Here is a 230,686-nt window from a genome sequence, read left to right as displayed (position 1 = left end):
GGCGCGGCAGTCGTCGAGGACGGCCTGGTAGATCCCGGCGTAGCTGCTGTCCGGGATCACCGCGAGGGTGTCGTGCTCCTCGCCGTCCGGGCCCCACATGTGGCCGGAGGTGCGGATCATGGCCGGCATGGAGGCGTCGACGATGACGTCGGACGGCACGTGCAGGTTGGTGATGCCGCGGTCGGAGTCGACCATGGCCAGCTCCGGGCCCTCGGCCAGCTCGGTGTCGAAGGACGCCTTGATCGCCGCACCCTCGGGCAGGGACTCCAGGCCCTTGAGGATGCCGCCCAGGCCGTCGTTCGGGGTCAGCCCGGCGGCGGCGAGGGCCTCACCGTGCTCGGCGAAGGTCTTGGGGAAGAAGGCCCGTACGGCGTGGCCGAAGACGATCGGGTCGGAGACCTTCATCATCGTGGCCTTCAGGTGCAGCGAGAACAGCACGCCCTCCGCCTTGGCGCGGCCGACCTGCGCCGAGAGGAACTCGCGCAGCGCCGCGACGCGCATCACGGAGGCGTCCACGACCTCGCCCGCCAGCACCGGCACCGACTCGCGCAGCACGGTGGTGGAGCCGTCGTCGCCGGCCAGCTCGATGCGCAGCGAACCGGCCTCCTGGATCACCGCGGACTTCTCGGTGGCGCGGAAGTCGTCGGTGTCCATGTGGGCCACATTGGTCTTGGAATCGGCCGTCCAGGCGCCCATGCGGTGCGGGTTCGCCTTGGCGTAGTTCTTCACCGAGGCGGGGGCGCGGCGGTCGGAGTTGCCCTCGCGCAGCACCGGGTTCACGGCGGAGCCCTTGACCTTGTCGTAACGGGCGCGGATCTCCCGCTCCTCGTCGGTCTTCGGGTCGTCCGGGTAGTCCGGCAGCGCGTAGCCCTGCTCCTGCAGCTCGGCGACCGCGGCCTTGAGCTGCGGGATCGAGGCCGAGATGTTCGGCAGCTTGATGATGTTGGCCTCGGGGGTCTTGGCAAGGTCACCGAGCTCGGCGAGGGCGTCGGGGATGCGCTGGCCCTCCTCGAGGTACTCCGGGAACTGGGCGATGATCCGCCCCGCCAGAGAGATGTCCCGGCTCTCCACGGTGACCCCGGCCGTCGAGGCGTATGCCTCGATCACCGGCAGGAACGAGTACGTCGCGAGGGCAGGGGCCTCGTCCGTGTGCGTATAGATGATGGTCGAGTCAGTCACCGGGTGCTCCGCTCCACGTCTGCAACATTGCTCGACATCAAGATATCTGGTGCCGGGCGCTTTCCCGAAAGGGCCCTGGGCAGAACGACGCGCCCTGGCCACCGCCCGCGCTTCCTGGGATCGTCCCGTCCATGCCGACGACCCTGCGGGGCGCACAGGTGGTGCTTCGCCCCACCAACCCCTCCGATGTCCCCGTCCTGGCCGCGATCCGCGCGAAGCCCGAGGTCTACGCGCGCTGGCGGGGCGGCGAGGGCCTGGTGGCGGCGGTGCGCGAGGACCTCGCCGAGCACGGCGCCGAGCATCTGAGCATCGAGTACGGGGGCGCGGTGATCGGCATGATCCAGTGGGCGGCCGAGGCCGAGCCGGACTACCGGCACGCGAACATCGACATCTATCTGGACCCGGCGGTGCACGGGCGGGGGCTGGGCACCGACGCCGTACGCACCCTGGCCCGCCACCTGATCGCCGACCACGGCCACCACCGGATCGTGATCGACCCGGCGGCGGACAACGCCGCCGCGATCCGCTGTTATGGCAAGGTCGGCTTCCGGGCCGTCGGCATCATGCGGTCCTACGAGCGCGGCCCCGACGGTACGTGGCACGACGGCCTGCTGATGGATCTGCTGGCCGAGGAGATCACGGAGGCGCCGTGAGCGCTCCTGTCACACCCCGTCCGCTCACACCCCGTCCGCTCACACCCCGTCATCCACTCACACCCCGTCCACGCGCAGCCGCCACTCGCCCGCCCGGCCGGTGAGGGTGACCGTGGAGAGCGGGCGTATGTCGACGTTCCAGTAGCAGTGCGGCGGCGCCTTGATCGCGTACATCAGTGCGGCGCGGACCACCCCGGGGTCGGCGACGGCCACCATCTTGGCGTGGTCCTCGGCCGGGCGGGTGTCCAGCCAGCCGCCGATCCGCATGATGAACGCGTGCAGCGACTCCCCGCCGTGCGGCACCGAGCGCGGATCGCCGAGCCAGGCGTCCACCTCCCCCGGTTCGCGCGCCATCACATCGGCGAGGGAGCGGCCCGCCCAGCGACCCATGTCGCAGTCGCGCAGGGCGAGTTGGACCAGCGGGGTGAAGCCCAGCGCATCGCCGGTCTCCCGGCTGCGGGCCGACGGTGAGCAGTAGCGCAGCTCCGCCGCGGCCAGCGGCACAAGCCCGGGGGCCGCGCGCTCGGCGGCGAGCCGGCCCTCCGGATCCAGCGGCCGGTCGTCACCGAAGCGCTCCCCCAGCCGGGAGGAGCTACGGCCGGCGGCGACCAGCGTCAGCCGAAACGTCATCCCGGCATCGTACGGTCACGGCCGCGCTCGGGTAGGCCGCTACCGGGAGAAAACCGGTGGCCATCCGGTGTACGCCGGATCGTCGGGCGGCTCGAAGCGGACGCCCGGTGAACGCGGTGCGCAGCGCGGGTGGCGAGCAGGATGCGGACGCCCTGAAGGGGCGCGGGCCGCGTAGATGTGCGGCTCCGCCGCGTGGCAGGGGCTTTGCCCCGTGACGCCGGGGTCCGGGGCGGAGCCCCGCACGCGGCGGAGCCGCATATCGTCAGGTGCCGGGAAGGGGCGGGGAGGGGAACAGCCCGCCGCAGGCGGCAAGCCCCGTCGGGCACCCGCTACGCCCCCGCCGGCACCTCGTCCCACGCGGTGCGCAACCGCCGTACGCCCTCGGCCAGTTCGCCGACGCCCGCCACCGACGCGAAGCTCAGCCGCACATGCGGCGCGGGCGGTTCGGCGCAGAAGTACGGGCCGCCGGGGGCGACGGCGACTCCGGCGCGCAGCGCGGCGGAGTCCAGCGCGGTCTCGTCGGTGCCCTGGGGCAGCCGCAGCCACAGGTGGTAGCCGCCGGGCGGGACATAACGCAGCTCCAGGGCGGGCAGTTCGCGCCGTACGGCGGTGACGAGCGCGTCGCGGCGGGTGCGCAGTTCGGCGGCGACGTTGCGCAGATGGCGGGGCCAGGAGGGGGCGCCGACGAGTTCCAGGGCCGCCTCCTGGAGCGGGCGGGGCACGAAGAAGCTGTCGACGACCTGGATCGCGCGCAGCCGCCCCAGCGCGGGGCCGCGGGCGGCGAGCGCGCCCACCCGCAGGCTGGGCGAGGTGGGCTTGGTGAGCGAGCACACATGGACCACCACCCCGTCGGGGTCGTCGGCGGCGAGCGTGGGGGCCAGCGGGGGCGCGTCCTCGTGGACGAGCCGGCGGGCGAAGTCGTCCTCGACCACGAACGCGCCCGCCTCACGGGCGATCCCGATCACCTCGCGGCGCCGCTCGGGGGCGAGCATCGCCCCGGTGGGGTTCTGGAACAGCGGCTGGCAGACGAAGACCCGGGCGCCGGTCGCCCGCAGCGCCTCGGCGAGCAGCTCGGGCCGGACCCCCTCGGTGTCCACCGGCACCGGGACGGGGCGCAGCCCGGAGGCGCGGGCGGCGGCGAGCACCCCGGGGTAGGTCGGGGATTCGACGAGGACGGGCGCGCCGGGCGGGGCGAGGGCGCGCAGCGCGCAGGTGAGCGCGGACTGGCCGCCCGCGGTGATCAGTACGTCGGCGGCGCCGAGGGTTCCGCCCGGACCGCCGATCTCGCGGGCGAACCAGGCGCGCAGCTCGGGGAGCCCCTCCACCGGCGGGCGGCCCCATGCCCCGGGCCGCCGCCCGGCGCGGGCCAGGGCGGCGGACAGCGCCCGCTCCGGCTGGAGCGAGGAGTGCAGATAGCCGTTGTTGAACTCCAGGATCCCGTGCGGCGGGGCGGCGAGCGTGGCCAGGACGCCCGAGGCGTCCACCGAGCGCCGCACCGGCTCGCCGGCCGTCTCCACGCTCAGCGCGACCTCCTGCCAGGAGGTGTCGCCCGGCCGGGGCGCCCCGGGGCGGTCGGCGCGGAAGGCACCGGCGCCGGGGCGGGTGACCACCAGCCCTTCGGCGGCGAGTGCGGCGAGGGCGCGGGAGACGGTGACCGGGCTCACCCGGTGGCGCTCGACCAGGGCACGACTGGACGGCAGCTTCTCTCCAGGTGAGTAGCGGTCCAGCTCCTTTCGCAGCGATTTCGCGAGTTCGGCCACACTGCTACGCTGTTCCATGACAGCACAGGATAGCGCTACTGAAGACAGTGCGATAGCGGTGAGCGGCGGCCCCACCGGGGGCCGCGACGACACCGCCCGGGGCCGGGACGTCACCCCGTCGCCGTCCGCCGCCCGCGCCGGCACGGTGCTCGCCATGCTCGGCGTGGCCGCCTTCTCCCTGACCTTCCCCGGCACCGCCTGGGCGCTCACCGGCCTCGGCCCCTGGTCGGTGACCACCTGCCGGGTGGTGCTCGCCGCGCTGATCGCGGGCGGCGCGCTGGCCGCCCTGCGGGTGCCGGTGCCGGACCGCCGCCACTGGCCGGGGCTGCTGGTCGTGGCGGCCGGGGTCGTCGTGGGCTTCCCGCTGCTGACCACGCTCGCCCTGCAGACCTCCACCACGGCGCACGCGGCCGTGGTGGTCGGCCTGCTGCCGCTCACCACCGCCGCCCTCTCCGCCGTACGCACCGGAGTGCGGCCCTCGCGGACGTTCTGGGCGGCGGCGCTGGCCGGGGCCGCGGTCGTGATCGCCTTCGCGCTGCAGCAGAGCGGCGGTGCGCCCACCGTCGGCGATCTGTATCTGTTCGCCGCGCTGCCGGTGTGCGCGGCGGGCTATGCCGAGGGCGGACGACTGGCCGGCCATATGCCGGGCTGGCAGGTGATCGGCTGGGCGCTGGTGGGCTGTCTGCCGCTGTCGGTGCCGGGCGCGGTGCTCGCACTGTCGGCCGAGGACGTCCACCTCGGCGGCCGCGCGGTGGCCGGGCTGCTGTGGCTGGCGGTGGGCTCGCAGTTCCTGGGCATGGTGGTCTGGTACCGGGGGATGGCCGCCATCGGGGTGACGCGGGCCAGTCAGCTCCAACTGGCCCAGCCGCTCCTCACGTTGGTGTGGTCGGTGCTGCTCCTCGGTGAGGAGCTGACCCCCGCCGCCCCGATCGCCGCCGTGGCGGTGCTGGTGTGCATCGGGGTGACGCAGCGGGCGCGGGTCCCGGCGGCGAGGGCCGTACGGACCCCGGCGGCGGCGGGCCGGGCGCAGGGGTCCACGGCGCTGGAGCGGGCCCCCGAAGCGGCGGACCGGACTCCGGAAGCCGCTGAGCGGATCCCCGAAGCGGCGAGCCTGATCCCCGAAGCGGGGGACCCGGATCATCCCCCGGCGGGGGCAAACCAGGACAATCAGCCATAGACTGGCCTCAGGGATCGCATTGTCCTCAGCCAGATCGCATTGCCCTCCAGCGGACAGGAGGTCACGCACATGGAGGCGACCGTAGGCGACAAGCTGCTGGTGCACGGCAGGGTTGTCGGGATTCACGATCGTGTAGCGGAGATCATCGAAGTGCTCGGGACCGACGGGGAACCGCCCTACCGCGTGCGCTACGAGGACGACGGACACGAGTGCCTGTTCTCCCCCGGGCCCGACTCGGTCGTCCGCCACCTGGCCGCCGGACCCGGGCAGCGTTAGCCGGCCCGCGGCCCCGGTTCAGCGGGGCGGACGGACACGATGGGGATAGTGGTCGGCGACCACACGCGCCATGGCGCCGTTGCGGTCGCCGGCCACTTCCTTGGCCGAGAAGTACACATTGCCGCGCACCTGCGGAAAACCCTGGTCGAAGGTGAGGTGCCGGGACAGCTCCGCCGGGTCCTGCCGGGGCGCGGGCTGCGCCGGATCGCCCGCCTTGTAGAGCGCCTCGCCGATGTAGAGGTTCACCCCCGTGCCCCGGACCGCCTCCGACCACCAGGGGACGAGCGCGGCGTAGTCGGCGGCGGCGAAGCCGATGTTCCAGTAGACCTGCGGGACGATGTAGTCGAGCCATCCCCGCCGCACCCAGCCGCGGGTGTCCGCGTAGAGGTCGTCGTAGGTCTGCACCCCTGCCGTGGTGGCGGAGCCGAGCGGGTCGGTGGCCTGGTTGCGCCAGACGCCGAAGGGGCTGATACCGAACCGCACCCGCCGCTTCAGCCGCTTGACGCGCACGGCCGTCTCGTACACCAGCCGGTCGATGTTGTTCCGCCGCCAGGCCGCCCGGTCCGGGAAGCCCGTGCCGTAACGCGCGTACGCCGCGTCGTCGTCGAAGACCTGGCCGGCCACCGGATAGGGGTAGAAGTAGTCGTCCCAGTGGACGGCGTCGATGTCATAGCGCGCGACCGCGTCCAGCATGGCGTCCTGGACGAAGCGGCGGACCTCGGGCAGCCCGGGGTTGTAGTAGAGCTTCCCGCCGTACGGCACGACCCACTCGGGGTGCACCCGGGCCGGATGGGTGGGGATCAGCCGGGTGGGGTCGGTGTGGTTGGCGATCCGGTACGGGTTGAACCAGGCGTGCAGCTCGAGGCCGCGCCGGTGCGCCTCGCGCACGGCGGTGCCCAGCGGATCCCAGCCCGGGTCCCGGCCCTGGACGCCGGTGAGGCACTCGGCCCACGGCTCGTACGGTGAGGGCCACAGCGCGTCCGCCGTCGGCCGCACCTGGAAGACCACCGCGTTGAGCCGGCGGCGCACGGCGGTGTCCAGGAAGCTCAGCAGCTCGGCCCGCTGCTCGTCCGCGGTGAGACCCGGTTTGGACGGCCAGTCGCGGTTGGCGACGGTGGCCAGCCACATCCCGCGGAACTCGGGCCGGTGCCCACCGCCCGGCCCCTGGGCCAGCGCGTCCCCCGCCGTGACGGTGGCGGCCAGGGCTCCGGCGGCCGCGACCGTCAGACTTCTGCGCGTGATCCGACCCATGTCCAACTCCTCGCCTCGGTCGTGTCGCCAACGGAGCGCCGCCGCCCGCCACCGGCCGGGGCCGCGGACCCAGGAGGCCGTCTCCCTTCCGGCCCCGGGCCCGGCCCCGGGCAGGCATCGCGCCGCAGGAGGCAACTCCCGCCGATGATGGGGCCCTTGTGGGGCGCCCGGCAATGCCTATCGCGAATCCGGGCGGCGGAAGCCCAACACCCCTTGAGGACCGCTTGACTTCACCCTTCTCGCACGGCCATCCGGCCGCTAGCATCGGATGACGCACGCATGGGAGCGCTCCCAAATGCCCTCGCCCGCAGGGCCCGCACCCCTCACTACCCCCACGTCCGGAGAGGAAGTTCCCGTGCGCAGCAAAGGCAGCAGACCGCTCGGCGCGCTCATCGCCGCGCTGGCACTCGTCGGCGGCTTACTCACCGCCGCCGCCTCCCCCGCGGCGGCCCGCCCCGAACCGGCCCCGGCCCGGGGCACCGCCCAGGCCGACGCCTACACCTGGAAGAACGTGCGCGTGGACGGCGGCGGCTTCGTCCCCGGCATCGTCTTCAACCGCAAGGAGAAGAACCTCGCCTACGCCCGCACCGACATCGGCGGGGCGTACCGCTGGGACCAGTCCGGCAAGCGGTGGGTGCCGCTGCTGGACTCGCTGGACTGGGACCACTGGGGCTGGACCGGGGTGGTGAGCCTGGCCAGCGACTCCGTGGATCCCGACAAGGTCTATGTGGCGGCCGGTACGTACACCAATGGCTGGGACCCGGGCAACGGCGCCATCCTGCGCTCGTCCAACCGGGGCGCGAGCTGGCAGTCCACCACCCTCCCCTTCAAGCTGGGCGGCAATATGCCCGGCCGCGGCATGGGGGAACGGCTGGCGGTCGACCCCAACAAGAACAGCGTGCTCTACCTCGGCGCGCCGGGCGGCAACGGGCTGTGGCGCTCCACCGACTCCGGTGTCACCTGGTCGAAGGTGACGTCCTTCCCCAACCCCGGCACCTACGTCCAGGACGCGAGCGACACCAGCGGCTATCTGAGCGACAACCAGGGCGTGGTGTGGGTGACCTTCGACGAGCGCACCGGTTCTTCCGGCAGCGCGACGAAGACCGTCTACGTGGGCGTGGCCGACAAGAACAACACCGTCTACCGCTCGACGGACGCGGGCGCCACCTGGTCGCGGGTGGCCGGGCAGCCGACCGGCTATCTCTCCCACAAGGGCGTCCTCGATGCCAAGAACGGCTATCTGTACCTCACCACCAGCGACAAGGGCGGCCCGTACGACGGGGAGAAGGGCCAGGTGTGGCGGTACACCACGGCCACCGGGGAGTGGAAGAACATCAGCCCCATGACGGACGCCGACACCTACTTCGGCTACAGCGGGCTCACGGTGGACCGGCAAAAACCCGGCACGCTGATGGTGACCGGCTACAGCTCCTGGTGGCCGGACACCCAGATCTTCCGTTCCACCGACTCCGGCGCCACCTGGACCCGGGCCTGGGACTTCACCAGCTACCCCGACCGGTCCCTCCGCTACACCCAGGACGTCTCGTCCGTCCCCTGGCTGACCTTCGGCGCCAACCCCTCGCCGCCCGAAGTGACCCCGAAGCTGGGCTGGATGACCGAGGCGCTGGAGATCGACCCGTTCGACTCCCGCCGGATGATGTACGGCACCGGTGCGACGGTCTACGGCACGGAGAACCTCGCGAACTGGGACACGGGCGGCACCATCACCATCACGCCCATGGTCAAGGGTCTGGAGGAGACGGCGGTGGGCGATCTGGCGAGCCCGCCCACCGGCGCCCCGCTGCTCAGCGCGCTCGGTGACATCGGGGGCTTCCGCCACACCGACCTCGACGCGGTGCCCGCGAGGATGTACACCTCGCCGACATTCACCACGACCACCAGCCTGGACTACGCCGAGACCAATGCGAACACCGTGGTCCGGGTGGGCAACAACGACTCCGCCCCGCGGATCGCCTTCTCGACCGACAACGGCGCCAACTGGTTCCAGGGCAGCGAGCCGTCCGGAGTCACGGGCGGCGGCACGGTGGCCGCGGCGGCCGACGGCAACGGCTTCGTCTGGGCCCCGGAGGGCACCTCGGCCGTCTACCACACCACCGGTTTCGGCAGCTCCTGGTCGGCGTCGAGCGGTATCCCGGCCGGGGCGGTCGTGGAGTCCGACCGCCAGAACCCGAAGAAGTTCTACGGCTTCAAGGCGGGCACGTTCTACGTCTCCACCGACGGCGGCGCCACCTTCACCGCCAGGGCGTCCTCCGGGCTGCCGGCCGACGGCCCGGTGCGGTTCAAGGCGCTGCCGGGCGCCGAGGGCGACATCTGGCTCGCGGGCGGCAGCACGGCCGGGGCCTACGGGCTGTGGCACTCCACGGACTCCGGCGCGACCTTCACCGAACTGAGCGGCGTCCAGCAGGCGGACACCATCGGCTTCGGCAAGGCGGCGCCGGGCGCCTCGTACCAGGCGCTCTACACCAGCGCGAAGATCGGCGGGGTGCGCGGCATCTTCCGCTCCACCGACGCCGGGGCGAGCTGGACCCGGATCAACGACGACGCCCACCAGTGGGGCTGGACGGGCGCCTCGATCACCGGCGACCCACGGGTCTACGGACGGGTCTACGTGGCCACCAACGGCCGCGGCATCCTGCGCGGCGACGCCTCGTGACCGTGGTGTGAGAGCCCCGTGTGTAAGACGGTGACGGGGGCGGGCCGGGGCCGGGAATCCGGCCCCGGCCCGCCCCTCGCCGATAACCGGAGGGTAACGTCTGGGGCGACAGGGGGACGGCACAACGGACAGTTGAACCAGCGAAAGGCACGATGTGACCGACATCGAACGCGTCGGAGTGGTGGGCTGTGGCCAGATGGGTGCGGGCATCGCGGAGGTGTGCGCCCGATCCGGCCTGGACGTCATGGTCGCGGAGACCACGGGCGAGGCCCTGGAGATAGGGCGCACCCGGCTGACCAACTCCCTCGGCAAGGCCGCGGAGCGCGGCAAGATCACCGAGGAGCAGCGCGACGCGACGCTGGACCGGCTGAGCTTCACCACCGACCTGGGGGAATTCGCCGACCGTGACCTCGTGATCGAGGCGGTCGTCGAGAGCGAGCAGATCAAGACGGAGATCTTCCAGGTCCTCGACCAGGTGGTGACCCGACCGGACGCGATCCTCGCCTCCAACACCTCCTCCATCCCGCTGGTCAAGCTGGCCGTCGCCACCTCCCGCCCGGATCAGGTGATCGGCATCCACTTCTTCAACCCGGCGCCGGTGCAGGCGCTGGTGGAGCTGATCCCGGCGCTCACCACCGGTGACGAGACCATCAAGCGCACCGAGGCGCTGGTCCACGACGTCCTGGACAAACACGCCATCCGCGCCCAGGACCGCGCGGGGTTCGTGGTCAACGCGCTGCTCATCCCGTATCTGCTCTCCGCCATCCGGATGTTCGAGTCCGGGATCGCCAGCCGCGAGGACATCGACAACGGCATGGAGATGGGCTGCGCCCATCCGATGGGCCCGCTCAAGCTGTCCGATCTGATCGGCCTGGACACGATCGCGGCGATCGCCGACTCGATGTACGGCGAGTACAAGGAGCAACTGTACGCCGCTCCCCCGCTGCTGCTGCGGATGGTGGACGCGGGCCGGATGGGACGCAAGTCGGGCTCGGGCTTCTACTCGTACTGATGACCAGCGCTGACACCCGCTCGAAGAGGTAGCCCGCAGGTCTCTGCGGACATCAGTAGGGCGGCCATCCCGGACCACGGACAGCCGCCCCTACCGAGGATCGTGCCGTTCACGCGCACGGTCCGGCCGCCGGTGGGTGAGGGCATCTGGACGATGACGTGCGGGGCACGGGCCATACGCCCAGCCTGGTGCCACACCTCGGCGCGCACCCCCAGCAAGCACCCGTGCGCCCTACCGCACACCCCAAGCCCGCGCCACCATGGCCCTCACTTCAACGAGACGAGGGAGCGCCATGGGCAAGCACAGCGGCAAGCCGGACGTAGCCGAAGGCGACGGGCACAAGCCCGACAAGCCCATCCCTCCAGCCCAGCCGACCCCACCCAGGCCCCAGCAGAAGTAGGCGGCATGCTCACCGCGAACGGCCCAGCCGCACTCACCCAGATGCTCAGCCACGGCGGCCACCTCTCCGCCGACTGGCGCGGCCCATTTCTGCGCGTCGACCGTGCCCGGTTCATCCCTGACCGCATCTGGGTCCGCGGCGACGACGGCTACACGCCCCTCGACCGAGCCGCCGACCCCGACCGGTGGGACCATCTCGCCTACGCCGACGAGGCACTGGTAACCCAGGTCGAGGACCCGCCTGACGCCGAGGTGGCGCGCACGCCGTCCAGCTCGGCGAGCATGCCGCGCATCGTCGCCCGCATGCTCGCCGCACTCCGAGCCGAAGACGGTCACCGCGTACTGGAGATCGGCGCGGGCACCGGCTACAACGCAGCACTCCTCGCAGCCCGGCTCGGCGACGAGCAGGTCACCTCGGTGGAGGTCGACGCCGAACTGGCCAAGCGGGCGCGCGCCAGCCTCAAGACCGCGGGGTACGCACCCGCCGTGGTCACCGGTGACGGCGCTGAGGGCTGGGTGGCGCGTGCGCCGTACGACCGGCTCATTGCGACCTGCTCCGTGCACGACGTGCCGCGCGCCTGGATCGAGCAGACCAAGCCGGACGGGATCATCGTGATCCCGTGGGGCACCACGCTGCGCAACGGCGTGCTCCTCCAGCTCACCGTCGAGCACTGCCCCGACGGACCTGTGGCATCCGGCCGGGTTGTGGACGACGCGGCGTTTATGTGGATGAGGGCACAGGCACCGCCGCGGGACGTCATGGCCATCGCCCGGGCCGGGGGCGAAACCCACGACAGCCACACCGGACTCGACCCGCACGTCCTCGGCAACGATGACGCCTGGTTCGCGGTCGGAGTGCTAGTTCCCGGCTGCCAGTGGGCTACGGGCCAGGGGCCTGACGGTGCGTGGACGCTATGGCTCGCCGACGCGGGCACCGGGTCGTGGGCGTCGGTCGACTACGAGCCGGACGCTGTCGAGTACGACGTGCAGCAGCACGGCCCGCGCCGGCTGTGGGCCGAGGTCGAGGCGGCCCACGCCTGGTGGGCGGATGCTGGTCGCCCGGCCCGCACGCAGTTCGGGCTCACGGTGACGCCTGCCGGTCAGCAGGTGTGGCTGGACGACCGGGGCAACGCGCTGCCGGTGTAGGGGGCCTACTCGGCGGGGGCCGGCAGCCGAGTCTGGCCGCCGGCTCGACCGCGGCGTCGGCCCCGGGGCCACCCTGCTCGCAGAGCAGATGCAGCAGCGCCACGGTGGCGCGTGCTTCGCCTCGGGTGATCAGCGGCTCGCGCTTGCCCGGCTCCTCGATCATCGCCCACGTCTGGGCCTCGTCCATGCGTTGCCCAACCGCCGCATGGGCGCCGTGGTCACGGCCATACCGGGCGGAGTGCGTGCCCGCGCGGGGTCAGTCAGCTCAGAGCAGCCGGGCGCCGGTCCGGTGGTCGCGGGTTCGAATCTCCGCCCCCTGAGGACGCGCACGTACGAGGGAGCCCCACCCGAGATCAGATCGGGCAGGGCTCCTCTGCTGTGCTGCCTACTCCCCAGTGGGACCCGCGGGTCCGCCGGGCGCGGACGGGAAGGACGGCCGGGATGGGGCCGATGGGCGGGACGGGCAGACCTGCCCGGACGGGTACAGCCTCCAGCCGCCCGCTGATGATCCGGATGCGCTGGTGTGCCGACGAGATGGCGCACCTGCCCCGGAGCCCGACCCGAGCCCGACGACGCCAGCCGCGCTCGCACCTGACCGGCGCCGCCTCTGAGACCCTCAATTCCGGGCGGGAAGATTTCACGGCTCTCGTTAACGTCGCCCCCTCGTCTGGCCTTCGGGCCGGGCGAGGGGGCTTGCGTCGTGTCAGCTTCCCAGTACGTCGATGAGGTGATCGTCCAGATCGGCGACGAAGCCCTCGCGCCGCCACGGCCGCAGCTCTTTACGCGCCTGGCGCAGGCGCAACACCGGTACACGCCCGCCGGTGCTGGCTGCCGAATCGACGCAGGCGTGCAGGAGGTCTGCGGCCCTCTCCGGAGCATCGAGACGAATGCAGGCCATTGCCTGATCGGTGGAGACGATGGCCCGCTGAACCCGCTCGCGTGGCGCTCCCAAAGCCGCCACGCTACCGGCAAAGAAGTCATGAGCGACCGCTGCATCTCCAACATATAGCTCGCACAGACCCTCGAAGCCGCGCAGGTGGTCAGGGCTGAAGCTCGTCGGCGAGGGATCCTCGTCGTCGTCGCGGTCGAGGTCGTACCAGGCGAGCGACAGCGCGGTCTGTGCGTGCCGCTCGGCACCCGACCGGGCGGCGATCTCGGCCTGTAGCGCATGTGCTCGGGCCCGCACGCGGACGCTGTCGCCGGTACGGGCATCGCGCACCGAGGCGTCGACCAGCTCACGGGCCGCGCCGATGCCCGGGACCGAGTACAGCGTGACCAGGGCGTGGCTCATGTGAACGACTGCCCGGCGCCACGGGGTGCCGAGTTGTCCTGCCGCGCCGGTGGCGGCCGCGTAGAGCGCGCGGGACGCCTGGTCATCCCGGGTCTCGAACGCCAGCCGCCCGGCGAGGGTATACGCCTGCACCGCGACCGTGCGCAGCTCAGGCCGCAGCGGCTCGGGCACGCCGCCGGTCAGCAGCCGCTGACAAGACTCGATCACCGGGGCGAGCAGCAGTTGCAGCCGGGCGAAAGGCAACGAGCCCACCTGTGCATTGACATCGCCAACGGCCGCCCGCATTCCGGCGAGTAGCGCATCGTCGACTCGCGCCGGATCGGCGAGCGCGGCCGCCATCGATAGCTGAGTCGTGGGTCCGAGTAGGGCGAGCAGCCCGGTACCGCTGTCGGTGGCCGTGCGCACGAGCAGGGCGCGTAGCTCACGCATCTGCGTCTCTGCCGCTCCCAGGCGGGCGAGGGCATCGAGCAGCTCGGCGAAGTCGCTGCCGCCCAAGGGCGACGTGGCCGTCGGCACCTCGGGCGTAGAGGTGCGCGAGCAGCAGTTGGTACCGGTCGCTGGGGAGGATGGGGCGTTGCGTGCTCTCCCACCGGGCGACGGACCGTTGCACGCTCGTGGCCGAGGAGTCGAGCGATTGGCCGAGTTGACGTGCTGTATCGACGAGCGCCCGCGCCGTGTCGGCCAGGGACCAGCCTCGCGCCTTCCGGAGGGATTTGAGGGCAGCAGCGCCACGAAGGCTTTCGCACGTGCTCATGCCCTCATCATGCCGGTGATCCCCGTCACACGGGCACGATTAGGTGTGGCTTCACCTGCTGCGCTGCATAATCGAGGGTTTGCCAAGTCCCAGAGGTCCTGTGAGTGCCTGCCAGAGGGAATCCGATGACCATGTCGGAGTGGTCGACCATCCACCGATTCCGAGCATGAAATGCGGGCGTACGGAGCTGTTCGGCGCGCAGCTCAATCACCTCCGTGATTCGGCTGCGGCTGCGGGTGATGGCCTGTCGCGCCTCGGCGGGCTGCTGCTGGACGGTACCGGGGACGACGATCGTGATCCGTGCCTCGGTGTTCCCGGCCAGCCACAACAGGGACAGGCTGTCGATGCCCTTGGCTCCTCCGACGTAGAAGTGGGCGTCGGCATCTGCGAAGAGGTGGAGGTAGTTGGCGAATAGCTCGGCGTAGCTGGTGAGGTCGCGATGTGCTGTCGACCGAGTGCCGGTGATGGCCACATCCCGAGTCATGATCCACTCCGTGTCATAGGTTGTCATATCCCGCCGGGACTACCGGTGCGGTGACATCGATGCATGGACGCATCCGGTTACCGCGACCTCGCCGATCGACTGAAAGCCTACGGACTGTCGATAGTGGCGAAGGGTGCCCAGCTGTGTGTGGCGAATCCGCTCAGCGCCAATCTGGTGGAAGAGATCGCCAGCCAGGGGGGACGCTATGTCACCACCTGGGGGTATGAGCTCGGCGAGCGTGGCGACGAGAGCGGTACCGCTCTTCGCCTCGCCTTTCTCCTCGGCGCGTCTCCGGGAGGGGCGGCATGAAGGCCAGAACCCTACCGTGGACACCACCGCCCTCCGTGGACGTCGAGGCGTTACCCGCGGGCAAATGGTGGGACGCCGTTCGAGCAGCACCGAGCGTCGGCGAACGCGCGCTCAAGACCCTCAGTGATGAGACCGGCGCCGTCATCCAGGACAAGCACGGCCCCCTCTACTGGCTCGTCCAGGTGGGCTCCGCTACGAGCTGGCACCTGCGCCAAGTCCGAGTCCTCACCGAACTCGCCGACGAGAAGACCTACCTCGGCGTACCGCCCGTCTCCTGGACGGATGGCCACCGCACCCACTGGCGCGTTCCACTCACGGCCGACCACTACCTGACCGACGCGGGCAAGCTGTGGGAGGCGCTGGCCGAGGCCGACCGCGCCGAATACGGGCGCGCGCCCGAGGGCCGCCAGCTCTGCTACCACTGCCAACTACCCACCGACGAACCCATCCCGGTCGAGGTGGAGGACGGCCGCAGCGACGTCGGCAAGGTCACCTACGCCTGCCCCCCACACGCGCCGCTCTACACCAGGCGCCGGCCGCGGACCCTCACCAGCGCGACCGTGGCCGAGCACGAGGGGCGGCCGCGGTGACGACCTGCCCGCGGCCTTCGCTGCTCCCGGGCGTACCGCTGCCGGACGCCGACACTCTGACCGGGCCCCAACTTCAGGGCTGGGATTGTGCTCTGTGCGGGCAGCGGCTGTTCGCTGACCAGCTCCTCGGCACGGTCGAGTGGACTTGCGGCGGCGCCGCCAAAGAGGCCATAGAGCTGTATGTGTGTCGGCCGCTGTGCAGGGAGATTGGCGCTCAGCAGGGCGGTGGCCACGCGTGAGCGCCTGGACGAAAGCATCGTCTCCCCGACGGCGTGCCGCGTTGGCCGAGCGGCGTATCCGTGAGGCTGGCTATGTGCCCTTGGGCCCGTACCCGGGCCTCGCGAGCGTTCCCTGGCCAGCCGTCTGCACCACGTGCGACACCGTCCGGTATCCCACAGTGACGGGCGTGCGGCAGGACCGATGCCAGCACGTCAGGCGTGAGCAGCCACCTCCACCCCGCCGAGAGAGGCGGGATCCGGGAGGCCCCGGATGAGGCACCGTCGCCAGGCCCCTGCCGTGCGGGCCGTGTTGCTCGCCTACCGTGCCGTCCGCCTGGGTCTGCTGCTGAGTGCGATCCCCGCGCTGCTGGTGCTCGCGGTCTACCTGTGCCTCGCAGGCACGCCGGACCCATAGACCGGGTGGGCTGCTGGGCTCCGGACCCCCGCCGGAGCGCGCGACCAGCGGCCCACCCTCCAAAGCCCCTGCCGGTCGGCTTGCCGAGGCGCGGCCGTCGACCGCAGGGCAGGGACTCCGGCCCCGGATGGGGATCGTGGAGGCCGGAGTCCCACACGGAGAAGCCCCCGCCTCGGCCGCCCGCTTGCCGAGGCCCGGCTCGCTCGTCTCCACGTGTCCCCGGAGGCGGGCGAGTCTCAAGCCCCCGCCCCCGGCGGCGGTTGGCCTCGGTCGCGCCGACTGGGGCGCGGGTACTACCACCCACTCTGGCGTCAGCCGCCTCCGCCCGACATATCCAAGGGGCCGGAGCTTGGTGAAGGGAGAAGCATCACACCCCGCGAACGAGGTCAGCCAGGGGCACTGAGAGTGCCTCGCCCATGCGGATGAGGGTGTCGAGCCCTGGCGCCTGGTGCCCCTGTTCGATTCGGTTCACGGACTGCCGGTCCATGTCGCACTTCTCAGCGAGCTTCTCCTGGTGAGGTTGCGCCAGGTCCGCAGTTCGCGGATGCGGTCGCCGACGGCCCTGCGGCGGGCAAGGATCCAGTCGGGCGGCGGGGCGGACGGCACTCGTCAACGGTCGAGCGATCAAGATCGTTTGTCTGTATCGTGAACGGTCGCCGCGGTCACTCCGAGTCGTCGAGGTCGCGGCCCGCGTCGGCGCCGAGGACGCCGTCCAGCTCGGAGATCGCCCCGACCAGCCGGAGCACGTCCCCGGTGCCCTCGAGGGCGAGCTGCACCTCGGCGACGCCCGTATCGGCGGGCCGGGCCTCCTCCTCGCCCCGGACGACCCGGGTGGTGCGGTCCCGGCCCTTCCAGGGCGCCCGGTCCACCCGGACCCGCAGCACCCGGTACCCGGCCGCCGTACACAGCTCCAGGACACGTGGCAGCAGCCCGGCGCCCACCCGGTAGGAGAGCTGCAACTCCACCCGTTCGGCCGACCAGAGGGCCGGCAGCCGGCGGGTGAGCAGCGGATAGCCGCGGATCACCAGGAAGTGCACCGCGGTGACCGCGGTGGCCAGCAGGGCCAGACCACCGCCGCAGGCCATGCCCACCGCACAGGTGAGCCAGACGGTCGCCGCGGTGGTCAGCCCGCGGACGGCATCGCGCCGGACGAAGATCAGGCCGCCGCCGATGAAGCCGATACCGGAGACGACCTGCGCCGCCACCCGTGACGGGTCCAGGCCGACGTGGTCGCGCAACAGCACATCGGCGAAGCCGTACTGGGAAACCTGCATGAACAGCGCGCTGCCCACGCCCACCAGGGTGTGGGTGCGCAGCCCGGCGCTCTTCTGCCGCACCGCCCTCTCGAGCCCGATCAGGGTGGACAGCACCAGCGCGACGCCGAGCTCGGCGAACTGCCGGACTCCCTGGTCGACACCGAATTCCCACATCGGAGCGGCGATCAGTCGCACATCCGTCCCTTCTGTCCGGTCCATCCGGTCTGTCCGCCCCGCGCGGTCCCTCCCTCCGACCGCAGTCCCCCATGAGTACCCGCTGCGTGCCGCCTTTCGCACGGGGTGTGCGCCGGTGACTCACACACCATCCCCACACACGCTCCCGCACCACCTGGGCATGCGCTTGACTCGGAGCGTCACCACTGCACGGACGTTACATCCGGAAGGGGATCAACCCGTGACCACCGAGCCCGAGCAAGCCGCGTTAGCCGTGGAGCTCACGGAACTGCGCCTTGTGTACCGCGCGCCTCTACGCGGACCGCCCCATCTGCACGGTCGAGGTGGACTACGGCAGCTTCACCGAGACGTACCAGCTGTACGCATGCGCCCCTCATGCGAAGCGGCCCGTGACACGCAGCGCCCTACCCCGCCGGACGGCGACCGCACGCTGATCCCCCGCGCCTTCGCCAGCGGACGGCCACACAGACCGGGTGGGCCGCCGGGCTTCGGACCCCCGCCGGAGCGACGGCGCCGGCGACCCTCGAAGTCGACGACGTCCCGCTTGCCCGGATCGAGCGGGCCCGCGCCGCTGTGCGGCGGCACGTGTACGGTCTGCTGCGCGACCGGCCCGACGGCTTCCCGGATGTGGAGGTCACGACGAAGGTCTTCCACCATCGCGACGCGGGCCGGATCGAAAGGCCTGACCTCCGGTCACGCCGCTCGGCCCGCGATGTCCGGGTCGCCTGGTCGACGTTCCCGCACCCGGCCCGCAGGCAGCCGAACCAGGCGGCCCTGCCGGTCCCGGTCCGGTCGTCTTTTCACAGCGCGTCGAGTCCGGGCCAGCCCTGTCCGCTGCGTGACTCATCGGCCCATCACGTAGGCGCAGAGGTGACGGACGCCGTTCGCGTCGACAGCACCACGGCGCGCCGCCACGCGCGGCGCCGTCCGCCCCCGCCCGCCACCTCACGGACTCGCCCACGGTTCGTCTTTCGTCCGCAACGGGCCTCATGCCATGAGGGGGTTGGGGTTCGGCACGTGGCGACCGGTGTCAGCCCTCCTCCGGTGGCCGGGCGGAGGAGTCGTGGTGGATGTGCAGTTCGCCGTTCATGACGGTGTAGGCGGTGCCGTGGTCCCGGACGGTGGTCGTCTGGGTCGGGCCGGACTCTGCGTCAGGCTCGCTAGGCCGACGGACCTCGACCTTGTTGTCGTGGCCGGCCACGACGGGGCCCGAGGCGTCACCGCCGATGCGGATCGTGAACCGGTCGCCTGAGGAGAGCGGCATGGCGGGTTCTCCCTTCGGTATCGCTGAGGACTCGTCGAACGTCAGGACCATCAGGATAGGCGGGTCCAGCTCTGGGTTCCGCAGGTGTAGCACTTCCACGTCCCGTCCGACTTCTCGGTCATCTCGACGTCGGCGCTGGAGCCGTCGGAGTCGACGTCGATCCTCAGGTCGGCCTCCCCAACGGTCGTTCCGCAGGACGACTCGTCCCACACCGGCACCGTGGCGCTGTAACTGCCGGAGCTTCCGGTGATCTCTACGGTGCTGCTGCCACCGCAGTTCCCCTGCATTTTGAACTGGTACGAGCCGTCCCCCGACTCGGTGATCCGGAAAACATTGCCCTGTCCGTCCCGCCAGACCCCGGCGAGTTCGTCGGACGGGGTCGAGGTCGAGCTCGTGGGGGACTCGTCGTTCGACGCCTGTTCCTGGTAGATGCCCACGCCGATGGCGATCGCGGCGACGATGCCGACCAGGGTCGTGATCACGCCCGTCGACAGCGCGCCCACCCCGACAGCGGTGGTGCCGCCCCCCGCGGCGGCACCACCTGCGGTCGTCGCGCCGGAAGGGTTGGTGGCGAGCTGTGTGACGGGGTCCACCGGTGTGTTCGGGGCGCCCCCCGTATCCACCCCAGGCTGCGCGCCCGCGTCCGCCGCCGATGCCGCACCAGGGTCGGCCCCGGACGCCACAGCGGGGTCGGTCCCGGGCACGGTGCCCGGGTCGGTCCCCACCGTCGTGCCCGGGTCGGTCCCCGAGGTCGTCCCGGGAGCCGTGCCGGCGTCGGCCCCCACCGTCGTGCCCGGGTCGGTCCCCGCCGCGGTGCCCGCGTCGTTGCCGAGGGTCGTCCCCACGTCGCCTCCCGGCGGCCCCGCGTCCGGCGTCAGTGAGGACGGCGGCGGGGTGTACTGCTGGGCGTTGAGCGCGGCGTTGACACCCTCGCTGTCGCCCAGTTGCCGCCACAGCACCACCGCCTCGGCCAGGAGCACCGCGGCCAGCACGCGCCGGCCGATCAGGAGACACCGAATGGCCTTCTCGTGGGTGAAGTAGGCCCTGGCCGTCACGTCGCCCGCCTGCTGCGCGGCGTTCTGGCCCTGGTCGAGCAGCCGCCCCCACACGCCGAACCTCAGCGACTGCGCAAGGACGGGCGACACGGCCCGGGCGACCCGCACGGCGAGGTCGGGTCGGCCCTGCTGCTCGGCCAGCTCGGCCGCCAGTTCCAACGCGCGTCCGTGGTCGGCGACCTGGGCCGGAGTGGTGGTCGGCAGCGCAGCCCAGCGGGCGAAGTGGTCGCACAGCCGGTCGGCGGGGAACCCCTCCGGGGACCGGCGCCGCACCTCCGGCACCACGTCGGCGACACTCCGGTACCCGCGTTCCGTGACCACCGCCAGGCCCAGCTCGGCCAATCGGCCGCAGACCACTGCCGGTTCGGGTACCCCGCACAGCGCACCGACATGCACTGGGTCCACCTCCGCGTCGCGCAGCGTCGCGAGCAGGTGCAGGGCGGTCACCGCCGCGGCGTCGAGCCGGTCGAGCAGCAGCGGCAGCAGGCCCTCGATCTCGGCCGGACGGGGCAGCGTGACCTCGCCCGACGTGTCGAACCCGGCCAGTCCGGCCGCGCGCAACAGCAGCAGGGGCCGGCCGAGCGACAGCATGCACAGCTCGTTGGCCGCGACGAGTTCGCCCTGGGGCAGCGGATGCCCTAACTCCCGGGTCAGCAGCTCAAGTCCGGCCGCCCGGTCCAGCCCCCGCAGCTCCAGGTGCCCGCCCTCCCCGAGCAGCGAACGCTCTCGATTCGCGAGGACGAACGTCGCATCGGGCGCGGCGTCCGCGAGCAGCCGCAGTTGCTCCGGGGTCAGGTCCACGTCGTCGGCGTATACCGTGACCCTGACTCCAGCCATCAGCCGGCGCAGCTCCGGTCCCGTCGGCGCATAGCCCGGAGCCTCGTAGCAGGCCTCGAAGATCTCCTGGGCGAGGTCCTCGACCTCCCGGTGGGCCGCGTTGAAGAACAGCACCCCGTCCGGGCCGGGTTCGAGGCAGCGGGCCGCGTGACGCAGCAGGGTACTCTTGCCGACCCCGGGCGGTCCCCACAGCTGCACCAGCCCGTGCCCGTGCAGGGCGCTCTCCAGTTCCTCCAAGTCCGCTTCGCGGCCCACTGGTTCACGCTGCCGGCGAGGGACGAGCGCGACTCGTTCCCGGCGCACCGGCCTGGGGCGCTCCCGGGGTGGGAGCAGGTTCACGGTCGAACCGTGGGCGTCGATCACCACGTTGTGGTTGCCCGCGATCACTGTTCCCGACGCGTTCCCCGCGATGTCGATGCGGTGATCACCGCGCGCCGACGGCCCTTCCTCGTCATGGTCGGGCCCGTGCGGTTCCCGCACGCCCCCGTTCGTCTCTGCCATGCCCCATCTCATTCCCGCTCGTGGAACGCGCGACCGCGCCTGGCGGACCATCACGACGCTCGCAGGCCGTTCCGAAATCCTCTGAAACGGAAGCCGGTTCGGCGTCGTGCTTCGCAACCCCCCGCCAGCTCCACCTGGTTACGCTAGCGAGCACCACGTCGGGCCAAACCATCGTAGGAGGGTTTCTGCCCACTTGCTCAACACTCGACCGGGCGGATTCGAGACCGAACTGGTCCCGGCGCCGGTCGGGCTCAGGGCTGTTGGTCGAAGGCGATGCTTCTTAGGCGGGCGAGATCCTCCACCCGGACGGTGCGGTAGCCGGTGGAGATCACGCCCGCCTCACGAAGCCTACGCAGCACCTTCTGCACGGTAGGTTCCGCGGCGCCGGACAGGGTCGCGAGTTCCGGCTGGGTGATCGGCCAGCGGATCACCGCTCCCGCGCCGGACCGCTCGCCGTGGGTCAGCACGATCTGATGCAGGACGCGGGCCAGCCGGGTGGAGGCGTCGCAGCCGGTGAAGTCGACGCGATGGGTGTTGGCGGCGCGAAGTTTCGAGACCACGGACGCATTGACCGCGTGGGCGATCTCTGGTTCCCGGTGGGTGCAGCCGAGGAACTCGTCCCGGCTGACGACCCTCGCGATTACGGCCCCGCAGGTCGTGACCGTCGCTGACCGGGGACCGCCGTCCGCAGCCGCGAGTTCGCCGACCAGGTCCCCGCCCATGCGGACGGCCAGCAGGGCGTCCCGGCCGTCGGGGGCGCGCCCGGTCGCTTTGACCACGCCGTGGAGGAGGACGAGCACGAACGTGGTCCGCTCCCCCTCGCGCATCAGAACGCGGTCGGCCTCGTACCGTCTCCCCGCGCCCAGTGCGAGGAGCCGGTCCCGGGCGGGCCCTGCGAGAGAGCCGAGCGGACTTGACGGGGGCCAGGTCCATGTCCCCGCAGGTGTCCGACCGACCGCGTCCCGGCCCGGCGTTTTACCATCCATGTGTCCCCGCCTTCCGCCCGCCCGAGGTCACCGCCGCCGAGCGGGGCTCCCCACCGCTCGTGCGTTCAGACGAGTTCGGCGAGGTCGGCTCCGCGACGTCGAGCCGAACCAGTATTGCGACGGGATGCGTCCCGTTCAATTGGGGCACAGTGGAAGCACGCACACGACGGGGCACGGCCACGACCCGCGCCGGACGACGGCGTGGCCGGGGCGTGCCGCACGACCAGGAGGGCCGCATGGAAGAAGTGCCGGAATACCGGGCCTTGTTCGCGGTGGACATCGCGGGGTCGGCGGGACGCGGCGACGTGGCTCTCCGGCAGATCCGCGAGGCACTGTCGACCGCGCTCCGCGAGTCGTTCGCGCGAAGCGGGATCGACTGGGAGGCGTGCCTGCGCCAGGATCTCGGCGACGGCACGCGGGTGGTGTTCCCGGCCGGGACGCCCAAAGCGAGCCTGGTCCATCCGCTGGTCCATGAACTCACGGTCCGCCTCCGGGCCCACAACCGGCTTGCCGGGCCGCCTACGCGGGTGCGCGTCCGGATGGCTCTGCACGCGGGGGACGTTCACATCGGCCCGGACGGCACGGTCGTCGGCCGGCCGCTCGAAGTCCTTGCCCGGCTGCTCGACGCCACACCGGCCCGCGCCGCTCTGGCACAGACGCCGGAAGCGACGACGGCGCTCCTCGTCTCGCAGCACTTCCACGAGGAGACGGTGTGCCAGGGACAGCCCGGGATCGACCCCGCGTCCTTCCGGCACGTCAGCGTGCGGGAAAAGGAATTCGCAGCTTCTGCCTGGCTGCACGTGCCCGCGTGCGCCACGCCGTCGGCCGCTGAGTCCAGTGGACCCGGTGAGCTCACTGAGTCTGGTGGGTCCGGCGGGCGGGCCGGCCAGGACCGTGCGGCCGACGACGAGATCCCCAGCAACGCGAAGATGATCAGCAGGGCATCGGGCCACGGCGTCATCTACGCGGTGCAGAGCGGCACCATACACATCAGCGGAAAGACCTGAAGGAGCCCACGTGACCGACGAACTGACACTGCTCGCCGAGGCGGGGGCCACGGCAGTGGTGGCGACGATGGCCACGGACCTGTGGCAGCGCACCAAAGACGCCGTCCTCGGGCTCTTCCGACGGGACGACCCGGACCGCAGCGTCGCGGTCGGGGCCCGGCTGGAGGAGAACGCAGCACTGATGCGGGCGACGGTGGTACCCGACGACGTCCGGCAGTCCCTCTCCGGGATCTGGGCCCTGGAACTCGCCGAGTTGCTGCGCCGGGAACCCACCTGTCGTGCGCCTCTGGCCCGGCTGACCGCCGAGGTCGACAGCGCCCTCGCGGGCGGCAGCGGGACGTTGGCCCTGGAGCAGAACAACACCGCCCGCGATTCCGGCACGGTGTTCGCCGTTCAGCACGGGGACATCCACACGACGCGCGAAGCGGGCCGTACCGCCCGGGGCGACGACGGGCCCCGCGCTACATGACCGGCTGCTCGGGCCCGTCGGTGCCGGCCGGCCCCAGGCAGGCTGCCCGTGTACGCAGGTAGCGCTCTTCCGGCAGGCTGAGGGGCTCGTCAGCTGCCGACTCATAGGCAGCCAGCGCGGCACGGGTGTCGTTGCCGCGCTCCAGGAGGTGGGCCCGCGACAGCGGTCATCCGGTGGCCGATCAACCGGCCGTCCAAGGCGCGAGTGGGTGCGGTCCCGGCCCTCCCAAGGCGCCCGGGGCCACCCGGCCCCGCAGGCCCGGTACCCAACGGCCGTGCACAGCTCCAGCACGCGGGGCAGCAGTCCCGCGCCGACCCGATAGGAGGACTGGGCCTCCACCCGCTCGGCCGACCAGAGGGCCGACGGTGAACAGGTACCCGCTGCGTGCCGCCTTTCGCACGGGGTGTGCGCCGGTGACTCACACACCATCCCCACACACGCTCCCGCACCACCTGGGCATGCGCTTGACTCGGAGCGTCACCACTGCACGGACGTTACATCCGGAAGGGGATCAACCCGTGACCACCGAGCCCGAGCAAGCCGCGTTAGCCGTGGAGCTCACGGAACTGCGCCGGACCGTCGAAGTGGGCTTCACCCGCGTCGACGGCCGGCTGGCCCTGCTCGACCATCGAGGAGAGCAGGCTGAGGAGGACGTGAACCAACTGGGCGGACGGATGCGGATACTGGAGCACGGACGCTGGCCGCTGCCCTCCATCGCCGCCCTGACCGGGGTGACCGCCCTGGCCCTGGCGATATGGCAGACAGCGGGACACTAGCGCCGGCGCGGACGGCGGCCCGGCCTACCCGAGCCTGATGTGGTGGAGCAGCAGCAGCGCCGCCGCCATGTTGGCCGCGGGCACCTCACCGCGTGCGACCAGGTCGGGCACCATCTTCAGCGGCACCCACTCGCGGCGGTCCGACTCGAAGTCGTCCTCCGGGGGCCCGACGTACGATGCCTCCTCGGCCCAGTAGATGTGGTGCCGTGCGTCGGTGAGCCCGTTGGACGGCTCGACGGAGAGCAGATGGCGCAGCGGGCCGGGGCGCCAGCCGGTCTCCTCCTCCATCTCGCGGGCCGCGGCGTCGGCGATGTCCTCACCGTCCTCGACGACGCCCGCGGCCAGCTCCCAGCCCCAGACGTCGGTGATGAACCGGTGGCGCCACAGCAGCAGCACCTCGTTGGCCGCGTTCACCACCGTGGCCACGGCCACGGGACGGAGCCGGATCAGATAGTGGTCCAGATGGCGCCCGTCGGGGAGCCGGACATCGGCGAGGTTGACCCGGAACCATCGGTTCTCGTACACGGTCCGCTCCCTGAGGTTCTTCCATCGCACTGTCAGCCACCTTTCGTCGAAACGGGAGGCCATCGTGGGCCACCCGCTGACGAGAGTGCGGACCGCGAGCGGAACCGCCGGTCACAGAGGAACGCGCAGTGCCCCGTCGATGAGCGCGGCGGCCTCGGCTGTCGCGGCGCTTCCGCTGACCGCGAGGTGCTCCCGTACCGCCCGCAACCGGTCGCGTAACCGCTGGGACTCCATGCCCCGCGCGCGCTCGGTCATCTCCACCGCCGTGGCGCCCGCCCGGTCCACGTCTCCCTGACGCAGCTCGATATGGGTGAGCATGGCGAGCCGGTGCACCCGGCCCCGGTCGTGCGCGGGGGTGCCGACCGCGGCGGTGGCGTGCTCGCGGGCGCCGCCGAGGTCGCCGAGGCTCAGCAGCGCCTCGGCCACCTGGACGTTCACCAGACCCGGCTGGACATAGCCGGTCTCGTCGGGCTCCTGGCCCGGTCTGATCCGGTCGGCGGCGGTCTCGGCGCGCCGGATGCAGGACAGCGTCCCGGCGCCGTCGCCGAGCCGGGCGTACGCCTTGGCCTGCATGGCGTACAGGTCGGCGGCGAGCGCGGGGGTGATCTGGGAGCCCGCGGCGCGCAGCGCCGATTCGGCGAAGGCGACCGCCTGCCGGTACTCCTTCATGAAGAGGGACTGGTTGACCAGCAGCGCTATGACATAGGCGCCCAGGCCCCGGTCGCCGCTGGCCTTGGCGAGCCGCAGCGCCTGATGGAAGTAGCGCTGGGCCAGGCCGTGCGTGTTGGAGTCGTACGCGCAGATCCCGGCGATGGCCACCAGGCCGCCGGTCGCCCGGTGCAACTGGCGGCCGGTGTCGTCGGCGTAGCTGCCGCGCAGCAGCGGGGCGGCCTCGGAGTTGAGGAACCCCACCACCCGGGTGCGGGTCGCGACGCCGCCGGCCTTGCGGTACATCTGCTCGTAGTGGGCGCGGGCGGCGCCCAACGTCTCGATGTCGGTCATGCTGACCCGCGTCAGACCGCGCCGGGAGACATCGGAGTCCTCGGGAGGGTTCTCCCACTCCCACACCGGGATGACGGCGGGGGTGCCGGTGACCGCCGGGGCCTCGACGACATGCGGGCGCTGCTGTTCGTCGGAGCGCCACAGCGCGGTGGCGCGCTCGACGAATCCGGAGAGCGAGGTGGCGGGCCCCCGGCGGCTGCCGGGGGTGTCGAAGCCGATGTCGTCCAGGGTGAGGGCGCGGTGCAGCCGCTCGCCCAGCACCTCGCAGATGAGGTCCGGCACCTGCCCGCGCGGCCGCTGGCCCTTCAGCCACCGGGCCACCGCAGTGTGTTCGTACCGCAGCTTCATCCCCCGGGCCCGGCCCGCCTCATTGACATGCGCGGCCAGTCCGGCGTGGGAGACTCCGGCCTCGTCGAGCACGGAGTCGAGCAGTGTATTGGGCTCCATCTCGCCCTCCCGAAACGCTCGGTGACGCCAGCGTAGTGGAGGGGGATTCGCACGGGGTGTGAACGGGCGCGGTGGGGTGGAGCGTTGGTCCTTCCCCAACCCGCCCCTTCCCGATACCAGGGGCTCCGCCCCTGGACCCCGCAGGCTGGGGCGAAGCCCCGGTTGGGGAGGGGACGGGGCGGGGAGCGGTTTGGGGCGGAGCCCTGCCACGCGGCGGAGCCGCATATCGAGGGTGCGGGAAGGGGCGGGGAGGGAGCAGCCTGCCCGCCCGTGCCTGTTGCCAGGGGCTCCGCCCCTGGACCCGGGGTCTGGGGCGGAGCCCCACCACGCGGCGGAGCCGCATATCGAGGCTGCGGGAAGGGCCGGGGGGGAACAGCTCGCTGCAGGCGTCAAGGACCCGGCGGTCAGCCCCTAGCCCCGGTGGATGTCGGCGGGCGGGCGGGTGAGGGCCGTGGTGGCGGACAGCGGGCAGCGGTCGAAGCGCAGCGCGAGCAGCGCGACGTCGTCGGCGAGCCGGCCGCCGGTGTGGCGCAGCAGCGCCGAGCGCACCCCCGCCACGACCGCCGCGGGGACGAGCGGCCCGGGGCCCGCGGCCTCGGACAGGGCGCGGCGCAGGGGGAAGAACGTGCCGTGGGCGTCGCGCACGTCCTCGGCGCCGTCGGTGTGCAGCACCAGCGTGTCGCCGACGCCCAGGGCGCGCCAGCGGGCGGTGGGAAGCTCGGCGGGCAGCGGGAAGAGGCCGAGCGGCGGCAGCACGTCGCCGGGCGCGGTCTGCCGGGCCATGGCCGGGCCGACCGGCTGTTCGTAGAGGCGGTACGGCCAGGGGTGGCCGCAGTTGAGCGCGGTGACCTCGCCGTCCGCGCCCACCTCCAGCAGCAACACGGTCACGAACTCCTCGTCCACGTGGCCGTCCAGCGGGCACTCCTCGCTCGCGCGCGCCCGCAGATGGCGCTCCAGGGCGCGGTCGAGGCGACGCAGCACTCCGCTGAGCAGGGGTTCCTCATGGGCGGCCTCGCGGAAGCTGCCGAGGACGGCGACGACGGTGCCGATCGCGGCGAGGCCGTGCCCGCGCACATCGCCGATGATGACGCGGACGCCGTACGGGGTGGCCAGCGCCTCGTAGAGATCGCCCCCGACGGCGGCGCCCCGGCTGGCCGAGAGATGGCCGCCCGCCAGCTCGATGCCGTCCAGCCGGGCCGGGAGCGGCCGCAGCACCACGTCCTGCGCGGCGGTGGCCACCGCCCGGAGCTGTTCCAGTTCGCGCACCAGCCGCAGCTTGCGGCCCGCTGTGAGATAGCAGGCGACGGCCACGCCGAGGATGGCGCAGCAGGTGATCAGGGCGGCGTGCGGCTCCCTCCCGTCGCCGTCGGGCTCCAGGGCGGTCGGAGGCGCGAGGGCCAACAGCAGGCCGGCGCCGCCGAGCAGCACGATGCATCTGCGGCGGCCGCTGCTCGCGCAGGCGATGGCGGGTGCCGCGGCGAGGAGCGTGACGACCTCGGTGTGATGCGGGGTCAGCAGGGCCCAGCAGAGGGCGCCGAGCACCCACAGACAGGGGACCACGCGGGTGACCTCCCGCAGACTCCGTGCCCTCCGTACGAACGCGCCGCCGACTGCCGATGTCCCGATCATGTGTCGCCCCCAACGCCGGCCAATGAGGCGGTCGGCCGGGCCCCTGGACGATCGATCCCGCGCGGGCCGTGCGACCGGCACGATTCTGGCGACAGCTCCTGCCAATTGGACCCGCCCCTTCCGGATCTCACCTGATCGGGTGACCACGCCCCGGGCACCCACCCGAACACCCCACCGCCCCGCGGACGCGATGTCGGCTGTTCGCCGCTCACCGGGACGACGCGGCACAGGGCCACGACCCCGGACCCCACACCCGTGGACCGCAGCCCCACCCCCGCCGGAATCACCGACGACACCCACCCCACCACGGCGTTGGCCGCGACCCACACCAGCGAGGAGCCGGGCAACCGCGCACCGGGCGACCCGACAAACCCCACCGCCCCGCCGCCGCGGTATCGGCTGTTCGCCGCTCACCAGGACGACGCGGCACAGGGCCACGACCCCGAACCCCACACCCGTGGACCGCAGCCCCACCCCCACCGGAATCACCGACGACACCCACCCCGCCAAGGCGGTGGCGACGCCCCACGCAAAGGGGGCGGTCGACCGCGTCCCGGGCGACCCGACAAACACCACCACGCCGCGAACGCGGTGTCGGCGCCGTCCACCGCAAGGAGACGAACGACCCGCCCCCGAGGCCGCCCACAGCGCCCGCCGCCCCACGACCGTGGCCGCGACCCACACGAGGGGCGAGCGAGCGCGCACCGGGCAGCTCCCCCACCGGGCAGCTCCCCCACCGGGCAGCTCCCACACGCTCCGCGGTGCCGCGAACGCATTGGCCGATCACCGCGAAGGGGCGAACGAACGCGGTCCCGAGCCGCCAACGGCGCGTACACCGCCACCACGTGACAGCGACCCGGCGCGAGCGAGGGGCGGGCGACCCCGCGAGGCACGCCCCGGGCCCCCGGCCCAAACGCGGCAATGGGACGCGCCCCGTAGCGGGGTGCGCCCCATTGCCGTGTTCGCGGCGACCGGCGGGAGCCGGTTGGGGTCAGGCGCCGCGGAGGGTGGCGCCCGTGCGGTTGGCGGCTGCCGATACCGCGGCGTCGCGGGAGGCCGCGATCTCCTCGGCGGTCAGCGTGCGGTCCGGGGCGCGGAAGCGCAGCGCGTAGGCCAGCGACTTCCTGCCCTCGCCGAGCTGTTCACCGGTGAAGACGTCGAACAGGCGGAGGGATTCGAGCAGTTCGCCCGCGCCCTCGCGCAGCGCCGTCTCCACATCGGCCGCGGCGACCGAGGCGTCCACGATCAGCGCGACGTCCTGGGTGGCCACCGGGAAGGTGGAGACATGGGGGGCCTCCACGCGGCCGGTGCCGGCCTGCTCCAGGCGGTCGAGCTCGATCTCCATGGCGCAGGTGCGCTCGGCCAGGCCCAGGGCCTTGGTGACCCGCGGGTGGAGTTCACCGGCGTTGCCGACGAGGATCTCCTCGCCGTCGACGACGGCCAGCAGGGCGGCGCAGCGGCCCGGGTGCCAGGGGTCCTGCTGGTCCTGGCGGACGATCAGCTCGGCGCCCGCCTCACGGGCCACGATCCGGCCCGCCTCGACGGCGTCGGCCCAGCTCACCGGAGTGCCCTTGCCCCACCAGCCGGCCTGCTCACGGTCGCCCGCGAGGACGACGGCGACGCGGCGCGGCTGGTGCGGCAGCGCGGCGTCGAGCCCGGCGATCTCCTCGTCGGTGGGACGGCGGTCGACGGGGACGGTGGCCGCGGCCGGCTCGTGACCGGTGGCGCGGAAGACCAGGCCGGTCTCGAAGAGCGCGAGGTCGTGCTCGCCGCGCCCGGCGTTGCGGCGCAGCGCGCCGAGCAGCCCGGGCAGCAGCGTCGTACGGAGCGCGGGCTCGGCGTCCGACAGCGGGTTGACCAGCCGGACCAGATCGCGCCGCGGGTCGTCCGCGGCCAGCCCGAACTGGTCGAGGACCTCCTCGCCGATGAACGGGTAGTTCAGCGCCTCGACGTATCCGGCCCCGGCCAGCGCCCGGCCGACCCGGCGGTGCAGCCGCTGACGCTCGGTCAGCCCGCGCCCGGCGGGCGGCCGGGGCAGCGTCGAGGGGAGGTTCTCGTACCCCTCGAGCCGGATGACCTCCTCGGCGAGGTCGTTGGGGTCGGTGAGGTCGGGCCGCCAGCTCGGGACGGTGAGGGTGAGGTCGTCGGCGCCGTAGACATCGCAGCCGATCTGCTGCAGCCGGCGCACCACGGTCTCGCGGCCGTAGGACACGCCCGCGACCTTGTCCGGGTGGTCGGCGGGCAGCGTGATGGTGTGCGGGGCGCTGGGCGCGATGATCTCGGTGACGCCCACCTCGGCGGTGCCGCCCGCGAGCAGCACCAGCAGGTCGACGGTGCGCTGCGCCGCCGCCGAGGTGGCCTCGGGGTCGACGCCGCGCTCGAACCGGCGGGACGCCTCGGAGGACAGCTTGTGGCGGCGGGCGGTGCGGGCGACCGAGACGGGGGCGAAGTGGGCCGCCTCGATGACGACCTCGGTGGTGCCCGCCGCCTGGCCGGTCTCCGCGTCGGCGGTGGCGTCCGCGATCTCGGTGTTGGCGCCGCCCATGACACCGGCGAGGCCGATGGGCCCGCTCTCGTCGGTGATGACGAGGTCCTCGGCGTCCAGGACGCGCTGGCTGCCGTCAAGCGTGGTGAGCTTCTCGCCCGGCTCCGCGCGGCGCACGCCGATCGCCCCGTTGATCCGGGAGCGGTCGTAGGCGTGCAGCGGCTGGCCGATTTCGAGCATCACGTAGTTGGTGATGTCGACCGCGAGCGAGACCGGGCGCATCCCGGCCTTCTGCAGCCGGCGCTCGAGCCAGATCGGGGAGTGCGCCTCGGGGTCGAGCCCGGTGACGGTGCGGGCGGTGAAGCGGTCGCAGCCGATCGGGTCGGTGACCTGGACCGGGTAGCCGTGGCTGTTGGGCGCGGGCACGTCGATCAGGGCCGGGTCGCGCAGCGGCAGCTCGTAGGCGGTCGCGGTCTCGCGGGCGACACCGCGCATCGACAGGCAGTAGCCCCGGTCCGGGGTGACGGCGATGTCGAGGACCTCGTCGACCAGCTCCAGCAGCTCGATGGCGTCGGTGCCGACCTCGTACTCCGGCGGCAGGACGATGATGCCGTCGTGGTCGTCGGACATGCCCAGCTCGCTGGCGGAGCAGATCATGCCCTCGGAGGTCTTGCCGTACGTCTTGCGCGCGGAGATCGCGAAGCCGCCGGGCAGTTCGGCGCCGGGCAGGACGACCACGACCTTGTCGCCGACGGCGAAGTTCGAGGCGCCGCAGACGATGTTCTGCGGCTCACCGGTGCCGTTGGCCTGCCCGACGTCCACCTGGCAGTAGCGGATGGGCTTCTTGAACCCCTCCAGCTCCTCGATGGCCAGCACCTGCCCGACGACCAGGGGGCCCTTGAGGCCGGCGCCGAGCTGCTCGACCGTCTCGACCTCGAGCCCGGCCGAGACGAGTTTGGCCTGTACGTCACGGCCGGTCTCACCGGCGGGCAGGTCGACGTACTCCCGCAGCCAAGAAAGCGGGACCCGCATCAGATCTCCATCCCGAAGGGCCGGGTGAAGCGCACATCACCCTCGACCATGTCTCGCATGTCTTCCACGTTGTGCCGGAACATCAGCATCCGCTCGATGCCGAAGCCGAAGGCGAAGCCGCTGTACTTGTCCGGGTCGACGCCGCAGGCGATGAGCACCCGCGGGTTGACCATCCCGCAGCCGCCCAGCTCGATCCAGCCCTCGCTGGAGCAGGTGCGGCAGGGCCGGTCCGGGTTGCCCACGGACTCGCCCCGGCACACGTAGCAGAGCATGTCCATCTCGGCGGACGGCTCGGTGAACGGGAAGAAGTTCGGCCGCAGCCGGGTGGTCATGCCCTCCCCGAACAGCGCCCGCACCATGTGGTCGAGCGTGCCCTTGAGGTCGGCCATGGTCAGGCCCTCGTCGATGGCGAGCAGCTCCACCTGGCTGAAGACGGGGGTGTGGGTGGCGTCCAGCTCATCGGTGCGGAAGGTGCGGCCCGGGCAGATCACATAGATGGGCGGCTCGCGGTCGATCATCGACCGGATCTGCACCGGCGAGGTGTGGGTACGCAGCACCACACCGGACGATTCGCCGTCCTTCGCGCCGCGCACGAAGAAGGTGTCCTGCATCTCGCGGGCCGGGTGGTCGGGCGGGAAGTTGAGCGCGTCGAAGTTGAACCACTCGGCCTCCACCTCGGGGCCCTCGGCGACCTCGTAGCCCATGGCGACGAAGACGTCCTCGATGCGCTCGGAGAGCGTGGTGATCGGGTGGCGGGCGCCGGCCGGGGTCCGGTCGTACGGCAGGGTGACGTCCACCGCCTCCTCGACCAGCACCCGGGCGTCACGCTCCGCCTCGAGCTCCTCCTGCCGGGCCTTCAGCGCCTGGTTGACCTGGCCGCGGGCCTGGCCGACGCGCTTGCCCGCGTCCGCCTTGGCGTGCGGTGGCAGGGCGCCGATCTCGCGGTTGGCGAGCGCGAGCGGCGAGCGGTCGCCGGTGTGGGCGACCTTCACCTCGCGCAGCGCCTCGAGGTCCCCGGCGGCGGCGATGGCGGCGAGCGCCTCGTCCCGCCTGCGGGCGATCTCTTCCGGTTTCAGTGCCTCGACCTCGACAGGGTCGTACGACTTATTGGGTGCCGACATCTCTTCCCGTACTTCCGTTTGTCCCCCAGCTACCGCTGGGAGGTGCCCCCGGCTGCGCGACCCCGGCTCGACTGGCTGCGACCGCTGCGCCCCATACAAGGGACGCCAAAGGTGCCAAAGCCCGAGTCTAAGGGGCGCGGGAGGGGTGCTGTTCCGGGGGACGCCGCGCGGCGGCCGCCGCGCGGGGGTCCGCCCCGTGCCGAAGAAGCCCGCGGGTGGCTCAGGCCAGATAGGCCGGGGTGCCCACGGGCAGGATAAATCGGAACTCCGCGCCGCCGCCGCGGGCCCGTTCGACGGTGATCGTCCCGCCGTGCGCCTCGACGATGCCCTTGACGATGTAGAGCCCGAGGCCGGTGCCGCCGCGCTTGCTGCCCCGCCAGAAGCGAGTGAAGACGCGGCTCATCGACTCCTCCGGGATACCGGGGCCTTCGTCGCTCACGGTGACGGCGGTCCTTTCGACAGGGGGGCCCTCCACGACCGGCTTGGCCGGTGTCGCGGGCGCTATATCGATGGTGACCGTTCCCTCGCCGTGGCGCACCGCGTTTTCCAGCAGGTTGCCCAGCACCTGATCGATCTTGTCCGGATCGGCCCACAGCCTGGGCAGCGGCCCCCTGGCCCTGATCAGGAACCGCTCGGCGGTGTGCCCGGCCGCGGTGAGCGCCTGCACATGGCGGCGGACGGCGGCGGCGAGGTCGACCGGCTGGCGGCGCACCTCCAGCCGGCCGGAGTCGATCCGGGAGATGTCCAGCAGCTCGGCGATCAGCCGGGTGACCCGGTTGGCGTCGGCATCGACGGTCTCCAGCATCAGCCGCTTCTGGTCGTCGGTGAACCGCTCCCACTTGGCCAGCAGCGTGGCCGTGAACCCCTTCACGGACGTCAGCGGGGAGCGCAGCTCATGGGCGACGGTCGCGATCAGCTCGGCATGGCTGCGCTCGGTGCGGCGGCGGGCCTCGGTGCCGCGCAGACAGACCACCACCCGGCGCACCGGCCCGGTCGGCCGCTCGCGCACGTAGCGGGCCGAGACCAGCACCTCGCGCCCGCCCGGCAGCAGCAGATTCCGCTCGGGCTGACCGGCCCGGATGGCCAGCCCGCCATAGGGATCGGTCAGCGCCCACCAGCGCCGGCCGTCCAGGTCCTCTAACGGCAGGGCCACCTCGAGCCGACGGCCGATCGCGTCCGCGGGGTCGGTGGCGGTGATCCGGGCCGCCGCCGCGTTGAAGCACGTGACCAGGCCGGTCTCATCGGCCACCACCAGGCCGTCGGGCAGATCGTCGGGGTGCGGCGCGAATCCGTCCGGCGCACCGCCGGGCAGGCCGGGGCCCGGCCCGGTGGACGAGAGGTCGCGCCCGCCGCCGGGCGGCCCTGCTCCGGGCGCATGGGCGTCGGCCGCCCTGGCGCCGGAGGTCCTGACGTCCATCCCCACACCCCCTCTCGGGTCCCCTCCCAGAGGGGGCAACCCTACTAGGTCGATGTGACGGAGCGGCACCCTGCGGGAGCGCGCTGCGCACGAGCGGAGGCATAGAGGCACACGGCGGCGGCCGTGGCGAGATTGAGGCTCTCGGCCCTGCCGTGAATCGGAACGCGCACCACCTCGTCCGCGAGTGCGCGGGTAGCCTCCGGCAGGCCCCATGCCTCATTGCCGAAGATCCACGCGGTGGGGGCGCCCAGCAGCCTGTCGTCCAGCTCGGAGTCCAGGTCCCGCTCCCCCGCCCCGTCCGCGGCCAGCACCCGCGCCCCGGCCTCCCGCAGCCCGCTCACCGCGCGCTCGACGGGCACCCCGACGGCGACGGGGAGATGGAAGAGGGAACCGACGGAGGCGCGTACGGCCTTGGGGTTGTAGGGGTCCACGGAGGCGTCCGTCAGCACGACGGCGTCCGCCCCGGCGGCATCGGCGCATCGCAGCACGGTCCCGGCGTTGCCGGGGTCGCGGACGTTGGCGAGGACGGCGACGAGCCTCGGGCGGGCGCGCAGGATCTCCTCGAACGGCGAGTCGAGGAAGCGGCACAGCCCGACGACGCCCTGAGGGGTGACGGTGTCGGACATCTCCGCGATGACCTCGTCGGACGCGGTGAGCACGGGAAGGTTCGCGGCCCGGGCGGCGGCGAGGATGTCCGCGTGACGCTCGGCGGCCTCGGGGGTGGCGTACACCTCCACGAGATAAGCGATGGCCTCCCGTACGGCCTGCGGCCCCTCGACGATGAACCGCCGCTCCTTCCCGCGGAAGCTGCGCTTGGCAAGCCGCCGGGCGGCGGTGACGCGCGGCGATTTGAGCGAGGTCAGCTCGGGAGCGGCCATGAGTTCTCGATTCCTGGTCGTGAGCGACGATCGTGCGGCGGGGCGGATTTCCCCGACCCCGCCCCTTCCCGAAACCGGGGACAGGCCCCCGGGCCCCCGGGGGAACGGCGGCAGCAGGGACCGCTTGTCCGCACCGGGCGGCGGGGCGACGCCGGGCGCTCCGCGGACCGGGTCCGGCCCGTCCGCGCGGCGGCCACGCGCCGAGCCGGTCCGGGCATGCCAGGCTGGGCAATCGTTCCGCCAGGGGGCACCTCCCAGCGGTAGCTGGGGAAGGACGGGTGGGCACAACCCGGCCACCGGGCCGCACCCGGCAACGAAAACGCCAAGAGCCAACGCCCGTGCCGGCCCCAGGCCGTCCGCGAGGCGGAACGCGGTGGGCACAACCCGGCCACCGGGCCGCACCCGGCGGCGAAACCCCAGGGGGCACAGCGCGAGGGCACCCACATGCGCGGACCCGCAGGTACGCGTTCACCTGCGGGTCCGTGGCGTACAGCTCAGCGCAGCGCTTACGCGGCCTTCGGCGCGTTGATGTCGCTCGGCAGCGCCTTCTGCGCCGCCTCGACCAGCGCGGCGAACGCACCGGCGTCGTTCACGGCGAGGTCGGCCAGGATCTTGCGGTCCACCTCGATGTTGGCGGCCTTCAGACCCTGGATGAAGCGGTTGTACGTCATGCCGTTGGCGCGGGCAGCGGCGTTGATGCGCTGGATCCACAGCTGCCGGAAGTCGCCCTTGCGCTTCTTGCGGTCGTTGTAGTTGTAGACCAGAGAGTGGGTGACCTGCTCCTTGGCCTTGCGGTACAGGCGGGAGCGCTGGCCCCGGTAGCCGCTGGCCTGCTCGAGGATCGCCCGGCGCTTCTTGTGGGCGTTGACTGCCCGCTTGACGCGTGCCACTTGTTAACTCCTTGTACGGGGCCGCGGGTGACTCACGCGGCCCGGAAACGAATAGGTCCCGGTCTGGCGCTCGCCCCGCCGAAGCGGGGCGGGGCGTCACTTGCCGAGAAGCTTCTTGATCTTCTTGGCGTCGGCGGGGGCCAGCTCGACCTTTCCGGCCAGGCGGCGCGTCAGCGTGGACGGCTTGTGCTCGAGAAGGTGGCGGCGACCGGCGCGCTGGCGCACCACCTTGCCGGAGCCGGTGAGCTTGAAGCGCTTGCTGGCACCGCTGTGCGTCTTGTTCTTCGGCATGTCGCCGTACTCTCCTCGTCAGGGCACTGTCCGGGCGGCCGCGGCGCGGGACTGGCCACGATCCGGACGTCCGGAAGCGTCATGTGTTTCGGTTGGACTCCGGAGCCGTGCGGCTCCGGGTGGGCGGTCGAGGCTCTCGCCTCGCCCATCACGCCTCGGCGGGCTCCTCGGCGGGCTCCTCGACGGAACTGACGCCCTGGCGCTCCGCCTTGCGGGCGGCCTGCGCCTCGCGGGCTTCGGCCATCGCCTCGGTCTTCTTCTTGTGCGGACCGAGAACCATGATCATGTTGCGCCCGTCCTGCTTGGGGCTGGACTCGACGAAGCCCAACTCCTGGACGTCCTCAGCCAGCCGCTGCAACAGCCGGTAGCCAAGCTCGGGCCGGGACTGCTCACGGCCACGGAACATGATCGTGATCTTGACCTTGTCACCCTGCTTAAGGAACCGGACGACGTGACCCTTTTTGGTGTCGTAGTCGTGCGGGTCGATCTTCGGCCGGAGCTTCATCTCCTTGATGACCGTGTGCGCCTGGTTCTTGCGCGCCTCACGGGCCTTCATAGCCGACTCGTATTTGAACTTTCCGTAGTCCATGAGCTTGCAGACCGGCGGACGGGCGGTCGCCGCCACCTCGACCAGGTCGAGGTCGTACTCCTGCGCAAGCTCCAGGGCCTTGGCAAGCGGCACAATGCCGACCTGCTCGCCACTGGGACCGACGAGTCGCACCTCGGGGACGCGAATCCGGTCGTTGATGCGGGGCTCGGCGCTGATGGATCCTCCTCGGTTGCACCACGCGACCGCCTGGCGGACTGCCGCGTAAGTCTGTTTCGGTTGAGACCACCGCGCCGTGACGCAAAAAACGCCCCGGACGGTACACAGGCGGGGCTCCTCATTGACCGGGAGCACCGCCGCGATATCACCGCGGGGCGCAGCCTGACCGATGACCTGCCGGCCCGGGGGGTCGGAAGGTGGGAGCTGGGGAGCCTCCACTTGTGGGCCGGACACGCACGTGACCGGCCGGTCGTTTATCTACGATACCAGGCTGGCCCGGGATGCTCACCTGGTGCGCCCTCGGCGTCCGCCCCGCCCCTGTTCCCCGGCGTTCCCCCGCGTGCCCCGGCGTTCCTGTGAACTCATCCGCCCCGTGCGTACGGCGCCGGGCGGCCGCCTAGGCTGGGGCCCACCATCCCTCAGGAAGTGAGCCCCGACCACCATGAGCGACGCCAACGCCGGGCAGCCGCCGGCCCCCGACTTCGACCGGATGACCCGGGACATCGCGGATGTGCCCGCGGTCGAGGTGATCACTACGGTGGCGGTGCACCTGATGAGCGCCGCCGCGGTCAACCTGGGCCTGGCCGAGGAGGGCCCCCAGCACAAGGACCTGGACGAGGCGCGGAAGCTGATCAACGCCCTGGCGGGGCTGGTCACGGCCAGCGCCACGGAGATCAGCTCCTTCCACGCCGCTCCGCTGCGGGACGGCCTGAAGTCCCTGCAGCTCGCCTTCCGCGAGGCGTCGGTGGTGCCGGACGAGCCGGGGCAGGGGCCCGGCGAAAAGTTCACCGGTCCGGTCTTCGGCTGACCGCCGGGAGGCGGTACGGGCCCCTCGGGAACCCGTACGCCCTCGGGGCCCGTGCCTCTCCTCCGGGCTCGGGCCCCCGCGCGCGGCTCAGGCCGCCTCCGGTCCCTTGGTCTCCTGGCCGCCCGCCTCGGGGCGGTGGCCGCCGCGCAGCCGCCCCCACGGTCCGGTCGCCGGGGGCGGATGGGCCTCCTCCTGGTCGGCCTGCCCCGCCGGTTGGAGATGGGTGAACCGGTGCACCACGGCGGCGAGCACCCCGCCGACCAGCGGTGCCACGATGAACAGCCAGAGCTGGCCGAGCGCATCGCCGCCCGCGAAGATCGCGGGGCCGAAGCTGCGCGCCGGATTGACCGAGGCCCAGGTCAGCGGGATGCCGATCAGATTGACCGCGGCGAGGGCGAGACCTACCGGGATCGGTTCGCCGCCGACCAGCGCCACCGAGTGGGTCACCGCCAGGAAGACGAAGACCAGCAGGAAGGTCAGCAGCACCTCGGCGAGGAAGGCCCCGCCCGCGCCCATGCCCACCGGTGAGCGGCCGCCGTAGCCGTTGCTGCCGAAGGCGTCGGCCGTCTGGAGCCTGGGCACCTGGTTGGCGAGCAGGAAGAGCACCGCCGCGCCCACGATCGCGCCGACGAACTGCGCGACCCAGTACTGGACGGCCGTACGGATGTCGATGCGCTTGGCCAGCAGCACGCCGAGGGTCACCGCCGGGTTGATGTGGCAGCCCGAGATGCGTCCGAACGCGTAGGCGATCGCGATCAGCGTGAAGCCAAAGGCGAGCGAGATCCCGAGGGCGTTGATGTAGTCGCCCGCCAGGACCAGCGAACCGACTCCGAAGAGGACCAGCATCGCGGTCCCGATGAACTCCGCTACGACCGTTCTCGTCTCCATGGCGCTCTCCTCACGCAGATTCCGACCGCCAGTCGCCTAAGCATTGTGGGGGGAATCGGGACGATTCGCCTGTCGGTCCGAATGAGGAGGGTCTGGCTCTGGCCGCTCAGCGGCTGAAGAGCGGTTCGCCGGGGACCTTCGCGTCCGGCGGCAGCAGCGCCAGGGTCAACCCGCGCACCAGCCGTGCCCGCAGCACCTCGTCGGCGGCCAGAGCGCCCGCCACCCGGTGCGCCGTCTCCCGCGCGGGCGCCTCCGGCGCGAGGGCGAGCGCGAGCATCCCGTCGGCGTCCGCCGCCGGTGCCAGATGGGCCCGGAGCACCTCCGGCTCGGCGGCCAGCACTGCGCGCACGGCCTCGGTCACAGCCGGGTCGGCGAGCGGATCGGTGCTGGTCCGCCCCTCGGCGAGGGCCAGCAGCGCGGGGCCGGTGAGCTGGTACGGCACCGGGCCCGCGAGGTCCAGGACCAGCGTGTCCGCCTTCTCATGGGCGGCGGCCTCCAGCGCCTGGCGCAGCGGTACGGCCACGGGCCGGGCGTCCGGGCGCCAGCGGGCCAGCGACTCGAGCGAGGTGAAGGCGGGCAGGGCACGCCGGCCGCCGGGGGCCTCGAGCGTGGGCACCGCCATGTCGCTGCTCTTCTCTCGGCGCAGCCCGCCCGCCCGTCGCCCGCCACCACCCTCGACGGACGCTTCGCGCGGCTTGGATTCCACCTCCTCCACCTCGCCGAGAATCGCCATCACGGGGACGAGGAGGCGGGCGTCGGTGAGCGCGGCGAGCACCTCGGGCTCGGCCGAGCGGTCATCGGCCCAGGCGGCGAGCGCCGCGGTCAGCCGGGGGTCGGCGGAGCCGTCGTCGCCGGAGAAGCCAGGGTCGGGAATGTTCTTGAGCGCCACGCCATGAGGGTATCGAGGGCGAGGAGGGCCCGACGCGGCGGGCGGCGAGGGGCGGAGCGGGAGGCGGCGTGGAGCGGATGGCGGACGACGTGACGGGGCCGGGGCTGAGCGCGGCACTCGCCGACGCGCTCGGCCCCGTGGCCCAGGGCTTGGGCGCGCGCTCCTCCGTCGCCGTCCTGGACACCCGGTCGGGGACGAGCGGGTCCACGGCGACGGCTCGTATGCCACGGCGAGCATCGTCAAGGTGGGCATCCTCGCGGCGCGGCTGCTCAGGGCGGAGGACGAGGGGCGGCCGCTGACCGCCCAGGAGCGTTCGCATGCGGCCGTGATGATCGAGCAGAGCGACAACGGCGCGGCGACCGCGCTGTGGCAGACGATCGGCGGCGCGGCCGGGCTCGACGCGGCGCACCAGCGGCTCGGCCTGACCGCGACCCGCGCCGGGAGCGGCGGGAACTGGGGCGTGACCATGACCACCGCCGTGTCTCAGCACGCACGGATCCCCACGACCAGCGCGCGCCGGGCCCGGGCCGACGGCGCGGCGGGCGACGTGGCCTCAGCGCGGGCGGATTCCCGTGAGCAGCGTGCGGAGTCTCGGGGGCATCCGTAGGGGGCCCGAGCCTCGCCATAGGGCGACTGCGGCGACCACCACGGCCGCACCGGCGATTCCGGCGAGCAGCGCCATCTCGTTGGGGCCGGAGTCGCCGTGCGCGCCCAGGGCGTGGCCGGGACCGTTGCCGAAGTAGCGCTGGGGGGCGGAGGCCACGGCGGGGCGCTGGGCCTCCGGCTTCATCTTGCCGCCGGCGGCGATCGCCGCCGCCGGGTCCACCAGGCCCGCGCCGAGGGCGTCGCTGCGGCCGCCCTCCGGGACGTCCTGGGCGGTCCGGGTGAGGAGGTCCCGGATCTGGCGCGGGCTCAGCTCGGGGTGGGCGGCGCGGACGAGGGCGACGGAGCCGGAGACGAAGGCGGCGGCCGCGCTGGTCCCCCAGCCCTCGTAGTAGCGCTTGTCGGGGTCGGCGATGACCACGTCGACTCCGGGTGCGCAGACGGTGGCGTACCAGCGTCGGGTGGAGAAGGCGGCGCGGGAGCCGTAGCGGTCCACGGCGGTCACGGCGATCACCCCGGGGTAGGCGGCCGGATAGGAGACCCGGTCGCCCTTCTCGCCGCCGTTGCCCGCGGAGGCGACCACGGCCACGCCCTTGCCCAGCGCGTACTGCACGGCGGCGTCCTCGGCGGCCTCGGGGTGGGCGGAGGCGCTGTCGTCGCCGAGCGAGAGGTTGATGACGTCGGCGCCGTGGTCGGCGGCCCAGCGGATACCGGCGGCGAGCGCGCCGCCACGGGACGAACGGGCCTTCTTACGGGCGGCGTCGGAGTCTTCGAGGATCACCCGCACCGGCAGGATCCGCACCTTCGGCGCGACGCCGAGGACGCCCTCGCCGCCGGCCGCGCCGTGGCCGTGACCGGCGATGATCCCGGCCATGGCGGTGCCGTGGCGGGCCCAGGCGCGTTCGCCGCGCCGGGCGCCGAAGCCGATGAGGTCCTTACCGGGCAGCACTTGGCCTTCGAGGTCGGGGTGGCCGTCGTCGACGCCGGTGTCGAGGACGGCGACGGTGACCCCGGAGCCCTTGGTGGTCTGCCATGCCTGGTGGACGTGGAGGGTGTCCAGCGCCCACTCCTGGGCCTGTATGCCGTCGGCGTTCGCGGGCGTGGCGAGCACCAGGGTCAGCCCCGCGGCGGTGAGAGCCACGGCCAGGCGTCGCCCGATGCCGGTCATGACGTGGTCTCCGTGATGGTGGACAGGGCCCGGCGGAATATGGGCTCGATCGCGTCGGCGATGCCTCGGGCGTCGTTGCCGAGGCCCGACTGGGCGGGGGCCGAGGTGGCGCCCCGCTGGGTCGCCTCGCCCGCCGACTGCGGGTCGGTGACCTTACGGCCGTCGGCGAACCCGCTGACGCTGTAGACGACGACGGGGGCGTCGGTGAGGATCCGGATCCGCCAGCTTGCGCGCTGGTCGTCGCCGAAGCCGGCCGCCGCGGTGCCCTTGGCGGCGTACGCGCGGGGCATCAGATCGGTGCGCTCGTCCAGCTTCTCGGTCACGAAGCGCTGGTGCAGCGTCCGCATCCCGGTGGGGCCGGAGGTGGTGATCAGCAACCCGACGGTGGTGACGCTGGTGCTGGTGGCGTCGGTGTACGTGGCGCGCACCAGCCGCTTGCAGCCCACCGGGGCCAGCGCCTTGGCGAGCAGTGGATCGAATCCGCCGCCGCAACTGCTGTCCGGGGCGACGGCTATTCGACTCCAGACGCGATCGGCGCCGCCGGGGCCCTCGCCCTTGCCGCGCAGGGTGCGCGGGAAGAGGTCGTCCACGGGGACGCTGTGCCAGGCGGAGCGGGCGTGGGCGTAGGTGTCGGCGGTGGACGGCGGGGCGTCGGGGTCGTCGCCCAGCCAGCTCCCGGCCGCCGCGCCGCCGAGCAGCCCGAGGCCGAGGACGAGGCTCGCGGCGGCGGCCGCCGTACGGCTGGGCGGACGGCGCCGGCCGCCCCGCCCGCCGTCGGCGAAGAGCCCGCCGTCCGCGAAGAGCGCGCCGGTGCGCGGGGGTGCGGAGGGGCGTGGGGGCACCCGGGTGCCGGACGCTCCAGCGGTGCCCCTGGGGAACGGGACCTTCGCCCGTACGCCGAGGATGGGGGTGTCCGGGTCCGGGGTGAACCCGGGCGGGGCGGTGGGGCGCGGCGGGGGCGCGGAAGGCTGCGCGGGCGCCGTGCGCGGGGGATGTGCGGGGCGTGGTGGGGGCGTGCTGTGGGGTGAGTGCGCCTGTTCCGCGTCGGTGCTCACCTGCACCACCTCGCAGCCGTCGACACCTGTTTCACCTGGCTCCGTCCGGTTCGCCGCACCACCCACCGCCTTTCGGGCAGGCGGGCCCGTATACGGACAACACGCCGCTGACCTGCCGGTCGTGGCGTGCGCGACACTCTACGGGGAGCCGGGGGCCCTGCGCACCGGCCGCCCTCTACCCAGTGGTAATGGCGATCTGGCAAGCTGCGTCCATGTCCGCTGCCGCCGCTGACCGGGCCCGGTACGACCGGGCCACCGCCCATCTCGAAGCGCCCGTGGCGATTGTCGACCTGGGAGCCTTCGACGACAACGCCCGGGATCTGGTCACCCGGGCGGGAGGCAAACCGATCCGCGTCGCCAGCAAATCGGTGCGCTGCCGGGCGCTGTTGGAGCGGGTGCTGGCACAAGACGGCTTCGCGGGGATCATGAGCTTCACGCTGCCGGAGTCGCTGTGGCTGGCGCGCGAGGGGTTCGACGACGTCCTGCTCGCCTATCCCTCCACCGACCGGGACGGCTTCGCCACCCTGACCAGCGACCCCAAGCCGGCCGAGGCCGTGACGGTCATGGTGGACGACCTCTCCCAGCTCGATCTGATCGACAGCGTTCGCGCCGGGACCGAAGAGGTCCGGGTCTGCCTGGAGTTGGACACCTCGCTGCGGATGCTCGGCGGGCGGGTGCGAGTCGGGGCGCTGCGCTCACCGCTGCGCGAACCGGAGCAACTGGCCGAGCTGGCACGGGCGATCGACCGCCGCCCCGGCTTCCGGCTGGTCGGGCTGATGGCGTACGAGGGGCATGTGGCGGGCGTGGGCGACGCGGTGCCGGGCAGTCCGCTGCGCTCGCGCGCCGTACGGCTGATGCAGTCCGTGGCACGCCGGGAGCTCGCGGCGCGCCGGGCCGCGGTGGTGCGGGCGGTGCGGGCGGTGGCGGACCTGGAGTTCGTCAACGGCGGCGGTACGGGCAGTGTGCAGCACACCGCCGCGGAGGACGCGGTCACCGAGATCGCCGCCGGATCCGGCCTCTACCAGCCGCGCCTCTTCGACAACTACACCTCCTTCCACGGCCGCCCCGCGGCCCTGTTCGCCCAGCCGGTGGTGCGCCGGCCCGGGGTGGGCGTGGTGACGGTGCTCGGCGGCGGCTATCCGGCGTCGGGCGCGCCGGGCCGGGACCGGCTGCCGGTGCCGTATCTGCCGGAGGGGCTGGTGTACGACTCGATGGAGGGGCCGGGCGAGGTGCAGACCCCGCTGCTGGGCACGGCCGCCGACGATCTGCTGATCGGCGACAAGGTGTGGTTCCGGCATGCCAAGGCCGGTGAGCTGTGCGAGCGGTTCGACACGCTGCGGCTGATCGAGGGGGACCGGGTGGTGGCCGACGCGCCGACGTACCGGGGCGAGGGCAGAACGTTCCTCTGAGGCGCGCCGTCGCATCGCCCCGCCGACGCCGTACGGCGGCTCTTCGCCCTGTACGGCGGCCTCTGGATTCCGACGTCGGCGACCTCGCTCTGCGGGCAGCCGTGTGGGAGCCGGTCGGTGGCCACACCGATGCGCGAGCCGGCGATGAACGCGGCGGGCACGTCGGGTGGGATGCCGGTCGAGGAGGCGGCGTCCGGCGGGGAGCTGCCCTCGCAGGCGGGAGGTCCGGTCGCGGGCCCCGGGCAACCAACCGTCAGCTTTACGAGCCACCGAATCGACCGTCGAACCGGATGCTCCACGAGAACGACGGAGCTACGCGGACACCGCGATCACGTGTTTGCCCACGACTCCGCCACGCTCGAATGCCTTGTGCGCCGCGGCGATGTCCGCGAGCGGGTACACGCTGTCGACCACCGGGCGCAGCGCTCCCGAAGTGACATGGCCGGCCAGATCGCGCAGTACGGCGCTGTCGGGATTGGCGCTGAAGGTGCGGATTCGGCGGGAGCCGTACATGCTCGACGCGGCGATCGCGGCCAGGGCACCGGCCGACAGGCCGACGGTGACCATCCGGCCGCCCTTGGCCAACCGGCTTCGGTAGCAGTGCAGTTCCGAGCCGACGGTGTCGACGATGACGTCGAACGGTCCGATCTGGTCCGAGGTGGTGGAGCCGTAGTCGAGGACTTGGTCGGCACCGAGGCCGGTGAGCAGTTGGGCGTGGCGGTCGCGAGCCAGCGCGGTGACGTGGCCGCCCAGCGCGTGAGCCAGTTGTACGGCGGCTGTGCCGACACCGCCGGCCGCGCCGCGCACGAGGACCCGTTCCCCGCCCTCGAGGTGCACGCTGTCGCGCAGTGCGATCAGCGCCGTGGCGCCCGCAACGACCAGGGAGGCCGCGTCGACCGGCGAGATGCCCGCCGGGGCGGGCGCGATCCGGTCGGCGGGGACCACGACGTACTCGGCCGCCCCGGCGGTGGTGTGCCGTTGCCGGGGATGCACCATGCCCCACACCCGGTCCCCGGCCCGGTGGTTCTCGACGTCGGCGCCGGTCTCGACGACGACGCCCGCGAAGTCCAGCCCCGCGCCGATCGGGAAGCGGCGCCCGGACACCATCTTCAGCTCCCCGGCGCGGACGATCACGTCGTGTCCGTTCACGCTGGATGCCTCGACCGACACCAGGACCTCGCCGACACCGGGAGCGGGGCGGTCCACATCGTTGATCCGCAGGACGTCCGGTGCGCCGTAACTCGTGATCTGAGCGGCCTTCATGTCGCTGTTCCTTCCGTGGTCATCGGGTGTGGAACCGATACTGGTCCCCGCTCGCGACATCACGGTCGTTCGCCTTTTCCTGGGACTGGCAGACCCACCCTTCCCAAAGGCGCCCCAGGCATACTGGCGCCGTGACCGACGACCTTCTCGCGCTGACCGAAGATCCCCGACGCGAACTCGCCGCATTCCTGCGCACCCGCAGGACCCGGCTGCGGCCGGAGGACGTCGGCCTCGAACCCGGCCCGAGGCGGCGCGTCGCCGGGCTGCGGCGTGAGGAACTGGCCCTGCTGGCGGGGGTGAGCGCGGACTATTACCAGCGCATGGAGCAGGGACGCGACGTGCGGCCCTCCGAACAGGTCCTGGACGCCCTCGCGCGCGCCCTGAACTTCTCCACCGAGGAGCGCCGGCACCTGCACAGCCTCGCCGCCGCCGCACGCACACCGGCCCGCACCCCGCGCCGGACCGAGCCGGAGGAAGTTCCGGCCACCACGCAGCGGTTGCTGCGCACGATGGCCTCGCCCGCGCTGGTCGTGGGCCGCTACCTGGACGTACTGGCCTGGAGCCCGCTGGCCGGTGTGCTGCTGGGAGAGTTCACCCGGCTCCCGGTGACGGAGCGGAATCTGCTGTCGCTCCTGCTGCACCCGGAGGCCGACCAGACCTGCCCGGAGCGGGCCGCCACCGTCACCGAGCTGACCGCGATGCTGCGCGCCCAGGTCGCCGCCGATCCGGGGCACCCGCGCGCCGCGCAGCTGGTCGGCGCACTCGCGGTCCGCAGCGACGAGTTCGCGACGCTGTGGGCCCGCCACGACGTGGGGGAGACGACGCGCGGCCGGATGCGCGTCAACCACCCCCTGGCCGGGGAGCTGAACCTGGACTGGGACGCCTACCCGCTGCCGGGCACTCCCGGCCCGATGCTGATCGTCTACACCGCCGTCGAGGGCGGCCCCGACGCCGAACGGCTCCAACTGCTCGCCAGCCTGCTCAACGCCCGCTGACCCAGCGCGGATTCCCCCCGGCGGGCTCTCCCAGATGGCGCGAATCCGGTCTGCCGCCGGCAACAGCACGGCACGCACCCGCGGGCGTCGCGTCGTCGGCGCGTTTCGCCGATCTCAACGACCAGGCCAAGCCGTGTCACGGCCCAGTCGACGAGCATGCCCGCGTAGCCGCCGTCGGCCCACACCGGCGTGACTTTCCGGTGCCCTCGGCACACGTGCCCCAGCAGTGGCACGGCCGCGTGCCGGTCCTGTCTTACAGTCCCCCGCCCGGCCTGCGACCGGACAACCCCGCCAACAAGATTTTCAGCGGTCTTCTAGATGGACCGGCCGTCGCCCGTCAGTGCCTCGATGCCCTTGACGATCTTGTCCATATCGCTGAGCGGCGGCGCCTTGTCGCTCTCGTCGAACCCGAAGCGCACCACGACCATCGTGTCCGGCACGGTGGGCGACGGGAAGGCCAGCGACTGGACGACGCCGTCGTCGCCCTTCTTCGTCACCACCTTCCAGCGGACCAGATAGCCCTTCCCGCCCGCGACCTCGACCGCCGACTCCTTCAGCTCCTTGTGGGAGGTGATCCCGCCGTACGCCTTACGGTTGTTGTCCTCGTCGGTGCCGTAGGACTCCTCGGCGTTCTGCGCGATGTCCTCCTTGGCTATGCCCTTGGCGGAGGTGGCCTTGTAGCCCTCGGCGGTCCGGGAGAAGGCGCCGCCGCGCACACATTCGGTGGACGGGTCGCCCGGGCAGGGGTAGCGGGAGGTGGTGACGCCCGCGCCGCCGGAGCTGCTGCGCCCCGCCTGCCAGCCGGTGAGCACCGGCAGACTGATGCCGTTGCCGGGGTCCGGGGCGGTGTCCGGGTCGTAGCTGGGCGGTGCGCTGGGGGCGTCGGTGGGCCCGCCCGAGGGGCTGTCCGGGCTGGGGAGGTCGGGGGCCGGGTCGCCGCCGTCCGGCGGTGCGGAGTCGCTGGGGGCGGCGGGCCCGGTCTGGGCGTTGCCACCACCGCCGTCGCCGCCGTCGCCCAGCAGCACGATGCCACCGACGATCGCGGCGACCACGACGCCCGCGGCGACCGAGACCGCCGCGATCCTCGGGCCGCGGCCCCGGCCGTGGCCGCCCTGCCGCCCTGGCAGGTAGGGCGGCAGGGGCGGCGGGCCGAAGGCCGGGTCCGCGGCGCCCGAGGCATCGCGGGTGTACTCGGTCCAGGCGGAACCGTCCCACCACCGTTCCATGGCGGGGCCGTTACCTGCGTAGCCGGGATCGGGGTACCAGCCGGGGGGCGTGTTCATGGTCACACGGTCAGCCTATGGCCAGGGGTGCGGTCCGTACACCGCGGATGGCGGGACTGCGCACAGGACTACAACGGAGTGACGTACGCCCCGGCGATCCCGCCGTCCACGAGGAACTCGGCGGCGTTGACGAAGGAGGCGTCGTCGCTGGCCAGGAAGGCCACGGCGGAGGCGATCTCCTCCGGTTCGGCGAACCGGCCCACCGGCACATGGACCAGCCGGCGCTGGGCCCGCTCCGGGTCCTTGGCGAACAGCTCCTTGAGCAGCGGGGTGTTGACCGGCCCCGGGCACAGCGCGTTGACCCGGATGCCCTCGCGGGCGAACTGCACGCCCAGTTCGCGGGACATGGCCAGCACCCCGCCCTTGGAAGCGGTGTAGCTGATCTGCGAGGTGGCGGCGCCCATCACGGCCACGAACGAGGCGGTGTTGATGATGGAGCCCCTGCCCTGCTGCCGCATATAGGGCAGTGCGGCCTTGCAGCACAGATAGACGGAGGTGAGGTTGACCTCCTGGACGCGCTTCCAGGCGTCGAGTCCGGTGGTGAGGATCGAGTCGTCGTCGGGCGGCGAGATTCCGGCGTTGTTGAAGGCGATGTCCACCGAACCGTAGGTGTCGAAGGCGGTCTTGAAGAGCGCCTCGACCTCCTCGGGATCGGTCACGTCCACCCGGACGAAGAGCCCGCCGACCTCCTCGGCCGCGGCCTTGCCCGCGCTCTCGTCGATATCGGCGCAGACCACCTGCGCGCCCTCGGAGGCCAGGCGGCGCGCGGTGGCCAGGCCGATGCCGCTGCCCGCTCCGGTGACGACGGCGGTACGGCCCACCAGACGGCGGCACACGGGGGTCTCGGTCACGTCACTGCTCCTCGGTGCTGATGAAGACGTTCTTGGTCTCGGTGAAGGCGGTAAGGGCGTCGGGGCCCAGCTCCCGGCCCAGGCCGGACTGCTTGTAGCCGCCGAAGGGGGTGGCGTACCGCACGCTGCTGTGCGAGTTGACGGACAGGTTCCCGGCGGCGACGGCGCGCGAGACCCGGACCGCGCGGCCCACGTCGCGGGTCCAGATCGAGCCGGACAGGCCGTAGTCGGTGGCGTTGGCCAGCCGTACGGCGTCGGCCTCGTCCTCGAAGGGCAGGACGACGGCGACGGGGCCGAAGATCTCCTCCACGGCGGCGCGGTCCCCGGGCCCGGTGGCCTCCAGCACGGTGGCCGGGTACCAGAACCCCTTGCCCTTCGGGGCCTCGCCACGGATCGCGGCGGGCGCGTCCTCGGGTACGTAGGACCGTACGCGCTCGCGCTGGGCGGCCGAGATCAGCGGGCCCATGGCGGTGGCGGGGTCGGCCGGATCGCCGACCACGAAGGAGGTCACGGCGGGCGCCAGCAGTTCCATGAACCGGTCGTAGACGCCGCGCTGGACCAGGATGCGGCTGCGGGCGCAGCAGTCCTGGCCGGTGTTGTCCAGGAAGGAGCCGGGGGCGGAGGCCGCGGCGCGCTCGATGTCGGCGTCGGCGAAGACGATGTTCGGGCTCTTGCCGCCGAGTTCGAGGGTCACCGGCTTCACGCCCGCCGCGCATGTGGCCATGATCCCCTTGCCGACGGCCGTGGAGCCGGTGAAGACGACCTTGGCGACGCCCGGGTGCTCGACCAGCGCGGCGCCCGCGACCGGCCCGGCCCCGGGCAGCACCTGGAAGAGCCCCTCCGGAAGGCCCGCCTCCAGGGCGAGTTCGGCCAGCCGGAGCGCGGTGAGCGGGGTGGTCTCGGCGGGTTTGAGGACCACGGCGTTCCCGGCGGCCAGGGCGGGCGCGGTGCCCCAGGCGGCGATCGGCATGGGGAAGTTCCACGGTGCGATGACCGCGACCACGCCGAGCGGCTCATGGAAGGTGACGTTCAGCCCGCCGGCCACCGGGATCTGGGCGCCGTTCAGCCGCTCCGCTCCCCCGGCCGCGTAGTCCAGCAGATCGCGTACATTGCCCGCCTCCCAGCGGGCGTTGCCGATCGGGTGGCCCGCCTCGCGGACCTCCAGCGCCGCGAGCTCCTCGATGTGGTCGTCCACGACGGCGGCGAAGCGGCGCAGCAGCCGGGCGCGGTCGGCGGGTGCCAGCGCGGCCCAGCCGCGCTGCGCCCCGGTGGCGCGGGCGACGGCCGCGGCCACGTCTTCCGGGGTGGCGGCGGGGACGGTGGCGATGACCTCCTCGGTGGCCGGATTGAGGACCTGGTGCTCGTGGGGGTGCTGGTGCTCGTGGCGGTGCTGGTGCTCGTGGCGGTGCTGGTGCTCGTGGCGGTGCTGGTCGGAGGGTTCGTTGCTCACTCGGTGGTTCCTCACATGCGCTCGAAGGACCGGAAGCGCTCCCAGTCCGTGACGGCGGTGTCGTAGGCGTCCTGCTCCACGCGCGCCATGTTGAGGTAGTGCTCGACCACCTCGTCGCCGAAGGCGGCCCGCGCTATGGGGCTGTTCCGCCACAGCTCGGCGGCGTCGCGCAGCGAGGTCGGGACGTGCTCGGCGTCGCCGGTGTAGGCGTTGCCGGTACAGACCTCGGGGAGCTCCAGCTCCTGCTCGACGCCGTACAGCCCGGCGGCCACCATTCCGGCCACGGCCAGGTACGGGTTGACATCGCCGCCGGGGAGCCGGTTCTCCAGCCGGTGGGAGGGGCCGTGGCCGATGACGCGCAGCGCGCAGGTGCGGTTGTCCGGGCCCCAGGCGACGGCGGTGGGCGCGAAGGAGCCGGGGCGGAACCGCTTGTAGGAGTTGATGTTCGGGGCGTAGAGCAGCGTGAAGTCGCGCATCGCCGCGATCTGTCCGGCGAGGAAGTGGCGCATGGTCTTCGACATGCCGTACGGGCCGTCGTCGTCGGCGAGCACGGGGTGCCCGGCCTCGTCGCGCAGCGAGAGGTGGATATGGCAGGAGTTGCCCTCGCGCTCGTCGTACTTGGCCATGAAGGTGAGCGCCATGCCCTCCTGGGCCGCGATCTCCTTGGCGCCGGTCTTGTAGACGGCGTGCTGGTCGCAGGTGGTCAGGGCGTCGTCGTAGCGGAAGGCGATCTCGTGCTGGCCGAGGTTGCACTCCCCCTTGGCCGACTCGACGGTCATCCCGGCGGCGCCCATCTCGTTGCGGATGCGGCGCAGCAGGGGCTCGACCCGGCCGGTGCCGAGGACGGAGTAGTCGACGTTGTACTGATTGGCGGGGGTCATCCCGCGGTAGCCGGTGTTCCACGCCTGCTCGTAGCTGTCCCGGAAGACCATGAACTCCAGCTCGGTGCCGGTGTACGCGGTCCAGCCGCGCTCGGCGAGCCGGTCGAGCTGACGGCGCAGGATCTGGCGCGGGGAGGCGACCACGGGGCTGCCGTCGTGCCAGGCGAGGTCGGCGGTGAGGAGGGCGGTGCCGGGGTTCCAGGGGGTGCGGCGGAGGGTGGCGGTGTCGCCGTGCATGGCGAAGTCGCCGTAGCCGCGCTCCCATGAGGACATGGCGTAGCCGTCGACGGTGTTCATCTCGGTGTCGACGGCGAGGAGGTAGTTGCAGCCCTCGGTGCCGTGGGCCAGGACGTCGTCGAGGAAGAAGCGGGCGGCGAACCGCTTGCCCTGCAGCCTTCCCTGCATATCGGTGAAGGCCAGGACGACGGTGTCGATCTCCCCGGCGGCGACCAGTGTGGTCAGCTCGTCGACCGAGAGCGGGGGCGTGCGGTCTGCCACGGTGGGGCCTCCTGCGTCGGAGAATTTGGCGGGACGGAGGGTGCGGAGAGGGTTTGAGGGGCGTGGGGTGGCCTTAAGGTAATACCGCAGACCATTGATTGGGAAGTAGGTGCGGACGGTTCGATGAGCGAGAGCGGGAGTGAGCACGGGAGCGCGGCGGACGACCGGCTGGCGCCGGTGCTGCGCCCGGTGCGGGCGGGGAACGGCTTCGAGGAGGCGCTGGAGCAGATACTCCAGGTGCTGCGGCTGGGCCTGGTCCCCGACGGCGGCCGGCTCCCGGCCGAGCGGGAGCTGGCCGACCGGCTGCGGATCAGCCGGGTGACCCTGCGCGAGGTGCTGAAGGTGCTGCAGGACCAGGGGCTGGTGGAGAGCCGCCGCGGCCGCTACGGCGGCACGTTCGTCCGGGCCAGGCCCGAGCCCGCCCAGGGCGGCGAGGACGAGCTGCGGCGCCGGGTGGCGGCGGTCGACGTCGAGGACACCCTTCGGTTCCGCGAGGTCCTGGAGGTGGGCGCGGCGGGGCTGTGCGCCGCGCACGGGCTCGGGGACGGGCAGGTACGGCGGCTGCGGGCGGCCCTGGACGCCACGCGGGACGCCCCGCTGGCCGACTACCGCCGCCTGGACACCATGCTCCATCTCACGCTCGCGGAGCTGGCGGGCTCACCGTCGCTGGCCGCCCAGTACGCGGCCGTCCGCGCGACCGTCAACGACCTGCTGGACTGCATCCCGCTGCTGGTGAAGAACCTCGAGCACTCCCAGGCCCAGCACGGGGCCCTGGTCGAGGCGGTGCTGGACGGGGACGCGGACGGTGCGCGCGAGGTGATGCGGGAGCACTGCGAGGGCACGGCGGCGCTGCTGCGCGGCTTCCTGGTCTGACCCGCCCGCGCCTGGCCTGCCGGTGTCCGGCCCCGTCCGCCCCTGACCCGTCCGCCCGCCCCTGGCCCGTCCGCCGGGCGCGTGGGCTGATGAGCACCGGCGCTTAACCACGGTTTTACGCAGAGGTCTTGCGCATCGCTGACCGGCAGACAAAGGTATGGCCCCACACCTTTGCCATCGCCCCCTCGCGTGGAGCAGGAGTCCCCCCATGGCCGACGGAACCGAGTCCGCCCGCACCGAATCCGCCCGCGCTTCCGTCGGCGGCGCCCCGCCGGGCGGCGCCCAGGCGCCGTCCCCCGAGGACGCGTATCTGGAGCGCCGCACCCTGCGGCGCGGCAGCGCGGGCCCGCTGCTGCTGACCGGCCTCGGCGTCGCCTATGTCGTCTCCGGCGACTTCTCGGGGTGGAACTTCGGCCTGTCGGAGGGCGGCTTCGGCGGGCTCGCCATCGCCGCCCTGCTGATGGGCCTGATGTACGCCTGCATGGTGTTCGCCCTGGCCGAGCTGGCCGCGATCCTCCCCACGGCGGGCGGCGGCTACGGCTTCGCGCGGCGCGCCCTCGGCCCCTGGGGCGGCTTTCTCACCGGTACGGCGATCCTCATCGAGTACGTCCTGGCCCCCGCCGCCATCTCCATCTTCATCGGCGACTACGTCGAGTCCCTCGGGCTCTTCGGCCTGGAGTCGGGCTGGCCGGTCTATCTGGCCTGTTTCATCCTCTTCATCGGCATCCATCTGTGGGGCGTGGGCGAGGCCCTGCGGTTCAGCCTGGTCGTGACGGCCATCGCCGTGGCCGCGCTGCTGGTCTTCGCCGTCGGCGCCCTCACCGACTTCGACGCGGGCTCGCTCAACGACATCCCGGTGGACCATTCGGCCGCCGGTGCCACTTCCTGGCTGCCGTTCGGGCTGCTCGGCATCTGGTCGGCGTTCCCCTTCGGCATGTGGTTCTTCCTCGGGGTGGAGGGGGTGCCGCTGGCGGCGGAGGAGACCCGGGACCCGGCCCGTACGCTGCCGAAGGCCATGGCCTGGTCCATGGGCATCCTGCTGGTCCTCGCCCTGCTCACCTTCCTCGCGGCCACGGGGGCGCGCGGCTCCGGCGCCGTGCAGGAGGCGGGCAACCCGCTGGTCGAGGCGCTGCAGCCGGACGGCAAGGCCACCGTGCTGTCCCGCATCGTCAACTACGCGGGCCTCGCCGGGCTCGTCGCCTCCTTCTTCTCCCTGATCTTCGCGGGTTCGCGCCAGTTGTTCGCCCTCTCCCGGGCCGGCTATCTGCCCCGCTTCCTCTCCCTGACCAGCAGGCGCAAGGCCCCGTTCCTGGGTCTGCTGGTCCCTGGCGCCATCGGCTTCGCCCTCGCGGCCTGGACCGGCGACGGCGCCCGGATGCTCAACACCGCGGTCTTCGGCGCCACCATCTCGTACGCCCTGATGTCGCTCTCCCATATCGTCCTGCGCCGCCGCGAGCCGGGCCTGGACCGCCCTTACCGCACCCCGGGCGGCACGGTAACGTCGTCCATCGCCCTCGTCCTGGCCTGCTCCGCCCTGGTGGCCACCTTCCTGGTGGACAAGGACGCGGCCTTCATCGCGCTCGGCGTCTACGCGGTGGCGCTGGCCTACTTCGCCTTCTACAGCCGCCATCGCCTGGTCGCGGCCGCGCCGGAGGAGGAGTTCGCGGCGCTGGCGGAGGCCGAGGCGGAACTGTCCCGCGATTGAGCGCACAGTGAGCACACTTTGAGTGTGAGTGCACTTTGAGTGCCCTTTGAGTGCACAGATCTTCGAAGATCGGAGTCCCCGGTGTCCAAGCCCCTGATCGGCGTCAGCACCTATCTCGAATCCTCGGCGAGCTGGGGTGTCTGGAACCTCCCCGCCGCGCTGCTGCCCGCGGGCTACCACCGGCTCGTCCAGCGCGCGGGCGGCCTGGCGGCGATGCTGCCGCCGGACGAGGACCCGGCCGCCGCCGCGCGGATCGTCTCCCGCCTCGACGGGCTCGTCATCTCCGGCGGTCCGGACGTGGAGCCCGTGCGGTACGGGGCCGAGCTGGACCCGCGCACCGGGCCGCCCGCGCGGGAGCGGGACGCCTGGGAGCTGGCCCTGATCGACGCGGCCCTGGCGTCGGGCACTCCCCTGCTGGGCATCTGCCGTGGCCACCAGCTTCTGAACGTCTTCCTCGGCGGCACCCTCGTCCAGCACCTGGACGGCCACGCGGGCCGGCCCGGCGTCTTCGACCACCACGAGGTGAAGCCGGTCCCGGACACCCTCCTGGCCGAGATCCTCCCGGACCCGGTGTCCGTCCCCACCTTCCACCACCAGGCCGTGGCCCACCTGGGCGAGGGCCTGGTCCCCTCGGCCCACTCCGCGGAGGACGGAACGGTGGAGGCGGTGGAACTGCCGGACGTGGAGGGGTTCGTACTGGGCGTCCAGTGGCATCCGGAGGCGGGCGACGACGTACGGATCATGCGCGCCCTGGTGGAGGCGGCGGGGGGCTGAGGCGGATCGCGCCCAGGCGGATCCGACGGAGGCGAGCCGGGCCCGGGCGGGCCCGGCTCAGCCGAGCTTGAGCAGCAGCTCGGCGAGTTCGCCCGGCATGGTGATCATGCAGTCGTGGCCGGTCTCCAACTCCCACACCTGCGCCGGGGAGCCGTTGGGCTGGATCGCGGGGACGGGCCGCCGGGTCATGCCCGGCGGCACATTGGCGACGCAGTGGATATGCGTCCGCGGGATCGCGTTCACGGCCGGGTTGTCCAGCCGGACGGGTTGCTGCAGGCAGCGCACCGACTGATCCGACATCATCGAGCGCAGCCACGCCACGTCCGCCGGATCGGTGACCCCGAACAGACCCCAGGACGGGTCCATCCCGACCAGAGGCGGATTCCGCCAGCCGCTCTCGGACGCCAGTGCCTGGTCGATCATGGCCTGGGTGAAGGGCATGACATCGGCCGCGGTCTCGCCGTCCTCCGGGACCATCGCGTCGAGGTAGACCAGCTGCGCGATCCGGTCCGGGAGCTGGTTGGCGGTGGACGAGATGACCAGCCCGGCATAGCTGTGCCCGACGAGCACCACATCGGTGAGGTCTTCCTCGGTGATCAGCCCGACGATGTCGTCGACATGCGTATCGAGCCCCACCTCGGGGCCGAGCAGATGTGCCGTGTCGCCGTAGCCGGTCAGCGTCGGCGCGATCACCCGGTGTCCGGCCGTCGCCAGCAACGGGACCACGCGCTCCCAGCACTCTCCGGTGTGCCAAGCACCGTGCACCAGAAGATATGTCGACATATTTCCACTCCATCCGCATCACAAATAAACGGGACGCTGTCCCGGTTAAAAATATGGGACAGCGTCCCGCTTAGCAAGCGGGGACCGGTGCGGCGGTCAGGAGTTGATCTCGAACGGGTCGCCGTAGACCTTCCACTGCAGCGGGGGCGTCAGGTCGAAGTTCTTCTCGTTGAGGAACTTCCGCTGCTCGGTGTCGACGCGGCTGGTGTCGCTGTGCGCCTCCTCGCTCTTCATGGCCTCCTTACGGGCGTCGAGGAAGGCGTTGAGGTACGTGGTCTCGTTGCCGCCCTGCGCCGGGGGCTTGGCCTTGGACAGGGCGGTCTTACGGATGCCGCCGAAGCTGTACTTGCTGTCGCCGGGGCCGTGCATCACGATCGCGTCGTAGTAGGTGAACTGGCCGAGCGCGCCCAGGCCGTCGTCCTTGCCCTGCTTGACGGCCGGGTTGAAGTAGACGCGGTCGCGCTCGTGCTCCTGGGCGTCCTGGAACGCCTTGTCGGCGGCGGCCTTCTTCCAGTCCTTGGTGAAGTTCGGGTCCAGGCCGTCGTGGGAGTCGGTGCCGTCGACGTCGCGCAGCGCGGGGAGGTACTTGGCCAGGACGTTGCCGGGCTTCTGCTGGGTGTAGTACTCGACGAGTTCCAGCATGTCGCCGGTGCCGGAGCAGAATCCGATGATGCCCGCCGTGTAGCCGCGGCCGTCGCCTATGTCCTCGATGTACTGGAACTGGGCGCGCCAGTCGAGCGAGGAGTTCTCGGCGCTGGAGACCAGCTTCATGGCGATTTCCTTCTTCGCCGGGTCGTCCAGGTTGCTCGCCGCGGCGGCCTTGTGCGCAGAGTGGCGGTGCACGTCCGCCGACGACGGCAGGTGGTCGGACGCCTGCCCGACTCCGACACCGGTGAAGACGAGCGCGGCCGGTACGGCGACGGCCACCGCCGCGAGGCCGATCCTCCGGGGCATGGGGGACATGGGGACTCCGTTCCTTGTCGACTGTGGGGGAAGTGCGCGCGGCCGTCCCAGGACACACCGGGGCAGCCCCGGGTCCTGGGACGATCCGTTAGGAACCTTTCCTAACCATTCAAGCGAGCGCGTCGTGTCCACCACAAGGGTTTCGACACCATTCGACAAAGAAGCCCTGTGCCGGCCCGCCTTCGGGAGGCGGCGCCAACTCCCTTGCTAGGACTGGGGTATGGGCATCGCGGGGTCCGCGCCACCAGCCGCCCCGGACGCTCCGGACCCGCCGGTGGCCCCGGACGAGCCCGTCGCGCCGGTGAGGCCGGTCGGCTCGGCCGCGCGCTCGGCCCCGGCCGGTGTCTTCGTCACCGGCCGTGCCGCGATCGCCCGCCACCACGGCTCCAGCGGCAGCCCCTGCCCCGGCTCGAACGGCTGCCCCGGACGCGGAACGGCCACGTTCGCCCCGGCCTCCTCCGCCGCCGACACCGTTCCCTCGGCGGGCTCCTCCCACGGATGCGGGGCGAGGTTGAAGGTGCCCCAGTGGATCGGCAGCATGATCCCCTTCGCCGGGTCCCCGCCCTGCAGATCGAGGTGGGCCCGCATGCCCTCCTCGGGGGTCATATGGATGTCCGGCCAGTAGTCGGAGTACGCGCCGATCTGCACCATGGTCGCGTCGAACGGCCCGTACGCCGCGCCGATCTCCTTGAAACCGGGGAAGTAGCCGGTGTCCCCGCTGTGGTAGACCCGGTGCTCGGGACCGGCCACCACCCAGGAGGCCCACAGGGTGTGCTGGGTGTTGCGCAGCCCGCGCCCGCAGAAGTGGCGGGCCGGAGTGGCGGTGAGCGTGAGCCCGGCGACCTCGGTGGACTCATGCCAGTCCAGCTCGGTCATCCGGTCGGCCGGGACGCCCCAGCGCTCCAGATGGGCGCCGACCCCCAGCGGGACGACGAACATGGCGTGGCCGCGCACCAGCGCCCGGATCGTGGGCATGTCCAGATGGTCGTAGTGGTCGTGGGAGATGACCACCGCGTCCACCGGCGCCAGCTCCCGCAGCGGCACCGGCACCGGGTGCAGCCGCTTGGGCCCCACCATCGCGAAGGGCGAACAGCGCTGGCCCCATACCGGGTCGAACAGCACCCGCCGCCCGTCGATCTCCGCGAGCACACTGGAGTGCCCCATCCAGGTCAGCCGCAGCCCGGAGGCGGGCCGGGTGGCCAGATCGGCGACGGTGGTGGGGTGCACCGGCACGGTCCCGGCCGGGGCCCTGCGGACGCGCTCCTCCTTGCGGAAGTAGGTGGACGCGAACTTCAGCATCGAGCCGGACGGCCCGATGCGGGCGCCCACCGGGTTGACGAACACACCGTTCGCGAAGTTCGGCGACCGTCGGATGCGCTCCATCCGCTCCCCGGCGGGATCCGCCCCGAAGGCGGCGGGGCGCAGGGCGGCGGCGAACCGGGAACGTGTCGGATGGGAGCCGGTCACGGATCCTCCAGGGTGAGAGGGCGGGGGCACTCCAACGCGCGGTGCCGTTGGGCTGCAATCACACAACTCTTACGAGGGGTGACCTTGTTCCGGAACGGTGCGCTCGGCCGAGGTGAACGACAACGCCAGATGGTCCTCCAGCGGGCGGTAGCCGAGACGCTGGTAGAGGGCGTTGCTGGTGGGGTTGTCGAGATCGGTGAAGAGCAGGACCTCCCGCACCCCGGCAGCCCGCGCAGCCCGGCTCACGGCGGCCGTGGCGGCGCCCGCGTAACCACGTCCGCGCAGCTCAGGCGGGGTGTAGACGAGGGAGACCCGGGCCATGCCCGCGACCGTACGGCTGACCCCGGCGCAGGCCACCGGCCGGCCGTCGAGCTCCCACAGGGTGATCCCGTCGTAGCTGAGCCTGTCGTCCACCTGGGCGGCGACATCGCCTCTCAGTGCGTCGGTCTCGCGGGCGAACCCCTCGTACCAGGTGAGCAGCAGATCGCGGTCGGCGGCGGTGGCGGTGGCGGTCCGGGGGCGCCCCGGCGGGGCGGGAACGGGCGGGGTGAGGGTGCCGAGCCGGTAGAGCCGGTGGTTCTGCTCCACGCCGCTCACCGCGCCGGTGAGGCCGGTCCAGGCGGTGGCGAAGGTCTCTGCGGTCTCGCGCCCGGCGTACACTCCGGTGATCTTCTGCTCGCCGTCCCCCGCGAGGGTGCGAGCGAGCGCCCGGGCCGCCTCGCCGGGCAGCGGGGAGAGCAGCGGAGGGTAGGGCGGGGTGCACAGAAACGCGCCCTCCACCGAGCCCGCCCCGGTCCACCATCCGTAGACCGGCGGCTGCTCGCCGTATCTGCCGCTGCCCCCGGCCACCAGGGAGGAGACCACTGTGAGCAAAGTCGTGTGCCGGGCCGGGCGGGCGCCCAGAAAGTCGCCCGCCGCGGCCCGGAACTCATCGAGGTCGTACGTCACCGTCCACGCCATGTGCTCCAGGCTGGCGCGGAGCGGCGGATCGGCGCACCTCAATTTCCTCGCTTCCGACCGGATGACCGCTCGGCGGCCCGGTCAGCGGCCGCTCAGCAGCTCAGGTTGGAGCCGGGGGTGGTGCCGAGTATCTGGACGAACCGCTGGTAGGCGTCGATCCGGCTCTGCACCTGGCCGGGGTTGCCGCCGTTGCACTCCAGGCTGCCGTTGATGGCGCGGATGGTCTCGCCGAAGCCCCGCTGGTTGACCATGGCGTCGTGCGGGGTCATCGAGCCGGCCCCGGTCTGGGTGTTCCAGAACCACAGGGCGGTCTTCCAGGACACCGCGGCGTCCTGCTCCACCAGCCAGGGGTTGCCGAGCAGATCGATGCCGAGTGCGTCGCCCGCGGCCTTGTAGTTGAAGTTCCAGCTGAGCTGGATCGGTCCACGGCCGTAGTACGCCGCCTGGCCCGCGGGGCAGCCGTAGGGCTGGCTCGAGTCGCAGTAGTGCGGGTAGTTGGAGGTGTTCTGCTCCACGATGTGGACCAGGCCGCCGGTCTCGTGGTTGACGTTGGCCAGGAAGGCGGCCGCCTCCTGCTTCTTGACGGTGTCGCTGCCGGTGTTGGCGAAGCCGGGGTAGGCGCTCAGGGCGGCGGTCAGGCCCTGGTAGGTGTAGAACGAGTTCCGGTTCGGGAACATCTGGTTGAACTGCGCCTCGCTCACCACGAAGCCGCTCGGGTTCTGGCCCTCGCCGCCGCAGTTGAAGGGCTCCCAGTACCAGGTGCTGATCACCGGGTCATAGCCCGGGTTGTCGTGCTCCGCGCGGTAGTACTTGCCGTCGGTGTACCGGACGATGTCGCCGGTGACGTACGCCCTGCCCGCGGCCCAGTTCGGGTAGTCGCAGGCCGCCTGGGCGGTCGTTCCCGCCGCCGAGGCGGATGAGGCCATGGGCATGACAAGCACACTTGCACACACCGCCGCGGTCGCCGCGAGCGGCGCCAGAACACGTCGTCTCCACATGAGGCCGATCTCCTTCGCGTGGGGGGCCCTGCAATGCTGAGGGACACTCAAGCGGCTTGGTCTATACCAGTCAAGGTATAGACCAAACCTTTGTGCCGGAATGAGCAAAAGAGTGCCCGGCCCAGCGCCCGTCGGGGCAAGTCCCCGAGCAGTGCGTCGATCTGACCCGGGATCGGGTTTCGTCGCCCTGCCGGTACATGCCAATTCCCTTTCACCGCAGCCGCGTTGGACCCACCGGGTCCCGTGGGGCCGGTCGATGGTCATGACGCTACGGGGGGGCCACCGACAACGCCGTCCGGCAACCCGATCCGGCCCCCGCCCGGCACCCCGGCCCGGCAGCGGCGTTGCCGGACGGCGTCCGCCAACGCCCGCCGGAGCGGCTGTCGGTGGCGCTTGGTACAACTCTTCGCACCCCATTCGGAACCAGGCACGCCCACGCGAACACTTCAGGAGATACCCCTCATGTCGGTCTACCACCTGGACGACCTGTACGGCCTTCCGGCCTTCGACTTCCCGCTGCCCGACGAGGGGACCGAGCCGCCCGAGCCGGGCGCCGTCGCCTGGCGGATCTCCTACGCCCCCTACCGCGACCAGTCGGAAGAGGACTTCGCCGGTCGCTTCCAGCGCTTCCTGACCTCGGTGGACCCCTCCCGGGTACGGGCGCTGATCATCGGCCAGTGGGGCGAGGCCTACGAAGGCGACGCCGACGACGCCATCGAGCAGCTCCTCATGGCCAAGGACCGGCTGACCTCGCTGGAGGCGGTCTTCATCGGCGACATCACCGCGGAGGAGTCGGAGATCTCCTGGATCCAGCAGTCCGACGTGACACCGGTCCTCCATGCCTACCCCGCCCTGCGCGAGCTGGGCGTCCGCGGTGGCAGCGGGCTGTCCTTCCCCGCCGTCACCCACGCCCATCTGCGCACGCTCCGCTTCGAGACCGGCGGGCTGCCCGGTGCGGTGGTGCGCGGGGTCGCCGCCAGCGACCTGCCCGCGCTCGAGCGCCTGGATATGTGGCTCGGGGTGGAGGAGTACGGGGGCGATGCCACCATCGCCGATCTGGCCCCGATCCTCAGCGGCGGCCGGTTCCCCGCGCTGCGCCACCTGGGCGTGCAGAACAGCGAGCTCCAGGACGAGATCGCGGCCGCCATGGCGGCGGCCCCCGTGGTCGCCCAGCTCGCGTTCCTCGACCTGTCCATGGGCGTGCTCACCGACGAGGGCGCGGCGGCGCTGCTCGACGGCCAGCCGCTCACCCATCTGACGTGGCTCGATCTGGACCACAACTACTTCTCCGCGGCCATGGAGGAGCGACTGCGCACGGCCCTGGAGCCGTCCGGGGTGAAGGTCGTGATGGCCGAGAAGGGCGACGAGGACGAGTACGACGACGAGGTGTCGCGCTACACCGCCGTCGCCGAGTGATGCCCCTGCCCCATCGAGAACACGACCGGGAGGCTCCCCATCCATGAATGAGACGCGCTTCGCCGTGGTCGGCAATCCGGGCGGCCGCCGGGTGGAGATGTTCTCCGACGCCGCCGTGGCCGCCGGACTGCCCGCGCCCCGGGTGCTGGCCTGGCACGATGTGCTGACCGTCGGCGCCACGTTCGAGCCCGCCGAAACCGTGCGGATCGACTCGCCGGGCGAGGACGAGGAGGTGGAGTGGCTGCTGCGCGGCGCCTCGGATCCCACCCGGGTCGAGGGCACCGGCCGCTGGTACGCGCGGTTCACCGAGGCCGTCCGGGACATCGCGACGGCGGCGCGCACGGCCGGTGCCACCCTGCTGAACGACCCCGGAGAGCTGGCCGTCCTGTTCGACAAGCGGCTGTGCCACGGGGTGCTGGACGGCGCGGCCGTCCCGGTCCCGCCGTCGCCGACCTCCGGGCCGCAGGCGCCGCCCGTGCGCGGCTGGGACGATGTGCGCGCGGCGCTCGGCACCTCTGGGCTGCGGCGCGCCTTCGTCAAGCCGGCCCACGGCTCGTCCGCGTCCGGGGTGCTCGCCGTGGAGACGGCGGGCCCCGGCCGGGTGCGGGCCACGACCTCCGTGGAGCGCACGGAGGACGGCCGGCTGTTCAACTCGCTGCGGGTGCGGCGGTACGACACCGAGGCGGAGGTCGCCGCGATCATCGACACGCTGGCGCCGGACGGGCTGCATATCGAGCGCTGGCTGCCCAAGGCGTCCCAGGACAAGCGCGTCGCCGATCTGCGGATTGTGGTGGTGGCGGGCAGGGTCACCCATGCCGTGGTGCGTACCAGCCGCTCCCCCATGGCCAATCTCCATCTCGGCGGGGTGCGCGGCGATCTGGCCGCCGCCCGCGCGGCGGCGGAGGCGAGCGGGGTGGCCTGGAGCGAGGTGCTGGGCACCGCGGAGCGGGCGGCCGAGTGCTTCCCGCGCACGCTGTGCGTGGGGGTGGATCTGCTGCCCGGCCCGGGGTGGCGGCGGTTCGCGGTCGGCGAGGTCAACGCCTTCGGTGATCTGCTGCCCCGGCTGACCGGCCTGCCCGGCAGCGGCGCGGAGGGTCTGGACACCTATGCGGTCCAGGTCGCCGCCGTGCTGCGGACACGGAAGGACGCCCACCGCGATGCCGCTCTCTGAGCCCGCCATGCCGCTGTCCGAGCCCGATATGAACGAGGTCGTGGGCAGCCATGACCTGCTGCTGATCACCCTCGACACCTTGCGCTACGACGTGGCGGCCGAACTGGCGGCCGCAGGACGGACGCCGAACCTCAGCGCCCGGATGCCCGGCGGCGCCTGGGCCGAGCGGCATGCCCCCGGCAGCTTCACCTACGCCTCCCACCAGGCGATGTTCGCGGGTTTCCTGCCGACCCCGGCCACCCCCGGACCGCACCGCCGGCTGTTCGCGGCCCGCTTCGCGGGCAGCGAGACCACCGCGGCGGACACCTATGTCTTCGAGACGCCCGATCTGGTGTCGGGGCTCGCGGCGGCCGGGTACCACACCGTGTGCGTCGGCGGGGTCGGCTTCTTCAACAAGCGGGGGCCGCTGGGCTCGGTGCTGCCCGGCTACTTCCAGGAAAGTCACTGGGAGCCGGAGTTCGGGGTCACCTCCCCCACCTCCTTCGAGGCGCAGATCGACCGCGCCGAGAAGGTGATCGCCGGTCTGGACCCCGGCCGGCGGCTGTTCCTCTTCGTGAACGTCTCCGCGCTGCACCAGCCCAACTGGTTCCATCTTCCCGGCGCCACCCGCGAGGCGGGCGATACCCGCGCCACCCACGCCGCCGCCCTGGAGTACGTGGACCGCCATGTCGGGCGGCTCCTGGCCGCCCTGAGCGGCCGCGGCCCCGCCTTCGCGATCGTCTGCTCCGACCACGGCACCGCGTACGGCGACGACGGCTACACGGGCCACCGGCTCGGCCATGAGGTCGTCTGGACCGTGCCGTACACCCACTTCTTCCTCGAGGCCCGATGAACATCAGCACGCTCGGTTCGACCGTCCGCCCCTACCAGTCGTACGTCTACGCCTATCCGCACAAGACCGCCTACCGGCCGCTCACGGACCGTCCCGCGCTGCGTGAGCTGTGGGCGGCCGAGCCGAAGGACGCGCTGTCGCTGTATCTGCACATCCCCTTCTGCGAGGTGCGCTGCGGCTTCTGCAATCTCTTCACCCGGATCGGCGCCCCCGAGGGGCTGGTGACCGCCTATCTGGACGCGCTGGAGCGGCAGGCGGGGGCGGTGCGCGAGGCGCTCGGTGAGGACGCCCGGTTCGCCGCCGCGGCCTTCGGCGGCGGCACCCCCACGTTCCTGGAGGCGGCCGAGCTGGAGCGGCTCTGCGATATCGCCGAGAAGGGGATGGGCGCGGACCTGGCCGCCGTACCGCTCTCGGTCGAGGCGTCCCCGGCCACGGCCACGGCCGACCGGCTCGCGGTGCTGGCCGGGCGCGGCACCACCCGGCTGAGCCTGGGGGTGCAGAGCTTCGTCGACGCGGAGGCGCGCTCGGCGGTGCGGCCGCAGCGCCGAGCCGATGTGGAGGCGGCGCTGGGCCGGATCCGGGACGCGGGGATACCCGTGCTCAACATCGATCTGATCTATGGCATCGACGGTCAGACCGAGGACAGTTGGCGCCGGTCCCTGGACGCTGCCCTGGCCTGGCGCCCGGAGGAGCTGTATCTCTATCCCCTCTATGTCCGCCCGCTGACCGGGCTCGGCCGTAAGGAGGCCAGAGAGCCAGAGGCGGAGTGGGCGGCGGAGTGGGCGGCGGAGGCGGAGTGGGACGAGCGGCGGCTGCGGCTGTACCGCTCGGGCCGCGACCAGCTGCTCGCCCACGGCTATGAGCAGGTCTCGATGCGGATGTTCCGTGCCCAGGGCGCGCCCGCGACCAGCGGCGAGGACTACGCCTGCCAGACGGACGGCATGGTCGGCCTCGGCTGCGGCGCCCGCTCCTACACCTCCGCCCTGCACTACTCGTTCGACTACGCGGTCGACATGCGGGAGATCCGCGGCATCATCGACGACTTCGTCTCCCGGCCCGCGGCCGACTTCGCCCGCGCCGAGCACGGCCGGCGGATGACCGGCGACGAGGCCCGCCGGCGCCATCTGCTGCAGTCCGTCCTCCAGGCCGAGGGGATGGAGGCGGCGGGCTACCGGGCCCGGTTCGGCACCGATCCGGCCGAGGACTTCCCCGTGGAGCTGGCCCGGTTCGCGGCGCGCGGCTGGCTGGACGCGGAGGCGGCTCCCGGACGGCTGCGGCTGTCCCCCGAGGGGCTGGCGCACTCCGACGCGCTCGGCCCCGAGTTGTTCTCGCCCGCCGTGCGCGCCGCCATGGCCGCGTATGACCTGAAGTGAGGCATCCAGGCGTGGACTTGACCATTCTGTACCGGGGTCCGCTCGCCTCGTGCGACTACGACTGTCCGTATTGCCCGTTCGCCAAGCGCCGGGACAGCCCGGAGCGGCTGCGCGCCGACCGCGCCGCGCTGGAGCGGTTCACCGCCTGGGCGGCGGAGCAGACCGGCGACCGGCTGTCGGTGCTGTTCACCCCGTGGGGCGAGGGGCTGGTGCGCTCCTGGTACCGCCGCGCGCTCATCGAGCTCAGCCATCTGCCCCATGTCGAGCGGGTCGCCATCCAGACCAATCTGAGCTGCCGGACCGGCTGGACGGCCGAGGCCGACCCGGCCACGCTCGCCCTGTGGTGCACCTACCACCCGGGCCAGACCCCGTACGACCGGTTTCTCGCCAAGTGCGGGGAGCTGGCCGCGCGCGGGGTGCGCCACAGCGTCGGCATCGTGGGGCTGCCCGACCATCTGGACCGGGCCCGCCGACTGCGCGCCGATCTCCCGACCCAGGTCTACCTGTGGGTGAACGCGGCCGAGGGCCATACCTACACGGACGCCGAGGCGGCCGAGTGGACCGCGCTGGACCCGCTCTTCGGCTACAGCCACCATCCGCACCGAAGCGCCGGTCTTCGATGCCGGACCGGCGCCTCGGTGATCTCGGTGGACGGCGACGGCACGGTGCGCCGCTGCCATTTCGTCCCCGCGGAACTGGGCAATCTCTACGACGGGTCGTACCGCGCGGCGCTACGGCCCCGTCCCTGTCCGCTATCCGTCTGCGACTGCCATATCGGCTATGTGCACCTGGAGTCGCTTCCCCTGTACGACGTGTTCGCGGGCGGTGTGCTGGAACGCGTCCCGGCGCCGCCGGTCGGTTCGTGGTCGGTCGGTCACACTGTTTCCCCCTCGATCCCCCTGGTCACGACGAGCGTCACAGAACCGGACGTCACAGAAACAGAAAGTCCGCTTCCCCGGACTTCGCCCCCTGGATGAAGCGTTTCATCTCCACCGGGGTGTAGATCAGTGCCGGTCCGTCCGGATCGGTCGACTGGCGCAGCGCCACCCGCCCGTCCTTCAGCCTCATCGCCTCGACGCAGCTTCCCCCGTTGCCGCCACTCCAAGGCTTGTGCCAGCCCTCGCTGCCGAGGTCCCTTGCCGGCATGCCGCTGTAGACGCGGCTCCCGCATATGCGATCCATCGTTCAGATCTCCTTGCGAATGCGACTCAGAATCGCCTGAGTCGTCTGTGCAGGCGCGGCCTGCGCGCACATCCGGTCCAGGGCCTCCAGGAATGCCGATACGTCATCGCGCTGGTCGAAGTAGGAGCCGCTGACCAGCGACTCCGTGTACGCGATATCCGGCAGCTCCGGGATCGGGAACCGGAAGATATGGAAGGGGCCGTACATCGCCGGGTGCGGGCCGGCGTCGAACGGCATGACCTGCAGCCGGATATGAGGGGCCTCCGCCTCCTCGATCAACCGCGCGATCTGGGCCCGCATGGTCTCGGAACCGCCGATGGGGCGGCGCACCACCGTTTCGTCCATGACCACCCACAGCATCGGCGGGTCGTCCCGGGTGAGCAGGGCCTGACGTTCCATACGGAGGGCGACATTGCGCTCGATCTCCGACTCGGGCGCATGCGGCATGCCCGCGCGGAGCACCGCGCGGGCATAGTCCTCGGTCTGCAGCAGCCCGGGAATGTAATGCGGCTCGTAGGCCCGGATCAGATTGGCCTCGACCTCCAGGCTGACGAAGGTGTTGAACCACTCCGGCAGGACGTCGCGGAACCGGTGCCACCAGCCGGCCTTGTTGGCCTCGCGCGCGAGGGAGAGGAACCCCTCGACCTCCTCGGGGTCGGCGACGCCGTACGTCCGCAGCAGCTTCTCGACGTACGGGAGCTTCAGGCCAACCTCGGCCTTCTCCATCCGGCGGATCGTGGCATGCGTGACGTCCAGGGCGCGCCCGGCCTGCTCGAACGACAGCCCGGCCTTCTCCCGAAGGTCCTGGAGCCGTTTGCCGAGCACGACTCGCAGGACGGTCGGGGCTCCGCCCGCCCGCGCATCCGCCACTACCGTTCCCCTCCAAGTACCTTCACGACACAGCAGTCTGGCATGGGCTCAGCATTCCGAACAGCCTGCGCTTGCGATTCTGTAATTTACAGATTGAACCTTGCCATACGCGAGCGTGACAGAGCATAGTGTCGGCGTGGCTCCTTCCTATGAGGCTCTCCGGTTAGGGCGCGGCGGCATCGTGGTCGCTCCGCCCCGCCACGACGTGTTTCGTCTGCCGGCGCTGAGCACGTCCGTCGCCGAGGCGAGAAGGCATGTCGTCCGGCGGCTGCGCTCATGGGGCATCGACCAGGACACCCGGGACAGCGCGGAGTTGATCGTCTCCGAGCTGTTCACCAACGCGGTGCGCCACACCTCCAGCGAGGAGGTTCGCTGCTCACTGCAGCTCATAGGCACCCGGCTGCGGCTCGAGGTGGCCGACCAGGGATGCGCCCGTACGGTGCCGGAGGCCAGGTCGGTGACCGCGGACCAGGAAGGCGGCCGCGGGCTGATGCTGGTGGAGGCCCTCTCGGAGGCCTGGGGGGTCAGGCCGAACCAGGGGGGCGCGGGCCGCGCCGTCTGGGCCTATCTGGCGACGTAGCGGCTCCGCGACGCCACGACCGTACGAACGGGCACGGACGAGTACGACTCACCCACGACGCATGCACGATCCAGGCACGATCCAGGCACGACGCATCCACGGCCCACGTACGAGCAGGCACGGCGCGACGCGACGTTCGGCGGCCAAAACGGCGCGAGCACAGGGGCTCGGAACGAGCGGTGCCGAGGGAATAGGGGCAGCGACAGCGCACGAGGCGGTCGGCCTCAAGGCGCCAACGGGGGTCTGCCCCTATTCCTCCGGGACCGCTTCGGGTCACGGAACGTTCAGGGCCGCAGCGGCAGCAGATCGGGCCGCTTGGGCTCCACATGGTCACCCGACGACTCACCGCGCAGTCGTCGGCCGATCCAGGGCACCAGATATTCGCGCGCCCAGTGGATGTTGTCCCTCCGCACCTCGGCGGCGGTGCGCTGCCCCTCCGGGGGCCAGGGCTGATCGGGATCGGCGGGGACGTCGAGCCCGAGCACCTGACCGGCCCTCAGCGCGACCCGGGTGTGCCCGTCCGGCGACAGATGCAGCCGGTCGGCGTCCCAGGCCCGGCGGTCCTGCACCGAGCGCAGCGACCACAGGTCGAGCACCGGGCAGTCGTACCGGTCGGCGATCGCCCGCACATGCGCCGTATACGTGGCGATCTTGCCCCGCAGATGACGCAGCACCGGCACCCCTCTGGTGTCGAAGCCCGTGCACAGCAGCACCGTGCCCACCCGCGCCTTGAGGTCGGAGACGGCCGCCTCGTAGCGCTCGGCGACATCGTCGGGGTCGCTGCCGGGGCGCAGGATGTCATTGCCCCCCGCGCAGAAGGTGACCAGATCCGGGCCGAGCTCGATGGCGCGCGCCACCTGCTCCGCGACAATCTGGTCAAGGAGTCGACCGCGTACGGCCAAATTGGCGTAGCGGAAATCGTCGTGAGGTCGTTGGTCGGACAGCAGGACCGCGAGCCGGTCGGCCCAGCCGACGAACACTCCATCAGGACCGGGGTCGCCGACGCCCTCGGTGAAGCTGTCGCCGACCGCTGCGTACGACCCGATGGAACCGTTGCTGAATCTCTCCTTATCGTCTGCCACGTCGGGACATCATTCACCCGACGGCGTGACTTACGCCATCGTAACCAGGGCTTGACGTGGGGTGATCTATCCCACCTGGTCAGTTTCGGCGAAGGTGGAATACGGCGGCGTCGAGGTCGCCGCCCAGCCCGGTGCGCAGGCCCCGGTGCGCGAGTACCGCTCCCCGGTGCACCTCCCCGGTCTCCAGGTCCCGGTAGGTGGCCGCCGGGTCGAGCCCGCGCAGCCGCAGCGGGGGCTGTGCGTCGCCGTAGTGCTGCGCCTGGATCCAGGCCAGCACCACGGTCTCCTCGCCCCGTACGTACTGCACCGCGCTGAGCCCGTCGCCCTCCGGCGGCCGCAGCCGGTACAGCTCACCGTGCTGGACGACCGGGCGCACCCGCTTGTAGAGCGCCACCCAGTCGCGGGCCTCGGCCAGTTCCGCCTCGCTCCAGCGGGTCAGATCGCCGCCGACGCCCAGCACCCCGGCCATCGCGCTGACGAAGCGGAAGCGCAGCGAGCTGACGCGTGCGTTGCCCATGGCGTTGGGGCTGTCGGTGACCCAGGCGGCCATCACCCGGGCCGGGTGGAGCTGGCTGAAGCCGTGCTGGATGGCCAGCCGGTCCAGCGGGTCGGTGTTGTCCGAGGTCCACACCTGGTCGGTGCGGCCCAGGATGCCCAGGTCGATCCGGCCGCCACCGCCCGAGCAGGACTCGAAGGCGACCTGGGGGTGTGCCGCGCGCAGCCGCTCCAGCAGCTCGTACAGCCCGCGTACGTGGTCGATCCACAGCCGCCGCGGATAGGCGTCGCCGGGCCAGCCGGCGTCCGAGAAGGAGCGGTTGAAGTCCCATTTCACATAGTCGACGGGGGCGCCGCTCAGCAGGGTGTCCAGCCGCTCCCACAGGTACGCGCGCACCTCGGGGCGAGCGAGGTTGAGCACGAGCTGGTTGCGGAATGCGGCGCGGGCCCGGCCGGGGTGGTGCTGCACCCAGTCGGGGTGGGCGCGGTAGAGGTCGCTGTCGGGGTTGACCATCTCGGGCTCGACCCAGATGCCGAACTGCATCCCCAGCGCGTGCACCTCGTCGGCCAGCGGTTTGAGCCCGTGCGGAAAGCGGTCCGGGTTGGCCGTCCAGTCGCCGAGCCCGGCCCGGTCGCTGGTGCGCGCCCCGAACCATCCGTCGTCGACGACGAACAGCTCGACGCCCATGGTGGCGGCCAACTGCGCGAGCGAGCGCTGCTGTTCCTCGCTCACCTCGAACTCGGTGGCCTCCCAGGAGTTGTAGAGCACCGGCCGGGACCGGTCGGCGCCGGGGACCACCCGGGCGAGCTGCCAGGCGTGCCAGGCGCGGCTGGCGGCACCGAAGCCGCCGTCGGTCCACAGCCCCGCGAAGACGGGGGTGGTGAACGACTCGCCGGGCGCGAGGAGTAGCTGCCCCGCGTCGTCGTGGCCGACTCCGCCGACCGCCTGGACGGCGCCGTCGGCCAGCCGCTGGACGGCGATCCGCCAGGCCCCGGACCAGGCGAGCGCGCCGCTGTGCACCTCGCCGCTCTCCTCGGTGGCCTCCCCGCCGTCCAGGGCGATCCAGGGCAGATGATGGTGGCTGGTGTGGCCCCGGCGGCTGCCGATCACCTTCTCACCGGGGGTGAGTTCGGTGCGGGCCAGCCGGCTCTCGGCGGCCCAGCGGCCGTGCAGATGGGACAGCCGCCAGCGGTCGCGCGCCGGGAGCGACCAGGCGGCGGAGTCGGCGCGCAGCAGCTCCACGGGCTCCTGGCCGGCGTTGCCGGTGTGGGTGAGGGTGGTCCAGCGCTCGATGACATCGCCGTCGTCCCGCATCCGGTAGTGGAGGGTGATGTCGAGGTGGTGCAGCGGATCGTGGAAGCGCAACCGCAGCTCCTGGCCGGTGCCGGGGTCCAGGACGGTGCCGCTGCTGAAGCGCCACTCGGTGCCGCGTACGCCCCCGGCGTGTACGGACAGGGCGGGGCGGACGAAACGCGGGCCGCCCTCCACGGGGTACTCCTCCCGCCCGTCCAGCGGTGATTCGAACGGCCGCTCCGGCGGCCCGGGCTCGGCGGCGAGGGCCTCGGCGTCCTCGACCGCGATCCTCGGCCCCCAGTGGAGATGGAGCAGTTCATCACGGTCGGTGACGTACAGGGCATAGCTGCTGTGCCGCCCCGAGAGCACCCAGAGCCGACCGCTTCCACCGGTTTCGATCATCGCGCTCCCCCAATTCTCCACAGGTGTCAACATGATCGGGGAGGGCGGGCCGGTGCGGCAATGCCCTCGCACCGGCAGGAGACCGATTGCCCGTTGCACCCATGTCGTATGGTCGGCTTCAGCCCGCCTCGTCGACGAGCCGCGTCGGCGGCCGATGGTGAAGGAGAGCCCGTGACGCAGCAGTCGCAGTCGCAGTCGCCGCAGGTCCCCCAGGCCGAAACTGAGCTGGTGGGGGTACGCAACTTCCGTGATCTCGGCGGACTGCCGGCTGCCGACGGCCGCCGTGTGCGGCCCGGCGTACTGTTCCGCAGCGGCCATCTCGCGCATGCCACCGAGGCGGACACCGCCTTCCTCGACGCGCTCGGCCTGCACACCGTCTTCGACTTCCGCAACGCCGCCGACATCAAGCTGGAGGGCCCGGACGTCACGCTCAGCGGGGTCCGGAACGTCAATCTGCCGCTGTCCGACCCGGCCGACGGCGCCGGGTTCTGGACGATGGTGCGCGAGGGCGATCTGGACACCCTGCGCAAGCTGCTCGCCGAGGGCCGGGCCGAGAAGCGCATGATCGGCTCCTATCGCGGGATCGTCACCACCCGGATCGTCGAACACGGCCGGATCCTCAGCGACCTGGCGGAGGACAGCTCACCGGTGCTGATGCACTGTTCGGCCGGCAAGGACCGGGCGGGGCTGTCCATCGCGGTGACCCTGCTGGCCCTCGGCGTCGACCAGGAGGCCATCGAGGCCGACTACCTCGCGTCGGCCGCCGCCCACCGGCGCTACAAGATCTGGCGCAAGGGCGATCCGGGGGACGGCTCCGACCCGATGTCCCCCGAGGTCATGGCGCTGCTGCTGCCGCTCTTCGACGCACGCGCCGAATATCTGGCGGCGGCCTTCGCGACCATCGAGGAGACCTGGGGCGGCACCGACCGCTATCTCACCGAGGGGCTCGGCCTCACCCCCGAGCGGCGCGAGCGGCTCCGCGAGCGGCTGCTCACCGGCTGACGGCACCGCCCCGGGGCCGACAGCGCCGGCCCGCGCCCGTCCCGGGGCTCACGGCTCACGGCTCACGGCTCACGGCTCACGGCTCACGGCTCACGGCTCACGGCTCACCACATGGTGTCGGCCCCGGCCTCGGGTTCGGTGACCCAGCCCGCCGTCAGCACCAGACCGGTGGCGCGGTGCACGGCCAGGAAGCCGAACGGCCGGTCGTACCGCACGCTGATCAGCTTCGCCTTCTGCCGCGGCGGCGCCGAACCGGGAGCCATGGAGAACGCGGTCACCGCCGCCGCCCAGAAGCCTTCGGCGCTGAACGAGGCGGTCATGGACTGCTCTCCGGAGGACAGCGCCAGCGCGGCCGGGCTGATCCCCGGGAAGTGGCCCCGCGCGGTGTCCTGGGCGGTACGCAGCCCGAACAGCTCGGCCCGGCGCAGCAGATCGTGCCGGGCCTTTACGGTGAACTGCGGGGTGGTCAGCATCACCCGGGGAGTGGGGTCCCGGCTCTCGACCTCCATGACCTGGACTCCGGGCCCGGCCGCGCCCGGCGGCAGCGCCGAGCCGGGCCATCCCGCGTACCGCCCGGCCACCGCGCCGATTCCGGCCTCCAGCACCTCGCCGCCCGGTGCGTCCTCGGCGCCGAGGACCAGATGGACATCCAGTCCGTTGCCGCCCGCGATCCCGGAGAGGGTGAGCGGACCGGCCGGGGTGTCGGGGACGACTCGCAGCACCCCGTCGAGGTCGTCCGCGGACCGGCTGAGCCCGGCCAGCGACCGCCCCTGCCACGGTCCGTTCCTGGGCATCAGCCAACCCGGCTGGAACGGCTGCAGCCAGGCCGTCCGCACCGTGAGCGCCCCGGCCAGCACCAACTGGGTGGCGGGGCTGAGCGGCACCGGCATCTCGGTGATCGCGCCCCGGGTGCACCGGGACGCCCAGGCGTCCAGCTCCTTGCGGTCGTGCTCGGTGTCCCCGGTGAGCGCACCCCGTACGCCCGGCGGCAGCGCGGCCTCCCACTCGGACCGGATCGGCAGGTCCTGGCGGGTCCACAGGCCGGTGGCGGCGTCGACACCGTCGATGCCGTCCAGCGCCCCGAGCAGCTCGCCGCCGAGCGCCGTGGCCCGGTCCGCGGCGACGCCCAGCGCGTCCTCCAGCTCCTGGCGGGCCGGGCCGCCGGCGCCGCCCGCGAGCAGGGCGAGCAGCGGCCAGACCCCGGTGGCCGCGAAGACCGTGCCCTCGTCCGCCACGGCGGCCCGCGCCCACCTCGCCGTCATCGTGTTGACGGCCTGTACGGCGGTCGCGTCGATCATGCCGGGTCCCCCATCGGTCAGCGGTTGGCCACCGCCTGCTTGACGAGAGTCCGGCCGAACTCCCACATCAGGCCGCCGCCCTGGTGTGCGTCGTCCATGACCGCGGTGAACGCCTCGACGAACCGGTCCACTTCCCGCTCGCCGATGATCAGCGGCGGGATCAGCTTAATGACCTCCAGATGGTCCCCGGACACCTGGGTGAGGATGCGATGGCGCCGCAGCAGCGGGACGACGACCATCTGCGCGAACAGCCCCTTGCGCGCCGTCTGCAGCATCGCCCACCGGCTGCGCAGCCCCAGTGAGCTGGGCCTGCCGAACTCGATGCCGATCATCAGCCCCCGGCCGCGGACGTCGTGCAGCAGCTCGTAGCGGTCCACGAGCGCGGCGAGGCGCTGGCGCAGCAGATCGCCGGTGCGGCGGGCGCCTGCCACGATCTGCTCGTCCTCCATCACGGCGAGGACGGCGAGCCCGGCCGCCATGGCCTGGGCGTTGGCGCCGAAGCTGGCCGAGTGGACCAGCACCCGGTCCATCGAGGAGTAGACCTTCCGGAAGATCCAGTCCTTGCCGAGGGTCGCGCCGACCGGCACATAGCCCCCGGAGAGGGCCTTGGCCACGCACACCAGATCCGGTTCGACGCCGTCCTCGTGGCTGTAGGCGAAGAAGTCCCCGGTGCGGCCGAGGCCGGTCTGCACCTCGTCCGCGATGAGCAGCGCCTTGTGGCGGTGGAGCAGCTCCTGCGCGGCGCGCAGAAAGCCGGGCGGGGTCTCGTGCACCCCCTTGCCCTGGATGGGCTCCACCACGAACGCCGCCACGTCCCCGCGCGCCAGCTCCCGCTCCAGCGCGTCGAGATCGCCCATCTCGATGGCGGTGTCGGGCAGCAGCGGGGCGAACCCCTTGCGGAAGCCGTCCTCGCCGTTGACCGACAGCGAGCCGGTGGTGAGCCCGTGGAAGGCGTGGGCGCAGTAGAGGATGCGTGGCTTACGGGTGGCGTAGCGGGCGAACTTCAGGGCCGTCTCGACGGCCTCGGTGCCGCTGTTGCCGAAGAAGACCCGGTCCAGATGGGGGGCGTGGGCCAGCAGCCGCTCGGCCAGCAGACCGGGCAGCGGCTGGCAGTCGAAGCGGGTCAGATCGGCCAGGCCGGCGTCCAGGACGTCGTGCAGCGCCTTGCGGACCACGGGGTGGTGGCGGCCCAGGCCCATCACCCCGAAGCCGGCGAGCATATCGAGGTAGTCCTGGCCCTCGTCGTCCCAGAAGTACGCGCCCTCGCCCCGTTCGTAGACCTTGTCGAATCCGATGGTCTGCAGCATCCGGGGCAGTTGGTGGTTGAGATGCCGGGTGTGCAGGTCGTACCGCTCCGAGGCGCGCTCGGCCAGCAGCTTCCCGAGGTCGAAGCCCGAACGCCGCTGCTGCTCGGCTGCTGTCATCCCTGGCTCTCCTTGGCGGCGACGGTACGGGCCTGCGCGGCGGTACGGGCCTCGGCGGCGGTGCTCGCGCGCTCCGGGCGGACCGCGATACGGGTCAGGGCCGCCCCGATCCGGCCCGCGATCTCGGCCGGGGTGAGCCCGATGTCGGCGAGCACCTCACCGCGCTTGGCATGGGCCAGGAACTCCTCGGGGATGCCGAACGTCCGCACCGGCAGGTCGACTTCGGCGTCCCGCAGCGTCTGGGCGACCGCCGCGCCCACCCCGCCGGTGCGCACATTGTCCTCGACGACGGCCACCAGCCGGTGGCGCGCCGCGAGTCCGGGCAGTTCGGGGTCGACGGGCTTGACCCAGCGCGGATCGACGACCGTGCAGCCGATACCGCGCTCGGCCAGCAGCTCGGCGGCGCGCAGCGCGACGGTGGCCATGATCCCGGCCGCGACGAGGAGGACGTCCTCGCCCCGGCGCAGGACGTCCATCCCGCCGACGCGGTCGATCGCCGCGATGGGCTGCCCCACCGACTCCTTGGGGAAGCGGATGACGGTCGGCGCGTCGGCCACGTCGATGGCCTCGCGCAATTGGGCGCGCAACTGGTCGGCGTCGCGCGGGGCGGCGATCCGCAGTCCCGGCACCACCTGGAGGACGGACATGTCCCACATGCCGTTGTGGCTCGGCCCATCGGTGCCGGTGACACCGGCCCGGTCCAGGACGAAGGTCACCCCGCAGCGGTGCAGCGCGATATCCATCAGCAGTTGGTCGAAGGCACGGTTGAGGAAGGTGGCGTAGACGGCGAAGACCGGGTGGAGTCCGCCGGTGGCGAGCCCGGCCGCCGAGACCGCCCCGTGCTGCTCGGCGATGCCGACGTCCCACACCCGCTCGGGATACGCCTCGGCGAAGCCGGCGAGGCCCACGGGGTGCAGCATCGCGGCGGTGAGGGCGACCACATCGGGCCGCTCGGCACCGATCCGCACCATCTCCTCCCCGAACACCGAGGTCCATGAGCGGCCGCCGGAGGGGATGAGGGGCGCGCAGGTGAGCGGGTCCATCGCGGCGACGGTGTGGAAACGATCCGCCTCGTCCTCCAGTGCGGGCCGGTAGCCCCGGCCCTTCTCGGTGAGGCAGTGGACGAGGACCGGGCCGTGGAACCGCTTGGCGCGGCGCAGGGCCGACTCGACCGCCTCGGTGTCATGGCCGTCGATGGGGCCGACGTACTTCAGCCCGAGGTCCTCGAACATGCCCTGCGGCGCGAAGGCGTCCTTGAACCCCTTCTTGGCGCCGTGCAGCGAGCCGTACAGCGGCTGGCCGACCACGGGGGTGCGCTGCAGCACCTCCTTGCCCCAGGCCAGGAAGCGCTCGTAGCCGTCGGTGGTGCGGAGGGTGGCGAGGTGGTTGGCGAGCCCGCCGATGGTCGGCGCGTAGGAGCGCTCGTTGTCGTTGACGACGATGACCAGCGGGCGGTCCCGGGCGGCGGCGATGTTGTTGAGCGCCTCCCAGGCCATCCCGCCGGTCAGCGCCCCGTCCCCGATGACGGCGACCACATGGTCGGTGGCGCCGCGCACCTCATTGGCCTTGGCGAGGCCGTCGGCCCAGCCCAGCACGGTGGAGGCATGGCTGTTCTCGATGATGTCGTGCTCGGATTCGGCCCGTGACGGATAGCCGGACAGTCCGCCCTTGTGGCGGAGCTTGGAGAAGTCCTGGCGGCCGGTGAGCAGTTTGTGGACGTAGGACTGGTGGCCGGTGTCCCACAGGATGCGGTCGGCGGGTGAGTCGAAGACGCGGTGCAGGGCTATGGACAGCTCGACCACGCCCAGATTCGGTCCCAGATGGCCTCCGGTCCTGGCCACCGCGTCGATCAGGAATTCCCTGATCTCCTGGGCGAGCACGTCCAGTTCCTCACCGGTCAGCGCCTTGAGGTCGTGCGGGCCCCGGATGTTCTCCAGCAACGGCATGGTCGGTTCCCCTCCTCGTGTATCAGCCCACGGTGACGTCCGGGGTGCCCGACGGGACCCCCTCGTCCTCCATGCGCCGCGCGATGTTCATGGCCTCGTCGATCAGGGTCTCCACGATCTTCGACTCCGGCACGGTCTTGATGACCTCGCCCTTGACGAAGATCTGCCCCTTGCCGTTGCCCGAAGCCACACCCAGATCCGCCTCACGCGCCTCACCGGGGCCGTTCACCACACACCCCATGACCGCGACCCGCAGCGGAACCTCCATGCCCTCCAGACCGGCCGTCACCTCGTCCGCCAACTTGTACACATCCACCTGCGCCCGCCCACACGACGGACACGAAACGATCTCCAGCCGCCGCTGCCGCAGATTCAACGACTCCAGAATCTGGATCCCGACCTTGACCTCCTCCGCCGGAGGCGCCGACAGCGAGACCCGGATCGTGTCCCCGATCCCCTCACTCAGCAGCGCACCGAACGCCACCGCCGACTTGATCGTCCCCTGGAACGCCGGACCCGCCTCCGTCACCCCCAGATGCAACGGATAGTCGCACTGCGCCGCGAGCTGACGGTAAGCGTTGACCATCACCACCGGATCGTTGTGCTTCACCGAGATCTTGATATCCCGGAAACCGTGCTCCTCGAACAGCGAGCACTCCCACAACGCCGACTCCACCAACGCCTCCGGCGTGGCCTTCCCGTACTTCTCCAGCAGCCGCTTGTCCAGCGACCCCGCGTTCACCCCGATACGGATCGGCACACCCGCATCCGACGCCGCCCTCGCGATCTCCCTGACCTTGTCGTCGAACTGCCGGATGTTCCCCGGATTCACCCGCACCGCCGCACACCCGGCATCGATCGCCGCGAACACATACTTCGGCTGGAAATGAATGTCGGCGATCACCGGAATCTGCGACTTCTTCGCGATCACCGGCAACGCGTCCGCGTCATCCTGCGACGGACACGCCACCCGCACGATCTGACAGCCCGACGCCGTCAGCTCCGCGATCTGCTGCAGCGTCGCCCCGATATCCGCCGTCACCGTCGTCGTCATCGACTGAACCGAGATCGGAGCGTCGCCACCCACGGCCACCTGGCCGACCTGGAGGCGGCGCGAGACCCGGCGTGGTGCGAGCGGCCTGCCCGGCATGGCGGGCAGGCCGAGCGCGACCGGTTGCGCTGAGCTCATCCCGTCACCCATGGCTTCCGGCGGCGGTCTCGCGGGCGGCGCGCAGCGACTCCTTGAGGGAGCCCATGGTGGCCAGGACCGCGGTGGGCTCATAGCCGCAGTGGGCCATGCAGTTGTCGCAGCGCGGGTCCTTGCCGCGGCCGTACTTGTCCCAGTCGGTCTCCTCGACCAGTTGGCGGTAGGTCGGGACATAGCCGTCGCTCATCAGATAGCAGGGGCGCTGCCAGCCGAAGAGCGAGTAGTTGGGGATGCCCCACGCGGTGCACGGGAAGTCCGCCTTGCCCTCGAGGAAGTCGAGGAAGAGCGGGCTGTGGTTGAGCCGCCAGCGGCGCCGGTTGCCTCCGGCGAAGGCCTTGCGGAACAGCTCGCGGGTCTGCTCGACGCCCAGGAAGTGCTCCTGGTCGGGCGCCTTCTCATAGGCGTAGGCGGGCGAGATCATCATCTCGTCCACCCCAAGCTCGTCATTGAGGAAGTCGAGCACGTCGACGACGGTCTGCGGGGTGTCGGTATTGAAGAACGTGGAATTGGTGGTGACCCGGAAGCCGCACCGCTTGGCCTCCTTGATGGCCTCCACCGCCTCGTCGAACACCCCCTCCTTCGCCACCGATTCGTCGTGCCGCTCCCGCAGCCCGTCGATGTGCACCGCGAAGGCGAAGTACGGGGAGGGGGTGAACAGATGCATCTTCTTCCGCAGCAGCATCGCGTTGGTGCACAGGAAGACGTACTTCTTCCGCTGCACCAGTTGTCGTGCGATCTCGTCGATCTGCGGGTGCATCAGGGGCTCACCGCCCGCGATGGACACCATCGGGGCACCCGACTCCAGCACCGCGCCCACCGCCTGGGCGACGGGCATGCGCTGCTTGAGGACCCCTGCCGGATGCTGGATCTTTCCGCAGCCCTCGCACTTGAGATTGCACGCGAACAGCGGCTCGAGCTCGACGATCAGCGGGAACTTGTCCCGTCGCCTGATCATTTTCTGTTCAAAGAGATACGTCGCGACCCGGATGGTCTGGCGGAGTGGCATGGCCATCTAGTTCACCTCCTGGGAGCAGCGAAGAATGGTGCCAGTGAAAGAAAGCGGGAAGAACGGTCCGCAGTACCCGGAAAGCTGATATTCCACCGCGGAGCGTGCCGATACGGACGAGTTCATGTTCAGGAGCGTCCACGACCACCCGGACGGCCGCAACCGGACGGACGCCGTGGCATACCGCGGTGCGCAGGGTCGCGGCGGACTCCATGTCCACCGCGATGGCGCCGGTGCTGTGCAGCGCGGCCCGCTCCGCGCCGCGCACCACATGGTCGGAGCCCACGACCGGGCCGATGTGCACGGCCCGGCGGGGGCCGCCCGGAAGAGGGCCGGGGAGGAGTTGTGACAGGGCGTCGGCGAGGATCCGGGTGCCGGTGCATACGGTGCGGCCCGCCGGATCGCGGGTCTCGTCGGCGACAACGATGTCCCCGGGATGCATCCCGGGGGCCAGTCCGGCGCAGAAGCCGGTGGCGATGACGGCGGTGCGCGGCACTCCGCACACCGCCGGCTCTCCGGGCTCACCGGACCTTCCGGTCAGCGCCCGGGTCACGGCGCGCTCGGCCGCCTGCGGCCCCATGCCCGTGCGCAGCACGGTCACGGGCCCGGCGGCGGCGCCGGGCCCGGCGCCGCGCAGGGCGAACCGCTCGATGCCGAGCGCACAGGCGATCAGCAGCGGAGCACCGCCGGCCTCCGGGGCCGGGTCGGCGGACATCAACCGCTCCGCGGTCGCGCCCCGGTGGGCTCGCCGTGGACATACCGGCCCAGTGCCGTGACCGGGAAGACCTGCCGGTACAGGTGGTAGTTGATGGAGAAGTCCCAGGGGAAGCCGGTGCCGGTGAAGTACGGCTCGTCCCAGGAGCCGTCCGCCCGCTGGGTCTCGGCGAGCCAGGTGACCCCGCGCGCGACGGCCGCGCCGTCCCGCTCCCCCGCCGCCAGCAGCGCGAGCAGCGCCCACGCCGTCTGCGAGGCGGTGGAGGCGCCCCGGCCCATCCACTCGGCGTCGAGGTAGGAGCGCTGGTCCTCGCCCCAGCCGCCGTCCTCGTTCTGGACGCTCTCCAGCCAGCGGACGGCCCGGCGGACCGCCGGATGGGAGGCCGGGACGCCGGCGGCGATCAGCGCGGGGACGACGGAGCCGGTGCCGTAGACGTAGTTGGTGCCCCAGCGGCCGAACCAGGCCCCGCTCGGCTCCTGCTCGGACAGCAGCCAGGCGATACCGCGCCGGGTGCGGGCGTCGTACGTCCTCCCTTCGTGGGCGAGCATCTCGACGACGTGCGCGGTGACATCGGCCGACGGCGGGTCGACGACCTCACCGAAGTCGCAGAACGGCAGCTTGTTGGGGAGCGGGCTGGTGTTGTCGGCGTCGAACGCGCCCCACGCCCCGTTCTTGGACTGCATGCCCAGGGTCCAGCGCATGGCGCGCCGCACGGCCGCCTCGATCCGCTCGGGCTCGGGGTGGTCGACCCGGCGCAGCGCCAGCACGACCTCGGCGGTGTCGTCGATGTCGGGGTAGTTGTCGTTGTGGAATTCGAACGCCCAGCCGCCGGAGGGGAGGCCGGGCCGCCGCACCGACCAGTCGCCGGGCCGGTCGATCTGCTCGGCCAGCATCCAGTCGGCGGCCTTGACCAGCGCCGGGTGGTCCGGGGCGAGCCCGGCGTCGGCGAGCGCGATGGCGGCCAGGCAGGTGTCCCAGACCGGGGACTGACAGGCTTCGATCATCCGGCTGCCGTCCTCGCGCCACACCGCGAAGCGGTCGAGCGACTCCAGACCGGCGCGCATCACCGGGTGGTCGAGGTCGTAGCCGAGCAGGTGGAGGGCGATGACGGAGTAGACGGCGGGTGGCTGGATGCCTCCCCAGCAGCCGTCGTTCTCCTGCCGCTCCACGATCCAGCGGGCGCAGGAGCGCAGCGCGGCCCGGCGCAGCGGGCGGAAGGCGACCTTGTGGTAGGCGTGCAGGGCCCGGTCCAGCCGCTGGAAGGCGCCGTCCCAGGAGGCGATGGGGGCCGGCGGGCGGGGCGGGTTGGGTCTGCGGGGGTCGGTGTGGAGCTCGTCGAGGGGAAAGGGGGCCGGGCGCACCGGGCGTTTGGCCGAGACGATGGTCAGCGGCACGATGGTCTGCCGGGCCCAGCAGCCGAAGTCGTAGATGTTGAGCGGCAGCCACTTCGGGAAGTAGATGATCTCCGGTGGCAGCTCGGGCAGGTCCTCCCAGCGCCACCAGCCGAAGAGGGCCAGCCAGATCCGGGTGAACACCCTGCCGGCCGCGATGCCGCCCCGGGAGCGCACCCAGGCGGAGGCGGCGGCCATATGGGGGGCGTCGGGCTCGTCCCCGGCCAGCCGCAGGGCGACATACGCCTCGATGGTGGTGGAGAGCTCGGGCGGCCCGCCGTGGAAGGAGGCCCAGGTGCCGTCGGCGCCCTGCTGGGAGCGGAGGAAGCGGGCCGCGGCGTCGAGGGTGTCGGGGTCCTGGATACCGAGGAACTGCCGGAGCATCAGATCCTCGGCGTCCATGGTGACGTTGGTCTCCAGGTCGCCCTTCCACCAGCCGCGCTCGTCCTGGCGGGACAGCAGGTGCTCCACCGCACGGGCCGTCGCCTCACGGGCGAAACGTAAGGTCTTGGACTCGGATGACTCGGAGGGTTGGACGGTCGGTGTCGCTGTCATGGCTTCCCCTCTGCAGTGTGGTCATCTGCCGTCTTTGGGGCTTCCGTCGGCCGGCACCCCGGCTGGATGCCGGCCGGCGACTGCGAACTAGCGGTCCATGGCGATCATCTCTCTCGTACGACGACGAAATCGGCGAGCGCCACGAACCGCGCCCGGATCTCGGCGGGCATGTCCACCGAGTCCAGCGCCGCCATGGCGGTCGCATGCTGTCTGCGGGCCTCCTGGGAGGTCCAGTCCCGGCCACCTGATTGCTCGATCAACGCGGCGCGGACGGCGAACTCCTCCTCCGAGAAGTCGGCGAACTCCTCTTCCGGCTTGTGCGCGTCGGCCGCGAGGATCTGGGCGAGCCGCTCGGAGTCGGAGCCGCCGGCGGCGAGCGCGGCGACCACAGGGAGGGACTTCTTGCGCTGGCGCAGATCGCTCCAGGTCCGCTTGCCGGTCGTCGCCGGGTCGCCCCAGATGCCGAGCAGGTCGTCGACGGCCTGGAAGGCGAGGCCCAGGTGGTAGCCGTAGCGCTCCAGGGTGTCGGCGGTGCGGTCGTCGGCGCCGCCGAGCACGGCGCCGATCGAGGCGGCACAGGCGAGCAGGGCGCCGGTCTTGTTGCCCTCCATCTCCAGGCACTCCTCGACGGTGACCCGCTCGCGGTGCTCGTAGGAGATGTCCTGGGCCTGGCCGTCGATGAGTTTGCGGGTGGCGGCGGTGAGCCGGCGGGTGGCCCGCCCGGCGTCCGCGGTGCCGAGCTCCAGCAGTATCTCGTTGGCCAGGGCGAACAGGGCGTCACCGACCAGGATGGCCTGGGCCGGGCCGTGCACCTTCCAGACGGTGTCGCGGTGGCGGCGCTGCTCGTCCCCGTCCATCAGGTCGTCGTGGAGCAGTGAGAAGTTGTGCACCAGCTCGACCGCGACCGCGCCGGGCACCCCGGCCCCGGGGGCGGCGCCCGCCGCCTCGGCCGACAGCAGGGCGAGCGCGGGGCGCACGGCCTTGCCGCCGTCGCCCTCCGCCGGGTTGCCCTCGGCGTCGATCCAGCCGAAGTGGTAGGCGGCGACGGTGTCCATGGGCGGGGCCAGCCGGTTCACGGCGGCGCGCAGCACCGGCGTGGCGAGCGTGCGGCCGCGCTCCAGCAACGCCATGACTCCTGCGGTGTCGACAGCGGGGGTCGCCGGGGTCACGGTCTCTCCTCTGTTCTTGGTGGTGGTGCTCATGCCGCCTCCTTGGGCGACTCCCCGCCCGGGGCGGGGAGAGGGTTCACATGCGAGCGGCCGAGGTGGCTGAGGGCCGCCCGGGCGGCGGAAAGACCGCTGCGCACGGCGCCCTCCATGGTCGCGGGCCAGCCGGTGGCGGTCCACGCACCGGCCAGGTAGAGACCGGGCGCGTCGGTCGGGGCGGAGGGCCGCAGGAGCCCGACGCCGGGAACGGGGGCGAAGGTGGCGGTGCGCTCCCGGGTGACGAAGAAGTCGCGCACCTCTGCCCCGCGGGCGACCGGAAGCAGCCGCTCCAGCTCGGGCAGATAGCGCTCGCGCAGCTCGGCCACCGGGCGGTCGATGTCGTCGTAGGCGGCGGACTGCGACACCGCCAGGTACTGGCTGTCCCCGGCCCCGGGCGCGTCCCTGAGCCCCGAGGCGTCCGTACGGTCGAAGACCCACTGGACGGGGGAGCCGATCGCGGCGAAGAACGGGCGGCGCAGCACCGTGCGGTCGTAGATCACATGCAGATTGAGGATCGGCGCGGTGCCGATGCGCAGCAGCTTGCCGGGGTCCTTCAGGGCGCCGTCGGGCAGCAGGGCGTGCGCCTCGCGCTGCGGTACGGCCAGGACCAGCACGTCCGCCTCGGCCGGTGGCTCGTCCCCCGGCCGCCCGGCCGGGGCCACGCTCCAGCGGCCCTCGGGGGTGCGGGTGACGGCGGTCACCCGGGTGCGCAGCTCGGTCGTCACGCCCGCCGCGTCCAGGGCGCGGTGGGCGTGGGTGTGGTGCAGCTCGCCGAGCGGGGCGCGGGCCCAGCCGATGTCGGCGGCGTCGGGCCGGGAGAGCAGCCCGGTCTTGAAGACCATCGCGGCAAGGCCCAGCGAGGCGTTCGGCGCGGTGGCGTTGAGCGTGGCCACGCCGACCAGGTCCCACAGCGCCTCGACGGCGCGCGGCGACTGGCCGTGGCGGCGCAGCCAGCCGGCGAAGTCCACCCCGTCCAGCGCCGGGTCCTGGGGGTCGAGCCGCCCGAGGGCGAGCGCGGCGCGGCCCACCTGGGCGCGCTCGGCGAGGGAGAGATGGGGGTAGGTGGCCAGGCTCCTGGACAGATGGAGCGGCACCGGCAGGGCGGTGCGGCGCAGCCGGCCGAGCCGCCGTCCGCTGCGCCCCTGGGCGTCGAGGACGGGGATGTCCAACCGGCCCTGGAGCGGGGCGAGTCGGGCGGCGCCCACCCGGTCCAGGAACCACTGGTAGGCGGTGCAGCAGCGCAGGTGGACATGCTGGCCGTTGTCGACGGTCAGCTCGCCCGCCGGGGAGGAGCGGTGGAAGGAGAAGGCAAGGCCGCCCAGCCGGGGGCGGCCCTCGACCAGGGTGACCCGCAGCCCGGCGTCGGCCAGCTCGAGCGCCGCCGCCGTACCGGCGAGCCCGCCGCCGATCACCAGCGCGCTCCGCCCGGCGGGGCTGCGTCTGGCGGCCGGGGCGGAGCCCAGGGTCGAATGGGTCACACCGGCCTCCCGGTGCCACGGCGCTCGACCGCGCGGGCGTCAAGACCGGCCAGCCCGCGCACCGCCACATACGCCTTCTCGTGTCCCGGCAGCGAGACGCGGCCGCGCAGGACGGCCGCGGGATCCTTGGCGATCCGGTCCAGGAGTCTGCTGTAGATGCCCGCCATCGCGGACACACACGCCCCGCTGCGCCGGTCCAGCAGCGGCAGCAGCCGGAAGCCCTCGGCGAAGAGCGCCCTGGCCCGGCGCACCTCGAAGTGGACCAGGCCGGTGAAGTCGGCGTCGGGCGGTGCGGTGGAGCCGCGGAACGCGTCGGCGCAGCCGAATTTGGCGAGGTCGTCGGCGGGCAGATAGGTGCGCCCGGTGGCGGCGTCCTCGCGGACGTCCCGGAGGATGTTGGTGAGCTGCAGGGCGAGCCCGAGGGTGTCGGCGTAGTACGGGGCGCGCTCGAGCTCGTCCTCGCTGTGGCCGGTGCCGGGGGCGGTCCCGAAGACGCCGAGCGACAGCCGCCCGATGGCGCCCGCCACGCAGCGGCAGTAGACCTTGAGGTCGTCCCAGGTCTCGTAGGTCTGCCCGGCCACGTCCATCAGCACGCCGTCGATCAGCTCGTCCAGCGCGTCGAGCGGGATCGGGAAGCGGTGTGCGGCATGGGCGACGGCGACGGCGACGGGGTCGGTGTCGTCCTCCTCGATCCCGCCGCCCCGCATCCGGTCCAGCAGGGCACGGGTGTCCGTCAGCCGGGCCCGCTTGGCCTCCGGGTCGAGGGGGCCGTCGCCGATGTCGTCGACCCGGCGGGAGAAGGCGTACAGAGCCGACATCGCATGGCGCTTCTCCGTCGGCAGCAGCCTGATGCCGTAGGCGAAGTTGCGGGCCTGGTGCCCGGTCACGGCCTCGCAATAGCGGTACGCCGCGAGCACTGGCGCGGACGCGTGCGGAGATCCCTTCACGGTCCGGCTCACCCCTCTCTTCGCAGTGTCGCCCCCACCTCGCGCAGCAGGCTGAGCTTGGTGGGCCTGGGCGGTCCAGGGAGTACGTCATGTCCCGCGGCCGCGACCGCCCGCAGGGCGGCCCGCCCCCCGGCCACGAATCCGGCGAGCAGCACCTTGAGCCTGCCGTGGACGCTACCCACCAGGGGGGTGCCTTCATTCAGCAGGGCAGCGGCGCGTTCCGCCTCCTTCGCGACCAGGGCGCGCAACCGTGCGCCGCCCCTGGGGGCGGCGAGGTCGGCCTCGGTCACACCGAAGCGTTTCATGTCCTCTGCGGGCAGATAGACGCGGTCCCTGCGAAGGTCCTCGGACACGTCCTGCAGATGCTCGATGATCTGCAGGGCGGTGCAGATGGCGTCCGAGTGGCGGATCCGCTCGGGGCTCGCGGTGCCGGTGATGCCGAGGACGAGCCGTCCGACCGGGTTGGCGGACAGCTCGCAGTAGTCGAGAAGCTCCTGGTAGGTGGCGTACCGCCGGATCCGCTGGTCCTGGCGGTTGGCCTCGATCAGGCCGCGGAAGGGCTCGGGGGTGAGGCCATGGCGGTGGACGGTGGGGCGCAGGGCCGCCAGCAGCGGATGGCGCGGCTCCCCGAAGGGCTGGAAGACCCGGTGGAGGTCGGCCTCGAACGCGTCCAGCATCGCGAGCGCGTCGCCCGCCCGGTCGCGGTCCAGCCCGAGCAGTTCGGCGTCGGCGCCGCCGGGAGCCAGATCGCCGTCGCCGATGTCGTCGACCAGCCGGGCGTAGCCGTAGACGGCCATCAGATCGGTGCGCCAGGCGCGGGGCAGGAAGAAGGGGGCCACGGGGAAGTTCTCGTGGGCGGCCTTGTCGAGCACGGCACGAGCGGCTTCCTGCCCGCCGCTTCGGCTGCTCGACGTGGTATGGGACCCGCTGCGCTCGTCCTCGACGGTCACCGTGGACAGCCAGGCGTACGGGCGAGACCCAGGACGCCACGTGGATCCCGGCGACCGGGCCCCGCGGGAGCGCTGGAGATGGGCCGTCTAGCCAATGCCGTCACATCCCCCGTTCTACACCGGTTACCAGGGTCGGCACGATCCGGACACGCCGCTCCGTCTTGTCAACGGGCTCCGGCCCCTGGCCCCCGAACAGGGGACAACGGCCGACTCCGGCATGATCCGGACGGTGATTGCCACAGCTTACGCCTCTCGGTGTACACGTGTACGGGGCGATACCCCGATGTGACCTCCGATGTGGCGCCGGGCGGGTAACCGGCGGACGCCCCCGGACCGGTCTCCGGGGGGCCATCGCGTGGCCTCAGACGACCTCTTCGTAGAACTCGGCGATGTCCAGCACACGGCACAGATCGCGGAGCTCGAACTCGAAGAAGTGCTGGCCCTCGGAGAGCGCGAAGGACATATGGCCGAGCGCCTCCATGGAGATCACCCCGTACAGCCGCACCCAGCAGCGGAGCATCACGGCGATGGCGCCGGGGGGCATGTCGACGTCCTGGTCCTCGCTGAGCGCGGTGAGGGTGGTCGCGAGCCCGGGGTCGAGCTCCTCGACCTCCGGGGCGGGGAAGCCGCGCACCCGCCACAGATCGGCGACCAGATCGGAGTAGACGGAGCCGAAGACCCAGCTCATATGGCGCTCGGGCTTGGTCTCCTCACGGCCGAGCCCCGGGGCCCACGGGCCGAGGATGAGCCCGAACTCATGGGGGTGCTTGATCGCCCAGACGCGCAGTGCGCGGGCGCCGCTGATCCACCGGCGGCCCGGCTCCTCCTCGGGGTGCTGACCGAGGACCCCGCGCATGAAGCGGGCCATCTCCTCGAAAATGTCCACCCGAAGCTGAAGGATCAGCGCATCCCGACTACTGAAGTAGCGGTAGACGGCCGGCGCGGTCATGCCCATCTCACGCGCGATGGCGCGGATGGTCACATTTTCCGGGCCCTCCTGAACCAGGAGTGTCCGGGCGACGTCCTTGATTTCACGGATGGTCGCGATGCGCAGGCGCTCGCGCCGTGAGTACGGTGCGACGTGCGCTTCCCCTGGCGACACGCGTCCCCCTCCCTGATGCTGCGCCGCTCGACAACCCGGCGTACACGCACACGATACAGCGCCTCCGTTTAGTGAACAGCGGCGGTGACAGTGGCTCTGGTTCAACTGCTAGTCCTCCGACCCTGCCACAGATCCGTGGGGTTGCCCCGCCGGTTGGCTCAGCGACCACCGTCCGGGTCAGCGGACGACGCGGGGGAGCGTCCGTACATACGTCGGACATTCATTCGGGGAGAAGGCGCGGGAGTGCTCTCGCAACGGCCGGGGAATCGCCGATCGCCGCACTCGGCGGCGCCCTGCGGTAAACGCTCTTAGCGGAGGTGAGAGTACGTTCTCGCCGGCCTCGGCAGGTGCGGGGAAACGGCCCGTCCCACCCGTTCCACCAGGAGCGGAGAGAAAACCGACCGGTCGGCACCGTGGATTTCCACTTCGGCCCGCCGGGAGAGCCTCGAACGCCGGGGGAAAACGGGTCACGGCATTCCGGTCGGCGGCGCGGGGGCGTTCGGCCGGCCCGGGGTTTCCGCGGCTCAGCCGGAGGATGTCGCGGTGACACGGGATCACTGCCGCGTGGTTCACCCGGAGTCGATCCACTCACGCCGTCCGGCCCATACGATTAGGATGCGGCGGAAGCAAGGGTGGTTACCTCAAGAGCGATACCGCCTTTGTCTCCCATATCCGGGCAGCCGGGCCGCGGGCTTTCGTGAAGAGGCCAGGTCGGGTCCGAGAAGCCCGGACCGGGCGGTTCCCACGGACCTCGCCGCTCGGGTCCTCCCGCACCGGGTCCGTTTTCTCGTCAACATCATGACGGGACGCGCTTTCCCCGAAAAGCCCCCGCGCCTCGTCGGTAACGATCTCTCACCCCGACTCCCCGCCGCTGGTGCGGGCGCGTTCCTTACCGCGCCAGTTCGGTTCGCATTCGATCAGCAGTTCACTCCGCGAGAGTTCCTGACGCGCTTTCGCGGGCGAGATCTTCGGCGCGGCATCAAGGAAGGCGACGGGGTCCCGCCCGGCCCGGAACTCAGCTTCCGCTTACGCCTTCGGACCGCGCTGGAAGGGGGCCTCACGTCCATGATCACCGCCTTGCGCGCGCCCGCCGCCTTCTCCGCGACGGCCGCGGCGCACACGGCGGCGGCCGATCGCCCATAGAGGCGCGCTTCCCAACTCGCCCTCCCCCAAGGCGTTTACGGATTTTTTACCACCCGTACAGCCTTCCGGCAGACGGGAAAGGGCGGGTTCGGCCACCAACGGGTGGATCACGCCGGATCCGGGTGACGGCGGGGCTACGGGTGGTGGGGGCAGGCGGCGGGGGCGGCGGGGGCGGTCCGCCGGGACGGGCGGGGCCCGGCGGTGCTCCGCTCGCGCGGGGTCACCGTCACCATCACGTTCTGCAGCGGCCGCAGCGAGATCACCGGCGAGCCGTACCTCAGCTCGGTCCCCGGGATCCGGCTGATCCGGAAGCGCTGGTTCACCATGGCCACGATGACGCGCAGCTCCAGCAGCGCCATGAAGTTGCCCACGCACTGCCGGGGCCCCGTGCCGAACGGGAGGTACGCCATCCGCGGCCGCTCCTTGATGGCCTGCGGGGTGAACCGGTACGGGTCGAAGGCCAGCGGGTTGTCCCAGTGGCGCGGGTTGTGGTGGGAGACCAGCGGGGACAGCAGCACCGAGGAGCCCGGTTCGACGTCATAGCCGCCGAGGGTGTCCGCGTCCACCGCCGCCCTGGGGAAGATCCAGATGGGCGGGTGCATCCGCAGGCTCTCGTCGACGACCATCTTGGTGTACGTGAGCGACTCGGCGCTCGCCACGTCCGGCAGCCCGCCCCCGAGCACCGTGGCGATCTCGGCGTCCAGCTCCTCCTGGACCCCGGGGTGGCCGGCGATCGACAGCAGCGTCCAGCACAGGGAGACGGCCGTGGTCTCATGGCCGGCCAGATAGACGGTGAGCAGCTCGTCCTTGATCTGCTGATCGGTCCAGGGCTCACCGGTGGCCGGGTCGGTGGCCTGCTCCATCAGCGCGATCAGCGGCCCCTCCCCCGTCTCCGCGTAGCTCCGGCGCACATCGGCCACGATGCGGTCGAAGACCCGGTGGATCCTGAGGATCTTGCGCTGCCGGTCCGTCGGCACCCACGAGGGCAGCATCTCCGTGGCGGTGCCGCGCCGGAACATCACCTCCACCACATCGTCCACGATCGTCTTGAGCATCGCCGAGTCCGGTTTGATGTCGTAGGCGAACAGCGAGCGGCTGAGGGTGACCAGGGTCAGCCGCAGCAGGTCGGTCATCAGGTCGACCGGCTCACCGGCGGCGGCCTTCGCCTCCCAGGTCTCCAGCATCTCCTCGGTGGCCCGGATGATGTTGGGGATGATGTCGGTGATGGCGTTCTTGAGGAAGACCGGCTGCACCGCCCGCCGGTGGGCGCGCCAGAACTCACCGTCGGTGGTGAGCAGTCCCTTGCCCATGACCACGCCGAACTGCTCGTAGAGCGGGCCGCGGACGTAGTTGCCGTTGTTCTCCACCAGCACCCGGCGCACCGCCTCGGGCTCGGTCACCTGGTGCACCAGGAAGGGGCCGAGCCGCATCCGGACGATCTCGCCGTGGTCGCGCTGCAGTCCGAGGAGGAATTCGGCGGTGTTCCGCTTCCAGGGGCCCAGACTGCCCATCAGCGGGACGCCCTTGGGGCCGGGTGCCACGCGCGGTGCGGAGGTCGCTGTGCTCATCGGTGGTCTCCTTGCTTTCGCGGCCGCGGCCCGCGGGGCACCGGAAAGAGGCGGCGCACGAAGAGATGGTCGAAAAGGACGTCGGGCGCGAGGCGCCGCAGGGCGATCGTGCTGTGGGCGAGGAGTCCGACGGGGTAGCGGGCGCGCGGCCGGGAGCCGCGGGCGCCCTTGGCCACCACCTTCGCCACCCGCCGGGCCACGTCGTCGGACTGGATCGCGAAGGTGCCCGCCAGGGTCCGGCGGCTGCCGGTGTAGATCGCCTCGAAGTACTCGGCGCTCTCCCGGCGGAAGGTCTCGTACGTCCGGCTCACCGGCCGCAGATTGGCGACGTAGGTGGCGCCGAAGCGGGTGGTGCGCACCGGGCCCGGCTCGACGAGGACGACCCGCACCCCGAAGTCGGCCACCTCGTTCCGCAGGGAGTCGCTGAGCGCCTCCACGGCGTGCTTGGTGGCGTTGTAGAAGCCCGAGCCGGGGACGGCGTAACGGCCGAAGATGGAGGAGATGTTGACGATGGTGCCGCCGCCGTGGGCGCGCATCGCGGGCAGCACAAGCTGGCTGAGCCGGACCAGTCCGTACACATTGGTCTCGAACTGCTCGCGCACCTCGGCCATGGAGGCTTCCTCGATACAGCCCGACATGGCGTAGCCGGCGCTGTTGACCAGCGCCCCGACCGCGCCGTGCGCCGCCTCGACCTTGGCGACGGCGGTGGCCATGGACTCCTCGTCGGTGACGTCGAGCGCCAGGGTGCGGATGCCGAGCGCCGCGAGCTCATCCAGCGTCTCGGGCCGCCGCGCGGTGGCGTACACGGCATGCCCGGCCCGGTGCAGCCGCAGCGCGCACGCGCGGCCGATGCCGGAGGAGCAGCCGGTGATGAGGACCGGGAGGCCGGCCCCGGGTCCCGGGGCCGGCGAGCGGCCGGTCACGCGGGGGGCGCGTCGAACGCCCCGAGCTGGGTGGCGAGGTCGTAGCTGTCCATGGAGAACCAGCTCTCCACGATCTTGCCCTCGTCGTTGAACTCGTCGATGACGATGCCGGGGATCTCCAGCGCGCGGCCCTGCGCCGGGATGATGCCCGCGTAGGCGTCGCCGGTGTGGGTGCCGCGTGCGGTGAACCGGCTGACGACCTTGTTCCCGTCCAGGATCCAGTCGTTCACGGTGACCTGGAGGTCGGGGAAGGAGGCGCGCTGCAGCCGCACCCACTCCTTCAGGTGCTCCACGCCTTCCTTGCCGTTCTCGGCGGTGCCGTGGCTGATGTGGTCCTCGGTGGCGCCCTCGTAGATGACGTCCAGATTGCCCTTGTTGAGGCACTGCTCGTAGTAGCGCTCGAGGACGGCCTTGTTCTGTTCGGGAGTGGACATGGTGTTCCCCTTCTATTCCGTGGTGTTTCCCAGCGGGCCGGAGAGTCCCGAGACGGTCGCCACGGGCTCCCCGGAGTCTGCGTCGGTGATCCGCCAGACGCCGAGCGAGGGATCGCCCTCGATGCGGGTGGGTCCGCGCTCGGCGGAGTGCGGTGTGATGCGGCCGAGGATCAGTGGGTCGGCGGTGACCGAGAGGCCGTCGCCCCGGGTGGTGCACCGCCGCACCACGTTCTCCAGCGCGGCGACCGGCAGGGCCGTCCCGGGCACGAGGGGCGTCGCCCACAGGTCGGCCGGCAGGCAGCGCGGGACCTCGGCCGCCACTCGGCCCTCCGGTCCCACCGTCCACGCCGACAGCGGCACCACGGCGCCGCGCCAGTGCAGGAACGGCGGCCCGGAGCGGAGGGTGGTGGTCTGCCGGGCGGTGGGGCTCGGCGGGGCGGGCGGCCGTGGCGCGCCGGTCTCGTGGACGACGCGCAGGCTCGCCTCGGCGCCGTCCCCGGCCCCCTCCCGGCGGTAGCGGACCTCGACGATCCAGTTGTGCCCCTCGTGGAAGCCGCGGGCCTCGCGGACCAGCCGGATCGCCCGGCCGTCCAGGCGCAGCAGCGACAGCGGCACCACGATCTCCTCCAGAACACCGGCCGTGAGCGCCGGGAAGTCCTCCGGGACGATCCATTCGGCGGCCCGCAGGGCGTTCTCCAGCACGAGGGAAGGCGGCAGCGCGGGGGCGCCGTCGATGCGGAAGTCGCCGAGCGCGGGGGTGTGTTGGGGGTCGAGGACGACGCGTGCCGTCATCCGGGCGTGCGGCTGGTAGGCGGTCACCTCACCGAGGTGGAAGATCTTCGGATAGGCGGTGGCGAAACCGGGCAGCGCGGGCACCACGGGATAACCGATGGCCTGTCCCGGGTCGATGGCCTGGCCCAGCGGCCCGACGAAGGTGACCTCGCCCTCGGAGGCCCCCAGCAGTTCGGCCCGCCACCGCTCCAGCCCGTCCGCCACGTCGATCGCGGCCATGTAGCGCAGGGTGGCGGCGAAGTTGGCGATCAGCCCGATGCGGTCCCAGGTGGGCCAGGCGAGGGTCATCACGGGGAACGCGGCCCGGCGGGCGGCCCACTGGCCGAGCCGGGCCAGCCCGTCGTTGGCCGCGGCGTATTCGAGCTGGCCCACCATGCCGCCGAGGCGTCCGGTGAGGGAGCCGACGCTGCAGAAGAACTTCAGGTCGCGCCTCCGCACCTCCTCGAAGACGTTGAGGAAGCCCTCGATCTTGACCTCGACGGTGCGCAGGATCTCCTCGTCGGTCTTCTTCGGCAGCCGGGCGGAGGTGTCCACTCCGGCGTTGTGCACCACTCCGGCGAGCCTGCCGCCCTCCAGCGCGTCCTCGCGCCGGATGAGCTCGCGCACCTGGGCGCGGTCGGTGAAGTCGCAGCGCGCGTACTCGACGCGCAGCCCCTCCCGCCGGGCGCGGGTCAGATGGGTGGCGAGCTCCCACAGGCGGTGGGTGCGGGCGAGCCGGGCCCGGGTCTTCGCGGGCGACTCGCCCTTCGTACGGCCCGCCCAGACCCCCTTCTCGTACCGCTTCCAGCCGGCCTCGTCCACGCCGAACCAGGGCTCGTCCCCGCTCGGGAACGGCTCCCGGCCGGTGACCACGACCCGTACGCCGTGCCGGGCGGCCAGCGAGCGGGCCAGCTCCCAGCCGATGCCCCGGCCGCCGCCGGAGATCAGCACGGTGTCCTGGGGGCCGAGGGTGAGGGCGGGCGCGGCCACGGGCCGGTCCTCGGGGGTGAGGGTGAACCGGCGGCCGTCCCGGTGCCCGACCTCGATCTCGCCGGTGCGGCCGAGCTCGGCGGCGACGATGCCGGGCAGGTCGGCGGAGGCGGCCAGGTCGATGTCCACGACGCGGGCGTTCACATTGGGGAACTCCCGGTGCAGGGTCTTGGCGAGCCCCGCCCAGATGCCGCCCAGGGGCTGCTCCAGACCGTCGCGCGGATGCTGGCCCATCCCGCCGCCGAGATAGCTGACGGCGAGATAGAACAGCCGGTCCGCGGTCGTCTCCGCCGCCCAGTCGTCGTACACGCCGCGCAGCGCGGTCACGGTCTCGGTCAGCGCCTCCCGCCAGGCCCCGGCGAAGGCGGCGGGGTCCGGGTCGTACGCCCGGCCCACCGTGAGGTCGACGATGGCGTCCACGGGGCCGGGGCCGTCCGGCTCCCGGCGCACCAGCGCGCCGTGTTCCTTCAGTTCGCGCTCCACACCGGCGGCGATGTCCTCCTCGCCGCCGATCAGCAGCACCCGTATCCCGGCGAGCCGGGGGTGCGGCCCGGCGGGGGGCGGCAGCTCGGTGAGCCGCCACACCATCCGGGTCACCGGCTGGACCGGCGCGCCTTCCTCGGCCAGGGTCATGTCCGGTCCTCCCCCGCTGCTGCCTGTTCGACGGGGACGGCCTCGCCGGTCTCGGCGTCGATGTAGCCGATGAGGGTGGCCCGCATGTCCTTCATCTGCAGGAGCATCCGGCCGTCGGGCCGCACCGCGACGAAGCGGTTGCTGATGGCGTCGGCCGTCAGATCGAAGCCGGGCGGGGTGACGAAGAGGTCGACGGCCTCCCCGGAGGCGGCCAGATCGTGGTCGCTGATCTCCTCGTACAGATCGATCCGGCGGATCGACAGCGGTGCGGCCACCGGCACCAGATGCCCGTCGACCAGATCCAGCACCCCCACCCGGGCCAGCCCGTCGAGCAGGATGGACGGCACGGTGAAGCGGGACCACACCAGGTCGCCCGCCGGGATGCCGGGCGCGTAGCGGGCGCGCTTGCCCCGGGGGTGGATCCGGGTGTCGGTGGTGGAGACGAACGGGCCGGTCAGCCGCACCGGGGAGCCGGGCTGGTGGTACGGGTCGGGGACCGGGGTCTCCTCTCCCGCCGGCCACTCCTCCCAGCGCGGCGCGGTGGGCGCCTCGGTGTCGAGCAGCACCCGGGCCAGGAAGTGGACCCGGTCCTTGACCAGGACCACTCCGCTGGGCGCGACCACGTCCTCGGTGATCCGCACCTGGACGACGGTCACCTCGCCGGGGCTGTCGACCAGCTCCGCGCGGATGCGCCGCGGACCGGCCGGGAGGTCGCGGTAGACCCGCAGGAAGTGCTCGAAGCGCAGGTCCTCGAAGGCGATCACCCGCTTGCCGGGGACCAGGGCGCGGGCGGCTTCGGCGGCCAGTTCGGTGACGAAGGTGCCGGGCAGGGTGGCCTCGCCGCGCACCGTGTGGTGCTCCAGATAGCCGTCGGTCTCCAGGTCGAAGGGGCACTCGTAGACCACGGACCGCTCATCGGCCTCCAGCAGCCGGCGCAGGAAGAACGCGGGCCGCTCCGCCTCGCCCGTGGTGGCCAGATAGCCGGGGTAGAAGCGCTCGACGGTGGCGCGCTCGGCGTCGCCGAGGTGGACGACGGAGGGGCGCCGCACCGGGGCGTGCAGCTCCTGGACGAAGTGGTGGATGCCCTCGGCGATGGCCATGTTGCTGTACGACCCGGCGCGCTCGTAGTACGCCTTGGTCAGCTCGTTGGCGCCCATGCCGACGCCTTCCCACAGCGTCCAGCCGATGGTGAACTCGTCCGTCCGCGGATCGGTGGCCCGGGTGTGGGTGGCGGCGGCGGCCAGGAAGTCGTTGGCCGCGGCGTAGTCGGCCTCCCCGAGCTGTCCGAAGTAGCCCAGCAGCGAGCCGAAGTTGCACCACAGCCGGGGCGGCGCGGTGCGCAGGGCGTGCTTGAGGTGGAGGTAGGAGTCCAGCTTCAGATCGCGGATGGCGGTGAACTCGGCGAAGCTCTTGTCCTTGATCAGCCCCGAGCGCTGCAGCCCGGCGGCGTTGACCAGCAGGTCGATCCGCCCCTGCTCGTCCAGGACCCGGCCGATCGCCGCGTCCACCGCGTCGCCGTCGCGCATGTCGCAGGCGAGGTAGGTGACCCGGCCGGCGCCGCTGTGGGCGGCCATCTCGTCCAGGTTCCGGCGCGCCCAGCGGGCGTTGACCATGCGGTCGAAGGCGCGGTTGATGTCGGCGACGGTGCGGCCGTCGCGCCGGGCGATCTCCGTCTTGATGTAGCCGGCGCGGCGGGCGGCGAACTCCTCGTGGGTGCCCTCATAGGTCTCCGGCGGCCAGTCGTCCAGGGAGTTGCTGCCGAGGACGTAGAGCCGGGGCCGGAAGTGCTCGGCGACCGCCTTGACCACCTCGGCGGTGATGCCCCGGGCGCCTCCGGCGACCACCACGACGGAGTCCCGGCCGAGGACGGCCGGCGCCCCCTCGCCGGGGCCGCCCGGCTCGTCGGAGAGCAGGTACGTCTTCCGTACGCCGTCGATGTCGAACACCGCGGGGAAGACCCGCTCGGCCGCGCTCTCCTCCTCGGCCCGGGCCATCGCCTCGGTGAGGTCGGTGGCGGAGGTGCAGAGCGTGAAGGCGAGGCAGGCGTCGCGCTCCAGGGCCGCGGTCTTCCACAGCCCGGTGAAGAGCCCGGTGTACGGATGCGGGGTGCCGCCGGGCGCGGCGCCCAGCAGCAGCGCCACGGCCGAGGAGCCGGGGTCGCCCAGGTCGTCGTAGGCGTGCTGGAGCGTCAGATAGGCGGCGTCGTGCAGGGCGGTGAGGCCGGGCGCGGGGCCGTCCGTGGGCGCCCGGCCGAGGTCGGCGACCACCCTGAGGTGGATGGCCCCGGGGCCCGCACCGGCCAGGGCCCGGCGGACCGACTCCTCGGTGACCTCGGACAGATGGTGCCAGCCGGGGCGCGGGGCCCCGAGCGGCGCCGTGGACAGGACGGTGAGGTCCGCGTCCGGCGGCGCGGCACCGGCGAGCAGCTCGGGCGCGTCGGTGAGCACCACCGCGCCCGCGGGGAGGAACCGGGTGCGCTCGCGCACGGTGCGCGCGGGCAGCTCGGTCAGGACGGGCACCTGGCGGCGGACCCGCACGGGGGTGCCGTCCGCGAGCCGTCCGTCGGTGGCGAACGCGGCGGGCAGCGCGGCCGGGGCCGCCTCGGCGGGGCCGGGCCCGGCGTCCTCACCGGCCCCCGGGATGGTCAGCCGGAGCCGGGCCCCGGCGGCGCCCTCGCTCTCGTCGGTGGCGATCTCCACGCTCCCCGAGGGCCGGTGCAGCGCCTTGAGAACGGCGAGACCACCGGCCGCGCCCAGATAGCGGGCGTGCTCGGGCGCGGGCGCGCCGCACAGCAGGATCTCGTCCGGGGCGGCCTCGCCGCGCCCCGCCTCGACGGCACCGAGCGGCTCGTCCACGTACGCGAGCACCTCGAGCCCCGCGGCGCGGGCCCGCTCCTCGGTGGTCAGGGCGAACAGGAAGGCGCCCTCGGCGAGTTCCTCGGCCTCCGGCGGCAGCAGCTCGCCGATCAGCGTGCGGTACTCCGGGAGGCTGTTGCCGTTGATCCCGCCCGCGAGCGCGAAGTCGAGCTCCCCGGTGCGCAGATAGCGGCCCGCGGAGGTGATGGAGGAGACGGCGGAGGCGAAGCCGGAGTCCATCGTCATGTTCGGGCCGTTGAGGTCGAAGTAGTTCGCCACCCGGGCCGAGATGATGTTGGGCATCTGGCCGGGGAAGGAGTCCTCGTTGGAGGCCGGGATCATGTCGCGTACGCGGTCGCCGAGCCGCTCCAGAACCCCCGGCAGGGCATCGGAGTCCAGCTCGCCGATCGCCTCGGCGATGTCGTCGAGATAGCAGCGGTTGGCGTAGAGCATCGCGGCGCGGGTCGGGCCCATATGGCCGACGAACACGCCGGTCTTGAGCGCCCGCTCCTGCCAGAAGTCCGCCATCTGGTCCCGGAGTTGATGGGCGCACTCCACGATCATGAGCTGGCAGCGGTCCAGCGCGCGGATGGTCTTGGGAGGCAGCCGGACCTTGTTGAACGGCGGCGCCGGGTACTGCTCGCCGAAGCTGTCGCGGGGGCGCGGACCGCCGCCCAGCCAGCGGGTGACCTCCTCGCGGCCCTCCAGCCCCGGCAGATGGGCCGACCAGCCGACGATCGCCACCCGGCTGCCGGGGTCGGGGACCTTGGTGACGGTCGCGGGGGCCCGGTCGGTGGTGGCGTTCGCGGCGGCGGGGCGCGGCCGGTGCTCGGAGACGATCAGATGGGCGTTGGTGCCGCCGAAGCCGAAACCGGACACCGCGGCCAGCCGCGGGCCCTCCGGCTTCCCCGGCCACTCCTTGTGCTCGGGGGTGATCTCCAGTCCGGTCTCGGCGAGCCGGAAGTCCTCTCGGGGCCGGGAGAAGCGGAACTGACCGGGGATGGTGTGCTCGGCCAGGCCCAGCAGGTTCTCGATGAGCGAGACCACGCCCGCCGCCCAGCCGGTGTGGCCGATCAGGGACTTGTTGGAGGTGACCGCGGCCGGTCCGGCGGTGCCGTAGTACTCCCGCAGCGTGGTGAACTCGGCGAGATCCCCGGCCGGGGTGCCGGTGGCGTGGGCGTTGACCCAGCTCACCGCGGAGCCCTCGACCTCGCCCGCCTCCAAGGCGCGGCGCACCGCCAGGCTCTGGCCGGCGGCGTTGGGCGCGTAGATGGCCTTGCCCTTGCCGTCGGAGGACGAGCCGAACGCCCGGAGCACCCCGAGCACCTCGTCCCCGTCGGCCCGCGCCCGGCTCAGCCGCTTGAGGACGACCAGCGCGGCGCCGTCGGCGAAGATCACCCCGTCGGCGTCCTCGTCGAGCGCGTGCACCTCACCGCGCTTGGAGAGCCCCTGGAGCTTGGAGAAGAGCACGGTGCCGCGCGGCGCGAGCGCGAAGGCGCCGCCGCAGACCGCGATGTCCTGCTTGCCCATCAGCAGACCCTTGGCGGCGATGTCGATCGCGTACAGAGAGGAGGAGCAGGCGGTGTCCACCATGTGCAGCTCGGTGGAGGGCGGCAGCAGCCCGCGCATCGCCAGCTCGCCGACGCGATGCGGCAGAAAGCGCGAGCGGTCCCGGCCGGCGCGCCAGTAGCGGCGGGTCAGGGCCGCCTCGATGTCGCCGCCCAGGGTGGTGCGCTCGCCGTCCTCCAGCGGGAGGTCCCGGAGGATGTCCTGCGTCATCCGGGTGACGCTGTCCAGCACCCCGGCCTCTTCGAGGTGCTGGCTGCCGTCGGGGGTGTAGCCGACGACGAAGGAGCAGCGGTCGGTGTCCTGGTGGCGCACCCCGTCCAGGGCCTGGACCAGGCTGTGGCGCAGCCACATGGTGGTCAGCTCGTGGTCGTCCGTGCCGTCGGCCATGCTGTCGACGGAGCCGGGGGCGGCCTCGAAGTCCGTGATGAAGACGCAGCGGTCGGCGTACGCCTTGTCCTCGGCGGCGGTGTCGACGGCGTGGAAGTTCTCATGCCGCCAGCGGTCCCGGGGGATCTTGACGAACAGCTCGTCACCGGTCGTACGGAGCTTCCAGAACTCCTCGGGACTGTTCGCCCCGGCGCCCGCCAGGCCCATGCCGACGACGGCGATCGCGTCGTCGGGGACATCGGGGGGCAGGCCGGGGCCGGGCGCGTCCACGGTCTCGGTGACGGCGGCCTCGGTGACGGCGGCGGCCTGGGCGGCCTCGGGCCGTACGGGCTCGGGCCGTACGGGCTCGGGCGCCGCGACGGGCTCGGACTCGGGCTCCCGTGCGGCCTCCTCCCGTACGGGGGCGGCGGCGGGCGGGGACAGGAGGGCGGCGCCCAGCGTCAGTCCCCCGTCCGCGAGCACCACCTGTCCGGTGATCCACCGCGAGGCGTCGGAGGCCAGGAAGGCGACGACGTCGGCGAACTCCTCAGCGGTGCCCAGCCGTCCGAAAGGCGTCGCCCTGGCGATCACCTCCTGCATCTCCCGGGCCCGGGGGAACTTGTCCGCGACATCGCTTTCGAGCATCGCGGCCGAGGCGGTGTTCACCCGGATGCCGAGCGGGGCGAACTCCACCGCGAGATAGCGGGTCGCCGCCTCGGCGGCCGCCTTGGCGGGGGCGCAGGCCGAGTAGTTGGCCATCACCATCTGCGAGCCGCCGAGCGCCGAGACGGTGACGATCGACCCGCCGCCGGTGCGCGCCATCAGCGGGGCCGCGCCGCGGGCGCAGCGCAGTCCCCCCTTGTAGTTGGTGTCGATGGCCTTGGCGATGTCCTCGTCGGTCACCTCGGCCAGGGGCAGCAGGGCCCCGTTGGCGGCGCTGTTGACCAGGATGTCCAGCCGCCCGTGGCGCTCCTCGATCTCGGCGAACATCCGGTCGACCTGCTCCTGCCGGACCACCGAGGCCCGTGCGAGCTCGACCCGGGCGCCGGTTGCCACCAGTTCGTCCCTGGTGCGCTTGGCCTGGTCGTGCGAGTGGAAATAGTTGAGGACGATGTCGGCGCCGCGGGCCGCGAGGGTGCGCGCGATCGCCTTTCCCACGCCCTTGGAACCTCCGGTGACCAGGGCCACCTTCCCCGTGAGGTCTTTCATGGAACGACTGACTCCTTCTGCGACGAGAGGGTGGGCGCTTCAGCCCGTGGCGGAGGCGGGCGCATGGGCCCCCTGGTCGTTCATCTGCTGCAGCACAAAGTCGGTGATCTTGCCCATGGTGTTGTAGGTGGCCAGCCGGAAGCCGGACTCGCGCGGCGGCAGCCCGTACCGACTGGAGACCCTGGACAGGAGCTCGACCTGCTTGACGGAGTCGACTCCCAGCTCGGCCTCCAACTGCACCTCGTCCTCGAAGACGTCCTCGGGGTATTCGAGCGCCTCGGCGTAGAGGGTCCGCAGCTCATCGAAGAGCTGCTCGCGGTCGTACTCCTCCGGCCGCGGCTCGGACGAGGCCGAGGCCGACGCCGACGGGGCCGGGGCCGGGGCAGCCGGTGCGGGCTCGGGCTCCGCGGTGGCCTTGGCAGCGGGCTCGGGCTCGGGCTCGGGGCGCCCGGCCTCGGCGGACTTGCGGAAGGCGTCCAGTTCGGTGCGGACCAGCTCCAGCACCATGTGGCCGCGCTCGCTCCAGTACGCCGCGAAGACGTCGGAGGGCACCGAGGGGGCCAGCAGCTCGGCGAGCCCGCCGCGCTCGGGCGCGGCCAGACCGGCCTCGCGCAGCGCCTCGAGGGTTCCGTCGAGCGCGAGCCGTCCGCCGGTCAGGGCCAGCGTGGGCAGCGACCGCACCTCGGAGCCATCGGTCACCTTGGCGACCAGCTTGGAGAGCGCGGCGCGCCCGCCCGCCTCCACGAACACCTCGGCGCCGCTCTCCCGCAGATGCCGTACGGCCGCGGCGAACCGCACCGGCCGGGTGAAGTGCTCGGCCAGCAGATCGGCGAGCACATCGCCCGGCTCGTAGTAGCGCTGCAGGATCGGCGAGTAGACCGGGCGGTTCAGCGGATGCTGGTCCAGCTTCCGAACGTAGGCGGCGAACTCGGGGGCGGCGGGGGCGAGCGCCGGGGTGTGGAAGGGGAAGGGGGTGTCGATCTCGATGGCGCCCACGTCAAGCTGTCCGGCGATCGCCACGACCCGGTCCAGGATTCCGGCGGGGCCGCTGACCACGGTCTGCTCGTCGTGGTTCTCGGTGGCGACGGCCAGCAGCGGCTCGTCCACCAGCTCCAGCAGCTTGCGGGTGCGCTCGGCGCTCGCGGCCAGGGCCACCATGCGGCCGTCGACACCGCCCTGCCGCTCGATCACGGCGACGCGCCGGGCGACGATCCGGACCCCGTCCTCGGCCGAGAACGCCCCGGCCGCCACCAGGGCGGTGATCTCGCCGAGGCTGTGCCCGGCCAGGACGTCGGGGGTGGCGCCCTGGGCGGCGAGGATCTCGTAGGCGGCCAGGCCCGCGCCGTAGATGGCGACCTGGGAGGCCCAGGGGTCGTTGTCGAGCAGATCGCGCAGATCGGCCTTGCGCTCGCCGAAGAGCACCTCGGAGATGCGGCTGGCGTAGAGCTCCTCGGTCACGGCGTCGAGCCGCTCGAAGACCCGGCCGATCTGGGGATGGCGCTCCTTCGCCCGGCGGAGCGCCTCGCCGTCGAAGCCGCCTTGTCCGGGGAAGAGAAAGGCCGTGGTGACGCCTGTGGACGGATTGCTGGACATGCCGATGCCTCCATGAGTGGGGTGGTGACGGTGAGTGAGGTGCGTCACCCGCGCGGGTGACGCGGCGCTGTGGGCGGCCGATGGCCGTTGTGAGATCGCGGCCGTGCCGTGTGGGCGTGCCGCGGGAGAGCCGGGCCAGGGGGTGTCCGTCGCGTGGCAGGGGCTTCGCCCCTGGACCCCGGGGTCTGGGGCGGGGCCCCACCACGCGGCGGAGCCGCATATCAATGCTGTGGGAAGGGGCGGGGAGGGGAGCGGCCCGCCGCAGGCGTCACGATCCGTCGGACACCCCCTAAGCGGCGCCGGCGGCCGGGGAGTCGAGCAGGAAGGTGCCCATGCTCCCGAGGTTGGCGGCGATCAGCCGGTCGGCGAGCCGGGTCGCCGGGGGCAGATGCCTGGGGGCGCCGCGGACGAGCCAGCGCACCATCCGGATCTTCCAGCCCGGCTCGGGGCCCGGCGGGATGTGCTCGAAGAGGGCGTGGATATTGGCCGGGGAGTAGAACTCGGCGGGCGGGACGATCGTGGCGAACATCCCGACCATGCCGCTGCCGTGGTGCGGGCTGCGCGCCATCGCCCGGATGAACTCCAGCTCCTCGCGGTTGTAGTCGCCGATCGCGGCATGGTCGCGGGTGTACCGGAAGTGGCCGCCCACCAGGGCGTCGCGGCGCCGGGCGTAGTCGGCGAGCGCGGCGGCGAGGTCACGGTCGCCGGACAGGGCGGGCTCCACGGCGTCCACGAGCAGTTCGGCACCGCGCAGGGAGTCGGTGATACCGGCGGCGGTGATGGGGTCGCGGGTGTAGCCCGCGTCGCCGACGAGGGCCCAGCCGGGGCCGTGGCAGTGGCGCAGGAAGTTGGGGACCGCGCCGGTCATCCACTTGTCGACGCGCCGGGTCTCCCGCAGCCGCGCCGCGAACTCGGGGTCGACGTCCTCGTAGGCGGCGATGACCGTGGCATCGCGCTCCTGGTCGGGGGACGCCTTGAAGTCCCCCACCGGCAGGGCCACTCCGACGATGGTGAGGCCGTCGTGGGTGGGCCAGGTGAAGGCGTGCTGATGGCGGTGGCGGTAGGTGCGCACCTTGCCGTCGTGCGGCAGATCGGCCCAGTACGACCAGTGGCTCTTGTTGAGCACCGGGTGGGAGTCGTACTTCTCGGCCCCCACCAGCCGGGCGACGGTGGAGTTGGAACCGTCGGCGCCCACCACCAGCCGGGCGTGCTCGATGAGGGGAGTGCGGTCCTCGGTCTCGGCCCGGACGCCGATGACGGTGCCCTGGGCGTCGGTCAGCAGTTCGCGCAGCGCGACCTGTTCCCGCAGCTCCGCCCCGGCCTTGACGGCGGCCTCAAGGAGGATCTCGTCCAGCTTGGCGCGCTCCGGGGAGTAGGCCTCGGCCACGCCCTCGACGGCGGGCAGCTTGGCCATGAGCTGGACGGGGCCGCTCTGCAGACCGTACGAGTGAATGGGCGGGCAGCCGGTGGCCGCCACCTCGTCCAGCAGTCCCCAGCGCTTCAGCCGGAGAATTCCCGGGGGGTGGACCAGATTTGTGGCGGCCCCCTTGCCGCCGGGGAATTTGGCCCGGTCCAGGAGAAGGACCCGGTATCCCGCTCTTGCCAGGAGCATCGCCGTCGATGCCCCACTGATGCGCGCTCCTACCACAATGACGTCGTACATAGCGACCCCCATACCCAACGGTCACCCGGGATCCGGGGGCCGGTGGATCATCTTTTTCGCTCTGTCTTCGCTCTGTCGAATTTAGTTGCGCGACCGACTCGGGAGGTTTCCCGTGTAGGAATCCTCGGCGGCTCCCGAAGAAATCACCTTCGTTTCGCCGGGTACGGTGCGGCCGCGCGGTGCCGTGAGAATGGCCAGACAGCCGAGGGCGGCGATTCCGGCGCCGATCCAGGCGGCGGGTCGCAGCCCGTCCACGAATTCCTGGGGCGAGCCGTATCCGCCCAGTGTGGTGAATACGGAGGTGAGCACCGCGACGCCGAGTGCGCCGCCGAGCTCCCGGAAGGTGTTGTTGGCGCCCGAGGCGATTCCCTGGTCGCGGGGTGCGACGATGCTCATCGCCATTTCCGCGACGGGCGAGAAGAACAGCCCGAGGCCGATTCCGCCGAGCACCAGACCGGGCACCTGGTCGGCGTAGGCGGTGTCCGCGCTGACCACGGACGCCAGCCAGCCCAGCCCCACGGCCTCGAACAGCAGGCCCGCGGCGACCACCAGACGATTGCCGAGCCGGGCGGTCAGCAGCGCCGCCAGCGGGGCGACGAGGACCGGCATCGCCGTCCACGGCAGCATCTTCACGCCCGCCTCCAGCGGCGAGAAGCCCTGGATGTTCTGCATGAACTGGGTGAGCAGGAAGACCAGTCCGAACATGGCCGCGAACATCAGCAGGCTGGCCGCGTTGACCGCGCTGAACGCGCGATTGCGGAACAGCCGCATCGGCAGCATGGGTTCGGCGGTGCGCAGCTCCCAGCCGACGAAGAGCGCGAGGACCACCAGGCCGCCGGCCAGGAAGCCGATCACCCGGCCGCTGGACCAGCCGTGTTCGGTGGTGGACACCAGCGCGTAGACCACGCCGAACACCCCGAGGCTGACCAGGACGGTGCCCACCGGGTCGAGCGAGGTGTCCGGGCGGGTGGACTCGGCCAGCTTCCAGAGGCCGAGCACCAGCACCAGCACGCCGATCGGCACGTTGACCCAGAAGATCCACTCCCAGGAGATCTTCTCCACCACGGCCCCGCCGATCAGCGGGCCGAGCGCGACCGCGAGCCCGCTGAGGGCGCCCCAGACGCCCAGCGCGAGACCGCGCCGGCGCTCGGGGACGGCGACGGTCAGCAGCGTCAGCGTCAGCGGCATCACCACGGCCGCCCCGAGGCCCTGTACGGCCCGGGCGGCGATCAGGGTGTCCGCACTGCCGGACAGCGCCGCGGCGGCGGAGGCCCCGGTGAAGACGACGAGGCCGGCCAGGAAGACCCGGCGGCGCCCGAACCGGTCCCCGGCGGCCGCACCGGCCATCAGGAAGACCGAGAAGGTGAGGGTGTAGCCGTTCACCGTCCACTCCAGGTCCTGGAGGCTGGTGCCCAGGTCCTTCTGGATGGCGGGCAGCGCGGTGATGACGACGAGGTTGTCCAAGGCGGCCATGAAGACGGTGAGTCCGGACACCACCAGCGTCCACACGGGGTTCATTACGCTCGGGCCGGAACGGTCAGACATGAATACCTTTCCTATGACGGCGCGTTTGGTGTGCGACGGGTTCGTTCAAGTCGATATCCGGCCGAGGGATAAACGGGCAGACACGGACAACGCTATCCGGCCACGATCCTCCCGGGAACTGTACTTTGGTACAGGTGCCGGTAGCTGAGGGCGACGAGACCGGCCTGCAGCCTCGATTCCACCTGCAGTTTCGCGAGTATTGACGCCACATGCGCCTTCACCGTGCGCTCGGTCACCTGGAGCCGCAGTGCGATACGGCGGTTGGACCACCCCGCGCCGAGCAGCGCAAAGGCCTGGGCCTCCCTGACCGATAACAACGGCACACGCTCAAGCTCCCGCGTCCAGTTCGGTGCGGGAATATCGGGCACGACGGCAAGACCGCCCCTGTCGGACACGGTGACGTTTCCCCCTAGTGTGCGGCGCGTAGAGCCGCCGCTCATGCAAGAATCAGACTGGATTGCCCTCTTGATTATTGCGGCCGTACACCCGTACGAGTCAAGGATTTCCGACCCTTTCTCGCCTCGCGAGAAAGGGCTGGTGAAGCGCGGGGAATGCGCTTCACGTTTACTCGTGTTACCGTAAATTTACTTCAGTCTCGAATCATTTTCATCCGGCTCGGCCGGACTGCCACGCCCCAGATCGGCCAGCGCCGCCGCCGTCTGCTCCACCGCCCCGATGACGGTCACCGGACACCGCGTCATGACCTGTTTGGGCTTCATCACCAGCACCGAGCCCATCACCAGCCCGTCCCAAGTGACCGGCGCCGCACACTCGTTCCACCCCGCCGCGCACTCCTCATGGCCCAGCGCGTAGCCCCGCGTCCTGATCCGGTCCAGCGAGGCGAGAAGCCGCGCATCGTCCCGGAAGGCCCCGGGGCCGGCCTCGGCGGGCACCGGCCGGTCCAGCACCTCCGACTGGATCGTCTCCGGCAGATACGCCAGGATCGCCCGCCCCGCGGCGCCCACCCGCAGCGAGTGCTCGACGGTCTGCACCGCACGGGGCGTCATCCCCAGCTCCGTCAGATCGGAATCGCCCACGGCCATATCGGCGCACTGCCGGTGGGCGCCGCCGAACGGCGCCAGCAGATAGAGGAAGGCCAGCCCCCCGGTGGCCCGGCGCAGCGCCTCCAGCAGAGCATGGGCGGCCTCCGGCGCGGGCGAGTGGGCCAGCGCCTTCAGGCCGAGCTGCGGGGCCGCCGAGCCCAGCCGGTACAGCCCCCGGCCCTCGCGGACGAAGATGCCCTGATGCACCCCGGACTGCAGAATCCGGTAGACGGTCGAATCGTCCAGCTCCGCCGCTCTGGCCAGCGCCCCGGGCCCATGGGCCCGTCCGCCGAGCTGGGTGAAGGCCCGCTGCACGCGGAACACCCTCTCGGCATGGCTGCTTCCGCCCACGGCCCCGTTCTTGGCCACCCCGTTAGCCCCCCGTGCAGATTCCCCCGTTGCCCTGCCCAACGTGCCATGCGTCCACACCCATTCCCGATGCGGGGCAGATGGTCCGGTTGTGGACAACAAGGCCCCGCCGGGTTGCCCGGCGGGGCCTGATGGTTTATGGAGTCGGCGTTCGCGGAGCGACTACTTGCCGGTCTCCTTCTCGTACGCCTTGATGACCTCGTCGGTCGGGCCGTCCATCAGCAGCTCGCCCTTCTCCAGCCACAGCACCCGGTCACAGGTGTCCCGGATCGACTTGTTGTTGTGGCTGACGAGGAAGACCGTGCCGGCCTCCTGGCGGAGCTCGCGGATACGGGCCTCGGAGCGCTTCTGGAACTTCCGGTCGCCGGTGGCCAGCGCCTCGTCGATCATCAGCACATCGTGGTCCTTGGCCGCGGCGATGGAGAAGCGCAGCCGGGCCGCCATACCGGAGGAGTACGTGCGCATCGGCAGGGTGATGAAGTCGCCCTTCTCGTTGATGCCCGAGAAGTCCACGATGTCCTGGTAGCGCTCCCGGACCTGCTCACGCGACATGCCCATGGCCAGACCGCCGAGGATGACGTTCCGCTCACCGGTGAGGTCGTTCATCAGCGCCGCGTTCACACCGAGCAGCGACGGCTGGCCATCGGTGTAGACGCTGCCACGCTCGGTGGGCAGCAGCCCCGCCACGGCCTTGAGCAGGGTCGACTTACCGGAGCCATTGGACCCGATCAGGCCGATCGACTCGCCCTTGTACGCCACGAAGGTGACCCCGCGCACGGCGTGCACCTCGCGCATACCGGGGGAGCCCTTGCGGCGCATGATGCGGCTCAGCGCTGCGGTGGCGCTGCCGCGCCCCTTGGGGCCGCCATTGACGCGGTAGACGATATGCACGTCGTCGGCGACGACGGTGGGCTCCCGCGACGGTGCGGGAGCCGCCTGGGCGGTCTGCTCCGCCTTGGCAGCCTCGGCAGTCTTGTCCAGGGTTCGCTCAGCCACGGCCGTACTGCTCCTCTGCCTTCCAGAAGTACACAAAGCCTCCGGCGCCGAAGAGAACCGCCCAGCCCAGGGCCAGCGCCCAGACGTGCGGCGGCAGGTTCGCCGAGGTGTAGTCGTCGATCAGCGCGTACCGCATCAGGTCCATGTAGACCGCCGCCGGGTTCCCCAGCATGGCGTCCGACATCCACTTGCTCGCCCCCGCGTGCTGGAGCGTACGGGCGAGGGGGAACATCACGCCGGACGCGTACATCCAGGTGCGGAGAATGAACGGCAGCAACTGGGCGAGGTCCGGGGTTTTGGCGCCCATCCGGGCCATGATCAGCGAAAGGCCGGTGTTGAAGACGAACTGCAGCGCCAGCGTGGGAATGATCAGCAGCCAGGCGAAGGACGGGTAGTGGCCGAAGCCCACCAGCACGATGACCAGCACGATCATCGAGAAGAGGAGCTGCTGGAGCTGCTGGAGCGAGAACGAGATGGGGAGCGAGGCGCGGGGGAAGTGCAGCGCCCGCACCAGCCCGAGGTTTCCGGAGATCGCCCGTACACCCGCCATGGCCGATGCCTGGGTGAAGGTGAAGACGAACACACCCGTCACCAGGAACGGGATGTACACGTCGTTCTCCATACCGCGACTGCTCTTCAGCAGCAGGCCGAAGATGAAGAAGTACACCGCCGCATTGAGCAACGGGGTCGCCACCTGCCACACCTGGCCCAGCTTCGCCTGGCTGTACTGGGCGGTGAGCTTGGCCGACGAGAAGGCCAGGATGAAGTGACGCCTGCCCCACATCAGGCGGATGTACTCACCAAGGCCCACCCGGGCGCCGCTCACCGACAGCCCGTACTTCGCTGCCAGCTCGGCCGGGGACAGGCCGTCGTCGGCTGACGGCGGGGCACTCACGGCTACCGCACCGTCGTGCGTAGTCTCGCTCACAGTTGACACTTTCGTCTTCAGGGTGCGCTGAGCGGGGCCGCGCCCCGGGTCGCGCCCGATGCTCTTCGATACGAGCTTGTCAGATGACAGGAGGTCGGCCCAGTCGGGTCAGGCGCCATACCGTACGCCACTTCATAGGTCGGCGTGGACCACACGGTGTCTTCCAGCCCTCCCGGAAGCCCCCGAACCACGCCCGAAGTGCGGTTTTCGACGGACGCCTGGCCAGCGTGAGCAGCAGCCAGACGCCCAGATAGACGGGCACGAGCGGCGCAGGAAGGTTACGCCGGGCCAGCCAGACCCGGTTGCGGGCCACCATCCGGTGGTAGACCGCGTGCCTGCTCGGCGCGGTGGTCGGATGGTGCAGCACCATGTCCGACCGGTAATCGATCATCCAGCCGGCGTCCAGCGCCCGCCAGGCCAGATCGGTCTCCTCATGCGCGTAGAAGAAGTCGTCGGGCAACCCTCCGACCTGCTCGAACACCGTGGTACGGACCGCGTTGGCGCCCCCCAGGAAGGTGGTCACCCGGGAGGAGCGCAGCGGGTCGGAGGCACGCAGCCGGGGCACATGGCGACGCTGGGTGACGCCGGTGTCGGGGTCGGCGATGCGGAACGAGATGATGCCCAGCTCCGGATCGTCGGCGAACGCCCGGCGGCACAGCTCGGCCGTGTCGGTGCCCGGCAGCAGCCCGTCGTCGTCGAGGAAGAGCAGTACGTCGACGTCCGAGCCGCCGGGTCCGAACGCCTCGATGCCGACATTGCGGCCCGCCGGGATGCCCACGTTCTCGGGCAGCTCGATGGTCCGTACGCCCTCGGGGAGCGCGGGCAGCGGCGAACCGTTGCCCACGACGACCACCTCGACCGGGTCGCCGTCCTGCTTGGCGACCGAGTCGAGGAGTTCGCGCAGTTCCTCGGGGCGATTGCCCATCGTGAGGACGACCGCTCCGACCTTCATGGCGCTCACGCTCACTTGAGCCTGCTCGACGCGAGGATGGACACGAGGTGAAGAAGGGTTTGCAGCAGGGCGATACCGGCCAGTACGGCAACGCCCAGCCGGGTGAAGAACAGGTCCCCGCGCACCTGGTCCACGATCGCCACCACGAGGATGAGCAGCGACGCCTCGACCCCGAGGACCAGCCGGTGGAACTTCAGCGCCGCGGCCGCCCTGCGGGCCAGCGCCACACCGGACGAGCGCGGCTCGGCGGCCGCCTCCTTGACCGGCGGCAGACCGCCCTGGTGCCGGGCGACCCCGACGAGGTCGGTCTCGGCCTTGATCAGGATGGCACCGAGCGCGGCGAGGGTGCCGAGGAACGCCCACAGCCAGTCGATCCGCCCGGAGCCCCACAGGTCGGCGGCGCGCAGACCGAAGCCGACGAGCACCGCGGCGTCGCACAGGTAGGCGCCGACCCGGTCCAGATACACCCCGCCCAGCGAGAACTGCTTCTTCCAGCGGGCTATCTCGCCGTCGACGCAGTCCAGCAGCAGGTAGAGCTGGACCATCAGCACCCCGAGCACGGCACCCGCGATCCCCGGCACCAGCAGGGCCGGGGCGGCGAGGGCGCCGAAGACGGTCATCAGATACGTGAGCTGGTTGGGCGTGACCCGGGTGTTCACCAGGTGCCGGTCGCAGCGCAGCGAGATTTCCCGCATGTAGAGGCGCCCGGCCCAGTGCTCACCGCTCCGCCGGTCCTTGACCCCTGCGGGGTGGACGACCGGGCGGAGTTCAGCCACTGATGGCTTGACTGACTGCTTTGGCATAGTCGGCGTATGCGTCCCTGATCGCGTCGGTTGAGAGGTCGAGGTGCTCGATGATCGTGTAGCGGCCGGGGCGCGTCTTCGGAGCGAACTCCACGACCTGGACGAACTCGTCCACGGTGAAGCCGATCTCCTCGGGCAGCACGGGCAGACCGTGCCGGTGCAGCACCTCGGCCATGTGTTCCGACTCCTCGTGCGCCCCGCGCAGCCGCATCGCGAAGGCGGCGGCCAGGCCGCACTGCTCGCCGTGGCTGGCGGCCCGCTTGGGGAAGAGGAGGTCGAAGGCGTGGTTGATCTCGTGGCAGGCACCGGAGGCCGGGCGGGAGTCCCCCGCGACCGACATGGAGATGCCGGTGAGCACCAGTCCCTCGGCCAGCACCTGGAGGAAGCCGTCGTCGCCGACCCCGCCGGGGTGGCGCAGCACGGCCTCGCCCGCCTGGCGCGCCATCGCGGCCGCGAGGCCGTCGATCTGCTCGCCGGTCTCGCGGTGGGACAGCTCCCAGTCGGCGACCGCGGAGATATTGGACAGGGCGTCGCCGATACCGGAGCGGACGAAGCGGACCGGCGCCTCACGGATCACATCGAGGTCGATGACCACCGCGATCGGGTTGGGCACCCCGTACGAGCCGCGTCCGGCGTCGTTGTCGAGGGTCGCGACCGGCGAGCACAGACCGTCGTGCGAGAGGTTGGTGGCGACGGCGACCAGCGGAAGGCCGATGCGCGCCGCGGCGAACTTCGCACAGTCGATGATCTTTCCGCCGCCCAGCCCCACGACCGCGTCGTAGTGCCCCGACTTCATGGCGTCGGCGAGCTCGATCGCGTCATCCAGCGTGCCGCCGCCGACCTCGTACCAGCTCGCGCCCGGCAGCGCCGGTGACAGCCGCTCGCGCAGCAGGGCACCGGAGCCGCCGCTGATGGCGATGGCCAGCTTGCCGGAGGAGGAGATCCGCTGGTCGGCGAGGACCCCCGCGAGATCGTCCAGGGCGCCCGCGCGGATGTCGACGACGAGCGGCGAGGGGATGAGCCTCGTCAGTACTGGCACGCGATGTCACGGCCCTTCGCCAGATCGTCGTGGTTGTCGATCTCGACCCACTTGACGTCGCCGATCGGAGCCACGTCGACCTTGAAGCCGCGGTTGACCAGCTCCTGGTAGCCGTCCTCGTAGTAGAGGTCGGGGTCGCGCTCGAAGGTGGCCTTCAGCGCGTCCGCGAGATCGGCGGCGGCCTCCCCCTCGATGAGGGTGACGCCGATGTACTCACCGGTCGCCTCGGCCGGGTCCATCAGCTTGGTGATCTTCTGGACGCCCTTGTCGGGGTCGGCGACGACCTTCATCTCCTCGTCGGCGAGCTGCTTGACCGTGTCCAGGGCCAGGATGATCTTCTGGCCGTTGCCGCGCGCGGCCAGCAGAGTCTTCTCGACGGAGACCGGGTGCACGGTGTCGCCGTTGGCGAGGATCACGGTGTGCTGGATCGCGTCACGGGCGCACCAGAGGGAGTAGGCGTTGTTCCACTCCTCGGCCTTGTCGTTGTCGATCAGCGTGAGCTTGAGGCCGTACTTCTGCTCCAGGGCCTCCTTGCGCTCGTACACGGCCTCCTTGCGGTAGCCGACGACGATGGCGACCTCGGTCAGACCGATCTCCGCGAAGTTGCCGAGGGTCAGGTCCAGGACGGTGGGCTCGCCTTCCTTCCCCTCGGGTCCCACTGGCACCAGGGCCTTGGGAAGCGTGTCGGTGTAGGGGCGCAGACGCCGTCCGGCGCCGGCCGCGAGCACGAGGCCGATCATGCGGGTTCTCCTGTTTCGTCGTGTACGGCGGGTGCTCCTGAGGACACCCAGAAGCGGATGCTCTCGATGAGCACCGCCAGCGCGATGACCGCCGCCAAAGCAGTCAACGCGATGGTGAAACCTTGGTTCTGGTGGTGCAGCAGGGCAGCGGCGGCCGTGACCACCACCGTCCGCCCCTCGTGCCCGCCGATCGCCCGCACCAGCCGGCGCGGGGGTGCCCCCGTGCCGCCGCGGATGCGGTACACCGTGTCGTAGTGATGGTAGGCGACTGCCGCAACCAGCCCGAAAGCAGCGGGCAAAGCGCCGTTCACCTCCGCGTAAGCCGCCAGGATCAGGATGGTCCCGTATTCGGCGGCGCGGAAGAGTGGCGGCACGAGCCAGTCGAGGGGGCCCTTGAGGGGCGCGGCGACGGCGACGCCCGCGAGGACCGCGTAGAGCACGGCGCATCCGACGGGCACCCAGGAGCCGAAATCGGCGGCCGCGGTGCCGGCCAGGACGGCGGCGGCACCGAGGGCGGCCGAGAGCGGGGCGAGGTACGAACTCGCCTTGCGGGGCGCGGCCTTGGCGACCAGCTCGGCCGGCGGACCGGAGTCCGCGAGCTCGGCGAGGGCGTGGGCGGCCCGGTCCGTGCGCTTCGCGCGGCGGGTCAGCGAGCGCAGCACCCGGCCGGCGGTGGTGTAGCAGGCGGCCAGCGCACAGCCGATGAGCAGCACATAGAAGGTGATACGGGGCGTGGTGACCGCGGTCAGCACGGCGATCATCGCCCAGCGCTCACCGATCGGCAGCACGATCATGCGGCGCACCCAGACCGTCCAGCCGACGCTGTCGAGGCGGCCGGAGAGGGCGGCGGTGGGGCTGGTGTTGCCGGTGGCGTCGTGGTTGGCCTCGTTGAAGGCGAAGTCCACGACATGGCGGCAGGTCTGGAGCACCATCGCGCCGAGCGCGAGCGCCCATACGTCATCACCGCCGCTGCCGCCGTCGGCGCGGGCGGCACCGAGGGCGAGGCCCGCGTAGTACGCGTACTCCTTGGCCCGGTCGAAGGTGGCGTCCAGCCAGGCGCCGAGCGTGGAGTACTGCAGCGAGTAGCGGGCGAGCTGTCCGTCGGTGCAGTCGAGCACGAACGAGGCGATCAGCAGCACACCGGCCGAGACGAACCCGGGCCGGGTGCCGGTGGCGGCGCAGGCCGCCGCGATGAGGGCGGTGAGGAGGGAGGCGGTGGTGACCTGATTGGGGGTCAGCCCGCGCCGGGCGCACCAACGGGCGATGTAGCGGGAGTACGGGCTGATGCAGTACGTCGTGAAGAAGCCGTCCCGCGCCTTCACGGCGGACCGCAGCCGCACCCGCTCGTCGTCCACCGCGGCCACGGCGTCGCACGCCGCGGCCCGCGCCTCGGCGTCCGCGGGTACGTCGGCCACGAGCACACCGAGCTCGGGGCGGTGGACGGCGACGCCTTCGGCGTCGAGGGCGGCGGCGAGGTCGTCCACGCTGGAGTGGGCGTCGGCGACACCGTGCATGGCCGCCTCCACGGCCACGGACCGCGACGGTGCGGCGAAGCCGTCGGCGGCATGCCCTGCGCCGACCGTCTCACCGGCCCGCGTGGCGGGCCCGGGAGCCACGGCGTCCGCGTGTACGCCTGCGGCGGCGGCGCGGTCCGGCGAGGCCCCGTGCGTGGCCTCGCCGGGTGCGGCGGCAGTGGGCGAGTCGGTGGCGCCGAGGGCGGTGGCGGCTCCGGACGGCCGCGTCCGGCTCCGGCTTTCGGCGTACTCGCCCGACGCGTGTGCCGCGTCGGGCGCACGCATGACGGCGTCCGCCCGATCGGCGGCCCCCGAAGCCACGGCCGCTCCGGGCAGGTCCGCGTCGCCGCCCCTGGCCTCCGCGCCGGGGCCCGGGGCCGAGCCGAAGAGCGGCTGCGCCTCGCTCGCCCGGTCGGGCACGGTGGCGGGCACCACTGTTGGCGCGGCCTCGCGCTCCAGGCTCTCGGCGGAGCCGAGGGCCTGAGCGGGGGCGGCGGTGGGCGCCCCACCTCCGTTCCCGTAGGTCCGCGCGGTGGCGGCCGTAGCCGTCACCGCGCGGATCAGCGCCGTACGGGCTTCGGGCTGGACGCCGAGCGCGCCGCGCACCGCGGCAGCGGGGAAGCGGGGGTCGGTGAGGGCCAGCCGCAGGGCATGGACATGGCCGACGAAGCGGGGGTCCACGAGGGCCACCCGTTCATGCGCCGGGACGGTGGTGAGCTCCGCCGTGACCGCGGCGGCGTCGGTCGCCGTACGCACGTCGAAGCCCAGCGATCGCAGACCGTCCTCGAGGGACGAGCCGGCGACCGGCGCACCGGTGAGAATCGCGGTCGACAGACGAACTCACTCCTTGGCAGCTGACATGGTGGCCGCGCCGCTGATGGCACTGGCCGGGGCCCTCCGGGCCATGGGCATCGCACGCCTTGACCCCACGGGGCCGGCGGCACGTCCGGCAGAGGCTATCGGATTGATGGAAGCCGCCGTTCACCGCGCATTCACCACACGATCGGGGGAACGGCCACTTCCGTGTGCCGCGGATCATCATGGTGGATGGCTGCTGTCCTCCACAAACGGCGACCGCCCCGCCACGGATAGGGTGCGGGGCATGACATGGCTGATCACAGGTGGTGCCGGATATATCGGGTCGCATGTCGTGCGGGCGATGGCCGAGGCGGGCGAGTCCGTGGCCGTGCTCGACGACCTGTCCAGCGGGGTCCGGGCGCGGCTGCCCGAGGACGTACCGCTGGTCAGCGGCTCCATCCTGGACCGTGAGCTGCTGGACCGCACCCTCGCCGACCTGCGGGTGACCGGTGTGGTGCATCTCGCGGCGAAGAAGCAGGTCGGGGAGTCCGTGGAGCAGCCGCTGCGCTACTACCGCGAGAATGTGCACGGGCTCACGGTGCTGCTGGAGGCGGCGGTCGCGGCCGGTGTCAGCCGCTTCCTCTTCTCCTCCTCCGCGGCCGTCTACGGCATGCCCGATGTGGAACTCGTCACCGAGGACACCCCGTGTCTGCCGATCAATCCGTACGGGGAGACCAAGCTGGCCGGAGAATGGCTGGTCAGAGCGGCGGGCGCGGCCCACTCCCTCTCCACGGCCTGTCTGCGCTACTTCAATGTGGCGGGTGCCACGCGCCCCGAGCTGGCCGACACCGGAGTGTTCAACATCATCCCGATGATGTTCGAGCGGATCACCGAGGGAGAGCCGCCCCGGATCTTCGGTGAGGACTACGACACCCCCGACGGCACCTGTGTCCGCGACTACATCCATGTCGAGGATCTGGCCTCGGCCCATCTGGCCGTGGCCCGCCGGCTGGCCACGCAGCGGGCGCCGGGCGATCTCACGGTGAACATCGGCACCGGTCAGGGCGTCTCGGTGCGCGAGATGTCCGATCTGATCGGGGAGGTCACCGGCCGCCCGGAGCTCACCCCCGTGGTCGGGCCGCGCCGTGCGGGCGATCCGGCCCGGGTCGTCGGATCCACCGAACTGATCGCCAAGGAGCTGGGCTGGAGCGCCCGGCACGATGTGCGCGCGATGGTGGAGTCGGCCTGGGAGGGCTGGTGCCTGCACCACCCCGAGGCCCGGCGCGGCTGAGGGGGTACCGGCGGCGCTGCCCGGACTCTGGCGTGGCTGACCGGGCGCCGCGTCAGCCGACCAGGCACGGCGGCGCCGGCCGGGCACCGATGCCGCTGCCCGAGCACTCGTGCCACTGCCCGGGCATCCGCGCGGCCAACCAGGCACCGGCGGCGCCCACCAGGCCCTGGCGCCGCGCTGCCCGGACTCTGGTCCGACTGACCAGGCACCGCCTCAACCGACCACACACGGCGGCGCCGGCCGGGCACCGACGCCGCTGCCCGAGCATCCGCGCGGCCAACCGGGCACCGGCGGCGCCCACCAGGCCCTGGCGCCGCAGACCGGACTCTGGTCCGACTGACCAGGCACCGCCTCAACCGACCACACACGGCGGCGCCGGCCGGGCACCGACGCCGCTGCCCGAGCATCCGCGCGGCCAACCAGGCACCGGCGGCGCCCACCAGGCCCTGGCGCCGCAGACCGGACTCTGGTCCGACTGACCAGGCACCGCCTCAACCGACCACACACGGCGGCGCCGGCCGGGCACCGACGCCGCTGCCCAGGCATCCGCGCGGCCAACCAGGCACCGGCGGCGCCCACCAGGCCCTGGCGCCGCAGACCGGACTCTGGTCCGACTGACCAGGCACCGCCTCAACCGACCAGGCACGGCGGCGCCGGCCGGGCACCGACGCCGCTGCCCAGGCACTCGTGCCGCTGCCCGGGCATCCGCGCGGCCAACCGGGCACCGGCGCGGCTGATCCGGCCGCGCCCCGGCGCCGTAGTTCACTGGGGAGCAGGGGGCCGCGCCGCCGGGAGGAGGGCCCTACGCACATGGGCGCAGGTCATGACCACGCGCGCGGCCACACCACCGCCGGCGGCGCCCACCGGTGGCGGCTGCGGATCGCCCTGGCCATCACGCTCACGGTGATGGCCGTGGAGATCATCGGCGGTCTGCTCGCCGACTCCCTCGCCCTGCTCGCGGACGCCGGCCATATGGCGACGGACGCGCTCGGGCTCGCGATGGCGCTGCTGGCGATCCACTTCGCGGGCCGTCCCCCGAGCCCGCACCGCACCTACGGCTATGCCCGCGCCGAGATCCTGGCGGCCCTCGGCAACTGTCTGCTGCTGTTCGGCGTCGGCGGCTACATCCTCTCCGAGGCGGTGCTGCGGTTCCTCACCCCGGCCGCCACCGAGGGCGGGCTGACCATCGTCTTCGGCGCCGTCGGCCTGGCGGCGAACCTGGTGTCGCTGGCCCTGCTCAGGGGCGGCCAGCACACGAGCCTGAACGTCCGGGGCGCCTTCCTGGAGGTCGCGGCGGACGCGCTGGGCTCGGTCGCGGTGCTGGTGTCCGCCGGGATCATCCTCGCGACCGGCTGGCAGACGGCCGACCCCGTCGCCTCCCTGGTGATCGGCCTCATGATCGTCCCGCGGACGTACAAGCTGCTGCGCGAGACGCTGAACGTGCTCCTGGAGGCGGCGCCGCGAAATGTCGACATGGCGGCCGTACGCGCCCACATCCTCGGCCTGCCCGGGGTGGAGGGGCTGCACGATCTCCACGTGTGGACCATCACTTCGGGAATGCCGGTGCTCTCCGCGCATGTGGTGGTCGCCCCCGGGGCTCTGGACGCGATCGGCCACGAGCGGATGCTGCACGCCTTGCAGGGATGTCTGGGGGACCACTTCGACGTCGGGCACTGCACGTTCCAGCTCGAACCGGGTGGGCATGCTGATCACGAAGCCAAGCTGTGCCACTGACACAGACAGGGGGCACATGTGCGGCAGACTTGGATGTTCACGAGTCGGAACTATGAGGATGGTCATGCCGATCACACCTGCCAACGGCGCCTCCGCCGAGACCGCCGCGCCCTCCGCGCCGAGCGGTTCCGCAGACCCGATCATGCTCGAGCTGGTCGACGAGGACGGTACGACGATCGGCACCGCGGAGAAGCTCTCCGCGCATCTCGCGCCCGGCAGGCTGCACCGGGCGTTCTCCGTCTTCCTCTTCGACGACCGGGGGCGGCTGCTGCTGCAGCGCCGTGCGCTGGGCAAATACCACTCCCCCGGGGTCTGGTCCAACACCTGCTGCGGCCACCCCTACCCCGGTGAGCCGCCCTTCGTGGCCGCCGCCCGGCGCACCGGTGAGGAGCTGGGCGTGGCGCCCGTGCTGCTGCGGGAGGCGGGCACCGTCCGCTACAACCACCCCGACCCCGCCTCGGGCCTGGTGGAGCAGGAGTACAACCACCTCTTCGCCGGACTGGTGCGGGCGACCCCGCGCCCGGATCCGGAGGAGATCGGCGAGATCGCCTTCGTCACCCCCGATGAGCTGGAGAAGCTGCGCGACGAGGGACCGTTCTCGGCATGGTTCATGACCGTGCTGGACGCGGCCCGCCCGGCGGTCCGGGAGCTCACCGGGACGGCGGCCGGCTGGTAGCCGCGCCGGGCAGCGGAAGGGCGGCCCAGACGATCTTGCCGCCGCTCGCCGTGTGGTCGACGTCGTAGACCCCGCCCGCCGCCTCCGTGATCGCCGTCACCAGCAGCAGTCCACGCCCGCCGGTCCCGCCCTGGTCCGCCATCAGCGCGACCGGCCGGTAGGGGTGGTTGTCCTCGACGGCGATCCGGACCCAGTCCCGGCTCAGGGAGACCTCGACGGCGAGCTCGGGGGAGAGCAGTGCGGCATGCCGTACGGCGTTGGTGACCAGCTCGGAGACGATCAGAAGCAGACTCTCCACCAGTTCGTCGTCGACCGGCACCCGCTGATGGGCCAGCAGATCGCGCACCGCGTGCCGGGCCTGGGGCACGGAGGAGTCCAGGGCCGGTGCGGTGAACCGCCACGTACCCTCGTAGGCGGCCGGTGGTGGGGCGGGTGGTGGGGCGTGTCCCACTTCGGAGGGGACTCTCCCGAGGATCTCCATGTCCGATACCCACCCCTCGCCGCGCCCGACCTCTCATACCGAGTGTTGAGAAGCGCTGGTACGGACCGATGGAGTACGCACAACTTGACGCTTATCGAGCGTTTTTGATCGTTGGCGTATGCCACGGTCACGCGCTCGACTGTTCCTGCTCGCCAGGGTTCCGACCATGGTAACTCTGCCGTGACCGCCCCGAATGCCCCGGCCCCGCGCCTGTCCCGCCCCGGCCCCGCGCCTGTCCCGCCCCGGCCCCGCGCCTGTCCCGCCCCGGCCCCGCGCCTGTCCCGCCCCGGCTCCGCTCCGGCCCGGATGCCGTCGAAGGCGCCCCCGCGCGGCCCGGATACGATCCGCCACATGGAGCCCTGTCTGGAGCACGAGGTCGCCGACGGCATAGCGACCGTCGTCATCCGCCATCCCGCCAAGCGCAATGCGATGACCCCCGGGATGTGGCGCGCGCTGCCCCCGCTGCTGACCCGGCTCGCCGCCGACCCCGCCGTCCGGGCGCTGGTGCTCACCGGCGAGGGCGACACCTTCTGCGCGGGCGCCGACATCGGCTCGCTGAGCGCCACGTACGAGGAGTCCACCGGGCTCGCGCTGCCCGCCGAGGAGGCGCTGGCCGCCTTCCCCAAGCCGACCCTGGCCGCGGTACGCGGCTACTGCGTGGGCGGCGGCTGCCAGCTCGCGGCCGCCTGCGATCTGCGGTTCGCCGAGGAGGACGCCCGCTTCGGGATCACCCCGGCCAAGCTGGGCATCGTCTACGCCCCCAGCTCGACCCGCCGGCTGGTCGAGCTGGTGGGACCGGCCACCGCCAAATTCCTGCTGTTCTCGGGCGAACTGATCGACGCCGAACGGGCGCTGCGCACCGGGCTGGTGGACGAGGTGCTGCCGGCGGGCGGACTCGACAAGCGGGTGGCGGAGTTCACGCGGTCGCTGGTCTCGCGGTCACAGCTCACCCAGGCGGCGGCCAAGGAGTTCGCGGCCGGGCCCGTCGAGCCGGACCGGGCGGCGTACTGGCGGGAACAGGCACGGCACAGCGAGGAGGCCGGCGAGGGCATCGCCGCCTTCCTGGAACGCCGCACCCCGCGCTTCCGCTGGACCCCACCGGCCGGATGACCCCGGCGGAAAGATGGCCGGATCGAGCGGGCCGATGGGGGTTGGAGGGGATCGCGACGGCGTAAGGGTGGCCGGATCCCGCGGGCCCGATGGATCTTGGGGATACCCGGGCTACCGGGGGTCACTACCTGTCGGTAGCGTGCGGCCATGACCACACTTCCCGAGCTTGCCGCCCGTCGCTGTTACAGCGTCGTCAACCCGCTCCACTCCGCCATCTACTTCGCCCCCGACTTCGGCCAGGAGCTTGCCAAGTTGGGCCTGGAGGACGGCGCGGCCGCCTACTTCGTCGGGCGGGCGGCGCCGATGGGCCGGGCGGGCGCGGGCACCATCACCGCGACCTTCTTCAATTTCAGCCATGACCTGATCGCCCGCCACATTCCGGCCGCGTGGGACGTGGTCTCCCCCGAGGCCGCCCTTGAGGCCCGGCTGCGGGCCGCCGACTCGGTGCTGCGGCGGGTGCTGGGCGAGGACGTCATCGCCTCCAAGGAGATGGCCGAGGCCGCGGAGCTGGCGCTGCGCGCCACGGAGGCGTGTTCGCGCCCGGCGCGCCCCCTGTACGCCGCCCACGCCGATCTGCCCGTCCCGGACGCCCCGCATCTGGCGCTGTGGCACGCCGCCTCGCTGCTGCGCGAACACCGCGGCGACGGCCATCTGATGACCCTGGTCAGCGCCGAGCTCGACGCGGTCGAGGCGCTGGCCTCCCACACCGCGACCGGGCAGGGCATGTCCACCAAGTGGATCCTGCGCACCCGCGGCTGGAGCGTCGAGGAGTGGGAGGCGGGCCGGCAGCGGCTGCGCGACCGGGGGCTGCTCACCGCCGACAACGAGCTGACGGAGGCCGGTGAGCGGCTGCGCCAGCACCTCGAGAAGGAGACCGACCGTCTGGACGCGGCGCCGTACGAGCACCTGGGCGCCGAGGGCGTGGCCCGGCTGACCGAACTGGCCACCGCCTTCTCCACCACCGCCCGCGAGAACGGCGCCTTCCCGGCGGACCTCCGCGGCAAGAGCTGACGGTCGGCCGACAGGCCGCCCGACGGGCCCGCCACGCGCCCGTGCCGCGCCCCCAGAGGGCCTTCCCAAAAGGCCTTCCAGGGGGACGCGGCACGGGCGCGACCCGTCCGGCCGTCGGCCCGGCACGGGACCGCCCATGCCGGACGGAGTTTGGCAGGAGCACATCGGGATACCCGTTTGTCGTGCGCGATCGGCCGTCTGACAACCGGGCGCCCACACCGCGCGCCGCGTACGCCGGCACCAGCCCGTGCGCCGCGTAGCGAAACGGTGCCTGGCGGCCGCCGCCGAGCCGCCACCGACCGACAGGAGGTATCCCCGTGTTCCGTGCCATCGCCGACGTGCTCCGTGCCATCGGTGCCGCCATCGCGACCGTGGTGACGCTCCCCTTCCGCGCCCTGGCCCGCCTCTTCGGCGGTGCCTCCGACGCGGCGAGCGGACCGCGCCGCAGGCGGGTGTGATGACCGTTTCCGGCTGATACCGGTGTCCGCCCGCTCCGTATCCCGACCCTCCCGGCCCGCCGAAAGCGTCGGCCGCGACCGCTTCGTCAGTGCCACCTGCCACAATGCAGGAGCAGTGCATACCGAAAGCGGAGCGTGATCGTGACGACGTCCATCGAAGGCAGGATCGCCGAGGAACTCGGCGTACGGGAACGGCAGGTCAAGGCCGCCGTCGAGCTGCTCGACGGCGGCTCCACCGTGCCGTTCATCGCGCGCTACCGCAAGGAAGCGACGGAAATGCTCGACGACGCGCAGCTTCGCTCCCTGGAGGAGCGGCTGCGCTATCTGCGGGAGCTGGAGGAGCGGCGCGCCGCGATCCTCGAGTCGATCCGCTCCCAGGGCAAGCTGGACGAGGCGCTGGAGGCGCAGATCCTCGCCGCGGACTCCAAGGCCCGGCTGGAGGACATCTACCTCCCCTACAAGCCCAAGCGGCGTACGAAGGCGCAGATCGCCCGCGAGGCCGGGCTGGAGCCGCTCGCGGACGGGCTGCTGGGCGACCCGACCGTGGAGCCCACGGCCGCCGCGGCGGCCTTCGTGGACGCCGAGAAGGGCGTCGCGGACGCCACCGCCGCGCTGGACGGGGCGCGCGCCATCCTCACCGAGCGGTTCAGCGAGGACGCGGACCTCATCGGCGAGCTGCGTGAGCGCATGTGGGAGCGCGGCCGGGCGGCCACCAAGGTGCGCGAGGGCAAGGAGGAGGCGGGCGCCAAGTTCGCCGACTACTTCGACTTCGCCGAGCCGTTCACCGAGCTGCCCTCGCACCGGGTGCTGGCGATGTTCCGCGGGGAGAAGGAGGAGGTCCTCGACCTCACCCTGGAGCCGGAGGAGCCCTCCGAGGAGCCGGGCCCCACCTCGTACGAGCGCTCCATCGCCCACCGCTTCGACATCGCGGACCGCGGCCGTCCCGCCGACAAGTGGCTGGCCGACACGGTCCGCTGGGCCTGGCGCACCCGCGTCCTGGTCCACCTCGGCATCGATCTGCGGCTGCGGCTGCGGCAGGCCGCCGAGGACGAGGCCGTCCGGGTCTTCGCCGCCAACCTCCGCGATCTGCTGCTCGCCGCCCCGGCGGGCACGCGCGCCACGATGGGCCTCGACCCCGGCTTCCGTACAGGGGTGAAGGTGGCCGTGGTCGACGCGACCGGCAAGGTGGCGGCCACGGACACGATCTATCCGCATGTCCCCCGCAACCAGTGGGACCAGGCCCTCGACAAGCTGGCCGGGCTGGCGCGTGAGCACAACGTGGACCTCATCGCGATCGGCAACGGCACGGCGTCCCGCGAGACCGACAAGCTGGCGGGCGAGCTGTGCGGCAGGCATCCCGAGCTGAAGCTCACCAAGGTGATGGTCTCCGAGGCGGGCGCCTCGGTGTACTCGGCCTCCGCCTTCGCCTCACAGGAGCTGCCGGAGCTCGATGTCTCGCTGCGCGGCGCCGTCTCCATCGCGCGCCGGCTCCAGGATCCGCTGGCCGAGCTGGTCAAGATCGATCCGAAGTCGATCGGCGTCGGCCAGTACCAGCACGACCTGTCCGAGGTGAAGCTCTCCCGTTCGCTCGACGCGGTCGTCGAGGACTGTGTGAACGGTGTCGGGGTGGACGTCAACACGGCCTCCACCCCGCTGCTCAGCCGGGTCTCGGGCATCGGCACCGGCCTCGCGGAGAACATCGTCTCCCATCGCGACGCCAACGGCCCGTTCGTCAACCGTAAGGCGCTCAAGGACGTGGCCCGGCTCGGCCCCAAGGCCTATGAGCAGTGCGCGGGCTTCCTGCGCATCCGCGGCGGCGACGACCCGCTGGACGGGTCGAGCGTGCACCCCGAGGCGTATCCGGTGGTACGCCGGATGGTCACCAAGGCGGGCGGCGACGTGTCCACCCTCATGGGGAACACGACGGTGCTGCGGGACCTGCGGCCGGACGAGTTCGTGGACGACGCCTTCGGTCTGCCGACGGTCACCGACATCCTCAAGGAGCTGGAGAAGCCGGGCCGCGACCCGCGTCCCGCCTTCAAGACCGCGACCTTCAAGGAGGGCGTCGAGAAGATCGGCGACCTGTCGGCCGGGATGATCCTGGAGGGCGTCGTCACCAATGTGGCGGCGTTCGGGGCGTTCGTCGACGTCGGTGTGCACCAGGACGGCCTGGTGCACGTCTCCGCGATGTCCAAGACGTTCGTCAAGGACCCGCGGGATGTGGTCAAGCCCGGCGACATCGTCCGGGTGAAGGTCCTCGACATCGACATTCCGCGCAAGCGGATCTCGCTGACGCTCCGGCTCGACGACGAGGCGGGCGCCGCGTCCGGCGGCGGCCGGGACCGCAACCGCTCCGAGGACACCCGCGGCCAGCGCGGCGGAGGCCGCGACGCGGCCCCGGTGAACGGCGCGATGGCCGACGCCCTCCGGCGGGCGGGCCTGCTCGACCCGAAGAAGCGCTAGCCCTCCGGGCAACACCGGATTCGCCTCCGCCCGGCCCCGCCATGACGGCGAGGCCGGGCGGAGGCTGCTTTCCCCTACCCGCCCCTTCCCGGCTCCTGTCGATATGCGGCTCCGCCGCGCGTGGGGCTCCGCCCCGGGCCCCGGTCCTCAATCGCCGGATGGGCTGACTATCAGCCCGTCCGGCGATTGAGGACCCGCCCGAAGGGCGTCCGGCCAGGCCAGGGGCGGTGGGCTGGGGCCGACTCGGCCCCGCGGCGCCTGGCAGGCACGCCTCCGGCCACCACTGAGAGCTGGTGCGCCACGTTGTCACCATCGCGTGTGGCATCCCCAACCGCCGCTGGACGTTGTCCCCAACGCTCTCCCCTCCCCTACTCCGGGGCTTGGCGACTGCGCGCAGCGGGGCTGTCCCCTCCTGATCCGGCCCGAGCCACGCGCGTCCCAGGCCGATCGGGCTCCCCGGGGCCCGTGGAGGTGCCCAAAGCGATCGCGCGAGTGCGGGCGCGGGCTGCCGCGTCAGGGGCCCGGCGCGCCTGCGCGGTCAGCCGGGTGGCGGCGAGTGGGAGCGGGGCGCGGGCCGTGCCAGGGGTCGGAGCGCCCACGCGGTCGGCCGGATGGGAGCGGGTGGAGCGGGGTGCGGGCCCGCTCGCGGGTCGGAAGGCAGGCACTGGCGAGCCGGGGTGACGGCGGATGCGGCCCACTCAAGCGGGAAGGCAGCCACCGGCCAGCCCGGCCAGGGCAGGTGCGGCTCGCTCAAGCCGGAAGGCAGCCACCGGCCAGCCCGGCCAGGGCAGGTGCGGCTCGCTCAAGCCGGAAGGCAGCCACCGGCCAGCCCGGCCAGGGCAGGTGCGGCTCGCCCAAGCCGGAAGGCAGCCACCGGCCAGCCCGGCCAGGGCAGGTGCGGCTCGCCCAAGCCGGAAGGCAGCCACCGGCCAGCCCGGCCAGGGCAGGTGCGGCTCGCCCAAGCCGGAAGGCAGCCACTGGTCGGGCCGGCCAGGGCAGGTGCGGCTCGCTCAGGCCGGAAGGCAGCCACTGGTCGGGCCGGTCAGGGCGGGTGCGGCCGCCCGGTCGCGGCGATGGCAGGCGCTGGGATGCGGCCGGGCGGGGCCTGGCAGGCAGTTCTCCAGCGGCGCGGCGCCCGGCCCGGCGGGAGCCTCGGGGCATCCGGTGGGAGCGCGTGGGGTCGGCTGCCGCCCTTACCGTTCCACGGGAGTGACCCGTACCGCGTCGCTCGTGCGGGCCGTCAGGAAGGACCGGCCGCGGAGGGCGCGGGGGTCCAGGGGGATGTGGTGGGTGCCCGGGTCCAGGACGGCGTCGAAGAGTTCGCGCGCATGGGGCCGGGACAGCCGGTCCAGGCGGTGGGCCGCCAGCCTTACCCGGCAGGCGGACGCCACCTCGACCATGGCCTCGGCGCCGCCCGCCACCGTCGTCAGGCCCAGGAGGCGGCGGCGGTCGCGCGGGGTGCGGTCCAGGGCCTGTTCGACCTGGGCGACGAGCAGGGGGACGATCGGGGCGAGCGCGGTGACGCACACCGCGTCGGAGCGCGCCGCCGCGAAGGCGTCCCGGACCGCGTCACGCTCGCCCGGGCCCACCGTCCGGCCGAAGACTACCGCACCGTATTTGCGCAGCTCATCCGCGTGGGCGCCCACCGCGTCCAGGGTGATCTCGGCGCCGATGCCGATGGTGCGCAGCGCGGCGGCCAGCTTGGCGAGGACGGCGGCGCGCTGCCCGATCAGCAGCGCCCTCGGGCCCGTCGGGACCTCGGGCGCGGGCGCGCCGTCGGCGGTCAGCAGCCGCTTCAGCGCGGTCCGGTACTGCTCGCCGCGGAAGCGGTAGGGGCCGATGTCGTGGTAGCCGTCGCGCTCGACGTCCGGGGTCTCGTCGGTCTGCCAGACGAAGTCACGCCAGACGACGTCCGGGCCGTCCCGCTCGATGACAGCGGTGACGGCCCCGCACTCCAGCCCCTCGCACTCCGGGCAGCCGTAGATGACACACCGGCTTCCCTCCAGCGGCGTCTCCGCCTCCTCCAGCAGCAGTCTGCGCACCTGCTCGGCGAGGGCGGAGGGCCCGACGTCGGCGGCGAGCGGTGAGACCGCGTCGAGGTCGGCGAGGCGCACCAGCAGGGGCCTGCCGTCCACCACGAAGTCCAGGAAGTCGCGGTGGGTTTGGTACGCGCCATCGGCCAGCACACCGCCCGCGCGCATCGCCGGCGCCAGCCCGAACGTCACGTACTCGGAGGTCATGCCCCAAGTATTCCCGTTACGGGGCGGTATCAGGGGAAACCGGCGGTGCGCCGGGCGGCCCGGGTCGCCGCTTACGCCGTGGAGGAGGCGGCCAATGCTGGGGACACCACGACGCGCCGCCCGGACCGATCGGGTCCGGGCGGCAGGTGTCACAGCCGCGCCCCGCGGGGGCGGCCGGAGCGGCTAGCGGCTCTTGGCCGCGGAGGCCCGATCACCCGATCGGCCCGCGCCGTCCCCGTCCCCGTCCTCGCCCTCGGACGAGGCGTCGGAGTCGGCGTCGGGCGGAGTCGCCGGGCCGATGCGGATCTCGAACTCGCCGTCGTACTTCTCATGACCGGCGATGACCGCCATCTCGACGGCCTCCTCGCCCCGCTCGCCCCGCACGATCAGCGGGTCGCGGCGCAGATCCTTCAGCAGCGCCCAGCACAGCCCCACCATCACCAGCGTGAACGGCGCGGCCACCAGGATCGTCAGGTTCTGCAATCCGGTGAGGGCGTCCCCACCGCCGCCGCCGATGAGCAGCATCACGGCCGCCACCGCGCCCGTGGTCACGCCCCAGAAGATGACGACGAAGCGGGTCGGCTCGAAGGCGCCCTTCTGCGAGAGCGTGCCCATCACGATGGACGCCGCGTCGGCGCCGGAGACGAAGAAGATACCGACCAGGATCATCACCAGCACGCTCATCACGCCGGCGATCGGGTACTGGTCAAGCACCCCGAAAAGCTGCCCCTCGGGGGTGGATTCCTTCCCCAGCCGGCCCGCGGCCTGGAGCTTCATCGACGAACCGCCGAAGATGGCGAACCAGAGCAGGCTGACGGAGCTCGGGACCAGGATCACGCCGCCCACGAACTGCCGGATGGTGCGGCCGCGGCTGATCCGGGCGATGAACATGCCCACGAACGGCGTCCAGGAGATCCACCAGGCCCAGTAGAAGACCGTCCAGCTGCCCAGCCAGTCCGCGACCGACTTGCCGCCGGTGGCCTCGGTGCGGCCCACGAGCTGCGGCAGATCGCCGATGTACGAGCCGATCGAGGTCGGCAGCAGGTCGAGGATGATGATCGTCGGACCGGCCACGAAGACGAAGACCGCGAGGAAGAGCGCCAGCACCATATTGATGTTGGACAGCCACTGGATGCCCTTGGCGACACCCGAGACGGCGGACGCGATGAAGGCGACCGTCAGGATCGCGATGACGGCGACCAGCAGCCCGGTGCCCACGTCGCTCTTCCAGCCCAGCACCTCGATACCACTGCCGATCTGCAGCGCGCCGAGGCCGAGCGATGCGGCGGAGCCGAAGAGCGTGGCGAAGATGGCCAGGATGTCGATGACCCGGCCGACCCAGCCGTTGGCGTTCTTCGAGCCGATGAGCGGGGTGAAGACCGCGCTGATCGTCTGCCGGCGGCCACGGCGGAAGGTGCTGTACGCGATGGCCAGGCCGACGACCGCGTAGATGGCCCAGGGGTGCAGCGTCCAGTGGAAGAGCGTGGTGGACATCGCGGTCTGCATCTTCTCGGCCGCGCTGCCGGGGTCGGTCCCGGGCGGCGGGGAGACGAAGTGCGACAGCGGCTCACTCACGCCGTAGAACATCAGACCGATGCCCATGCCCGCGCTGAACATCATCGCGACCCATGAGACGGTGCGGAATTCGGGTTCCTCGCCCTCCTGTCCGAGGGTGATCTTGCCGTAGCGGCTCATGGCCAGCCAGAGGGCGAAGATGACAAACCCCGACGCGGCCAGGACGAAGGCCCATCCGCCGTTGTGTATGAGCCCGGAGAGCATGCTGTCCGAGACTCTCTCCAGGGTGTCGCTGGCAACGGACCCCCAGATGACGAAGGCCAGCGTGAGCGCGGCGGAAACGCCGAACACCACGCGGTCCGTCCGGGGGGCCGCATGGGGCCCGGCGGAGTCGGCGCCGGGAGTATCCACGGTGGCCGGGGGATCGCCGCCGACGTCCCCCGCGCTTGTACCTGTCTGCGGCACGCAAAAAACCTTTCACTGGGGGTTTGGCTGACGGATTTCCGGCTACCCAGGACTCTTGGATGCATGCCAACCGGCCGCCGAGGCCGGTGCTTTAGTATGCCATCAAAGCGTCATGTCAGCATTTGTCCACCGGCTGCCCGGCGGTGAGGTGGTACGCGGCGCGGCCGTCCAGCAGCAGCGGTACGAGCGCGCGGGCCGACTGGCGCAGCGGTACGAAGGCACCTGCGTCGCCCTTGGCGGGCTTGACCGTCACCCCGTGCAGGGCCAGTTCGTCCCGCACCTCGTCGTATTGGGCGGCGTCCAGCCGGTAGCCGCAGGGCGGATCCTGCAGGACCGTGCCCTCCTCCGGCGGTTCGTTGTCCGCGCCGCCGAGGTAGACCGGGCCCCGGTCCGCGAAGCCGGCCAGCCGCGCCGCCGTCGTGGCCGCCTCGATCCGGCCGCGCCGCTCGGTGATGAAGTCGAAGGCGCCGTTCAGGGCGGCCAGATGGGAGCCCACCCGGCGGCGGTTGTTGACGGCGGGGTCGGCCTTCTCGGCGTCGGTGAGCGGGTCGACCCGGGTCTCGACCAGCAGCCCTACGGAGTGCTTGACGCCCGCGGTGTTCCGCAGGATCCGCTCCTGTCCATCGCCCGCCACCTGCTTGACCGGCTCCCCGGTCTCGGGGTCGGTCCAGATGCCGTAGACGCCGGTGGTGTGGCCCGCGGCCTCGACGCTCGGGCGCACATAGGTGTCCGACAGGGTCCGCGCCTCATGGTGCACCGGGTCCTGGGTGTTGAGGTTGCGCGGCCACAGCGCCAGCAGGTCCTTCAGGTAGTACGGGACGGTCGCGCCGTACTCATGCAGGTCGTAGACGGTGTCCGGGCGCCAGTCGCGGATGACGCCCGCCATCGCCCGGGACTCGGCGGTGGTGAGGGCGACATGGTCGCGGTTGATGTCCACGCCGTCGGAGTTGCCGCGGGTGTCGGCGGCGCGGCCGTCGGGGTTGGCGGTCGGCACGACGAGAACCTGGGTGCGCTCCAGGAAGCGTCGGGTCCGGCGGTCCTTGGCGTAGGCGAGGTCGCGGACGGTGGACAGACATGCCTCGCGGCCGGAGGGCTCGTCGCCGTGCTGGGAGCAGATCAGCAGCAGGACGTTGCCGCGCGCCGCTTTGCCCGGGTCGGCGGGTGCGGCCGGGGCGCCGATCCGCACCAGCCGCAGCGGGCGCCCCTGCGCGGTGGCGCCGATCCGGTCGACGGCCACGCGCGGGGCGGACTTGTCGACGGCCGCGAGGAAGTCCGCCTCCTCGGCCTCGGTGGTCCACCGTGCGCCATGGCTGATCTCGAACCCCGTACGCGGCGGACGCTGCTCGGCCCGCGCGGGCGCGCTGAGGAACGCCCCGGTCAGCAGCGCACCGATCGCGCCGCAAGCGGCGCTGCGGATGAGGGGTGACCGCGTGAACACGAAGGACCTCCTGGGATGAGAGGGATACGGGGGCGATATCGGTCGGTGCCGGCGTCCTGTCAGGGCCCGCCGCCGGTGGGTGCCGCGCCGCCATTGGCCATGGCGGCGCGGCCCCCACCGGCGCGGGGCTCAGTCGAGGGTGGAGTGGGTGGACGTGGACGTGGACGGGAGCGGGGTGCGGTGCCGCGGGGCCCGTACGCCCTTCAGGGGCGGTGTGGCCGCCGTGCGCGAGGGGGCGGCCGCGGCCTTCGGGGCGCCGCCGACCAGCGGCAGCCGGGCCGAGGTGCGGGGCAGGTCCAGGGTCAGCCGCGGCGTGGTGGACGGCGGTTCGAGAAGGCCCGCGTCGGTGCCGGCGATGATCAGGCCGAGGCGGTGTCCGGCCGGGACGACATGGTCGGTGGCCGCGAGGTCCAGGGTGATGGTGTACGCCTTGCCCGGGGTCAGCGGGCGGCCCTTGCCGTCGTCCGCGAAGTTGCCGAGGTCGGCCCAGCCGCGGCTGAAGACCGTGTAGTCGACGTCGGCCCGGTCCGCGGTCGTCTCCTTGAAGCAGGCGCTGTCGCCCGCCGTGCTGCTGCCCCAGCAACTGCGCCGGTCGAGGGTGGTGATGCCCTCGCCGCTCGCCGTGTAGTTCCGGATGGTGGCCGGGCCGAGGTCGACCAGGACCGCGGAGAGGTGGGCGCTCGCGGTGGAGGGCGTGGCGGTGACGGTGACCGTGCCGGAGCCGGACAGCCGCAGGTCCTTCGTCAGCGGACCGGTGGTGAAGCCCGCCTTGCCGGGCGTCGAGGTGTCGATGGCCGCGGACCAGTCGGCCTCGCTCAGCGCGGGGTCGTCGGTGAAGGTCTCGGTCGCGCCGGGTTCGGCCTGCTCCGTGCCGAGCACGCCCACTCCGGCCGTGGCGCCGCCGCGCGGACGCAATGTGGTCTGCCGGGTGCCGGACGGGGGCCAGACCCGGTCGGTGGACCACTGGTCGGGGGCGCGCTCGACATCGGCCATCGGCTCGCGCTCGATGCCGTTGTCGATGCCGAGCAGGTAGTGGTCGAACCAGCGGTGCAGAGTGCGCACCCACTCTCCGCGCCGGAAGTCGAACGGGTCGACATGCCCGGTCTGCGAGAGCCAGATCTTGCGCTCGACGCCCGCGTCGGCGAGGGCGTTCCACCACTGCCCGAGGTGCTTGGTGCGGACGTTGAGGTCCTGCGCACCGTGGACGGCGAAGACGCTGGCCCGCACCTTGTCCGCGGCCGGCACATAGTCGCGCTCGCTCCACAGACCGATCCAGTCGCCGCTGCGCGGGGCGCCCTCGACGAGACGTTTCTGTACGGCGGCGCAGCGGGCGTGGGCGTCATCGCTCTCGACGGCGTCCGAGAGTCCGTCGGGGCCGGAGTCGTAGAGCGCGGCGCCCTTGGCGAAGTAGTAGTCGTACCAGGAGGAGATGCCGCCGATGGGCACGATGGTCTTGAGCCCGTTGACGCCGGTGGCGGCGACCCCGTTGGCGACGGTGCCGTCGTAGCTCTTGCCGATCATGCCGGTGGCGCCGTTGGACCAGCTCGCCTTCACCGGCTGCCCACCGCTGCGGGTGGAGTACGCCGTCGCGCGGCCGTTCAGCCAGTCGACCACGGCCTTGGCGGACAGGATGTCGGAGCGGCCGCCGACGTCCACACAGCCGTCGGAGCGGTTGGTTCCGGCGAGGTCGACCAGGACGGTGGCGTAGCCGCGCGGTACGAAGTAGTTGTCGTAGAAGAGCGGGAAGAGGACCGGGTTCCCGGCGGCGTCATAGGTCTTGGTCTGGCTCTCGTTGCCGCGTCCGCAGCAGGAGTAGTACGGGCTGGCGTCCATGATGACGGGGACGCGGCGGCCCTGCGCGGCGGGTTCGCGCGGCCGCACGATGTCGACGGCGACCCGGTCGGTCTCTCCGTCCGCGTCGCCGTCGATCGTGGTGTCCACCCATACCGATTCCCGGATGGCGTTCTCGTAGGAGTAGACGGGTCTGCTCTCGGATCTGCTGTCCGGTGCGCTCGGCGCGCCGGAAGCGCCGGAAGCGCCGGAAGCGGCGGAAGCGGCGGAGGCGGCATGGGCGGCCGGGGCGCCGAGCGGTGGCAGCAGGGATATGGCGGCCGCGACCAGCGCGGTGACCGCCGACAGCACAAGCGTGGTCCAGGGGATGCGGGGTGTCCGCGTCTGTAGCAGCACGGCCGGACGGTAGCGCGAGTCAACTCCCGTACAGAAGAGGGCGATACGTGTCGCGATCGTGTCCGAGTCGATTCGCGTTGCGGCCGGATGTCGATTGGATGTCGGACGGCGTGATGGACGTGAGGTGCGTGTGAGAAGTACATAAGGTCACGAGTGATCGTTCTCCCCTACGAGTTGGAGGACTCGTGCGTCACCACAGACTTCTCGTCCCGGGCGCGGCCGCGGCCTGCCTGCTGCTGGCGATCCCGGCGTCGGCGGCCGATGCCACGCCCGGCGCCCCCGGCATCGGGGACTCCTACTACCCCTCGTACGGCAACGGCGGGTACGACGTCTCCCATTACGACCTTCGGCTGAAGTACCAGCCGAAGACGGACCGGCTGGAGGGCACGGCGACGATCGTGGCCGACGCCCGGCAGGATCTGTCCCGGTTCAACCTGGACTTCGCGCTCGATGTGAGCGAGGTGCTGGTGGGCGGGAAGAAGGCCGCGTTCACCAAGACCGGCGACCATGAGCTGGAGATCACCCCGGCCGCGCCGCTGACCTCCGACCGCCCCTTCACCGTGGTCGTGCGCTACAGCGGCACCCCCTCGAAGGTGGTGGCGAGCGGGTTCACCTCGTGGCTGCGCACCCCGGACGGCGGGATCGCGGCCAATGAGCCGGAGTCGGCGTGGTGGTGGTTCCCGAGCAATGACCATCCGCTCGACAAGGCCACCTACGACGTGTCGGTGGCGGTGCCGGACGGAACGCAGGCGATCAGCAACGGCACCCTGCAGTCGACCAGCTCCCAGCTCGGCTGGACGCGCTACAACTGGCGCTCCAGCAAGCCACAGGCCACGTATCTGGCCACGCTGGCGGTCGGCAAGTTCGACATCACGACGGACACGACCGCCAACGGTCTGCCGGTGATCAACGCCTACAGCAAGGACCTCGGGGACAACGCGGGGGCGGCGCGGGCGAGCGTGGAGCGGTCGGCGGAGATCGTGGACTGGGAGTCCACCGTCTTCGGCCCGTACCCCTTCGACGCGCTGGGCGGCTATGTGCCCAATGTGCCCACGGGCTACGCGCTGGAGACCCAGACCCGGCCGTTCTACAGCCCGAAGGGGTTCGCCAAGGGCGCGAACACCTCGCTGATCGTGCATGAGCTGGCCCATCAGTGGTTCGGCGACAGCGTCTCGCTGAAGGACTGGCGCGACATCTGGATCAACGAGGGCTTCGCCAGCTACGCCCAGTGGCTGTGGTCGGAGAAGGAGGGCGAGGGCACCGCGCAGGAGCTGGCGGACTACACCTACGCCTCCTACCCGGCCGACGACCCCTTCTGGAAGGTCGAGCCGGGCAACCCGGGGCCGGAGAACCAGTTCCATGACGCGGTGTACGACCGGGGCGCGCTGGCCCTCCAGGCGCTGCGGAACCACATCGGCGACAAGGACTTCTTCGCGATCCTCAAGGGCTGGACGACGGAGAACCGGTACGGAAACGCCTCGGTCAAGGACTTCGTGACCTACGCGGAGAAGGTGTCCGGCAAGCCGCTGGCCACGCTCTTCGACACCTGGCTGTTCACCCCGTCGAAGCCGGCCGCGGCGCAGGCGCGGGCGGCGGAGCTGAGCCCGGCCAAGACGCCGGTGCGGCCGAAGTCGTGGCAGCGGATCCAGGACACGCACAGCACCCACGGCCGCTGAGCCCCGAAACCCCGGCCGGGTCTTCCGCCCCGGCCGGGGTCCGGAGCCGCCGTGATGCGATGGCGCTCGGCATATCCCCTGGTCACGGCCGTCCGGCGCGGGCTCGGCGCCGGGCCTCACGCGCGATGGGCAGATAGCGCAGCCGCTCGGGCAGCAGCGGGACCACGACCCGGACGACCCTCCCGAACCACCGCAGCCGCCGCTCCTGCCCCCGCGTCCACCCCAGCCCGATCGCCTCCCGGGCGTCCGGCGGCATCAGCCCGACGGTGAGGAACGCGCGGAAGCGGGTGAACAGCGGGCGCAGCAGCGGCCACAGCAGCCGCGGCGGCAGCGGACCCGGTGGAGGGACGGGCGCGTCGGGCGCGGCCAGTTCACGGGCGACGACGGTCGGTTCCAGCCATTCGCGCACCATCGTGCGGTAGTAGGGCCAGAACTCCTCGACGGATCCCGGCATCTCGCGGTCGTCGATGCCCAGCACCCGTCCGATCCGCAGCCATTCCCGGTAGAGCTGCCGCTCCTCGGCGGCGGTGAAGGGGCGGGTTCCCAGATAGCGCTGGGCGCGCAGATAGACCGGATAGCCGGTGGCGTGCACCCAGGCGTAGACGGGCGGGTCCAGCGCGCGGTACGGGCCGCCGTGCGCGTCGACGCCCTGGATGGACGCGTGGAGCCTGCGCAGCCGGCGGCCCTCCGCCTCGGCCTGCGCCCCGCCGTACACCCATAGCTGCACCGACCGCAGGGAGCGCTCGCCGCGCCCCCAGGGGTCGGTGCGGAAGACGGAGTACTGGTCCACGCCCGCCCCGACGGCCGGATGTGCCACCTGCATGGTCATCGCGGCCGGCAGGGCGAGCAGGCTGCGCAGCTCCCCCGCCACGGCCCACAGGATGCCGCCGGCAGGCGGCGGGTCGTGGCCTTCGGTGGGGCGGCGGGGGCGCTGCGTGCTCATGGAACCATCGGTGGTGCGGTTACTTCCCTTCTGTTCCAGTGTGCGCCCCCGCGCCGCCGCTGAGCGGGCGCAGGGTGAGCGTGTAGTCATAGGCGCTGTCGGCCTTCACCCGGTACTGGTCGCGCACCGGGTTGGGGGTGTCGCCGGCGCCGGTGACGGCGTGGTCGGCGTGCAGGGTGTTCCAGCCGTCGTTGCGCTTGAGGAAGTGCGGATAGGCGGCGCGGTCGAGTTCGTCGTACGCGCCGGCGCCCGTCTCCAGATCGCCGGAGACCAGCAGTCCGGCACCGCCGCGGTCGGTGAGGGACGCCCAGCGCACATCGTCGTGGTTGCCGTGGTCCTGGGGCTTCAGATACTCGACGTACTGGTCCTCGACCGAGGAGGACCAGACGCCCATGGGCGTGCCGTCCTTACGGTCGTTGAAGTTCTCCACCGGTCCGCGCCCGTACCACCGGAAGGTGCCGTACCGCTCGGGCACCTTGAGCTGGAGACCGATCCTGGGCAGATAGGACAGGGTGCGGAAGTCGCCGCGCGCCTCGACCTGATGCCGGATCCGGACCTGGCCCGCGCCGTCGACCCGGTAGGCCACGGTCTGGTCGAAGGACGCGCCGGTCACATCGGGCGCGGCGGCCGTGGAGCGGACGGTGACGGTGACCGTGCCGTCGTCGCCGGGGGTCACCTCGACCCCGTCGACGGTGGTGCGCAGCCGGTCAAGGCCCAGGGTCCGCCAGCGCTTGCCCTCGGCGGTGCCCCAGTCGGAGCGCTCATTGCTGATCGGGGCGCGCCAGGCGTCCAGTTCGGGGCCGGAGCGGAGCAGTTCGCGGCCCGCCACGCGCATCGAGGTGAGCGTGCCCTCCTTCTTGCCGAAGGTGTACTGGAAGTCCTCGCCGCCGACCCGCACGGTGTCGCCGCGCTCGACGGCCTTGGCTCGCCCGCCTGCGGCCGGGGCGGGAGCGGGCTCGGGCACCTTGTCGCCACCGACCGCGAACTGGCCGAAGGACACCACATGCCCGGCCTTGGCCCAGTCGGTGGAGTGCGCCGTGACGGCCCGCACGGTCAGATGGCGCTCATAGCCCCCGGGGTTGGCGGGCGGGGCCGGGAGCCGGACCGTGGCGCTCTCGCCGGGCCCGACGTCCAGGGCGCGGGTGCCGCTCGCGACGGTCCGCGCGCCCTCGGTCACCGTCCAGCGCAGGGCGAGATCCTCGGTGCCGGTGAAGGCGCGCTCATTGGTGACCTTCACCTTGCCGGTGCGGGCGCCCTCACCGCCCGGGTCGGTGATCCGGATCGGGGCCTGCACCCAGGCGAGCTGGGCGGTCTCCGGCTCCGGGTCGCGGTCGGCGGTGACCAGGCCGTCCACACCGGATTCATAGAGCCCGTAGGAGAGGTAGCTGCCCTTACGGGTGAAGTCGTCGAAGTCGAGCGCGATCAGGGCGTCGCCCCGGGGGTCCTGGTCCTGGGCGAGCGGCTCCGCGCCGAGCGCGGTGTCGTAGACCCGGACCTGGTCGATGGTGCCCTTGGCGGTCCGGCCGGTCCAGCCGTCCTCCATGGTGTCGTTGTTCCGGCCGACGCCGAGGTCGAAGCCGGTGTAGTCGATACGGCCGCTCCACGCGGTCTCGGCGAGCTCCTTACCGTCGGCATAGAGGCGCAGCGCGGTGCCGTCGTAGGTGCCGGTGACCCGGTGCCAGGCGCCGGTCCAGCCGTCGGGCACGGGGGCGGTGACGGTACGGGGCTTGCCGCCGCTGGTGATGGTGAATTCGAGGGTGTCCTTGTCCTTCATCCGCAGGACGTACTGGTCGCCCTTGCTGACGATGGTGAAGTCCCCGGTCCAGGGCTCGGCCGGTTTGACGCGGGCGTCGAGGGTGACGGCGGTACCGGTGAGGTCGAGCTTCGGATCGCGGTAGATCTCGACGAAGTCGTCCAGCCCGGACAGATACAGCGCCTTGCCCTTCCCGCCGTACCCGTCGACCACCTTGGGCTTGCCGGAGAGTGAGGCGGCGATGTCGTTGCCGGAGGAGTCGGGGGTGGTGATCAGCGGACGCCGGATGTTCTGCTCGGCCCAGTCCCAGATGAAGCCGCCCTGGGCATTCGGGTAGGCGCGCATCACCTCCCAGAACTCGCGGAAGTTGCCGAGGCTGTTGCCCATGGCGTGGGCGTACTCGCCCATCACGATGGGCTTGGTGAAGGTCTTGGCCTTGGCTTCGAGGGAAGCCGGGGTCGGGTAGCGGGGTCCGGCGATGTCCGCGTAGGGCGCGTCGCCGTCGGGGCTGTTGGACTGGTGGTAGAGCGGGCGGGTGGGCTCGTTCGCCCGGGTCCACTTCGCCATCGCGTAGTGCGCCTTGCCCAGCCCGGCCTCGTTTCCGGTGTCCCACATGATGACGCTGGGGTGGTTCTTGTCGCGCTCCACCATGCCCTGGTGACGCTCCAGGAACGCCTTCTGCCATTCGGGGCGCTCGGCCAGGCAGTCGTCCGGGCAGTTCTCGTGGCTGTGGGTCTCGACCTCCATCTCGTCGTCGATCAGGATGCCCTCGCGGTCGGCGAGTTCGTAGAGATACGGGTCCGAGGGGTAGTGGGAGGTGCGGATCGCGTTCACGTTCAGCCGCTTCATCAGCCGGACGTCCTGTTCCATCCGGGCGCGGGTGGCATGGCGCCCGGTGGTCGGGTCGGTTTCGGCGCGGTTGACGCCGCGGATCAGGATGCGCTTGCCGTTGAGCGTGAGCTGCTTGTCCTTGACCTCGATCTCACGGAATCCGACGCTCTGGCGCACGGACTGGATCGCCTTGCCGCCCGGATCGCGCAGGGTGAGCACCAGCGCATAGAGGTTCGGCGTCTCGTCGGACCATTTGGCCGGGTTGGCGATCTGCCCGGTCAGCTCGGCCTTCCCGGCGTTCTCCTCGGCCGTCAGCCGCCGTACCTCACGCCCCTTGGGGTCGTAGAGCACACCGGTGACGTGATGGGGTCCGCTCTTGTCGCTTCCGGTGCGCGCGATGTCCACTTCGGTGCGCAGCGTGGCGTCCCGGTAGGAGGCGTCGAGATCGGTGGTGACGTACGCGTCCTCCATGCGGGTCGTGGGCGTGGAGTACAGCGATACGGAGCGGAAGATGCCCGCGTAGCGCCACTGGTCGTAGTCCTCCAGATACGATCCCGCGCTCCAGCGGTGCACCTGGACGGCGATCCGGTTGGTGGCGCCGGGACGCAGATAGTCGGTCACATCGAACTCGGCGGGGACATAGCCGCCCTGGTCGTAGCCGACGTAGTGGCCGTTGATCCACAGGAACCAGCCGGAGGTGACCCCGTCGAAGCGGATCACCTGCCGGCGCCCGTCCCAGTTCCGGGGTACCGTGATGTCCCGGACGTACGCCCCGGTCGGATTGGTGTCACGGGGCACCTTGGGCGGATCGTCCGGCGCCACCTCGCTCTGGACGTTGCGGAACACCGGATGGTCGAGGTCGTCGGTCTGCCAGGTGTGCGGGACCTGGACGCGCTGCCACGCCGAGGCGTCGTAGCCGTCCTTCCAGAAGCCGCTCGGGGCGTCCTCCGGCCGGTCGGCCATCGCGAACCGCCAGGATCCGTCCAGGCTGCGCTCCCAGGCCGCGCGGTCGGGCCCGTCCGGCCGCAGCCGGGTGTGCGGGGGTTCCTGGCCCTCGCCGGTCCGCTCCGGGTCCTCGAGGTACGTATGCACATCGGCGGGGAACTTGCCCGCGTCCGACGACCTCCCGACGGCCGTGTCCGCGGCCGTGAGACCGAGGCCGACAGCGGTGGTCATGGCGAGCACCGCCCCGATCAGTCGCCGTATCCCATATCTGCCGCGTTCCGAGCTCAATCCGACCCCACCTCACAGATTCGGAAGAAAACCAACACAGCTGAACAGCGAGGCACGCTATTCATCGGTAAAGAGATCGTCAACAGGTCGTGCTGATCCCGGTGTTGAGCCAGTGGCGGCGGAAGGTTTCACAGCGGTGCTGCGACAGCAATACTGATGCACCCGATCGGGCAGCGGCCCGACGGAGCAGGACGACGCGGAGAGCGAGGCACGGGCGATGACCACCCCCGGCACCGAGGAACCCACCCTCACCGTCGATGAACTGGCGGCCCGCGCCGGGGTGACGGTGCGCACCGTGCGCTTCTACAGCACCCGCGGACTGCTTCCGCCGCCGGTGCTCGGCCCGCGCCGGGTCGGCCACTACGGCCCCGAGCACCTCTCCCGGCTCGCGCTGATCGAACAGTTGCAGCGCCACGGCATGACCCTGTCCGCCATCGAGCGCTATTTGAGGCAATTGCCACCGGATCTGAGCGAGGACGATCTGGCGCTCCACCGGGCCCTGGTCGCCTCCTGGGGCCCGGACGCCCCCGAGGAGACGACCCGCGAACAGTTGGACCGGCGGGCCGGGCGGGAACTCACGGACGAGGACATCGACCGGCTGGCCGCACTGGACGCCTTGGAGCGCACCGCCGACCCGGACCGCTTCCGGATCGACCCCAAGGTGCTCCCTCTGGGGCTGCGGCTGCTGGACGTGCCGATCGAGATGGAGACGATACGCACGGCCCATACGGTCGTCCTGGAACACACCCGCTCCGCGGCGCGCGAGCTCAGCCGGCTGTTCCGGGACGTGTGGGGGCCCGAGCGCGATCACGAGTCCGGGAGCGGACCGGAGCGGGTGCGGGCGAAGAAGTCGCTGTCGGCCGATATGCAGCCGCTGGTGGTGGAGGCCCTGGTGATCGCGTTCCAGCGGTCGATGAAGCACGAGCTGCGGGCCTGGTACGGGCAGGACGCGGACTGAGCGGCGGAGTGTGCAGCGGGCTGCGAGCGTGGACTGCAGGCGCGGACTGCGGGCGCGGGCCTCGGGCGCGGGCCTCGGGCGCGGGCCTCGGGCGCGGGCCTCGGGCGCGGACTGCAGGCGCAGGCCTCGGGCGCAGGCTGCAGGCGCGGACTGCAGGCGCAGGCCTCGGGCGCAGGCTGCAGGCGCGGACTGCAGGCACGGGCCTCGGGCGCAGGCTGCAGGCGCGGACTGCAGGCACGGGCCTCGGGCGCAGGCTGCAGGCGCGGACTGCAGGCACGGGCCTCGGGCGCAGGCTGCAGGCGCGGACTGCAGGCGCAGGCCTCGGGCGCGGGCCTCGGGCGCGGGCCTCGGGCGCGGGCCTCGGGCGCGGACTGCAGGCGCAGGCCTCGGGCGCGGACTGCAGGCGCAGGCCTCGGGCGCAGGCTGCGGGCTGCGGGCTGCGGGCTGCGGGCGACTGTGAAGTGGGCTGAGCGGGCCCGGGGCGGCGCGGTGACCGGCCGCCCCGGGGCACCGGTGGTGGTCATTCGCCGCCGGTGAGCGCGGCGGCGAGCTCCTCGGGGCGGGCGGCGAACGGCGAATGGCTGCCCGGCAGCGACCGCACGGTGAAGGGCTGGTCCGGCATGGCCGCGTCGGCCTCCGCGATCATCAGATCCTGCATCGCGGGGGTGCACGCCCAGTCCTCGGTGCACCGGATGAAGGTGCGCGGGATCCGGCCCCACCGCTCCCGGGTCAGGGCGATCGGAGTGGTCGGCACCGCGAAGGGCAGATCCGGGCTCAGGGCGTGGTACCAGCGGGCGAAGGACCCGGCCGGGACATCGTGGTAGTAGGTCAGCCGCAGCTCCTCCACGTACGCCGGATCGGCCGAGAACGGATTGATCCGGAACGCGCCGATGGCCTCCGGGTCGCCCAGCATCAGCCCCTGCCCCCGTACGGTCGCGGTCTGCTCGGGGGCCGCCAGATAGTCGGCGAAGCGGGGGCGCCCGGCGGGGACGAAGGACGACAGATGGATCAGCTCGTCGACGAGCTCGGGGGCCCGCTCCGCGGCCAGGGACGCCGAGGCGCCACCGGCGCTGTGCGAGACCAGGGCGACCTTCGGATACCGGCGCACCGATCGCAGCGCGGCGACGACGGCCCCGGCGCACTCCTCCAGGGTCAGCCCGGCCAGCGCCGACTTCTCGGTGGCGAAACCCGGCTGGCCGGGGAGGTGGTGGCCCGAGGGCAACGGTGCCTCGAAGCCGTGCCCGGGCAGATCGACGGCGAGGCTCGCCGCGCCGAGCCGGGCCAGGGCGCGCTGGGTGGACGCCCACTGCCAGGAGGCGTGCCAGGCGCCGTGGACCAGCACGAACACGGTGCCGGAGGGGGCGAGGCCGGGGTGGGCATCGCTCACGGGGTGGGAATCGCCCGAGGGCGTCGGGGGGCTCATGGCACTCATGGAGGACAGTCCACCGCCACGGCCCGGCGTTATCCACCGCCATATCTGACAACCCCGCCGCCGATATCTCTTGAATATCGGCTCGGATATCCTGGGTCCGATGGAGTCACGACATCTGCGGTACGCCCTGGCGGTGGCCGAGCATCAGCACTTCGGACGGGCGGCCGCCGCCCTCGGGATCGCGCAGCCTCCGCTGTCCCAGCAGATCGCGGCGCTGGAGCGGGAGCTGGGCGCGCGGCTCTTCGACCGTACGGCGCGTGGGGTGTTCCCGACCGCCGCGGGTGAGGCGTTCCTGGCCAGGGCTCGCCGGGCACTGGCCGAGATGTCGGCCGCCGTATCGGACGCGGGCCGGGCCGCCCGGGGCGAGACGGGGCGGCTGCGGCTCGGCTTCATCGGCTCGGCGCTGCTGGAACTGCTGCCGTCCGTGCTGAGCCAGTTCATCCGGGACCGCCCCGAGGTGCGGCTGGGGCTGCAGGAGATGTCGACGCGCCGGTCCACGGCGGCGCTGCTCGCGGGCGAGCTGGACATCGCCATCGGGCGCGGTGCGCCCCGGGGCGCGGGTGCCGAGGATCTGGTGTCGGTCACGGTCGGCCGGGACCATCTGGTGGCGGTCGTCGGCGCCGCCCATCCGTTCGCCGGGCAGTCCAAGGTGAGCGTCGAGCAGCTCAGGGGGCAGCATCTGATCGTGGCGCCCGCGGACGAGGAGCCGACGGTCGCCGCCTGGCTGACCACACTGCTGGACGAGGGCACCGAGGCGCCCGAGCGGGCCGGTGGCGTCACCGAGGCGTGGGATGCGCACACCATCATCGGGCTGGCCTCGTGCGGGGTCGGGGTGGGGCTCGGCCCGGCGTGTCTGCGGGTGGCGGCGCGGCCGGACGTCCGGGTGTGCGAGGTGAGCCCGCGGGTGGAGTTGCCGGAACTGGTGATGTCGTTCCGAGCCCAGGACCGCTCCCCCGTGCTGGCGGCCTTCCTGGACATCACCCGAGAGCGGTGCCCAGGGGTGGCCGGGCGACTCGAACGCCGCCTGGGCCCGGCCCGTCAATGCAGCCCCTCCGGCGATTGAGGAGCGGGGCCCAGGGGCAGGGCCCAGCCGGAGGCCGGGGGCAACGCAATCCAGCCCCTCCGGCGTTAGAGGAGCGGGGCCCAGGGGCAGAGCCCCGGCGGGGACCGGGGCCGGACGCAATCCAGCCCCTCCGGCGCTTGAGGAGCAGGGCCCAGGGGCAGAGCCCAGCCGGAGGCCGGGGCCGGACGCAATCCAGCCCCTCCGGCGCTTGAGGAGCAGGGCCCAGGGGCAGAGCCCCGGCGGGGACCGGGGCCGGGCCCCGGTTGCGGGAAGGGGCGGGGAGGGGAAAGATCCCCCGGACGACCCCCTAGTCCGTGAAGCGCTCCCCCCGCTCGGCCTTCTCCAGCAGCAGCGCCGTCGGGGCGAACCGCTCCCCGTACGCCGCCTCCAGCTCCCGTGCACGCGCCACGAAACCGGCCACGCCGCCCTCGTATCCGTTGATGTACTGCAGCACCCCGCCCGTCCAGCCGGGGAAGCCGATGCCGAGGATGGAGCCGATGTTGGCGTCGGCGACGGAGGTCAGCACGCCCTCCTCCAGCAGCCGCACCGTGTCGATGGCCTCACAGAAGAGCATCCGCTCCATCATGTCCTCAAGGGGGACGCGAGTGCCCTCGCCACCGGACCCACCCGAACCACCAGACCCACCCGAACCACCGGACCCCCCAGACCCACCCCGCCCAAAGTGCTCCCGCAGCCCCGGCCACAGCCGGATCCGCTTGCCGGTCGTCTCGTCGTAGTCGTAGAAGCCCGCGCCGCCACTGCGGCCGGGGCGCCCGAACTCCTCCACCATGCGGTCGAGCACCGCGTCGGCCGGATGCGGCCGCCACTCGCCGCCCGCCTCCTCGGTCGCCCGGCGCGTCTCCTCGCGGATCTTGCGCGGCAGGGTCAGGGTCAGCTCGTCCATCAGGGAGAGCACCTTGGCCGGATATCCGGCCTGGGCCGCGGCCTGTTCCACGGAAGCCGGATCGACGCCCTCCCCCACCATCGCCACGCCCTCGTTGAGGAAGTGGCCGATGACGCGGGAGGTGAAGAAGCCGCGGGAGTCATTGACCACGATCGGGGTCTTGTTGATCTGCCGCACCAGATCGAAGGCGCGGGCCAGCGCCTTGTCGCCGGTGCGCTCGCCCTTGATGATCTCGACCAGCGGCATCTTGTCGACGGGCGAGAAGAAGTGCAGTCCGATGAAGTCGTCGGCGCGCTGCACCCCCTCGGCGAGCAGGGTGATGGGGAGGGTGGAGGTGTTGGAGCACAGCAGCGCGTCCGGGGCGACGACGCTCTCGATCTCCTGGAACACCTTGTGCTTGAGCGCCGGGTCCTCGAAGACCGCCTCGATGACCGCGTCACACCCCTCGAGGTCGGCGAGATCACCGGTCGGGGTGATCCGGGCCAGCAGCTCGTCCCGCTCGGCCTCGGCGGTCCGGCCCTTGGTGAGCGCCTTGGCCAGCAGTCCCTCGGCATACGCCTTGCCCTTGGCGGCGGCCTCCGCGGACACGTCCTTGAGGACGACCTCGATGCCCGCCTTGGCGCATGCGTACGCGATGCCCGCGCCCATCATCCCGGCGCCCAGCACCGCGACCTTACGGACCCGACCGGGCTCGATCCCCTGGGGCCGGTTGGCCCCGGAGTTGACCGCCTGCAGATCGAAGAAGAACGCCTGGATCATGTTCTTGGCGGTCTGGCCGACGACCAGCTCGGTGAAGTACCGGGCCTCGATGGTCTGCGCGGTCTCGAAGTCCACCTGGGACCCCTCGACGGCGGCGGCCAGGATATTGCGCTGCGCCGGGTAGGGCGCGCCGCCGAGCTGCTTGCGCAGATTGGCGGGGAAGGCGGGGAGATTGACGGCGAACTTCGGCTGCGCCGGGGTGCCGCCCGGGATCCGGTAGTCCTTCTCCTCCCAGGGCTGTGCCGACTCGGGGTGGGCGTCGATGAACGCCCGAGCCTGGGCCAGCATCTCCTCAGGGGTGGCCACGACCTCCTGCACCAGCCCCGCCTCCTGGGCGCGCCGGGGGCTGTACCGCGCCCCCTGGAGCAGCCACTTGAGCAGCGCGTCGGTGACGCCGAGCAGCCGTACGGTTCGGGCGACGCCCCCGCTGCCCGGGAGCAGGCCCAGGGTGACCTCGGGGAAGCCCATACGGGACCCGGGGGCGTCGAGGGCGATGCGGTGGTGGCAGGAGAGCGCGATCTCCAGCCCGCCGCCGAGCGCCGCGCCGTTGATCGCGGCGACCACGGGCTTGCCGAGGGTCTCGATCCGGCGCAGCCCGCGCTTGATGCGGAGGTTCTTCTCGTAGACCTCCTGGGCCTGGTCGGGCCCGATCTGGAGGAGGTCGTTGAGGTCGCCGCCGGCGAAGAAGGTCTTCTTGGCGGAGGTGACGATGATGCCGCGGATGGCGTCCCGCTCGGCCTCGACGCGGTCGGCGATCGCGTCGAGGGAGTCGATGAACGCGGCGTTCATGGTGTTGGCGGACTGGTCGGGGTCGTCGAGCACCAGGGTGACGACGCCCTCGTCGTCCTGCTCCCAGCGGATGGTCGAGGCGGTGGTGGGGTGGTTCATCTGAGGTCTCCAGGGCGAAGGGGAGGGGCGCGGGGAGGGGGCGGGAAGGAGAGGGAACGGCGGCGTCCTGAGAGCCGCTCGGCTCTACGAGGGCGTCCGGCGGATCTCAGGACCCCGGGGCCTGGGGCGGAGCCCCGCACGCGGCGGAGCCGCACATCGTCAGGTGCCGGGAAGGGGCGGGGAGGGGAGCGGCCCGCCGCAGGCGTCACGATCCGTCGGTCACCCCCTAGAGCCGCTCGACCACCGTCGCGATGCCCATTCCGCCTCCCACGCACAGCGTCACCAGCCCGAACCGCCCGTCACGCCGCTCCAGCTCGTCGATCACCGTGCCGAGGATCATCGCGCCGGTCGCGCCCAGCGGATGGCCCATCGCGATCGCGCCGCCGTTGACGTTGACCTTGTCCATGCTCAGCCCCATGTCGTCCACGAAGCGCAGCACCACCGCCGCGAACGCCTCGTTGATCTCGACCAGATCGATGTCGTCGATGGCCAGCCCGGCCTTGGTGAGCGCCTTACGGGTGGCCGGAGCCGGGCCGGTGAGCATGATGGTGGGGTCGGCGCCGGAGACGGCGGCGGAGACGATCCGGGCGCGCGGGGTCAGCCCGAAGCGATCGCCGACCTCGCGGTTGCCGATGGCGACCAGGGCGGCGCCGTCCACCATGCCCGAGGAGTTCCCGGCGTGGTGGACATGGTCGATCGCCTCGATCCAGTGGTACTTCTGCAGCGCCACCGCGTCGAAGCCGCCCGCCTCGCCGATGGTGGCGAACGACGGCTTCAGGCTCGCCAGGGTCTCGGCGGTGGTGCCGGGGCGGATGTGCTCGTCCCGGTCGAGGACGGTCAGCCCGCTGCGGTCGCGGACCGGGACCACGGAGCGGTCGAAGTACCCTTCCTTCCAGGCCCGAGCGGCCCGCTCCTGGGAGAGCGCGGCGAAGCTGTCCACGTCATGGCGGCTGTAGCCGCCGGTGGTGGCGATGAGGTCGGCCCCGATGCCCTGCGGTACGAAACCGGTCTCGTAGTTGGTCATCGGGTCCGCGAACCAGGCGCCGCCGTCGGAGCCCATCTTCACGCGTGACATCGACTCGACGCCGCCCGCGAGCACCAGGTCCTCCCAGCCGGAACGGATCTTGGCCGCCGCCAGGTTGACGGCCTCCAGGCCCGAGGCACAGAAGCGGTTCTCCTGGACGCCCGCGACCGTGTCCGGGAGCCCGGCCGCGATGGCCGCGATCTTGGCGATGTCGGAGCCCTGGTCGCCCAGCGGGCTGACGACGCCGAGGACCACGTCGTCGATCGCCGCCGGGTCCAGCTCGGGGAACCGCCGCCGCATCTCCTGGATCAGGCCCACCACCAGGTCGACGGGCTTGGTGCCGTGCAGGGCACCGTCGGCCTTACCGCGCCCGCGCGGGGTGCGGATGGCGTCGTACACATACGCTTCGGTGCTCACGTCAGCGGCCTTTCAGGGGAGGGTGGGGGCGGTGACGGCTCAGGGGACCGGCGGGAAGCGGACGGGGGTTCAGGACGTTCAAGATGTTCATGCCGTTCATGACATTCATGACGTTCATGCCGGGTTTCCCTCGACGAGCGAGGTGACTCCCCAGTCGCGGGCCACCTCGGCGGTGTCCGCCCCGGGCCGGACGGGAGCGCGGCGCACCGCGCCCGGGGTGGCGGAGAAGCGCGGGGCGGGCGCGGGCTGGGTGATCCCGCCGTGGTCGACGAAGGTGGAGCGGGCGGCGAGGTGCGGATGGGCCGGGGCCTCGCGCAGCGACAGCACGGGGGCGACGCAGGCGTCCGAGGCGCTGAAGACGGCGGTCCACTCCTCGCGGTCGCGCTGCTTGAAGCGGTCGGCGATGGCGGCGCGCAGCGCGGCCCAACTGTCGAAGTCATCGCGGGCCGGGGCCTGGTCGGCGATGCCCAGCAGCTCGATGAACTCCGCGTAGAACTTGCGCTCCAGGGGCCCGACCGCCATATAGCCGCCATCGGCGGTCTCATAGGTGCCGTAGAAGGGGCAGCCGCCGTCGAGGAGATTGGTGCCGCGCTGATCCCGCCAGCCCCCGGCGGCCATCATGCCGTGGATGGCGGAGGTCAGATGGGCGGTGCCGTCGACGATCGCGGCGTCCACGACCTGGCCGGGGCCGCCCGCGCGGGCGTGCTGCAGGGCGGCCAGGACGCCGATGACGAGATAGAGCGAGCCTCCCGCGTAGTCCCCCAGGAGGTTGGCGGGGGCGATGGGCGGGCCGTCGGCGGCGCCGATCATGCTGAGGGCGCCGGTGACGGCGATATAGCCGATGTCATGGCCGGCGGTCCGGGCGAGCGGGCCCTCCTGCCCCCAGCCGGTCATCCGGCCGTAGACCAGCCGGGGGTTGCGGGCCAGGCAGTCCTCCGGGCCGAGGCCCAGCTTCTCGGTGACCCCCGGGCGGTAGCCCTCGATGAGGATGTCGGCGCGCTCCACGAGGTCGAGCACGGTGGCCACGCTCCCGTCGGCCTTCAGGTCAAGGAGCACCGAGCGCTTGTTCCGGTTGGTGAGGTCGTGGTCCGGGTCGATCCGCAGGCCGCCGGCGCCTCCGGGGCGGTCGACGCGGACGACATCGGCGCCGAGGTCGGCGAGGACCATGGCGGCGAACGGACCCGGCCCGATCCCCGCGAGCTCCACCACTCGCACTCCGGCCAGCGGACCGGCCGCCCTCGCCCCGTCCTCCGCCGCCACCGTCATGCCGTCCCCCAATCGTGTGACACCACCGCTGTAACACCGCCGATGCTAAGAACGCGTCCCGTATTCCACAAGCCCTCTCATGGGCCTGTGGACAACCAAGCTCCTTGCCCGGCAAGCGGGTTTGGCCTCTGCGGCGACACGGCGGGCCGGGTGTGGCGCCGACCGGCCCTCCGGGTCAGGTCTTCTCCATACCGGGCCCCGCCATCGACAGCGGCTGTTCGGGCACCAGATGGTCCTCGTCGCCCGCCGGATCGGTGAGCCGGCCCAGCCGGCGCGGCAGATCGGAGCCGATCAGCACGATCACCACCAGCGTCAGCCCGAAGGTGAGCACCGCCAGCGCCCGTCCGAGGGACATGCCCTCGGCCAGATGGGCGCCGAGCACCGGCGCCACCGCGCCGCCGAGCGCCCCGGTGTTGTAGACGAAGCCGAGCGAGGCCGCCCGCGTTTGGGTCGGGAAGTGACCCGCGATGTACTTCGGCAGGATGCCGGAGATCCCCTGGCTCAGCGCGAGCAGGAAGAACAGCAGCACGCCGAGCCCGACCAGGGTGTCCTGCACCGCGAACACCGGGAAGACGAAGGCCAGCGAGGCGAGCAGGGTGTAGACGTAGGCACGCCGGGTGCCGAGCCAGTCGCCCGCGAATCCCGCCAGCCAGCAGCCGGCCATCGTCCCGAACCCGGCGTAGAACATCACATCGGTGACCTCGGACGGGGTGTACCCGAGCTGCTCCTTCAGATAGGTGGGCAGCAGCGCCTGGATCGGCCAGCTATAGAGGAACGCGCAGAAGACGGTGCAGGTCAGGGCCACATATAGCGGCCAGCGGCGCCGTCCGCCGAGCTGGGCCGCGAAGGCGAGCAGACACCCCGCCGCCAGGAGCGACAGCGGCCAGCGCCAGCCCGCGCCCAGCGGGGTGAAGACCAGGAACAGCGCGACGCTCGCGGCCACGGCAAGCGCCGTGTTGACACTGGCTCGGGAGCGTCCGGCGAACAGCGGCCCGAAGGGGTTCGGCCGCGCCTTCGCCGTCGCCACCTCCTCGTGCCAGTCCCCGGCCTCCGGAAGCGCGCGCCGCACCCACAGCGCGACCAGCACCGGCAGCACACCGATCCAGAACATCCAGCGCCAGCCCCAGTGGGGCACCACCCACTTGTAGAGCTCGGAGGCGATGATGGTGCCGCCCGAGTAGCCCGAGATGAGGAAGCCGGAGGCGCGGTTGCGCAGCCGCGCGGGCCAGCTCTCCAGGACATAGGTGGCGCTGGCACTGTACTCACCAGCCATGCCCATGCCAATCACTAGGCGGGCCGTGAACATGCTGATGTAGTTCCAGGAGAACCCACAGGCGAAGGTGCCGAGCGAGTAGAGCAGAATGCTGACGATCATGGCGGCCTTACGGCCGTAGCGGTCGCCCAGCGCGCCCAGCACCGCCCCGCCGAGCCAGCGGGTGATGAAGGCGCCCGAGATCAGGCTCGCCGCCGACGCCGTGCTCAGGTCGAATTCGTCGGCTATCTCGGTCAGGACGAGCGTGATCAGTACGAAGTCGAAACCGTCGAGCAGATAGCCGATCCAGGCGGCGAACATGGACTTCCACTGGCCCCGCGAGACCTCTCGGTACCAGGGCACCGTGGTGGCTTCGGTCACGGCAACAGCCCTCCCTCCTCCAGGAGTTGACGTACGGTCTTGACGGCCGCCTCGCCCAGCGGCACCTGGGGCGCGGCGGTGTCCGCGCAGTCGATCACGCCCAGCAGCCGCAGCGCGGCCTTGAAGCCGCCCAGCCCCGCCGAACTGCCGCCCATCAGCGCCGGGTCCCCGGCGTCGGTGATCGCGAAGAGCGCGGCCAGCCGGTCCTGTTCGGCGGCCGCCTGCTCCCAGCGCCCCGCGCGCGCGTGCTCGTACAGCCGGACGAACCCGGCCGGATCGACGTTGGCCAGCCCCGGGACGACACCATGGGCCCCCGCCAGCAGGGCGCCGTCCACCGACAGTTCGGAGCCGGTGAGCACGGTGAAGGAGTCGTCGAGGCCGCGACGGCGGACCTCGACGAGCATCCGCCGCAGCGCCCCGTCGTCCCCGCTGCTGTCCTTGATCCCCGCCAGGGTGGCGTCGGCGGCCAGCGGAAGCAGGATCGAGGGCGTCAGCTTGGAGTGGACGGAGACCGGGATGTCGTACGCGAACAGCGGCACGTCCACCCCGTCGCGCAGCCGCCGGAAGTGGTCGGCGATCTCCAGGGGATGGGTGCGGGTATAGAAGGGCGCGGTGGCCACGACCGCGTCCGCGCCCAGCTCCGCCGCCGTACGGGCGTGCTCGAGGACCCGCGCGGTGGTCATGTCGATCGCCCCCGCGAGGACGGGCACCCGGCCGTCCACGGCCTCGATGACCGCCTTGAGGGCCGTGACGCGGCTTCGGTCGTTCAGATAGGCGGCCTCTCCGCTGGAGCCGAGCGCGAACAGCGCGCTCACCCCCGCGTCGATCAGCCGCTCGGCGAGCGCGGCGAGGGAAGAGATGTCGACCTCGCCCGCGGGCGTGAGCGGGGTGCACAGGGGCGGAACGACACCGGTAAGGGGAGCCGGAAGACTCATCGACACCCAGCCTTCTGGATAGCAGGGCAATTAGGACGTGGGACGTCCTATGTTCGGGGCCGAATCTGACGGAGTGCCATCGCGCTGTCAAGTACATTCCCGCCTCAGCGCCCCGTCCGAATCCCGCCAGCACTCCGGCGGCCCACCGGCCAGTCTGGAAAGCATGAGCGAGAACTACGAGATGCGGGCCATCGCGCCCGAGGTGCTGAAGCAGCTGCGGATCAAGGACGACGCGGGAAACCCGCCGCGCGCGGTGGTGGACGACGAGGAGGGTGGCAGCCCGATGCGCTGCTGCCTGGGCCGGAGCCGGCCGTACGAGACCATCGCGCTCGTCTCCTACGCCCCGCTGCGCCGCTGGGCGCGGGAGACGGGTGCCAGGCCCGGCCCGTACGACGAGGTCGGCCCGGTGTTCATCCACCCCGAGGAGTGCGACGGCTGGACCGGCCCCGGGATCGCGGAAGGCATCCCGGGCGAGCGGCGGGTGCTGCGGGCGTACTCCGCCGAGGGCAACATCCTCGGCGGCCGGCTGCTGAACGACGGCGAGCCGACGATCGAGGAGGGGCTGGCCGAGCTGTACGCGGACCCGCAGGTGGCAGCGGTGCATGTGCGCGCCGTCGAGTTCGGCTGCTTCCTGGCCGAGACGCGGCGGGTCTGACGGCGCCGTGAGGGCGTTCTGACCGCGCTCTGACGGCGCTCTGGCCGCGCTCTGACAGCGCTCTGACGGAGAGGCCGACCGGGCTCTTTCAGGCCCGGCGGCTCCTGTCACGCCCCCGGAGCTGCTTCGGCCCCCGGGAGCTGCTTCGGCCCGAGGGGCTGCTTCGGCCCGAGGGCCGCTTCACATCTCCGCGGCTGCTGCGGCCCCGGCGGCTTTCAGGGCCCGGCGGCACAGCGCGTCCGCGCGCCGTGTCGTCTCGGGCTGCCGGAAGTCGCGGGCCAGATGCAGGGTGTACGCGCAGGCGTCCGCGATGGTCACCCGATGGCCGACGGAGACGAAGAGCGGCTTCACACCGTCGCGGGTGCGCAGCGCCCGGCCGACCTCCTCGGCCCCGTCGAGCAGCGGTGACCAGTCGCCGCGGAGCGGCCCCGGGTCGGCGTGCCGGAAGCCGAACGGGTTCTTGGCGACGCCGATGGTGGGCAGCCCGGTAAGCACCCCGAGATGGCTGGCCAGCCCGAACCGGCGGGGGTGGGCGAGGCCGTAGCCGTCGCACACCACCAGGTCGGGGCGGCGGCCGAGCCGCCGGTCGAGGTCGCCGAGCGCGTCGAGGACGGCCGGGATCTCACGGAACGCCAGCAGCCCGGGGACGTACGGGAAGGTGACCCGGCCGACCGCGGTCGCCTCCGCGACGACGGCGAGGTCACTGGCGTCCAGAGCGACGGCGGCGGCCGCGACCAGGTCGCGCTCGTCGTCGTACGCCACGTCCACTCCGACGAGCGCGCCGGTGCCGGTGCCCGGCTCGGGCAGTTCCCCGCCGACGACCACGGACGCCCGCGTCCGCTCCTGGACGGCGATGGCCTCGGCCTCGGTCGTAGGCCAGTCGCGGGGCAGCTCATATCGTGGATCGACGGCGCTGGTCATCGTGTGGCTCACGTTACTAGCCTGCACGTCATGTTCGTACTGGAGATCACTTACACCGCCTCGGCCGACCGCGTCGAGGCCGCCCGCCCCGAACACCTCGCCTGGGTGGACGACCACTTCGCGAACGGCACGTTCCTCGCCTCCGGCCCCAAGAACCCCCGCGACGGCGGGGTCATCCTGGCTCTCGGCGACGACCGGGCGAGGATCGAGGAGATGGTGGCGAGCGACCCCTTCATCGTCGCGGGCATCGGCGAGTACACGATCACCGAGTTCCTGGCCACCCGCACGGCCACGGCCCTGGCCGAGCACCGCCAGGAGCGGCCGTAAGGAGCCGTTTGACCTTATGCCTTGAGAGAGGCGATGAACGTGGCCCACGATCCGGCGGGGAACATGAGAGCCGGACCATCGGGGCACTTGGAGTCACGGACCGGGACGAGGCCCGGAAGGTTGTCGGCGACCTCGACGCAGTCGCCCCCGTCACCATTGCTGTAACTGCTCTTGCGCCACGCGGCAGTGCTCAGGTCCGGAGTGGTTGGCATGAGGTCAGCCCATCTTGAGGCTTGCGATGAACGTGGCCCATGATCCGGCAGCGAATATGAGGGCGGGGCCGTGGGGGTTCTTGGAGTCACGGACGGGGACGAGGCCCGGGAGGTTGTCGGCGACCTCGACGCAGTCGCCGCCGTTGTTGTTGCTGTAGCTGCTCTTGCGCCACGCGGCAGTGCTCAGGTCCGGGGTGGTTGGCATGGGGTCCAGTCCTCCATCACGGCTCGGATCATCGCCTCGGAGTCGCGGGGCGAGAGGGCCATGGCCCTGAGCAAATCGTAGTTCTCCCTGCGTTGCGCGACATCCTCCTGATCCTCGATGATCATTCCGGACTGGCTGCTCTCGTCGTACGCCACCGGCGACTCGCCGTGCGCCGTGAAGAGAGTCAGTGAACCGCCTGCCTCAATGTGTCCGCCCGCCGAGAAGGGCAGCACCTGAATGGTGACGTGGGACTGCGTCCCGCGCTCGAGCAGAGACGACAGTTGATCACGCATCACCGCTGGTCCGCCGACCGGGCGATACAGCACAGCCTCGTCGAGAATGAACCAGCAACGCGGCGGCTTGGCCCGGTCCAGCAACACCTGCCGATCGATACGAGCCTTGACCATTGCCTGAATCTCCGCGTCGGGAGCGTGGGGGAATCCACAGCGCAAAGAGTGCTCGGCGAGCTCAGGGGTTTGCAGCAGCCCCGGGAAGGTGGCGCCGACGTACTTCTCAATGACGACCGCTTGGCTCTCCAACTCGATCATTCGCCGGTACTTACCCGGGAACGGCTCGTTCTTCGCGAGCGCGTACAGCCTCGCGAATAACCCATCCGTGCCGAAGCACGCGTCCAGCTTCGCCGGTAGGTCGTCGTACGGCAGCGACTCCGCCGCCTCGATCCGCGCGAGGTGGGACTTGCTGTAGTTCAGCACCTCGGACAGCCGCCGCAGCGACATGTCCGCCTTCTCGCGGTGGCGGCGGATCTCGGCGCCCAACAGGTCGCGTGCGGAGCGGTCGGGGAAGAGTTCGCGTGACCGAAAAGACATGGGTCATCCCTCCGTGCCCCCGGTGATCCCACGGGGACGATTGGCCTGTTTCGAGCTTACGCGCCGGAGGGCAACACCATTGACACAGTCCGTAATTGGCGCTGGAAGAATGACGCCCCGGCGACCACACCCAGGGAGGGGCCAACGCTTGGCCGGTCGGAACCCGGCCCACGTCCTGACAGGAGCCACGGCCACCGGCCCGCTGGTCACGGCCACGGGGCCACCGGTCACGGCGGACACGACGCCACCGGCCGGTCCTGGCCGGACAACGGACACGGAACGCAAAGTGTCCCGGCCGTCCGCCACCGGGGAGCAGGCGACCGGGGCCGGTCATCGCGTCACACGGCCCAGGACTCCGCCGGGTCGTCAAGCCACGCCCGTTGTCCCTCCGGCGTGACAGTGAGGCCAAACCGGGTGTGGTCCGGTTCGCCGTGACCGACCCACCACCGGTAGGCCGTCTCCACCTCGTCCCACAACCGGCGGGGCCCTGACTGCCAGACGCGGGCCTCCGCCTGTCCGTCGCGGAACATCACACACGCCCAGGACCGGTCACTCAGCCCGTAGAACCACACCGGCCGCGCATCCTCGCGCTTGTCTGCCACGGCCTGGGTGCAGTCCCGCACGCGGAGGCCCAGAGCGAACGGAACGGCCGTGTACTTGCCGGTGACGAACTCCGCTTCCGTGATTGCCGTGGTGGACGCGTCGGCTCTTTCCATCGCGTCCGGCGGGGCGTACTCCGCATGTTCGGCCAGGGAGAGCCGTTGTGCGCGTAGCTTCATGAACTCCACGGGGCGCGTGAAGTGCCCTGACGCTTGCCCGTCCTTCACCGACAGGCGGGCCACGGCATCCGCATGGGAGTAGTGCGTCCCCCATGGGGCGACGATGAGGCCGCCCGGCCGGGTCTGCTCAATCCACGCCCCTGGGATTTCCCGGAGTCCGACGGTGGCCAGGATGCGGTCATACGGCGCGCGGTCCGCGCAACCCGCGAACCCGTCACCCACGACAACCTCCGGGTGCAGTCCCGCCGCGCAGAGCCGTTCCCGGGCCCGCGCCGAGACGGCCCGGTCGACCTCAATCGTGGTGACGTTCTGGGCGTCGAGGCGGTACGCCAGAGCGCCGGCCGTTTCGCCCGTGCCCGTGCCCACGTCCAGAACCTTCATGCCCGCGTCCACTTCCAGGGCCTGGAGCATCGCGTACACGACGGAGGGCATGGAGGAGGAACTGGTGGACACCTTCCCCGGGGCGGTACCCATGTGCTTACCGTCATCCCACTGGGTCACGATCGGGACGTTGCTGTCCGCTGCGGCATACCACGCGTCCGAGTTCATGTCCCGGTCCACGGGAACGCTCTCCCCCTTGTCCATGTCGAACGGCCACATCAGGGCGGGCAAGAATACGGCCCGGTCCACGGCCGCGAATGTCGGGGCCCAGTCCGACGCCAGCGAATGCGTTTCAAGGAGGGCCCGCCCCAGCTCCTTGCGGCTGGGGCGGTCCACCTGCGCAGGGTTGAGCGTCACTTGCGGTGCGTCCCGTCGCCGGGCGGGGTGTCACCGTCGGGGGACGGGGGGTCCTGGGGCGGGGTCCAGGGAGTACCGGGGTGGCCGTCGCCGTCACCGTCGCCACCGGCCGCCGTGTAGATCTGTACGTTCGTCATGCCGCGTTCCTCCTGATCCGAGTGTTGCCGACCGTCGCGGACCAACTGGCCACCTTCCGGCGCTTCGCTACCGGCCGTTACTCCCTGGCCCCTCTCGGTAGTTGCCATGACCAGCACGCTGGAGACGCAACGACGCCCCATCAATGACACTTTGATGGGGCGTCATGCGGCAGTACCCCCGGGCGTTACATGGGCACCCCGATGACGTCGGCCAGGACCCGCATGTCCGGCGTGAGCGTCCGTCGCTTTTGGATCACCCGGCCCAGGATGTCCCGCGCGTACCGCTGGGTGGGCAGCCACTCCGGGGAGTTCTGCCAGATGGTGTTCAGCTCCCCCACGGCCTCCGCGTACCGGCGGGTCTTGGCGTACGCGTCGGCCACGTCCAGCCGGTGGCGGTTGCGGTTGTTGGACGTGGGCCGGAGCGTGTCCGTGGGGATCTTGGCCGCCAGGTCCAGCACGCGGTCCGGCCGATCCACGATGCCCGCGTTTTCGGTCCGCTTCAGGGCCACGGTCGCGGGGCCGAACGTGCGCAGGAAGTCCTCCCTGGGCTGGTACTCCCGCCCCAGGACCACGGCCGCCGAGTGGGCCAGGCGGAGGGCGTCCCGGGCCTCCCCCGGTCGGTTGTCCCGGACGGATGCGGCGGAGACGCGGAGCAGCAACCACCCCCAGGTACACAGCTCCTCCGGGGTGGCACGGGACATGCGTGGCTCCGTGTCGTCCGCCCACTGGACGGCCAGCTCCCGGGCCTCCGTCAGCTTCCCCTGGCGGAGGAGTAGCCAACACATCGTGTTGACCGTGGACGCTCCCTGGAGCCGGTCGGCCGACATGTCCAAGGCCAGGTCCAGGGCCAGGTTCGCCGCTCCGAACTGGCGTGTCTGGACCATGAGCCATCCGGTTAACTGGAGGAGCCGGACGCGGACCGCGCGGCCGTCGGGGTCCACCTCCGCCAGGATGTCCGCCTCCCGCAGCAACCGGGGAAGGATGGTCCCCAGCTCCGTGAAGCGGTCCCCCTTGAACAACGGCATGGCCGCGTCCAGGGCTTCCTTCACGCCCGCCACGGTGGGGGCGTCCTCCAGACCGTCCGCGCGGGCCGGTTGCTCCAGGGCCCGGCGAACAGGGGCCCAGCGGTCCACGGTGGCCGTGTCGGCCCCAGGCTCCGACGACTCCGCCACCAGGTAACTGGTGGACACCCGGAGCGTATGGGCCAGCTTCCGGGCCGTCTCCAGGCGGGTGTCCGTCTCGGTACCTTGCTCCAGTTTCCGAATCCAGGAGAGTGACACGCCGCTCTCCTGGGCCAACTCACGTTGCGACAGGCCCCGCCGCTTGCGTACTTCCCGGAGCCGTTCCCCGACGCTGGTACCCATACGTCGAGAGTAGAGCCACGGCGTCCCCACGGCCCAGGGAAAGGCTGGTCCGTTCACTCAGGCGTGACGGTGCGGAGGCGGTCGGCCGCGCGGAGAGTGACATCCGCAGAACGCGAAAGGTCCCCGCCCGGATCTCGGCCCCGGGACGGGGTCAGCGCACGCAGAGCCGGACCACCAGCGAGACGCAGCCGCGGGAGTCGTCGGAGCCCGGGTCGGCCGGCTTGGCCGTGGGGCGCTGCGTCGGCTCCTCCGTGGGCTGCTGCGTCGGCTCGTCCGTGGGCTGTCCGCTCGGGGTGCCCTCCGGGTCCTTGGTCCCGCCGTCCGTGGGCTTCCCGGTCGGCTCGTCGGTCGGCTGGTGCGACGGGCTGCCCGACGGGGAGGAGGAAGCGGATGAAGAGGGCGAGTCGGGCGAAGACGGCCGTGACGAGGGCGAAGCGGAGGAAGAGGGCGTCTTTCGCGAGGGCGAGACGGCGCTGGACGGCACATCCGCCGGAGAGTGCCCCGTGGGCACGCTCGACGTGGACGGCCGGTTGCGGGACGCCTCCCCCGGAGTCCCCGCCCGCGACCCGCCCGAGTGCCGCGAGGCCCCGGACGTGGCGGACGTGCCCGAGGCCGACGACGAGCCGGACGAAGCGGAAGAGCTGGATGAATCGGAGGAGTCGGATGTGTCCGATATGGACGGCGCCGACGCTCCGGCCGGTTGCTGGGCTTCCGCCGAGCCGCCGTCCGTCAGCGCGAGCCCCGTCATGCCCGCCGCCCCCGCGACCAGCAGCACCCCGCCAGCGGCCGCCGCGACCGCCACCGGCCCCGCCTGGCGCACCTGCCCGCGGACGAGATGGCGCATGGAACGGCGGGAGGAGACCAGCGGGCCGTTCGAGGGGGCCGCGTGCGCACCGCCGGCCGCCAGGACGCCCACCCCGGCCGCCCCTACGGCGCCCACCGCGGCGGCGGCCGCCAGGGGCGCCAGGAAGCGCGCCATGCCCCGGTCGTACAGCGCCAGCAGCGCCGGGCCGGTCAGCGCGGGCAGCCGGTCGTCGGCCGCGACGAGCTGCTCCATCCGGCCCCGGCAGTCCCGGCAGCCGTCGATGTGCACGGCGATCCGCTCGGCCTGATCCGGGGAGTCCGCGCCCTGCACATGGCCGGGCAGCCGCTCCCAGTGCTCACCGCACGCGGCGCTCGCCGGATAGCCGGGCTGGGCGCGCAGGAACTCCTGGCGCACGCTCCCCTGGACCCGCTCCACCAGGGCCGCCGCGCCGTCCGGGCTGACCCCGGTCCGCCACGCCACCTCCTGGGGCGGCAGCCCGTCCACCTCGGCGAGCCAGAGCGCCTTCACCCAGCGCTGCGGAAGCTCATGGAGGACCTGCACGAGCGGTTCGAGGTACGACGCCTGCTGTGCCGGACCCCAGCCCCCCGCCCCGGCCGAGAGCTCCCTTACGGCGCTCGTCAGCTCGGCGGGGACGGCGTCGGCACCGAGCGGGTGCCCGGCACGCAGCCGGCGCCACACGCTGTAGTGCGCCTCGGCCACCAGGTCCCCGGCAACCCAGGGGTTACCGGTGAGAGTTCGGGCATATCCGCACAGACGCGAATATTCGGCTTCGTAGATACGGCTGTAGGCGGCCGCGTCGAGCGGCGCGTGACCTTCGGTCATGGTGGAACAACCCCTGGGGTGGGTGCCTCGTCACTGCCGCCGTTCTGTAACAGCTCCGCACGGCACCCCGAGACCTTGCATGGTTTGGCAAGCCTAAATGCTGTATGTCCCCTCGAAAAATCCCTCGTGACGCACGTCACGTCGAAAGCGGGTGCACTGCCCTGATCGCCCAAACGTCTTAACCCTCGAAAGGGCGACGCGCCCCGCACCTATCGCAAGGGAGCCGACGTGACCACTGTCATCGATCAAGCCGTCCAGGCACAGCTCATCGCGTCGACGCCCGAGTCACGCGCGATTCCGGCGTGCCTGCGTTATGAGCGGGACGACCCGTTCGCCGTCCGCGTCTCGTTCCCGCCCTCCGCGTCCCTCGACGGCTCCGCCGTGGAGTGGACGTTCGGGCGGGAACTGCTCTCGGCCGGGCTGCGCGGCCCGGCGGGGAGCGGGGATGTGCAGATGTGGCCGTGCGGACCGCGGCGGACAGTTCTGGAGTTCCATGCCCCCGAGGGCATGGCCATGGTCCAGTTCGACACCGCGGATCTCCGCAGATTCCTCGGCCGCTCGTACGCCATCGTCCCCGAGGGCAGCGAGGCCGGGGAGCTCGACCTGGACCAGGGGCTGGCGTCGCTGCTGAGAGACGCCTGAGCCGGTACGGACACCTGACGTGTGAGCCCGCCCGTACGGACCAGTGAGCCTGTCCGTACGGACACCCGCGAGACCGCCCGTACGGACACGTGGAGGCCCCGTCCGTACGGACACCTGTGAGCTCGCCCTTACGGACCCCGTGAGCCCGTACGCGCACACCGTGAAGCCCGTACGGCGGACACCCGTGAGTCTGTACGGCGGACACCCGTGAGTCTGTACGGCGGACACCCGTGAGCCCCTACAGGCGCTCGAGCCCGGCCTTATGGTGAGGGGGTCAGGTGGCGGTTGCGGTCGTGGTCGCCGCCAGCATGGCCGTGGCGACGGCGGCGGCGAGCGCCGTGCGCACCTGGGCGATCACCTTCTCCAGTACCGGCCCCCTGCCCCCGCAGCGCTCCCCCAGTTCGAGGATCCGGTGCTTGCGGACCTTGGCGTCCGTGGCCGTCACCACGGCCCGCAGCTCGCCCGCCGCCGCCAGGGTGACCAACGCCGCGTCCCGTTCGGACACTTCGGCCGCCGACTGCTCGCCGTGCAGTACGCGCACCGCGTCATCCCGCATCCCGGCCACCTGATCGGGCCGTTCCAGCGTGTACTCCTTGGCCCGGAACAGCCCCAGCACCCGCCTCCCCTTCGCCCGCACATATCCGGCCGCCACCATCTGGTCGCGGACCGCGTGTTCCGTCAGCCGCGGCTGATGTCCCACCCAGATCTGCCAGCTTCGCGGTCGGGATTCGCCGATCAGCTCCAGCAGCCCGTCCAGCGCCCGGTCCCCCGTGGCGGCGTCGGCCACCGGGCAGGGGCTGCCGTCGGTGTCGATGAGCATGCCCCGCTGAACGAGTTCGGTAAGGGCGGCGGCGCGGACGAGGAGGGCGGTGTGAGCACCGGTGGGCATGCCGGTCTCGGCGTCGTAGGAGAGCAGGTAGAGGGAGGCGGCGAGGGAGAGCGAGCCGTTCGGCATGAGAACCTCCGACGGTCGGGCGTTCCGGTGGGGCGGCGTACCTCGACCATAGCCGCCACGTGCACCCATGATCGACCCTCCGCCCCGAGGTTCCGGCGGAGCCGGACACGTCGTCTTCCCTGGGGCGCGACCGCCCCAGGGCCCGTTGCCTCCGTACGGGATACGGCAGGGCCCCTGGGCTCCTACCGCCCCAGGACCCATCGCCTCCGCACGGCACACGGCAGGCCCGGCCCCGGGTCCCTGCCGTCCCAGGGCCCCTCGCCTCCGTACAGGACACGGCAGGCCCGGCCCCGGGTCTCGGCCGTCCCAGGGCCCCTCGCCTCCGTAGGGGACATGGCAGGGCCCGGGACACGCGGAGATGGCGACCACGCGTACCCCCGTGTGTACGCGTAGCCGCCACCGGTCCCATTCCCCCGTTGGCCCCTCGGACCTGTCACCCCCGTCGGCCCGTCGGGCCATGTGACCCCCTGTCGGCCTCCTCGGGCCGAGTCCTTCGTCGGCCCCCTCGGGCCACGCCCTCTATCGGCCCCCTCGGGCCACCTCACCCCCCGTCAGCCCCTCAGGCCGTGTGCCCCGTCGCCCCCGTCTGGCTTGCCCCCGTCGGCCCTTCTTGAGCCACGTCCCCCCGTCAGCCCCCTCGGGCCACGCCCCCGTCGACCCCCGTCTGGCCGTGCCCCCGTCGGTCCCCTCGGGCCGCGTCCCCCGTCGCCCCTGTCTGGCCACGTCCGCGTTGGCCCCCTCGGGCCGTCTTACCCCCCGTCAGCTCCTCGGGTCACGTCCCCCATCGGCCCCCGTCTGGCTGTGTCCCCTTCGGCCTCCTTGGGCGTGTACCCCTCGTCGGCCTTAGGCCGCATGGCCCCCCGTTCGCCCCCGTCGGCCCCTGAGGCCGCATCGCCCCCGTCTGCCCTCGGCCCCTCAGCCCCCGCGCCGCCCTTTCGTCAGGGCTCCGTCAGGGCCTGCTCACGGGTGGTACAGCTTGACCACGGCCGTCGTGGTGGTCCGCTTGAAGTCGGCCACCGGGGCCTGGTCGTAGCCGCCCATCTCGCCCCACGACACGACGGTGACGGTCCGGCCGTCGCGCCCCACCCCGAAGAGGTGGATGCCGGGCTCCGAGTCCGGGTACGAGGTGTGGACGCCGTAGACATGGGCGCCGTCCTCGGCCGTCAGCGCGCCGTAGTCCCGCCCTGAGGCGGTGCCCTGCGGGTAGTCGCGGCCCCAGTCCGCGGCGCAGTTCTGGATCTTCTTCTCGGCCGCGGCGGCGAGCTTGCGGGCCGCCTCCACCGTGCCGGTCCTGACCACGATCTCCGTGGCGCCGGTGTCGTACTCGGTCCAGAACGTGCGATGGGTCGCCCCGGCCGACGGCAGGGTCTTCTCCACGCAGAACGGAGGGGTCTCGGGCAGGCCCGGCGTGACATCACTGGCGTACCAGTCCGAACTCGAATGCGGCGGGAGCTCCCTCGGCACGAGGTGGCCGGGGGTGCCCTGGGGTGCGGCCGCCTGCGCCTCCGCCCGGTCCGATGGTGCGTGGGCCTGGGCCGGCCCGGTCCCGGCCACGGCCACGACGGCGGCCGCGGCCACGACGCCGAGCGCGGCGCCGCGGAATGAGTGCGTGGGCTTGCGCATGAGGTGTTTCCTCGTCTCTTCCCGATCTCAGCATCTGTGCAGGTCCGCCGCCGCACCGGGAGGTCGCGGCGGCAGGACAAGCGTGTGCGCCACCTGGCCGTGGCCGCTACGACCGGCGGGGCATGCGGGACGCTGGAATGCCTGCACGTACGCTGACTTGGGGGTATGACAGCACCCTGGAACGCGCCCGCGGAACGCCCACGGGACGAAGTCGCGGTGCCGGGGACGATATGGGGGGGTGGTGGGCGTGGGGAACGCCAAAGAGGTTGAGGATTTCGCCGAGAGACTGCGGGCGCTGAAGGAGCGTTCGGGCCGCAGCTACGGCTCGCTGGCCACACGACTGCACGTCAGCACGTCCACGCTGCACCGCTACTGCAACGGCGACGCGGTCCCGGCGGAGTACGCCTCCGTCGAGCGCTTTGCCCGGCTGTGCGGCGCCACCCCGGTGGAACTGCTCGCCCTCCACCGCCGCTGGATCCTCGCGGACGCCTCCAGACGCCGCGCACGCGAGGCCGATCGCGAGAGCGCGACCGGCCGCCCGGCCGCGGACGGCACCGCGCGGGAGACGGACGCGCGGCCTGCTGACGGCGCCGGGCGGGAGACGGACGCGCAGTCCGCGGACGGCACCGAGCGGAAGGCGGACACGCGGTCCGCAGAGGGCACCGGGCGGGAGGCCGATCGCGAGAGCGCGGTCGGCCGACCGGCCGCGGACGGCGCAGCGCGTCGCGAGGCGGATGCGCGGCCTGCTGACGGTGAGTCACAGCGGTCAGCAGACAAGCGAGAAGGCGCCGACGACCCGGCGGGAACGGACGATCCGTCGGAGACATCGGCGGCGTCGGCGTCGGACGCATCCGAGAGCGCCGCGTCGCCCGACGCCCGCCCGGCCGCCGGCCGTCGTCCGGGGCTCGCTGCCACGTCCGGCCCGGACTCGGTGACGGCCCCTCCTCCGGATGAGGCCACCGAAGTCCGACCCGAACACCGCGCGAAGGCCACCGAAGTCGGGGCCGCCAACCACGCGCAGACCACCACCGCCCGCCCATCCACATCCGCCGAAGCCGCCTCCACGAACAGCACCACAGCCGACACCACGAACGGCGGCACCACGGCCGACGCGACGGCCGCCACCGAGCCCGACCCCTCACCGGGCCGCCCCGAAGGGGCCACCGGGCCGGATCGGGCGGTCCTCGGCCGGGGTGGCGCGCACCAGGACGGTGCCGGGCAGCAGCCCGGGCACGCCGCCGAACTGACCGGCGGCGGCAAGACCCCGTCCGCGTCGGCCGGACACGCCCAACCGCCCGGCGCGCTCACGGGCGACGCCCAGTCCGCGCCCACGGGCAACAACCGGTCCACGCCCACCGGCGACGCCCGGTCCGCGGTCGCCGGACGAAGGCGGTTGCGGGCGGTGCCCGGGAGCGACGGCGGCAGCGCCGTCGTGTCACGGGCGCGGCGGCCGTGGGCGTTATTGGCCGGGGCCGCCGCCGTCGTCGTGCTCGCCGTCACCGCGGTCGAGGTACGGCCGCCCGGCGAGGACGGCCGTAAGGATGCGGCGGCCTCACCGCCCTCCGCCGCCCCCTCGTCCACGCCGCACGCCGGGCCGACCGCCCGCGGACATCTGGACCGTCAGAAGACGGACGGCGACGACGCGTCCGGCGCACCGCGCGGCGACGGTAAGGACGGTAAGGGCGAGCGCGGCAAGGAGCAGAGAGCCAATGGGGGCGCCTCCGGCTCCCCCGCGCCCGGCACCTCCAAGGGCCCGGACGGCGGTGGCTCCACCCAGGTCCCGCTCACTCTCTCCACCCGTTCCCATGTCTGGGAGAACGGCTGCGGCCACCGCTATCTCATCGACCGGCCCCCGTCCGAGGTCGCCCCGCCGCCCACCGAGCAGGACGCCCCGACCTGGGCCGCCGCCCATGGCGCGGTGCACGGCGGGACCACCAACGTCGAGGTCACAGTGGAGGGGCGCGCCTCATCGGCCGTCGTCCTGCAAGCCCTGCACGTACGGGTCGTGGGTCGTCGCACCCCGCTCACGTGGTCGTCGTTCGCCATGGACAACGGCTGCGGGGGCTCTCTCACCCCGCGCGCCTTCTCGGTGAATCTGGACGCCGCCCGTCCGCTGGCCCACCCCACCGAGGGCAACGACGCGGGCAAGCCGATCCCCGCCGTCAGCTTCCCCTACCGCGTCTCGGCCTCCGACCCGGAGGTGCTGCTCGTCAACGCCCGGACGGCCGGCTGCGACTGTAGCTGGTACCTGGAGCTGGGCTGGACGAGCGGCGGCCGCTCGGGGACGCTGCGGATCGACGACCACGGCTCGCCGTTCCGCACCAGCAGCATCAAGGGACGCCCGCAGTACGCCTACGACTACACCGACGGCTCCTGGCACACGAGCGAATGAGCCACTGAGCGAGTGAGGCGACTGAGCGACTGAGCACCCGGCGACGACGTCGCCTCACGCCACCGACAACACCCTGTTCACTCCACCGTCGTCGTCAGCCGCAGCGCCGCGTCCCGGACATCCGCGTGCGGATGTCCGCGCAGCGAGCGCAGCCGCTCCCGCCAGGGCTCCGCCCATTCCGTACGCGCCCCGCCGACCTCGGTAAGGGTCGCGGCGAACAACCCGGAGGCGTGGCCTCCGTCCTCGTCGAGCTGTCCCGCGGCACGCAGCAGACCGGCGTCGGAGCCCGGCCGCAGCGCGGTGTTCAGCCGTCGGCCCAGGGCGTCGGCGGTACGGACGGCGAGGGCGGGGCGGGTGGTGTGCAGCCGGGCGAGGCGGGCGAGTCCGGCGGACAGCGGGCCGGGGCGGGCGTCCAGGTCGAGGGCGTTCACCAGCACATGGGCGGCCTCCTGGACGAACGTCTCGTATCCGGCGAGGAGTTCACCGGCGGCCCGCGCGGTGCGCCGGGTCACGCGGGGCCGCATCCGGGCCCGGGTGGCGAGCCGGTCGGCGAGGTGCTCGATGCGGCGGCGGGCGGGGCGGTCGCGGTCGGGTTCGGCGTCGGGGCCGCCGGGTCGGGCGTCGGCGGTGGCGAGCGCGGCGAGCGCCCAGGCCAGCGGGTTGTCGCCGGGCGACCCGTCAGCGGCCGCGGCCATCAGGTCCAGCAGGGCGTCGGCGGCGGGCCGCCAGCTCGCCCGGTTGCCCAGGTCGGTGACGGCCGCGACCAGGACGGCCGCCGCGTCCGGCGCCCACGGTGACCACCCGGCCAGCGCCCCGTATCCGGCCGCCGCCACCTCGGGGTCGTCGGTGTCGCAGACGACGCGTATGAGCTGGGCGTAGCGGCCGCGGTGCGCCTCGGGGAGGTCCAGCGGACGGGTGCGCAGCACGGCGTGGCGCAGTTCGCGCCGTCCGCTCGCGGCGGCGGTCAGCAGCTCCCAGGAGCGTTCGGCGTCGAGCGGCCGGGTGGCGAAGGCGACACAGGCGGCCTGCACATCGGGGTGCTGGCCGGGCAGTTCGAAGGCGTCGGCGAGCAGCGCGGCGGCGTCGCTCACCGGGAGCAGGGTGGCGGCGAGCCGGACGGCCTCCTTACGGCTGGTGACCTTCGCGGGGACGGGCGGTACGGCCGTGGCGACCCCGTCCGGCGCGAGCACCCCGCGCATGAGCCGCCCCAGCCGTGACGGCTCGGCGTACCGGGCCGCTCTGGTGGCCGCGTACACCGCCACCCGGGCCCGGTCGCCGCCCGCGTGGGCCAGCAGGGCGGGCAGGGCGTCCCCGGGGCGGTCGGTCCGGGCGAGGGCGGCGAGCGCGGCCTCGGCCAGGACCACGTCCGAGGCGTCGGCCAGGACCACATCCGGGGCGTCGGCCCAGGTCCGGACGGTGGCCACGCCCGTGCCGGGGATCAGCGCGGCGTCGGCGACGGCGGCCGCCCGCTGCTGCGGCCGCAGGGAGGTGTCGGCGGCGGCGCGGTCCAGGAGGCGGGCGGCGGCGGCCTGTTGGCGGGGCAGCCAGCGGCCGGTGTTCCGGCCGGTGGGCGGGGTCCAGTGGGTGCCGGGGGTCAGAAAGCGCCCGTACGGCGGGGTGTCGTCGAGGACGAGGTCGAGCAGATCGGTGCGACGGCGGGTCAGCACGGCCAGGACGGGCGGCAGCACGGCCGCCGAGGGTTCGTGGGTCAGCAGCTCGGCCACGCGGGCGTCCCGCTCCGCCGGTGGTTCCAGCCACAGCCCGATGGCGGTGCGGACCGTCGTGTCGCTGCCGAACGAGATGGCCTGCCACAGGAGTTCCTGCAGCTCGGGCAGGGTGTGGGCGCGCCGGCCGAGGGAGCGGGCGAGGGCGAAGGTCAGCTCGTGGTCGACCCGTTCGGCGCCCGCCTCCAGCCAGGGCCGCAGCGCCTCGGACACCGCCTGCTCCTGGCCGCGCCGCAACTGGTGGTCGAGGCGGCCCAGGTCGGCGGCGCCGACGCTGCCCGCGAGCCGGGTGAGGGTGCGCAGCGCCCAGCCCAGGAGCTGCCGCCGCCCGGTGACGGCGTGTTCGCGCAGCAGCGCCACGGCGAGGTGGCGCAGCGCCTGGCGGGTGGCGGACGACGAGTCGCGGGCGGAGATCGCCTCGGCCGCGATGCGGTCCAGATGCTCGGCGGCGTCGTCGGTGAACAGCGCGGGGTGGGTGCGGGCGAGCGCGCCGAGCGCCGCGGAGCGCACCGGGTCCTGCTCGTTGCGCAGCCGCTCCAGCAGGTGCAGCAGGTCGGTGAGGGCGTCCGGGTCGCCGGAGCGGGCGACGCACTGGATCAGCAGCGGGTAGGCCAGGGCGCGGTCCTCGGCCGAGGAGCGGCGCACGGCGGCCAGCAACTCCTCGCGCGCCTCCTCCACCGGCAGCTGGGCCACCGACTCCAGCACGGTGGTCCAGGGCGCGCCGCGCTCACGCGCCTGGGCGGCCATCCGGCGGGCCTCGGCCTGGCGGCGGGGGCGCGGCAGGACCTCGAGTACGGCGGGTTCGATGACGGCGTGGGCGGGATCGCGTCCATCGGTGGCCGCGTCGTAGAACGCGGCGCGGCGGGCGGGCGGCAGCGCGGCCAGCAGCCGGGCGAGGGCGTCGGCGTCGTGCCGCAGGGCCCGGCCCAGTTCGGCGAGCTCGGGCGGGTCGGCGCGGACGATCCGGCGCAGCACGGCCCGGTCCAGCCGGCGCCGGGTGCCGCTGTGCTCGGGGGCGAGCAGCAGCCGCAGCGCGCCGCCGGGCTCGGCGGCCACCAGCACGGACAGCCGGGCCCGTACCGAGGCGGGCAGCGGGCCGTGGCAGTGGTCCTCCAGCAGCTCCAGCACCCGCTGCGGCTCGATGGGCGCGGCGAGCGCGACACAGGGCGCGTAACGGGTCCACCAGTCGGCGCGCAGCAGTGTGGGCAGCGCGGTGAGTTGGCGCGCCGCCTCGTCCAGGACGGCTACCGGATGGCGGGAGACGAGGGGCCGCCACGCGCGGACGGCGTGGAACAGCCCGGGCAGCAGCCGCGCCACGGTCTCCGCCCCGCATCCGGGGAGCAGCCTGGCGGCCTCGCCGTCGCCCCAGCGCTCCCGGAACGGCTCGATCAGCCGGTCCGCGAGCGCGGTGCGCCGCCCGGCCACGACGGTACGCACCAGTGCGCGCCGTACGGTGGCGGGCGCGTCCTCGAACGCCGCCGCCAGCGCGTCGTCCGGGATGGCGCCGGGGCCGCCGCGGCGGGCGGTGTCGAGGGCGCGGTGCCGCACCACGGGGTCCGGGTCCGCGAGCCGCGCCGCGAGATGGCCGGTCCGCCCACCGGCGGCCGCGGCCACGGCCGCCAGCCGCCGCTCGTACGCCCCGCGCCGCTCCAGCTCCTCGATCAGCGCACCCAGCCGCCCCTCGGCACTGGCCGCCCTCGCCCGCCCGGCCAGCTCCCGCATCCGGCTCGGGAAGGGCAGCGGATCGAGGACGGCAAGCAGCTCGTCGGCGAGGGCGCCGTGGGATTCGGGGCCATGGTGGACTTCGGAGTCCACCTGGGCTTCGGGACCGCGGTGGGGCTCGGGGCCAAGGTCGGCTTCGGGGCCCACCTGCGCTTCGGGACCGTGATGGGCTTCGGAGCCACGGTCGACTTCGGGCCCACGGTGGAGCTCGGGGCCACGATGGGCTTCGGGCCCACGGTCGGCTTCGGAGCCACGGCGGACTTCGGAGCCAAGGTGGGCTTCGGAACCACGGTGAGCTTCGGAACCACGGTGGGGCTCGGGGCCAAGGTGGGCTTCGGGGCCGCGGTGGGCTTCGGACGCGTTGACCATGCCAGGGATTGTGCCGCTCACACGTCCGATCACACGTCCCGCCGGAAGATGGTTTCCCGGACGGGCACCCCCGGGCGCGCTTCACACCCGTCGCCCCGCCCCTCGCGCCCGGCCCCCCGGCCCGGCCGCGGTCGCTCGCGTCCGGCCCGCGCGTGCCGCAATCCGGGCCGCGATGCACACGGCTTCGGGCGACCCACAGCCCGGCGGCGGCCCCGGGCGCGCCCCGCACAGCCGGGCCCGCCGATCTCGCCGATCCTGCCGGGGCCGCCAGGGCCGCCAGGGCCGCCGGGCCCGCCGGAGCCACCGGAGCCACCGGGCTCACCGGAGCCACCAGGGCCACCGGAGCCACCAGGGCCGCCAGGGCCGCCGGAGCCACCGGGGCCGCCGGGCCCGCCGGAGCCACCGGAGCCACCGGGCCCACCGGAGCCACCGGGCCCGCCAGGGCCACCGGAGCCACCGGAGCCACCGGGCCCACCGGAGCCACCGGAGCCACCAGGCCCACCGGAGCCACCGGAGCCACCGGGCCCGCCAGGGCCACCGGAGCCACCAGGCCCACCGGAGCCACCGGAGCCACCAGGCCCACCGGAGCCGCCAGGGCCACCGGGGCCACCGGGGCCACCAGGGCCACCGGGCCCACCGGAGCCACCGGGCCCGCCAGGGCCACCGGAGCCACCGGGCCCACCGGGCCCACCGGAGCCACCGGAGCCACCGGAGCCACCGGGGCGCCCGCTCGCGTCCCCACCGCACCCACGCACATCCCAGCCGCGCCCGCACCTCCCCCACGCCGTGCGAGCGTGACCGGTGCCACTTACGCTCAGTGTGTGGGCCGGCCGGGTGCGTCGACGGATCCACCTCGGGACCGGCCACTTCGTCCGAGCCCGGAGGAGCCCATGCCGGAGCTGTTCATCGGCGGCCACTGGACGACCGCCCTCGACGGACACAGCCGCGAGATCCGCTGTCCGGCGGACGGCTCGCTGGTCGCCGTGGTCGACGAGGCGGGGCCAGGCGACGCCGCCGCCGCGGTGGCCGCCGCCCGGGACGCCTTCGACCGCGGATCGTGGCCGGGCACCCCGCCCGCCGACCGGGGCGGGCTGCTGCTGCGGGTGGCCGATCTGCTGGAGCGCGAGAAGCCGACGCTCGCCCGCGCCGAGTCCCTGGACACCGGGAAACGGATGGTCGAGAGCGAGTACGACCTCGACGACATCGCGAACTGCTTCCGCTACTTCGGCAACCTCGCCTCCTCCGCCGGCGCCGGCCGCGTGGTGGAGGTGGGCAGCGCGGAGATCGACAGCAGGGTGGTGCACGAACCGGTCGGGGTCTGTGTGCTGATCACGCCATGGAATTACCCACTGCTGCAGACGGCCTGGAAGGTGGCGCCCGCGCTGGCCGCCGGTAACACCTTCGTCCTCAAGCCCAGCGAGCTGACCCCGCACACCTCGATCCATCTGATGCGGCTGCTGACGGAGGCCGGGCTGCCCGGTGGTGCCGCCAATCTGATCCTGGGTTCGGGGGCCACCGCGGGCGCGCCGCTGGTCACCGACGAACGGGTGGACATGGTGTCCTTCACCGGCGGGGTGGTCACCGGACGCTGGATCATGTCGGCCGTCGCGCCCACGGTGAAGAAGCTGGCCCTGGAGCTGGGCGGCAAGAACCCCAATATCGTCTTCACCGACTGCGATTTCGACACCGCGGTCGACTACGCGCTCACCGCGGTGTTCCTGCACTCCGGGCAGGTCTGCTCGGCCGGCGCCCGGCTGCTGGTCCAGGAGCAGCTCCATGACGCGTTCGTCGACGAGATCGTCCATCGCGCCCGGAACATCCGACTGGGCGGGCCGTTCGACGAGCACGCCCGCACCGGGCCGCTGATCTCCGCCGAGCACCGCCAGAAGATCGCCGACTATGTGGCGGCGGGGATCGACGAGGGCGCGGTGCTGCGCTGCGGCGGGACCCCGCCCGACGATCCGGACCTGGAGAAGGGCTACTACTACCTGCCGACCGTCCTGGACGACTGCACCCCGGACATGTCCGTGGTGCAGGAGGAGTCCTTCGGCCCGGTGCTCACCGTGGAGCGGTTCCGGGACGAGGACGAGGCGGTGGCACTCGCCAATGACACGGTGTACGGCCTGGCGGGCGGGGTGTGGACGCAGGACGCGGAGAAGGCGCAGCGGGTGGCGTCCCGGCTGCGGGCCGGGACCGTATGGATCAACGACTTCCATCCGTATGTCCCGCAGGCCGAGTGGGGCGGGATGAAGCAGTCCGGTATCGGCCGGGAGCTGGGCCCGTCGGGGCTGCACGAGTACCAGGAGCTCAAGCACATCTGGCGCAACACCGCGCCCCGTCCGCAGCGGTGGTTCGAATGACGGCGAGCGGGTCGGCAGGACCGCCGCCGAAGCCCCGGCCGGACGGTTCGCATGACGACGACTCGCTCGCCGAACTCGGCTACCGCCCGGAACTCAAGCGCACCCTGGGCAACTTCCACACCTTCGCCGCCGGGATCAGCTACATCTCCATCCTCACCGGCACCTTCCAGCTCTTCTACTTCGGTGTCGCGCACGGCGGCCCGGCGTACTGGTGGTCATGGCCGATGGTGTTCAGCGGGCAGTTGATGGTGGCGCTGAGCTTCGCCGAGCTGGCCGGCCGCTATCCGGTGGCCGGTTCGGTCTACAACTGGTCCAAGCTGCTGGGCGGCCCGCATGTGGGCTGGCTGGGCGGCTGGATGATGATGACGGCCTCGATGGTGTCGCTGGCGGCCGTGGCGCTCGCGTACCAGGTGACGCTGCCGCAGATCTCCTCGTTGTTCCAGTTCATCGGCGACGGCTCCACCGGGACCGAGCGCGCGGCCAACGCGGTGCTGCTCGGCAGTGTGCTGATCCTGTTCACCATGGTGATCAACGGCTTCGGGGTGAAGCTGATGGCCCGTATCAACTCCGCGGGCGTGGCCATCGAGCTGATCGCCACGGTCGTGCTGATCCTGCTGCTGGCCGCGCACCTCGCCCGCGGCCCGTCCGTGGTGCTGGACACCTTCGGCCGTGGCCACGGGGAACCGCTGGGCTATCTCGGCGCGTTCCTCACCGCCTCGCTCGCCTCGGCGTATGTGATGTACGGCTTCGACACGGCGTCCTCACTGGGCGAGGAGTCCGTGGACCCGGGCCGTAACGCGCCGCGCGCCATCCTGCGGGCGCTGGTGGCGTCGTTCGCCCTCGGCGGGCTCATCCTGCTCTTCGCGCTCATGGCGGTGCCGAATCTGCACGACAAACGGCTGGCGGTGGACGGTCTGCAGTTCGTGGTGCTCTCCGCGCTCGGCCACGGCGTGGGCCTGATGGTGCTGTGGTGCGTGGTCGTCGCGATCACCGTATGCGCGCTGGCCGTGCACACCGCCGCCATCCGGCTGATGTTCGCCATGGCCCGGGACAACAACCTGCCCGGTGGCTCCCGGCTGGCCCGGGTCCATCCGCGGTTCCAGACGCCGGTGCTGCCGGCGGTCCTGATCGGGCTGGTGGCCATCGCGATCCTGGTCCTCAACATCAACCAGCCGCAGATCTTCTCCGTGGTCACCAGCATCGCGATCATCATGATCTACGTCGCGTATCTGATGGTCACCCTGCCCATGCTGGTACGGCGGCTGAGGGGCCAATGGCGCCCGGCCGAGGACCGCTTCTCGCTGGGGCGGCTGGGGCTGCCGGTCAATGTGCTGGCCGTGCTGTGGGGCACCGCGATGACCGTCAACCTCGCCTGGCCCCGGGCTGAGGTCTACAACGCCACCGGACCGCACCACTGGTATCTGCGCTGGGGGGCGGTCCTGTTCGTCGGCGCGGTCGCGCTGGGCGGCTTCACCTACTACTGGTTCGTCCAGCGGACCCGTACGGGTGTGCTCGCCGAACACGCGGCCGCCACCACCCCGTGAGGAGAGGCCCGTGGACCAGTTCGACTACGTGGTGGTCGGCGGCGGTACGGCCGGATCGGTGGTCGCCTCGCGGCTGTCCGAGGACCCCTCGGTGAGCGTCTGCCTGCTGGAGGCGGGCCCGTCCGACCTCGGGGACGACAACATCCTGCGGCTGAACCGCTGGATGTGGCTGCTGGAGTCCGGCTACGACTGGGACTACCCGATCGAACGTCAGGAGAAGGGCAACAGCTTTCTGCGCCACGCCCGCGCCAAGGTGCTCGGCGGCTGCTCCTCGCACAACTCCTGCATCGCCTTCTGGGCCCCCGCCGAGGACCTCGACGCATGGGCCGCCATGGGCCTGGACGGCTGGTCGGCCGCCGACTGCTTCCCGCTCTACCAGCGCCTGGAGGACAACGACGCGCCCGGCGACCACCACGGCCGCGGCGGCCCGGTCCGGATCCGCACCGTGCCGCCCGAGGACCCGTGCGGCCGGGCGGTGCTGGCGGCCTGCGAGGAGGTGGGCATCCCGATCGCCCCGTTCAACACCGGGACGACGGTGGTGCGCGGCGCCAACTGGTTCCAGATCAACGCCCGCGAGGACGGCACCCGCTGCTCCGCCTCGGTCGCCTATCTCCACCCCGTCATGGATTCCCGGCCCAATCTGGAGGTGCGCACCGGACTGCAGGCCAAACGGCTGGTCCTGGACGAGAATCTGCGCTGTACCGGTGTCGACTACCTCTCCCCCGATCTCATCCGCACCCTGAGGGTGCACGCCCGGCGCGAGGTCATCGTCTCCTGCGGCGCCATCGACACCCCGAAGCTGCTGATGCTCTCCGGTATCGGCCCCGCCGGACATCTGCGGGAGACGGGGGTGGAGGTGCTCGTGGACTCCCCCGGGGTCGGTGGCAACCTCCAGGACCACCCCGAGGGCGTCATCATGTGGAACGCCGAGCAGCCCATGATCAACACCTCCACCCAGTGGTGGGAGATCGGCATCTTCACCGCCACCGAGCCCGACCTGGACCGCCCGGATCTGATGTTCCACTACGGCGCGATGCCCTTCGACCTGAACACCTACCGCCGCGGCTACCCCACCTCGGAGAACGCCTTCTCCCTCACCCCGAACGTCACCCGCGCCCGCTCCCGCGGCACCGTACGGCTGGCCACCCGCGACTTTCGCGACAAGGCGCGCGTAGACCCCCGCTACTTCACCGACGCCTACGACATCGACATCATGACCCACGGTCTGCTGCTCGCCCGCAAGATCGCCGCCCGGCCCGCGCTGGCCATGTGGGCCGGCGCCGAACTGGCCCCCGGGCCCGATGTGCACAGCAGCAACGAGCTGGCCGCCTACATCCGGGAGACCCACAACACCGTCTACCACCCGGCCTGCACCGTACGGATGGGCGCGCCCGACGACCCGGACGCCCCGCTCGATCCGCTGCTGAGGGTCAAGGGCGTGACGGGGCTGCGGGTCGCGGACGGCTCGGCGATGCCGTATCTCATCGCGGTCAATCCGTGCATCACGACGATGATGATCGGCGAGAAGTGCGCGGACATGATCAAGCAGGGCCGGCCCTGAGGGAGTTCCGCTCCCCGGTGACGCGGTCCCCGCTACGGGCGCCACTGCGGGCCCGTGCCCGCCCCCCTCGGCACGACCGCCTCGATCTTCGCCCGGATCTCCCGCATCACCCCGACGATCCGCTCCTCCCGCCCCTCCGCCAGCCGGGCCGTCGGCACGGAGCAGCTGATCGCGTCCACCGCCGGGACGTCGTACCGCAGGGCGAAACCGAAGCCCACGATGCCCACGACCCCCTCCTCCCGGTCGACCGCGTGGCCCCGCTCCCGCACCCGCGCCAGATCGGCGACGAGCGCGACGCGGGTGCGGTGGGTGTTGGGCGTCATCGGCGCCAACTCCTCACCCGTCAGCGGGAGTTCGCCGTCGATCCGCTCGGCGAGCAGCGCCTTCCCCAGCGCCCCCACATGGGCCGGGAGCCGCCGCCCGACACGGCTGAACGGGCGGAGGTACTCATGCGACTCACGGGTGGCGAGGTAGACGACATCGCCGCCGTCCAGCCGGGCGAGGTGAATGGTCTCGCCCAGCGCGTCGGACGCCTCGTCCAGATACGGCCGCGCCGCCCGCACCCGTGGATCGCTGTCCAGATAGCTGGTGCCGGTGAGCAGTGCGCGGATGCCGATCCCGTACAGCGAGCCGGTGACGTCGGTGCGCACCCAGCCGCGGTCGATCAGGGTCTTGAGCAGGGCGTACATACTGCTGCGCGGCACCCTCAGCTCCTCGGCGAGCTCGCGGAGCCGGGCGGGCTGCTCGCCGCGCGCGGCGAGCAGCTCCAGCAGTTCCACGGTGCGGCCCGCGGACTTCACCTCGCGCACCCCACCGGTTTCCGCCATGGCGCACATCGTAACCGTGGCCGCACACCTTGACGTTGAACCGATTCATCGCTTCCATCGTGAGGCGACCCAAGCCTGGGAGCGCTCCCAGACCCCCGCACCCTCCCCCGAGAGGACCCCCATGCCATCGATCCCGCACGTCTTACGCAGACTCCTCCTGCTTGTCATGACCGCGTCGCTTTGTGCGGTGGGGCTGAGCATCGGCGCCACCGCACGGGCAGCGGCCCCGGGGAACGGCTCGGTGACCGACCCCAACATCGCCTACACCGGCCGCTGGGACCTCGGCTCCACCACCGCCGCCGTCCCCAACTGGACCGGCGGCTACCTCCAGACGGCATTCACCGGCACCACCGTGAAGATCAAGGCCCGGGATGCGGTGAACTTCTACGCCAGCGTCGACGGCGGCGCCGATGTCTTCTACGCGGGCGTCAGGGGCACCGTCAACCTCACCCCGACGCCACTCCCCCAGGGCAACCACACCCTCCGCGTCTCCTACCGCTCCGGTGACACCGTCTTCCAGGGCCTGGTCCTCGACTCGGGCGCGGGCACGGTGGCTCCCCGCGTCCCGTCCGGGCTCATCGAGTTCGTGGGCGACTCCATCACCGCGGGCGCCCTCACCGACCGGCTCGCGCTGGATTCGTACGGCTGGAAGACCGGCGAACAGCTCGGCATGCGGCACACCCAGATCGCCCGCTCGGGGTACTGCCTGGTCGGCAAGGACGGCTGTGTGGGCCTCGCCGCCCAGTTCTTCAAGACGGCCTCCACCGGCGATCAGAACTGGGACTTCTCCCGCTACCAGGCGAACGCGGTGGTCATCAACCTCGGCACCAACGACATCGGGCACGGCGTCACCGGCGCCGAGTTCCAGTCGGCGTACACCGCCCTCCTGCGCGATATCCGCGCGAAGTACCCGAACGCGGCGCTCTTCGCCGTCCAGACCCTCAAGAAGCGCTACCTGACGGAGACCAGGGCGGCCGTGAGCGCGCGCAACGGCGCGGGGGACGCGAAGGTGTACTACGTCGACACCAGCGGCTGGCTCACCGACGGCACGGACTACGAGGACGGCAACGGCCACCCCAACGAGGCGGGCCACACCAAGTTCGCGAACCGCCTGGCCCCGGCCATCAGCGCCAAACTGGGCACGGCCGGTGTGAAGGCCGCCGCACCCGGCCGGCCGGGCGACCCCCACATCACATTCAGCGGCCGCTGGGACACCAAGACCTCCACCACCGCCTACACCCCTTACTGGGCGGGCGCCTACTTCCGCACCGGCTTCACCGGCCGCACGGTCAAGCTCGAGCAGCGGGGTGCGATCGACCTGTGGGCCAGCATCGACGGCGGCCCGGCCACCTTCTACGACGAGGCCAAGGGCACGGTGAACCTCACCCCCACCCCGCTCGCCGCCGGAAACCACACCCTTCAGGTCAACTACCAGGTGATCGCGGGCAGTTATCACGGTGACGCGGTCTTCCAGGGCCTGACCCTCGACAGCGGCGCCACCACCTTCACCCCGCCCGCCCCGAAGAAGCTGATCGAATTCGTCGGCGACTCCATCACCGTCGGCACCACCACCTCGCAGAACGCCCGCACCGCCTACGGCTGGCTCATCGGCGAACGGCTCGGCGCCGACCACACCCAGATCGCCCAGGGCGGCGCCGCCCTCGTCGACACCGCCGACGACCGGATGAGCCTGGAGCAGCAGTTCACCAAGCTCAACCCGAACGCCGCCACGCCCGACTGGGACTTCTCCCGCTACCAGGCGAATGCCGTCGTCATCAACCTCGGCACCAACGACGTGGGGCGCGGGGTGAGCTCGGCGCAGTTCCAGGCGTCGTACACCAGCCTGCTCCGTAAGGTCCGCACCGCCTACCCGAACGCCTGGATCTTCGCCCTGCGCACCTTCAGCGGACGCTTCGGCACCGAGACCAAGGCCGCCGTCACCGCCTTCGGCGACGCGAAGTCGTCCTCCGTCGACACCACCGGCTGGCTCGCCTCCGACGACCTCTCGGACTCGGTCCACCCCAACGACAAGGGCCACCGCACCATCACCGACCGCCTGGCCCCGCTCATCTCCGCCAAGCTCCAGGCATGACCACGGCCGCGCCGTGACCGCGTCCCGCGTCTACCGCACGTGAGCCGCCGCGACCCACGGTGACCAGCCATTCGTCTCGTTTGGACGCCGGCCGGAGCGGTACTCGGGAGCCATGGTTCGATGGGGATACACGATGATGACCGAGCAGGCCGGACCACGTCAGCTCGTCGACGACGTGGTCCGGGCCGAGCAGGTCGGGTTCGACTTCTCGGTGACCTCCGACCACTACTTCCCGTGGCTGGACTCCCAGGGGCACGCCCCGTACGCCTGGAGCGTGCTGGGTGCCGCGGCGCAGGCCACCTCCTCGATCCCGCTGACGACGTATGTCACCTGCCCCACCGTGCGCTATCACCCGGCGGTGGTCGCGCAGAAGGCGGCGACGCTCCAGTTGCTGTCCGAGGGGCGGTTCCGGCTGGGGCTCGGGTCCGGCGAGAACCTGAACGAGCATGTGATCGGACAGGGCTGGCCGTCGGCCGATGTGCGCCACGAGATGCTGGAAGAGGCGATCGAGATCATCCGGGCGCTGTTCGGCGGCGGCTATGTCACCCACCACGGCACCCACTACGACGTCGACTCGGCGAAGCTGTGGGATCTGCCGGACCAGCCGCCGCCCATCGGCGTGGCCGTCTCCGGGCCGCAGTCCTGCCGGCTGGCCGGGCGGCTGGCCGACATCCTGATCGCCGTGGAGCCCAAGTCCGAGCTGGTGGGGGACTTCGAGCGCAACGGCGGTGGCGGAAAGCCCCGGATCGGCCAGATCCCGGTCTGTTACGACCCCGACCGGGACGCGGCGATCGCGCGCGCCCATGACCAGTTCCGCTGGTTCGGGAGCGGCTGGAAGGTCAACTCGGAGCTGCCGGGGCCCGCCTCCTTCGCGGGCGCCACCCAGTTCGTCCGGCCCGAGGACGTGGCCGCCTCCATTCCGTGCGGCGATGACGTCGGGGAGTTCACGGAGCTGATCCGGCCCTTCGTCGACGCGGGTTTCACGGACGTCGCCCTCGTCCAGATCGGCGGTGACCATCAGCGGCCGTTCCTGGACTGGGCCGAGGAGCGGCTGCTGCCCGCGCTCAGGGAGCTGTAGGCGTCCCCGCGCGCCGTACGAAGAGCTGGTGCAGATCGCGTACGGCGCGCGGGACGGAGCCCGAGCGGCGGCGCTGGATCACCAGCAGCACCTCGGTGGCCTCGCCGTCCGCGAGCGGCCGGTGGGTGATCGCGCCACCGCGCTCCAGAGGGTCACCGATGACGCTGAAGTCGGGGAGCACGGTGACGCCCAGCCCCTCGGCCACCATCAGCTTGCCCATTTCGGCGCCGTCGGTGGAGTACGAGAAGGACGGGGTGCGCCCGGCCAGCAGCCGGTGGATGAAGCGGTGCATGAGATAGCCGGAACGCATCACGATCAGCGGTTCGCGCCCGTCCAGCAGATCCGCCGCGCTCACCACCGGACGGGCGGCCAGCGGGCTGTCGGGACGCAGACAGACCACCGGGCGGCCGCGCAGCAGCTCGGTGGTCTCGAGGTCGGGCGGGACGTCGTCCCCCCCGAGGTAGTTGACCAGGCCCAGATCGACGCTGCCCTCCAGCAGCGCCCGGTGGATCTCGGTCTGCTGCGCGCCCACCACCTCGACCTGGGTCACCGGGTGGGTCGCGCGGAACTCCCGGACGGCCGGGATCAGCAGCGGGACCGTCGCGGTGTTGACCGTGCCCAGCCGGATCATCCGGCTGACCCGGTGCTGGTCACCGGCGGCGTCGCGCAGCCGGTCGACGGCCTCGATGACGGTGGCGATATGCGGCAGCAACTCCCGTCCCTCCGCGCTGATCGTGGCGCCGGAGCGCTTGCGCTCCAGCAGATCCACGCCGAGTTCGCGTTCGAGATTGCGTACGGTCTCGCTGAGCGCCGGCTGGGACAGGTGCAGTTCCTCGGCGGCGCGGCGGAGTGAGCCGAGGCGGGTGACCGCGGCGATGTATTCGAGCTGTTCAATTCGCACACGGCGCACCATGCCCGCCCGGGGCGCCCGCTTCAAGGGGATCCCTATCACGGTCTCATGAATACCGACTCACTCCCCGGCCCGCGTCCCGGGTAATCTCGAAGCGGGCGCCGCGGAATTCCGCGGCCCGGCCCATGCGTCCGGGATATGGAATGGAGCCCGGGCCTTCTTGACCGGCAGGACTTCTCCCTGGTTGGATCGGTGACATGAAGCGACAGGACCTCACGCGGCGACGCCACGTCGACCTCGCGCGTGTCTCCAGCGCGTCCTGTTGCTGTCCGGCTTGACCTGACGCCGGGTCCGAGCGAGCCCTGAGGGATCGCCTCCGCTTCGCTCCCCGCCGCCTCCCATGATCGGGAAAGGCTTTTAGCCGCCGCCACCGAGAAAATGCGGCCGCGCTGCCCCGCCTTTGCGCCCATTCGCGCTGCCCGGTCTTTCCGCGCCCCGCCCCGGATGAATTCCGCTCGACGCCGGGGCGCCGATTCGCCCTGCCCGTATTCGCTCCACCGGGAGTTCCCCATGCCCGCAGAACCCCTCCGTTTCGCCTATTGGGTGCCCAATGTCAGCGGCGGACTGGTCACCAGCACCATCGAGCAGCGCACCGACTGGGGCTACGACTACAACCGCGACCTGGCCGTGCTCGCCGAGAACAACGGCTTCGACTACGCCCTCAGCCAGGTCCGCTACATGGCCAGCTACGGCGCCGAGTACCAGCACGAGTCGACCAGTTTCAGCCTCGCACTGCTGCTGGCCACGCAGCGGCTGAAGGTCATCGCCGCCGTCCACCCCGGGCTGTGGCACCCCGGCGTCCTGGCCAAGCTGGGCGCCACCGCCGATCAGCTCTCCGATGGGCGGTTCGCGGTGAACGTCGTCAGCGGCTGGTTCAAGGGCGAGTTCACCGCGCTGGGCGAGCCCTGGCTGAAGCACGACGAGCGCTACCGCCGCTCCGAGGAGTTCATCCGGGCGCTGCGCGCGATCTGGACCAAGGACCACGCCGAACTGGCCGGGGACTTCTACCGGATCCGGGACTTCTCCCTCAAGCCCAAGCCGCTGAGCAGCCCCGGGCGCCCGCATCCGGAGATCTTCCAGGGCGGCAACTCCACCGCCGCCCGCGCCATGGCGGGCCGGGTCTCCGACTGGTACTTCAGCAACGGCAAGGACTTCGACGGCGTCACCGAGCAGATCGGGGACGTCCGCGCCGCCGCGGCCACCGTCGGCCGCCCGGCGCCCGGCTTCGCCCTCAACGCCTTCCTCATCGCCCGCGACACCGAGGCCGAGGCCCGCGAGACCCTGCGCGAGATCGTCGCCAAGGCCGACACCGAGGCCGTGGACGGCTTCCGCGGCGCCGTCCAGCAGGCGGGCCGGTCCACCGCCGACGGCAAGGGCATGTGGCAGGACTCCTCCTTCGAGGACCTGGTCCAGTACAACGACGGCTTCCGTACGGGGCTGATCGGCACCCCCGAGCAGATCGCCGAGCGCATCGTGGCCTACAAGCGGCTCGGCGTCGATCTCTTCCTCCTGGGCTTCCTGCACTACCTGGAGGAGGTCGAGTACTTCGGCAAGCGGGTGCTGCCGCTGGTCCGCGAGCTGGAGGCGGAGCTGCCGGAGCCCGTGCCCGCGCTTTCCTGACGCCGCCGGCGTTCCCGCCGGCGTTCCCGCCGCCGTTCCCACCGGCTCCCGATCCCACCGCCTCGACCGCATCACGAAGGATTGCTCATGGCCACCGTCCTGTCCCTCTCCGGCTCTCCCTCCGCCACCTCCCGCACCGCCCGGCTGCTGCGCCATCTGGACGCCCGGCTGACCGCCCAGGGCCATCAGGCGGTGCCGCTCGACGTCCGCACCCTCCCCGCCGCCGCGCTGCTCGGCGCGGACTTCTCGCATCCGGCCATCGTCCGGGCCAAGGCGCTGGTCGAGCAGGCGGACGGGCTCGTCGTGGGAACACCGGTCTACAAGGCCGCCTACTCCGGGCTGCTGAAGTCCCTGCTGGATCTGCTGCCGCAGTACGCGCTCGCGGGCAAGACCGTGCTGCCGCTGGCCACCGGTGGCACCACCGCCCATGTGCTGGCCATCGACTACGCGCTGCGGCCGGTGCTCTCCTCCATGGGCGCGGCCCATATCGTCCAGGGCTGGTTCACCCTGGACAAGGACATCACGGTGGAGCCGGACGGCGGGGTGAGCGTGGCGGCGGGGGCCGCCGAAGCGCTGGAGCAGGTCGTCGACCAGTTCTCGGCGGCGCTCGGCCACACCACCGTACTGGCCGCGGCGAGCTGACCGTGTCGTCCCTGCCCGAGCCCGCCCATGTCATCGCCGATGACACCGAGGCGCTGAAGGTGGCCGCCGCGCTGGCCGAGGAGTTCCGTACGGGCGCCGCCGAGCGCGACGCACGGCGCAGACTGCCGCGTGCCGAACTGGACCGGCTGTCCGCGTCCGGGCTGCCGGCGATCACCGTCCCGGCGGAGCACGGCGGCGCGGATGTGTCCGCCGTGACCCTCGCCGAGGTGTTCCGGCTGCTCGCCGCCGCCGACGCCAGCCTCGCCCAGATCCCGCAGAGCCACTTCGCGTACATCAATGTGCTGCGCCGTCAGGGCACGCAGGCGCAGCAGGCGTTCTTCTTCGGCGAGGTGCTGGCGGGGAAGCGGTTCGGCAACGCCCAGTCGGAGGCGGGCACCCGGCACCTCCAGGACATCCGCACCCGCCTCGCCCCGGCGGCCGACGGCTCGTACACCCTGACCGGTGTCAAGCACTACTCCACCGGCGCGCTGTTCGCCGACTGGATCCCGGTGCTGGCCCGGGCGGAGGACGACGACCTGCAGGTGGCGTATGTGCCGCGGGACGCGCCCGGTCTGACCGTCGTGGACGACTGGGACGGCATGGGCCAGCGGACGACCGCGAGCGGCACCGTGCGGCTGGATGCCGTGCCCGTCCCGGCGGACCGGGTCGTACCGCACCATCTCACCTTCCGCGGTCCCCAACTGCACGGCGCCAGTGCGCAGTTGCTGCACGCGGCCATCGACGCGGGGATCGCCTCGGGGGCGCTGGCGGAGGCGGTGACCTTCGTCCGCACCAAGAGCCGCCCCTGGTTCGAGAGCGGCTTCGAGACCGCCGCCGAGGATCCGCTGCTCATCCAGCGCTTCGGCGAGCTGGCCCTCCAGGTCCGGGGCGCCGAGGCCCTGCTGTCCGCCGCCGCCCGGGCCGTGGACACCGCCCGTGGCCACCTCGACGAGGACACCGCCGCCGAGGCGTCGATCGCGGTGGCCGCGGCGAAGGTGGCGGCGGCCGACGCGGCGGTGGAGACGGGCAGTTCGCTGTTCGAGGTCTCCGGCACCCGCTCGGCCCTGGACGCCCTGGGCCTGCACCGCCACTGGCGGGACGCCCGTACGCACACCCTGCACGACCCGGCCCGCTGGAAGGTCCAGCACATCGGCCGCTATGTGCTGAACGGCACGAAACCACCCCGCCACGGCCTCCTGTAGCCCCCGCCCCAACCCCGCTCACCCCTGAACGGAGCCGCACCATGTCCCTCACCTTCCACTGGTTCCTGCCCACCAACGGCGACAGCCGCCATGTCGTCGGCGGTGGCCATGGCACCCCCGTCACCTCGGCCGGAGGGGACCGCCCGCCGTCCGTCGGCTATCTCACCCAGATCGCCCGCGCCGCCGAACACCTCGGCTTCGAAGGCGCTCTCACTCCGACCGGCGCCTGGTGCGAGGACGCCTGGCTGACCACCGCGATGGTCAGCCAGCACACCGAACGGCTGAAGTTCCTGGTGGCCTTCCGGCCCGGTTTTCTCTCGCCCACCTTCGCCGCCCAGATGGCCTCCACGTACCAGCGGCAGACCGGCGGCAGGCTGATGCTCAACGTGGTCACCGGCGGCGAGAGCCATGAGCAGCGCGCCTACGGCGACTTCCTCGACAAGGACGCCCGCTACGCCCGCACCGGCGAGTTCCTGGGCATCGTCCGCGACCTGTGGGACGGCAAGACCGTCGATGCCACCGGCGAACACCTCCACGTCGAGGGCGCCAAGCTGGCCCGGCTCCCCGACCCGCTCCCGCAGGTGTACTTCGGCGGCTCCTCCCCCGCCGCGGGGCAGGTCGCCGCCCGCCATTCCGACGTCTACCTCACCTGGGGCGAACCCCCCGCCGAGGTCGCCCGGAAGATCGCCTGGATCCGCTCCCTCGCCGCCGAACAGGGCCGGACGATCCGCTTCGGCATCCGGCTGCACGTCATCACCCGCGACACCGCCGAGCAGGCATGGGCCGAGGCCCGCCGACTGCTCGACGGCTTCGACCCGGAGACCGTGCGCTCCATCCAGACCGGGCTCGGCCGCAGCGAGTCCGAGGGCCAGCAGCGCATGCTCGCCCTGCACGGCGGCAGCCTGGACAACCTCGAGATTTACCCCAATCTCTGGGCCGGTGTGGGCCTGGTCCGCGGCGGCGCGGGCACGGCCCTGGTGGGCAGCCACGCGGAGGTCGCCGAGCGGATCGCCGAATACCACCGCCTCGGCATCGACGAGTTCATCCTGTCCGGCTATCCGCACCTGGAGGAGGCGTACTGGTTCGGCGAGGGCGTCCTGCCCGTGCTGCGCCGCCAGGGCCTGTGGTCCCACCCCTTCCACTCCCCCGCCACCGCCGAACAGCCCACCACCCAGGTCCCGTTCGCGGCGGCGGGGAGTTCCTGATGACCCGGTGACGTCGGTCGCGCCCGCGATGAGTTAGCGGGCGCGCCACCGGCTCAGCCGTGTGCGGCGTACCGGACGAACCGCGCCCAGCCGTCACGGCTGACGGCGAGACCGGGGCGTGCCGTGTCCTTGGAGTCCCGTACGTGGACGGCCTCCTCGGTGATGGCGACCTCCACGCAGTCGTCTCCCTGACTGCCGCTGTAGCTGGACTTGAACCAGGTGAGTTCCGCCCTACTCATAGGTCTCCTCGCAGTCGCTCCAGCAGGCCACGGGAGTCTTGGGGTGTCAGGGCCTGCGAGCGCAGTGTGTCATAGCGCTGGTTGAGGAGGCGCACCTCTTTCGAGTCGGCAATCAGCCGTCCGTTCTGCTGACCCTCCGAGTAGGCGTAGCGCCGCCCTTCCGGTGTTTCCAGCAGCCGAACAGGTCCGTCCAGGCACGCGTGCAACTCAGCTTCCAGCGGCACCACTTGCAGCTTCACATTGCGCAGTGCGCTGCGCTCCAGCACGTGGTCGAACAAGCGCCGCCGCTGCTCTCGATCACCGAACCTCCTCCGGAAGACGGCCTCGTCCACGATGAAGCTGAACGGGACGTGCGGCCGCTCGTGCAGCATCTTCTGCCGCTCGGTCCGCGCTACAAGCTGGGCCTCCAACTGCTCATCCGTCAGCAGAGGGATCGTGCCCTCGAACACCGCCCGCGCGTAGTCCTCCGACTGCAACAACCCCGGCACCAGCCGACACTCATACGTGCACAGGCTCACCGCGACCCGCTCCAGCCGCGCCCACCGCCGGAACCACGCCGCGAGCCCCGGCTCGCCGCGCGACAGATGCCGGGCGGCCTTCCGTAGCGCGCCCGTGTTGCCCAGGACCTCCTCCGCCCGTTCCACGAGCGACTCGTCCGGCATGCGCCGTCCCAGCTCCACCGACTCCACGGTGTGCTTCGAGAACCGGACCAGCTCCCCGAACTGCGCCCGGCTGAGCCCCGCGTGTTCGCGCAGGGCCTGGACGACGGCGCCGAACGTCCGCAGACTGTCCGAGGGGTCGGGTTCCCGCTCCCAGTCGCCGTCTCCTCCCGCACAGGCGTCGTCAGTCGTCATACGCGGCCACCTCCTATTGCGTACGTGCGAGGCCCCCGCGCTCGACTCACCCAGGGTGACGGAACCCCCGACGTACTGTCCACCGAACGTGTCCGTACGCTGACGCCGCGTACGTGGCGTGCCACTCGCGCAAGCCACCGGACACCCGCCACCGTGGCCCCATGAACGCAAGCACGCCCCAACTCCCCGCCACGAACCGGACCTTTACCCAACGCCTGTCCTCCACGCGGCGCGGGGCCCGGCTGGCCCGGCTGCTCGCCGTGGAACAGCTCCGTGCCTGGCCCGTGTCACCCGCCGTCGCCGATCGCGCCGTGGCGATCATCGCCGAACTGAGCGCCAACGCGGCGCTGCACGGGCGCGTACCGGGCCGCGATTTCCGGCTCGGCCTCGCCCTCGACGACGCCACGGAAACCCTCCGCATCGAGGTCACCGACACACGGGGCGAGCGGCAGCCCACCCTCCAGCCGGCCCCTCCCCCGGACCGTGAAACCGGGCGCGGCCTGCTGCTGGTGGACGCGCTCGCCGACCGCTGGGGCACCGAGTCGCACCATCCGGTGGGCAAGACAGTCTGGGCGGAGCTGGACCGCCGCCCCGGCTGACCGTGGTCGCCGGGCTCTCCCAGACCCGGCGACCGCGGCCGGCCCAGGGCCGGGAGGGACCGCCGCCCCGCCGGGCCGTGGTCCTGGACCAGCCGCCGGTCAGCGCCGTAGGTCCTCCGGCCGCGGGGGGATGCCCCGCAGATGGCGGCCCTGCTCCGTCATGGCCTGTAAAAGGCGGTGCCCTTCGTGCGCCACGGCCAGTTCCTCGGCCACGGCCACCCGGACGATGTCCACGGTGTCCAGAACCGTGATCCCCTTGCGTCGGGCGAAGCGGCCGGCCTCCCCGTCGTCGGTGATCCAGACCGAGCCGGCGAATTCCGGCCGGTTCTGGATCAGCGTCAGAGTCTCGGCCTCGCCGAGGTGCTGGAGAGGGCGCGCCGGGTCACCGGCGAAGACCAACCGCCGTAAGCGGTCGACGAGTTCGGTCTCACGCGGGTCGTCGATCTCGATCGGCTTGCCGAGCCAGCCGCCGGCGGCGACCGTGCGGAGCCGGGGCAGATGGCGCGCCGAGCGGGTGGCCTCGTAGGCGACGGCCTGGGTCCAGCGGCCCCGGCTGTCGAGGACCTTTTCCAGGAGGCTCAGCCGGTCGACGGCCGCGAAGTTGCACAGGACCGTGTTGTCGGGGAACCACCAGGTGCGGTTCGTGGCCGTCATGGCTGGAAGATCAGGTCGCCCTTCTCCGCGTCCGCGGCGGGAGCGGTGGCCGCGGGCTGCTCGGGGTCCAGGGCGTCGTGCAAGGCGTTCGGGTCCATGCCGAAGTAGGCCGCGAGCGGGCGCAACGTGGTGTCACCCGCCAGATAGCCCTCGTAGAGACCACGGGCGGGGGCCAGCGGGAGGCGTCTGGCCCGGGCCGCGGCGACGCGGTTCTCGTGGAGATCGGCGCGCTGGGCCAACAGATGACAGACCTCGGTGGTCACACCGCGCAGCCGGCTCCTGTCGTGGGCAGGGACCAGGCCGAGCTGGTACAGGCGGGCGGCGAGCGCGCTCGGAGAGACCTTGAATCGGACGACCAGAGCCCGGAAGGCATCATCGGACACCCCGGAGCCGGCCGGCCCGGTGCCCACTTCGGCATGGATCTCTGCCCGCGGCATCAGGAAGTTCGCCGCGAAGACATTGGCACGGACCTCCGTATGGTCCTTCTGCCTGCCGGGAGCCAGGTGGGTCTCGGTGCGCATCTCCTGTGCGTCCCGGGCCAGGATGTGGCCGAGTTCATGGGCCAGGGTGAAGCGCTGCCGGGTCCACACCCCGGTGCGTGCCAGCAGCACCAGCCGGAAGTGATCCGTCTGCCAGGCCGCCCCGTCGAGGCCCCGTGGGAGATCCGTCTGTGCCACGTCGATCCCGAAGTGCTCTTCGAGGGCATGGGCGAGATCGGAGGTCTCGCATGCGGCCACTGATGTCACTCCGCGAGCGGAAAGCGCCGTCAAGGCATCCAGGGCCAGCGCTTCCCCCTGGTCGACATACCCCTCCAGGTCCGCCTTGGGACGGGGCAGGGCAGGCAGCGAGCGGGACCGGCCCATCAGGTCGAGCACGTCGTACGCGGTGGTGAACCGGTGGACGAGCTCCTTCAGGGCGAGACCGGAGTCGGGGTCGGAGTCGGAGAAGGGGCTACTGGCGCGTGCCGCGAAGGCAGGACGCTGCGGCTCGCGACCGGTGAGCAGCCAGTCCACCGTGGTCTGACCCAGCTCCGCGATGCGGGCCAGGTCGAGCGAGGTGAAACGGCGCCTGCCGCTCAGTGACTTGGACAGCTTGTCGGGGGTGAGCCCGACGCGCTCCGCGAACGCGGCCTGCTGGAGGGAGGCCGCGCTCATGACCTTGCGCACACGGTCGGTCACCGTCTCGTTCATGAGGACAGGCTAACCAGGTCTTGCGAAAATCGCAATCGATGAGCGCATGGCACACCCCTGCTCTTCGGCAGGGGTGCGCCCATCGCCTTGTTCGGGCGGCCGCTTGTCCGGGCGGCCGCGGTTCAGTCCGGCAGCCCCCACGGCTTGGCGTCGCCGACGGCCGGGACGTCGCGCGGGGCCGGGTCCGGGCGGTGGCCCCGGGGGGTGATGAGGGCCGTCGCGTCGCGGGCGAGGGGGATCTCGATGCGGCCGGGGCCGGTGCGGCGGTAGCGGAGGGGGCGGCCGCGGTGGTCGTGGACGTCGATCGGGCCGGGGATGCCGTGGTGCAGGACGAGCGGGGCACCGGCCTCGCTGTGGACGCGTATCCAGCGGGTGCGCCCGGCCGAGCGGTCGGCGTCCACGAGGAAGGCGCCCTGGGTGCGCAGGGACTGGACCGAGAGGTCGGGCCAGCGGCGGGAGACGGAGGGGAAGACCCGCAGGACGCCGTTGTGGCTCTGGACGGCCATCTCCAGGATCGACTGGGCCGCCGTCAGGGGGCTTTCGGTGGCGAGGTTGCCGCCCTCGACGTACATGGTGTTCGGGGTGATCCAGGCGTTCTTGATCAGGTTGCCGTCCGTGAGGAAGGTGAGGAAGTCCAGGGCCTCCTCGGGCCGTTCCATGCGCGAGGCCATGGAGGAGGCGACGGCGTAGCTGTAACCGGCCCACAGGCTGCGGTCCTTGACCCAGTGGTCGAAGGTGGTCCGCATGATGTCCCGGTCGGCCGGACGGTCCCAGTCCAGCTCGTGCAGCGGGTAGAGCCAGAGCATATGGGAGAAGTGGCGGTGGGACTCGGTGAGCGGCTTCTCGGCGCCGATCATGATGCCGGTGGCATCGCGGGGGTAGGCCACGAGGCGGTCGAGGATCTCGCGCCAGCGCCGGGCGCGGGGGTGGTCGGTGCGGAGGATGCGCAGGCAGTCCAGGAGGGTGGCGCAGCCCCAGCGGAGCAGGGAGAGGTCGTAGGTGCAGTCCTCGGCGTCCGCCCACTCCGGTGAGCGGGTCAGCGGCAGATGCAGCTTGCCGTCGCCGCCCTCGTAGAGGAAGTGGTCGTAGAAGTTCACCGCCTTGGCGAGGATCGGGTAGAGGACGTCGCGCACGATGCGGATGTCCATGGTGTGGCGGTAGCTGAGCCAGATGTTGTGCATGGCCCAGATGAGATTGCCGTTGTTGTCGGTCTTGGTGGCGGTGCCGGGGATGCCGACGGTCTTGTCGCCGGGGCGCAGCAGCCAGTCGGAGGGGTGGGCCAGCGCATAGGTGTCGCCGTCCCGGTACTCCGGCGGGACGGACAGCGGCAGATTCTTCTCGAACTCCTTGAAGGTGGAGGTGACGGAGTCGAGTTCGAGGTGGTTGGAGCCCTGGACCAGCCAGGTGGCGATCTGGACGTTGAGGTTCCACCAGACCGCGGTCCAACTGCCGCCGGTCTCCGGGTACCACGGCCCCCATTCGGACATCGAGGGCCCGTCGGCGCGGGTGGCGCAGGCGACCTTGTAGAGCTGGATCCAGTAGAAGCTCTGCAGCCGCTTGTCGGGTACGGAGACCAGGCTGTGCTGGTAGAAGCGGTGCCACCAGGCGCGGTGTGCGCGCACCAGGTCGTCGGGGTCGGTGGCCAGGGTCCGGGCCACCTCGGCGACGGCCAGTTCGGTGGTGTGCGACAGGTCCTCGGGGTGGCGGTAGACGATATGGGCGGCCAGCAGCCTGCCGGTGCCCACCCGCCGTTCCCGCCAGGCGGTGGTCCAGCCGCCGCCCGCGATCAGCGGCTGCTCCACATAGTGGGTGTCGCCCGCGGAGCCGGTGCGGGGGTCGGGGTTGCCCGTGTAGTCCGCGGGCTTGTCCTTGGTCCGGGGTGAGGCCGCGGGCATCCAGGTGAACGACCAGGCCGCGGCCTCCTCACCGGCGCTCGGCCGGGTGGAGATCAGCAGCGCGCTACGGGCGTTGTGCACCAGCATCGTGAAGCGGACGCTGCCCCGGGTGGTGGTGATGGTGCCGCGCAGCTCGGCGTCCCAGATGTCGAGCGTCCAGTCGACACCGGTCACCTCTCCGGCGAGGGTGAGGTCGAAGTGGCCGATGGGCAGGCGGGAGAAGCCGTACGGGGCGCGCCACTGGGGGCGCTGGTCCTGCACCTTGGTGTGGCTGAGCATGACCTTCACGGAGTTGGACGTCTCACCCTTGTACACCACCGCGCCGAGCAGGCCGTTGGCCAGGAACGGGCCGTCCTGCCAGTCGCCGGGCATCCGCCGCCACCGCGGGGCGGCGGCCCTGGCCATGCGTTCGGGCAGGGCCGCCGCTCCGCCGGACACCTGCGGAGCGGCCCAGGCGGTGCCCGATCCGGCCAGCCGGCCTCCGGCGCCGACCGCGGCGGCTGTGCCGATCACACCTCTGCGAGAGATCCCGTTCCCTGTTGGCGCGGTCACGTATGTGCCTCCCATATCCGGTGGTGAACTACCGGAATGGTGCAGGGCACATGGGCACCTGGGAATACCTCCGACGTATGGAAATTCGGCGGGCTACGTATTCGCAGGTGAGACAGGCTCAGCTCCTCACATTGAGCCGTCGAGGGCCAGAGTGAGCCGATGTCTCACCATCGGCGGTCGCGGTCACAGCTCGGCGAGCTCCGCCCGCAGCCGTACCGTCTCCGCCGGATCCCAGCCGTCGTGCGGCACCGACGACAGCAGGAGCCGGGTGTACGGATCCGCCGGGGTGTCCAGCACCCGGGCCGTCGGACCCGTCTCGACCGCGCGGCCGCGCCGCACCACCAGCATGTCGTCCGTGATGTGCCGTACGACGGCCAGGTCATGGCTGACGAAGACCAGGCCGATGCCTCCCGCCCAGTCCTTCAACACGGCGGCGTCGTTCGTCACCAACACCAACTGGCAGTCGTACTCGGGCGAGGCGGCCCTGGGGCATCTGGTGCAGATGGCCGGGGAGCGGGCCGGATTCGGCGGCCTACCGCGTGAGTTCCATGCGCAGGACCTTGGCGCTGCGCGCCCGGCCGTCCGGCGGCAGTGCGGTGGTCCCACCGTCGGTGATGAGGTAGGCGACGCGTCCGTGCTCGTCGGGGCCACGGCCCCAGGCGATGCTCGACGGCCCCAGCAGCCGCAGGTCCAGGGGGTCGCCGAGGACGATGTCCCGGGGCTGGTCCGGCGGCCCGTCCAACAGGACGCGGTCGAGAGTGTTCTGGCGGTGCGTGGTGACGTAGGCGAGGCCGGCGTCCTCGTCGATGCAGAAGTCGTCGGCCATCGTGCCACCGCCGATGTGCTCCGGTGCACCGGCCGGGTCGTGGGTGGCGGGGTCGACCGGCACGCGCATGAACAACTGCTGTGCCGTGGAGGTGTAATAGAGGTAGTGGGTCCGCTCCGCGTAGCGCACGCCGTTGATGCCCGGCTGGAGAGGCGGCTTCACGGTGGTGAGCGGGTCGTGCTCCATGCTCGGGTGCGCGAGCCAGACGTCGGCGGTCGCCGGGCCACCGGTGGCGGACAGATCGACGCGCCAGACGAAGCCGCCGAAGCAGTCGGCCAGCAGCAGGACGCCCGGGGCGATCAGGCAGCCCCCGTTCAGGGCCCGCACCCGGGAGTCGAAGGTGAGCACCGTCTTGATCCCCGGGGCGGTGCCGGGTGTCCAGCCGCGGAGATCGACCCGGCTCAGATGGGACTCATGTGTGGTGTAGCCGTCGCTGAGGGCCACGTGGAACACATCCGGCTCGGTCTCCACGACCGCCGAGACGAGGTGGTCGTACGTGTGGAGGAGGATCGGCTCGGCCGGGGCGCCGGAAGCCGGGATCAGCCACAGTTGCCGGTGGTTGAGCGATGTCACGAGGATCGAGTTGTCGCCGCGCACCGCGAGGTTCTCCAGGAAGGAGTGCGCGGGAAACTCGGCGACGGTGTGCAAGGTTGCGGATTCCATGGTCGTCCCTTCCTCCGGATCACTGGTCAAGGCCGACCGCGTTCGACGGCACGTCGAAGGCGGCGAGGGTCAGCGCCACACCGGTGAACCAGCCCATCAGCACGGCGACGTCGACGATGCCCTCGTCGCCGATCGCCTCCTTGGCCCGGCGGTACAGCCCGACCGGAATGACGCGCGGCCCCACCAGGGATGACGCGAGTTCGTACACGAGCTGCTGTCGTGGCTCGTCGAAGGAGGTGGGAAGGCCCGCGATGAGGGCCTCCACCTGCCGCGGGTCGAGACCGCCCAGCGCCACGCCGATCTTCTCGTGCTCGTAGCCGGCGTAGGCCGAGAGCCGGTGGCCGGTGACGACGTTGGTGACGATCTCTATCTCGGCCTTGGACAGCGACGAGTCCGTCTGGAAGTACGCACCGGTCGGAACGATCGCCGTCAGCAGCTTGGGGTTGGCCAGCCAGATCTTGTGCGGGCCGGGCACCAGGCCGCGCAGTCGCCGCGTGTACTCGTACGCGCTGCGCATTTCCGGTGGCATGTCGTCGACCGGCGTCTCCACATAGCGGCCGAACGTCCCGAAGTCCTCGGGATCCTCGAACATGGGGCTCTCTCCTCCGTACGGAGCTCTTGGGCCGGGCCTGCGCACCGCCCGCCAGGCGGTCAGACGTCCCGGTGCAGCCGGGTGTCGAATGAGGTGACTGGAGCGATCCGTTCCTTGCTGACGACAACGTCGATCAACGCCGGGCGGTCACTGGCGATCGCCTTCTCCAGGGCCTCGCGGAAGCCGTCCGCCGAGTCGGCGCGAGCCGCGAACATCCCGTACGCGGCCGCGACCTTGGCGTGGTCGACATCGATGAAGTCGCAGACCTCTTCCACGGCGTCGCCGCCGAGGCCGTGCTTGAACCCGACGTGTTCGTAGGCGAGGCTCGCGTTGTTCAGGACGATGGTCACCGCTGGAATGTCCAGCCGCATCGCGGTCTCCAGGTCTCCGACGTTGTAGCCGAAGCCACCGTCGCCCACGAGGGCGAACGCGCGCTGGCCCGCCCCCGCGGCGAGTTGTGCCCCGAGGACCGCCGGAAACGCCCAGCCGAGCGTGCCGGCGGCGCGCAGGAACGTCCGCCCGGGCGCATGGACGGGAAACAGCGCGCCTCCCCAGGCCCCCATGAAGCCCGTGTCCGCGACGAGCAGATCGCGGTCATCCGCCAGCTCGCGCAGGATCGCCACGACGGCCTCGGGCCGTACGTGCCCGGCGGCAGGGCGGTGCGCGACGGCCCGGAACGCCTCCTGCCAGGCCGCGCACCTGCTCCGCACCGAGGCGCGCCAGGTGTGGTGAGCGCGGTTGCCGGACTCCGGGGGCAGTGCCGCGGCGAGGGCGCGGCACAACTCACCGGCGTCGGCCACCACGCCCACATCGACCGTGCGTGTCCGGCCGATGTGCTCGGCCGTCACATCGACATGGACCGCCTCCGCGTCCGCCGAAGGCAAGGTGTAGGTGTCGGTCGCGAGGCCGCCGAGATCGGTGCCGATCGCCAGGACGAAGTCGGCCTCGCGCGCGATCTCGTTCGCCACCTTGCTCGAGTAGCGTCCCGCCACGCCGACCGACAGCGGATGGTTCTCGGCGATCGCCCCCTTCCCGCCCATGGTGGTCAGGACCGGAACACCCGCGGTTTCCGCCAGCCGGGTGAGGTCCGCGGCGGCATCGGCGATCAGGACCCCGTTACCGGCCAGGAGCACCGGTCGCAGGCTCCGGGCCAGCCGGTCGGCGATGTCGGCCACGGCGCCGGGCGACGGAGCCGGCGGCGTCGGGCTGGAGGCCGGAACGTAGTCGGCGTCGGCCTGCGACGGTGCGGCTTCCGCGGCGAGGAGGTCGCACGGGATGTCGAGGTGCACCGGGCCCGGGGCTCCCGCGCCCGCGATCCGTACCGCCTGAGCGGTCAGCTCCCCGGCGCGATCCGCACGGGTGACGCGCGCCTGCCATTTCGTCACCGACTGGAACAGGGGCGGCTGGTCGAGTTCCTGATACTCGAATTTGTACTCGACCTGCGTCGAGACGGTGCTGGTGAGCGCCACGAGCGGGCTGTGGGCCCACCGGGCGTCCGCGAGCGCGGCGGCGACGTTCGCCGCTCCCGGCCCCCACTGCCCGTAGACGACGGCGGGCCTGCCGGTGACGCGGGCGTAGGCGTCGGCCATCACCACGGAGGCGGCCTCGCTGCGGGCGAGACACATCTCGATGCCGTGATCGCGCAGGGCGCGCCAGAGCCACAGATCACCACCGGTGATCAGGAAGACCCGGTCGACGCCGTTGTCCCTCAGCGCGCGAGCGACGTCGTGCGCAACCCGGGGCGCCACTTCACCAGCTATCGCCACAAGCGTTCTCCTCATCCATCGGTGGCCAGGCGACGAGTCCATCGGCGGCGTCAGGCCACGAGGCGTAATAAAAACGAATGACCATTCTCTTATTTCTTCGACCTTGCCGTGCCCGAGGCGGCACTGTCAAGAAGAACGATCGATCGATTTTGATGTAGCCTGGGCGCCATGCCGAAGGTGAGCCAGGAGTACCTCGACGCCCGCAGAACGGAGATCCTGGCGGCGGCCAGGCGTTGCTTTGTCCGGGACGGCTTCCACGAGACGTCGATGCAGGATCTGCTCGCCGAGGCGGGGATGTCCTCGGGGTCGGTCTACCGGTATTTCTCCAGCAAGCAGGACATGATCGTCGCGATCGCCGAGGAGAACCTGGCCGAGGTGGTCCGCGAGGCCCGCCGACAGGCCGAGCGCAAGCCGCCCGTCGGGCTCGGCGAGGCGGTGGCCGATCTCTTCGAGGTCATCAGGGCCAAGCACGCGGAGAACGGCTTCGCCGCCATCGCACTGCTGACCTGGTCCGAATCCCTGCGCAACCCGAGGCTCGCCGAGCGGCTCACGACCGCGCTCACCAAGGCGACGACCGACCTCGCCGGCCTCGTACGGGAGCATCAGGACGTCGGCCAACTGCCGCCGGACGTGGCGGCGGACTCATTCGCCCAACTGATCACCGCCACGGTGCCCGGCTACATCCTGCAACTCGCCACTCTCGGCGCCGACGCGGTCGACGGCCTGCCCGGCGCCGCCCGGGCGCTGTGGCCCTCCCCCGGCGCCCAAGCGGCTGCCGAGGGTTCGCCGTAGCGCCGACCAGGAACCTCACTCAGTAGACTGGACCAGCCAGTCCAGTCGAGAGGGGATGTCATGCGCAAGGAGCTGACGGCAAAGGGGAAGGCCACCCGCAACCGGATCATCGAGGGCGCGGCCGCGGTGCTGCGCGAGAAGGACGTGTCGATCGCCACCCTCGATGACGTCATGGCGCGCACGCACACCAGCAAGAGCCAGTTGTTCCACTATTTCCCCACCGGGAAGGACGAGTTGCTGCTGGCCGTCGCACACCACGAGGCCGACCAGGTCCTGGAGGACCAGCAACCGTACCTCGGGTGCCTGGACTCCTGGGAGGCGTGGCAGCGGTGGCGCGATGTGGTGGTCGAGCGCTACGAGGAGCAGGGTGAGGAGTGTCCGCTGGGCTCGCTGGTCCTCCATCTGGGCCGCTCCACCCCGGGCGCCCGGGACGTGGTGGTGGCGCTGATGCGCCAGTGGCAGGGGAGCCTGGCCACCGGTATCCGGGCCCTGCAGACGGCCGGACACCTGCCCGCCGATCTGGACGTCGAGCGCCGCGCGGCCGCCCTGCTGGCGGGCATTCAGGGCGGCGTGGCGATTCTCCAGTCGACGGGCCGAGCCGAGCATCTGCGGGCCGCGCTCGATCAGGGCATCGGGGATTTGCGGCGCGCCGCGGTCTGATCGGGGTGGCGGCGGACGGGCAGGCCGGCCCGGCTGCGACGGGCGGTCCGCCCTGGTCGCGACGGGCAGCCTCCCCCGGCGCGGCGGCGGCGAATGGACTTGCAAGTCCATTTTTTTCTTCGCACAGTGGCATGGCCCCCGGGCGGATCCGGGCGGTGCCCGCGCACCCGACGTGACCGAGATCGAGGTCGCGTCCCGCGGGACATCGATGGCGGATAACGAGCGTGGCAGGAGCGCGTGATGAGTGGACGGCTGCAGGACAAGAGGGCTCTGGTAACCGGTGCGACCAGCAACATCGGACGGGCGATCGCGGAGATGTTCGCCGCCGAGGGCGCGCACGTGATCGTGTCCGGGCGCAGCGCCGGGCGGGGCGCCGAGGTCGTCGGCGCGATCCGTGCGCGGGGCGGCCGGGCCGACTTCGTACAGGCGGATCTGGACGGGAGCGCCGCGGCGTCCCGCGCCCTGGCCGAGGCGGCGACGTCCGCTCTGGGCGGGGGCATCGACATCCTGGTCAACAACGCCGGTGTCTACCCGGGTGACAGCACCGCGGACACCGATGAGCAGACCTTCGACCGGGTCTACTCGGTGAATGTGAAGGCGCCGTTCCTCCTGACCGCCGCGGTCGCTCCGGCCATGGCCGAGGCCGGTGGCGGGGCGATCATCAACCTGGGGTCCTGGGTCGCACGGCTGGGCATCCCCGTCGGCGCGCTCTACAGCTCTTCCAAGGGCGCGATGGAGACCCTGACGCGCGCCTGGGCCGCCGAGTTCGGCCCGCGCGGCGTGCGGGTGAACGCGATCTCTCCCGGAGTGGTCCACACCCCCGTACCCGGCGAGGTGCACCCGGGCGACGTCATGATGAACGGCACCCCGGCCGGGGGCGTCGGAAGCCCTGAGGCCATCGCGCACGCCGCGGTCTACCTCGCCGGTGACGAGTCCGCGTTCGTCCATGGCATCGTGCTGGACGTCGACGGCGGTCGCACCACGGCGGCCGTCATCGCGGCGTAGCAGCCGAGCGGTCGTGGCACGGCGTACGCGTACGCCTGGTGCCCGGCCCTGATCCGACGGGTGGGCCCAGGCTCACGGGGCGCCGCGCTGACCTCGCGCGGCGCCCTCGCTCGTTGTCCGGGCCACGTCGTCGCGCCCGATCCGCGCGGTGTCGGGCTGTCCGGCAAACCCCTGGACGGGTACGACACCGGCACCCTCGCGGCCGACCCGGAGGGCCTGCGCTCCAGCTTCGCGTTCTACCGTGCGCTGGATACGACCATCGCGCAGAACCAGCAGCGCAGGCCCCGGCGGCTGACCCTCCCCGTCCTGACCCTCGCGGGCGCGGAGAACCTGGGCGAAGCGGTCGGCAACACGATGCGGCTCGCCGCGGACGATGTGGAGAGTCAGGTCCTGCCCGGCTGTGGCCACTACCCCGCCGAGGAGGGTCCCGGAGGCGATGCCGGCCGCGCTGACCGCCTTCCTGGCGCCGTACCGGGACGGCTCCATCACTCCGTGAAGGGCGCGGCGAGCACCATATCCTCCACGGTGGGCACCGAGAAGCCGGGGATATGACGGCGGCCGACCTCGGCGAAGGGGTGCATGAGCTCCGCCATGGGCTTGGTGCGGCACAGCGAGATCATCTTGTCGACCGCGTCCTTCTTGAAGCCCTTCCTGGGGAAGGTGGTGAGCACGTCCTGAAGAGCGTCGGACGGGATCTGCTTCAGGTCGTTTCCGGCGAAATCCATACCGGAGCCGACGGAGATCATGGCGATCTCCGGCCGCTTCCGCGTCGCGATGCCGACGTTGGTGTGCAGGGCGATCGCGTCCCAGACCAGTTCCGCCCGGTCGGCCGGCATATGGCGTTCCGTCAGGAACTTCCGTGCGGCGTCGGCGCCGTCGACCTCGAAGCGCTCGGTCGAAGTCTGGAACGCCTCGATCAGTCCGAGGTCATGCAAAACCGCGGCGACGAATACGAGTTCCCGGTCGTAGGTGACGCCGCGTCGGTCGAATATCAGAGAGGCGAAGAGATACGTCCGCAGGGAATGATTGAAGATTGTCTCGGAGCACACGCCTTGTGCGTAGGTCACGGCTTCCCGGGCCAGTCCGCTGTCGGGGACGCGGACTCCGGCCACGGTCGAGGGCAGGGTGCCCGCTGTCGGCTTCGCCCCCGTGGTGCGTGCGGCGGCAGGCCCGGCGGATGCCGCGGCGGTGAGCGCGGATATCGCTCCCACCGCGGCGATACCGGCGCCGTGTTGCAGCACCGTACGCCGGGCGAATTTCTTTGTGCTCTTGTTCTCGTCGGTCATGTGAGGAACTTTCTCGTCAGCGGTTGATGCCGAGAGCCTACGAATGCGCCGTCGAGTCAAACAGCGGCGAGAATGCCAAACAGCTCCCGATTCTCGCCACCTGAGTTCGTCTCGGCGAGGTGGGTGCCGGTCCTCCTGCCGCCGAGAACCGCTACTCGGAAGAGGACCGCTGCTCAGAACATGCGGGGCTGGCCCGAGGAGGCGCGCAGTCCGCCGTCGACCGGGATCTGGACGCCGTTGACGAACCGGGGTTCAGCACGGTCGACCAGGACAGCCCCGCCTGGGCCCCTTCCAGGAGCAGCATGTCGAACAAGTGCCGATCGTCGTGCGCGGGACGGCCCCACTCCGTGTCGTGGTAGGCCGCCATCGCGTCAGAGCCCAGCGCCCACGCGCAGCGGCGGTCGGTCATGTGCCGGTTCCGGGGAACATCTGGGCGGCTTCCGGCAGATGCCATGAGTGTGGTGCGATCAGGTCGGTGATGGCCGGTTCGGGGCCCCATGAGCCGGGGGCGTACGGCTGGACCGGCGGTGGGTTCTCCAGCAGGGGCGTGGACGCCCTCCAGATGTGTTCGATGCCGTCGGACCGGGTGAACAGCGCCTGGTCGCCCAGCATGGCGTCCAGAATCAGGCGTTCGTAGCCCTCGAGTCCGTTCTCCTCGCAGAAGGAGCCGGCGTAGCCGAAGGTCATCGTCGCCGGTTCGAGCCGCATGGCGGGGCCGGGCTCCTTGGCGAGGAAGGCGGCGGCGATCCACCCCGGGTCCCCGAAGTCGATCACGATCTTGTTGCCGCGGTCCTGCCGCTGATCGGCGAGGTCGGTGGCGAACATCCGCAGGGGCGGCTCGCGCAGTCCGAGGGTGATCACCTGGCGGCGCTGTGCGAGGCTCTTGCCGGAGCGCAGGTGGAACGGGACTCCGGCCCACCGCCAGTTGTCCACCGCCATCCGCAGCGCGGTAAAGGTCTCGGTCGACGAATCGGGGGCGACCCCCGGTTCGTCGCGGTAGCCCTCGTACTGGCCGCGCACGACATGCGCGGGTTCGATGGGGCGCAACGCCTCGAAGACCTTGTCCTTCTCGTCGCGCAACGGCTGGGCGGCGAGCGAGACGGGTGGGTCCATCGCCACGATGCCGAGCACCTGGATCAGATGCGTGACGATCATGTCCCGGAAGGCTCCGGTGCCTTCGTAGAAGTGGGCACGGCCTTCGAGGCCGAGCGTCTCGGGCACGTCGACCTGCACATAGCTGATGTGGTCCCGGTTCCAGATGGGTTCGAACATCCCGTTGGCGAACCGGAGGGCGAGGATGTTCTCCACCGACTCCTTGCCGAGGAAGTGATCGATGCGGAAGACCCGGGACTCGTCGAACACGGTGTGAATCGTCTCGTTGAGCGCTTGTGCCGACGCGAGATCGGTGCCGAAGGGCTTCTCCACGATCACCTTCGCGTTTTCTGCCAGGTCCGTGTCGCCGAGCATGCCGATGACGGACTCGAACGCCGAGGGCGGAATGGCCAGGTGGAACAGTCTGCGTGACGGCCCGCCGAGGGAGTCCTCGGCGGCTCGTACGGCGGCGAGCAGCGGGCCCGGGTCCTGGGGGTCGGCCGCGCCGAAGGACAGCGACTCCTCGAAGGTCTTCCACACCGGCCCGGTCGGCTTGGACCGTCCGAAGGTGGCGACCGCGTCGTGCGCGTGGGTGCGGAACGCGTCGTCGCTCAGCGCGGAGCGAGCCGGCGTCGAGCCCACGATGCGGTAGCCGTCGGGGAGGAGGCCCGCCGTGGCGAGGTGGAACAACCCGGGCAGCAGTTTGCGCTTGGCGAGGTCCCCCGTGGCGCCGAAGAGCACGATCACATGGTCGTCCGGCCCGCTCATCGCCCACTCCGCTTCTCGGCGTGTCCGCCGAACTCGCTGCGCATGGCGGACAGCACCCGGTCGGCGAACTCGCCGAGACCCCGGGACGCGAACCGGTCGATGAGCGCCGTGGTGATCACCGCGGCGGGTACGCCCTCGTCGACCGCGGCCCGGACCGTCCATCGCCCTTCACCGGAGTCCGAGACGCGCCCGGTGAACTCGTCCAGCTTCGGTGACCGGGCCAGTGCGTCCGCGGTGAGGTCGACGAGCCAGGAGCTCACGACCGAGCCGCGGCGCCACACTTCGGCGACCTCGCCGACGTCGATCTCGTACTGGTACGCCTCCGGCTCGCGCAGCGGGGTGGTCTCCGCGTCCGCGGAGCGCTTGCGCAGCCCGGCGTCCGCGTGCTCGATGATGCTGAGCCCCTCGGCGATCGCGGCCATCATTCCGTACTCGACCCCGTTGTGGACCATCTTCACGAAGTGGCCGGCCCCGCTCGGACCGCAGTGCAGATAGCCTTCCGGCGCCGTGCCGTCGGTACGCCTGCTCGGTGTCGGCTCGGCAGAGCCCCTGCCGGGCGCGATGGTGCGGAAGATGGGGTCGAGCCGGGTGACGGGCTCCTGCTCGCCGCCGATCATGAGGCAGTATCCGCGTTCAACTCCCCACACCCCGCCCGATGTTCCGCAGTCCAGATAGTGCAGCCGGTGTGGAGCGAGCTGCGCCGCGCGGGTGATGTCGTCGCGGTAGTAGGAGTTGCCACCGTCGATGACCGCGTCGTCCGGGTCGAGGAGGTCGGTGAGCTGATCGAGGGTGGACTGTACGACGGCGGCGGGCAGCATCAGCCAGACGGCCCGTGGCCGCTCCAGCTTCGCCACCAGGTCGCCGAGTGAGCGGGCGGCGACGGCGCCCTCGCCTTCCAGCTCCCTCACCGCGCTCTCGTTGACGTCATAGACCACACAGTGGTGGCCGTCGCGCGTCAGCCGGCGTACGAGGTTCGCGCCCATCCGGCCGAGGCCGATCATGCCGAGCTGCAGGGGGGCGTCGGTAGCCATGTGCTCTCCTGTCACGTCATTGCCCGCTCAGCCCGAAGCCACCAGCTCGCGCGCCACCCGCGTGACGCGCTCGGGGGTGAATCCGAACTTCGTGAGCAGTTGTTTGAGGGGTGCGGAGGCGCCGAAGGTGTGCATTCCGACGATGGCCCCGCCGTGGCCGACATACCGGTCCCAGCCGAAGGTGGAGCCCTCTTCCACCGCGACCCTTCGGGTCACCGCGGGTGGCAGCACCTGGTCGCGGTACTCCCGCGGCTGACGGTCGAACAGCTCCCAGCACGGCATGGTCGACCGTGCGGACGCCGGTCAGGTGGAGGAGCGACCAGAGCAGGGCGGAGGCGTGTCCCTCGGAGAGCACGAAACGGTCGCGGTTCGGCCAGATCGGATCGGCGGGGTCGAAGCGCAGAAACCGCTGCCACAGTGTGTACGCGACGGGCGCCATCCCCATCGGCGTTCCGGGGTGCCCCGAATTCGCCTTTTGCACCGCGTCCATGCACAGTCCGCGGATCGTGTTCACCGACAGCGTGTCCAGGTCGGTCATGGCTACGCCGCCCTCCGTGCGCTCGATGGATGTCTGCGCTGGTGCACTGCGTCCACGGGCCCGGCCATAGGGGCCGGAGCTGAGCGGCGGCCGTGCGATGGGCCGGTCCCGGTTGGGACCGGACCGCCGTGCCGGACACGATGGTGGGGCGTTCGGCCGAGTGTGGGCCATCTCGTTTGCCCACTGCCACCAGCCTAGGCTCGCCCGTATCCGCCCTCAACTTCGGCCGCGGGGGCTCCGGTGTGTCCGGAGTCGTGTCCGGAGTCGTGTCCGGAGTCGTGTTTGGTGAGCCACGACCGGGGCCGGCGCTGCTCCGATGCCGCTTGTGCGGGCCCCAGGAGCCCGGCTTGGAGGCGTTGGACGGCGTCGAGGTGCTCCCCGGTCCAGAACATTCCGATCGCCGCCACGGCTCCGCCTGCCTTTGCCGCGGCTCCGGCCACGTCCGCCGCGGTGTCACCTGCGTCCGCCGCGCGGAGGTCGCGGCTCACGGCCTCGATGAGGCGACCGGCCGCGAGCCAGGTGTCGACCGGGGCAGGGACCGGGCCCTCCCCCGCGAGCGCTCGCGCCGTCCGCTCGTACCAGTCCACCAGCACGCCACCTGCATCACCACGCGCCAGCCGAGCTTGCCCAGCGTCGCGGCCACCGTCTTGCCGCCCTTGCAAAACCGAGCACGAGCACGTCGGCTTGCAGGGTTTGGTTCGTGGTGCCCATGTTCGCTCCCCTTCTCGCCATGGAGGTGGAATCGGTTCGGGGGCGCTCCTTCCGTCGTGTCAACCGCACCACCAACACCGCGGGGACGCAACTGGCCGCCCCCGGTGCCATCGCGCACCCTGGAAGCAGGCGGAGCCGGAGGAGAATGCCATGGCCGGACCGATAGCAGCGCTCTTCGACATCGACGAAACGCTGGTGCACACCGGAGGCTCGGGAAAACGGAGTTGGGCCTGGGCATTCGACCGGTTGCACGGTGTGGCCGCCGACATCGGGGACCACACCTCGGCCGGGGAGACCGATCCGCAGGTCGGCCGGAAGACCTTCCGGGCCGTGCTCGGCCGCGAACCCAGTCACGATGAGATGGCCCGCCTCTACGCCGCGTATCTGTGGCATCTGTCGGAGGACATCCGGGCGTCGGAGGGGTATCGCGTCCTGGACGGTGTCGAGGACACCCTGCGGCGGATCACGGACGCGGGGATCATCCTCGGGCTGATCTCCGGCGCGATGGAGGGTGCGGCCAGGATCAAGATGGAACCGGGCCGGCTCGGCCGCTATTTCGTCTTCGGCGCCTATGGCTCGGACTCCCCGGACCGGGCGGAGATCACCCGCCTGGCGATGGCCAAGGCCGCCCGGCTGCATGGACACGATCTGGCCCGCTCCGACGTCTACGTGGTCGGGGACACCCCTCGCGACATCGAGGCCGCGCGCGCGGCGAACGCGACCGCGGTCGGGGTCGCCAGCGGCCACTACACCGCCGAGGAGCTGCGGGCCGCCGAGGCCGACCACGTGCTCACCTCGCTGACCGAACCGTTCCCGCACATCTGAGCCGGGAACGAGCGGGCCGACCGCCGCCCCCCGCCCCCGGTTCAGCCCCCGGCTCGGCCCGCCGACTCGTGCGAGGCTTCCTTGCCCTGGTCGTAGGCGGCCCGCGCCTCCAGAACCTCGTCCATATGACGCATCGACCAGTCCGTCAGCGCCAGCAGCGGCCCGCGCAGGGTCACGCCCAATTCGGTGAGCTCGTACTCGACCCGGGGCGGGATCTCCGGATGGATGGTCCGGCGGACCAGACCGTCCCGCTCCAGGGCCCGCAGCGTCTGCGTGAGCATCTTCTCGCTCACCCCGTCCAGCCTTCCGCGCAGCGCCGCGTACCGCTTGGCGCCGGAATTCGCCAGTTCGCCGAGGACGAGCACGGTCCACTTGTCGCCGATGCGGTCGAGGACGTCGCGGGACGGACAGCCTCCGGCGTACGTGCTTTCGCCATGCCCGTGTTCTCCTCCGCCTCGTTCACTGACCTCGTCTCGCGTGTCTGACACGTCAGCCTACTCAGAGGGAGGTGCTGCGCCTGTTGCGCGAGCACGGGCCGTTGACCCGCGGTCAGTTGGGGACGCTGTGCGGCCTGGCCCGCACCACCGTGTACGACGTCGTCGGGGCGCTCATGGTCTCCGGCACCGTCGTCGCCTCGGTACCGGCCGCCACCCGCCGCAAACGAGGCCGGCCGGCGGAGGTACTGACCCTGAATCCCGAGGCCGGTCAGGTGCTCGGCATCGAATTCGCGCGGCGGGCGGTGCGGGTGGCCGCGATGGACGCGGCGCACGGATCGTCGGGGCCGTACTGGATGCCTACCGGATCGCGGGAGGTGCGGCAACGCAGGTGCCGGAGCTGATGGCCGCACTGGCCGCTCGTGGCCGCCGTTGAGGGTGCGTCCGGCCGGGCTCGGCCACGCCGCCACCGCCCTCGGCGCCGTCGCCCTGCTCCAGCAGCGGTCGCCGGTGCTGCCCCGTTACTCCGTCGATCGAACGGGGATGGCCGCGCCCCGGTGAGGGCGTGGCGTCCTGAGGGCGCGGCGTGGTGGTCGCGCGGGCGGGTGCTCCGCTTGCGCCGCTCCGGGCGGTCCGCTCGGTGTGGAGACACGCGTCATGACGATGATTTGATCGGTCTCCTCGGACGGACTCGTTCGGACGCCGCGAGACAGGGGTGAGCATGGCCGGCAGGGACGGGCGAGTGCCCAGGGTCGACGACGACGCGGCCATACGGCGGTGGTCGCGGCGCACGGACGGCGAGCGCCTGCCTGCCGGGGAGGCGCCGTGAAGCTGTCCACCCGCATCGCCCTCGCGGTCGGCCTGAGCGTGCCCCTGCTGGTGCTGGCCTCCGGCTGGCTGCTGCTGCATCTGGTCACCGATGACCTGCGTGCGCGCCAAAACTCCGAGTTGCGCGCCCGCGCGACAGTCCTCGCCAAGAACGCCAAGGCGTTCCTGGAGGTGGCCGGGGCCGACCGCCCGGTCATGGAGCAGGCCCGGCAGCGGCGGCTGGTCAACTCCGCGCGGGACGTGGGCGTGCGGCTGACCGCGCCCGGTGCCCCCGGGGGCACGATCACGGCCGGCCCGCAGCCCGATCCGTTCCCCTCGCTGCCCCGCAGCGCGCCGAAGCCGGTCACCGTGACCTCCGGTGACACGGACTGGCTGGCCCTGTCGCTGCGGGTCGGTGCCGCGAAGAAGGGCAACACGCCGCCGAATCTGTGGCTGTTCTCGCCGGACACCGCCGAGGAGGAGCTGGCGCTGGTGCGCCGGCGGGTCGTGCTCGGGGCGCTGCTGGCCGCGCCCCTGGCCGGGGCCACCACCTGGGCCATCGCCACCCGGGCGGTCCTGCCGCTGCGGCGGTTGCAGCGGCGTACCAGCGGCCTGGACCCCAGGACCAGCGGCGCGCGCCTGGAGCACACCCCGACCCGTATCGCCGAGGTCGACGACCTGGCGTACACGGTGCAGACGGTGCTCGCCCGCTACGACGAGCAGGTCGAACGCACCCGGGAGGCGCTGGCCACCGCCCGCGCGTTCGCCGCGACCGCGTCCCACGAGCTGCGCACCCCGCTGATGAGCATGCGCACCAACATCGACATCCTCACCGACCACCCCGGCCTGGATCCCGGCGACCGGGCGGAGGTGATCGAGGACCTGGGGCGCGAACACGCCCGGCTGCTCGGGTTGCTGGTGATGTTCAGGGCGCTCGCGCAGGGCGACCTGGTCGAGGCGGACGCGTTCGCCGCGCTGGACCTGGCGGAGCTGGTGGACGCGTCGGTCTCCGACCTGCGGCGCACCCACGCGGGCGCCGAGGTGTCCGTGCGCACCACCACCGGACTGCTGGTGCACGGCTGGGAGGAGGGGCTGCGCTCGGCGGTGGACAACCTGCTGACCAACGCCTGGACCCATGGCCGCGCCGCCGACGGTACCGCCCGCATCGAGGTCACGCTGCGCGCGTCCCGCGACCCGCGTGAGCCGGCCGCCGTGCTCACCGTGGACGACCACGGCCCCGGCATCCCTCCCGAACGCCGCGAGGAGGTCTTCCGGCGGTTCCGGCGGGGCCCGGACAGCCCCGGCTCGGGCCTCGGTCTGACTCTGGTCGCCCAGCAGATCGACCTGCACCGGGGCCGGATCGCTGTGCTGGACCGGCCCGACGGGCGGCCCGGCACACGCTTCGAGGTGCGGCTGCCGGCCACCGACGTCCGGGACATGGAGAGCACCCTGCTGCTCCTGCGCCGGGACTGGCTGACCGGCCGCCACCAGCTCGCGCCGACCTCCGAAACCCAGGTGTGAGCCGCCGGGACACCGAGCGTGAGCCGCCGGGACACCGAGCGCGGTCCCGATCAGGGCCGTACGGCCGCCATCTGCCGCGTCATGGGGTGGGTGGCGAGCGCGGTGACCTCGATGTCCGCGTAGGGCCAGATCGGCAGGCTCGTGAGCGCTTCCTCCAGGGCGTCCGCGTCCGGGGCCGTCCAGATGCCGATGTTGGCGCGCCGTCCGGGCAGGCGCCAGAAATGCCGCAGAACCCCCTCTGCCATCAGCTCGCGCCCCCGGACGCGCTCCCGCTCGATGAGGTCATTGCGCTCGTCAAGGGGCAGCTCATAGGCGTCTGACGTGTCGATGCGGACGAGAAAGTCCATCTCTTCCTCCTGAGGACCATGGGTTCAGCGGGCATATATCGATGTTCGTCGAATATCGATAGACAGGCTACCCTGGCCGCATGGCCCGTCAACTCGTTCACCCCGACCTGCGGAACGTCTCGATCGCCCAGGTTCTGTCGGCCCTGGGAGATCCGGCCAGGCTGCGGATCATGACGGTGCTGGGCGACGGCGAGGAGCATCCGCGTGGCGACTTCGACATCGGCGTGGGGCCGTCCACCCTGAGCCACCACATGAAGACGCTCCGCGAGGCAGGGCTGACCCAGCACCGCCTGGAGGGCACACGCTGCTTCGTGTCGCTGCGGAAGGACGCCATGCGGCGTTTCCCGGAGCTCCTGGAGAGCGTGCTGGAAGCGTTCACGGCCGAGGTTTCCGGGGTGCTCCGCACCACGCCGCGGTGAGCTTCGCGGCCGCTCACCCCTTCATCGCGGCCGCTCACCCCTTCATCGCGGCCGCTCACCCCTTCATCGCGGCTGCTCACCCTTCATGACATGCACCAGCAATGCGCAGAACGCCGCGGGTTGTTCCAGCGGTGCGAGATGTCCCGCGCCCGGGATGACCACCACTCCACCCGCGCCCAGCTCACGCGCCAGACTCTCGCCCCCGTGGAAGAAGTCGGGCATGTCGCGCTCGCCGACGCCCACCACGGCCGGGACGCCGAGTGTGCGCAGCGCGGTCGGGTCCTCGTCCAGCGGGTCCGCCGCCCGGGCCCGTTCGCCATGGGTGAGTTGGGACCGCAACTGGTCGCGCAGCATGCGGGCCGCGTGCGCCCGCGCTTCGCGGGGTGCGTCCGCCGCCGTCCAGGCGTCGACGCCTGCCCGTACGGCGGCGTCGATGTCGCCGGCGTCCAGTGCCGTTCTCTCGCTGTCCCAGGCCGCCGCAGGCGAGGGGAGGGTGGTTGGTCATGGGGGCGGTAGCCCACCAGGACCAGGCCCGCCACCCGGCCGGGTGCCGTGACGGCCACCTGGAGCGCCACCAGCGCGCCGAGCGAGTTCCCGGCCAGCACGAAGCGGTCGACCCCGAGGTGGTCGAGCGTGGCGAGGACGTCCGCCCAGGGTGCCACCACGCGCTCGTCGGGCACGAGCGCCGCACCGTGGCCGGGCAGGTCCAGGGCGATCGCCCGGACGCCTGCCTCGGCGAGCAGCGGAAGGTGCGCCCGCCACATGGTGCGATCCGTGGGCCGGGCGTGGAGCAGGACGACGGCGCGCCCGTGGCCCGCCTCGTCGAAGGGCAGCAGCATGGATCGGTCTTTCGTCGGTGAAGGTGCACAGGTGACGGTGCGCAGGTGAGGGCGCACACGGGGAGGCCGGCCGCGCGGGCGTGGCCGTCATACGGCGTCGGTGAGTTCGGCGATCTCTTCGCCGCTCAGGCGCAGTTGTGCCGTGGCCACATTGTCCTCGAGGTGGGCCACCTTGGAGGTGCCGGGGATGGGCAGCGTGGTCTCGGAGTGGGCCAGCAGCCAGGCGAGTGCGACCTGGGAGGGGGTGGCGCCGTGTGCGGAGGCGATGCGGTCGACCGGTCCGCCGGGCCGGGTGAGTCGGCCGGCGGCCACCGGGGCCCAGGGGATGAAGCCGATGCCGTGGCGGGTGCAGTGGTCGAGAACGTCGGCGGAGCCGCGGTCGGTGAGGTTGTAGCGGTTCTGGACGGTGGCGATGTCGGCGATCCGCCGGGCCTGCTCGATCTGGTCGACGGCGACCTGGGAGAGGCCGATCGCGACGATCTTGCCTTCGTCCTGGAGTGCCCTCAATTCACCGACCTGGTCCTCCAGCGGGACTTTCGGGTCGACGCGGTGCAGCTGGAACAGGTCGATGTGGTCCAGGCCGAGGCGCCGCAGGCTCATCTCGGCCTGCTGGCGCAGGTATTCCGGGCGCCCGACCGGCGGCCATGCCGCGGGGCCCCGGCGCACCGGTCCCTGATCGGTCTCGATCACGTCGGGGCCGTTGCGGGTGAGACCGGCCTTGGTGGCGATGAGGACGTCGTCCGGGTAGGGGTGGATGGCCTCCCGGATGATCTCCTCGCTGATGTGCGGCCCGTAGGAATCGGCGGTGTCGATCAGCTGGACGCCGAGTTCGACGGCGCGGCGGACCACGCGGAGGCACTCCTCGCGGTCGTCTGGTTCGCCCCACACGCCGAGTCCGGTGAGTCGCATGGCGCCGAAGCCCAACCGGCCCACCTTCTTCCCGGCGATCTCGAAACTGCCGGTGGCGTGGGCGAGGGATGCGGTCACGAGCGGAGGTTTCCTTCCTCTGTGGTGGTGTCCCGTTCAGCGGAAGCGGCGCTCTGCTCGGCGGAAGCGGCGCTCTGCTCGGCGAGCCGGCGCAGCAGGATCAGGCCATCGCCGCTGGTGCTGCCGGGTTCCGCGCTGTAGACGGACAGGTGCTGGCCCGGGGCACTGGTGACGGCCAGCGCTTCGAAGTGCAGATGGAGTTCACCGACCCGCGGGTGCCGGAAGTGCTTGTCCTCGTGGGTGCGCGGGCGGACCTCGTAGCGGGCCCACAAGGTGGCGAACGCGGGGCTGCGCACGCTCAGCTCGCCGACGACACGTTCGATGCGCTCATCGCCCGGGAACCGCGACGACGACGCCCGCAGATTGCTCACCGCGGTCCACGCCGCCTTCTCCCAGTCGCCGTAGAACTTCTGGGCGAAGGGATCAAGGAAGATCATCCGGAGCAGGTTGTCGTACCGGGCGAAACCGCGGTACAGCTCCCGCGCCATCGCGTTCGCGGCGAGGACGTCCTGGGCCGCGCCGACGACGAAGGCGGGCACGTCGTGCATGCCGTCCATCAGTCGCCGCAGCTCGGGGCCGACGGTCGCCGTCGAGGACACGGACGGCCCGAGGACGGGCAGGCCGAGCCGGAACAGATGCGCCGCCGCGGCGTCGTCGAGCCTCAGCGCCCGCGCGATCGACTGGAGCACCTGCTCGGACGGGTGCCGCTCACGGCCCTGCTCCAGCCGGATGTAGTAGTCCGTGCTCACCCCGGCGAGCAGCGCCACCTCATCCCGCCGCAGACCGGGAACCCGGCGGGAAGGGTCGTCGGGGAATCCCACGTCGGGCGGCGCGGTCATCGCGCGGCGGGCGCGCAGATAGTCACCGAGCTTGTTCTCGCTTTCCACGACGGCCAGGCTAATCAGGACAAGGGAGCCGCGGGTGGGTGCGCCGCACCCACCCGGAGGTCAGCGGCTGCCTGCGTCGGGGGCGGTCGAGGGCGGCGCGGGAGCGTATTCTGCCGGGCGTGTCCAAGGTGACGATCGCGGACGTGGCACGGGCGGCGGAGGTGTCGACCGCGACGGTGTCCAACGTGCTCAACGGCACGGGCCGGGTCTCGGAGCCGACGCGGGCCCGGGTGAAGGCGGTGGCCGGTGCGCTCGGCTACGGCCCGGCGGGTGGCGGCGGGCGCACCCTGGGGCTCGCGGTGACCGCTCATGGTGAAAGTGCGTGGGACTTCGCGAGCGTGCCGTACTTCGCCCAGGCCATCAGCGCGGCCACCATCGCCGCCCATCGGCGTGGCTACGCGCTGATGGCGATGCCCTCGGGGCCCGCCGAACACATGTGGCGCGCCCTGCCCGCGGCCGGGGTGGTGCTGGTCGACAGTCCGCCCAGCGACCCCGTGGTGCGGCTGCTGCGCGCTCGCGGCCTGCCGTTGGTGTTCGATGGCCGGCCCGGCGAGCTGCGGGCGCGGGAGACCTGGGTCGACACCGATCACGAGGCCATGACCCGCCGCGTCCTGGAACATCTGGCCGGGCAGGGCGCGGAGCGGATCGCGCTGATCGCCGGGCCCACTCAGGAGTACTACACCCGCGCGAGCGTGACGGCCTACCGGCGGTGGTGCTCGGGCACCGGTGTGCGGCCGTGTGTTGTCCCGTTCGCCGAGGACGGCTCCGAGGAACCGCGGCTGGACGCCCTGCTGACCGGGGACGGCGGGAGGGGCGGCGGGCCGGACGCGGTGTTCGGCCTGTACGACCCCTGTGGCCGTCAGGTCCTGGAGGCGGCCGCGCGGTGCGGTCTTTCGGTGCCGGACGACCTGATGGTGGTGTGCAGCAGCGAGGATCCGGCCTACGGGCGCACCACCCCGCCCGTCTCGACGGTGTCGCTGGCCCCGGAGCAGGCCGGGGCGGCGGCCGTCGACGCACTGGTGAGCCTGGTGGAGAACCCGCCGCACACGCCGCCGCCCGTGGTGATCGAGACCCGTCTGGAGGTTCGGTCCTCCTCGATGCGCCGATCCCGCCGGCACACGTCATGACGGAAGCGCCGGGCCCCGAGGTCAGGAGTCCGTTGCCGTGATGTCGAGCGCGGCGAGGAAGGCGGTCGCCGCCGGTGTGCGGCTGAAACCGCTCCAGATGACCTCATCGCGGTGTTCCGCACAGAGCCGCCCACCGTCCTGCCAACCGGGGCGACCGCCGTCGAGGGCGATGCGAACGACCCCGGCCACATGGGCCGGTTGTTCGCCGGAACCGACGCGGTCGTGGCCGCGCCCCGCCCCGCCCCGCCCCGCCCCCGGCCACGAACACACCGCCGTCACGACCACGACGGCGCCGCTCGCCGCGGCCGCGACAGCCCGGACGCGCATCCTCGTCGTCGGCGGCGCCGCACCCCTGCGGATCCCGGGACGCCCCGACCGGCTCGTGCTCGGCAGTCCGGACTATGTGCCACCGGCGTTCCGCGCCATCGCCGCCGCCTGCGCCACGCAACTGGACACCTGTCGGGCACACCCGGCCAACGCAGCGCGGTACGCCAGGTGGACAGGTGGTCAGCCCTGACACCCGCAGGCGGCATGGCGGCCGTGCACGGAGGCGAGGGAGGCGGGCCGGGCCGCCAACGAAGTGGCGGAGGCCGGCGCGCCCGGCCGATCCGCGTCCCAGATGCGCCTGCCGCCCGCCAGTGTCAGACGCACCTTCGTACCGGTGATGTCCTTGACCGGCACCCGGGTCACATCCCGGTCGAGCACGATCACATCGGCGGCCCGGCCCGGGGTGAGCACACCGGTCTCGCCGTCTATACGGAGCTGATGGGCCGAACCCGCCGTGTGCATGCGCAGGCTGGTGGTTCGGCTGATGCCCTCCCGCTCCGGGTACAGCGCCCCGTCGTCGCCCTTCCGGTCGATGGCGGTGCGGATCTGGTTGAAGGAGTCGAGCGGGTCCACCGGCCAGTCCGATCCCCCGGCCAGCGCCGCGCCGTGCCGCTCCAGGCTGCGCGCCGGATACATCAGCCGGTGGCGGTCCGGGCCGATGTAGGGCAGGAGGGCGTCCACCGTCCACACATCGCGCATCGCCCACTGCAACTGCATGCAGGCGACCACGCCCAGCGGCGCGAAGCGCCGGTAGTCGTCCGGGTGCACCAACTGCAGATGGGCGATGGTGTGCCGGTTGCCACGGCGGCCGTTGGCCCGTATCGCCGCCTCGTAGCCGTCCAGCGCGGTGCGCACCGCGCGGTCACCGATGGCGTGCGCGTGCAACTGCCAGCCGGCCCGGTCCAGTACGGCCGCCAGACGCCCGTACTCGGTGGAGGTGACGTACAAGTCGCCGCGGTTGTCGGTGGGCTTGCCGTGGCCGTCGAGGTACGGCTCCAGCAGCGCGGCGGACTGCGCGGGGTACTCGATCACTCCGTCGAGGAAGACCTTCGCGGTCCCGAAGCACAGGCCGGGCACCTCTGCGTACTTCTTACGCTGCTCCTCGACGTAGGCCAGCGCGGCCTTCGGGTCGCGGATGAGGTCGAGGTCCAGGCGCAGCGCCGGAATGACCCGCTGGAGCAGCCGGCCCGAGTCGGCCAGGTCAGCATAGGTGCCGAGTCCTTCGGTCCGGGTGGCCGCGTCCATGTACGTGGTGATGCCGCTGGACGCCGCGTGCCGGAGGGCCTTCGCCTCGGCGGCGAGCAGCTTGTCCCGGTCCGGCGGCGGAATCACCGCCTCGACGATGTCCTGCGCGGTGTCCTTCAGCAATCCGGACGGCGCTCCGGCCGAGTCGTGGACGATGCGGCCCCCGGCCGGATCCGGGGTACTCGACGTGATCTTCGCCAGATCGAGGGCGCGCTTGTTGACCCAGGTGTTGTGGGCGTCCGAGCCCCTGAGCGCGATCGGCCGGTGGGTCGGCAGCGCGTCCAGGATGCGGTGGTGGGTCTCGGTCCCGGCGGGCAGGCCGACCGGGTTCCAGTCCTCCACCACCAGCCATCCGTCCGGTTCCTGGTCCTTGCTCGCGTTCAGGAACTCGGTGAGCTTCGCCTGGAGTGCGGCGACGGTGAACGTCTCATTGCCCAGGGACGGGTTGAGGGTGCGCGACCCGGCCTCCAGGCAGTGTGCGTGCGCATCGATGATCCCCGCCATGACGGTGCCACCGCGCGCGTCGACGAAGTCGGTGTCCCTCCCGGCCAGCCGGCGCACCAGGGACGCCGGGCCGACCGCGAGGATCTTCCCGTCCCGCCCCACGGCGATGGCCTCCTGCTGCGGCACATACGGCAGACCGGTCAGCACCCGCCCACCGTGAATGATCGTCGCGGCCGAACGACGGGATCCCGACGAGCCACGGGATCCGGACGAGCCCCGGGATCCCGACGAGCCACGGCCGGAGGCCGCGAACGCGTCGGAGCCGCCCAGCCCGAGAGCCCCCGCGACACCCGCTGCGCCCACGGCCGACAGAAGACGACGGCGCGCCAGGTCAAAGCCCATGCTCACTCCCTGAGTGTGATGAGGTAATGACGCGTCAGCCTCGGTGATTAAGCACGTAAGCACCAGCCACCCGGGACTGCGGATATGGCCCGTGGGCGACGGCATCAACAACGATTTCCGTCGTTGCCCGCCCGGTCGGACACACGGTTATGGCTGTTTCAGGACCAGGCGATCTCGCCATCACGGGAGACGAAGCGGCCGGTGCCGGCGCCGGGCCCCTCGGTGGCGAGGGCGACGATCGCGTCCGTGCCCTCGGTGACGGTTTGGGGGCCGCTGTGCCCGTTGAGGTCGGTCGCGGTGTATCCGGGGTCGGCAGCGTTGACCCGGATGCCCTCGAGCCCCTTGGCGTACTGCGTGGTCAACATCGTCAGCGCCGCCTTGGAGGCGGTGTACAGCGGCACGACGACGCGCGACTCGGCCCGGGCGGGGTCGTGGGTGAGGGCGAGGGAGCCCATCCCGCTGCTGACGTTGACGATCACAGGATCGTCCGAGCGGCGCAGCAGCGGCAGGAACGCGGTGGTGGTGCGGATGACGCCGATGACGTTGACGTCGAGGACGGCGTGGGCGTCGGCGGCGGTGAGGTCGCCGGGGTCGCCGACGGGGCCGTGGACACCGGCGTTGTTGATCAGGACGTCGATCCTTCCCTCGTGTGCGGCGACGTTCGCGGCCGCGGCGGCCACGGACGCGTCGTCGGTCACATCGATGGGGACGTAGCGTGCGCCGAGCGCGGCGGCGGCCTCCTCGCCCTGCTCGCGGTTACGGGCACCGACGAGCACGGTGTGGCCACACTCGATCAGGCGGCGGGCGGTCTCACGGCCGAGACCCTTGTTGGCTCCGGTGATGAAGGTGATCGTCATGCGTTCGATGCTGGTCCCGACGAAGGTGGCGGACCAGGGAGGCTTCGACGGTAGGAAGACCAGTACCACCTTCGCGCCGACAGGCACGACCGCGAATGAAGGAGGATGGCGAGCATGCCGACGACCCCCGGAACCGGACTGGGCGCGATGATCCGCACCTGGCGGGACCGGCTGCCTCCGTCGGCCGCCGGGCTGCCGGTGGCCCGCGGGCGCCGGACGGCCGGACTGCGGCGCGAGGAACTGGCCGAGCTGGCCGGAGTGTCGGTCGATTACGTTGTGCGCCTGGAGCAGGGGCGGGCCACAACACCCTCCGTGTCGGTGGTGGCGTCCTTGGCGCGCGCCCTGCAGTTGTCCACCGCCGAGCGGGATCACCTGTACCGGCTGGCTCAGCTCGTCCCGCCGGTGGACGGTGCGATCTCCGACCATCTTCCGCCCGGCGTGCAGCGGGTACTCGCCCGGCTCGGGGACGTGGCGGTTGCCGTGTTCGCGGCGGACTGGCAACTGGTGTGGTGGAACCGTGGGTGGACCGCCCTTCTGGGCGATCCCTCCGCCTCGCCGCCGCGGCTGCGCAACTTCGCTCGCGACCGGTTCCCGGTGGACGCCGCTCCCGCCCACCTCGCGCGGTGGCCGGTGACCGAGACGGACCGCGCCGCCACCGACGCCGCCGTCGTCTCCGATCTGCGCCGCGCCACCGGCCGCTTCCCCCAGGACGGCCGCTTGGGCGCGCTGATCCGCGAGCTGAACGCGGGCAACCGGAGGTTCGCCGAGCTATGGGCGACCGGAGAGGTGGCCGCGCACCGCGAGGACCACAAGACGATCGACCACCCGTTGGTGGGCCCGGTCACGGTGGACTGCGACACCCTGACCGACGGCGACTCCGAACTCAAGATCGTCATCATGACCGCCGCCCCCGGCAGCGAGGACGAGACCAAGCTCCGGCTCACCACCGTGGCCGGTCCACCGGCCACCACGCACAGCTGATCCGGCCTACGCGTCGATCGGCCGACCGCATGTGCGCGCCCGACCGGCCGCATGTGCGCGGCGAGGCTGAGGGCGGCTATCGGCGTTGCTCCCAGGCGGCCCGCGTGAGCTCGTACTCGACTTCGCCGTGCTCGGATCCTTCGATCGCCTCCGGCCAGTCCCCGGTGAAGTTCCGGAGGAACGACAGACCCGCCTTCTCCATCACCCGCCGCGAGCGGGTGTTCACCGCCATGATGTCCGCGGTGACCCGCTCCACCCCGAGGTCCGTGAAGCCCTTGTGGATCAGGGCCCGCGCACCCTCCTCGGCGTAACCCTTGCCCCAGGCGGCCTTGTTCAGCCGGTAGCCGAGTTCCACCACGGCGGGGCTGTGGTCGTCCAGGGGGCGGAACTCGAACCAGCCCAGGAAGGTTCCGGTGACCTTCTCCTCGGCGGCCCAGTAGCCGCGGGTGCCGAAGCACGGGTGGTCGTGGAGAAGGCGGGGCAGGATCTGGGCGTGGAGCGTCTCGCGGCTCGTCGGCTTGCCGCCGTTGAGGAAGCGCATGACGTCGGGGTCGTTGTCCAGCGCGAAGAGGTGGTCGGCGTCGGCCTCGGTGAGCGGGCGCAGCACGAGCCGTTCGGTCTCCAGGAAGACATGCATGCCGCGATCCTCATCACCGGCGGCCGGGCCCGCCACCGGATACTCGTGGCGGGCTGCCTGCCGCCTGACCGCGGTCGGGTGGCGCGGCCACGCGCTCGAGCTTGGTCCAGCCGGTCCAGCCCCGCTGCTTCAGCAGCTCGATCAGCCGGCGGGCCGATGGCATGGTGTCGAAGGCGAGGGTGTCCATCACCTTGGCGAGCGGTGGCGCGATGTCGGCATCGTCGATGTAGTCCGCGCCCCGCTCCTCGGCCATCTGCGTGAGGTAGGCGGCCAGTTGGTCGGCCAGTTCGACCAGCCGTGGGTCGTCGTCGGTGCGGTCGAGTGCCTGGCCCAGGGTGCGGTAGAAGGCGATGAAACGGGGGTCGGCGATCTGCTCCCGTTTGCGTGCCATCCACTCCGGGACCCGCTCGGGTGCGTGCGCGGCCAGTGGGATCCAGCCGTCGCGTTCGACCTGGACGATCCGCTCGTCGACCCCGAGCGCCCGCAGTCGGTCGAGGAACTCGACCACCTCCGGGGGCAGGGCCAGGCTGTCCCCGGCGGCGAGGCGGGCGATGCGCTCGCGGTGCCGCTGCCGCTCCCGGATCTCCGCCCGCAGCCGCTTGTCGATGTCCGTGACCGCCGTGGCGAACCCCTCCTCGTCGGCCCGGAGCAAGTCCCGTACGCGCGCCAGCGGTACCCCGGCCTCGGCGAGGGTCCGGATTCTGATCAGCTCGACGACGGCGTCGGCGCCGTACCTCCGATAGCCGGAGTGGTCCCGCTCCGGCTCCGGCAGCAGCCCCTTGGCGTGGTAGTGCCGCACCGCGCGCACCGTCACTCCGGCGTACGACGCCAGCTCGCCGATGGTCAGCATCGGGTCAGTCTCCTCGGTCGCTCGCGAAGTCAGCCCATGGGCCGAGGGTGTGCGCTTCGGATGATCTCCGCGATCTCCGGGGCGTGGGTGAAGGCCAGGCGGTGGTCGGCGTCGAGCCAGGACGTGGAGATGTGCGGGCGCTCGCGGACGAGGCGGTCGATACCGGCACGCCAGAGCCGGTTGTGCCGCGGCGCACGCCCCTCGGTGCTGTCGCCGGCGATCGACGTCGACATGATCATGTTGATGGGGCAGTCGATCTTCCGGTACCGGTCGAGGATTGCGGACCGCACCACATCCATCTCGAGCTGCAGGTCGAGGACGTGCCGGGCGGTGAGCAGCACCTGCCGGGCGGTGCCCTTGGCCCGCTCGATCTCCCGCCGCGTCGCCGGATCCTCCGCCATGGCGCGGAATTCCGGCAGGTCGGCGTCGGTGATGAACGGTTCGGGCAGCGGGTTCGCCCCGTCGATGAGGACGAGCCCGGCCGCGCCGTCAGGACGCTCGGCGGCATAGTGCACGGCCAGGTCCGCGCCCAGCGAGTAGCCCACGAGCACGGGCGGCGAGGGCAGGTCGAGGCGTTCCAGGTCCGCCAGCACGGCGAAGAGATCACTCAGGAACGCGTCGAAGGAATACCGGTCGGCGGCCGAGGCGAGGCCATGGCCCCTGAGGTCGAAGGTCACCACGTCGTGGTCGCGTCGAAGGTGCCCGGTCAGCTCATGCAGATCGGCCTGGGTGGAGTTGAGGCCGGGGCACAGGACAAGTGGCCGTCCCCGACCGCCGCGGGACACCGGGATGGTGACGCCGTCGTGGTGGACCGTGAAGTGCTGAATCCTCGTCATGCCGCCCATGCTGCGGGGTTGCCCCTGCGTCAGGGGCAACCGCCGCGGCGAACTCTCACCGCGCGCTCTGTTCGGGGTTCTTCCACAGGTACACCTTGTGGTGCTTGGTGTCGTTGCCCGCGATGAGGCGGCCGTCCCGGCTGAAGGCCACGTCCCGGACCGTGCTCTCCGGCCCCTGCGCGCCGGTCACCAGGATGGCGCGTGGTTTGCGGGTGGCCACGTTCCACAGCAACAGTCCTCGTCCGGCGGGGGCGGCGAGCGTCTTGCCATCCGGACTGAACGCCAGGTGGTCGACCCTCGCCTGGTAGGAGTCGCCGAGGGTGGCTCGCTGACGGCCGGTCTTCGCATCCCACAGCCGCACCGTGTCGTCGTAGCTGCCGGTGGCGATGGTCCTGCCGTCCGGACTGAACGCCAGGCTCAGGACTCCTTGCGCGGGGGAGATGGTGAGCCGTGGATCGTCCTGGCCGTAGGGTTCCGGATCGCGGTGTGCCACGTCCCACAGCCGCACCGAGTGTTTCGGGGTGAGGTTGCTGTCGGAGTCGTCGCTCGCGGAGGCCAGCGTCCGGCCGTCCGGGCTGAAGGCCACTCCCGTGACGTTGGCCTCCTGGTCGTAGTAGGCGAGTATGTCGTCCTTGTGGTTGTTGGTGTCGAACAGGAACACCGAACCGGTCTGACTGCCGGTGGCGAACAGCTTGCCGTCCGGGCTGAAGGCCACCCTTTCGCCGCCATCGACTGTGGTACCGAGAAAGCGAACCTGCCGGTGCTCGGCCACGTCCCACATGGTCAGCCAGCCGGTCATATTGGTGGCCGCGAGGAGCTTGCCGTCGGGGCTGAACGCCACACCGCGGCCCCCGAACCCGTCATTCCCGACGCTGTCGCGTTGGATGAAGGTGGCGCGTGGCTTGCGGTCGGCGACATTCCACAGTCGCACCTTGCCATCGTCGCTGTTCGTGGCGAGCGTCTTGCCGTCCGGGCTGAACGCCATGCCTTCGGTGTCCCTGGACTGCCCGGTGGGGCCGATAGCGGCCGTCGGCTCGAACGAGCGATAGGGGTAGCCGGGGCCGCGGTCGGGGGAAGAGCCGGGGAGGTAGACGGCGATCAGGACGACGGCGAGGACGAGGATCCCGACTCCGCTGAGCAGTACGGGCAGCCCCGGCGCGGGCGTGGTGAGCGGGTCCGGCACCGGCGGGTTCGGCGAGGTGTCCGCACTCGGTGGGGTCGCGGGACCGCCGAGGGCGGCGCCCCGTGCCGGGTCGTGCGCGGCCGGAGCGGACGGCGGCGGTACGGGGGCGGCGGGCCCGGACCCGCGCGGCGACAGTGATGTGCGTGTCTCGGCGTCGGGCAAGCCGGGGGCGCCCGGCGCACCAGGGGCGTCGAGCGGGCCGGGTGTCCCGCGCTCGGGCCCTGACGGGGACACCACGGTGCGTGGGTGGGCGTCGGCGATCCCCGCCGTGGAGACCTGGCGGCACTGCTCGATGACCTCGGCGGGGGTCGGCCGCCGCTCCGGGTCCTTCTCCAGGCATCGCGCGGCGATGGTTCGAAGGGGCTCGGGGCAGCCGTCGAGGTCGGGGGCCTGTTCCAGGATGCGGTGGACCACGCCGTGGTCGGTGCCGCCGCCGAAGGCGAGCCGGCCGGTGGCGGCGAAGTGGGCGACGACTCCGAGGGCGAACACATCACCGGCCTCGGTGACGTTCTGCCCCCTGATGTATTCGGGCGCCATGTAGGCGGGCGTTCCGGTGCGCATCCCGGTAGCGGTCACCGTGGTGACATCCGCGGCCCGGGCGATACCGAAGTCGATGACCTTGGGGCCCTCGGCGGTGAGGATGATGTTGGAGGGTTTCAGGTCACGGTGGATCACATCGGCCGCGTGGATGGACTGCAGGGCTTCCGCCACCCTGGCGATCAGCCCCAGCGCCGCGTCGGCCGCCAACGGCCCGCTGTCGGCGACCGCGTGCTGCAGGGACGGCCCGGGCACGTAGGCCGTGGCCAGCCAGGGCTCATCGGCCCGCAGATCCGCGTCCACGACCGGCACGGTGTACAGCCCCTGCACCCGCCGGGCCGCCGCCACCTCCTGCTCGAAGCGCTTGCGGAACGTCGCGTCGCCCGCGTATTCGCGATGTACGACCTTGACCGCCACCGCGCTGCCGGCCGGTGTCCGCCCCAGGTAGACGCGGCCCATCCCGCCCGCGCCCAGAATCGCCTCCAGCCGGTACGGGCCGGCTTGGGGAGGATCCGCATGCCCCAGTGGGCTGTGGGGTGGCGGAGATATCGGCCACCCCGGTTGTCCCCCCGCATCAACAGGCGGCATCGCCGGTCGACCATGGTCCGATCGGGACATGCTCCCCGTCACCCCGTCTCTCACCATTCAAGCGAGCGACAGCGTAAACGAACCCACCACCGCCTAACAGCTCTCCCCCTTGAGACGGCAGGAAGTCACTCCGAACTGCCACGTCACATCGGGATTGGCCGCCCGCTGGGGGGTACTCAGGACGCCGGAAAACGACGGACCAGGGAGGGACCACCCAGTGGACGAGAACAACACGGCCGAAAAGAACACGGCCGAGAAGAACATCTTTGTGATCGGCCTCGACGAGGCCAATGAGCCCATTCTGGAAAGTGGCCCCGGTGCCGACCGGTACCGGTTCCACCGCCTGCTCACCATCGAGGATCTGCAGAGCGGCGAGGTGTCCGTGGCGGATCTCATCGCCAAGGCGGAGGGTGTGCTGGATGCCTTCGAGGGCAGCATCGACGCGATCGTCGGCTACTGGGACTTCCCGGTGAGCACACTCATACCGATTCTCGGCGAGCGCTACGGCACGCGCAGCACGAGTCTGGAGTCGGTCGTCAAGTGCGAGCACAAGTACTGGAGTCGGCTGGAGCAGCAGAAGGTGATCGATGAGTGCCCACGGTTCGGCCGGGTGGATCTGCAGGCGCGGGACCCACAGCCACCGGAGGGTGTCCGCTTCCCGATGTGGCTCAAGCCGGCCCTCGCGTACTCCTCGGAGCTGGCCTTCTCCGTCAAGGACGAGGAGCAGTTCCGTACGGCGGTCGGCGAGATCCGTGCGGGCATCGGCCGCGTCGGCAAGCCCTTCGAGGCCGTCCTCGAACGGCTGGACCTCCCCCCGGAGATGGAGGGTGTGGGCGGCCAGGTGTGCCTCGCGGAGGAAGCGCTGAGCGGAGTCCAGGTCGCCGTGGAGGGATACGTCCACGACGGCGAGGTCACCGTCTACGGCGTGCTGGACTCCATCGACTACCCCGACAGCCCCTCTTTCCTGCGCCACCAGTACCCCTCGGCCCTGCCGGAGCCCGTGATCCAGCGGCTGCATGACGTCTCCCGGCGGGTCATGCGGCAGATCGGCATGGACGGGGCGACGTTCAGCATCGAGTACTTCTACGACGCCGGGACGGACGAGATCAATCTCCTGGAGATCAACCCCCGGCACTCCCAGTCGCACGCCGAACTCTTCGCCTACGTCGACGGGGTGTCCAATCACCACTGCATGGTCAGCCTCGCCCTCGGCGAGGACCCCGCCCTGCCGTACCGCGCCGGCCCCTACCGGATGGCCGCCAAGTGGTACTACCGGTGGTTCGCCGACGGCGTGGTCCATGACACCCCCGTGGACGAGGAGATCGAGCGGATCGAGCGCGAGATCCCGGGCGTACGGATCGATGTGGTCCCCGAGGAGGGGCAGCGGCTGTCGCAGATGGACCAGCAGGACAGCTACAGCTTCGAACTCGCCCACATCTTCACCGGCGGGGACAGCGAGGAGGACCTGCGCGAGAAGTACGACCGCTGTGTCGCCGCCCTGAACCGCCTCTTCGACGCCACCGCCCCGGGCGGTCTGCAGGACGAGAAGCGGAAGAACGAACAGGACAGGGAGCGGGGCTGAGCCCCGGCTGCGACCGCCCACGGACACGGCCGGTGTGCCGGTGGCGTCCGTGGGCACCCGTGCACCCCCGCCACCAGGGAAGGAGCAGATCGGCCCTATGCGCCTCGTGAGCAATCTGCCGTGCGCGACAAAGGAAGAGGAACACGTCACGATCCCCATGTCCGACGGCATTCGCCTGTCGGCGCGCATCTGGCGTCCCACGTCCTCGGACGAGGAGCCGGTGCCCGCGGTGCTGGAGTACATCCCCTACCGGAAACGGGATCTGACCTCCGTACGCGACTCCATCCACCATCCGTACATCGCCGGTCATGGCTACGCCTGCGTGCGCGTCGACCTGCGGGGCACCGGGGAGTCGGAGGGGGTGCTGACGGACGAATACCTGGGACAGGAGCAGACGGACGCCGAGGAGATCCTGGCGTGGCTCGCCGAGCAGCCCTGGTGCGATGGCGCCACCGGCATGATGGGCATCTCCTGGGGTGCCTTCGCCGCCCTGCAAGTGGCCGCCCGGCGGCCGCCGAGTCTGCGCGCCATCGTCATCGCCTCCTTCACCGACGACCGGTACGCCGATGACATGCACTACATGGGCGGTGCCCTGCTGTCCGACAACCTCGCCGAGGCGGGCACCATGTTCGCCTACGCCACATGTCCGCCGGACCCGGCGGTGGTCGGCGAGCGCTGGCGCGAGATGTGGCACGAGCGGCTGGAGAACGCCCGCCCCTGGGTGCTGGAGTGGCTGCGCCACCAGCGCCGCGACGACTACTGGCGGCATGCCTCGGTGGGCGAGGACTACCAGGCCGTGCAGTGCCCCGTGCTGGCCTCCAGCGGCTGGGCGGACGGCTACTCCAACGCCGTGACACGGCTGCTCGGCCAGCTGGACGTACCGCGCAGGGGGCTGATCGGCCCGTGGTCGCACAAGTACCCGCACCTGGGCGAGCCGGGCCCGGCCATCGGCTACCTCCAGGAAGTGGTGCGGTGGTGGGACCACTGGCTGAAGGGCGTGGACAACGGCGTCATGGACGGGCCCATGCTGTGGACGTGGATGCAGGACAGCGTGGCGCCGTCCACCTCCTACGAGGAGCGGCCCGGCCGCTGGATCGCCGAGCCCCGGTGGCCCTCCCCCAACGTCGAGCCCGCCGTGCACCCGCTGACCGGCAGGCGCATCGGCGCCCCCGATGACACATCGTCCGGGCAGGAGGCGCAGGGCGAGCCGCTGACCGTGCAATCGCCGCTGTCTGTCGGCCAGTTCGCCGGCAAGTGGGCCTCCTACAACGCGCCTCCGGACCTGCCGTACGACCAGCGGGAGGAGGACGGCGGTTCGCTGGTGTTCGAGACCGATCCACTCACCGAGCGGGTGGAGATCCTCGGCTCGCCCTCCGTCGAACTGGACCTGTCGGTCAATGAACCGGTGGCCATGGTGGCCGCCCGGCTCTCCGATGTGGCTCCGGACGGCCGCGCCACCCGTGTCACCTACGGTCTGCTCAATGTCGCCCACCGCGAGACCATCGGTGACCCCGAGCCGCTGGAGCCCGGCCGGCGCTACCGCGCCCGTGTCCGGCTCAACGGCGTGGCCCAGGCGTTTCCGCCCGGTCACCGCATCCGGTTGTCGCTGTCCACGTCGTACTGGCCGCTCGCCTGGCCCCCGCCGAGGCCCGCGCTGCTGACCGTCTACGAGGCCACCAGCGCCCTCACGCTGCCGCTGCGCCGGGCCTCGTCGGGCGAGGATCGGCCCCAGCGCCCGTTCGGGGAGCCCGAGGGCACGCCCCCCGTCGCCACCACCGCGCTCACCCCCCGCGAGGAGCGTTGGGACGTCAAGCGCGACCTGGTCGGCTACCGGTCCGAGCTGGAGATCGTCAAGGACGCGGGCACCCAGCGCTTCGAGGACATCGGGATGGATGTCGGCCGCCGGGCGTACGAGCGCTACACCGCGGTCGCGGACGACTTCACCTCGGTCGGCGGCGAGTCGACCTGGACCATGCGCTTCCACCGCGACGACTGGGACGTACGCGTGGTGACGAGCACGGTGCTGCGCTCCAGCGAGACCGAGTTCTTCGTGAACGCCACACTGGACGGCTACGAGGGCGACCGGCGGGTGTTCTCGCGCACCTGGAACGAGACGCTGCCCCGGGACTGTCTGTGATCTTTACCGCCGCACCGCACGCGCACTCCTCGGCCCTGTGCGGGTACTCGCCGCTGATGCTGTTCAAGACGCCGCCAGGGGTGTACGCGCCGCAGGACGACACATGGATGCTGGCCGAGGCGCTGCTGCGGGAGGACATCACGGCCGGCACGGCCGTCCTGGACGTGGGGACGGGCAGCGGGGCCCTGGCCCTCGTCGCGGCCGGGCGCGGTGCGGCCCAGGTGACCGCGGTGGACGTCTCACCGCTCGCCGTGGGCGCCACCTGGCTGCGGGCCCGCCTCAAGGGGCTGCCGGTGCGTGTCCTCCACGGCGACCTGCTGACACCGGTGGCGGGCCGCGGATTCGATCTCATCGTCGCCAACCCGCCCTATGTGCCGGTGGCGGGGCGGCGGGCCCGCCGGGGCCGCGGTCTGGCCTGGCGGGCCGGGGCCGACGGACGGGCGGTGCTGGACCGGATCTGCCGGGACGCGCCACCGTTGCTGCGTCCCGGCGGCGTACTGCTGCTGGTGCACTCGGCGCTGAGCGGGACGGAGCGAACCCTGGCGCAGTTGACGGCCAGCGGGCTGCGGGCGGAGGTGGCCGACCGCCGCACGATCCCGTTCGGCCCGGTGCTGCGCGCGCAGGCGCCCTGGCTGGAGGCCCGTGGGCTGATCGCCCCGGGCGAGACGAAGGAAGAGCTGGTGGTGATCCGTGCCGAACGACGAACGTGACCGCGCGGTGCGGGTACGGCTGGGGACCGATGGCCCGATGCTGATGGAGGGGCCGGTCGAGATCACCCTGCCCGACGGCAGCGTGGTGCGCTCCGACCGCTTCGCGGTGGCCGTATGCCTGTGCGGCCGCAGCGCGCGCTACCCGTGGTGCGATACCAGCCACCGCCGCAGACCTCCGAGGCCGCGGCGCGGATCGGACGCGACGTAGCGGATCGGACGCGACGTAGCAGAGCGGACGCGACGTAGCAGAGCGCCGCCCGCCTCACCCGCGCCCCGCCGCTCCGCCGTCACCCCGCCGTCGCCGCCAAGGCACCGCGCAACCCCCTGCGCAGGTGTTCTCCAGGTGAAGCGCGATCAACGGAGGTCTGAACTCGCGGCGGGTGGGGCACTCAGGGCATATGCGCTGTGGAGTGATCGACATCGGATCCCGTACGGTCCACCTCATGATCGCCGGGCTGGCTCCGGGCAGGCCCCCGGAGCCGGTGGCCTCGTGGAAACAGCCGGTCCGTGTGGCCGAGGCGACCGATCGCCAGGGGGTGATCCGGCCTGACGCGATCCGGTCCCTGGTCGGCGCCGTGACCGCGAGTGCCGCGGCCGCTCTCGCCCACCATGTCGACCGCCTGATCCCCTTCGCCACCTCGGCGGTGCGGGACGCGACCAACCGGGACGCCGTACTCGGCGAGATCGAGGCCGCCACCGGTATCCGTGTGGGGTTCATGACCGGCGAGGAGGAGGCACGGCTGACGTTCAGGGCGGCACGCGGCTGGCTCGGCTGGTCGGCGGGGCGGATCCTGCTCCTCGACATCGGCGGTGGCTCGCTGGAAATCGCCTGTGGCAGCGGCAGATACCCCGACCTCGCCGTCTCCCTGCCGCTGGGCGCCGACCGGCTCACCCGCCACCATCTGCCCGATGTCACGCCGGTGAAGAAGCGGGACGTCAGTGCGTTGCGCGAGCACGTACGCTCCGTGCTCGGCCAGTGCACCGCCGAACTCCGCGCCCAGCCGGCGCCCCTCTCCTGCGTCGCCACGTCCAGGACCTTCACGCAACTGGCCCGCCTCGCCGGAAAGCCACAGTCCCGCGACGGCCTGCCCGCGCTCCACAGTCTCAGCCGGAAGGACCTGGGGCCCTGGGTGCCACAACTCGCCGCCAAGACGGACGAGCAGCGAGCGAGACTGCGCGGCATCTCCGCCTCCAGGGCGCATCAGTCCCTGGCCGGTGCGATCGTCGCGGAGGCCGTCATGGAGGTCATGGAGGTGGAACGACTCACCACCTGCCCGTGGGGCCTGCGCGAGGGCGTCCTGCTCGACTACGTCTCCGGCCTCGAAGGCGAGCCTCCCGCTCCCCCGGCACTCACCTCGCTCCCGGCCCTCGCCGGCCACCGACGGCTCCACGGCATCGGGGCGGTGGCGGCCGACGCATGAGAACGGGGGAAACCGCGGCATCGCCCGGACCGGCTGATCCACGGGTTATGGCCGCCATTGGCTTCTCCTATGGCCGAGCGACATCATCGGCAGGCAACCCGCGCTTGTAACGGACATCGCCACGGCAATGAGTCGGCGATCAGCGGGAGAAAGCGGCATCGCCCTCCCGTGGAATACCCGTGATAAAAGCGAAGGATTGGCCGATGAGTTCTGCATACCTTGCCGGGAGCGTCGCGTTGGTGACCGGGGCCACCAGCGGTATCGGTGCGGCCACCGCGGCGAAGCTGGCCGAACGAGGCGCGCATGTGCTGGTGGCGGGCCGGGACAGGGCGCGGGGTGAGGCAGTGGTCGGCGCCGTCCGCGGCCGTGGCGGCAGGGCGGACTTCGTCGCCGCTGATCTGCGGGACGCCGAGTCCGTACGCAAGCTGGCCCGCGAGGCCCGGGAACTGGGCGGCGGCCGGGTGGACGTCCTGGTCAACAATGCCGGGATCTTCCCGTTCGGGCCGACGGACCAAACGCCGCAGAGCGATGTCGACACCGTCTACGCGCTGAATGTGAAGGCGCCGTTCTACCTGGTGGCGGAGCTCGCCCCGGCGATGGCGGAGCGCGGCTACGGGGCGGTCATCAACGTGAGCACCATGGTCGCCGAGTACGGGGCGCCGGGAATGGCGCTGTACGGATCGAGCAAGGCGGCGCTGAACCTGCTCACCAAGTCGTGGGCCGCCGAGTACGGCCCGCGCGGGGTCCGGTTCAACGCCGTCGAGCCGGGGCCGACCCGCACGGAGGGCACGGCCGGTATGGGTGAGGACCTGACGGCTCTCGCCGCGCAGGCGCCCACCGGGCGGCCCGCCGCGCCCGAGGAGATCGCCGAGGCCATCACCTTCCTGGCGAGCGAGGCGGCGAGCTTCGTCCAGGGCGCGGTGCTGCCGGTCGACGGCGGTCGCGTGGCCGTCTGACCCGGCGCGGACCGTGGCCTCACGGCCCTGGGCCTCGCCCACCGGGAGGATCCAGGGCCGGTGTCCCTCTGATGGCCTCCGCCGGCAATCGGCGGAGGCCATCGCCGCGCGCAAGCTGTGTAGCCTGGCGGAAGGGCCCAGGGAGCGCACCAGGAGAGAAGCACGCGAGCCCAGGAGTGGTGCCCATGGTGACGATGACGGTCGTGCTGTCCATCGTGTTCGCCCTGCTCGCGGCCGGCAGCAACGCACTCGGGACGGTGTTGCAGCGCCGCGCCGCGCTCACTGTTCCCGCGTCACGATCATTGCGCCTCGGGCTGATCCGCGACCTTCTGCACACTCCGGTCTGGTTCGGCGGGATGCTCGGCGTTGTCTTCGCCGCCCTTTTTCAGGCCCTCGCGCTGGCCACCGGATCGCTCGCCACCGTACAGCCCATCTTCATTCTCGAACTTCCGCTGGCTCTGGTGATCGGAGGGATGGTCTTTCGCGTCGGTGTGTCGCGCAAGGCATGGATCTGCGTGGCCTGCATCGTCGGTGGGCTGGCGCTGGTGCTCTTCTCCCTGGCCCCCACCGGAGGGCGCGACCAGGTGCCCGGGATCTGGTGGTTGCCGGGGCTCACGGTCACCGGAGGGATCGGTGCCGCCCTCGTTCTCGCCGGTCTGCGGCGCCCCGCCGGACTGCTGCGAGCGGCCTCGCTCGCGGCAGCGGCGGCCATCGGAAACGCCGTCACCGCGGCGCTGGTCAAGTCGGCCATGAACATTCTTTCCGATCAGGGCGCCGTCGCCTTCTTCGCCGCGTGGCAGACGTACAGCTTCGCGGCCGTCGGCGCGTTTTCCCTGTTCCTGCTCGGGGTCGCCATGCAAGGGGGCCCGCTGATCGGCTCGCAACCCGCTTTGACGCTCGGCGATGCCACGGTGAGTTTCTGTCTCGGTGTGACGCTCTACGGCGAGCAGCCGCGTGCCGGATTCTGGCTCGTACCGGCGCTGCTGGGGCTGAGTGTGCTCCTGTACGGAATCTTCGGGCTGTCCCATACGCGTTGCCTCGCCCAGTGTGTCGACCGGAGCAGGGATGAACTCGGTGGCGTCGGGGAGCCTGCCGCCGCGCGCGGATGACGTCACCGGTAGACGCGGATGATGTCGCCGGTAGACGCGGGTGATGTCGCCGGTAGAATCGTGAATACGGCGAAGTCGGGCCTCCCGGACAAAATGAGCGTCGTGGCGTCGGACCTCTACGAGCGGTTGGAGGGTCGAAAGTGATCAGCCACCATGCCTACGCCGTCGAGCCGTGGTGCTTGCGCGAGACCGAGCTCAACCTGGACGTCCTCGCGCAGAGCGAATCCGTCTTCTCCGTGCCCAACGGGCATGTCGGCTGGCGCGGCAACCTCGATGAGGGCGAGCCGCACGCCCTGCCCGGCAGCTATCTCAACGGTGTGCACGAGCAGCATCCGCTGCCGTACGCGGAACCGGCTACGGATTCCCCGAGTCCGGCCAGACGGTGATCAACGTGACCAACGGCAAGCTCATCCGGCTGCTGGTCGACGACGAGCCGTTCGACTTGCGCTACGGGCGGTTGCGTTCGCATGAGCGCGTGCTCGACCTGCGCACCGGCCTGCTCCACCGCGTCTGCGAGTGGACATCGCCGGTCGGCAGGACGGTACGGTGCGCGCCACCCGACTGGTCTCCTTCACCCAGCGCGCCATCGCCGCGGTCGCCTACGAAGTGGAGCCGGTGGACGCCCGGACGCACGTGGTCGTCCAGTCGGAACTCGTCGCCAATGAGCAACTGCCCGAGCTCAGCGGCGATCCCCGGGTCGGCGCCGCCCTGAAGTCATGCCTTCGGCCCGAGGAACACGCCGCGGTCGATACGCGGTTGCGCCTGGTGCACCACACGGCGGCGAGCAATCAGCGGATCGGGGCCGCGGCCGACCATGTGGTGCGCGGCCCCGCATCCACCCGGAGCTCCAGCGAGAGCGCGGACGACGTCGGGCGCCTCACCGTCACCGCGGTCCTGGACCCCGGCGAGACGCTTCGCATCGAGAAGTTCGTCTCCTACGGCTGGTCCGGAATCCGCTCACTGCCGGCCGTCCGGGACCAGGTCGAGGCCGCGCTCACCGGTGCGCGCAACACCGGCTGGCAGGGCCTGATCGACCAGCAGCGCGAGTATCTCGACGGCTTCTGGCGCCATGCCGATATCGAGGTCGACGGCGACGCGGAAATCCAGCAGGCCGTCCGCTTCGCCCTCTTCCATGTCCTGCAGGCGGGCAGCCGGGCCGAACAGCGGTCGATCCCGGCGAAGGGCCTGACCGGCTCCGGATACGACGGACACGCCTTCTGGGACACCGAGACGTTCGTTCTGCCACTGCTCACCTACGCCTCGCCGAACTGCGTCGCCGAGGCCCTGCACTGGCGGCAGAACACCTTGCCGGCGGCGCGGGCGCGCGCCGGGCAGCTCGGACTGCGGGACGCGGTCTTCCCCTGGCGCACGATCGACGGTGCGGAATGCTCCGGGTACTGGCCGGCCGGAACCGCGGCCTTCCACATCAACGCGGATATCGCCGCCGCCGTGCGCTACATCTGGGCCACCGGCGACACCGACTTCGAACGGCGCACCGGTGTGGAACTGCTGGTGGAGACGGCCCGGCGTTGGCATTCGCTCGGTCATCACGACTCCGGTGGCCGCTTTCACATCGATGGCGTCACCGGCCCCGACGAGTACAGCGCGCTCGCGAACGACAACGCCTACACCAACCTCATGGCCCGGGCGAATCTGCTGGCCGCCGCCGATGTGGCCGAGCGCCACACGGAGCAGGCCGCGGCGCTCGGCGTCGACAGGGAAGAGGCCGCCGGATGGCGTGACGCGGCCAAGGCGATGTCCGTGCCGCACGTCGGTGCGCTGGGCCTGCACGAGCAGTCGGCGGGCTACATCGGTCTCGACGTATGGGCTTTCGGGGACACGCCACCCGAGCTGTACCCGCTGATGCTGCACTTCCCGTATTACGACTTGTACCGGAAACAGGTGGTCAAACAGGCGGATCTGGTGCTGGCGATGTATCTGTGCGGCGACGCCTTCGAAGCCGACCAGAAGGCGCGCAACTTCGCCTACTACGAGCCGCTGACGGTCCGGGACTCCTCGCTGTCGGCCTGTGTCCAGTGTGTGATGGCCGCCGAAGTGGGCCATGTGCGGCTCGCCTTCGACTACCTGGGCGAGGCCGCGCTGATGGACCTGGCGGATCTGGAGAAGAACACCCGCGACGGCCTGCACATCGCCTCCCTGGCAGGCACCTGGGTGGGACTGGTCGCCGGCTTCGGCGGCATGCGCGACCACGGGGACGTCCTGTACTTCGCGCCCAGGCTCCCCGAGAGCCTCAGCCGGCTGGCCTTCTCCGTGCTGATCCGGCAGCGCTGCCTGCGGGTCGACATCACGGGCTCGCAGGTCACCTACACCTTGCGGGACGGCGAGCCGCTCCGGATCAGCCACGGCGGCGAGGTCATCACCCTGTCCAAGGGCGCGCCCCAGACCCGCCCCGTCCAGCCACCGACCGCCCTGCCCGAGCCCTCCCAACCCCCGGGCAGACGACCCGCACCACGCCGCTGACCGAATCAGGGACCTACTGCCACACAAACGGTTTCCGCCCGTTCCTGGCCGCTGTCGGCCATGCGTTGGACACGTGACCACTTCTGCCTGAACGGCGCGGGTTGAATGTCCCCGTGCGCCCACCCTGCGGCGTGCAGCGCCGCTACGGCTTCCGCACATGACAGTGCTTCACCCAAGCCGGGCTCTGGCGAGGCCACTTGGGCGCGGTGCGGCTGCCAAAGGTCGTACAGGCTGTTGCCCTGGTGCCAGGGCTGGACGTTCCAGGTGCCGTGTTCCCAGTCGCCATAACTGACGTGGTCCCGGTTGAGGTGCCGCAAGACTGCGCCCTCACGGGCGGGGGCCAGGGCAGTCCACTCCTGGCCCTCCCATTCACTTGTTGCTTCGATGGGATAGCCGAGCTTGACGGCAAACCGGCCGCGCCACGTCTCGACATCCCAGACCGTTGATCCGCGCCGGTTCAGTACGAGCCGCCTCGCTGAGGGCGCCAGCGTCTCCAAGACGCTGGTGGGGATCTCGTACGGCGCTACGTCGGCCATGAATTCTCTGTCGCGCTGACGGTGCCTAATCTCCAGCTGTAGATCGCGATCTTCGTAGTGCGCGGTCTGCGGGGCGGCGGGAGCGGCCGCCTTGGGCTTGGTGGCTGTGGTGGGCTGGCGCGTAGGGTGCCGGGATGATCGCGATGCCAGAGGAGTTCGCACAGAGCACCGTCGACCGCGAGAGGGAAGCCGGGGCGGCGTGGCTCGCCGAGCTGCCCGGGATCGTGGAGGAGTTGATGGGGCGCTGGGGGTGCCACATCCCGGCAACGTTCATGAGCCAGATGCGTTCGTTGCGTGGGGCGGGTGCGGCGCCGTCCTGTTGCATGAGCGCGACGACGCGCGGTTCGCGATGCTGCTGGAGCGGGTTCAGCCGTCGACCCTGGCGGAGATCGAGGACGGCGACGAGGTGGTGACAGTCGCCGGGCGGCTCAATCGCCGCCTGGCCATCCCCGCACCGCCCGGTCTGCCCCGGCTGCGTGAGCAGGCCGATGCCTGGGAGGAGCAGTTGTGCATGGATGCCGAGGAGCTGCCGCATGCATTGCCGCGCCAGGTGCTGGATGCTGCCGTGGCGACTGTTCGGGAGCTGGGTCGGGCCCAGCCGGACGCCCTCATCCACGGCGACCTGCATGCCCGGAACATCCTGCGTGCCAGCCGCGAGCCGTGGCTGGCCGTCGACCCCAAGGGGTATGCAGGAGATCCGGCTTACGACGGCGGCACATTACTTAAGTCCCGCGCGCTGACGCTTCTGGAGGCGGATGACCTGCGCAAGGCTGTCGACCGTGTCTTGGACGTCTTTGCCGAGGCCGCGGAACTCGACCGCGGACGCGTCCAGCGGTGGGCCCAGTTCCATGCTGTCCAGGCTGCTTTCTGGGGTCGCCGTCACGGGTTCCGTATCGCCGGACCTCGGCTGGACTGGCTCACCGAGTTTGCCGACCGCCTGGCGGAGTTGCTCACCGAACGCTCGTAGTGCGTGATGGTGCTGGCCGAGCCCGGCGCGGAGACGGGTGCGGCCACTGTTGATCATCGTGACTTGTGTGGAGTAACGATGAGACGGTGGCCGCAGGTCACAGCATAGATCCCGTCCGTTGACGGGAGGCGTTCGAGGTGGCCATGGGCCTTATCGCGGGACGGTTCGCCCGGGTCGAACCACGGCTGCGGGGCGGCCGGTTGGTGCTGGGCCTGCTGTCGGACCTGCCGCGCAAGGACTGCTGGACGATCGCGGAATGGGTCGGGGAGTCCAGCCCGCACGGCATGCAGCATCGGCTGTGCCGAGCCGTCTGGGACGCCGATGGAGTCCGTGTTGACGTGCGCGAATACGTCGTTGAGCACCTCTATGACGAGGCCGCGGTCCTGGTGGTCGATGAGACCGGCGACGTTAAGTGCCTGTTCTGAACCCCGTATCGGCAGATCAAAAGGCTGAGCGGTGGAGACAGGGCGGCATAGTGAATGGCTTCAGGGCCCGAGGTCGTTCCATATGGGTGCAACGTGGAAAGTGAACGCTCAAACAGTTGCGGGCTGACAGAGGAGTCCTGCACCGCACCAGTTCTGCTGGCTGAGATGGTCGAGCATGGCCGTCTCCGCCGAACCCGGATTGCGCCGCACGCCGACGAGGACGGGCTCGGTCAGGGAGGGCAGGAGCGGGCAGGCCAGTTCCTCGAAGCCTTCGGGGATGGCCGAGGCCGGGACCACAGTGACGCCCAAGCCCTGCGCCACGAGCCGCACCGCGGTGGAGATCTGTGACGCTCGGGCCACCGTGTGCGGGCTGAGGCCCGCGTCGGCGAGCAGGCGGGCGAGGTAGTCGTCGAGCAGGCTGGCGCGCCGGAACCGGATCCACCCCTGTGACGCCAGGTCTTCCAAGCGCAGGGCGGCGCCGTCGGAGAGAAGCGGGTGCCCCTTCGGCAGGACGGCGACGTAGGCTTCCTCGCCCAGAGGGTGAGTGTCGAAGGTGCACCCGGCGGGGATGCGGTGCACGAGGATCATGTCGAGGGTTCCCTGGCGGACCAGTCGTTCCATGTCCGCGGGATCGGGCTCCTCGTGGAGAGTCACCTGCAGCTTCGGGTGGCGGTTGCGTAGCTGCCCCAATGCCTGGGGCAGTTGGCGTGCTCCCAGGCCCATGTGGACAGCGATGATGAGTTCGCCTGACAGTTCCCCGTTGGCGGCGCGGGCGGCCGTGATGGCACGCCGGGATGCGGTCGTCGCGATCTTCGCCTCCGCGAGGAATGCCCGCCCTGCCACCGTCACCGTCACCCCGCTCGGGGTGCGGGTGAACAGTTGCACCCCGAGGTGCTTCTCCAGGGTGCCGATCTGCTGCGACAGAGAGGGCTGAGTGACCCGCAGACGTTCTGCTGCCGCTGTCATGGAGCCCTCTTCGGCGACGGCCAGGGCGTATTCGTATTGGCGCAGGTTCATTCGCATCCACCTTCGACATGACATAGGAGATGTCAATGCAGAGTATACGTTGCCACTATTTGCCTCTATGTCGGGTCGGTCCTACCGTGGTGCACGCCCAGCGCAGCCACCAGGGCCGGAAAGCTGCGGGACGGCAGCCGCGTCCTGCAGGCACGCAAGTCCTGCGACGCCAGCTGTCAAAAGCAGGATGAGGCAAAGCAATGCGTCCGGTGCTCACAGTCTCGGCTCAAGGAGAAAGCATGCGTCTCGCGAATAAGGTAGCCCTCGTCACTGGCGGGAGCGCGGGCCTTGGTCTGGCGATTGCCCAGAGATTCGGAAGTGAAGGCGCCCACGTCTACATAACGGGGCGGCGGAAGGAGGCGCTCGAAGCCGCGAAGGCTTCCATTGAGGGACATGTCACGGCGGTCACTGCGGACGCTACAGTGTCGGGTGATCTCGACAATGTGGTCGGGGCTATCCGTCAGGAGAGCGGGCACCTCGATGTGATCGTCGCGAACGCTGGAAGCATTGAGCGGATGAACTTCGGGGACGTGACCGAGGAACACTTCGACCGCACATTCGACCTCAATGCCCGCGGCGCACTGTTTACCGTCCAGAAGGCGATGCCGCTTCTACGAACGGGCGGCTCGATCGTTTTACTGGGCTCGATCACGGCATTCAAGGGGGATCCCGGGGCAGGGGCTTACAGCGCGGCGAAGGCCGCCGTGCGCTCCTACGCGCGCACGTGGGCGGCAGAGTTCGGCGACCGGGGTCTTCGGGTCAACGTGCTGAGTCCGGGGCCGATCGACACACTCATCATCGACGGACAGGCCGAGTACTTCGGTCAAGATCCAGTAGCTCTCCGAGCCCATATGAGTACCCTTGTCCCGATGGGCCGCCTCGGGCTTCCCGAGGAGATCGCCAATGGTGCGCTGTTTCTCGCCTCGGACGAGAGCAGTTTCATGACAGGTGCAGAACTCTGCATCGACGGCGGTATGGCTCAGGTATAGCCCACTTCGGCCGGAGCAGAACTGGGCATGAGCTTTTCCTGCGATTTTGGCGCGGGATTACTCCGCTCATTCGTATCGTTCGTAGCATCGGCGAGTTCGAGAACTCCGGGTACGGCAGTTAGCTTGTCGCCATTCGATGGCTGAAAACTTGGCCGCTCGGGAACTGCTGGCGGTCAGTCGCGTTGAACCTCGGGGGAGGTCGACTGACCGCTCCTGCGGGAACTTCGACGGGTGATCTGCCTGGCTATAAGGGTGATCGCGGCCCATGTGAACGTAACCCCACTCGCAGTGGAGGCGCAACGCCTCGGCGAGGCTGACCCCGAAGGGTGTCAAGGAGTACTCCACGTGCGGGGGCACCTCCCGAAAGTCCTTGCGCACGATGAGCCATCGGCTTCGAGCTCCTAGAGCGCACCGATAAGGAGCTTCTCGGTCACGCAGTTGACGAGGCGTCGCAATTGCCCGAACCGGCGAGGCCCTTCCGAGGCGAGCTGCCGCACGACCAGGTACTTCCACCGGCCGCCAACCACCGATAGTGCTGCGCCGAGCCCACAGTAGTACTGGCGATCGGTTCTCATCGTGGCTCCTGTTTTACGAAAACACCCACGCTGGAGGCGCTTACAAAAAAGTAGGTACTTGTCCGCGGGAAGGAACTGCATGTTCCCTCAATTCTGGCGTAGGCAACCGGCCTAGCCGTCAAGCCCCGTCCCGGGTTCGGGCGCACGAGCCTCGGCGTCGGGGAGGCAGACCAAACCAACCGAATACGCGAAAGGCACATCGATCATGCCCGACACGTCCAGCACCACCGACATCGCCGCCGCCTCCGAGAGCCGGCCCTCCGCGGAACGTCGTCCTACTTCGAGGAGCATTCACGTGCCTGCCAGCAGCGCTGCCGCCGACCGCGCGGCTCAGGCCCTGTCCCGCCCGTTCACCCTGCGCGGGCTCACCGTCCCGAACCGGATCGTCATGGCGCCGATGACGCGCGACTTCTCGCCGGGCGGCGTCCCCGGTGCCGATGTGGCGCGGTACTACGCGCGCCGGGCGGCCGGCGGGGTCGGGCTGATCGTCACCGAGGGAACGTACATCCGTCACGACTCGGCGGGGGACAGCGTCCGGGCGCCGCTATTCCACGGCGAGGACGCCCTGGCGGGCTGGAAGAACGTGGTGGCGGAGGTGCACCGCGCGGGCGGCCGGATCTTGGCGCAGATCTGCCACGTCGGGGTGCAGCGCCCCGAGGGCTCGGGCCCGGTCCCCGACGCCCCGACGGCCAGCCCCTCGGGTCTCGGGCTGGACGGCGCCCCGGCCGGTAAGGCCATGACCCAGGACGACCTGGACGCGGTGATCGCCGCCTTCGCCGAGGCCGCCGCCGCGGCCGAGCGCACCGGTTTCGACGGCGTCGAACTGCACGGTGCCCATGGCCTTCTGATCGACCAGTTCCTGTGGGAGCGCACCAACCGCCGCACCGACGGCTACGGCGGTGACTCGGTCGCCCGTACCCGGTTCGCCGTCGAGATCGTGGCCGC

At 71.7% G+C, this 230,686-nt stretch carries 193 protein-coding genes and 7 pseudogenes (2 of these 200 cut by a window edge); 74 read left to right on the top strand and 126 right to left on the bottom strand.

What is annotated here, in order from left to right:
- Positions 1-1,179: the 5' portion of an NADP-dependent isocitrate dehydrogenase gene (locus STRVI_RS13160; protein WP_014056139.1), read on the bottom strand. The gene continues 1,041 nt to the left of window position 1, outside the view; only the first 1,179 of its 2,220 coding nucleotides appear in the window; it begins with the start codon at positions 1,177-1,179; its stop codon lies off the left edge, out of view.
- Between the two features lie 131 nt (positions 1,180-1,310).
- Here STRVI_RS13160 and STRVI_RS13155 point away from each other — a divergent pair, with 131 nt between their 5' ends.
- Positions 1,311-1,832 (top strand): GNAT family N-acetyltransferase, encoded by a 522-nt coding sequence (locus STRVI_RS13155; RefSeq protein ID WP_014056138.1) that lies wholly within the window; start codon positions 1,311-1,313, stop codon positions 1,830-1,832.
- 57 nt (positions 1,833-1,889) lie between these two features.
- Here STRVI_RS13155 and STRVI_RS13150 read toward each other — a convergent pair whose 3' ends face one another.
- Both STRVI_RS13150 and STRVI_RS13145 read right to left on the bottom strand, forming a co-directional pair.
- Positions 1,890-2,462 (bottom strand): histidine phosphatase family protein, encoded by a 573-nt coding sequence (locus STRVI_RS13150; protein WP_014056137.1) that lies wholly within the window; start codon positions 2,460-2,462, stop codon positions 1,890-1,892.
- Between the two features lie 329 nt (positions 2,463-2,791).
- Positions 2,792-4,240 (bottom strand): PLP-dependent aminotransferase family protein, encoded by a 1,449-nt coding sequence (locus STRVI_RS13145; protein ID WP_014056136.1) that lies wholly within the window; start codon positions 4,238-4,240, stop codon positions 2,792-2,794.
- Here STRVI_RS13145 and STRVI_RS13140 point away from each other — a divergent pair.
- Positions 4,239-5,201 (top strand): annotated as a pseudogene (locus tag STRVI_RS13140) (DMT family transporter); the annotation flags it as partial. The gene STRVI_RS13145 and the pseudogene STRVI_RS13140 sit on opposite strands and share 2 nt — an antisense overlap.
- 267 nt (positions 5,202-5,468) lie before the next feature.
- Positions 5,469-5,675 carry a DUF1918 domain-containing protein gene (locus STRVI_RS13135; RefSeq protein ID WP_014056134.1) on the top strand — a complete coding sequence of 69 codons (207 nt, stop codon included), beginning with the start codon at positions 5,469-5,471 and terminating at the stop codon, positions 5,673-5,675.
- Positions 5,676-5,693: 18 nt separating this feature from the next.
- Here the strand turns inward: STRVI_RS13135 and STRVI_RS13130 are convergent, their stop codons facing one another.
- Positions 5,694-6,926, bottom strand: coding sequence for a glycoside hydrolase family 10 protein (locus STRVI_RS13130; protein ID WP_014056133.1), 1,233 nt, complete (start codon positions 6,924-6,926; stop codon positions 5,694-5,696).
- 355 nt (positions 6,927-7,281) lie between these two features.
- On the opposite strand from STRVI_RS13130, the gene STRVI_RS13125 reads away from it, so the two are divergent.
- The 3 genes from STRVI_RS13125 to STRVI_RS13115 all read left to right on the top strand — a co-directional run bounded on the left by STRVI_RS13125 (position 7,282) and on the right by STRVI_RS13115 (position 12,157).
- The gene (locus STRVI_RS13125) at positions 7,282-9,600 is read left to right on the top strand and encodes a sialidase family protein (RefSeq protein WP_014056132.1); all 2,319 of its coding nucleotides are present in this window, start codon (positions 7,282-7,284) and stop codon (positions 9,598-9,600) included.
- Positions 9,601-9,754: 154 nt separating this feature from the next.
- Positions 9,755-10,612, top strand: a complete 858-nt coding sequence (locus STRVI_RS13120; protein WP_014056131.1) for a 3-hydroxybutyryl-CoA dehydrogenase — start codon at positions 9,755-9,757, stop codon at positions 10,610-10,612.
- Between the two features lie 405 nt (positions 10,613-11,017).
- On the top strand, positions 11,018-12,157 hold the full coding sequence (locus STRVI_RS13115; RefSeq protein WP_014056129.1) for a methyltransferase domain-containing protein: 1,140 nt from the start codon (positions 11,018-11,020) through the stop codon (positions 12,155-12,157).
- Positions 12,158-12,860: 703 nt separating this feature from the next.
- Here STRVI_RS13115 and STRVI_RS13110 read toward each other — a convergent pair.
- Both STRVI_RS13110 and STRVI_RS13105 read right to left on the bottom strand, forming a co-directional pair.
- Positions 12,861-13,943 carry a hypothetical protein gene (locus STRVI_RS13110; protein ID WP_043235856.1) on the bottom strand — a complete coding sequence of 361 codons (1,083 nt, stop codon included), beginning with the start codon at positions 13,941-13,943 and terminating at the stop codon, positions 12,861-12,863.
- Positions 13,944-14,227: 284 nt separating this feature from the next.
- The gene (locus STRVI_RS13105; protein WP_014056127.1) at positions 14,228-14,686 is read right to left on the bottom strand and encodes a DNA-processing protein DprA; all 459 of its coding nucleotides are present in this window, start codon (positions 14,684-14,686) and stop codon (positions 14,228-14,230) included.
- 63 nt (positions 14,687-14,749) lie between these two features.
- Between STRVI_RS13105 and STRVI_RS13100 the strand changes: the two genes are divergently transcribed.
- The 3 genes from STRVI_RS13100 to STRVI_RS52615 all read left to right on the top strand — a co-directional run bounded on the left by STRVI_RS13100 (position 14,750) and on the right by STRVI_RS52615 (position 16,218).
- A complete protein-coding gene (locus STRVI_RS13100) occupies positions 14,750-14,995 on the top strand; it encodes a hypothetical protein (RefSeq protein WP_014056126.1) in 246 nt (81 codons plus the stop codon).
- Complete coding sequence (locus STRVI_RS13095; RefSeq protein ID WP_014056125.1) at positions 14,992-15,585, top strand: hypothetical protein; 594 nt, start codon at positions 14,992-14,994, stop codon at positions 15,583-15,585. Before STRVI_RS13100 ends, STRVI_RS13095 begins: the two co-directional genes overlap by 4 nt.
- A 489-nt stretch (positions 15,586-16,074) precedes the next feature.
- Positions 16,075-16,218: a hypothetical protein gene (locus STRVI_RS52615; RefSeq protein WP_014056123.1), complete on the top strand. Its 144-nt coding sequence runs from the start codon at positions 16,075-16,077 to the stop codon at positions 16,216-16,218.
- Between the two features lie 367 nt (positions 16,219-16,585).
- Here STRVI_RS52615 and STRVI_RS54225 read toward each other — a convergent pair whose 3' ends face one another.
- The 5 genes from STRVI_RS54225 to STRVI_RS13070 form a co-directional block, all read right to left on the bottom strand.
- Entirely contained in the window at positions 16,586-16,705 is a 120-nt protein-coding gene (locus STRVI_RS54225; RefSeq protein WP_078505233.1) for a helix-turn-helix domain-containing protein, read from the bottom strand.
- A 175-nt stretch (positions 16,706-16,880) separates the two neighbouring features.
- Positions 16,881-17,693 (bottom strand): MgtC/SapB family protein, encoded by an 813-nt coding sequence (locus STRVI_RS13085; RefSeq protein ID WP_014056122.1) that lies wholly within the window; start codon positions 17,691-17,693, stop codon positions 16,881-16,883.
- Positions 17,694-18,699: 1,006 nt separating this feature from the next.
- Positions 18,700-18,933 (bottom strand): hypothetical protein, encoded by a 234-nt coding sequence (locus tag STRVI_RS13080; protein WP_043238660.1) that lies wholly within the window; start codon positions 18,931-18,933, stop codon positions 18,700-18,702.
- Positions 18,934-18,983: 50 nt separating this feature from the next.
- Complete coding sequence (locus STRVI_RS13075) at positions 18,984-21,326, bottom strand: ATP-binding protein (RefSeq protein ID WP_014056120.1); 2,343 nt, start codon at positions 21,324-21,326, stop codon at positions 18,984-18,986.
- A 251-nt stretch (positions 21,327-21,577) separates the two neighbouring features.
- Positions 21,578-22,312: a Crp/Fnr family transcriptional regulator gene (locus STRVI_RS13070; protein WP_014056119.1), complete on the bottom strand. Its 735-nt coding sequence runs from the start codon at positions 22,310-22,312 to the stop codon at positions 21,578-21,580.
- 236 nt (positions 22,313-22,548) lie between these two features.
- Between STRVI_RS13070 and STRVI_RS13065 the strand changes: the two genes are divergently transcribed.
- The 3 genes from STRVI_RS13065 to STRVI_RS13055 all read left to right on the top strand — a co-directional run bounded on the left by STRVI_RS13065 (position 22,549) and on the right by STRVI_RS13055 (position 24,564).
- On the top strand, positions 22,549-23,319 hold the full coding sequence (locus STRVI_RS13065) for a hypothetical protein (protein WP_014056118.1): 771 nt from the start codon (positions 22,549-22,551) through the stop codon (positions 23,317-23,319).
- Between the two features lie 10 nt (positions 23,320-23,329).
- Positions 23,330-23,788, top strand: a complete 459-nt coding sequence (locus tag STRVI_RS13060) for a hypothetical protein (protein WP_014056117.1) — start codon at positions 23,330-23,332, stop codon at positions 23,786-23,788.
- Positions 23,789-24,306: 518 nt separating this feature from the next.
- Positions 24,307-24,564 carry a hypothetical protein gene (locus STRVI_RS13055; protein WP_014056116.1) on the top strand — a complete coding sequence of 86 codons (258 nt, stop codon included), beginning with the start codon at positions 24,307-24,309 and terminating at the stop codon, positions 24,562-24,564.
- A 24-nt stretch (positions 24,565-24,588) separates the two neighbouring features.
- Here the strand turns inward: STRVI_RS13055 and STRVI_RS13050 are convergent, their stop codons facing one another.
- The 10 genes from STRVI_RS13050 to infC all read right to left on the bottom strand — a co-directional run bounded on the left by STRVI_RS13050 (position 24,589) and on the right by infC (position 37,047).
- A complete protein-coding gene (locus STRVI_RS13050) occupies positions 24,589-25,152 on the bottom strand; it encodes an NUDIX hydrolase (RefSeq protein ID WP_014056115.1) in 564 nt (187 codons plus the stop codon).
- Positions 25,153-25,200: 48 nt separating this feature from the next.
- Positions 25,201-26,538 (bottom strand): hypothetical protein, encoded by a 1,338-nt coding sequence (locus tag STRVI_RS13045; RefSeq protein ID WP_014056114.1) that lies wholly within the window; start codon positions 26,536-26,538, stop codon positions 25,201-25,203.
- Positions 26,539-26,949: 411 nt separating this feature from the next.
- Positions 26,950-28,167, bottom strand: coding sequence for a PP2C family protein-serine/threonine phosphatase (locus tag STRVI_RS13040; protein ID WP_043235850.1), 1,218 nt, complete (start codon positions 28,165-28,167; stop codon positions 26,950-26,952).
- 991 nt (positions 28,168-29,158) lie between these two features.
- Positions 29,159-31,684, bottom strand: a complete 2,526-nt coding sequence (gene pheT, locus STRVI_RS13035; protein WP_014056112.1) for a phenylalanine--tRNA ligase subunit beta — start codon at positions 31,682-31,684, stop codon at positions 29,159-29,161.
- On the bottom strand, positions 31,684-32,805 hold the full coding sequence (gene pheS / locus STRVI_RS13030; protein ID WP_014056111.1) for a phenylalanine--tRNA ligase subunit alpha: 1,122 nt from the start codon (positions 32,803-32,805) through the stop codon (positions 31,684-31,686). Before pheS ends, pheT begins: the two co-directional genes overlap by 1 nt.
- 220 nt (positions 32,806-33,025) lie before the next feature.
- Positions 33,026-34,222: a sensor histidine kinase gene (locus STRVI_RS13025; protein ID WP_014056110.1), complete on the bottom strand. Its 1,197-nt coding sequence runs from the start codon at positions 34,220-34,222 to the stop codon at positions 33,026-33,028.
- A 44-nt stretch (positions 34,223-34,266) separates the two neighbouring features.
- Positions 34,267-35,100 (bottom strand): TrmH family RNA methyltransferase, encoded by an 834-nt coding sequence (locus tag STRVI_RS13020; RefSeq protein WP_014056109.1) that lies wholly within the window; start codon positions 35,098-35,100, stop codon positions 34,267-34,269.
- Between the two features lie 506 nt (positions 35,101-35,606).
- Positions 35,607-35,990, bottom strand: a complete 384-nt coding sequence (rplT, locus tag STRVI_RS13015) for a 50S ribosomal protein L20 (RefSeq protein WP_014056108.1) — start codon at positions 35,988-35,990, stop codon at positions 35,607-35,609.
- Positions 35,991-36,086: 96 nt separating this feature from the next.
- Complete coding sequence (gene rpmI / locus STRVI_RS13010) at positions 36,087-36,281, bottom strand: 50S ribosomal protein L35 (RefSeq protein ID WP_014056107.1); 195 nt, start codon at positions 36,279-36,281, stop codon at positions 36,087-36,089.
- Between the two features lie 148 nt (positions 36,282-36,429).
- A complete protein-coding gene (gene infC / locus STRVI_RS13005; RefSeq protein ID WP_014056106.1) occupies positions 36,430-37,047 on the bottom strand; it encodes a translation initiation factor IF-3 in 618 nt (205 codons plus the stop codon).
- A 442-nt stretch (positions 37,048-37,489) separates the two neighbouring features.
- Between infC and STRVI_RS13000 the strand changes: the two genes are divergently transcribed.
- Positions 37,490-37,855: a DUF1844 domain-containing protein gene (locus STRVI_RS13000; protein ID WP_014056105.1), complete on the top strand. Its 366-nt coding sequence runs from the start codon at positions 37,490-37,492 to the stop codon at positions 37,853-37,855.
- Between the two features lie 87 nt (positions 37,856-37,942).
- On the opposite strand, the gene STRVI_RS12995 is transcribed toward STRVI_RS13000, so the two are convergent.
- Together STRVI_RS12995 and STRVI_RS12990 are read right to left on the bottom strand one after the other, a co-directional pair.
- On the bottom strand, positions 37,943-38,743 hold the full coding sequence (locus STRVI_RS12995; RefSeq protein WP_014056104.1) for an aquaporin: 801 nt from the start codon (positions 38,741-38,743) through the stop codon (positions 37,943-37,945).
- Positions 38,744-38,849: 106 nt separating this feature from the next.
- Complete coding sequence (locus STRVI_RS12990; protein ID WP_014056103.1) at positions 38,850-39,632, bottom strand: SseB family protein; 783 nt, start codon at positions 39,630-39,632, stop codon at positions 38,850-38,852.
- A 244-nt stretch (positions 39,633-39,876) separates the two neighbouring features.
- Between STRVI_RS12990 and STRVI_RS56375 the strand changes: the two genes are divergently transcribed.
- Positions 39,877-40,239, top strand: a complete 363-nt coding sequence (locus STRVI_RS56375; RefSeq protein ID WP_050993659.1) for a serine hydrolase — start codon at positions 39,877-39,879, stop codon at positions 40,237-40,239.
- On the opposite strand, the gene mycP is transcribed toward STRVI_RS56375, so the two are convergent.
- Together mycP and STRVI_RS12975 are read right to left on the bottom strand one after the other, a co-directional pair.
- Positions 40,186-41,403 (bottom strand): type VII secretion-associated serine protease mycosin, encoded by a 1,218-nt coding sequence (mycP, locus tag STRVI_RS12980; RefSeq protein WP_014056102.1) that lies wholly within the window; start codon positions 41,401-41,403, stop codon positions 40,186-40,188. The two genes, STRVI_RS56375 and mycP, sit on opposite strands and share 54 nt — an antisense overlap.
- Positions 41,400-42,458, bottom strand: a complete 1,059-nt coding sequence (locus STRVI_RS12975) for a hypothetical protein (protein WP_014056101.1) — start codon at positions 42,456-42,458, stop codon at positions 41,400-41,402. Before STRVI_RS12975 ends, mycP begins: the two co-directional genes overlap by 4 nt.
- Before the next feature lie 212 nt (positions 42,459-42,670).
- On the opposite strand from STRVI_RS12975, the gene STRVI_RS12970 reads away from it, so the two are divergent.
- Positions 42,671-43,867, top strand: coding sequence for an alanine racemase (locus tag STRVI_RS12970; protein ID WP_014056100.1), 1,197 nt, complete (start codon positions 42,671-42,673; stop codon positions 43,865-43,867).
- A 312-nt stretch (positions 43,868-44,179) separates the two neighbouring features.
- Here the strand turns inward: STRVI_RS12970 and STRVI_RS12965 are convergent, their stop codons facing one another.
- Positions 44,180-45,130, bottom strand: coding sequence for an NADP-dependent oxidoreductase (locus STRVI_RS12965; protein WP_014056099.1), 951 nt, complete (start codon positions 45,128-45,130; stop codon positions 44,180-44,182).
- A gap of 131 nt (positions 45,131-45,261) precedes the next feature.
- Here STRVI_RS12965 and STRVI_RS12960 point away from each other — a divergent pair, with 131 nt between their 5' ends.
- A complete protein-coding gene (locus STRVI_RS12960; RefSeq protein WP_014056098.1) occupies positions 45,262-46,125 on the top strand; it encodes a helix-turn-helix transcriptional regulator in 864 nt (287 codons plus the stop codon).
- Between the two features lie 314 nt (positions 46,126-46,439).
- Here STRVI_RS12960 and STRVI_RS12955 read toward each other — a convergent pair whose 3' ends face one another.
- From STRVI_RS12955 to STRVI_RS12940, 4 genes are all read right to left on the bottom strand, one after another.
- On the bottom strand, positions 46,440-47,408 hold the full coding sequence (locus STRVI_RS12955; RefSeq protein ID WP_014056097.1) for a DUF2510 domain-containing protein: 969 nt from the start codon (positions 47,406-47,408) through the stop codon (positions 46,440-46,442).
- A 68-nt stretch (positions 47,409-47,476) separates the two neighbouring features.
- Positions 47,477-48,259 carry a 3-oxoacyl-ACP reductase gene (locus STRVI_RS12950; protein ID WP_014056096.1) on the bottom strand — a complete coding sequence of 261 codons (783 nt, stop codon included), beginning with the start codon at positions 48,257-48,259 and terminating at the stop codon, positions 47,477-47,479.
- 1 nt (position 48,260) lies between these two features.
- Entirely contained in the window at positions 48,261-49,586 is a 1,326-nt protein-coding gene (locus STRVI_RS12945; protein ID WP_050993937.1) for an aldehyde dehydrogenase family protein, read from the bottom strand.
- 134 nt (positions 49,587-49,720) lie between these two features.
- Entirely contained in the window at positions 49,721-51,088 is a 1,368-nt protein-coding gene (locus STRVI_RS12940; RefSeq protein WP_014056094.1) for a glutamine synthetase family protein, read from the bottom strand.
- A 123-nt stretch (positions 51,089-51,211) separates the two neighbouring features.
- Here STRVI_RS12940 and STRVI_RS12935 point away from each other — a divergent pair, with 123 nt between their 5' ends.
- The 3 genes from STRVI_RS12935 to STRVI_RS12925 all read left to right on the top strand — a co-directional run bounded on the left by STRVI_RS12935 (position 51,212) and on the right by STRVI_RS12925 (position 54,440).
- Positions 51,212-51,961, top strand: coding sequence for a FadR/GntR family transcriptional regulator (locus tag STRVI_RS12935; RefSeq protein WP_014056093.1), 750 nt, complete (start codon positions 51,212-51,214; stop codon positions 51,959-51,961).
- A gap of 208 nt (positions 51,962-52,169) precedes the next feature.
- The gene (gene eat / locus STRVI_RS12930) at positions 52,170-53,666 is read left to right on the top strand and encodes an ethanolamine permease (protein WP_014056092.1); all 1,497 of its coding nucleotides are present in this window, start codon (positions 52,170-52,172) and stop codon (positions 53,664-53,666) included.
- An 81-nt stretch (positions 53,667-53,747) separates the two neighbouring features.
- Positions 53,748-54,440 (top strand): gamma-glutamyl-gamma-aminobutyrate hydrolase family protein, encoded by a 693-nt coding sequence (locus STRVI_RS12925; protein WP_014056091.1) that lies wholly within the window; start codon positions 53,748-53,750, stop codon positions 54,438-54,440.
- 57 nt (positions 54,441-54,497) lie between these two features.
- On the opposite strand, the gene STRVI_RS12920 is transcribed toward STRVI_RS12925, so the two are convergent.
- From STRVI_RS12920 to STRVI_RS12900, 5 genes are all read right to left on the bottom strand, one after another.
- Entirely contained in the window at positions 54,498-55,223 is a 726-nt protein-coding gene (locus tag STRVI_RS12920) for an alpha/beta fold hydrolase (RefSeq protein ID WP_014056090.1), read from the bottom strand.
- 96 nt (positions 55,224-55,319) lie between these two features.
- Positions 55,320-56,186 carry a chitosanase gene (locus STRVI_RS12915; RefSeq protein ID WP_014056089.1) on the bottom strand — a complete coding sequence of 289 codons (867 nt, stop codon included), beginning with the start codon at positions 56,184-56,186 and terminating at the stop codon, positions 55,320-55,322.
- A gap of 207 nt (positions 56,187-56,393) precedes the next feature.
- On the bottom strand, positions 56,394-57,653 hold the full coding sequence (locus tag STRVI_RS12910) for an MBL fold metallo-hydrolase (RefSeq protein WP_014056088.1): 1,260 nt from the start codon (positions 57,651-57,653) through the stop codon (positions 56,394-56,396).
- 69 nt (positions 57,654-57,722) lie between these two features.
- Entirely contained in the window at positions 57,723-58,613 is an 891-nt protein-coding gene (locus tag STRVI_RS12905; RefSeq protein WP_014056087.1) for a GNAT family N-acetyltransferase, read from the bottom strand.
- A gap of 92 nt (positions 58,614-58,705) precedes the next feature.
- Positions 58,706-59,611: a glycoside hydrolase family 19 protein gene (locus STRVI_RS12900; RefSeq protein WP_014056086.1), complete on the bottom strand. Its 906-nt coding sequence runs from the start codon at positions 59,609-59,611 to the stop codon at positions 58,706-58,708.
- A 462-nt stretch (positions 59,612-60,073) separates the two neighbouring features.
- Here STRVI_RS12900 and STRVI_RS12895 point away from each other — a divergent pair, with 462 nt between their 5' ends.
- Genes STRVI_RS12895 through STRVI_RS12875 form a run of 5 tightly spaced genes read left to right on the top strand, consistent with a single transcriptional unit; the run spans position 60,074 to position 65,380 of the window.
- Positions 60,074-61,027 carry an STM4015 family protein gene (locus STRVI_RS12895; protein WP_014056085.1) on the top strand — a complete coding sequence of 318 codons (954 nt, stop codon included), beginning with the start codon at positions 60,074-60,076 and terminating at the stop codon, positions 61,025-61,027.
- Positions 61,028-61,070: 43 nt separating this feature from the next.
- Positions 61,071-62,198, top strand: coding sequence for an STM4014 family protein (locus tag STRVI_RS12890; RefSeq protein ID WP_014056084.1), 1,128 nt, complete (start codon positions 61,071-61,073; stop codon positions 62,196-62,198).
- A 28-nt stretch (positions 62,199-62,226) separates the two neighbouring features.
- A complete protein-coding gene (locus STRVI_RS12885; RefSeq protein ID WP_208949234.1) occupies positions 62,227-63,030 on the top strand; it encodes an STM4013/SEN3800 family hydrolase in 804 nt (267 codons plus the stop codon).
- On the top strand, positions 63,027-64,403 hold the full coding sequence (locus tag STRVI_RS12880) for an STM4012 family radical SAM protein (protein WP_014056082.1): 1,377 nt from the start codon (positions 63,027-63,029) through the stop codon (positions 64,401-64,403). The genes STRVI_RS12885 and STRVI_RS12880 overlap by 4 nt, the downstream gene beginning before the upstream one ends.
- An 11-nt stretch (positions 64,404-64,414) precedes the next feature.
- Entirely contained in the window at positions 64,415-65,380 is a 966-nt protein-coding gene (locus STRVI_RS12875) for an STM4011 family radical SAM protein (protein WP_014056081.1), read from the top strand.
- Here the strand turns inward: STRVI_RS12875 and STRVI_RS12870 are convergent.
- Positions 65,334-65,585, bottom strand: coding sequence for a DUF397 domain-containing protein (locus STRVI_RS12870; RefSeq protein ID WP_014056080.1), 252 nt, complete (start codon positions 65,583-65,585; stop codon positions 65,334-65,336). The two genes, STRVI_RS12875 and STRVI_RS12870, sit on opposite strands and share 47 nt — an antisense overlap.
- 3 nt (positions 65,586-65,588) lie before the next feature.
- Positions 65,589-66,455 (bottom strand): helix-turn-helix domain-containing protein, encoded by an 867-nt coding sequence (locus STRVI_RS12865; protein ID WP_014056079.1) that lies wholly within the window; start codon positions 66,453-66,455, stop codon positions 65,589-65,591.
- A gap of 136 nt (positions 66,456-66,591) precedes the next feature.
- On the opposite strand from STRVI_RS12865, the gene STRVI_RS12860 reads away from it, so the two are divergent.
- Positions 66,592-67,035 (top strand): ATP-binding protein, encoded by a 444-nt coding sequence (locus STRVI_RS12860; RefSeq protein ID WP_251982614.1) that lies wholly within the window; start codon positions 66,592-66,594, stop codon positions 67,033-67,035.
- Positions 67,036-67,319: 284 nt separating this feature from the next.
- Here STRVI_RS12860 and STRVI_RS12855 read toward each other — a convergent pair whose 3' ends face one another.
- On the bottom strand, positions 67,320-68,117 hold the full coding sequence (locus STRVI_RS12855) for an SGNH/GDSL hydrolase family protein (RefSeq protein WP_014056077.1): 798 nt from the start codon (positions 68,115-68,117) through the stop codon (positions 67,320-67,322).
- 79 nt (positions 68,118-68,196) lie between these two features.
- Positions 68,197-70,308: an alpha-galactosidase gene (locus STRVI_RS12850; protein ID WP_014056076.1), complete on the bottom strand. Its 2,112-nt coding sequence runs from the start codon at positions 70,306-70,308 to the stop codon at positions 68,197-68,199.
- A 171-nt stretch (positions 70,309-70,479) separates the two neighbouring features.
- Between STRVI_RS12850 and STRVI_RS12845 the strand changes: the two genes are divergently transcribed.
- A complete protein-coding gene (locus STRVI_RS12845; RefSeq protein WP_014056075.1) occupies positions 70,480-71,310 on the top strand; it encodes a tyrosine-protein phosphatase in 831 nt (276 codons plus the stop codon).
- Positions 71,311-71,414: 104 nt separating this feature from the next.
- On the opposite strand, the gene STRVI_RS12840 is transcribed toward STRVI_RS12845, so the two are convergent.
- The 12 genes from STRVI_RS12840 to STRVI_RS12785 all read right to left on the bottom strand — a co-directional run bounded on the left by STRVI_RS12840 (position 71,415) and on the right by STRVI_RS12785 (position 86,534).
- Entirely contained in the window at positions 71,415-72,608 is a 1,194-nt protein-coding gene (locus STRVI_RS12840; protein WP_014056074.1) for a serpin family protein, read from the bottom strand.
- 17 nt (positions 72,609-72,625) lie between these two features.
- Positions 72,626-74,032 carry an aspartate aminotransferase family protein gene (locus STRVI_RS12835; RefSeq protein ID WP_014056073.1) on the bottom strand — a complete coding sequence of 469 codons (1,407 nt, stop codon included), beginning with the start codon at positions 74,030-74,032 and terminating at the stop codon, positions 72,626-72,628.
- Positions 74,029-75,978 carry a 1-deoxy-D-xylulose-5-phosphate synthase gene (dxs, locus tag STRVI_RS12830; protein WP_014056072.1) on the bottom strand — a complete coding sequence of 650 codons (1,950 nt, stop codon included), beginning with the start codon at positions 75,976-75,978 and terminating at the stop codon, positions 74,029-74,031. The genes STRVI_RS12835 and dxs overlap by 4 nt, the downstream gene beginning before the upstream one ends.
- Before the next feature lie 22 nt (positions 75,979-76,000).
- Positions 76,001-77,167, bottom strand: a complete 1,167-nt coding sequence (gene ispG / locus STRVI_RS12825; RefSeq protein WP_251982613.1) for a flavodoxin-dependent (E)-4-hydroxy-3-methylbut-2-enyl-diphosphate synthase — start codon at positions 77,165-77,167, stop codon at positions 76,001-76,003.
- 4 nt (positions 77,168-77,171) lie between these two features.
- Positions 77,172-78,197, bottom strand: a complete 1,026-nt coding sequence (hpnH, locus tag STRVI_RS12820) for an adenosyl-hopene transferase HpnH (RefSeq protein WP_014056070.1) — start codon at positions 78,195-78,197, stop codon at positions 77,172-77,174.
- The gene (locus tag STRVI_RS12815; protein WP_014056069.1) at positions 78,148-78,906 is read right to left on the bottom strand and encodes a phosphorylase family protein; all 759 of its coding nucleotides are present in this window, start codon (positions 78,904-78,906) and stop codon (positions 78,148-78,150) included. Before STRVI_RS12815 ends, hpnH begins: the two co-directional genes overlap by 50 nt.
- Positions 78,906-80,852 carry a squalene--hopene cyclase gene (gene shc / locus STRVI_RS12810; protein ID WP_014056068.1) on the bottom strand — a complete coding sequence of 649 codons (1,947 nt, stop codon included), beginning with the start codon at positions 80,850-80,852 and terminating at the stop codon, positions 78,906-78,908. The genes STRVI_RS12815 and shc overlap by 1 nt, the downstream gene beginning before the upstream one ends.
- A gap of 104 nt (positions 80,853-80,956) precedes the next feature.
- Positions 80,957-82,054, bottom strand: coding sequence for a polyprenyl synthetase family protein (locus STRVI_RS12805; protein WP_014056067.1), 1,098 nt, complete (start codon positions 82,052-82,054; stop codon positions 80,957-80,959).
- Positions 82,051-83,535, bottom strand: coding sequence for a hydroxysqualene dehydroxylase HpnE (gene hpnE / locus STRVI_RS12800; RefSeq protein ID WP_014056066.1), 1,485 nt, complete (start codon positions 83,533-83,535; stop codon positions 82,051-82,053). The genes STRVI_RS12805 and hpnE overlap by 4 nt, the downstream gene beginning before the upstream one ends.
- A complete protein-coding gene (hpnD, locus tag STRVI_RS12795; protein ID WP_435532582.1) occupies positions 83,532-84,494 on the bottom strand; it encodes a presqualene diphosphate synthase HpnD in 963 nt (320 codons plus the stop codon). Before hpnD ends, hpnE begins: the two co-directional genes overlap by 4 nt.
- Positions 84,491-85,354 (bottom strand): squalene synthase HpnC, encoded by an 864-nt coding sequence (hpnC, locus tag STRVI_RS12790; protein WP_014056064.1) that lies wholly within the window; start codon positions 85,352-85,354, stop codon positions 84,491-84,493. The genes hpnD and hpnC overlap by 4 nt, the downstream gene beginning before the upstream one ends.
- 439 nt (positions 85,355-85,793) lie before the next feature.
- Positions 85,794-86,534, bottom strand: a complete 741-nt coding sequence (locus STRVI_RS12785) for a TetR/AcrR family transcriptional regulator (RefSeq protein ID WP_014056063.1) — start codon at positions 86,532-86,534, stop codon at positions 85,794-85,796.
- Positions 86,535-87,332: 798 nt separating this feature from the next.
- Between STRVI_RS12785 and STRVI_RS52045 the strand changes: the two genes are divergently transcribed.
- The gene (locus STRVI_RS52045) at positions 87,333-87,677 is read left to right on the top strand and encodes a hypothetical protein (protein ID WP_150112892.1); all 345 of its coding nucleotides are present in this window, start codon (positions 87,333-87,335) and stop codon (positions 87,675-87,677) included.
- A gap of 134 nt (positions 87,678-87,811) precedes the next feature.
- On the opposite strand, the gene STRVI_RS12780 is transcribed toward STRVI_RS52045, so the two are convergent.
- The 17 genes from STRVI_RS12780 to STRVI_RS12700 all read right to left on the bottom strand — a co-directional run bounded on the left by STRVI_RS12780 (position 87,812) and on the right by STRVI_RS12700 (position 113,014).
- Positions 87,812-89,245 carry a cytochrome P450 gene (locus STRVI_RS12780; protein ID WP_014056062.1) on the bottom strand — a complete coding sequence of 478 codons (1,434 nt, stop codon included), beginning with the start codon at positions 89,243-89,245 and terminating at the stop codon, positions 87,812-87,814.
- Positions 89,242-90,168, bottom strand: a complete 927-nt coding sequence (locus STRVI_RS12775; RefSeq protein ID WP_014056061.1) for an SDR family NAD(P)-dependent oxidoreductase — start codon at positions 90,166-90,168, stop codon at positions 89,242-89,244. Before STRVI_RS12775 ends, STRVI_RS12780 begins: the two co-directional genes overlap by 4 nt.
- The gene (locus STRVI_RS12770; protein ID WP_014056060.1) at positions 90,165-90,602 is read right to left on the bottom strand and encodes an ester cyclase; all 438 of its coding nucleotides are present in this window, start codon (positions 90,600-90,602) and stop codon (positions 90,165-90,167) included. The genes STRVI_RS12775 and STRVI_RS12770 overlap by 4 nt, the downstream gene beginning before the upstream one ends.
- A gap of 12 nt (positions 90,603-90,614) precedes the next feature.
- Positions 90,615-92,996 (bottom strand): SDR family NAD(P)-dependent oxidoreductase, encoded by a 2,382-nt coding sequence (locus STRVI_RS12765; RefSeq protein WP_014056059.1) that lies wholly within the window; start codon positions 92,994-92,996, stop codon positions 90,615-90,617.
- Positions 92,993-98,995 (bottom strand): SDR family oxidoreductase, encoded by a 6,003-nt coding sequence (locus STRVI_RS12760; protein ID WP_014056058.1) that lies wholly within the window; start codon positions 98,993-98,995, stop codon positions 92,993-92,995. The genes STRVI_RS12765 and STRVI_RS12760 overlap by 4 nt, the downstream gene beginning before the upstream one ends.
- Before the next feature lie 39 nt (positions 98,996-99,034).
- Positions 99,035-100,588 (bottom strand): acyltransferase domain-containing protein, encoded by a 1,554-nt coding sequence (locus STRVI_RS12755; protein WP_014056057.1) that lies wholly within the window; start codon positions 100,586-100,588, stop codon positions 99,035-99,037.
- Positions 100,589-100,877: 289 nt separating this feature from the next.
- A complete protein-coding gene (locus STRVI_RS12750) occupies positions 100,878-102,251 on the bottom strand; it encodes an NAD(P)/FAD-dependent oxidoreductase (RefSeq protein WP_014056056.1) in 1,374 nt (457 codons plus the stop codon).
- Positions 102,252-102,332: 81 nt separating this feature from the next.
- Complete coding sequence (locus tag STRVI_RS12745; RefSeq protein WP_014056055.1) at positions 102,333-103,796, bottom strand: MFS transporter; 1,464 nt, start codon at positions 103,794-103,796, stop codon at positions 102,333-102,335.
- 92 nt (positions 103,797-103,888) lie between these two features.
- Positions 103,889-104,191 carry a response regulator transcription factor gene (locus STRVI_RS12740; protein WP_063644240.1) on the bottom strand — a complete coding sequence of 101 codons (303 nt, stop codon included), beginning with the start codon at positions 104,189-104,191 and terminating at the stop codon, positions 103,889-103,891.
- Positions 104,192-104,380: 189 nt separating this feature from the next.
- On the bottom strand, positions 104,381-105,208 hold the full coding sequence (locus STRVI_RS12735; protein WP_014056054.1) for an IclR family transcriptional regulator: 828 nt from the start codon (positions 105,206-105,208) through the stop codon (positions 104,381-104,383).
- Between the two features lie 162 nt (positions 105,209-105,370).
- Complete coding sequence (locus tag STRVI_RS12730) at positions 105,371-106,204, bottom strand: ABC transporter ATP-binding protein (RefSeq protein ID WP_014056053.1); 834 nt, start codon at positions 106,202-106,204, stop codon at positions 105,371-105,373.
- Positions 106,197-107,132: an ABC transporter permease gene (locus STRVI_RS12725; protein ID WP_014056052.1), complete on the bottom strand. Its 936-nt coding sequence runs from the start codon at positions 107,130-107,132 to the stop codon at positions 106,197-106,199. Before STRVI_RS12725 ends, STRVI_RS12730 begins: the two co-directional genes overlap by 8 nt.
- 79 nt (positions 107,133-107,211) lie before the next feature.
- Positions 107,212-108,084: a glycosyltransferase family 2 protein gene (locus STRVI_RS12720; protein WP_014056051.1), complete on the bottom strand. Its 873-nt coding sequence runs from the start codon at positions 108,082-108,084 to the stop codon at positions 107,212-107,214.
- Positions 108,085-108,095: 11 nt separating this feature from the next.
- The gene (locus STRVI_RS12715) at positions 108,096-108,887 is read right to left on the bottom strand and encodes a CDP-alcohol phosphatidyltransferase family protein (protein ID WP_014056050.1); all 792 of its coding nucleotides are present in this window, start codon (positions 108,885-108,887) and stop codon (positions 108,096-108,098) included.
- Positions 108,853-109,926, bottom strand: a complete 1,074-nt coding sequence (locus tag STRVI_RS12710; RefSeq protein WP_014056049.1) for an iron-containing alcohol dehydrogenase family protein — start codon at positions 109,924-109,926, stop codon at positions 108,853-108,855. The genes STRVI_RS12715 and STRVI_RS12710 overlap by 35 nt, the downstream gene beginning before the upstream one ends.
- Positions 109,914-110,666, bottom strand: coding sequence for a sugar phosphate nucleotidyltransferase (locus tag STRVI_RS12705; RefSeq protein WP_014056048.1), 753 nt, complete (start codon positions 110,664-110,666; stop codon positions 109,914-109,916). The genes STRVI_RS12710 and STRVI_RS12705 overlap by 13 nt, the downstream gene beginning before the upstream one ends.
- Positions 110,663-113,014, bottom strand: a complete 2,352-nt coding sequence (locus tag STRVI_RS12700) for a DUF5941 domain-containing protein (RefSeq protein WP_251982890.1) — start codon at positions 113,012-113,014, stop codon at positions 110,663-110,665. Before STRVI_RS12700 ends, STRVI_RS12705 begins: the two co-directional genes overlap by 4 nt.
- Before the next feature lie 268 nt (positions 113,015-113,282).
- Between STRVI_RS12700 and galE the strand changes: the two genes are divergently transcribed.
- From galE to idi, 3 genes are all read left to right on the top strand, one after another.
- Positions 113,283-114,269: a UDP-glucose 4-epimerase GalE gene (gene galE, locus STRVI_RS12695; RefSeq protein WP_014056046.1), complete on the top strand. Its 987-nt coding sequence runs from the start codon at positions 113,283-113,285 to the stop codon at positions 114,267-114,269.
- Between the two features lie 810 nt (positions 114,270-115,079).
- Entirely contained in the window at positions 115,080-116,003 is a 924-nt protein-coding gene (locus STRVI_RS12690) for a cation diffusion facilitator family transporter (protein ID WP_014056045.1), read from the top strand.
- Between the two features lie 64 nt (positions 116,004-116,067).
- Entirely contained in the window at positions 116,068-116,679 is a 612-nt protein-coding gene (gene idi, locus STRVI_RS12685; protein ID WP_014056044.1) for an isopentenyl-diphosphate Delta-isomerase, read from the top strand.
- On the opposite strand, the gene STRVI_RS12680 is transcribed toward idi, so the two are convergent.
- Entirely contained in the window at positions 116,654-117,160 is a 507-nt protein-coding gene (locus tag STRVI_RS12680) for an ATP-binding protein (protein ID WP_014056043.1), read from the bottom strand. The two genes, idi and STRVI_RS12680, sit on opposite strands and share 26 nt — an antisense overlap.
- Before the next feature lie 351 nt (positions 117,161-117,511).
- Here STRVI_RS12680 and STRVI_RS12675 point away from each other — a divergent pair, with 351 nt between their 5' ends.
- From STRVI_RS12675 to STRVI_RS12665, 4 genes are all read left to right on the top strand, one after another.
- Entirely contained in the window at positions 117,512-118,270 is a 759-nt protein-coding gene (locus tag STRVI_RS12675) for an enoyl-CoA hydratase/isomerase family protein (protein WP_014056042.1), read from the top strand.
- Between the two features lie 147 nt (positions 118,271-118,417).
- A complete protein-coding gene (locus STRVI_RS12670) occupies positions 118,418-119,281 on the top strand; it encodes an SCO6745 family protein (RefSeq protein ID WP_014056041.1) in 864 nt (287 codons plus the stop codon).
- Positions 119,282-119,598: 317 nt separating this feature from the next.
- Positions 119,599-119,739: an LPFR motif small protein gene (locus STRVI_RS52610; protein WP_014056040.1), complete on the top strand. Its 141-nt coding sequence runs from the start codon at positions 119,599-119,601 to the stop codon at positions 119,737-119,739.
- Positions 119,740-119,880: 141 nt separating this feature from the next.
- A complete protein-coding gene (locus tag STRVI_RS12665; protein WP_014056039.1) occupies positions 119,881-122,202 on the top strand; it encodes a Tex family protein in 2,322 nt (773 codons plus the stop codon).
- A 1,193-nt stretch (positions 122,203-123,395) separates the two neighbouring features.
- Here the strand turns inward: STRVI_RS12665 and STRVI_RS12660 are convergent.
- The 4 genes from STRVI_RS12660 to STRVI_RS12645 all read right to left on the bottom strand — a co-directional run bounded on the left by STRVI_RS12660 (position 123,396) and on the right by STRVI_RS12645 (position 130,047).
- Positions 123,396-124,442 carry a hypothetical protein gene (locus STRVI_RS12660; RefSeq protein WP_014056038.1) on the bottom strand — a complete coding sequence of 349 codons (1,047 nt, stop codon included), beginning with the start codon at positions 124,440-124,442 and terminating at the stop codon, positions 123,396-123,398.
- Positions 124,443-124,625: 183 nt separating this feature from the next.
- Positions 124,626-126,368 carry a BCCT family transporter gene (locus STRVI_RS12655; RefSeq protein WP_050993933.1) on the bottom strand — a complete coding sequence of 581 codons (1,743 nt, stop codon included), beginning with the start codon at positions 126,366-126,368 and terminating at the stop codon, positions 124,626-124,628.
- Between the two features lie 169 nt (positions 126,369-126,537).
- Complete coding sequence (locus STRVI_RS12650) at positions 126,538-127,860, bottom strand: M14 family metallopeptidase (RefSeq protein WP_014056036.1); 1,323 nt, start codon at positions 127,858-127,860, stop codon at positions 126,538-126,540.
- A gap of 129 nt (positions 127,861-127,989) precedes the next feature.
- On the bottom strand, positions 127,990-130,047 hold the full coding sequence (locus tag STRVI_RS12645; RefSeq protein WP_251982612.1) for a Xaa-Pro dipeptidyl-peptidase: 2,058 nt from the start codon (positions 130,045-130,047) through the stop codon (positions 127,990-127,992).
- A 185-nt stretch (positions 130,048-130,232) separates the two neighbouring features.
- On the opposite strand from STRVI_RS12645, the gene STRVI_RS12640 reads away from it, so the two are divergent.
- The gene (locus STRVI_RS12640) at positions 130,233-131,723 is read left to right on the top strand and encodes a M1 family metallopeptidase (protein ID WP_014056034.1); all 1,491 of its coding nucleotides are present in this window, start codon (positions 130,233-130,235) and stop codon (positions 131,721-131,723) included.
- Positions 131,724-131,805: 82 nt separating this feature from the next.
- On the opposite strand, the gene STRVI_RS12635 is transcribed toward STRVI_RS12640, so the two are convergent.
- Positions 131,806-132,666: an oxygenase MpaB family protein gene (locus STRVI_RS12635; RefSeq protein WP_014056033.1), complete on the bottom strand. Its 861-nt coding sequence runs from the start codon at positions 132,664-132,666 to the stop codon at positions 131,806-131,808.
- A gap of 19 nt (positions 132,667-132,685) precedes the next feature.
- Positions 132,686-136,426 (bottom strand): glycoside hydrolase family 2 TIM barrel-domain containing protein, encoded by a 3,741-nt coding sequence (locus tag STRVI_RS12630; protein ID WP_014056032.1) that lies wholly within the window; start codon positions 136,424-136,426, stop codon positions 132,686-132,688.
- A gap of 274 nt (positions 136,427-136,700) precedes the next feature.
- Here STRVI_RS12630 and STRVI_RS12625 point away from each other — a divergent pair, with 274 nt between their 5' ends.
- Positions 136,701-137,441 (top strand): MerR family transcriptional regulator, encoded by a 741-nt coding sequence (locus tag STRVI_RS12625; protein WP_014056031.1) that lies wholly within the window; start codon positions 136,701-136,703, stop codon positions 137,439-137,441.
- Positions 137,442-137,961: 520 nt separating this feature from the next.
- On the opposite strand, the gene STRVI_RS12620 is transcribed toward STRVI_RS12625, so the two are convergent.
- The gene (locus STRVI_RS12620) at positions 137,962-138,864 is read right to left on the bottom strand and encodes an alpha/beta fold hydrolase (RefSeq protein WP_050993656.1); all 903 of its coding nucleotides are present in this window, start codon (positions 138,862-138,864) and stop codon (positions 137,962-137,964) included.
- 109 nt (positions 138,865-138,973) lie between these two features.
- On the opposite strand from STRVI_RS12620, the gene STRVI_RS12615 reads away from it, so the two are divergent.
- Positions 138,974-139,936, top strand: coding sequence for a LysR family transcriptional regulator (locus tag STRVI_RS12615; RefSeq protein WP_014056029.1), 963 nt, complete (start codon positions 138,974-138,976; stop codon positions 139,934-139,936).
- A gap of 307 nt (positions 139,937-140,243) precedes the next feature.
- On the opposite strand, the gene STRVI_RS12610 is transcribed toward STRVI_RS12615, so the two are convergent.
- From STRVI_RS12610 to STRVI_RS12590, 5 genes are all read right to left on the bottom strand, one after another.
- Complete coding sequence (locus STRVI_RS12610) at positions 140,244-142,487, bottom strand: 3-hydroxyacyl-CoA dehydrogenase NAD-binding domain-containing protein (protein ID WP_014056028.1); 2,244 nt, start codon at positions 142,485-142,487, stop codon at positions 140,244-140,246.
- Positions 142,488-142,713: 226 nt separating this feature from the next.
- Positions 142,714-143,928, bottom strand: a complete 1,215-nt coding sequence (locus tag STRVI_RS12605; RefSeq protein ID WP_014056027.1) for an acetyl-CoA C-acetyltransferase — start codon at positions 143,926-143,928, stop codon at positions 142,714-142,716.
- 114 nt (positions 143,929-144,042) lie between these two features.
- Positions 144,043-145,194, bottom strand: a complete 1,152-nt coding sequence (locus STRVI_RS12600) for a CaiB/BaiF CoA transferase family protein (protein ID WP_014056025.1) — start codon at positions 145,192-145,194, stop codon at positions 144,043-144,045.
- 175 nt (positions 145,195-145,369) lie between these two features.
- Positions 145,370-146,827 (bottom strand): sialate:H+ symport family MFS transporter, encoded by a 1,458-nt coding sequence (locus STRVI_RS12595; protein WP_014056024.1) that lies wholly within the window; start codon positions 146,825-146,827, stop codon positions 145,370-145,372.
- Entirely contained in the window at positions 146,824-147,762 is a 939-nt protein-coding gene (locus tag STRVI_RS12590; RefSeq protein WP_014056023.1) for a dihydrodipicolinate synthase family protein, read from the bottom strand. Before STRVI_RS12590 ends, STRVI_RS12595 begins: the two co-directional genes overlap by 4 nt.
- A gap of 163 nt (positions 147,763-147,925) precedes the next feature.
- Here STRVI_RS12590 and STRVI_RS12585 point away from each other — a divergent pair, with 163 nt between their 5' ends.
- A complete protein-coding gene (locus STRVI_RS12585) occupies positions 147,926-148,417 on the top strand; it encodes a DUF1203 domain-containing protein (protein ID WP_043235834.1) in 492 nt (163 codons plus the stop codon).
- Between the two features lie 180 nt (positions 148,418-148,597).
- On the opposite strand, the gene STRVI_RS12580 is transcribed toward STRVI_RS12585, so the two are convergent.
- Positions 148,598-149,338, bottom strand: a complete 741-nt coding sequence (locus STRVI_RS12580; protein ID WP_014056021.1) for an endonuclease V — start codon at positions 149,336-149,338, stop codon at positions 148,598-148,600.
- Between the two features lie 30 nt (positions 149,339-149,368).
- Between STRVI_RS12580 and STRVI_RS12575 the strand changes: the two genes are divergently transcribed.
- Positions 149,369-149,665: a YciI family protein gene (locus tag STRVI_RS12575; protein ID WP_014056020.1), complete on the top strand. Its 297-nt coding sequence runs from the start codon at positions 149,369-149,371 to the stop codon at positions 149,663-149,665.
- A 14-nt stretch (positions 149,666-149,679) separates the two neighbouring features.
- Here STRVI_RS12575 and STRVI_RS12570 read toward each other — a convergent pair whose 3' ends face one another.
- The 7 genes from STRVI_RS12570 to STRVI_RS46285 form a co-directional block, all read right to left on the bottom strand.
- Entirely contained in the window at positions 149,680-149,877 is a 198-nt protein-coding gene (locus STRVI_RS12570) for a DUF397 domain-containing protein (RefSeq protein ID WP_014056019.1), read from the bottom strand.
- A 4-nt stretch (positions 149,878-149,881) separates the two neighbouring features.
- Entirely contained in the window at positions 149,882-150,082 is a 201-nt protein-coding gene (locus STRVI_RS12565; RefSeq protein ID WP_014056018.1) for a DUF397 domain-containing protein, read from the bottom strand.
- Positions 150,061-150,909 (bottom strand): helix-turn-helix domain-containing protein, encoded by an 849-nt coding sequence (locus STRVI_RS12560; protein WP_014056017.1) that lies wholly within the window; start codon positions 150,907-150,909, stop codon positions 150,061-150,063. Before STRVI_RS12560 ends, STRVI_RS12565 begins: the two co-directional genes overlap by 22 nt.
- A gap of 338 nt (positions 150,910-151,247) precedes the next feature.
- Complete coding sequence (locus STRVI_RS12555) at positions 151,248-152,426, bottom strand: methyltransferase domain-containing protein (RefSeq protein ID WP_014056016.1); 1,179 nt, start codon at positions 152,424-152,426, stop codon at positions 151,248-151,250.
- Complete coding sequence (locus STRVI_RS52605; RefSeq protein WP_014056015.1) at positions 152,423-152,563, bottom strand: hypothetical protein; 141 nt, start codon at positions 152,561-152,563, stop codon at positions 152,423-152,425. Before STRVI_RS52605 ends, STRVI_RS12555 begins: the two co-directional genes overlap by 4 nt.
- Positions 152,564-152,748: 185 nt before the next feature.
- Positions 152,749-153,927, bottom strand: a complete 1,179-nt coding sequence (locus STRVI_RS12550) for a helix-turn-helix domain-containing protein (RefSeq protein ID WP_043235830.1) — start codon at positions 153,925-153,927, stop codon at positions 152,749-152,751.
- A 151-nt stretch (positions 153,928-154,078) separates the two neighbouring features.
- The gene (locus tag STRVI_RS46285; protein ID WP_014056013.1) at positions 154,079-155,575 is read right to left on the bottom strand and encodes a sigma-70 family RNA polymerase sigma factor; all 1,497 of its coding nucleotides are present in this window, start codon (positions 155,573-155,575) and stop codon (positions 154,079-154,081) included.
- Positions 155,576-155,803: 228 nt separating this feature from the next.
- Here STRVI_RS46285 and STRVI_RS12540 point away from each other — a divergent pair, with 228 nt between their 5' ends.
- A complete protein-coding gene (locus STRVI_RS12540) occupies positions 155,804-156,217 on the top strand; it encodes an SsgA family sporulation/cell division regulator (protein ID WP_014056012.1) in 414 nt (137 codons plus the stop codon).
- Between the two features lie 274 nt (positions 156,218-156,491).
- Here STRVI_RS12540 and STRVI_RS12535 read toward each other — a convergent pair whose 3' ends face one another.
- Entirely contained in the window at positions 156,492-157,172 is a 681-nt protein-coding gene (locus tag STRVI_RS12535; protein ID WP_014056011.1) for a GOLPH3/VPS74 family protein, read from the bottom strand.
- A gap of 960 nt (positions 157,173-158,132) precedes the next feature.
- Positions 158,133-158,795: a hypothetical protein gene (locus tag STRVI_RS12530; protein WP_014056010.1), complete on the bottom strand. Its 663-nt coding sequence runs from the start codon at positions 158,793-158,795 to the stop codon at positions 158,133-158,135.
- A 247-nt stretch (positions 158,796-159,042) separates the two neighbouring features.
- Here STRVI_RS12530 and STRVI_RS54210 point away from each other — a divergent pair, with 247 nt between their 5' ends.
- Positions 159,043-161,187 carry a transcriptional regulator gene (locus STRVI_RS54210; protein WP_251982611.1) on the top strand — a complete coding sequence of 715 codons (2,145 nt, stop codon included), beginning with the start codon at positions 159,043-159,045 and terminating at the stop codon, positions 161,185-161,187.
- A gap of 77 nt (positions 161,188-161,264) precedes the next feature.
- On the opposite strand, the gene STRVI_RS12515 is transcribed toward STRVI_RS54210, so the two are convergent.
- On the bottom strand, positions 161,265-164,633 hold the full coding sequence (locus STRVI_RS12515) for a hypothetical protein (RefSeq protein WP_050993931.1): 3,369 nt from the start codon (positions 164,631-164,633) through the stop codon (positions 161,265-161,267).
- A gap of 1,259 nt (positions 164,634-165,892) precedes the next feature.
- Here STRVI_RS12515 and STRVI_RS12505 point away from each other — a divergent pair.
- Genes STRVI_RS12505 through STRVI_RS12495 form a run of 3 tightly spaced genes read left to right on the top strand, consistent with a single transcriptional unit; the run spans position 165,893 to position 170,467 of the window.
- Positions 165,893-167,362 (top strand): aldehyde dehydrogenase family protein, encoded by a 1,470-nt coding sequence (locus STRVI_RS12505; RefSeq protein ID WP_014056007.1) that lies wholly within the window; start codon positions 165,893-165,895, stop codon positions 167,360-167,362.
- On the top strand, positions 167,359-168,906 hold the full coding sequence (locus STRVI_RS12500) for an APC family permease (RefSeq protein WP_014056006.1): 1,548 nt from the start codon (positions 167,359-167,361) through the stop codon (positions 168,904-168,906). The genes STRVI_RS12505 and STRVI_RS12500 overlap by 4 nt, the downstream gene beginning before the upstream one ends.
- 10 nt (positions 168,907-168,916) lie before the next feature.
- The gene (locus STRVI_RS12495) at positions 168,917-170,467 is read left to right on the top strand and encodes a GMC family oxidoreductase (RefSeq protein WP_014056005.1); all 1,551 of its coding nucleotides are present in this window, start codon (positions 168,917-168,919) and stop codon (positions 170,465-170,467) included.
- A gap of 32 nt (positions 170,468-170,499) precedes the next feature.
- Here the strand turns inward: STRVI_RS12495 and STRVI_RS12490 are convergent, their stop codons facing one another.
- Positions 170,500-171,294, bottom strand: a complete 795-nt coding sequence (locus STRVI_RS12490) for an IclR family transcriptional regulator (RefSeq protein ID WP_043235826.1) — start codon at positions 171,292-171,294, stop codon at positions 170,500-170,502.
- A 166-nt stretch (positions 171,295-171,460) separates the two neighbouring features.
- Here STRVI_RS12490 and STRVI_RS12485 point away from each other — a divergent pair, with 166 nt between their 5' ends.
- Together STRVI_RS12485 and STRVI_RS12480 are read left to right on the top strand one after the other, a co-directional pair.
- Positions 171,461-173,386: a GDSL-type esterase/lipase family protein gene (locus tag STRVI_RS12485; RefSeq protein ID WP_251982609.1), complete on the top strand. Its 1,926-nt coding sequence runs from the start codon at positions 171,461-171,463 to the stop codon at positions 173,384-173,386.
- 112 nt (positions 173,387-173,498) lie between these two features.
- The gene (locus STRVI_RS12480; protein WP_014056002.1) at positions 173,499-174,464 is read left to right on the top strand and encodes an LLM class F420-dependent oxidoreductase; all 966 of its coding nucleotides are present in this window, start codon (positions 173,499-173,501) and stop codon (positions 174,462-174,464) included.
- Here STRVI_RS12480 and STRVI_RS12475 read toward each other — a convergent pair.
- A complete protein-coding gene (locus tag STRVI_RS12475) occupies positions 174,451-175,365 on the bottom strand; it encodes a LysR family transcriptional regulator (RefSeq protein ID WP_043238597.1) in 915 nt (304 codons plus the stop codon). The genes STRVI_RS12480 and STRVI_RS12475 overlap by 14 nt on opposite strands.
- A 519-nt stretch (positions 175,366-175,884) precedes the next feature.
- Between STRVI_RS12475 and sfnG the strand changes: the two genes are divergently transcribed.
- From sfnG to STRVI_RS12455, 4 genes are all read left to right on the top strand, one after another.
- Positions 175,885-176,994, top strand: coding sequence for a dimethylsulfone monooxygenase SfnG (sfnG, locus tag STRVI_RS12470; RefSeq protein WP_014056000.1), 1,110 nt, complete (start codon positions 175,885-175,887; stop codon positions 176,992-176,994).
- Positions 176,995-177,081: 87 nt separating this feature from the next.
- The gene (gene ssuE / locus STRVI_RS12465; RefSeq protein WP_014055999.1) at positions 177,082-177,636 is read left to right on the top strand and encodes an NADPH-dependent FMN reductase; all 555 of its coding nucleotides are present in this window, start codon (positions 177,082-177,084) and stop codon (positions 177,634-177,636) included.
- A gap of 2 nt (positions 177,637-177,638) precedes the next feature.
- Positions 177,639-178,838 carry an SfnB family sulfur acquisition oxidoreductase gene (locus tag STRVI_RS12460; protein WP_014055998.1) on the top strand — a complete coding sequence of 400 codons (1,200 nt, stop codon included), beginning with the start codon at positions 177,639-177,641 and terminating at the stop codon, positions 178,836-178,838.
- 41 nt (positions 178,839-178,879) lie between these two features.
- Complete coding sequence (locus tag STRVI_RS12455) at positions 178,880-180,043, top strand: LLM class flavin-dependent oxidoreductase (protein ID WP_014055997.1); 1,164 nt, start codon at positions 178,880-178,882, stop codon at positions 180,041-180,043.
- A 53-nt stretch (positions 180,044-180,096) separates the two neighbouring features.
- On the opposite strand, the gene STRVI_RS12450 is transcribed toward STRVI_RS12455, so the two are convergent.
- Together STRVI_RS12450 and STRVI_RS12445 are read right to left on the bottom strand one after the other, a co-directional pair.
- A complete protein-coding gene (locus tag STRVI_RS12450) occupies positions 180,097-180,282 on the bottom strand; it encodes a DUF397 domain-containing protein (RefSeq protein WP_014055996.1) in 186 nt (61 codons plus the stop codon).
- Positions 180,279-181,136 carry a helix-turn-helix domain-containing protein gene (locus STRVI_RS12445; RefSeq protein ID WP_014055995.1) on the bottom strand — a complete coding sequence of 286 codons (858 nt, stop codon included), beginning with the start codon at positions 181,134-181,136 and terminating at the stop codon, positions 180,279-180,281. The genes STRVI_RS12450 and STRVI_RS12445 overlap by 4 nt, the downstream gene beginning before the upstream one ends.
- Positions 181,137-181,297: 161 nt before the next feature.
- On the opposite strand from STRVI_RS12445, the gene STRVI_RS12440 reads away from it, so the two are divergent.
- Complete coding sequence (locus STRVI_RS12440; RefSeq protein WP_014055994.1) at positions 181,298-181,735, top strand: ATP-binding protein; 438 nt, start codon at positions 181,298-181,300, stop codon at positions 181,733-181,735.
- Between the two features lie 99 nt (positions 181,736-181,834).
- Here the strand turns inward: STRVI_RS12440 and STRVI_RS12435 are convergent, their stop codons facing one another.
- The 4 genes and pseudogenes from STRVI_RS12435 to STRVI_RS12420 form a co-directional block, all read right to left on the bottom strand.
- Entirely contained in the window at positions 181,835-182,389 is a 555-nt protein-coding gene (locus STRVI_RS12435) for a hypothetical protein (RefSeq protein WP_014055993.1), read from the bottom strand.
- Positions 182,386-183,579, bottom strand: a complete 1,194-nt coding sequence (locus STRVI_RS12430) for a helix-turn-helix domain-containing protein (RefSeq protein ID WP_014055992.1) — start codon at positions 183,577-183,579, stop codon at positions 182,386-182,388. Before STRVI_RS12430 ends, STRVI_RS12435 begins: the two co-directional genes overlap by 4 nt.
- 122 nt (positions 183,580-183,701) lie before the next feature.
- On the bottom strand, positions 183,702-185,987 hold the full coding sequence (locus STRVI_RS12425) for a glycosyl hydrolase family 95 catalytic domain-containing protein (RefSeq protein WP_251982608.1): 2,286 nt from the start codon (positions 185,985-185,987) through the stop codon (positions 183,702-183,704).
- Between the two features lie 222 nt (positions 185,988-186,209).
- Positions 186,210-186,434, bottom strand: a pseudogene (locus tag STRVI_RS12420) (ABC transporter ATP-binding protein); the annotation flags it as partial.
- Between the two features lies 1 nt (position 186,435).
- Between STRVI_RS12420 and STRVI_RS51695 the strand changes: the two are divergent.
- A pseudogene (locus tag STRVI_RS51695) lies at positions 186,436-186,537 on the top strand (potassium-transporting ATPase subunit KdpA); the annotation flags it as partial.
- A 21-nt stretch (positions 186,538-186,558) separates the two neighbouring features.
- On the opposite strand, the gene STRVI_RS12415 reads toward STRVI_RS51695, so the two are convergent.
- The 3 genes from STRVI_RS12415 to STRVI_RS12405 are packed head-to-tail and all read right to left on the bottom strand — an operon-like array spanning position 186,559 to position 189,873.
- Positions 186,559-187,515 (bottom strand): hypothetical protein, encoded by a 957-nt coding sequence (locus tag STRVI_RS12415; RefSeq protein ID WP_014055989.1) that lies wholly within the window; start codon positions 187,513-187,515, stop codon positions 186,559-186,561.
- Between the two features lie 19 nt (positions 187,516-187,534).
- Positions 187,535-188,107 (bottom strand): carboxymuconolactone decarboxylase family protein, encoded by a 573-nt coding sequence (locus STRVI_RS12410; RefSeq protein WP_014055988.1) that lies wholly within the window; start codon positions 188,105-188,107, stop codon positions 187,535-187,537.
- Positions 188,108-188,166: 59 nt separating this feature from the next.
- The gene (locus STRVI_RS12405; RefSeq protein ID WP_014055987.1) at positions 188,167-189,873 is read right to left on the bottom strand and encodes a thiamine pyrophosphate-binding protein; all 1,707 of its coding nucleotides are present in this window, start codon (positions 189,871-189,873) and stop codon (positions 188,167-188,169) included.
- A 168-nt stretch (positions 189,874-190,041) separates the two neighbouring features.
- Between STRVI_RS12405 and STRVI_RS12400 the strand changes: the two genes are divergently transcribed.
- The 4 genes from STRVI_RS12400 (at position 190,042) to STRVI_RS54205 (ending at position 192,882) form a co-directional block, all read left to right on the top strand.
- On the top strand, positions 190,042-190,665 hold the full coding sequence (locus STRVI_RS12400; RefSeq protein ID WP_014055986.1) for a TetR/AcrR family transcriptional regulator: 624 nt from the start codon (positions 190,042-190,044) through the stop codon (positions 190,663-190,665).
- Between the two features lie 60 nt (positions 190,666-190,725).
- Positions 190,726-191,325 (top strand): TetR/AcrR family transcriptional regulator, encoded by a 600-nt coding sequence (locus tag STRVI_RS12395; RefSeq protein ID WP_014055985.1) that lies wholly within the window; start codon positions 190,726-190,728, stop codon positions 191,323-191,325.
- Positions 191,326-191,565: 240 nt separating this feature from the next.
- Positions 191,566-192,330, top strand: coding sequence for an SDR family NAD(P)-dependent oxidoreductase (locus tag STRVI_RS12390; RefSeq protein ID WP_014055984.1), 765 nt, complete (start codon positions 191,566-191,568; stop codon positions 192,328-192,330).
- A 60-nt stretch (positions 192,331-192,390) separates the two neighbouring features.
- Positions 192,391-192,882: an alpha/beta fold hydrolase gene (locus STRVI_RS54205; RefSeq protein WP_251982607.1), complete on the top strand. Its 492-nt coding sequence runs from the start codon at positions 192,391-192,393 to the stop codon at positions 192,880-192,882.
- On the opposite strand, the gene STRVI_RS12380 is transcribed toward STRVI_RS54205, so the two are convergent.
- From STRVI_RS12380 to STRVI_RS12355, 7 genes and pseudogenes are all read right to left on the bottom strand, one after another.
- Complete coding sequence (locus STRVI_RS12380; protein WP_014055983.1) at positions 192,816-193,616, bottom strand: HD domain-containing protein; 801 nt, start codon at positions 193,614-193,616, stop codon at positions 192,816-192,818. The two genes, STRVI_RS54205 and STRVI_RS12380, sit on opposite strands and share 67 nt — an antisense overlap.
- 151 nt (positions 193,617-193,767) lie before the next feature.
- Positions 193,768-193,983, bottom strand: coding sequence for a DNA-3-methyladenine glycosylase I (locus STRVI_RS53450; RefSeq protein WP_251982887.1), 216 nt, complete (start codon positions 193,981-193,983; stop codon positions 193,768-193,770).
- Positions 193,984-194,021: 38 nt separating this feature from the next.
- Entirely contained in the window at positions 194,022-195,476 is a 1,455-nt protein-coding gene (gene zwf / locus STRVI_RS12370) for a glucose-6-phosphate dehydrogenase (protein WP_014055981.1), read from the bottom strand.
- A complete protein-coding gene (gene gnd, locus STRVI_RS12365) occupies positions 195,473-196,507 on the bottom strand; it encodes a phosphogluconate dehydrogenase (NAD(+)-dependent, decarboxylating) (protein WP_014055980.1) in 1,035 nt (344 codons plus the stop codon). Before gnd ends, zwf begins: the two co-directional genes overlap by 4 nt.
- Before the next feature lie 27 nt (positions 196,508-196,534).
- Positions 196,535-196,789: a transketolase-like TK C-terminal-containing protein gene (locus STRVI_RS54200; protein ID WP_043235817.1), complete on the bottom strand. Its 255-nt coding sequence runs from the start codon at positions 196,787-196,789 to the stop codon at positions 196,535-196,537.
- A 67-nt stretch (positions 196,790-196,856) separates the two neighbouring features.
- Positions 196,857-196,997 (bottom strand): annotated as a pseudogene (locus STRVI_RS56370) (hypothetical protein); the annotation flags it as partial.
- A gap of 242 nt (positions 196,998-197,239) precedes the next feature.
- A complete protein-coding gene (locus STRVI_RS12355; protein WP_014055979.1) occupies positions 197,240-197,632 on the bottom strand; it encodes a hypothetical protein in 393 nt (130 codons plus the stop codon).
- A gap of 274 nt (positions 197,633-197,906) precedes the next feature.
- Here STRVI_RS12355 and STRVI_RS12350 point away from each other — a divergent pair, with 274 nt between their 5' ends.
- Positions 197,907-198,581, top strand: coding sequence for an HAD family hydrolase (locus tag STRVI_RS12350; protein WP_014055978.1), 675 nt, complete (start codon positions 197,907-197,909; stop codon positions 198,579-198,581).
- Positions 198,582-198,622: 41 nt separating this feature from the next.
- Here the strand turns inward: STRVI_RS12350 and STRVI_RS12345 are convergent, their stop codons facing one another.
- Entirely contained in the window at positions 198,623-199,069 is a 447-nt protein-coding gene (locus STRVI_RS12345) for a winged helix-turn-helix transcriptional regulator (protein ID WP_014055977.1), read from the bottom strand.
- 20 nt (positions 199,070-199,089) lie between these two features.
- On the opposite strand from STRVI_RS12345, the gene STRVI_RS12340 reads away from it, so the two are divergent.
- Positions 199,090-199,419 carry a hypothetical protein gene (locus tag STRVI_RS12340; protein WP_050993655.1) on the top strand — a complete coding sequence of 110 codons (330 nt, stop codon included), beginning with the start codon at positions 199,090-199,092 and terminating at the stop codon, positions 199,417-199,419.
- Between the two features lie 421 nt (positions 199,420-199,840).
- Entirely contained in the window at positions 199,841-201,343 is a 1,503-nt protein-coding gene (locus STRVI_RS12335; RefSeq protein WP_014055976.1) for a sensor histidine kinase, read from the top strand.
- Positions 201,344-201,393: 50 nt separating this feature from the next.
- Here STRVI_RS12335 and STRVI_RS12330 read toward each other — a convergent pair whose 3' ends face one another.
- Complete coding sequence (locus tag STRVI_RS12330) at positions 201,394-201,690, bottom strand: muconolactone Delta-isomerase family protein (RefSeq protein WP_014055975.1); 297 nt, start codon at positions 201,688-201,690, stop codon at positions 201,394-201,396.
- A gap of 80 nt (positions 201,691-201,770) precedes the next feature.
- On the opposite strand from STRVI_RS12330, the gene STRVI_RS12325 reads away from it, so the two are divergent.
- The gene (locus STRVI_RS12325; RefSeq protein WP_014055974.1) at positions 201,771-202,109 is read left to right on the top strand and encodes an ArsR/SmtB family transcription factor; all 339 of its coding nucleotides are present in this window, start codon (positions 201,771-201,773) and stop codon (positions 202,107-202,109) included.
- An 83-nt stretch (positions 202,110-202,192) separates the two neighbouring features.
- Here the strand turns inward: STRVI_RS12325 and STRVI_RS55930 are convergent, their stop codons facing one another.
- The 3 genes from STRVI_RS55930 to STRVI_RS12310 form a co-directional block, all read right to left on the bottom strand.
- Positions 202,193-202,873 carry an alpha/beta fold hydrolase gene (locus STRVI_RS55930; protein WP_353477071.1) on the bottom strand — a complete coding sequence of 227 codons (681 nt, stop codon included), beginning with the start codon at positions 202,871-202,873 and terminating at the stop codon, positions 202,193-202,195.
- A gap of 162 nt (positions 202,874-203,035) precedes the next feature.
- Positions 203,036-203,935 carry an aldo/keto reductase gene (locus tag STRVI_RS12315; RefSeq protein ID WP_014055973.1) on the bottom strand — a complete coding sequence of 300 codons (900 nt, stop codon included), beginning with the start codon at positions 203,933-203,935 and terminating at the stop codon, positions 203,036-203,038.
- A complete protein-coding gene (locus STRVI_RS12310) occupies positions 203,932-204,822 on the bottom strand; it encodes a helix-turn-helix domain-containing protein (RefSeq protein WP_014055972.1) in 891 nt (296 codons plus the stop codon). The genes STRVI_RS12315 and STRVI_RS12310 overlap by 4 nt, the downstream gene beginning before the upstream one ends.
- A 119-nt stretch (positions 204,823-204,941) precedes the next feature.
- On the opposite strand from STRVI_RS12310, the gene STRVI_RS12305 reads away from it, so the two are divergent.
- Entirely contained in the window at positions 204,942-205,949 is a 1,008-nt protein-coding gene (locus STRVI_RS12305; protein ID WP_251982606.1) for a LacI family DNA-binding transcriptional regulator, read from the top strand.
- 21 nt (positions 205,950-205,970) lie between these two features.
- Here STRVI_RS12305 and STRVI_RS12300 read toward each other — a convergent pair whose 3' ends face one another.
- The 3 genes from STRVI_RS12300 to STRVI_RS12290 form a co-directional block, all read right to left on the bottom strand.
- On the bottom strand, positions 205,971-206,276 hold the full coding sequence (locus STRVI_RS12300; protein ID WP_043235808.1) for a hypothetical protein: 306 nt from the start codon (positions 206,274-206,276) through the stop codon (positions 205,971-205,973).
- A 180-nt stretch (positions 206,277-206,456) separates the two neighbouring features.
- Positions 206,457-208,367 (bottom strand): amidohydrolase, encoded by a 1,911-nt coding sequence (locus STRVI_RS12295; RefSeq protein ID WP_014055970.1) that lies wholly within the window; start codon positions 208,365-208,367, stop codon positions 206,457-206,459.
- Between the two features lie 158 nt (positions 208,368-208,525).
- Positions 208,526-209,224 carry an SDR family NAD(P)-dependent oxidoreductase gene (locus tag STRVI_RS12290; protein ID WP_043238587.1) on the bottom strand — a complete coding sequence of 233 codons (699 nt, stop codon included), beginning with the start codon at positions 209,222-209,224 and terminating at the stop codon, positions 208,526-208,528.
- 114 nt (positions 209,225-209,338) lie between these two features.
- Between STRVI_RS12290 and STRVI_RS12285 the strand changes: the two genes are divergently transcribed.
- Positions 209,339-210,205: a helix-turn-helix transcriptional regulator gene (locus STRVI_RS12285; protein WP_014055968.1), complete on the top strand. Its 867-nt coding sequence runs from the start codon at positions 209,339-209,341 to the stop codon at positions 210,203-210,205.
- A 76-nt stretch (positions 210,206-210,281) separates the two neighbouring features.
- Here the strand turns inward: STRVI_RS12285 and STRVI_RS12280 are convergent, their stop codons facing one another.
- The 4 genes from STRVI_RS12280 to STRVI_RS12265 are packed head-to-tail and all read right to left on the bottom strand — an operon-like array spanning position 210,282 to position 214,866.
- The gene (locus STRVI_RS12280; RefSeq protein WP_014055967.1) at positions 210,282-210,842 is read right to left on the bottom strand and encodes a GNAT family N-acetyltransferase; all 561 of its coding nucleotides are present in this window, start codon (positions 210,840-210,842) and stop codon (positions 210,282-210,284) included.
- A 13-nt stretch (positions 210,843-210,855) separates the two neighbouring features.
- On the bottom strand, positions 210,856-211,692 hold the full coding sequence (locus STRVI_RS12275) for a MerR family transcriptional regulator (protein ID WP_014055966.1): 837 nt from the start codon (positions 211,690-211,692) through the stop codon (positions 210,856-210,858).
- A 29-nt stretch (positions 211,693-211,721) separates the two neighbouring features.
- Positions 211,722-212,528, bottom strand: a complete 807-nt coding sequence (locus tag STRVI_RS12270) for an alpha/beta fold hydrolase (protein ID WP_251982605.1) — start codon at positions 212,526-212,528, stop codon at positions 211,722-211,724.
- 55 nt (positions 212,529-212,583) lie between these two features.
- Positions 212,584-214,866 (bottom strand): serine/threonine-protein kinase, encoded by a 2,283-nt coding sequence (locus tag STRVI_RS12265; RefSeq protein WP_043235803.1) that lies wholly within the window; start codon positions 214,864-214,866, stop codon positions 212,584-212,586.
- Positions 214,867-215,053: 187 nt separating this feature from the next.
- On the opposite strand from STRVI_RS12265, the gene STRVI_RS12260 reads away from it, so the two are divergent.
- From STRVI_RS12260 to STRVI_RS12225, 8 genes and pseudogenes are all read left to right on the top strand, one after another.
- A complete protein-coding gene (locus STRVI_RS12260; protein WP_014055963.1) occupies positions 215,054-216,418 on the top strand; it encodes an ATP-grasp domain-containing protein in 1,365 nt (454 codons plus the stop codon).
- Between the two features lie 97 nt (positions 216,419-216,515).
- Positions 216,516-218,555 carry a CocE/NonD family hydrolase gene (locus STRVI_RS12255; RefSeq protein WP_014055962.1) on the top strand — a complete coding sequence of 680 codons (2,040 nt, stop codon included), beginning with the start codon at positions 216,516-216,518 and terminating at the stop codon, positions 218,553-218,555.
- Between the two features lie 56 nt (positions 218,556-218,611).
- Positions 218,612-219,265 (top strand): HemK2/MTQ2 family protein methyltransferase, encoded by a 654-nt coding sequence (locus STRVI_RS12250; protein ID WP_043238583.1) that lies wholly within the window; start codon positions 218,612-218,614, stop codon positions 219,263-219,265.
- Entirely contained in the window at positions 219,246-219,473 is a 228-nt protein-coding gene (locus STRVI_RS12245) for a CDGSH iron-sulfur domain-containing protein (protein WP_014055960.1), read from the top strand. The genes STRVI_RS12250 and STRVI_RS12245 overlap by 20 nt, the downstream gene beginning before the upstream one ends.
- A gap of 190 nt (positions 219,474-219,663) precedes the next feature.
- Entirely contained in the window at positions 219,664-220,686 is a 1,023-nt protein-coding gene (locus STRVI_RS12240; protein WP_014055959.1) for a Ppx/GppA phosphatase family protein, read from the top strand.
- A 203-nt stretch (positions 220,687-220,889) separates the two neighbouring features.
- Positions 220,890-221,642 carry an SDR family NAD(P)-dependent oxidoreductase gene (locus STRVI_RS12235; RefSeq protein ID WP_014055958.1) on the top strand — a complete coding sequence of 251 codons (753 nt, stop codon included), beginning with the start codon at positions 220,890-220,892 and terminating at the stop codon, positions 221,640-221,642.
- A gap of 185 nt (positions 221,643-221,827) precedes the next feature.
- Complete coding sequence (locus STRVI_RS12230; RefSeq protein WP_014055957.1) at positions 221,828-222,751, top strand: DMT family transporter; 924 nt, start codon at positions 221,828-221,830, stop codon at positions 222,749-222,751.
- A gap of 140 nt (positions 222,752-222,891) precedes the next feature.
- A pseudogene (locus tag STRVI_RS12225) lies at positions 222,892-225,232 on the top strand (glycoside hydrolase family 65 protein).
- A 5-nt stretch (positions 225,233-225,237) separates the two neighbouring features.
- On the opposite strand, the gene STRVI_RS52040 reads toward STRVI_RS12225, so the two are convergent.
- Positions 225,238-225,768 carry a hypothetical protein gene (locus tag STRVI_RS52040; protein WP_014055956.1) on the bottom strand — a complete coding sequence of 177 codons (531 nt, stop codon included), beginning with the start codon at positions 225,766-225,768 and terminating at the stop codon, positions 225,238-225,240.
- Positions 225,769-225,902: 134 nt separating this feature from the next.
- Between STRVI_RS52040 and STRVI_RS12220 the strand changes: the two are divergent.
- Both STRVI_RS12220 and STRVI_RS12215 read left to right on the top strand, forming a co-directional pair.
- A pseudogene (locus STRVI_RS12220) lies at positions 225,903-226,735 on the top strand (aminoglycoside phosphotransferase family protein).
- 143 nt (positions 226,736-226,878) lie between these two features.
- Positions 226,879-227,148 (top strand): annotated as a pseudogene (locus STRVI_RS12215) (transposase); the annotation flags it as partial.
- Between the two features lie 120 nt (positions 227,149-227,268).
- On the opposite strand, the gene STRVI_RS12210 reads toward STRVI_RS12215, so the two are convergent.
- The gene (locus STRVI_RS12210) at positions 227,269-228,177 is read right to left on the bottom strand and encodes a LysR family transcriptional regulator (RefSeq protein ID WP_014055955.1); all 909 of its coding nucleotides are present in this window, start codon (positions 228,175-228,177) and stop codon (positions 227,269-227,271) included.
- A 239-nt stretch (positions 228,178-228,416) separates the two neighbouring features.
- On the opposite strand from STRVI_RS12210, the gene STRVI_RS12205 reads away from it, so the two are divergent.
- A complete protein-coding gene (locus STRVI_RS12205) occupies positions 228,417-229,166 on the top strand; it encodes an SDR family NAD(P)-dependent oxidoreductase (protein WP_014055954.1) in 750 nt (249 codons plus the stop codon).
- Positions 229,167-229,232: 66 nt separating this feature from the next.
- Here the strand turns inward: STRVI_RS12205 and STRVI_RS54180 are convergent, their stop codons facing one another.
- Both STRVI_RS54180 and STRVI_RS54175 read right to left on the bottom strand, forming a co-directional pair.
- Complete coding sequence (locus tag STRVI_RS54180; protein WP_251982602.1) at positions 229,233-229,511, bottom strand: winged helix-turn-helix transcriptional regulator; 279 nt, start codon at positions 229,509-229,511, stop codon at positions 229,233-229,235.
- 56 nt (positions 229,512-229,567) lie between these two features.
- Positions 229,568-229,741, bottom strand: a complete 174-nt coding sequence (locus STRVI_RS54175) for a winged helix-turn-helix transcriptional regulator (RefSeq protein ID WP_251982601.1) — start codon at positions 229,739-229,741, stop codon at positions 229,568-229,570.
- A 295-nt stretch (positions 229,742-230,036) separates the two neighbouring features.
- On the opposite strand from STRVI_RS54175, the gene STRVI_RS12195 reads away from it, so the two are divergent.
- Positions 230,037-230,686, top strand: the 5' portion of a protein-coding gene (locus STRVI_RS12195) for an NADH:flavin oxidoreductase (protein ID WP_014055952.1). It continues 478 nt past the right edge of the window; 650 of the gene's 1,128 nt are visible here — the first part of the coding sequence; it begins with the start codon at positions 230,037-230,039; its stop codon lies beyond the right edge, outside the window.

Origin of the sequence: Streptomyces violaceusniger Tu 4113, assembly GCF_000147815.2 — a bacterium.
In the GTDB taxonomy this organism is placed as follows: Bacteria; Actinomycetota; Actinomycetes; order Streptomycetales; family Streptomycetaceae; genus Streptomyces; species Streptomyces violaceusniger_A.
Note: the sequence above shows the minus strand (reverse complement) of the source record. Positions and strands in the feature narration are given on the sequence as shown.

Excerpts from the sequence above, each read along its gene's own strand:
- STRVI_RS12265 (WP_043235803.1), bottom strand. The coding sequence starts at position 214,866 with ATGTCCCGATCGGACCATGGTCGACCGGCGATGCCGCCTGTTGATGCG.
- STRVI_RS12955 (WP_014056097.1), bottom strand. The coding sequence starts at position 47,408 with ATGAACACGCCCCCCGGCTGGTACCCCGATCCCGGCTACGCAGGTAAC.
- STRVI_RS12290 (WP_043238587.1), bottom strand. The coding sequence starts at position 209,224 with ATGACGATCACCTTCATCACCGGAGCCAACAAGGGTCTCGGCCGTGAG.
- STRVI_RS12550 (WP_043235830.1), bottom strand. The coding sequence starts at position 153,927 with ATGGGTACCAGCGTCGGGGAACGGCTCCGGGAAGTACGCAAGCGGCGG.
- STRVI_RS12380 (WP_014055983.1), bottom strand. The coding sequence starts at position 193,616 with ATGACCGACGAGAACAAGAGCACAAAGAAATTCGCCCGGCGTACGGTG.
- STRVI_RS12675 (WP_014056042.1), top strand. The coding sequence starts at position 117,512 with ATGGAGCCCTGTCTGGAGCACGAGGTCGCCGACGGCATAGCGACCGTC.
- STRVI_RS12415 (WP_014055989.1), bottom strand. The coding sequence starts at position 187,515 with ATGGAATCCGCAACCTTGCACACCGTCGCCGAGTTTCCCGCGCACTCC.
- STRVI_RS12590 (WP_014056023.1), bottom strand. The coding sequence starts at position 147,762 with ATGAGTCTTCCGGCTCCCCTTACCGGTGTCGTTCCGCCCCTGTGCACC.
- STRVI_RS13095 (WP_014056125.1), top strand. The coding sequence starts at position 14,992 with ATGAAGGCCAGAACCCTACCGTGGACACCACCGCCCTCCGTGGACGTC.
- gnd (WP_014055980.1), bottom strand. The coding sequence starts at position 196,507 with ATGGCTACCGACGCCCCCCTGCAGCTCGGCATGATCGGCCTCGGCCGG.
- STRVI_RS12350 (WP_014055978.1), top strand. The coding sequence starts at position 197,907 with ATGGCCGGACCGATAGCAGCGCTCTTCGACATCGACGAAACGCTGGTG.
- STRVI_RS12815 (WP_014056069.1), bottom strand. The coding sequence starts at position 78,906 with ATGTCCGCCGACCCGGCCCCGGAGGCCGGCGGTGCTCCGCTGCTGATC.
- STRVI_RS12680 (WP_014056043.1), bottom strand. The coding sequence starts at position 117,160 with ATGGAGATCCTCGGGAGAGTCCCCTCCGAAGTGGGACACGCCCCACCA.
- STRVI_RS12580 (WP_014056021.1), bottom strand. The coding sequence starts at position 149,338 with ATGACCAGCGCCGTCGATCCACGATATGAGCTGCCCCGCGACTGGCCT.
- STRVI_RS12400 (WP_014055986.1), top strand. The coding sequence starts at position 190,042 with ATGCCGAAGGTGAGCCAGGAGTACCTCGACGCCCGCAGAACGGAGATC.
- idi (WP_014056044.1), top strand. The coding sequence starts at position 116,068 with ATGCCGATCACACCTGCCAACGGCGCCTCCGCCGAGACCGCCGCGCCC.
- STRVI_RS12505 (WP_014056007.1), top strand. The coding sequence starts at position 165,893 with ATGCCGGAGCTGTTCATCGGCGGCCACTGGACGACCGCCCTCGACGGA.
- dxs (WP_014056072.1), bottom strand. The coding sequence starts at position 75,978 with ATGCCGTTGCTGGAGAACATCCGGGGCCCGCACGACCTCAAGGCGCTG.
- STRVI_RS12535 (WP_014056011.1), bottom strand. The coding sequence starts at position 157,172 with ATGCCGAACGGCTCGCTCTCCCTCGCCGCCTCCCTCTACCTGCTCTCC.
- ssuE (WP_014055999.1), top strand. The coding sequence starts at position 177,082 with ATGGCCACCGTCCTGTCCCTCTCCGGCTCTCCCTCCGCCACCTCCCGC.
- STRVI_RS12300 (WP_043235808.1), bottom strand. The coding sequence starts at position 206,276 with ATGCGCGTCCGGGCTGTCGCGGCCGCGGCGAGCGGCGCCGTCGTGGTC.
- STRVI_RS12430 (WP_014055992.1), bottom strand. The coding sequence starts at position 183,579 with ATGAACGAGACGGTGACCGACCGTGTGCGCAAGGTCATGAGCGCGGCC.
- STRVI_RS54225 (WP_078505233.1), bottom strand. The coding sequence starts at position 16,705 with ATGGACCGGCAGTCCGTGAACCGAATCGAACAGGGGCACCAGGCGCCA.
- STRVI_RS12270 (WP_251982605.1), bottom strand. The coding sequence starts at position 212,528 with ATGACGAGGATTCAGCACTTCACGGTCCACCACGACGGCGTCACCATC.
- STRVI_RS12850 (WP_014056076.1), bottom strand. The coding sequence starts at position 70,308 with ATGATCGAAACCGGTGGAAGCGGTCGGCTCTGGGTGCTCTCGGGGCGG.
- STRVI_RS55930 (WP_353477071.1), bottom strand. The coding sequence starts at position 202,873 with ATGTGGCGGGCGCACCTTCCGCTGCTCGCCGAGGCAGGCGTCCGGGCG.
- STRVI_RS12995 (WP_014056104.1), bottom strand. The coding sequence starts at position 38,743 with ATGGAGACGAGAACGGTCGTAGCGGAGTTCATCGGGACCGCGATGCTG.
- STRVI_RS13100 (WP_014056126.1), top strand. The coding sequence starts at position 14,750 with ATGGACGCATCCGGTTACCGCGACCTCGCCGATCGACTGAAAGCCTAC.
- STRVI_RS12485 (WP_251982609.1), top strand. The coding sequence starts at position 171,461 with ATGACCGCGTCGCTTTGTGCGGTGGGGCTGAGCATCGGCGCCACCGCA.
- STRVI_RS46285 (WP_014056013.1), bottom strand. The coding sequence starts at position 155,575 with ATGACCGAAGGTCACGCGCCGCTCGACGCGGCCGCCTACAGCCGTATC.
- STRVI_RS12235 (WP_014055958.1), top strand. The coding sequence starts at position 220,890 with ATGAGTTCTGCATACCTTGCCGGGAGCGTCGCGTTGGTGACCGGGGCC.
- STRVI_RS12330 (WP_014055975.1), bottom strand. The coding sequence starts at position 201,690 with ATGGACTTTCTCGTCCGCATCGACACGTCAGACGCCTATGAGCTGCCC.
- STRVI_RS12285 (WP_014055968.1), top strand. The coding sequence starts at position 209,339 with ATGCCGACGACCCCCGGAACCGGACTGGGCGCGATGATCCGCACCTGG.
- STRVI_RS13070 (WP_014056119.1), bottom strand. The coding sequence starts at position 22,312 with ATGGATGGTAAAACGCCGGGCCGGGACGCGGTCGGTCGGACACCTGCG.
- STRVI_RS12970 (WP_014056100.1), top strand. The coding sequence starts at position 42,671 with ATGTCCGCTGCCGCCGCTGACCGGGCCCGGTACGACCGGGCCACCGCC.
- STRVI_RS12765 (WP_014056059.1), bottom strand. The coding sequence starts at position 92,996 with ATGACCCTGGCCGAGGAAGGCGCGCCGGTCCAGCCGGTGACCCGGATG.
- eat (WP_014056092.1), top strand. The coding sequence starts at position 52,170 with ATGGCCGACGGAACCGAGTCCGCCCGCACCGAATCCGCCCGCGCTTCC.
- STRVI_RS12720 (WP_014056051.1), bottom strand. The coding sequence starts at position 108,084 with ATGAAGGTCGGAGCGGTCGTCCTCACGATGGGCAATCGCCCCGAGGAA.
- STRVI_RS13085 (WP_014056122.1), bottom strand. The coding sequence starts at position 17,693 with ATGGACCGGACAGAAGGGACGGATGTGCGACTGATCGCCGCTCCGATG.
- STRVI_RS52615 (WP_014056123.1), top strand. The coding sequence starts at position 16,075 with ATGAGGCACCGTCGCCAGGCCCCTGCCGTGCGGGCCGTGTTGCTCGCC.
- STRVI_RS12715 (WP_014056050.1), bottom strand. The coding sequence starts at position 108,887 with ATGCCAAAGCAGTCAGTCAAGCCATCAGTGGCTGAACTCCGCCCGGTC.
- STRVI_RS13105 (WP_014056127.1), bottom strand. The coding sequence starts at position 14,686 with ATGACTCGGGATGTGGCCATCACCGGCACTCGGTCGACAGCACATCGC.
- rpmI (WP_014056107.1), bottom strand. The coding sequence starts at position 36,281 with ATGCCGAAGAACAAGACGCACAGCGGTGCCAGCAAGCGCTTCAAGCTC.
- STRVI_RS12570 (WP_014056019.1), bottom strand. The coding sequence starts at position 149,877 with ATGCCAACCACTCCGGACCTGAGCACTGCCGCGTGGCGCAAGAGCAGT.
- galE (WP_014056046.1), top strand. The coding sequence starts at position 113,283 with ATGACATGGCTGATCACAGGTGGTGCCGGATATATCGGGTCGCATGTC.
- STRVI_RS12250 (WP_043238583.1), top strand. The coding sequence starts at position 218,612 with ATGCTGTTCAAGACGCCGCCAGGGGTGTACGCGCCGCAGGACGACACA.
- STRVI_RS12500 (WP_014056006.1), top strand. The coding sequence starts at position 167,359 with ATGACGGCGAGCGGGTCGGCAGGACCGCCGCCGAAGCCCCGGCCGGAC.
- STRVI_RS12410 (WP_014055988.1), bottom strand. The coding sequence starts at position 188,107 with ATGTTCGAGGATCCCGAGGACTTCGGGACGTTCGGCCGCTATGTGGAG.
- STRVI_RS12480 (WP_014056002.1), top strand. The coding sequence starts at position 173,499 with ATGGTTCGATGGGGATACACGATGATGACCGAGCAGGCCGGACCACGT.
- STRVI_RS12915 (WP_014056089.1), bottom strand. The coding sequence starts at position 56,186 with ATGTCCCCCATGCCCCGGAGGATCGGCCTCGCGGCGGTGGCCGTCGCC.
- STRVI_RS12435 (WP_014055993.1), bottom strand. The coding sequence starts at position 182,389 with ATGACGGCCACGAACCGCACCTGGTGGTTCCCCGACAACACGGTCCTG.
- STRVI_RS13130 (WP_014056133.1), bottom strand. The coding sequence starts at position 6,926 with ATGGGTCGGATCACGCGCAGAAGTCTGACGGTCGCGGCCGCCGGAGCC.
- STRVI_RS12395 (WP_014055985.1), top strand. The coding sequence starts at position 190,726 with ATGCGCAAGGAGCTGACGGCAAAGGGGAAGGCCACCCGCAACCGGATC.
- STRVI_RS12515 (WP_050993931.1), bottom strand. The coding sequence starts at position 164,633 with ATGCGGGAGCTGGCCGGGCGGGCGAGGGCGGCCAGTGCCGAGGGGCGG.
- STRVI_RS12440 (WP_014055994.1), top strand. The coding sequence starts at position 181,298 with ATGAACGCAAGCACGCCCCAACTCCCCGCCACGAACCGGACCTTTACC.
- STRVI_RS12600 (WP_014056025.1), bottom strand. The coding sequence starts at position 145,194 with ATGACGGTGGCGGCGGAGGACGGGGCGAGGGCGGCCGGTCCGCTGGCC.
- STRVI_RS12690 (WP_014056045.1), top strand. The coding sequence starts at position 115,080 with ATGGGCGCAGGTCATGACCACGCGCGCGGCCACACCACCGCCGGCGGC.
- STRVI_RS12325 (WP_014055974.1), top strand. The coding sequence starts at position 201,771 with ATGGCCCGTCAACTCGTTCACCCCGACCTGCGGAACGTCTCGATCGCC.
- STRVI_RS52045 (WP_150112892.1), top strand. The coding sequence starts at position 87,333 with ATGACGGGACGCGCTTTCCCCGAAAAGCCCCCGCGCCTCGTCGGTAAC.
- STRVI_RS12890 (WP_014056084.1), top strand. The coding sequence starts at position 61,071 with ATGAATGAGACGCGCTTCGCCGTGGTCGGCAATCCGGGCGGCCGCCGG.
- STRVI_RS13150 (WP_014056137.1), bottom strand. The coding sequence starts at position 2,462 with ATGACGTTTCGGCTGACGCTGGTCGCCGCCGGCCGTAGCTCCTCCCGG.
- STRVI_RS13025 (WP_014056110.1), bottom strand. The coding sequence starts at position 34,222 with ATGGACGTCAGGACCTCCGGCGCCAGGGCGGCCGACGCCCATGCGCCC.
- STRVI_RS12920 (WP_014056090.1), bottom strand. The coding sequence starts at position 55,223 with ATGTCGACATATCTTCTGGTGCACGGTGCTTGGCACACCGGAGAGTGC.
- STRVI_RS13155 (WP_014056138.1), top strand. The coding sequence starts at position 1,311 with ATGCCGACGACCCTGCGGGGCGCACAGGTGGTGCTTCGCCCCACCAAC.
- STRVI_RS12770 (WP_014056060.1), bottom strand. The coding sequence starts at position 90,602 with ATGTCCACTCCCGAACAGAACAAGGCCGTCCTCGAGCGCTACTACGAG.
- STRVI_RS13135 (WP_014056134.1), top strand. The coding sequence starts at position 5,469 with ATGGAGGCGACCGTAGGCGACAAGCTGCTGGTGCACGGCAGGGTTGTC.
- STRVI_RS12295 (WP_014055970.1), bottom strand. The coding sequence starts at position 208,367 with ATGGGCTTTGACCTGGCGCGCCGTCGTCTTCTGTCGGCCGTGGGCGCA.
- ispG (WP_251982613.1), bottom strand. The coding sequence starts at position 77,167 with ATGAGCTCAGCGCAACCGGTCGCGCTCGGCCTGCCCGCCATGCCGGGC.
- STRVI_RS12965 (WP_014056099.1), bottom strand. The coding sequence starts at position 45,130 with ATGAAGGCCGCTCAGATCACGAGTTACGGCGCACCGGACGTCCTGCGG.
- STRVI_RS12840 (WP_014056074.1), bottom strand. The coding sequence starts at position 72,608 with ATGATCGACGCGACCGCCGTACAGGCCGTCAACACGATGACGGCGAGG.
- STRVI_RS12585 (WP_043235834.1), top strand. The coding sequence starts at position 147,926 with ATGAGCGAGAACTACGAGATGCGGGCCATCGCGCCCGAGGTGCTGAAG.
- STRVI_RS12670 (WP_014056041.1), top strand. The coding sequence starts at position 118,418 with ATGACCACACTTCCCGAGCTTGCCGCCCGTCGCTGTTACAGCGTCGTC.
- STRVI_RS12205 (WP_014055954.1), top strand. The coding sequence starts at position 228,417 with ATGCGTCTCGCGAATAAGGTAGCCCTCGTCACTGGCGGGAGCGCGGGC.
- STRVI_RS12760 (WP_014056058.1), bottom strand. The coding sequence starts at position 98,995 with ATGAAAGACCTCACGGGGAAGGTGGCCCTGGTCACCGGAGGTTCCAAG.
- STRVI_RS12835 (WP_014056073.1), bottom strand. The coding sequence starts at position 74,032 with ATGACAGCAGCCGAGCAGCAGCGGCGTTCGGGCTTCGACCTCGGGAAG.
- STRVI_RS13065 (WP_014056118.1), top strand. The coding sequence starts at position 22,549 with ATGGAAGAAGTGCCGGAATACCGGGCCTTGTTCGCGGTGGACATCGCG.
- STRVI_RS12635 (WP_014056033.1), bottom strand. The coding sequence starts at position 132,666 with ATGAGCACGCAGCGCCCCCGCCGCCCCACCGAAGGCCACGACCCGCCG.
- STRVI_RS12620 (WP_050993656.1), bottom strand. The coding sequence starts at position 138,864 with ATGAGCCCCCCGACGCCCTCGGGCGATTCCCACCCCGTGAGCGATGCC.
- STRVI_RS12935 (WP_014056093.1), top strand. The coding sequence starts at position 51,212 with ATGAGCGAGAGCGGGAGTGAGCACGGGAGCGCGGCGGACGACCGGCTG.
- STRVI_RS12575 (WP_014056020.1), top strand. The coding sequence starts at position 149,369 with ATGTTCGTACTGGAGATCACTTACACCGCCTCGGCCGACCGCGTCGAG.
- STRVI_RS12450 (WP_014055996.1), bottom strand. The coding sequence starts at position 180,282 with ATGAGTAGGGCGGAACTCACCTGGTTCAAGTCCAGCTACAGCGGCAGT.
- shc (WP_014056068.1), bottom strand. The coding sequence starts at position 80,852 with ATGACAGCGACACCGACCGTCCAACCCTCCGAGTCATCCGAGTCCAAG.
- STRVI_RS12230 (WP_014055957.1), top strand. The coding sequence starts at position 221,828 with ATGGTGACGATGACGGTCGTGCTGTCCATCGTGTTCGCCCTGCTCGCG.
- STRVI_RS13045 (WP_014056114.1), bottom strand. The coding sequence starts at position 26,538 with ATGGAGCCCAATACACTGCTCGACTCCGTGCTCGACGAGGCCGGAGTC.
- STRVI_RS12255 (WP_014055962.1), top strand. The coding sequence starts at position 216,516 with ATGCGCCTCGTGAGCAATCTGCCGTGCGCGACAAAGGAAGAGGAACAC.
- STRVI_RS12565 (WP_014056018.1), bottom strand. The coding sequence starts at position 150,082 with ATGCCAACCACCCCGGACCTGAGCACTGCCGCGTGGCGCAAGAGCAGC.
- STRVI_RS54200 (WP_043235817.1), bottom strand. The coding sequence starts at position 196,789 with ATGCCGTGCTGGGAGCTGTTCGACCGTCAGCCGCGGGAGTACCGCGAC.
- STRVI_RS12610 (WP_014056028.1), bottom strand. The coding sequence starts at position 142,487 with ATGAACCACCCCACCACCGCCTCGACCATCCGCTGGGAGCAGGACGAC.
- STRVI_RS12560 (WP_014056017.1), bottom strand. The coding sequence starts at position 150,909 with ATGTCTTTTCGGTCACGCGAACTCTTCCCCGACCGCTCCGCACGCGAC.
- STRVI_RS12755 (WP_014056057.1), bottom strand. The coding sequence starts at position 100,588 with ATGTCCAGCAATCCGTCCACAGGCGTCACCACGGCCTTTCTCTTCCCC.
- sfnG (WP_014056000.1), top strand. The coding sequence starts at position 175,885 with ATGCCCGCAGAACCCCTCCGTTTCGCCTATTGGGTGCCCAATGTCAGC.
- STRVI_RS12530 (WP_014056010.1), bottom strand. The coding sequence starts at position 158,795 with ATGCGCAAGCCCACGCACTCATTCCGCGGCGCCGCGCTCGGCGTCGTG.
- pheS (WP_014056111.1), bottom strand. The coding sequence starts at position 32,805 with ATGTCGGCACCCAATAAGTCGTACGACCCTGTCGAGGTCGAGGCACTG.
- STRVI_RS12805 (WP_014056067.1), bottom strand. The coding sequence starts at position 82,054 with ATGAGCACCACCACCAAGAACAGAGGAGAGACCGTGACCCCGGCGACC.
- hpnH (WP_014056070.1), bottom strand. The coding sequence starts at position 78,197 with ATGGCCATGCCACTCCGCCAGACCATCCGGGTCGCGACGTATCTCTTT.
- STRVI_RS52605 (WP_014056015.1), bottom strand. The coding sequence starts at position 152,563 with ATGACGAACGTACAGATCTACACGGCGGCCGGTGGCGACGGTGACGGC.
- STRVI_RS13115 (WP_014056129.1), top strand. The coding sequence starts at position 11,018 with ATGCTCACCGCGAACGGCCCAGCCGCACTCACCCAGATGCTCAGCCAC.
- mycP (WP_014056102.1), bottom strand. The coding sequence starts at position 41,403 with ATGACCGGCATCGGGCGACGCCTGGCCGTGGCTCTCACCGCCGCGGGG.
- STRVI_RS12895 (WP_014056085.1), top strand. The coding sequence starts at position 60,074 with ATGTCGGTCTACCACCTGGACGACCTGTACGGCCTTCCGGCCTTCGAC.
- STRVI_RS13040 (WP_043235850.1), bottom strand. The coding sequence starts at position 28,167 with ATGATCGGGACATCGGCAGTCGGCGGCGCGTTCGTACGGAGGGCACGG.
- STRVI_RS13000 (WP_014056105.1), top strand. The coding sequence starts at position 37,490 with ATGAGCGACGCCAACGCCGGGCAGCCGCCGGCCCCCGACTTCGACCGG.
- STRVI_RS12280 (WP_014055967.1), bottom strand. The coding sequence starts at position 210,842 with ATGCATGTCTTCCTGGAGACCGAACGGCTCGTGCTGCGCCCGCTCACC.
- STRVI_RS12630 (WP_014056032.1), bottom strand. The coding sequence starts at position 136,426 with ATGACCACCGCTGTCGGCCTCGGTCTCACGGCCGCGGACACGGCCGTC.
- STRVI_RS12885 (WP_208949234.1), top strand. The coding sequence starts at position 62,227 with ATGAACGAGGTCGTGGGCAGCCATGACCTGCTGCTGATCACCCTCGAC.
- STRVI_RS54175 (WP_251982601.1), bottom strand. The coding sequence starts at position 229,741 with ATGAGAACCGATCGCCAGTACTACTGTGGGCTCGGCGCAGCACTATCG.
- STRVI_RS12445 (WP_014055995.1), bottom strand. The coding sequence starts at position 181,136 with ATGACGACTGACGACGCCTGTGCGGGAGGAGACGGCGACTGGGAGCGG.
- STRVI_RS12880 (WP_014056082.1), top strand. The coding sequence starts at position 63,027 with ATGAACATCAGCACGCTCGGTTCGACCGTCCGCCCCTACCAGTCGTAC.
- STRVI_RS12750 (WP_014056056.1), bottom strand. The coding sequence starts at position 102,251 with ATGTACGACGTCATTGTGGTAGGAGCGCGCATCAGTGGGGCATCGACG.
- STRVI_RS13075 (WP_014056120.1), bottom strand. The coding sequence starts at position 21,326 with ATGGCAGAGACGAACGGGGGCGTGCGGGAACCGCACGGGCCCGACCAT.
- STRVI_RS12455 (WP_014055997.1), top strand. The coding sequence starts at position 178,880 with ATGTCCCTCACCTTCCACTGGTTCCTGCCCACCAACGGCGACAGCCGC.
- STRVI_RS52040 (WP_014055956.1), bottom strand. The coding sequence starts at position 225,768 with ATGGCCGACGTAGCGCCGTACGAGATCCCCACCAGCGTCTTGGAGACG.
- STRVI_RS12625 (WP_014056031.1), top strand. The coding sequence starts at position 136,701 with ATGACCACCCCCGGCACCGAGGAACCCACCCTCACCGTCGATGAACTG.
- STRVI_RS12660 (WP_014056038.1), bottom strand. The coding sequence starts at position 124,442 with ATGACCTCCGAGTACGTGACGTTCGGGCTGGCGCCGGCGATGCGCGCG.
- STRVI_RS12240 (WP_014055959.1), top strand. The coding sequence starts at position 219,664 with ATGCGCTGTGGAGTGATCGACATCGGATCCCGTACGGTCCACCTCATG.
- STRVI_RS12900 (WP_014056086.1), bottom strand. The coding sequence starts at position 59,611 with ATGTGGAGACGACGTGTTCTGGCGCCGCTCGCGGCGACCGCGGCGGTG.
- STRVI_RS13080 (WP_043238660.1), bottom strand. The coding sequence starts at position 18,933 with ATGCCGCTCTCCTCAGGCGACCGGTTCACGATCCGCATCGGCGGTGAC.
- STRVI_RS12745 (WP_014056055.1), bottom strand. The coding sequence starts at position 103,796 with ATGTCTGACCGTTCCGGCCCGAGCGTAATGAACCCCGTGTGGACGCTG.
- STRVI_RS13050 (WP_014056115.1), bottom strand. The coding sequence starts at position 25,152 with ATGGCCTCCCGTTTCGACGAAAGGTGGCTGACAGTGCGATGGAAGAAC.
- STRVI_RS12390 (WP_014055984.1), top strand. The coding sequence starts at position 191,566 with ATGAGTGGACGGCTGCAGGACAAGAGGGCTCTGGTAACCGGTGCGACC.
- STRVI_RS12905 (WP_014056087.1), bottom strand. The coding sequence starts at position 58,613 with ATGGCGTGGACGGTGACGTACGACCTCGATGAGTTCCGGGCCGCGGCG.
- STRVI_RS13145 (WP_014056136.1), bottom strand. The coding sequence starts at position 4,240 with ATGGAACAGCGTAGCAGTGTGGCCGAACTCGCGAAATCGCTGCGAAAG.
- STRVI_RS12705 (WP_014056048.1), bottom strand. The coding sequence starts at position 110,666 with ATGATCGGCCTCGTGCTCGCGGCCGGCGCCGGACGGCGTCTGCGCCCC.
- STRVI_RS12275 (WP_014055966.1), bottom strand. The coding sequence starts at position 211,692 with ATGCTGACCATCGGCGAGCTGGCGTCGTACGCCGGAGTGACGGTGCGC.
- STRVI_RS13020 (WP_014056109.1), bottom strand. The coding sequence starts at position 35,100 with ATGGCCGCTCCCGAGCTGACCTCGCTCAAATCGCCGCGCGTCACCGCC.
- zwf (WP_014055981.1), bottom strand. The coding sequence starts at position 195,476 with ATGAGCGGGCCGGACGACCATGTGATCGTGCTCTTCGGCGCCACGGGG.
- STRVI_RS12780 (WP_014056062.1), bottom strand. The coding sequence starts at position 89,245 with ATGAGCACAGCGACCTCCGCACCGCGCGTGGCACCCGGCCCCAAGGGC.
- STRVI_RS12210 (WP_014055955.1), bottom strand. The coding sequence starts at position 228,177 with ATGAACCTGCGCCAATACGAATACGCCCTGGCCGTCGCCGAAGAGGGC.
- STRVI_RS12870 (WP_014056080.1), bottom strand. The coding sequence starts at position 65,585 with ATGGATCGCATATGCGGGAGCCGCGTCTACAGCGGCATGCCGGCAAGG.
- STRVI_RS53450 (WP_251982887.1), bottom strand. The coding sequence starts at position 193,983 with ATGGCGGCCTACCACGACACGGAGTGGGGCCGTCCCGCGCACGACGAT.
- STRVI_RS12615 (WP_014056029.1), top strand. The coding sequence starts at position 138,974 with ATGGAGTCACGACATCTGCGGTACGCCCTGGCGGTGGCCGAGCATCAG.
- pheT (WP_014056112.1), bottom strand. The coding sequence starts at position 31,684 with ATGCGGGTCCCGCTTTCTTGGCTGCGGGAGTACGTCGACCTGCCCGCC.
- STRVI_RS12490 (WP_043235826.1), bottom strand. The coding sequence starts at position 171,294 with ATGGCGGAAACCGGTGGGGTGCGCGAGGTGAAGTCCGCGGGCCGCACC.